Genomic DNA, 225,166 nt, shown 5'->3' with positions numbered 1-225,166 from the left:
TGCTGGCGTTCAACCTGCTCGGCGAGAACGTGAGAGACGAGATGAGCGGCCGATGAAGGTGCTGGATCGAATGACGACAGAGACGACCCCGACCACCACCGAGCCCGAGACCGTTCTGACGGTCGAGGACCTGCGGATCACCTTCTCGCGAGGCGGCCGCCGGATCCACGCCGTCAACGGGCTGTCCTACGAGCTGAAGGCCGGCCGCATGCTCGCCATCATCGGCGAGTCCGGCTCGGGCAAGTCCGTCAGCGTGCGCGCGCTCATGGGGCTGCTGCCCCCGAGCGCGTTCATCACCGGCTCCGCCCGGCTCGGCGACGTCGAGCTCGTCGGCAAGAGCGACAAGTCGATGCGCTCGATCCGCGGACGCGACATCGCGATGGTCTTCCAGGACCCGTCGCGGTCGCTGAACCCCACGATGAGCGTGGGGGCGCAGATCACCGAGGCGCTGCGGACGCAGACCGACCTGGGCAAGAAGGAGGCCGAGGCGCGCGCGGTCGAGCTGCTCAAGCTCGTGCGCCTGCCCGCGGCCGAGCGGCGCTTCCACGAGTACCCGCACCAGCTGTCGGGCGGCATGCGCCAGCGCGTCATGATCGCGATCGCGCTCGCCGCCGATCCGAAAGTGCTGATCGCGGACGAGGCCACGACGGCGCTCGACGTGACGACGCAGGCCCAGATCATGGAGCTGCTCGCCGACCTGCAGCACCGGCTCGGCACCGCCGTCATCATGATCAGCCACGACCTGGGCCTGGCCGCGAGCTACGCCGACGAGGTCATGGTCATGTACGCCGGCCAGGCCGTCGAGCACGCTGAGACCGAGACGCTCTTCCAGAACGTGCGGATGCCGTACACGAAGGCGCTGCTGGGCGCGATCCCGCAGCTGTCGACGCCGTCGCACTCGCTGCTGACGGTGATCGGGGGGCACCCGCCGGACCTGAGCGCGCTGCCGGCCGGATGCCCGTTCGCGCCGCGCTGCCCCAAGGCGACGGACGCGTGCGATGAGGCGCCGGAGCTGAAGGAGCACGAGCCCGGCCACCTGTATGCGTGCTGGAACCCCGTGGCGAAGGAGGACTCAGCGCTCTTCGGCGGCCGCGCGCTGCCGCTGGACGAGACGCTCGAGCCCGTCGACGACGAGGACCGGACGCTCGACGCTGTGCATTCGCTCCCCGAGCACGAGCCCATCGAGGCGCTGAACGACCTGAACGAGGAGAAGGCGCTGTGACGCTCGTCGAGCCCACCATCGAGACGACGGATGCCGACGCCGACGCGCCCATCCTGCAGGTGCGCAACGTCGTGCAGGAGTTCGTCACCAAGGGCCCGGGCGGCGTTCGCGCCGGTGTGGTCCATGCCGTGTCGGACGTGTCGTTCGAGCTGGGGCGTGGCGAGACCCTCGGGATCGTGGGCGAGACGGGGTCGGGAAAGTCCACCCTCGCGCGTGCGATCATCCAGGCCGACCCCCCGAAGTCCGGCGATGTGGTCTTCCGCGGCCGGAGCCTCGTGGGCATGTCCAAGCGCGAGCTGCGCAAGGCGCGCGCCGAGATGCAGATGGTCTACCAGGACCCGTTCGGCTCGCTGAATCCGCGCTGGCGCGTGGAGGACGTCGTGGCGGAGCCTCTGCTCGGCCACGCGTCGATGTCGCGATCGGAGCGCCATGCGCGCGTGCGGGAGCTGCTGGACATGGTCGGCCTCGACCCCGACCAGTACATGCGCCGCCGGCCGCTGGAGCTGTCGGGAGGTCAGGCGCAGCGTGTCGCGATCGCGCGAGCCATCGCGCTGCACCCCGCCCTGATCATCTGCGACGAGGCGATCTCGTCGCTGGATGTGCTCATCCAGGCGCAGGTGCTGAACCTGTTCGAGAAGCTGCGCGAGGAGCTGGGCCTGGCGTACGTGTTCATCGCGCACGATCTGGCGACCGTGAAGCAGATCAGCGACAAGGTGGCGGTCATGCACCTCGGCCAGCTCGCCGAGGTCGGCCCGGCCGAGGCGCTGTACGCCGCGCCTCGGCATCCGTACACGAAGGCGCTGCTGGACTCGATCCCGGGCCTCGATCCCGAGACGGGACAGGCGCGACGCCCCGTGCCGATCCAGGGCGAGCCGCCGTCGCCGCTGCATCCGCCGAGCGGCTGCCGCTTCCGCACGCGCTGCTCGCGTGCCGAGGGCGTGTGCGCCGAGGTCGAGCCGCGGCTGCGCGACGTCGGCGACGGCCAGCGCGTGGCGTGCCACTTCCCGCTGGACCCGCCGACGTTCTCGGTCGACTCGCTGCGCGCGTCGATGCCCAAGACGGATGCGGCGGCGGGCACACCGGCTGCCGGCTCCGCCGGTGAGGGAGCCGCTCCCGGCGCCGGGGCCTGACTTCCGCCGCCGGGCGCGCCCTATCGCGTCCGGCGGCGGTTCCCCGCCCGTCAGCCCCTGTCGGCGGCGACCTCGGTGAGGTCGCGCACGCGACGCCGCTCGCGGAGCGCGTAGGCCACGATGCCGTCGACGGTGCGGTCGTCGACGAGGATCGCGCCGTCCTCGCTCCAGCCGTGGCGCGCGTAGAAGTCCTCGGCGCGGGTGTTGCCCTCGAGCACCCACAGGTGCGCCTCGGTGAAGCCCTGGGAGCGGAGCCCGTCCTCGCACGCGGCCAGGAGCGCGTGGCCGACGCCGGTCGACCAGCGTTCGGCGATCGCGTACAGCGCGTACACCTGGCCGCTGCCGGGCCGCTCCGGGTCGAGGGACGGGCCGTAGGCCGCCCACCCGACCGGAGAGCCCCCGTCCTCGGCCAGAAGCGAGATGTTCCGCGGGTCGCTGTGCAGCTGATCCCACGTGTCCGCGCGGCGCACCGCCTCGCGCTCGGCGTCGAGGCGCTCGAGCACCTCGGGCAGCACGAGTCCCGCGTAGGCCGCGCGCCACGTGTCGACGCGGATGCGCGAGATCGCCGCGGCATCCGCCTTCACCGCGCGGCGAATGGTGACGGCCATGGGCCCGACGATACTGGCCGAGGACTGTTCCGAGAACGACCCGCCGACCGGTCATCGTCACGAACGGCGGGGATCCGGTGTCACGAACGGCGGGGACTTTGTGCGACACGCCGCGGGGCGCGGCCGGAACCCGGCGTGTCGTCGCGGATCCCCGCCGTTCGGTACCCGGCCGGAGTGAGGGAGTGCCGGGGTGGGTATCAGTCCTCGACGATGCGACCCTGATCGATCCGCACGACGCGGTCGATGAGCTCGTCCGGGACCGTGACGTGCGAGATGAGCACGACGGCACGGTCACCGTCCACGGCGCCCAGCAGGTCGCGCAGCAGCGCGTCGGAGGCGGCCGGGTCGACGCCGGCGGTCGGCTCGTCGAGCACGAGCACCGGGAATCCGCGCAGCAGAGCCCGCGCGAGCGCGATGCGCTGCGCCTGGCCGCCCGAGACGAGCGCGCCGCGTTCGCCGACGCGGGCGTCGAGGCCGCCGCGTTCGCGCAGCCAGTCCCCGAGACCCACGCGCTCGAGCGCCGCGACGAGGTCGGCGTCGGTGGCGTGGTCGTTCGCGAACAGCAGGTTCTGGCGGATGTCCTCGTCGAACAGCTGCGGGCTCTGCTCGCACAGGCCCACCGTCAGGCGCACGTCGTCGGCCGCGAGCACGGAGGCATCCGCCCCGCCGATCTCGTACCGCCCGTCGACGTCGAGGAACCGTACGAGCGCGTGGGCGAGGGTGGACTTGCCGGCGCCGCTGGAGCCGACCACCAGCACGCGCTCTCCGGGGTGCACCCGCAGCGACGCGCCCTCGAGGGCGGGCCGCTCGGCGCCCGGCCACCGCACCGTCGCGTCCTGCAGCGTCACGCCATCGCCGAGCGCGGGTGCGTCGCCGGTGGCGGGAACACGGTCGACGACGAGTTCGGCGGGGATCTCGGACGGGACGGATGCCGCCACGCGGCCCGCCGAGGCGCGCACCTGGCGCCACGACGCGGCCGCCATCGGCACCGACGCGAAGACATCGAACACCGCCATCGGAACCAGCACCGCCACGGCGAACGCCGGCCCGGTGATCGTCCCGTCGCCGACGCCGGGACCGGCGGTGAGCACGGCGGCGATCGTCGCGACGCCGGCGAGCACCGACACGACGGCCGCGGTTCCCGCCTGCGCTCCCGCGCGCCGCACGACCGCTCGGCGCAGTCCGGCGTCCGCGTCCCGGATGCGCTGAGCGCTGGCGGCCTCGGCTCCGTAGGCCTGCAGCACGTCGAGGCTCGAGAAGTGGTCCAGGAGCGCGTCGGCGAGGCGGCCGCGCAGCGGCGCGATCGCGCGCTCCCATCGCGCACCCGAGGCCCACCCCCATGCCGTCGCCGCCAGGGCCGCGACGATCAGGCACACCAGCAGCGCCAGGGCGGCCGGCCACGACACGAACGCGACGAGCACGACGGCGCCGATCGCCACGAGGGCCGACGACACCAGCGGCTGGACGACGCGCAGCGGCAGGTCCTGCAGCTCGTCGACGTCGTCGACGAGGGTGCCGAGCACCGACCCGCGGCTCGTGCGCGCGAGCCCGTCCGGAGCGAGCGGGACGAGCCGGCGGACGATCGACGAACGCGCGACGGCGAGCTGCCGCAGCGCCGCGTCATGCCCGACGAGGCGCTCGAGGTAGCGGAAGGTCGCACGGGAGATCGCGAAGAACCGCACGCCGACGACGGCGACCTGCAGGTAGAGCACGGGCGGCATCTCGCTGGCGCGCACGATCAGCCACGCGCTCACCGCGAGGAGGGCGACGGCCGACGCCTCCGAGGCGAACCCCGCCGCGAGGGCGGGCCAGAAGCGGCGGGCGGGCGGGATCGCCTGACGCAGCACGCCGGCCGGGGTGTCCGGGAGTCCGGCGGGGGAGACCTGTGCCGTGCTCACGCGACCACCTCCCGGGCGCCGATCCGGACGACGACGTCGGCGACGCGCCGCGCGCTCTCGCGATGGGACACCAGCAGCACGGCGGCGCCGTCGTCGGCGAGGCTGCGCACCGACTGCCACAGACGGTCCTCGGTGTGGGCGTCGAGGGCGGAGCTGGGCTCGTCGAGGGCGATGAGTCCGGCGCGGCCGCGCAGGTGGCGGTAGAACGCGCGGGCGACCGCGACGCGCTGCGCCTGCCCGCCCGAGAGCCCCGCGCCCTGCACGCCGAGTGCGAGGTCGGGGCGGATGCCGTCGGCGCACGCCAGGGCGAGGGCGCGCTCGACGAGCTCCGCGTCGGGGGCGTCGTCGCCGATGGCGACGTTCGCCGCGACGGTCCCGGTCACGAGCCCGGGCTGCTGGCCCGCCCACGCCAGCCAGGCCGACGGGGCGAGCGAGCGCACGTCGCGGCCGTCCCACCGGGCCGTGCCCTCGAACGCGGCGGCGCCGCGCAGAGCGGCGAGGATGCTGGACTTGCCGGCGCCGCTCGGCCCCTCGGCGAGTGTGACGGTGCCGGGCGCGGCGGTGAGGTCGACGGCGTCGAGGAGGCGCTCCCCGCGCCGCACGCGGACTGCCGCGAGGAGGAGGCCGGGCGTCGACGGCTCGGAGGCCGCCGCGGCGACGGTCGTAGCCTCCGCGGTCGCGGGGCCGGGGGCGTGACGCCGCGTCGAGGTGCGGGCCGCGTCGAGCACCTCGAAAACGTCCTCGGTCGCGGCGACGCCCTCGGCGGCGGCGTGGAACTGCACGCCCACCTGACGCAGCGGCAGATACGCCTCGGGGGCCAGCAGGAGGACGAACAGGCCGACGACGAGCGCGAGCGAGCCGTCGACGAGGCGGAGGCCGATCGACACCGCCACGATCGCGACCGAGATGCTCGCGAGGAACTCCAGCGCGAAGCCCGACAGGAACGACACGCGCAGCACCTTCATGGTCTCGCGGCGGTAGCGCTCGGTGACGGCGGCGATGGAGTCGGCCGCGCGGTGCTGACGTCCGTAGACCTTGAGGGTCGACAGTCCCTGCACCGTGTCGGAGAAGCGCGCGGCGAGGTGCTGAAGGGTCTTCCACTGCTTCTGCTGCACGGCGCGGGTGGCCAGGCCGATCAGCACCATGAACAGCGGGATGAGGGGGATGGTGAGCAGCACCGTGAGGCCGGACAGCCAGTCCTCCCACCACATCACCAGCAGGATCAGCGGCGTCACCACGACCGTCTGGACCAGCTGCGGCAGGTACCGGCCGAAGTACGCCTCGAGCGCGTCGAGCCCGCGGCCGGCGGTGACGGCGAGGCTCGCGGTGGAGCGCTGCCCCAGCCACTCGGGCCCGAGCTCGCCGACGGCCTCGACGAGGTGCGTGCGCAGCTCGGTCTGCACGCGCGCGGCCGCGCGCGACGCGACGGTCTCGCGCGCCCACAGCAGCAGCGCCCGGACGGCGACCACGGCGGCGAGTATCGCGAGGGTGGCGGTCACCTCTTCGGCGGGCATCCCGTCGATCACGCCCGTGACGGCGCGCGTCACGAGCCACGCGAACGAGACGATCGCGGCCGCCTGTCCGGCGGCGATGACCGCCACCGCGGCGAAGAACACGCGCGACGCGCGTGCGTAGCGGAGCAGTCGCGGGTCCACCGGCCGCACGCGCGGGCGCGGGGCCGCGGCGTCGGCATCCGATCGTTCGTTCACAGCAGTTCGAGCCTAAGCGACGTCGAGCCACCCCCTCCGCGTGGAGCCGCCCCTTTCGCTGCGGCCACCACGGGGGCGGCTCGAGGCGAGAGGGGCGGCTCGACGCTGCGGTGCGCTCAGTGGACGGCCGACTCGGCCTTCTCGATGTGAGCGCGCGTGACGCGCTTGCGGAACACCCAGTACGTCCAGCCCTGGTACAGCAGCACCAGCGGCAGGAAGATCACGGCGGCCCACGTCATGATCGTCAGCGTCAGCTCGGTGCTCGAGGCGTTCTCGATCGTGAGGCTGAACGCGTCGTCGGTCGACGACGGCATGACGTACGGGAACAGCGCGGTCCACAGCGACAGCACGGCGGTCGCGATCGTGAGCGCCCCGAAGCCGAAGGCCCAGCCCTCGCGCTTGATCCAGTTTGCCCACACCGACAGCAGCAGCGCGACGGCGGCGATGGCGCCGGTGGCGATGCTCAGCCACAGCAGCGGAGCCTCGCGCCCGCCCGCGATGATCCACGTCCACACCACGGTCCCGGCGGCGAAGACCACCGTGGGGATCGCGAGGCGCTTGGCGAGGGCGTTCGCGTCCTGCTGCACCTGGCCGTCGGTCTTGAGGGCGATGAAGTACACCCCGTGCAGCCAGAACAGCAGCAGCGTCGTGACGCCCACCCACAGCCCGTACGGGTTCAGCAGCGTCAGCAGGGTGCCGGTGAAGTTGAAGTCCGCGTCGATCGGCACGCCCTGGACGATGTTGCCGACCGCGACGCCCCACAGCAGAGCCGGCAGCGCCGAGCCGATGACGATCATCCAGTCGAAGCGGGCCTTCCACTTCGGATCGTCGCGCTGGTGCCGGTACTCGAACGACACACCGCGCGCGATGAGGGCGAGCAGGATCAGCAGCAGCGCCAGGTAGAAGCCGCTGAAGAGCGTCGCGTACCACTCCGGGAAGGCGGCGAACAGGCAGGCGCCCGCGACGATGACCCACGTCTCGTTGAGGTCCCACACGGGGCCGATCGTGTTGATGATCTGGCGGCGCGAGACCTCGTTCTTGCCGAGGAAGGGGAGCGACATGCCGACGCCGAAGTCGAAGCCGTCGAGGACGAAGTAGCCGACGAACAGGACGCCGACGATGAAGAACCAGAGGTATGCGAGATCCATGGCGAGCTCCTAGTACACCGTGGTCGGGGTGTCTTCGACGGACGTTTCGGATGGATGCTCATCATCCGGTCCGGGAAGGGGATCGGGCCCCTTCTTGACCGTCTTGACGATCAGGCCGAACTCGACGACGGCGAGGATCGCGTAGATCAGCGTGAAGGCGATGAGCGAGACGAGCACGTTCCAGCCCGGCACATTGGGCGAGACGCCGTCCTCGGTGAGCATGAGCCCGAACACGATCCACGGCTGGCGGCCCATCTCGGTGAAGATCCACCCGACGAGGATGCCGAGCAGGGCGAGCGGCGCCTGCCAGACCGCGACCTTCCACATCCAGGCGGCCGGCTCGCGCTTGGCGTTCTTGCGGGTGACCCACAGGCCCACGACGGCGATGAGCGCCGCGATGCCGCCGAAGCCCATCATCCAGCGGAACGACCAGTAGGTGACCCACAGGATCGGGGCGAAGTTGCCGTCGACCTGGTCGGCGAACTGGGGGAACAGCTCCTGCGTGTAGAGCAGGTTCAGGTCGTTGATGCCCTCGACGCAGCCTTCGAGCGTGTGCGTCGAGAGGAATGCCAGCAGATACGGCACGCGCAGCGACCATATCTCGCCCGTGCCGTCGGGCGTGCCGATGGAGAACAGCGAGAAGGAGGCGTCGGCTCCGCACGCGGAATTGAACAGCGCCTCGGCCGCGGCCATCTTCATCGGCTGCGTCTCGACCATGACCAGGCCCAGCTGGTCGCCGGTGAGGCCGACGGCCAGGAACGAGATCACGACGGTCCACAGGCCGAACTTCAGCGCCGGGCGCATCGTCTCGACGTTCTGCTTGCGGGCGAGGTGCCAGGCCGCCGCGGCGACCATGACGCCGGCCGAGAACATGATGGCCGAGACGATCGTGTGCGGGAACTGCGTCAGCGCGACCGGGTTGGTCAGCACGGCCACGAAGTCCGCCATCTCGGCGCGGCCGCCCTCCTGCGACATCTGGTAGCCGACCGGGTTCTGCATGAAGGCGTTCGCGGCGAGGATGAAGTACGCCGACAGCCACGTGCCGACGACCGTCATCCAGATCGTCGCCAGATGGACGCCCTTGGGCAGCTTGTTCCACCCGAAGATCCACAGGCCGATGAACGTGGCCTCGAAGAAGAACGCCATGAGGCCCTCGAAGGCCAGCGGCGCCCCGAACACGTCGCCGACGAAGCGGCTGTACGAGGACCAGTTCATGCCGAACTGGAACTCCTGCACGATGCCGGTGACGATGCCCATCGCGAAGTTGATCAGGAAGATCTTGCCGAAGAACCGCGTGAGCATCAGGTACTTCACGTCGGCGGTCCGGTACCAGGCGCTCTGGAAGATCGCCACGAACAGCGACATGCCGAGCGTGAGCGGCACGAAGATGAAGTGGTACAGCGTCGTCAGGCCGAACTGCCAGCGTGCCAGCAGCAGCGGGTCGAGGAACTCCACGGTGAAGACTCCGATCGCAGGTGATGAGGTCGGCGAGGTCTGGGCCACTCTAACAGTGGTCTGACCACAATGGGCGCAGGGGTCGTGCTCCCAGGTGGTTCCCAGAATCGCAGGTGGTTCGAACGCTCACCACCCATTTCCCGGGACCTAGGTCCCATCGCGGCGTGCTAGGGCCGCGCCGGAGTTCTCCGCAACGTAAGGTCGACGCCGGCGCCGGGCCGATCCGCGGCCGGTAGCCTCGGAGGATGGCGCACCAGTACGGCATGCGCCGGGAGGCGGCATCGTGACCGCCGTCCCGGTGATGATCGGCGTGCGTCCCCCGGACGTCGCCCGCGACGAGGTCGGGGGAGCGCTCGTCGACACGCACGGGCGCGTGCACCGCGACCTGCGGATCTCGCTCACCGACCGCTGCTCGCTGCGCTGCACCTACTGCATGCCCGAGCAGGGCAACGAGTGGCTCGCGCGCAGCAGCATCCTCACGCTCGACGAGATCGTCGAGGTGGCCCGCGTGGCGGCATCCGCCGGCATCACCACGTTCCGCCTCACCGGCGGCGAGCCGCTGCTGCGCGCCGACATCGTCGACGTGGTCCGGCGCCTCGCGCGGATCAGCGGGCCCGACGGCGCCCCGGTCGAGATCGCCATGACCACCAACGGCATCCGCCTTCCGGAGTTCCTCCCCGGTCTCATCGACGCGGGGCTGCAGCGCCTCAACATCTCCATCGACACGCTCCGCCGCGACCGGTTCCGCGAGCTGACGCGCCGCGACCGCCTCGACGACGTGCTCGACGGCATCGCCGCGGCCGCGGCATCCGGTCTTCGCCCCCTCAAGCTCAACGCCGTCGCGATGCGCGGCGTCAACGACGACGAGCTCGTCGAGCTCGTCGAGTTCGCCATCGGGCACGGCGCGCAGCTGCGCTTCATCGAGCAGATGCCGCTGGACGCCGGGCACACGTGGGACCGGTCGAGCATGGTCACGCGCGACGAGATCCTGCACGCGCTGTCGGAGCGGTGGGACCTCACCGCCGTGCCCGGGCGCGGGGGAGCGCCCGCCGAGCGCTGGAGCATCGACGGCGGACCCCACACGGTCGGCGTCATCGCGTCCGTGACCGCACCGTTCTGCGGCGACTGCGACCGGCTGCGGCTCACCGCGGACGGGCAGCTGCGCAACTGCCTGTTCTCCACGACCGAGTACGACCTGCTGCCGGTCCTGCGAACCGGCCACGGCGACGCGGACGTGGATCGGATGCTGCGCGCGTGCGTGCGCGGCAAGCTCCCGGGGCACGCCATCAACGATCCGTCGTTCCTCCAGCCGGCCCGCGGCATGAATGCGATTGGCGGCTGACGGAAGGATCGACCCCGGAATCCGGATTTCACGGCAGAGTTGACCCGATGCCGCCTTCTCCTCCCACCGGGTCCATCCCGCTCACGCCGTTCCAGCGCTGGCGGGCGTACTGGGTCGGGGTCGGGGTGGCCGCCATCACGATCCTCGACCTGTCGAAGGTCAACGTCGCACTGCCCTCGATCGAGGCGGCGCTGGGGTCGGGCTCCACGGAGCTCCAGCTCATCGTCTCGGGCTACGTCCTCACCTTCGGGCTCGTCCTGGTGCCGGCCGGCAGACTCGGCGACCAGCGGTCGCGGCGCGCTCTGTTCATCACCGGCCTGACCCTGTTCACGGCGACGAGTCTGCTCTGCGCCGTCGCGCCGACGACCACCGTGCTCATGATCGGTCGCCTGCTGCAGGGCGCCGCGGCCGGTCTGCAGATGCCCCAGGTGCTCGGGCTGATCCAGCAGCTGTTCCACGGCGCCGAGCGGGGGCGCGCGTTCGGGCTGTTCGGCGCGACGGTCGGCATCGCCACGGCGATCGGACCGACGCTGGGCGGTCTGCTCATCGCCCTCGGCGGACCGTCCGACGGATGGCGCTGGACGTTCTGGATGAACGTCCCCCTGGGACTGATCGCGATCGGGGCGGCGATCTGGGTGCTCCCCAGCACGCGGGCGCGGACGAAGAAGCCCCTCGACCTCGACCCCGTCGGCGTCATCCTCTTCGGCGCCACCGTCCTCGCCTTCCTGTGGCCGTTCCTGTTCACGACGGGGTCGCCGGACGACAATCCGATGCGCTGGTGGCTGCTGGCGGTGTTCGTGCTCTTCGCGGCGGCGTTCGTCGCGTGGGAGCGCCGCTACGAGCGCGGCGGACGCGTCCCCCTCGTGCCGTTCCGGCTGTTCCGCATCGCGTCGTACCGCAACGGCACGCTGCTGCAGGTGGTCTACTTCGCGGCGCTCCCGGCCATGTTCCTGCTGACGACGCTCTACCTCCAGGGCGGGGTGGGGCTCGAGCCGGTGTGGGCGGGGGCGGTCACGATCGGCTTCGCCCTGGTGAGCGCCGTGACGTCGTGGATCGGCGGCAACATCGTGTCGACGTACGGGCGGCCGGTCGTGATCTGGGGACTGATCGCGATGCTCGTCTCGGTGGGGCTGCTGGCGGCGAGCGCCACGTTCCTCGCTCCCGAGGCCATTCCGTGGGTGATGGCGGGCGTGCTGATGCTGGGCGGGGCCGGGGGCGGCTTCGTCCTCGCGCCCAACCAGACGCTGGCGCTGGCCGACGTCCCGGTCCGGCAGGGCGGCACCGCGGGCTCGGTGGGACAGCTCGGCCAGCGCATGGGCACGGCCGTGGGCACCGCCGTCGGCCTGTCGCTGTTCTACGCGACGATCTTCCGCGAGGAGGGGGAGAACGGCACGTACACCGCCTTCCACGACGCCTACGCGTACGGGCTCATGGCCGTGGGGCTCTTCCTGTCGCTGGCGTTCATCATCGCGGTGGTCGACCTGACCGGCCGCCGTCGCCGCGCCTGAGCCGGCGCCCGGGAACGCGACTACGCTCTCACCATGGGCCGCATCACCGCACGCCGTCCCGTCGTGAAGATCACGGTCGGCGGCTCGCCGACCAGGCGCCCCGACACGCTCGCGGTCGAGGAGCCGCTCGAGATCCGCGTCGGCGGCGAGCCGCTCGCCGTCACGATGCGCACGCCGGGCCACGACGTCGAGCTCGCCGCCGGCTTCCTCGTGTCGGAGGGCGTCATCGGCCATGCCGGCGAGTTCCGCTCGGCGATCCACTGCGGCGGCCCCGGCACCGGCGGCCCGCTCGCCGGCAACACCGAGAACACCTACAACGTCCTCGACGTCACCCTCGCGCCGGGCGTGGAGCTGCCGGCGTCGTCGCTCTCGCGCAACTTCTACACGACGTCGTCGTGCGGCGTGTGCGGCAAGGCGTCGATCGATGCCGTCGAGACGGTGTCGCGCTTCGATCTGTCGACGGATGCCGCCGTCGTGGGCGCCGAGATGCTCGTGACCTTCCCCGACCGGCTCCGCGAGGAGCAGGTGGTGTTCGAGAAGACCGGGGGCCTGCACGCCGCGGCCCTCTTCGACGCGGCTACCGGTGAACTCCTCGTCGTGCGCGAGGATGTCGGGCGCCACAACGCCGTCGACAAGGTCGTCGGCTGGGCGGTGCTCGAGGACCGCCTGCCGCTGACGGGCACGGTGCTGCAGGTGTCTGGGCGCGCGAGCTTCGAGCTGGTGCAGAAGGCCGTCATGGCCGGCATCCCGATCCTCACGGCGGTGTCGGCGCCGTCGTCGCTCGCGGTCGAGCTGGCCGCGGCATCCGACCTGACGCTCGTCGGATTCCTGCGCGGTGACTCGATGAACGTCTACACCGGCGCGGAGCGCGTGGCGGTGCCGCAGAGCGTGACGTGACGCGTCCCCGAGATGAGACGATCCTCACCTCGGGCGGTGCCGCCGATCGGTATGGTCGGAACACCGTGAAAGCACGTCCTCGACGCTCACTGGCGGAGTCGATCTCGCGTCTGATCACCACTGCGGTGGTCGCGGCGCTCGTCGTCGTGCCGGTCGACGGGGCGGCCGGCCAGTCGCGCCCGGCCGCCGTCGAGCAGCCCACGCCGACCGCCACGGCTTCGCCGACGCCCACTCCCACTCCGACGCCGACCGCCACCGCGACGCCGTCGCCCACGCCGACCCCGACGCCGACCCCGACGCCGACCGCGACGCCGACCCCGGCGCCGGAGGTGCCCGAGGCCGACAGCGAGGAGCCCGAAGAGCCCGCGCCGGGCGTGTCGGCCGTCGTCCCGACGGGGCCCCGCCTCGGCGGAAACTCGCGCTTCGGGCGCGCGGTGCTGGCGTCGCGCGCGGCGTTCCCGGACGGCGCGACGACCGTCATCGTGGCGAACGGCGATGCGACGGTCGGTCCCGTGCTCGCCGCCTCGCTCGCCGCCGATCGCAGCGCGCCGCTGCTGTTCGTCCGCGCGGACGGGATCTCATCGACGGTGCGCACGGAACTGATGCGTCTGGCGCCGAAGACGATCGTGGCCTTCGGCACGGATGCCGACTTCGACCGCGGCGGGATCGACGCGCTGGCGGCGATCGCCCCCGTCGAGCGGATCATGTTCTCGTCCCGCCCGCAGGCCTCTCGCCTGGCACTGGACTCCCGATCCGAGCCGGTGGACACCGTGTACCTGTCGGGGTCGGATCTGCGGTCGCATGCCCTGGCGATCTCTCTTGCGGGAACGACCTCGGGTGCAGCGCTGCTGGTCAACGGGAAGGGCTCGTCCGTGGCTTCTCTCACGCTGGAGGCGCTCCAGCGCACCGGAGCGACGTCGATCGTCGTCGTCGGCGGCACCTCCGAGGTGAGCTCCGCCTACGCCGACGGGCTGGAGGCCGCCGGTTTCGCGGTCTCGCGGCGCAGTCACAGCGACCCGCTGGAGTTCTCGCTGCAGCTGGCGCGCCTCGCACCCGACGCCCCGGAGGCGTTCTACGCCGTCAATCCGGACGTCGTGTGGGACGTCGCACTCGGAGCCGCGCTGTCGGCTGCGACCGGGCAGCCGATGGTCTTCACCTTGTACCAGTGCATGTTCAGCCGCACCTCCGACCACATCGAGGCGCAGGGCTCGCGCGTGATCGGCGTCGGCAAGATCAGCTGGCTGCGCACCGCCGTGGATGACAACACCGCGTGCCGCGACGAGAAGCCGCGGCTCCAGGCCTCGCTCCTGTCGGCGCTGAAGCAGACGGCGAGCAAGTACGACGGGACCTTCTCCTTCACGGTGATCGAACTGGGGCGCCTGCAGGAGCGCACCGCTCTGCGCGGCTCGACGCGGCTCGATCCGGCGAGCATGATGAAGCTGGTCGCCGCCTACGCTGCGCTCAAGCGCATCCAGGACGGCACCTCGACGTGGAACACCAAACCGCGCAGCACCACGCTGCGCACGTGCCTGCGCGTGATGATCCACGCTTCCGACAACCACTGCCACGACGACATCGTCGCGTGGCTGGGCTCGGCCAGGCTCACGCGCATCGCCCAGAGCCTGGGCATGTCGAACACGTTCTACGGCAGCCTGCCCGCGAGCGGCTCGATCCTCTACGCGGGCAATCGCTCGACCACGAACGACCTCGCGGCGTTCGTCCGCAAGCTCGAGCGGGGCGAGCTGCTTTCGCCGAAGTACACGCGCATCCTCCGGGACTACATGCACTCCCAGATCTTCCGCACACGTATCGCCTCGGGGATCCCGCCCGGCGTGTACCAGGCGAGCAAGCCCGGTGCCCTGTGGATCTCGTCGGGGCTGCTGCAGGGCGACACGGCGATCGTGCGCGGACCGCAGACGTCGTTCGTGATCTCGATCATCGCGACGGGGGGCGTGCCCAAGTCCGCGCTCAGCGCGCTCGCGCGCACGGCGTACACGCACTTCTTCGGTTCGTTCGGGAGCGCGGCCAGCTATCCCCTGCAGCAGATGCGCTCGACGCGCTCGACGCCCATGCGCTCGTCGCCGGGCGGGGCCGTGGTCGGCACCCTGCCGGGCGGCCGGAACGTCGAGGTCACGACCGCGAGTCGGGTCTGGTACAAGATCCGCTACGGGTCGCAGGTGGTCTGGGTGGATTCGCGCGCGCTGCGCAACCGCTGATCCTCGGATGCCCGTGGCACCCGCCTCGGCGGGTCAGAAGACGAACAGCTGCCCGAGGATCACGATCGCCAGGACGAAGAGGGCCACGATCGCGGCGATGATCGAGATCGTGCGGCGCGACAGCGTCGCGACGCCCCAGCCGACCAGGAACGGCAGCGCGACGAGGAAGATCGACACGACCCACCAGAAGGCCATGTAGCCGCCCGTGGTCGCGTCCTCGAGGCGTCCGGCGAACAGCTGCTGGGTGCCCGGGTGCGTCGCGAAGGCGACGGTGGCCGACAGGGGGACGGCGATGAAGGCCGCCACGATCAGGCCGACGAGGAACCCCCACAGCGTCGGGCTTCCCCCGCCGCCGATGATTCCGCCGGACATCTCTTCGCGCTCGTTGGGCATGCCCACAACTCTAGCCAGTGGACGGGCCGGACATGACGCGGCGCCGCCCGCGGCTGGGGAGCGCGGGCGGCGCCGTGTGAGCGCCGGGGATCACCGCTTCGGCGTGCGGTTCTCCGCGCTCACCATCCACGACAGCTGCTCGACGCGCTCCAGGATTCCGTGGAGGATGTCGGCGCTCGTGGGGTCTTCGTCGTCGACGGCGTCGTGGACCTCGCGGCACGTGTGCGCCACGGCGTCCAGCCGCTCGGTCATGAGGTCGACGACCTCGCTCGTGTCGAGCTCGCCCTGGGGGAACTCCGGCAGGGTCGTGGTCTCGGCGACGACGTCGCTGCGCCCGTCGGGCAGGGCATGCAGGGCGCGCATGCGCTCGGCGACGCTGTCGCCGAATTCGCGGGCGGCGTCGATGATCTCGTCGAGCTGCAGGTGCGTGTCGCGGAAGTTGCGTCCCACGACGTTCCAGTGCGCCTGCTTGCCCTGCAGAGACAGCTCGATCAGATCGACGAGGACCTTCTGCATGCTCTCGCTGAGGGCGGCGGAGGCCGAGAAACCGGTCTCGGCGTTCTGCTCGCCCGTCAGCGCGGCGCCCATGCCGCCGCGGGCGGCGCGGCGGCGGTTTCGCGCGGGGGTCGAGGTGGTCTTCTTCGCGGTCGTGGTGGCCATCGGGGCTCCTCCCGGTCGGTCGACGGTGTGCTCGTCTCGGCGAGCGGGCCCGACGATACGCGCGGAGGCTGACCGCCGCGGGGGGATTGCCTCGGTGTGCGCTGAGTGCTACGCGGGGCCGGATGCGGCCGCGGCGGTCGAGCGTTCCAGCCCGTCGAGGATCAGGTCGAGCCCGATCGTGAATCCGTCGCCGGGCGGCCGGTCCTCGAGATGCTGGAGAGCGTGCGCGTACAGATGCGGATACGCGCGGATCTCGTCGGGGAGCTCGTCGACGCGGGTCGGGATGTCGACGGGGGCGAACTGCAGGGCCTGCCACGTGTAGCCGTACACGTGGCCGTCGAGGATGTGCAGAGCGTGGAACGCCACGTGGTCCGGGACGCCGCCGGCGGCCAGGTGCGCGAGCGTCGCGTCGATGACGGCGAGTCGCGCCGAGCCGGCGTCGGCGAGGGGGAGGGAGAAGAACCAGGGGTGCGACCGCAGCGCCGCATGCGCGGAGCCGGCGAGCCGGTGCAGCGCGGCGCGCCAGTCCGGTTCGTCGCGGGCGAGGTCGATCTCGCTCCACACGCTGTCGATGAGGCCGCGCTCCAGATCGGCCTTGTTGCGGACGTGGTTGTACAGCGACATCGCCTCGACGCCGAGTTCGGCCGCGACGCGCCGCATCGACAGCGACCTCAGCCCGTCGCGGTCGGCGAGCGCGAGCGCCGCCGCGAGCACGCCGTCGCGTGTCAGACCGGCTCTGGCCATCACCCCTCCCTTGACATGCTTACGGCGTAAGTATAGTCTTCCACGCAGACATACAGTGTAAGTTTCATTTGCATCGCGAGGAGCTGTCATGAAGGCCGTCACACACGATCGGTACACGGATGCCGCGGGCCTGGTGCTGGGCGACGTGCCCCGGCCGGAGCCGGGCCCCGATCGCATCCGCATCCGTGTCGAGGCGGCCGCGCTCAACCCGTTCGACTGGCACCTGTACCGCGGCGACCCCTGGATCATGCGCCTGCAGACCGGGCTGCGCGTGCGCGAGCCCCGCGGCGTCGGGGCGGACGTCGCCGGCGTCGTCGACGCCGTCGGCGACGAGGTCGAGGGCGTCGCCGTCGGTGACCGCGTGTTCGGCACGATCGGTCGCGGGGCGCTGGCCGAACACGCCCTGGCCGGCCCGGCATCGGTCGCAACCCTCCCCGACGGGGTGTCGTTCGACGCAGGAGCCGCCGTGGCGATGGCCGGCATGACCGCGCTGCAGGCGCTGCGCGAGACGGCGGGGCTCGCGGCGGGCGAGCGCGTGCTGGTGTGGGGCGCGTCGGGCGGCGTCGGCCATCTCGCGGTGCAGCTCGCGCGCATCCTCGGTGCGAGCCGCGTCGACGCGGTGTGCTCGGGGCGCAATGTCGAGCTGGTGCGAGGACTCGGTGCGGACGAGGTCTTCGACTACACGGCGGGCGCGACCCCCGCAGGTCCCTACGACGTCGTCCTCGACACAGTGGGGACGGCATCCGTCTCGGCGCTCACGGCGCTGCTCGCCCCCGGCGGGCGGGTCGTGCTGGTCGGCGCGGTGGGCGGCGGGCGCCTCCTCGGGCCGCTCGCGGCGACGATGCGGCGCGCGGTCGCCGCCCGCGTGCGCGGCGTGGATCACCGGCGGATGATGGCGAAGGTGCGCGCCGACGACCTGACCGCGCTCGCCGGGTGGCTCTCCGACGGCTCGCTCGCGCCCGCCGTGCAGCAGACGTTCGACCTCGGCCAGGCTCTCGAGGCGCTGGGTCTGCTCGAGGCCGGGCACGTCGCCGGCAAGCTCGTGGTCCGTCCGGCCGGCTGACGGCGCCGGCCGCGGGGGTCAGTTCGTCCAGGCGTACCGCAGCCGCTCGGCGGTCTCGGCGAGCGGCGTGTCCGCGTACGTCGCGTGCTCGAGCGAGCGCACGGCGCCGACCGCCTCGACGATCCACGCGCCGAGGGCCGTCCCGGCGATCGGCGACCGCGCGAGCCGCACGAGCTGATCGGGGCCGTCGGTCGGCAGGAGCGCGGGCGCGGGGTCCGCTGAAGCCGGGTTGACCGTCACCTCCGGCGGGAGGGCTGCTCCGTCGCGGATGCCGGCGCGTGCGGCCTCGAGCAGCACCGCGGTGGCGGCGTACGGGTTCGCCGACGCGTCCATGCACTTCACCTCGACGTTCGCTCCGCCCGCGGCCCCCGGGCCGCCCTCGATGAGCCGCACAGCGGCCTCGCGGTTCTCCGTTCCCCAGCAGCACCACGCTCCCGACCACATGCCCGGCTGCATGCGCGTCGCCGACAGCGCCGACGACGCGAGCGCGCCCATCAGGTCGGGGAGCGCGGCCAGGATCCCGCCGATCGCCGCGGCTCCGGCATCCGTCAGCCCGTGCTCGCGGTCGCCTCCCTCGAACACCGGCGCGTCCCCGGTCGTCAGCGACAGGTGCAGGTGCGCGCCGTTGCCCGCGCCGCCCTCGGCGGGCAGCGGCGAGAACGACGCCGCCATCGAATGCTCGCGCGCGGCCTGCGAGATGACGGTGCGCGCCAGCACGAGAGCGTCCGCCGCCTCGACCGGGGGCAGCGCCGGAAGCGAGATCTCGAACTGGTTCGCGCCGAACTCGGCGTGCACCTGTGCGATCCCGAGGTCGGCGATCCACGCGCGCGCGAGCACGCTCTGCAGGAACTCCCGCTGATCCAGCGCCGCGCCGAGTCCGTACGCCGACCACTGCGGCACCGGGACTCCCTCGAACAGCGTGAATTCCAGCTCGTGCCCGATGCGCGCCGTGATGCCGTCGGCGGCGAGCCGGTCCACCGTCCGCTCGAGTGCGGACCGCGTGCACGCCGGCGAGGTCGCGCCGTCCTGCGTGTGGATCGTCGCCGGGGCCCACTGCACGCCGTCGCCGAGGCTGCGCAGCGCTTCGGGGTCGATGCGCAGCCGCAGGTCTCCCGCGACGTTGAAACGGTCGGTGAAGGCCAGCTGGTCGTCGACGCAGAACACGTTCCAGCTGGGGGAGGCGCCCATGCCGACGCGGGCGAACTCGTCGAGCCGGTCGGCGGGCACCGCCTTGGCGCGCGTGACGCCGCCGGGGTCGACGATCGAGCCGAACACGAGCGGTTCGACGGGGGCGGGTTCGGTCATGGTCGTTCGCCTTCCGTGGAGAGTCCGTAGGTGCGCTCGGCGTTGCCTCGGCCGATCATCCCGATGACGCGCACCGCGTCGTCGAGCGTCCATTCGCCCGCCTCGACGTGCGCGCCGAGCACGTCGACGATCGCGTCGCGCCACAGCCTCGAGCCGAGCAGGTACAGCTCGGGCAGGCCCCACGCGTCGGTCGAGAACAGCACCGCGTGCAGCGGTGCCAGGCCGAGCGCCTGCCGGATGCTGCCCGGCGCCTGGGCGCCGAGGTGCGGCACGGCCAGCCCGACGTCCATGACGACGTGCCCGAACGCGTGGCACAGGAACGCCGCTTCGCGTTCGAACGGATGGCAGTGCAGCAGGGCGATGCGGGAGCCGGTCGAGGTGGCGCGGGCGATGAGCGGCTGCAGGTGCAGCGGGTTCGCGTCGGCGAGGAGCAGGTCGGGGTCGCCGAATCCCGTGTGCACCTGCAGCGCGCCGCCGCGCGAGAGGGCCCACCAGATCAGATGGCGGACGAGCACCGGATGCCGCAGCCGCCGGTCGCCGGTCGCGATCCAGTCCGCGGCCGCCGCCCGGACCTCTCCGTCGCCGGGCGGTGCGGGGTCGAGGGCGAGGCCGGTGCGGTAGGCGGCGATCGTCTTCCAGGCGGTCGCGGTCGCGCTCGCCGCCTCCAGTCGCGCGTCGATCGCGCGCACCAGCTCGTGCGCGTCGCGGGAAGCCTCGAACGCCTCCTCGGCGACGGCCTCGAGGCGCACGACGGGACGGGTGGGCACGCCCGTCACCGTCGTGAACTCGGCCGGCGTGAGCAGCCGCTCGGCGGCGTAGCCGTGATCGAGGAGCACGAGCCCGATGCCGGATGCCGCCAGGAGCCGACGCGTCGCCTCGGCGGCCCCGAGCTCGGCCCGGCGCGCGAGGTACGCCTGGGCCGGCGCGAAGGGCTCGAGACCCAGCACGGGCGCGCAGTGGCGGCGCAGGGCGAACCCGAGCTGGCTGTCGAAGGCCGTCGCCGGCGCCGGCGGACGCTCGTGCGCCTCGGTCATCGCGTCTTCGAAACCGGCGCGGTCGGGACCTGTCCGCAGCACGCTGTGCGCGTGGTGGTCGATCAGCGCGATGCCCGAGGCCGCGCGCCGCAGGGCGTCGCGGGCCGACGAGGCTCCCGCGGGCCGCTGCATGGACCCGACGCTAGCCGCCGCCCGCGGCCCGGGGAAGCCCCGCACGTCCGGCGGCCGGTGCGTCGTGGCCTCCGGTCGCCGCAGCTCGCGGCATCCGCTCTCGCCCGACGTTCGAAGCCCCTCGTGGGGCGGCGGCGCGGCGTGGTTTGATCGACAGGGGGTGCGGATGCAGAACGAGCCGGCGCCGGGTCTGCCGACCGCGCGGCGTATCGCCGCGGTCGTCGCGTCGCGAGCCGTGTCCGCGCGCGAGGTGGTCGAGGCGCACCTGGCCCGTCTCGAGGACCTCAATCCGCGCCTGGGCGCCGTCACGGTCGCGTTCGCCGACCGGGCGCGCGCCGAAGCGGCATCCCTCGACCACGACCTGGCCGCGGGGCGTGACGCCGGGCCTCTCGCGGGCGTGCCGTTCACGGTCAAGGAGAACATCGACCTCACGTGGTCGGCGACCACGAACGCGTGGCACGGCGCCGAAGACGCCGTGCCGGCGACGGATGCCGTCGTCGTGCGGCGCCTGCGCGACGCGGGCGCCATCCCGATCGGGCGCGGCAACATGCCCGATTTCGGCATGCGGTGGGACACCGACAACGACATGTTCGGGCGCACGCTGAACCCGTGGGATCCCGAACGCAGCGCGGGAGGCTCCAGCGGCGGCGACGCCGTGGCCGTCGCGACGGGCATGTCCACGCTCGGGCTCGGCAACGACTTCGGCGGGTCGGTGCGCATCCCCGCCTCCGCGGTGGGGATCTGCGGACTGCGGCCCTCGTTCGGGCGCGTGCCGCGGGCCGCGGTGCGCGAGGTGCCGGTCGCTCTGACACTGCAGCAGTTTTCGGTGAACGGGCCGCTCGCGCGCTCCGTCGACGATCTCGCGCTCGCCCTCGACGTCCTCGAGGGCCCGGATGCCGACGACCCGGTCTCTGCCGCGCTCACCGATCCGGTGCTGGTGCCACGGCGCGTGGGTGTCGTCGCCGATCCGCTCGGCTGGGGCGTCGACCCCGAGGTCGCGGCATCCGTCGAGCGCGCCGCCCGGGCGCTGATGGACGACGGTTGGGAGCTCGTCGACGTCGACCTGCCGCACCTGGAGGAGACCATCGTGCTGTGGCGGCGCCTGGCGTGCACCGACATGCTGTTCAGCCTCGGCCCGGATGTGCTGCCGCTGCCGCTCGGACGCTCGGCGTCGCGGTTCCTGCGCGACAGCACGGCGGCGGCAGTGCCGTACGAATCGGCGCACGAGTACGCCGACGCGTGGGCGCGCCGTGCCGTCATCGGTGCGGCGTGGCGCCGGCTGCAGCGCGACGTCCCCCTGATCCTGGGTCCGGTGTCGGCGTCGCGCATCGGCCCGCCGGACTACGACCTGGCCGGTCGCGGCGTGGGCGATCGCACCAGCGGCGGCGACGCGGCGACGATGGCGTGGCGCGATCTGCGCCTCACGGTGGCCGTCAACGCCCTCGGCCTGCCGGCGGTCGCCGTCCCGGCCGGCCTCGACGCGTCGGGGATGCCGACCGGCGTCCAGGTGATCGGTCCGCCGCAGGGTGACCGGATCGCCCTCGAGGCCGCACGCGCGATCGAGGCGGTGTGCGGTGTCCCGGCACCGCCGTCGGCGAAGGAGGGCTCATGACCCAGCCGCTGGTCGTCGTCGCCGCGGTCATCGAACGGGACGGCTGGATCCTCGCCTGCCGGCGCCGGCCCGAGAAGACAGCCGGCGGGCGGTGGGAGTTCCCCGGCGGCAAGGTCGAGGCGGGCGAAGATCCCGAGGAGGCGCTCGTCCGCGAGATCGAGGAGGAGCTCGGCGTCGGCATCCGCATCACCGGCCACCTCACGACGGATGAGACGGATGCGGGCGACCGCGTGATCCGCCTGACGTGCTTCCGCGCCGAGCTCGAGGGTGCGGGGCCGGTCGCCAGCACCGACCACGATCGTCTCGTCTGGCTCGAGCCGGCGTCGCTGGCCGGGATGGACTGGGCGACGCCCGACCTCCCGGCGGTCCGCCTGCTCACCGGGAGTGCGCCGGAGTGACGGCGCGGGAGCCTGAGAGGTTCCTGAACGCGCATGGGACGAAGGTCCTATGCGGATGCATCGATCGTGGCGGATTCTTGTGTGGTCAGACCACAAGCGAACACCGAGACCGAGCCGATGCCCACCCGGCGCAAGCACGGCCTCCCATGGCAAAGGAGATCCCCCCATGACCACGCACGCTGTCCCCTCGACCGGCGCCGTCGCGACCGACCGTGCCGCCGCCGCGGCGAAGCCTGTCGCGCTCGAGCGCGACATCGTCACCACCGTCGCCGGCCGCCGCGCTCTCGCGGTGCTGCGCCTTTCGACCGGCTTCATCTTCCTCTGGGCGTTCCTCGACAAGACGTTCGGACTCGGGTTCTCGACCCCCGTCGAGCGCGCCTGGATCAACGGCGGGACGCCGGCCCAGGGCTTCCTCAACAACGCCGTCGTCGGACCGCTGCAGCCCTTCTTCCAGGCCCTCGCGAACCCGCTCGTGGACGCACTCTTCATGCTGGGCCTCCTCGGCATCGGCGTGGCGCTCATGCTCGGCATCGGGCTGCGCGTGGCGGCCGTCGCGACCACCGCGATGATGCTGCTGATGTACTTCGCCGAGTGGCCCTTCGCCGCGAACGCCGGCTCGACGAACCCGCTCGTGGACTACCACATCATCTACGCCCTCGCCGCGATCGCCATCGCCGTGCTGGCCGCCGGTGACACGTGGGGTCTGGGCGCCTGGTGGAAGAAGCTGCCCTTCGTGCAGAAGCTCCGCTGGCTGATCTGAGCGCGATCAGCCGCCCCGCGCCGCTTCCGTGCGCGGCGAAGGCTGTGCGGGCAGCGGCGCGGGCTCGGTGGGCGAGTCAGGCTTCCGCCGTCGACGACGAGACGAAGGCGAGGATGTTGCCGACGTTGCGCCGGTCGAAGATGATGCCGCTGTGGTCGTGGCTCGAGTACCGGATGAGCCAGCTGTCGGGAATGCGCCGCGCGGTGTCCTCGACGACATCGAGGGGGAACTCGTGATCGTCGTCGCCGGCGATGATCAGGACCGGCGCGGTGATCCGCGGCAGGTCGGGCCGGGCGTCGAACCCGGCGACGGCGTCGGCCTCGACGAGCACGTCGGGGCGGTTGTTGCCGGATGCGGCGAGCTCGCGGCTGTAGACGCGGCCGAGGCGGCGGCGGAGGAACACCAGGTCGTCCCCGGGGAGGAAGTCCTCGAGCATGATCGCGGCGGCGTCGGCGAATCTTCCCGCGGCGAGGGCCGCGCCGTACCGCTGCACGGCCTCGGCCGCGGCCGGTGACGGCCGCGCGGCGGATCCGATGAGCACGACGCAGCCGACGGCGTCCGGATGCCGCGCCGCGAGCTCCAGCGCGATGAGTCCGCCGAGCGACACCGACACGACGGCGTCGACGTGTCCGTCGAAGTCCTGCTCGATCACGGCCGCGACGTCGTCGGCCATGTCGGCGATCGTGTAGCCGGTCGGCATGTCGCGGCGTCTGCCCAGCCGCCACACGCTGCAGCCTCCCTCCGCGAGCGGGCGCAGCAGGCCCTTGGTGACCTTCTTCCAGATCCTGCGCACGACGCCCGGCCCGCCGGGCAGGAACAGCACGGTGGTGTCGCCGTCGCCCATGGCGTCGTACGAGAGGCCGGTCGAGAACCGGCCGGTTCGGATCGTGTCGGAGAGCTTCTTCGCGTCGGTGCCCATGGCTCCTCCCGCCGCCACGGTACAGCGCGACGCCGCCGAGGGGCCGGGCCGATGGTCCCGCGTGCCGCCAGGGGCGGCCCGGTCGAGGGCGCCGGTCAGTGGTACGAGGGCAGGTACGAGAGCCCGACGAGCAGTCCCTCGGGGCTCTGCAGGCGCGCCGCCGTCTGCCCCCACGGTTCCTCGTGCGCGTCGACGAGGATGTCGTGCCCTTGCGCGCGGAGCTCGTCGACGCCGTCGCCGACGGCATCCGGCGATGCGACCTCGAACTCGATCCACGCCTGCGGGACGGGATGGTCCGCGGGCCACTGCGACGTGCCGAAGGTCGCCTCGGCGGCCTGCGAGAGGGGCCACAGGGCGAACGCCTTCGTTCCCCCGAGATCGTGCGAGTGGAAGTAGCCCGGGGCGAGCTCCTCGAACCCGATCCCGAACGAGTGCGACCAGAAGCCGAGCGCCTCGTCGGGCGTGCCGCGCGTGATGGGCCCGAAGCCCGCGACGAACTGGATCTCCATGCTCGGAGTGTACGGAGGGCTGCCGACGTCGTCACCTGTGGATGCGTGACGCGGGGCCGGCGGCCGTGGGCGTAGCCTGGCCGCAGGTGGAGAGGGGAACGCCCGATGAACGTCTCGCCCGGCGATCACGCGCGGCCCGAGGTCGACGCGCCTCGGCGACGCCCGCTGATCTCGCCCTGGCGGTTCATCGTCACGTTCGGCGTCGTGAGCCTGCTCGCCGATGTCGTGTACGAAGGCGCACGGGCGGTCACCGGGCCGATCCTCGCCGCCGTCGGCGCGAGCGCCGTCGTAGTCGGCGTCGTGACGGGCATCGGGGAGTCCGCGGCGCTGCTGCTGCGGTTCGTGTCTGGCCCGCTCACCGATCGCACGCGGCGGTTCTGGGCGTGGGCGATCACCGGCTACGCGATCACGATCATCAGCGTCCCGCTGCTCGGATACGCCTCGGTGCTGTGGGTCGCGGCGGCGCTCATCATCGCCGAGCGCGTCGGCAAGGCGGTCCGCTCGCCGGCCAAGGACGCCATGCTGTCGTTCGCGACGTCGCGGATCGGCCGCGGGCGCGGCTTCGCCGTGCACGAGGCGATCGACCAGTTCGGCGCCGTGCTGGGCCCGCTCGCCGTGGCCGGCATGCTGGCGCTGACCGGCGGCGACTACGGCCCGAGCCTGGCGGTGCTGGCGATCCCCGGGATCGCCGTCATCGTCCTCCTGCTGTGGCTGCGGGCGCGCGCGCCGCAGCCGGCGCAGTTCGAAGAGGCGCACCATGTGGAGGTCGCGCGCGGGCAGACTCCCGTGACGCGTCTGCCCGCGGTGTTCTGGGCGTACGCGATCTTCGTGGCCGTGACGCTCGCGGGCTTCGCGACCTTCGGTCTGGTGTCGTTCCACGCCGTGCAGTGGGGCGTCGTCGCGACGCCGTGGATCCCCGTGCTGTACGCGGCGGTCATGGTGGTCGACGCCCTCGTGGCGCTCGGCGTCGGGTGGCTCTACGACCGGGTCGGCGCGGGCGTGCTGGTGCTGCTGCCCGTGATCGCGGCGATCGTGCCGGCGCTGGCGTTCTCGTACGAGACAGCCGCCTTCATCGTCGGCGCGCTCCTGTGGGGCGCCGCGCTCGGCGTGCAGGAGTCGACGATGCGCGCGGTCGTCGCCGACGTGGTCGACTCCCGCCGTCGCGGCACCGCCTACGGCGTGTTCGGCGCGATCGCGGGCGTCGCCGCCGCGATCGGCGGTGCGCTCGCCGGATGGCTCTACGACATCTCGATCCCGTGGCTGGTCGCCATCACGATCCTGCTGCAGATGCTCGCCGTCGCGATCCTCGCGGTCGCCGTCGTGCTGATGCGGACGCATCGCCGCACCGAGGCCGGCGCGCGACGCTGAGCCGTGTCCGCGCTCGTGTCAGCGGCGTTCGATGCGCATCGGAAGTCCTGATTCGAAGCTCAGCGTGCCGTGCATGTGCCACCGCGGCCGGGCTCCCTCGGCGAGGCGGGGCGAGAATCGCTGGGCGAGGACAGCGAGCAGCAGATGCGATTCGAGCAGCGAGAAGCTGTTGCCGATGCATATCCTCGGTCCTGCCGCGAATGGGTGGTACTGGTGGCTGTGCATGTCGGCCTCTTGCCGACCACCCCACCGATCCGGATCGAATCGATCAGGATGGTCCCAGAATTCGGGATGTCGATGAGTCCAGTACGGCGAGAGCATCACCGTCGTCCGTTCCGGCACGGTGATGCCGGCGACCTCTGCATCCGAGATCGCGTCGCGCGCATAGAACGGCGCTGCCGGGAACAGGCGCAGCACCTCCTTGACCACCTGGAGCGTGTAGGGCAGATCGTGGAGGTCGTCGGCGGTCGGGGGGCGACCGCCGAGCACCGCGTCCAGCTCGGCGTGCAGGCGTGCGCGTGCCTCGGGATTCGCTGCCAGTGCGTACCACGCGAATGTCAGCGTGCGGGCTGTCGTCTCATGTCCGGCGAAGAACGTCGTGATCGATTCATCGCGCAGAAGCGTCTCGCTCATCGGTTCGCCCGTGGCCGGGTCGCGCGCGAGCATGAGTCGCGAGAGCAGATCATCGGGCCAGTCCGCTTCGTCGATGCTGCGGCGCGTCGCGATCACGTCGGCGATCGTTCCGTGCACCAGGGCCCGAGCAGCGAGGTATCGACGATTCCGCGGTGTCGGGACGGGCAGCGGCACCCGGATGACCTTCACCGTGTCGCCGGAGAACCGGATCATCTCGGCGACCGCGTCCTTGATCTCGACGATCGAGTCCGTCGTCGCCGTGCTGAACATCGACGTGAGGATGATCGACGCGGTGACGAGTGTCATCTCGTCGGACATGTCCACGCCGCCGTCGGAGTCGGCCAGGGCATCCCATCGCTCGGAGAGGCGAATCGCGTCCTGAAGCATGATCTCGGAGTAGGCCCGCACGCCCCGAGGCGTGAAGAACGGTGCCATGAGTTTGCGCTGTCTCTTCCAGAGGTCGCCCGTGCTGCCGACGAGTCCCTCGCCGATCAAGAAGGCCCGGACGCCGTCGTAGCTCTTGCCCTTGGTGAAGCTGTCGCGCGCAGTCATGTTCACCTGCGTGACGGCGTCCGGGTGCATCAGGAACATGAGCCGCTGCGAGCCGATCCGCACGTCGAAGGCATCCCCGTGTGCACGCCACAGGTCACCCGTCGCATCGAGAAAGCCGTCGCGACGCACCATGCCGATGAATCGCCGCGCGGGAACGCGGGTTGCTCGCATGGCGGCTCCCTTGCCTCGTAGCCGGACGCCTCAGTCCGGTCCTTCCGTTCGCGTCAGGCTACCCGGGTCGTCATCGTCGCGTCAGCCGCACGATCGGGATCGTGCGCTCCGTGCGCTCCTGGTACGTCCGGAAGCCGTCGCTGCGCTGCGTGAACAGCGGCCAGGCGGCATCGCGCTCCTCGGGGCCGAGGACCTCGGCGTGCACGTCCACGGTTCCCTCAGGGGTCTCGATGGAGACGTCGGGGTGCGCGCGGAGGTTGTGGAACCAGGCAGGATGCGTCGGCGCACCGCCCATCGAAGCCGCGATCAGCCACGTGTCGTCATCGGGGCTGATCGCCATGACGGGCGATGTGCGCGTCGTGCCACTGCGGGCGCCGACGTGGTGCAACAGCACCAGCGCGCGTCCGAACCCCTGCACGCGCCCCGCGTTCGCGCGGAACTCGTCGATGACCTTCTCGTTGAAATCCGACACGGCGCCCCCTCTCGGGACAACGCTACGACCTCGCGGGGAGGCGAGGGCGGCTCACCTCTCCCACGCCGCTCCGCTGCGCATCGCCCCGATCGTGAGGACCGTCAGCCAGGTCACGACCGCGAGCACCACGATCCACAGCACCGGCATGGCCGCGGACAGCCATTCGAAGCCCCACACGTGGGCGATCTCGCCGGTGAGCCCGACGAATGCGGCCGTGGGGAATCCGAAGCCCCACCAGCCGGGGTGGAAGCTGAGCCTGCCCCATTCCTTCGCGATGACGCGCACCGCCAGCAGCAGCCACCACACCGAGAAGCCCCACATCGCCGTGACGATCAGGGCCGTCATGCCCTCGATGTCGGCGAGAATGCCGGCATCCGTCACCATGTGCGTCGTCGCGATCAGGCCCATGCCGCCCGCGCCGAGCGGCGCGAGCCATGCCCACCACGCGGGCGCCTGGTGCGCGGCCGGGGGAGGCGCGACCAGCAGTCGGCTGCCCACGATCGACGCCAGCAGCAGGAAGAGGGTGAAGCCGATGCCCCACCCGAGCACCGCGAGGAACGCCCACAGCACGGGGTCGCCGCCCATGTCCAGGACGATCGCGCGGTACAGGATGCTCGGGGTCAGCACGAGCGGGACCACCGGGATGAACCACTGCCCCGAGACGGCCGCGTGGGGGACCTCTGCCAGCCCGATGATGCGCGTGTAGAACGCATATCCCGCCGCGAGTGTGCCGATCAGGCCCGGCACGAAGACCGACATGCCGGCGATGAGCGCGGCGTCCGCCGGCAGGGCCCCGACGACACCGGCCTGGAGGATCGCGAGGGCGAGGATCTGCAGGCCCGCCGGCCACGACGCGATCATGGCGCCCATGCCGGGGTGGGCGAGATCCCCGCGGAACGCCGACGGGTACGCGATCATGCGTGCGAGCCCCGCGACGGTGAGCAGGATGCCGACGACCGCCGCGATGCCGAGGATCGCCAGCCCCAGCACCTCGTCGGCGCCGGTCCCGGCGAGCGGGTCGCGCAGTGTGATGAGCGCGGCCCCGCTCAGGCTCATGAGGGTCGCGCCCCACGCCGGATGCAGGGTCTCGATGCGGCTCGGGGTGCGGTCGGGGGATGTCGTCTCGGCGGGCGCGCTCATGGGTTCGAGGGTACCCCAGGGGGTATCCACCCTCGGGGGACGAAAGACCCCCGGTCCGGCGATGTGCGATCGCCCGACCGGGGGTCCGGGAGGAGTGTCGGCGCGGGTGTCAGCGCGCGACGGCGAAGCCGCCGGTCCACGGCAGCTTCTCACCGACCGCGGCGGTCAGCTGCAGGAAGCCGAGGGCCTCGAGCTCGTGCGCGCGGCTGAGTGCGCCCGCGTCGATCGCGGACACGCCGCCGGCCTCGATCGCGGCGGCGAGCTGCGCCTTGGCGTTCGCGTCGTCGCCGGCGAGGAGCACCGTGGTGTCGAGGTCGCCGACCTTCTTCGAGGCGAGGGTCGCGGCGAAGTTGGTGTTGAAGGCCTTCACGACGTGGCTGGCGGGGAGCTTGTGCTGGATGAGCGCGGCGGCCGAGCTGCCGGCGGGCACCACGAGCTCGTCGAAGGTCTCGAAGTTCAGCGGGTTGGTGATGTCGACGACGGTCTTGCCGGCGAGCTGGCCCTCGTACGCGGCGAGGATGCCGTCGACGGCGGGGTAGGGGACGGCGAGGACGACGATGTCGCCCTCGACGGCCGCGGTGCCGACGGCCTCGCGGGCGATGTAGGTGACGCTGCTGCCGCCGTCGGCGAACAGGCCGCCGATCGCGTTCGCCATGTTGCCGGTGCCGATGATCGTGATGTGTGCCACGAGGTTCTCCTTGTGATCGGGCGGTCCGGGAGCGGATCGCGCGGTGTTGCTTGTAGGTACAACCAACACGATAGCGCGTGATTGTTGTAGATGCAACCATCGGCTAGGATGGAGGGCATGGCGGATCTCCAGTACGACGAGCGCGTGGCGATCGCGCGCCTGCACGCGCTGCTCGAGCTGCTGCCCACCGCGCTCGACAAGGAGCTGGCCCCGGCGGGCCTGACGTCCTTCGAGTTCACCCTGCTCGAGGCGCTGCACGAGGCGGACGGGCATCGCCTGCGCCTGAGCGCGCTCGCGTCGCGCACCAACGCCACCCTGGCCCGCCTCTCGCGCGTGGTGACGGGCCTCGAGCGCAAGAAGCTCGTGGCGCGGATGCCGTGCGCCGAGGACGGTCGCGCCACCAACGCCGTGCTGACCGACGAGGGCGAGACCGCGTACGAGGAGTCGCGGCCGCTGTACGCCGACGCCGTCCGCCGCATGATCCTCGACGGGCTCGATGACGACGGGGTGGATCAGCTCGCATCGCTGTCGTACGCGATCCTCGCCAAGCTCGACCCCGATCGGCGCCTCGCCGTGACCGTCAGCGGCGCCGCGGCGTGCGCGGCCGACCCCGTCCCGGACGGCGCGTGCGCGGCCGACCCGGCGCCCGCCGAGGAGTGCGCCGCCGACCCGGCACCGGTCGCCGAGCGCGTCTGAGACCCGCGGCGCGCGGCGCCGTCGCGGCGGCATCCGCGTCGCCTTGCGTGCCCATGGGTCCAACGCCCCGCGCCGGGGCCCCGCAGGTGCGGCACAATCGTGCCATGGCGATACCTCCCATGGGGGGCTTCTCCGGTTCGGTCGGGGGGCCCAGCGGATACTCCTACGGCGCCGTTGCGCTCGCGGGAGGGGCGGATGCCGTGCCCGAGGTCGAGGAGGCGCTACGGGCGATCCGCTTCACCGGCTGGGTCGTGCCGCCGCGCGACGGGTGGCTCATCGTGCTGGGCACGCCCGGCGCCGGCGTCGTCGCCAGCCGGCGCCGCGGGATCATCGAGGTCGGCGAGGAGCTGGCGGCGCGCGTGGCCGGCCCCGTCTTCGCGTTCCGCGTTCGCCAGGATCGCCAGCTGGGCATCGTCGCGTGGAGTCTCGGTGCCGAGGTCGGCAGGTTCTGCAGCGATCCGTCGCGCGAGCCGGACGCCGACACGGACATCCTCGCCGAGCCGGTCGGGATCGGCGCCGCGGGTGCGTTCGGACAGGTGGCGGGGCGCCCCGAGGCGATCGCACCGCTGACCGAGCTGCTCGGCGAGCGATTCCAGTACCCGTGGAGCGTGTTCGAGTCCGAGCGGCTGCGCGACGTGCTGCGCCTGCTCGCGATGCCGGACTGGCTCGTCGCGGCGGCGGAGCTGCCTCGCGACATCCCGACCGGGCCGCGGGCGCGCGAGCTGACGCGCGTGCGGGTGGGTCGCCCCGGCGCGCGTGGCCTCGCGGCGGACTGGTTCGTGAGGCGGGTCCGCCGCGAGCGGACCCCGCCGCCGGTCATCGCCGACCCGCCCCGTGAGTGGATGGCGTCGCTCGACGACATCGAGCCCTGGATGCTGTGACCGCCGCGGTCAGCGCAGGCCGCGCAGCACCGTCTGCAGCAGGCGGATGTGCAGCTGGAAGCTGCGGTTCATCTCGCGCGTCGAGTGGGCGTTCAGCACGATCGTGATGTCGCGCTCGGGGTCGCTGAACAGGTGCGCCCCGGTCACGCCGAGGTGCCCGACGGTGTTCGGCAGGCCGCGCAGCAGCGGGAAGAACTCGCTGTAGCGCAGCTGCATGACGCCGGCGCCGTAGTGGATGCCGCGGCGGAAGCGGTTCTGCGGGTGCGACATCCGTGCCCGCGAGTCCGCGCTCACGAGCTCTCCGCCGTGCCACGCGTCGGCGAAGCGGGCGAGGTCGTCGACGGTCGACACCACGCCGCCGCCCGCCCAGTCGCTGCTGAGCACCGGTGCGCGGCTGATGTCGACGCCGTGGACGACCAGCGGCGCGATGTCCAGGGCCGCGCCGGGCTCGGCAACCGAGGGGGACCCGCCGGGCATCGTGTGGAACATGAGGCACGAGTCGGCCATCCCGGCGGGGGCGAAGACGCGCTCGTGGAGCTGTGCGCCGAGCGTCGCGCCGCCGGCCTCCTCGATGACGCGTCCGAGCAGGATGAAGCCGGTGTCGGAGTACGAGAAGCGCTCGCCGGGAGCGCCGACGGGCTGCTGGTGCTCGCGCGAGAAGGCGACCAGGTCCTCGGGGGTGTACGACCGCTCGAGGTTCTCAGCGAGCGTCCCGTCGAACGTGGTCCCCGTGTCGGTCGGGTCCTCGAAGTAGTCGGCGGCGCCGCTGGTGTGGGTGAGCAGGTGCCGCGCCGTGACCTCGGATGCCGCATCCCGGCCGTCCCGTGCGAACAGGCCCGAGAGGTCCGCGGACGGGAGGAGCGAGGGGAGCGGTGCGTCGAGGTCGAGGGCACCGCGCTCGGCGAGCTGGAACGCGAGGGTGGCGGTCATCATCTTGCCGACGCTCGCGGCGTGGAACCGCTGCGCGCGGTCGCCCGCGGCGAACTCGAGGCCGGGGGCGCGGACGAGGATCTGCTGCGGGGGCAGATCGCGACGGGCGCGCGCGGCGCGGGCTGCGATCTTCTCGAGCGCGGTCGCGGTGCGGTCCGGGTCGGCGATCGAGGGGCGGATGTCGGCGATGGCGGCGTGTCGGTTCATGATTGATACTCCCTTGAGATATATCTAAGGGGTATATAACCACGGATCCGCCGGGAGGTCCAGATGCAATTCCTGATCCTGGGGCTGCTCATGCTCGCGCCGATGTCGCTCTACGACCTGCACAAGCAGTTCCAGGCTGGGCCGTCGCTGTTCTACAGCGCGAGCTTCGGCAGCCTGCAGCGCGCGCTCCGCCAGCTCGTGGAATCGGGCCTCGTCATCGCCGAGGACGATCCCGACACGGCCCGGCGCCGCAAGGTGCACTCCGTGACGGCGGAAGGGCTGTCCGCGTGGCGCTCCTGGATGCGCGAGCCGCTCAGCGGCGCGAACGCCGACACGGCGATGCTCGCCAAGGTCTATCTGCTGGGCCTGCTGCCCGCCGGCTCCGAGCGCGACGAGGCACTCGCGGTGCTGCGGGCGAGCGCCGAAGCGGCGCTCCGCGAGCTGCAGGATCTCGCGCGAGGACTGGACGCGCAGCGGATCCCGGAGCAGTACGCCGAGGTCTTCCGGTACCAGCGGGCGACGCTCGACTACGGTCTTCGCTCCAACGAGCTCGTGCTGACGTGGCTGCGGGAGCTCGGCTGACTCCGCGTCGCGGCATCCGCTCGGTCTCTACTCCTCCCGCTCCCAGGACTGGAGCTTGCGCAGCAGTGGGCGCTTCTTGCGCAGGTGCTGGTTCATGCGCGTGAGGATGTCGTCGAGCGCGCGGATGGCCTCGGGGATGTGCGGCCCCTTGTTGAGCATCACGCATTCGGCGCGGTCGCCGGCCGCGGCATCGGTCACCTCGGCTCGTGTCGGGATGCCCGTGGCCGCGAGGTTGTCGAGCACCTCGGTCGCCCAGATGACGGGGAGGCGCGCCGCCTCGCACAGCCACAGGATCTCTTCCTGCACTTCGGCGAGGCGCGCGAAGCCCACCTCGACGCCCAGGTCGCCGCGCGCGATCATGACCCCCACGCGCTCGCGCCGCATCAGTTCGAAGAGGATCTCGGGCAGGGCCACGAACCCGGACGGCGTCTCGATCTTCACCACGACACCCAGGTCGTCCGCCCCGAGCTCGTCGAGGGCGTCGAACAGGTCGCGCACGTCCTCGACGCTGCGCGTGAACGACAGCTGCACCATGTCGCCGATCGCGACGACGTGCGGCAGGGCGGCGCGGTCCTCGGCGGTGAGGGCGGCGACGGGCAGTTCGGTGTTCGGAAGGTTGATGCCCTTCTTCGCCCGCAGCTTCGCGCCACCGGGAGCCGCGAGGGTCACACGCACGTCGGCCTCGCCTGGTCGGGTGAGCTCGACGACCCCCTCGATGTCGCCGTCGTCGAACGCGACGCGATGGCCGACCTCCACGGCGTCGACCGCCTCGGGCAGCGTGCAGCCGATCCGGTGACGGGGGCCGACGGTCGCCTGCACGGCGTCCGGGGACGCGGTGAGCGTGATGAGGTCGCCGGGGTGGACGACCAGACGCGGCTTCTTCGCGGCCTTCCTGCCGGTCATGGGCTGGATGGGTCCGGTGCGAACCTTGGGGCCGGCCAGATCCATCGCGATGGGGATGCCGGAGCCGACGGCGCGCACGTGATCCGCCATGCGCGCCCACGCCTCGGGGTCGTCGTGCGCGCAGTTGATGCGCGCCACGTCCATGCCCGCGTCGGCGAAACCCCCGACGAGCGCGCAGTCGTCGGCCGCTTCGCTCGGGAGCGTCACCATGATCCGGGTCGTGCGATCCTCGGGCTCCCCGCCGAGCAGCGCCGCGGCGGCGAGTCCGAGCGCGTCGGTGTCGCACACGTTCACAGTGCGGCCGACCGGTGCCACCCCGCCGTCGAGGACGTCGCCGAGGATGCCGAGGACGGCGTCGAGGTTGCCCAGCACATCCGCCTCCATGCGCCCGAGCGACGACAGCCCCTCGGCCGACAGCCGCTCCTGAACCGGGCGCAGGTCGTGCGCGCGCAGCGCCAGGTAGTGGGCGAGGTTCGCGGCGCAGCGGCGGTGGCTCGGGTGGACCGCGTCGATCGCATCCGCCAGCCGCTCCTCGCGCCGCTCTGCGTTGAGGCGCAGGTCGCGCAGGTCGTCGCGCAGCGCACTCAGCCGCTCGCGTCGCGTGTGCGGTTCCGCCCCCGCCGCGGGCAGGGAGGCATCGGTCCCGGTGGCCATGCGACGAGGCTAGGCGTCCTGCCGTGCGATGTCAGGGGTCGTAGGGCCCACGGCATCCGCCTATCCGGGATCCCCGACGCTCGGGCAGAATTGACCCATGAACTCCGCCGAACTCGCGCGCACCGTCGACCACACCCTGCTCAAGCCCGAGGCGACGACCGCCGACATCGAGGCGACGATCGCCGAGGCGGCCGACCTCGGCGCGTACAGCGTGTGCCTGTCGCCGTCGGCGCTGCCGGTGACCGTGCCCGAAGGTCTCAAGCTCGCGGTCGTCTGCGGCTTCCCCAGCGGCAAGCACCACTCCGAGATCAAGGCGGCCGAGGCCGCGCTGTCCGCCTCGCAGGGAGCCGACGAGATCGACATGGTCATCGACGTCGGCATCGCGCGGGAGGGACGCTTCGGCGACGTCGAGGCCGACATCCGCGCGGTGCGCGAAGCCGCGCCGAGCCCCGTGGTCCTGAAGGTCATCATCGAGTCGGCCGCGCTGACCGACGAGCAGATCGTCGGCGTGTGCCGCGCCGCCGAGGCCGCGGGCGCCGACTTCGTCAAGACCTCGACCGGCTTCCACCCGTCGGGCGGCGCATCCGTGCACGCGGTGTCGCTCATGAAGCAGACCGTCGGCGACCGTCTCGAGGTGAAGGCGTCCGGCGGCATCCGCACCCGCGCCGACGCCGAGGCGATGCTCGCCGCCGGCGCGACGCGCCTGGGACTGTCGGCCACGCGCACGATCCTCGCCGACGGCGAGACCTCGGGCGGCTACTGACAGACGCCGGGCGGCCGTGCGCTCACACCGCGAGCGCGCGGTGGACGGATGCGACGGCGCTCGAGCCCTCGCCGACGGCGGCGGCGACGCGCTTCATCGATCCGCGGCGCACATCGCCCGCGGCGAAGACGCGCGGCAGTGACGTCTCGAACGGCAGGGGCTCGCGCCCGAGCGCGCGCCACCGTTCGTCGAGCGCGTCGCCGGGCACATCCGCCCCGGTCGACAGGAACCCGTCGCGGTCGCGGTGCAGCGCCGGCAGCCACGCCGTCGCGGGCTGCGCGCCGATGAAGCAGAACAGCCCCCGGGCGTCGACCTCTCCGACGGTGTCGATGCGGACGCGCTCGAGCGTGCGGTCGCCGTCGAGACCGGTGACCTGCGCGCGCGTCCGCACCTGCACGCGCGGGTCCTCCAGCAGGCGGTCCACGAGGTACGACGACATGCGCGCCGACAGATCCTCGCCGCGCGCGACGAGCGTCACCGGGCAGCCGCCGGCGGCGAGGTACAGCGCCGCCTGACCGGCGGAGTTCGCCCCGCCCACCACGACGACGGGCGAATCCTGCACCTGACGCAGTTCGAGCGGCGTCGCCGCATAGTAGATGCCCGCGCCCTCGAACTGCGACCACCGGTCGAGGTCGAGGGTGCGATAGGCGGCACCAGACGTCACGATCGCCGTGCGGGCCCGCACGACGCGCCCGTCGCGCAGCGTCACCTCGAGCGCGTCGTCGACGGTCTCGAGCTTCACCGCCTCGCACGGCGCGTACAGGCGCACGCCGAACTTGAGCGCCTGCAGCGACGCCTGTCCGATGAGCGCGCCGCCGCTGACGCCGAACGGGAACCCGAGGAAGTTCTCGATCCGCGACGTCGCGGCCGCCTGCCCGCCCGGGGCGACGGCGTCCAGCAGCACGGTGCTGAGCCCCTCGGACGCGCCGTAGATGGCGGCGGCGAGGCCGGCCGGCCCGCCGCCGATGACGACGAGATCGGCGACCGCGTCGTCTGTGCGTCCCTGGTAGCTCAGCCCCAGCCGGTCGGCCACGAGGCCGGGCGTCGCCCGCGCGACCGGCTCGCCCTGGATGAACGCGATGGGCAGATCGTCCTCGGTCGCGCCCACCTCCCGCAGATGCCGCATCGCGGCTTCGTCCGCCTCGACGGCGGTGTGGACGAGGTCCGTGCGCTCGGCGAAGCGCCGGAGGGCCAGGAAGTCGCGGGACGACGAGCGCCCCACGAACTTCAGGGTCCACGCGGCCGAGCCGGTGCGCAGGTGCTCGCGCCGCGCCCAGAAGGCGTGGAGCAGGATGTCGCACAGCTCGTCGTCCTCGCCCATGAGCTTGCGGCGGTGCGCGTCGTCGACGCGGTACACGCGGCCGGGGGCGCTCACGCGTGCCGACAGGAACGGCGCCTGCCCGTTGAGCAGGCCGAGCTCCCCGACGAACGTGCGCGGCCGCATGCGGACGAGGACCTCTTCGTCGAGCCAGGCCAGCGCATCGCGCACGATCTCGACCTCGCCGGTGTCGATGAGCATGAGGTCGTATCCCGGATCGCCGGACCGGAACAGGTGGTCGCCGACGGCGACGTCCTCGGGGCGGCCGTACGAGATCAGGCGCGCCCACTGCGCGTCCGTCAGGGGCGGCATCTGGGCGGCGGTGGATTCCTTCGCCTTCGCGGTGTCGGAGCTCACGCGTTCACGCTAGCCGCGCAGCGGATGCGCGTCGATGGCCGGCATGCGCGCCGGCTGCGGCGTGCGGCGGACCACCGCGATCATGAGTGCGATCATCACGAGCGACAGGATGAGCATCGCAGCGACCGCGACGACCAGATCGGGCACCGAAGCCCACCAGCGCGAATCGAACGGGGCGGCGCCGGTCTGCGCCGGCACGACGATGAACGCCAGGACGATCGTCACGAGGACGACCACGGCGCCGAAGCCGACGGGCGCCCACCGGGCGATGCCCGCCCGTGCGCGCAGCATCAGCGTGACCAGCAGCCACCCGATGGCGAGCAGCTGGATCGCAGGAATCGCGATCATCAGCACCGGGGCGGCCGCGATCAGCGGGTCGGCGGTGCGCTCGGGCGGCGGGGTGCCCGCGATCGTGTGCAGCAGGTCGGAGGTGAGCGCCGGAAGGCGGGACTGATCGATGCCGTCCCCGGTGTTGCTGAGCAGGACGACGCCTAAGCCGAGGTCGGGAGCGAACGCGAGGTAGCTGACCGATCGGGCGCTGTCGCCGTGATGCTCCCACAGGCGCGGCAGCGACGCGGCATCCGTCGTGGCGCCGGCGTCGGCGAGTTCCGTGAACGGCCGGACGACCCAGCCGCTGGCGTAGGCGGCATCCGTGTCGATGACGTCGATCGGCTCGCGCGCGGCCGCGAGAGCGACCTCGAGGTCGCCGACGTCGCTCGTGCCGAGGTGCGCCTGCAGCAGCCGGGTGAGGTCGTTGGCGGAGGACATGATCGACGACGACGGTGCGCCGGCGGCGGACTGGGTGGTCGACGTCACGATGTTCGCGACACCGAACCACGTGTAGTGGCCGGCGGCGAGGCCGTGGCCGCGCGCGTCGATGACGTCGCTCGTGGTGACGGTCATCCCGAGGGGACGCAGCACGAGGTGCTGCAGCGCCCGCTCGTACGAGGTGCGCGTCACCTTCTCGATCACGGCTCCGAGGACGGTGTAGTTGGCGTTGCTGTAGCGGTAGGCCTCGCCCGGCGCCGAGACCGGATCGGTCGCCAGCACGCGTGCGGCCTCGAGCTGGATCGATCCGGGATCGGCCCCGATGCCCCACTGCTCGAGCCCCGCCGCCTCGCCGAGGCCGGAGCGGTGCGACAGGAGCTGTGAGATCGTGACAGCGCCGAACGGGCCGGCATCCTCGGCGAGCAGGTCGGGGGCGAGGACGGCGAGGGTGTCGTCCAGCCCGAGCAGCCCGTCCACGATGAGCCGCTGGACGACGAGACCCGTGAACTGCTTGGACGTCGACCCCAGCACGAATGGGGTGTCGAGCATGATCTCGGGCGCGTTGGACCCTCCGTCGCCGTAGGCGCCGGAGAAGCGCACCTCGCCGTCGGCGATCACCACCACCGCGAGGCCTGCCAGGAGCAGGTCGGAGCGGCGCTCCTGGAGGAAGCGGTCGATCGTCGCGGGCGCGGCCCAGGCCGCCGGCGCGTCGGGCCCCGCCTCCTCGTCGTCGTCGACGGCGGCGACGGCGGACCCCGTCGAGAGGGCGCATGCCATCGCGGCCAGCGCGAACGCGAGCGCCGCGACGCCCCCGGCGCGCCGCGATCCCCCGTGAACCGGCGACGTGTCCATCGCCGCCCATACCACCACACCCGCCTCGCGCGTGCGAGGTGTCCCGGAAAACTCGGCCACCCCCTATCCTCGAGAACGTGATCGATCGAGCTCTTGCAGACGGTGCCCTCCTTCGTCCAGCCCGCCCCGGCGACGAGCCGGGCATCCTCGCCTGCATCCAGGCGCTGGCCGAGTACGAGAAGGAGCCGGATGCGGTCGAGAACACCGTCGAGGCGCTCACCGCGACGCTCTTCGGCGACGAACCCCGCGCGTTCGCGCACGTCGTGGAGCGCGGCGGCGAGATCGTGGGCCTCGCGATCTGGTTCGTGACGTACTCCACGTGGACCGGCACGCACGGCATCTGGCTCGAGGACCTGTTCGTGTACGACTCCGAGCGCGGTCAGGGCTACGGGCACGCCCTCATCTCGTCGCTCGCGGCCGTGTGCGTCGAGCGCGGCTATCGCCGACTCGAGTGGACGGTCCTGGACTGGAACGCCCCGGCCCTGGCGTTCTACCGCTCGCTCGGCGCCGATCCGATGGACGAGTGGACGACGCAGCGCGTGAGCGGCGAGAACCTCGCCGCTCTGGCTGGCGCCTGACCGGAGACGGCTGTCCACAGGGCGCTCCGGAAGGCGTCCGGTCGTGCGATAGTGAGGGTCGCGTGATTCCGCGACCCGAAGGAGTGCGTGTGCGAACCGATGCCGAGGGCGTCCGGACGACCGCCTCAAGGGTGCTCGCGGTGATCGCCGTCGTCGCGGTGATCACCGTCTGCGGCGTCGTCATCGGCGAGTATTCACTCGCCCGCGACCGGCGGATCGCCGACGCAGAGGCGCGGGCGCAGGGCATGGCGACCTACGCGGCCGGATGGCAGGCGGCCTACCGATGGGAGCGCACCCTCGCCACGACATACGTCGCTCCGGTCGCCGAGCTCGTGTCAGAGCTCGGCGACGATCCGGAGGATGATGTGACGGCGCTGAGGAGGGCTCTCGACGAGCTCGTCGCCGCCGGAGCCGTCCAGGACATCGGGCGCGTCAGGAGCGCCCGCCGGGATCTGCACGATTCGCTCGGGGCGTTCGTCGCTACCGTGGCCGACCGCGTTCGCGCCGTGGCGGACGATGCGGACGAGGCCTCGGACAGGACGCGCGGGGATGTCGAGGCGCAGCTGGCGGTCCTCGAGGACTGGGGCTACCCCGTGCGGGCGATCCGCGGCGTCCACGGCGCACGCGCGGCCGCCCTCGCGATGGTCCGCTCGCACGACAAGGCGGTGGCCGATGCAGAGGCGAAGGCGGCGGAAGCCGCGGCGGCAGCCGCCGCGGGAGCCGGAACCGGATCGGGGTCCGGTGCGCCGGGCTCGGGCGGATCAGATCCGTTCCCCGACCAGCCGTGGCCGCCCACGCCGGCCGAGATCGTCGTCGTTCCTCTGGGTGCCAACGTGCACTCGTGCGACGGCGACATCGCGGGCGAGGCGCACATCGACATGGCCGAGGGCGGCGAACTCGTCCTCACGTACGACCAGCCGTACACCTACGCGATCGGGTACGGCTTCGTGATGGTCTACTTCTGCGCGTGAGCGCCGGCGCGCTCCGCGCCTCCACCTGTCCTGGCAGAAGCGCCGCCACCGCGCAAGCCCCTGCCGACCCCGGCCTTGAGAGCGCAGAGTGGTGGAATGACATCTCCTCGCCCTGCTGTCGTCTACAACCCGAGCAAGATCTCACGCGATGGCCTATGCGACGCGTTCGACCGCGTCGACCCGGACGCCTGCGCCGCCGCCCGGTGGTACGAGACGACCGTCGAGGACCCGGGCAGGGGCCCAGCGCGCGATGCGCTCGACGCGGGCGCCGACCTCGTGATCGTCGCGGGCGGCGACGGCACCGTGCGCGCGGTCGCCGAGGTGCTCGCCGGCACCGGCATCCCGCTCGGCATCGTGCCTCAGGGCACCGGGAACCTGCTGGCCCGCAATCTCGGGGTTCCGATCGCCGATGTCGACGCCGCGATCGCCCGCGCCCTCGAAGCCGGGGATCGGCGCATCGACATCGGCTGGATCGACATCGACGGCGACGACGAGGACAAGCGCGCCTTCGCGGTGATGGTCGGCTTCGGGCTGGATGCGCGGATGCTGGTCGAGACCGACGAGGACCTCAAGGACAAGGCGGGCTGGCTCGCCTACGTCGAAGCGCTCGGCCGGGCGGTGTCGGCATCCGAGGTCGTCGCGTTCGACCTCGCCCTCGACGACGGCGACCCGGAGCGGGTCGAGGGCCACACGCTCATGATCGGCAACTGCGGAACTATCCAGGGCGGCGTCGCGCTGCTGCCGGACGCGGCCGTCGACGACGGCCGGCTCGACCTGCTGCTGGTCAGCGCCGACACGGTGACCGGATGGCTCGACACCGTGCGGTCGTTCGTGTGGGACAACGGTGTGCGTCGCTTCTTCGTGAAGGAGAGCGACACGGTCGACTCCGACACCGCGCAGCACCGGTCCGCGACGCGCATGCGGGTGGAGCTGCCCGAGCCGCTGCCGTTCGAGATCGACGGCGAGGAGGTCGGCGACGTGCAGGCGTTCACGGTGCGCGTGGATGCCGGGGCGCTCATCGTGCGCTGAAACGGCCGCCCGGGCCGGCGCGAGCGACATCCGCGCGAAACGCGACGCGAGTAGCGTGTGATCGCACGTCTCGCGTGAGGAGGTCCCCATGGCATTCCGAGTCCCGCTCGTCGACATCACCTCGTACGTCGCGGACGGCACCGCAGAGGAGCGCGCCGCGACCGCCCGCGCCATCGACGACGCGTGCCGCACGGTCGGGTTCATCCAGATCACGGGGCACGGCATCCCCGACGATGTCGTCGCGGGGCTCGCGGACGCGATGGACGGGTTCTTCGCGCTGGGGCTGGACGAGAAGAAGGCCTATCGCACTCCGCCGCAGGTGAATCGGGGCTACAGCCCGCCGAAGTCCGAGTCGCTGAGCCTCAGCCTCGGGGTGGAGCAGGCCAGCCGCATGAACGACTTCTTCGAGGCGTTCAACGTGGGCGCCGCGGCATCCGACTATCCGCACGCCGACGGCCTGCCGCAGCCGGACTACGCCGAGAACGTGTGGCCCGAGATCGACGGCTACCGCGAGCGGGTGCAGACGTACTTCGACGAGGCGGCGCGCGTCGCCCGGACCCTCACCCGCATCTTCGCGGACGCGCTCGGGCTTCCGGCGGACTTCTTCCCGTCGCGCACCGACCATTCGATCGACGTGCTGCGTATGAACAACTACGCGCTGCCGCCGGGCACCGATGTGCGGCTCGACGGCGACCTGATCGGCATGGGCGAGCACACCGACTTCGGGATCGTGACGGTCCTGTGGGCCGACCAGGTGGCCGGGCTCCAGGTGCTCGGCACGGACGGGTCGTGGAACGACGTGATGCCCGCCGACGACGCGCTGCTGGTGAACCTCGGCGACATCACGGCACGCCTCACGAACGAGCGCTGGATGTCGACGCTGCACCGCGTCAAGCCGCCCGTGATCGGCGGCACGATCGAGCGGCGGCGCAGCGCCGCGTTCTTCCACGACGGCAACGTCGAGACGCTCATCGAGACGCTGCCCTCGTGCATCGACGCGGAGCACCCGAACCTGTACCCCGAGCCGGTCACGATCGCCGAGCACATCGCGGCGAAGCTGGGCGGCTCCCGTCAGGGGAAGCTCAACGAGAAGGCCGAGCGAGAGTCGGCCCGCGTCGCCGCCAGCCGCTCCTGAGCGCGGCGCCCCCACGGCAGGCGCCCGGGCGCGCCCTCGGACCCCCGGGGATCACCCGCCGATCTTCTCGATCGCCTTGGCGATGCGGCGCTGTCGTGTCTCGGCGGCCTTGGCCTCTTCGATGGCGCGCACATGCTCCTTTCGGTGAGACGGCGCGAGAGCGTCGAAGGCGTCGCGGAGCCCGGCCGCGCTCAGGGCCGCGGCGAAGTCGTCCGGGACGACCACCTCGCGTGGTGCGGTGTCGAGTTCGACGGTGATCTCGTGCACTTCGCCGCCGGCCACGCCCGCCGCCGCGCGGGTCGCCGCATTGACCGGGATGAGCGACATGCCGCGCATGACGCCGACGGTCGTCCGATACTCGTAGCCGCCCAGCAGCACACGCACCGGGGGCTGCCGGCCGCCGCCGAGTTCGGCGATGATCTCGTCGCTGAGCTGGATGCCGACGTTGTTGCCGCCGGTGCGAAGCAGTTCGGTGGTGAACGTGGGCATGATGCCTCCTTGCGGTTCCGCTGTGACGGTACACCTCGACGCCGGCGCCGGCCGACGGCGATGCCTCGGGGTCAGCGCGTCCGGCGCATCAGAACGACCGTGTCGTCGAGCAGCGCCTGCTCGCCGTCCGGTCCGACCGCGTCGCGGCGGCGCACCTCGGCGAGGACGGGCGTCCAGTCGTCGGGGGCGAGCGCGAGCTCGGCGATCTGCTCGTCGGGCGTCGGGAACGCCGGCGTCGGCGTCTCGCCCGCCTCGTGCTGGTGGTGGTGGCGCGACCACGGCGGCGGGCCGGCGTGCGCGATCACCAGCAGATGACCGCCGGGGAGGACCCGCTGCGCGACGGCGCGCAGGATCTCGGTCCTCGACAGCGCGACGGGGGAGTGCAGGAACGACGCCGTCACCAGGTCGTACTCGGTCTCGTCGGTCCACGTCGACAGGTCGGCGGCCTCGAACTGCAGCTGCTCCTCGGTGAGTCCGAGATCGGATGCCGCGGCCTGTGCGCGTTCGATCGCCGTCGGCGAGATGTCGACGGCCGTCGTGCGCCAGCCGTGCTCGGCGAGCCACACGGCATCGCCGCCCTCGCCGCATCCGAGATCGAGCGCGCGTCCCGGCTCGAGGCTCGAGACCACGTCGGCCATCGTCTGGTTCACCGCCCCCGACCACACGCGCTGCGTGCCGGCGTAGCGCTCCTCCCAGAAGTCCGCGGGGGCGACGTCGTGCCATCCTGCGTTCGTCATGGGTACAGCCTCCCACGACGACGGCGGAGGCGTCCGGCCTAGCCGCCGGCGACGTCGAGGCGGATGCGCAGCACGATGAATTCGGCCGGACGCAGCGGCGCGAACCCGACCTCGATGATGAGGCGCCCGTTGTCGATGTCGTCCTGGGTCATCGTCGAGCGGTCGCAGCGGATGAAGTACGAACTGTCGGGGCGGGGCCCGCCCAGCATCCCGCCGCGGAACATGTCCTGCAGGAAGTCCTCGATGCTCATGCGCACGCGCTCCCACAGCGGTTCGCCGTTGGGCTCGAAGACGGCCCACTGCAGCCCGCGACGCAGGCTCCGCTCGAGGAAGACCGCCATCCGCCGCACCGGGACGTACTTCCACTCCGGGTCGCTCGAGAGCGTCCGCGCGCCCCACACGACCGTTCCGAGGCCGGGGAACTGCCGGATGACGTTGATGCGCTTGTCGTTGAGGGGGTTCATCTCGAGGTCGTCGACCGAGACGGCCGGGCCCGTGACACCGGCGATGCGCGCGGTCACGCCCGCCGGCGTCTTGTCGACCCCGTGGACGTCCTCGCAGTGCGCGATGATGCCCGCGACGGCGCCGAGGGGCGAGATGTCCTCGCTGCCGCCGCCCGGCAGCGGGCGGCTCAGTCGGGGCCAGTACACGACGCAGTCGCCGCCGGACGCGCCCACCGCTCCGACCGGGTCGGCCATGGCGGTCACGGCTTCGGAGACGTCCGGCCAGTCGCCGTCGAGCAGCAGCAGCGCCCCGCGGTCGCCGAGGGCGGCCTGCGCGGCTGCGACGATGGCGGGCGGGGCGACCGGTTCGTCGGGGATCGCGACCAGCGCGACGTCCGGGTCGAGGTCCTCGACCGCGCGCCGCACGCTCTTCTCGGTCATCGTCCGCAGCGGCACGACCCAGGCGCGCGTTCCGCCGTTGGCGAAGAACTGCTCCACGGCGGTCGCGAGAGCGGTGTCGCCGGGCCAGTGGTGCGCGAACTCCTCGGTGCTGCGCACGAGGTCGGGGTGCTGCTCGCCGGCGGTCACGCCGATGAAGGCCGCCAGCGTGAGCGCCACGCCCTCGATGCGTGGCGGCGGAGCCGGTGGTTTCGTGATGAATACGCCAGGGGAATCGTGCCGCATCGCGCAACCTCCTTCCATCGAGGGTGCCCCCGAGACCCAGCGGTGTCAACGGATTGCGGGAGTCTTGCGGCATCCGCTCGGATCGCGCAGGCTCGACGCATGGTCGATGTCCTCGTGATCAGACCCGGCACGTCGCTGTGGCGGCAGCTGGCGCGCCGGCGACCGGGGCGGGGGCGGTCGGCGCGGGTGACGGTGCCGTGGACCATCGCCGGCGAGCTGGGCGTCGCTCCGGGGACGTCGGCGCTGGCGCTGGACGGACGGACGTATATCGGCGAGACAGAGAAGAACCTCGCGCGCGCTCTCGCCGTGGCCGGGGACGCGCCGTGGGTGCTGTTCTTCGACGAGGCCGATGCGCTGTTCGGCAAGCGGACCGGCGTGAAGGACTCGCACGATCGGTACGCGAACCAGGAGGTGTCGTACGTGAAGCTGACGCCTGCCGAACTGACGACGCTCGCCTCCGCCCGCGGCGCCACGCGCCGGGGAGCGCGGCCGGCACGACGTACGCTGATCGGGTGACCTCCCGCCCGCTCGTCGTCCTCGCCTCCTTCGCCGCAGACCTCGTGCTGGTGGTGGTGTTCGCGGCCATCGGACGCGCGAGCCACGACGAGCCCGTGCTGTCGGGACTGTGGACGACGTCGTGGCCGTTCCTGGTCGGTCTCGCCGCCGGCTGGCTCGTGACGCTCGCGTGGCGGGCGCCGGCGGCGCCGGTGCGGACGGGCCTCGGTGTGTGGGCGGTCACGGTCATCGGCGGGATGCTGCTGCGCGCGGCATCCGGTCAGGGGGTCGCGGTGGCGTTCGTCGTCGTCGCGTCGATCACGCTGCTGGTGTTCCTCGTGGGCTGGCGGGTCGTGGCCGCTCTCGTAGCGCGCCGGTCGCGCACGGCGGCCTGAGCGCGCCCCACCCGTCTACCCTGAACCCCGTGACCCCGCATCGGCTCACCCTCGATCAGGCCCGCCGCATCGTCGTGCGCGCGCAGCTGCTCGATGCCGCGCGCCCCGGCGACGTCGTCGAGGTCGCCGAGCAGCTCACGTACATCAAGATCGACCCCACCGCGACGATCGCCCCGTGCGAGCACACGATGCTGTGGTCGCGCATCGGGTGGTCGTACGAGGCCGGGCAGCTGAAGAAGGCGGCCGAGATCGACCGCCTGCTGTTCGAGTTCGAGGGTGCTTTCCGCCCGACCGGCCTGCTGCCGTTCATGCTGCCGGTGATGCGCGCGTGGCCGACGCGCGAGAGCACGCGGCAGTGGCTCGACGCCAACGCGCGCTTCCGCGCCGACGTGCTCGCGCGGCTGCGCGCCGACGGGCCGCTGCCGGCGCGCGACATCCCCGACACGGCGCAGGTGTCACGCGCCCCAGACGGGTGGTCGGGGTCGAATCAGGTGCCCATCATGCTCGACATGCTCGCGCACCAGGGGCTGACCGCGGTCGTCGGACGCGAGGGGCGGCACCGCCGGTGGGACCTCGCCGAACGCGTCTATCCGCCGGACCTGCCCGAGTACGAACCCGACGTCGCCGCGGAGCTGCTCGCCGAGCGCAAGCTCCAGGCCGCCGGCATCGCCCGCCCCCACTGGTATTGGAGCGGTGTCGGCAAGACCAGCGGCGAGCCTGCCGTGGTCGAGGGCACGAAGGGAACGTGGCGCGTCGATCCCGAGGCTCTCGCCGCCCTCGAGGAGGACGACGGCGGGCGGGTGGCGTTCCTGAATCCGTACGACAGCATGCTGTTCGACCGCAAGCGCCTCACCGAGCTGTTCGAGTTCACCTACGTCCTCGAGCAATTCAAGCCGAAGCCGCAGCGCGTGTACGGCGCGTTCGCGCACCCGATCCTGATGGGCGACCGGTTCGTCGGGATGCTCGACGCCGAGGTCGACCGCTCACGCGAGACCCTGAGGGTGAACGCCGTCCACGAATTCCTCCCGTTCGAGCCGGAGGAGGCGGACATGGTCCGCGCCGAGATCATGGACCTCGCCGAGTGGCTGGGCGTCCCGGTGTCCGGGCTGGGCTGACCGCCGGGGTACTCCCTACCCCCGTAGCCCGGGCTGCCGCCCAGCCCCGTGCACGAATTCAGGCACCGCGAACCGACGCGCCGATGCCGGCGCGCCGCAGCCGCGTGTCTTCCTGAATCCGTGCACAGGGGGCGAAGACGACGGATGCCGCGGGCCCCGTTGTCCGCGGCATCCGCCCCTCAATCCCTACGCCGTGGCGTCGGCGCGCTTGGGCAGCACCCAGTTCGGGCGCGGGAAGTGGCACGTGTACCCATGCGGGTACTTCACCAGGTAGTCCTGGTGCTCGGGCTCGGCCTCCCAGAAGGGCCCGGCGGGCTCGATCGTGGTGACGGCGTTCCCCGGCCACAGCCCCGACGCGTCGACGTCGGCGATGGTGTCGCGTGCGACCTTCTCCTGCTCGGGCGAGAGCGGGAAGATCGCGGAGCGGTAGCTGGACCCGATGTCGTTGCCCTGGCGGTTCAGCGTCGACGGGTCGTGGATCTGGAAGAAGAACGCCAGGATGTCGCGGTAGCCGGTCTGCGCCGGATCGAACACGATCTCGACGGCCTCGGCGTGCCCGGGGTGATACCGGTACGTGGCGTGGTCGTTCTGGCCGCCGGTGTACCCGACGCGCGTCTGGAGGATGCCGGGGCGCCCCCGCAGCAGGTCCTGCATGCCCCAGAAGCAGCCGCCCGCGAGAACGGCGGTCTCGGCGCCGGGGATTCGGGTGATGGTTCCGGTGTCGGTCATGACGGATCGCTCCTTGTCTATCGGCAGTCTTGCATTGTGCAACGGATGCCGGGGTCCGTTTGGTCCCCGGCATCCTGAAAGCGAGCCGTGAGTTACGCCTCGGGCGCCTCGCTCGACGGCGCATGAGATGCGGATGCCGCGCCGGCACGCGCCGCGGCGCGCTCCTCCGCCTCGAGGCGCTCGGCCTCCTCGCCGCCGATCGCCTCGCCCCGGGCGACGAGCCCGGCGACGTCCGAGAGCGGGATCTGCTTGAGGAACAGCGACAGCACGAACGCGATCGCCATGAACGGCACGAGGTACCAGAACACCGGCGCCAGCGCGTCGGCGTAGGCGGTGACGATGGCATCGCGCACGGGCTCGGGCAGCTGGTTGAGCGTCGCCGGGTCGATGGTCGCGGCGGCGTTCGACGCCTGGTCGGCCGAGGCGCCGGCCTCGGTGAAGGCGGCCAGCAGGTTGTCGGTGAGGCGGCTGGTGAAGATCGCGCCGAACACCGCGATGCCGAGCGCGGCGCCCGCCTCGCGGAAGTAGTTGTTCGTGCTCGTCGCCGTGCCGACCTGGCTCGCGGGAACCGCGTTCTGCGAGACGAGCACGACGACCTGCATGATCAGGCCCAGGCCCGCGCCGAAGAGGAACAGGTAGCCGCTGATCAGCCAGATCGGGGTGTCGGCGGTGAGCGTCGTCATCGCCATCATGGTGCCGCCGGTGACGAGCGTGCCGAGGATCGGGTAGATCCGGTAGCGGCCGGTGCGGGTGATGAGGATGCCCGATGTGATCGAGGTGCCCATGACGCCGACCATCATCGGGAGCATCAGCAGGCCGGAGGCGGCCGCGGACGTGCCGGAGGACATCTGCAGGAAGGTCGGCACGAAGCCGATCGCCGCGAACATGCCGATGCCGAGTACGAGGCCGATGGCGGTGGCGTTGATGAATACCGGGTTGCGGAACAGCGACAGCGGCATGACCGGGTCGGCCGCGCGCGACTCGGTGATGATGAACGCCGCGACCGCGACCGCGAGGCCGGCGCCCCACGCCCACGTGGCGGGGGAGTCCCAGCCGTGGTCGCGGTCTCCGCCGAAGTCGGTGAAGAAGATCAGGCACGTCGTCGCGGCCGAGAGGAACACCACGCCCAGCCAGTCGATCGGCTTGTCGGCCTTCTTGCTGGGGAGCTTCAGCGCGACGAGCGCGATCACGAACGCCGCGATGCCGACGGGGATGTTGATGTAGAACGCCCACTGCCACGTCAGGTGGTCGACGAAGAAGCCGCCGAGCAGGGGGCCGGCGACCGCCGACAGGCCGAAGATCGCGCCGAGCGGGCCGAGGTACTTGCCGCGCTCCGAGGCGGGCACGATGTCGGCGATGATCGCCTGCGACAGGATCATGAGCCCGCCGCCGCCGAGGCCCTGGATCGCGCGGAACACCACGAACGTCCAGAAGTCGCCCGCGAACGCGCAGCCGACCGAGGCGAGCGTGAAGATCGCGATCGCGATGAGGAAGAGGTTGCGGCGCCCGAGGATGTCGCCGAACTTGCCGTAGATCGGCATGACGATCGTGGTCGCGAGGATGTAGGCGCTCGTGATCCACACCTGGTGCTCGACGCCGCCGAGCTCGCCGACGAGGGTCGGCATGGCGGTCGAGACGATGGTCTGGTCGAGGCTCGACAGCAGCATGCCGGCGATGAGCGCCGAGAAGATGATCCAGATGCGCCGCTGGGTCAGCAGCATCGGCGCGTCGCCTGCGGCGACCGTCGGGGTGGGTGCGGTGGTGGTCATGGTGTGCCTTCAGGGTGGGGAGACGCGGCAGGGGTCTGTGAGTCGAACACCGCGCGGGTGACGGTGAGCAGTTCGCCGAGCACGTCCGCGAACGTGCGCGGTCGGTCTGGGTCGAGGGACGCAGGAACGGCGACGCGGGCCAGATGTCCGACGGTCTGGACGGCGACGAGGACGCGGGGGTCGTCGACCGGGAGGTGCTCGCGGCGCGCGACGAGCGCGGCGTCACGCATCTCGTCCCGTCGGTGGCGATCGAGCATGTGGGAGATGAGACGCGGTTCCGCCTCCGTCGCGGCCATCAGCTCCATCGCCGCTGCGCGGTCGACGTCGAGCGCGGCCCATCGTTCGGTGAGGAGCTCTGCGTAGTCGGCGAGGAGCGTCCGCGAGACCTCGCCGGTGGCGGTGTCGGGCCGGAGCGCGACGAAGCGCTCGTCCGCCTCCGAGGTGTCGTCGCGCAGCGCGATCCCGAGGACGGCGTCCTCCTTCGACGCGAAGTAGTTGAAGAAGGTGCGGCGCGAGATGCCCGCGCGCTCGCACAGCTCCTCGATCGTGAAACCGTGGAGGCCATCGGATGCCGTCGCCTGGCGTGCGAGCGAGATGAGCGTGCGCGTCGTCTCCGCGCGCTTGCGCTCGCGACCTAGCGTTGCACTCTCGGACATGAAGTGCAGTATTGCACTATTTCACCCAGAGTGCACACAATGTGCGACGGTGGGCCGCCGACGCGCTGTGCGACTCCTCCCCGGCGTCTCCGGTGCGCACGAATTCAGGCGGAATCCAGCGGCACCCCGGATAGCACGGTGTGTCGGCGGCATTCTGCCTGCGTGATGACACGCGTGCGGCAGCCAGGGTTGCCGCCGGCCGCGGCCGCGTCAGCCGGCCAGTGCTTCCGCCTTCGCCCGCAGCACCTGCTGCTGAGCGGCGTTCGCGGTCAGTGCGGCCGCGGTCAGCAGCTCCGACCGGGCCTCGTCCACCCGCCCGAGCTGCGCGAGCAGCTCGCCACGGACGCTCGGCAGAAGGTGTGAGCCGTGCAGCGCGCCCGACTCCTCGAGGGCATCGACGATGGCCAGTGCGTCGGCGGGTCCCGACGCCATCGACACCGCTGCTGCCCGGTTGAGCTCCACCACAGGGCTCGGGGCGACGCGGCCGAGCACCTCGTACAGCAGCACGATCCGTGGCCAGTCGGTCTCAGCCACGCTCGGCGCCACCGCGTGGCACGCCGCGATCGCCGCCTGCAGCGCGTACGGTCCACGGCCCGTACCGCGCGCGGCGGCCGCGGCATCCGCCTTCCGCAGCAGGTCGAGCCCGCGCGCGATCTGGCCGCGGTCCCACCGCGACCGGTCCTGGTCGGCGAGCAGCACCGCGCCGCCGGAGCCGGACTCGCGGGCCGCGAACCGCGCTCGCTGCAGCTCCATGAGCGCCAGCAGCCCGAGCGGCTCGGGCTCGCGGGGGAGCAGACCCGTCACGATGCGCCCGAGCCGGATGGCCTCGTCGGCGAGATCGGGCCGCACCCACCGGTCGCCCGCGGTCGCGGCGTACCCCTCGGTGAACACGAGGTACACGACGCCGAGCACCGCCGACAGCCGCCCGCGCCATTCCGCGGGATCGGGCGTCTCGAACGGCACTCTCGCGGCGGCGAGCGTCTTCTTCGCCCGCGTGATGCGGGCCTGCACGGTCGGCACCGAGGTCAGCAGCATCCGTGCGATCTCGTCGGTCGACAGCCCCGCCACCACGCGCAGCGTCAGCGCGACCTGCGACTCGCGCGACAGCGCGGGGTGGCATGCCGTGAAGACGAGGCGCAGCACGTCGTCATCGATGGGTTCCCAGTCGTCGTCGGGAGCCTGGTCGAGCGCGTGCGCGATGGTCTCGTACCGCTCGTCGAGGCGCTCGCGGCGCCGCCACGCGTCGATGGCGCGGCGCTTCGCGACCGCGGTGAGCCATGCGCCCGGATTGCGGGGGATGCCGGCATCCGGCCACGACTGGAGGGCCTCGAGCACCGCCTCCTGCGCCACGTCCTCGGCGAGGCCGACGTCTCCGGTCATCTTGGCCACGGATGCCGTGATCCGCAGGCCCTCGATGCGCCAGAGGGCGTCGACCGTGCGCCGGACGTCGTCCATGTCGGTGTCAGCGGCGGCTCACTCGGTGCCGAGCTCGACGCGCCACTCCTTCTCCTTCTGGATGTACTCGTTGTCGGCGTGCTCGGCGAAGTCGCTCTCGTCGGTCACGCGCCGCACCTCGAGCTTGTTGCCGGCGGTCAGCGGGCAGCGCTTGGCCCACTCGAGCGCCTCTTCGGCGGTGGCGGTCTGGATGATCCAGAACCCGTTGAACAGCTCGTGCACCTCGCCGTAGGGGCCGTCGCTGACGATCGGGGTGTCGCCCGAGAAGTCGACGACGTAGCCGGGCTCCATCGCGAGCCCCTCGCCGGCGACCATGACGCCGGCGGCGATCATCGCCTCGTTGTAGGCGCCCATCGCGTTGATGGCGGCCTCGAAGTCCATCTCCTGGAAGTTCTTCACGGCGTCGGCGGTCGCCCGCATGATCAGCATGTGCTTCATCTCTTGCTCCCTGTTCGGCGGGGACCTGTCGTCCCCTCTCACTATCGCGTCGAACGGGGGCAACCGGAATCGACATCGATCCGGAATCCGACGAAGGCCCGCCCGTTCCCCCTATCGTGGCGCAATGGAGATGGATCGGATCTGGCCGCTGTTCGGTCTGCGCCTGCGGACCCCGCGCCTGGAGATGCGCCCGGTGCGGGATGAGGACTTTCCGGGCCTGGTCGACGCGGCGGTCGCCGGCATCCACGCGCCGGACCGGATGCCGTTCCTCACGCCGTGGTCCGAAGCCGAGCCGGACGCCCTGGCGCGTTCGATGGTGCAGTTCCAGTGGGGATTGCGTGTCGGGCTCACCGCAGAGAAGTGGACGGTGAGCTTCGCTGTGCTGCGGGACGGCGTGCCGATCGGCGTGCGGGACGTGCAGGGCGTGCAGTTCGCCGAGCGCCGCACGGTGGAATCGGGATCCTGGCTGACGCAGGAGCATCAGGGCCAGGGGCTCGGCACGGAGATGCGCGCCGGGATGCTGATGTTCGCGTTCGACCACCTCGGCGCCGAGTGGGCCGAGTCCAGCGCGGCCGAGTGGAACGACAGGTCGCTGGGCGTCTCGCGCAAGCTCGGCTACGAGCTGAACGGCCGCACGCGCATGCGGCCCCGCCCCGGCGAGAGCGGCGAGGAAGTGCGTGTGCGGCTGTCGGCCGCGCAGTTCCGCCGCCCCGCCTGGGACCTCGTCGCCGAGGGCGTCGAGCCCGCGAAGGCGCAGCTCCTCCCCGAGGCCTGACATCTCCGCCGCACGTGCATCCTGTCGTTTCGGCGAGGAGATGCGCACTCGCCGAGATCACACGTTGTTCCCCGTGTGCAACGTGTCGTCTCGGCGAGACGATATGCATTCGCCGGGGTCATGCACGGTGCCCGTGCGCGGGGTGAGGTGCGCCGCGAAGCTGGGCGCGGCGTGTGAAAGTCCGCGGGACCCTGTCGCTCGGAGCCGGTTAACGATATATCGGTATGTATCGCTCATACATCGGGCGACAGCATCCTTCCGAGGAGGTCATCATGAACGATTCCTACGGCGACCGCGGCGGATCGCGCCACCGCGGACCCGGCCCCGGCTTCGGGCGCGGCTGGTCGGGCAACGACATCTGGGAGGCGATGGACCAGCTCAAGGAGGGCTTCGAGCAGCGCTTCGGCGGCATGCGCATGGGCCGCGGCGACGTGCGCTCGGCCGTGCTCGCTCTCCTGGCCGAAGGCCCCATGCACGGCTACCAGATCATCCACGAGATCGAGGAGCGCTCGGGCGGCATGTGGAAGCCGAGCCCCGGCTCGATCTACCCGACGCTGCAGATGCTCGCCGACGAGGGCCTGATCGTCGCCGAGGAGAAGGACGGCAAGAAGACCTACTCGCTGACCGATGCCGGTCGTGAAGAGGCCGAAGGCTCCGACGATCGTTCGGCGCCGTGGGAGATGCCGGGCATGAAGGACGCCCAGCGCATGGCCGCGCTGCCGAAGGCGGGCGCGAAGCTCGCGCAGGCGGCCGCGCAGGTCGGCAAGGCCGGCACGAAGGAGCAGGTCGACGAGGCGGTCGCCGTCCTCGACGAGGCGCGCCGCAAGCTGTATGCGATCCTCGCGGAGGACTGACCCGACGAGCCCGCACCGCCGCCGAGTCGGCATCATGGAGACATGACGACCGACACGGCGGTGACGCGGGGCCGCTACCGCCGCATCATGCGGTTCGCGTGGCGGTACATGCTGCAGGCGTGGTGGTACGAGCTGATCCTGCCCCGGATCGGGCTCGGCGCGTTCGTCGCCCGCGGGCGCGCGGCGCGGATCCAGCGCATCGCGCGCCGGTTCCACGATCTCGCGGTCGATCTCGGCGGACTCATGATCAAGGTCGGCCAGTTCATGTCGAGCCGCCTCGACGTTCTGCCGCCCGAGATCACCAAGGAGCTCGAGAGCCTGCAGGACGAAGTGCCTGCGGTGCCGTTCCCGGCGATCCGCGAGCACGCCGAGGCCGAACTCGGGATGCCGCTCGATCGCGCGTACGCGTCGTTCGACGAGGCGCCGCTCGCAGCGGCGTCGCTCGGGCAGGCCCACCGCGCGACGCTGCGACCGGCGGATGCGGATGACACCGGCTTCGCCGACGTGGTGGTGAAGATCCAGCGGCCCGGGATCGAGCAGGTCGTCGACGTCGACCTCACGGCCCTGCGGCGCGTCGCCTCGGTGCTCAGCCGCGTGCGCATGGTGCGGCAGCACGTAGACCTGCCGGCGCTCATCGAGGAGTTCGCGGCGACGAGCCTGGAGGAGATCGACTACTTCCACGAGGCCGCGAACGCCGCGCGGTTCGCCGAGAATTTCGCCGGCGACCCGCGCGTGAGCGTGCCCGAGGTCGCGTGGGAGCGCAGCAACCGGCGGGTGCTGACCCTCGAGGACGTCTCGGCGATCAAGATCAACGACCAGGAGGGCCTCCGCGCGGCGGGGATCGACCCGAACGCCGTCGCCCGCGTGTTCGCCGAGGTCATGTTCGACCAGCTCTTCGTCGACGGGTACTTCCACGCCGACCCGCATCCGGGGAACCTGTTCGTGACCCCGAGGGCGGATGCCGCGGAGGGCGAGCCGCCGTTCCGGCTCACGTTCGTCGACTTCGGGATGATGGGCGAGGTCCCCGACCGCCTGCGCCACGGCCTGCAGCAGCTCATGATCGCCGTCGCCGCGCGCAACAGCCGCCAGCTGGTGCAGGCGATCCGCGACGTCGGGGTGCTGCTGCCGACGGCCGACACCGGCGAGCTCGAGCGCGCGATGGGGCAGCTGTTCTCGCGCTTCGGCGGCATGGGTTTCGCGGATCTGCAGGAGGTCGACATCCGCGAGTTCGAGGACTTCGCCGTCGAGTTCGGCGACGCGATGCGGTCGCTGCCGTTCCAGCTGCCCGAGAACTTCCTGCTGATCATCCGCGCCGTTTCGCTGACGTCGGGCATGTGCAGCTCGCTGAACCCGAAGTTCAACATGTGGGATGCCGTCGAGCCGTACGCCCAGCAGCTGCTGCGCGACGAGCGCGGCAACGTCGTGAAGGCGTTCGCGAAGGAGGCCGTGTCGATCGGCGGGCTCATGATGCGGATGCCGCGGCGCGTCGACGACCTCATCACGCGGCTCGATGACGGCAAGCTCACCGTCGACATGTCGCGCCTCGAGCGCCGCTTCGCGCGCCTGGAGGGCCTCATCCGGCGGGCGGTGTCGATGATGCTGTTTGCGGCGCTGTTGATCGGCGGGGCGCTGCTGCGTGCGTCGGATCTCACCTTCGGCGTCGTCCTGATGAGCGTCTCGGTGCTTCCGGCGCTGCATGCGCTGCTGGGCGGTTTCGGCCCCCGCAGACCCTCCTAGGAGCTCCGCCCTCTCGCTCGCTCCGCCCGGCCCGCGGCACCCGTCACCGACTTACCATGGAGCCATGCCGAGCCCCGACCGTGATCTCTCGCCCGAAGAGGCGGAGAACATCGCGCGTCACGCGCGCGAGGGGCGCCTCGACACGGGTGACCCCGAGATCCGGCGCGTCGTCTCGCGCGCCAACCGCGAGGATGTGCGCAACTCGCTGTGGGGCGACATGCCCGTCGCCAACCGCCGCTGGCTGCTGTTCGGCGGCATCGCGTTCGTCGCACTGTGGGTGGTCGGGCTCGCGGTGCCGCTGCTGCTCACGTTCGGCTCTCGGTGAGCGGGCGCTCCTTCACGAGCGCGCGCACCAGCAGCACGATGCCGATGACGACGGCGGCCATGACCGCGGCGACGATGACCGGCGGCAGGGCGAGTTCGGGCACCAGCAGCGCCGAGCGGAAGATGCTGGAGCCGTAGGCGAGCAGGTCGTCTCCGGAGCGGAAGACGACCCGGTTGCCGAGGACGTTCGCGACCGCGGTGGTGACGGCCGGCGCGATCCAGAGCATCGCGAGCGCGACGATCGTCGAGATGATGCGCCCGACGGTGTTGACGCCCGTCCACGCGATGGCGAGGCCGGTGAGCACCGGGGCGACCCACGGCAGGAGCCACGCCAGCTCCGAGAACGGGCCGCGGAAGAACCCGGTGGCGAAGAGCAGAGTCGTCAGCCACGCCGTGGTCCCGATCGCGCCGATCGTGAGTCCGATCAGGGCGCCCGCGCGGGGGGCGGATGCGATGAGCAGCGTCACCATCACACCGACGAGGATCGACAGGATCGTGCCGGTCAGCAGGCCGACGACGTACATGGCGGACTCGAACCGGTCCTGCAGGCCCTCGCGCAGCACCATCGTGGCCTGCACCGTCGCCCAGCCCTGCACGCCCAGCACGCCGAGTTCGAGCAGGAAGACGCCGACACCGCGCAGGCGCAGCGCACGCCCCAGGATGCCGGCGAGCGCGGCGCCGACGACGAGGAACGAGAAGATCTGGACCACGTTGTTCTGGCTGAGCGGCAGCATCGCGAGCGGCATCATGAAGGGCGCCGTGTCGGCGGCCCACAGGTCCTGGGCCGGCAGGCGGGCGCCGGTCAGCACCCACGGCCCGAGGCCCACGATCGCGCCGAATACGCCGGCGGGCAGGGCGAGCAGGATCGCCCACCAGCGCTGCGCGTCGGGGTCGCGCTCGGCCTTCTTCGGGGCGCCGTCGGCGGGCGCGGGCTCGGGCTCTGCCGGCGGCGCGCCGTTCTCGGGGGCGGTCTGCGACGGCGGGAGCGGGAGGGTGTCGTAGCTGTCCGTCTGCTCCCGGGCGGTGGTGAGACCGAGGGCGGCGAATTCGGGGTCGTCGGCCGGCAGAGGCTCGAGGCGGACCGTGTCGAATGCATCCGTGCTGACGGGCTGCGAGGCGAGGATCACGGTGTCGTTCGCATCGGTGTCCTCGGCCGCGGGCGTGATGCGAACCGTGTCGTCCGAGCCGGAGGTGTCGGGTCCGGGCGCCGGCCGGACGGCGTCCGCGGCCTCGGTCGTCCCGGCATCCGCGCCCGTGTCTGCGCCGCCGTCCGTGCCGCCCGGATCGTCCGCGGCGGGTTCCGGGGTGGGGTGCTCGTTGTCGGTGCTGCGGTCCATGCGGGCATCTCCTGCGCGGGCGACATTGCTTCGGGTGCCGCCAGCCTAGGGGAGCGGATGCGCGATCCGGTGCGACATTCTGCGCTCTCACGCAACCCCCGGCTCCTCGTCACGTCGCGGGCCTATCATCGCCGCCGTGGCCACACCTGACACACTCACCTCGCGCGACCGCTTCCGCCCCGACATCCAGGGGCTCCGGGCGTTCGCGGTCGGCGCCGTCCTGCTGTACCACGCGGGCGTCCCGTTCCTGCCGGGCGGGTACGTCGGCGTCGACGTCTTCTTCGTCATCTCGGGGTTCCTGATCACCGGGCACCTCCTCGACCAGTTCGCGCGGCACGGCCGCATCCGCTTCGGCGAGTTCTATGCGCGTCGCGCTCGCCGCATCCTGCCGGCGTCGTTCGTCGTGCTGGTGGGGACGGTGCTCGCGGCGCTCGTGTGGTTCCCGCCGCTGCTCATGCAGGAGGTGTGGCGCGGAGCGGTCGCCACCGCCCTGTACGTGCCGAACTACCTCTTCGCCGTCGACGGCACGGACTACCTGGCGGACTCGGCGCCCTCGCTGTTCCAGCACTACTGGTCGCTCGGGGTCGAGGAGCAGTTCTATCTGGTGTGGCCGGCGCTGCTGGCGCTCGGCTGGGCGGTCCTCCGGTCGCGCCGGGCGCTGTTCGCGATCCTCGTCGTCGTGGTCGTCGGATCGTTCGTGTGGTGCCTGGTCGCGACGGGGCAGTCGCAGTCGTGGGCGTTCTTCTCCCTGCCGACGCGGGCGTGGGAGCTCGGCGTGGGCGGGCTCGTCGCGTTCGCCGTGGCGCGGGGATGGCGGATGCGGTCGCCGCTGGCCGCTGCGGCGCTCGGGTGGGCCGGGCTCGCGGTGATGACGGCATCCGCGGTCTGGTTCTCGTCGTCGACGGTGTTCCCGGGCCCGTGGGCGCTGATGCCGGTGCTCGGCACGGCGGCGGTGATCCTCGGCGGCGCGACGCCGGCGCGGTTCGGCCCGTCGGGCGTGCTGTCGATGCGCGGGATGCTGTTCGTCGGCGAGATCTCGTACTCGCTGTACCTCGTGCACTGGCCGGCGCTCACGCTGCCGCAGATCGCGACGCCCGACGAGCTGCCCCTGTGGGTGACGCTCGGGATCGCCGCGGCGTGCGTGCCGGCCGCATGGCTGCTCTACCGGTTCGTGGAGAACCCGCTGCGTCGCTCGCGCGTGCTCGCTCGGCCCCGGCGGGCTCTGATCGGGGCGGCGGCCGGGTCGCTCGCATGTCTGGTGGTCGCGACGGGCGCTTCGGCGTACGCGGACTCGCGTGAGCTGAGCGTAGAGGAGACGGTTCCGGCGACGCAGATCGAACAGGCCCCCGAGGGGACCGACATCGTGCCCGAGAACCTCGAGCCGTCGCTGCGGGAGGCCGACGAGAGTCTGCCCGAGATCTTCGACGACGGCTGCAACCAGGGTGTGTCCGACACCGATACCGAAGGCTGCGTCTACGGCGACCCCGAGGCGCCCCGCATCGTCCTGTTCGGCGACTCGCACGCGGCGCACTGGTTCCCGGCCGTCGAGGCCGTCGCCGAGGAGCAGGGGTACGCGGTCGAGGTGCACACGAAGAGCTCGTGCCCGGCGGCATCCGTCCCCGTCATGCGCGACGGGGTGGCGTACGAGACGTGCGAGCCGTGGCGGGACGACGTGATCTCGCGGCTGAACGAGGAGAAGCCCGCCCTGGTGCTGCTCGTGAGCTACGGCGCGACGCCGGTGCAGCCGGGTGTCGACGACGACGTGCAGACGTGGGCCGAGGGGCTCGGCGAGACCCTCGACGCGCTGGAGGCGCCGACCGCGGTCATCGCCGACACCCCGGATCAGTTCGAGGACCCGTCGACGTGCCTGTCGGTGCACCTGGCGGATGCCGAGGTGTGCGGCACGCCGCGGTCCGAGGCGCTGTCGGGCCCGTCGCGCGATGCCGAGGTGGTGGCCACCGCCGAGCGGGGCGTGCCGCTCATCGACGTGAACGACTACCTGTGCGACGCGGGGTGGTGCCCGCCGATCATCGGCAACACGCTCGTGTACCGCGACTCGCACCATCTGACCGCTGTGTTCGCCGCCGAGATGGCCGAGGTGCTGGGGGAGCGGCTGGCACCGGTGCTCGCCGACGCGGGCTCGGGTCGCTGAGGGCGCTCCCGTGCGGCGCCGGCGGCCCGGCGGGCGGCGGCGCGGGGCCTCACTCCCGGAGCAGGCGTCGGACGACCTCGCGGGTGCGCGCGTGGATGCCTGGGGCTTGGCTCTCGCGGGGGCCGGCGACGTTGAGCTCGCGGCATCCGACGGTTTCGAGCCAGGCCGTGACCGGGGCGAGGTCGTCGTCGGCGAGCGTGAGCACGGGGCGCCCGAGCCGGAGCGCGGCCTGCCGCGTGAGGTCGGTGCCGGGCGAATGCCATGCCTCCGCGGGGACGACGATCAGGGTCGCGTCGGCGTCGCGCACGTTGCGGATCGTCCGGTCGGCCGGGTCGTCGGTGTCGGTCTCGGTCAACTCCGGGTACGCGGCGCGCACACCCGGGGGATCGGGCGCGTCCTCGGCCCATCCGCCGCGCGGGCACCAGCCGGTGATCGGGATGCCGGCATCGCGCGCGGCGTCCAGCGCGCCGCGATCGGCCCCGGTCTGGCCGCCGCTGCGGATCCGCTCGATGGTCGGCACGGCTTGGCGATCGGCGTGGATCGAGATCGGTGCGCGGCGCCGATCAGCCCTCGTAGCCGATCAGCCACGTGACGCCGAAGCGGTCGGCGACCTGCCCGTCGTGGTCGCCCCACGGGCGCAGCTGCAGCGGGTCGATGACGGTGCCGCCGTCCGACAGTGCGGCGAACCATCCGCCGAGCGTGTCGGGCTCGGCCGTGCCGAGGAGGGAGAACATGACGCCCTCGAGCTTGAGGGGCGTGTCGCCCGGCCCGGCATCGGCTGCGAACAGGGTCACGGGGCCGTTCAGCATGCCGTGCGCGATCGCGTCGGCGGGGCCGTCGTCGCGCCCGAAGTCGCCGTAGGTGTTGAGGACGAGGTCGCCGCCGAACACGTCCCGATAGAACGTGAGCGCGGCGCGCGCGGTGCCGGGGAAGTGCAGATACGGCGTCAGTCCGGTCATGGCACCCAACCTAGGGGCGACCGCCGACAGGCGGGAGGGGGGTCCGGCGGCTCGCGGGCCTACGCGTCGGCCCGCAGCTCGGTCATGATCGTCGCCCAGCGCAGCAGGAACGCCGGCTCGTCGAGCCGGCGCCGGCGCATCCACGAGGTGACCTCGTCGTTGCACTTGCTCGCGTTGCACGACCGGCACGCGGGCACGACGTTCTCGAGCGTGTAGCGCCCGCCGCGCGAGATCGGCAGGACGCAGTCCTTCTGCAGCGCCGCGCCGTCGCCACCGCAGTACGCGCAGCATGCCCACGCGTCGAGGATGCGGCGCCAGTCGGCATCCGTCAGGTCGCTCCCGGATGCCGCGACCCGGCGAGACCGGCGTCGCGCCGCCCGCGCCTTGCGGGTCTGTCGAACGGCCATGCTCGCACGCTACCGGGAGCGGACGCGGGAGCCGCGGCACCGCGCCCGGACATCGCCGGCGGCGTATCAGATCGCGCCGCGCCGCGCTCTTCATCGGTGTGGCTGGGGCGGTCCCATGCCACGTCGACTCAGCCTCTGGGGGGACTGACATGTCAGACGTCGAACACCACGGAATGAAGAAGCTCGAGGGGATCGGGCGCTTCTATCACCACCACGACCACACGGCCGGCGGGCAGCGCGACGACCGTTTCGGACGCATGTTCCCGAACCTGCCGGCCGCGTACGTGCCGGCGCACATCCTGAGCGACATCGGCAAGAGCAAGGGCCCGATGGACGGCAAGTCGCTGAACGACCGGACCGACTCGGTCGCCGCCGGCGTCATCTTCTTCGGGCAGTTCGTCGATCACGACATCACGCTCGACACCACCACCACGTTCGACTCGGTGATCGATCAGCCCGGCGAGATCGCGAACGTGCGCACGCCGGTGCTCGACCTCGACTGCATCTACGGCAGCGGGCCCGAGGCGCAGCCGTACATGTACGACCAGGCGGGCGCCTCCGCGGGAGCGAAGCTGCTCACCGGCGCCGACAACCCCGGCCAGGGCGGGCAGTTCGCCGAGGACCTGCTGCGCGGTCCGAACGGCCGCGCGATGATCGGCGACCCGCGCAACGACGAGAACCGCGTCGTCAGCCAGCTGCAGCTCGCGATCATCCGGTTCCACAACCATGTGTGCGACACCCTGCACGCCGAAGAGGGGTACGCGGGCAGCGAGCTGTACGAGCACGCTCGCCGCGTGTGCACGTGGCACTACCAGTGGGCCGTGGTCAACGACCTGCTCACGGCGGTGTGCGGCAAGCCGGTGGTCGATCGGATCCTCGGGAGCGGCAGGAAGCACTACCGCCCGGACGTCCCCTACATCCCCGTCGAGTTCTCGGTGGCGGCGTACCGCTTCGGGCACTCGATGATCCCGATGAAGGTCCAGGTGCAGCAGGGCGCGAGCGATCTCGAACTGTTCGGTCCGACGCTGGGACGCGGCTTCGCTCCGCTGAGCAATCCGGCGGGCATCGTCGACTGGGACGAACTGATCGACACGCCCGCGGCGCACTCCGTGGCGCGAGCACAGAAGCTCGACACGAAGCTCGCGGGCGATCTGCTCAAGCTCCCGTTCGTGACGACGGGCGAGGCGTCGCTGGCGACGCGCAACCTGCTGCGGGGGAACGCGTTCAAGCTGCCGGGCGGCGAGCAGGTGGCCGAGGCGATGGCGTGCGACCCGGCGCAGATCGAGAAGGTGACGAAGAAGGTGGCAACGCTCAGCCCGAAGCTGTCCGAATACGGCATCCCGCTGTGGCTCTACATCCTCGCCGAGGCGGAGGTGATCGGCCGCGCCGAGCCGGACGGCAGCACCAAGGAGGGCGAGGGGCTGGGGCCGGTCGGCGCCACCATCGTCGCCGAGACGATCATCGGGCTGCTCGAGCTCGACGACACCTCGTTCCTCGGGGCGAACCGGAACTGGGGCCCGCGCGAGGAGTGGAACACGCTGGGCAAGATCTGCACCGTCTGACCGGCTGACCGGCTGCGGCCCGCGGGTCGCATCGCGACGGCGACGCGCGGCGCCGCTCGGTTCGAGAGGCCGGCGGCGCCGCCTGGCGCGCGCCCTCCGGCGGCCCCGTGCCGTCGCGACGCGCCCTCCGGCGGCCCCGCGCCGTCGCGACGCGCATAGTGTGGAGGCGCAGGCGAGAGGAGCACCCATGTCCGCACGCATCCTGATCATCGGCGGCCACGGCAAGGTCGCGCTGCTGCTCGAACCGCTGCTGGCCGAGCGCGGCGACATCGTGACGGCGGTGATCCGCAATCCCGAGCACACGTCCGATGTCGAGGCGACCGGGGCGACCGCGGCGGTCGCCGACGTCGAGTCGATGGACGTCGACCAGCTCGCGGAGCTGATGCGCGGGCACGATGTCGTGGTGTGGTCCGCGGGCGCGGGCGGAGGAAACCCGGCGCGCACCTACGCCGTGGACCGGGATGCCGCGGTCCGCTCGATGGACGCCGCCGCGGCCGCCGGTGTGGACCGCTACGTCATGGTGTCGTACTTCGGAGCGCGGCCCGACCACGGCGTGCCGCCCGGGCATTCGTTCTTCGCGTACGCCGAGGCGAAGGCGGCGGCGGACGCGCACCTGCGCGACAGCGGCCTCGCGTGGACGATCGTCGCGCCGAGTTCCCTCACCCTCGACGCGCCCACCGGGCGTATCGATGTCGACGCCGAGAGTTCGGCGTCGGTGCCGCGCGGCGATGTGGCCGCCGTGATCGCCGCCGTCATCGCGGACGACACGACCATCCGCCGCACGATCCGCTTCAACGCGGGGGACGAGCCGATCGCCGCGGCCATCGCCGGCTGACCGTTCGAAGGAAACTGCCAGGTGTGGTCTGACCACACTTGGTAGACTGTTTCCTGTCACCTTCCCCCCAGGGTGACAGGGGGAGCCCGCCCGGCATCGTCGGCGCGTCGACTCCCTGCTCGGCCGGGCTGCGCCCGACCCGACGCCCCCTCCGACATACGTTCCAGCGTTGTCGGCCCGGTGCGCGCTGCTCCGTCGGTACGGATTGCGTCGCGAGACCGTTTCGGCCGACTGTCGGCCGTGCGCTGTGCGCACGCGGGTCATACCCGAGGGTGCGGTTCGGCCGTTCCCGCGCGACGTCCCGCGTCGTGGCGACCGCGTCGGTGCGCGTGCCGCGCGCTTCGTGACTCCCGGTACGGCGGGGCGTCACACCTTTCGATAGGTCGCCGTGATGGGGCAGTCGAACGGATCGCGTGCGGCCAGCCCGACCCGGTTCAGGTACGCGATCACGATGCCGTACGAGCGCCATAGCGATGTCTCGGCGTAGGGCACGTCGAGGTGCCGGCACTGATCGATGACGATCTCGCGGGCCTTGGCCAGGTGCGGGCGCGCCATGCTCGGGAAGAGGTGGTGCTCGATCTGGTAGTTCAGTCCGCCCATGAGCCACGTCGCCCACCAGCCGCCGCGGATGTTGCGGGAGGTGCGCACCTGCTTGCTGAAGAAGTCGAGCTTGGCGTCGGGCGCGATGACCGGCATGCCCTTGTGGTTCGGCGCGAACGAGGCGCCCATGTAGACGCCGAAGACGGCGAGCTGCACCCCCAGGAACGCGAAGGCCATGCCGAGCGGCAGGAACACGAAGACCGGCACCACGAAGATCGCGAAGCGGGCGACCAGCAGACCGAGCTCGATGAACCGGCCCTTGACCGGGTGCGGGCTGACGAGGTGCTTGACGGCGAGGAAGTGCAGATTGAGGCCCTCGAGCGTCAGCAGGGGGAAGAACAGCCATCCCTGCCGCTTCGTGATGAGGCGCCGCAGGCCGCGCGCACTCGCGGCATCCGTGTCGAGGAACGAGATCGTGTCGATCTCGATGTCGGGGTCCTTGCCGACCCGGTTCGGGTTGGCGTGATGACGCGTGTGCTTGTTCGCCCACCACGAGTAGCTCATCCCGACGACGCCGTTGCCGAGGAGGCGCGCGAGCTTGTCGTTGGCGGGGCCGGAGGCGAGGATCTGCCGGTGCGCAGCCTCGTGCGACAGGAACGCGACCTGGGTGAAGAGGATGCCGAGCGCGCCGGCCATGAGCAGCTGGAACCAGCTGTCGCCGAGCAGCACGAACCCGGTGACGACGCCGCCGAACGCGAGCGCGATCGCGATGCCGACGGAGCCGTAGAACCACGGCGTCCGCCGCATCAGGCCGGTCTCGCGAACGATCTGCGCGACGTCGGTGTACGCCCGGGTGATGGGCGGGAAGTCCTTCGTGCCGGCGTAGGTCTGACGGACGGGACCGAGCCGAGGCTCGAGGGCGGTGGAAGAGATGGGGATACCCCGGATTCGATCGTGACCGCTGTGGCCGTTGCGGAGCCAAAGGCGGGTGCCGATCGCTGGTGCCAGGCTAGGGGGTGCTGTATGGCGTGAGCGGAATATGGGTCGATTCCCAGGCTTTCCGGTGCAGTCGCTCAGGGTCGTCGATGCCGTTGGGGCGCGGTTCGGCGTCGTGCGGCCCCGGCATCCGCCCGCGCGCCTAGGCTCGAACGGTGACCATCCCGTACCGCCCCGTCGCCCTGGCGTATCGCGTGGTCGCCGTCGCGCTGATCGCGACCGGCGTCGTCCGTCTGCTCGACCTGTTCACGCCCGACCCGAGCTGGTACAAGCTGCTGTACTTCACGGGGCTGAGCAACGTGCTCGCGCTCGCGTGGATGACGGCCGTCCTCGTCGCAACCGTGGTCGACCTGGTCCGTCGCGGTCCGCGAGGGGTCTCGAATCCGTCGCCGGAGTTCCACGGCGCCGTGCTCATGGCCGTCACGGTGACGATGCTGGTGTACACGATCGTGCTCGTGCCGACCCTCGCCGACGGCGGCGGGTACGTGCCGTACACCTTCACCGACACGCTCGTCCATGTCGCGATGCCGCTGCTCGTGGTGCTCGACTGGCTACTGTTCACCCCGAAGGGGCGCATGATGTGGCGCGACCCGCTGCTGTGGGCGCTGATCCCGCTCGGGTATCTCGCGTTCGCGTTCACCTTCGGCGCGCTCGGCGGCGAGTTCGGGTCCGGTGCCCGCTACCCATACCCGTTCATGAACCTCGACACGCTCGGGTTCGGCGGGGTCGCGGTGTGGATCCTGGCGCTGACGATCGCGCTCGAGACGGTCGGGTTCGTCATCGTGGCGGTCGATCGGGCGCTCGGGCGCATCGCGCAGGGCGACGACGACCGGGGAGCGGATGCGGCACCCGACGGCACAGCCGAGCCCGACGTCCGCGTGCCCGCGTAGCTACGCCTCGAGCACCGCGAGTCCGCGGCGCCGGGCCGCGTCGGCGAGAGTCCGATCGGCGGTGGCGATCGCGGCGTCCGCGGCTTGCGCCGTGTGCACGACGACGGCATCCGGCATGCGCAGCCCTGTCGCGGCGCGCGTGCGGGCGAGGGCGAGGGCATCATGTGCGGCGAGCGGCAGGGTCGAGACCCCGAGTGCACGCAACCCGGATTCGACGCGATCGGCATCGCCCACCCGCGCCGGCCGCACGAGCACCTCGGCCAGAGTGAGGGTGCTGATCGCGAGCCGATCACCGAGGTGGTCGCGCAGCAGCGTGACGGATGCTTCGTGGTGCGCATCCGCTCGGTCGAGCAGCGCGATCGCGACGCTCGCATCGAGGACGATCACTCGGGCCACTCGCGTCGCAGGCTCTCGCGGTAGTCCTCGGGGAAGTCGCCCGTCATGCTGCCGCTCAGCGCGGCGAGCGCCGCACGCCGACGCGTGAGCTCTTCGGCGCCGCAGGCGTTCAGGCTCTCGTGGCCGCGTGCGATCAGACGTCGCAGCAGCGCGGCGCGATCGTCGCGGAGCTCGGGCCATTGACGGGATGCCGCGTCCAGCGCGCGCGCCACGTCGTCCGTCTCGGTGACGGTGTGACGTGGACGTGTGGTCGGCATGCGGGGAGTGTAGCACCGGATGAGCGAGTGCGGCACCGGTGCGATCGGCCGCGGTGAAGGCATTCCGTCGATGCCGGCGGCAACCGGACCGGACCTGACCGCCGGTGTCTCCCGGCATGATGATGCCCATGAGCATTCCCGCCCCCGACCTGGCCGTCCCCGCACGGGTGCGGCGGCTCGCGGGTGACGCCGAGCTGGTGCCGGCCTGGCGCAACGACTACGGCGGGCTGACGTTCCAGGCGGCGGATGCCGCCGGTATCCGCTTCATCAAGTACGGCCCGCACGATCCCGAGACGAGCATGGCCGACGAGGCTGAGCGGCTGCGCTGGGCGGCGCGGTTCACGCCCGTGCCGCGGGTGCTCGAGGCCGGGAGCGACGCCACGCACGAGTGGCTCGTGACCGTGGGCCTGCAGGGCGAAAGCGCGGTGTCGCCCCGCTGGATCGCGGACCCCGCCACGGCCGTGCGCGCGATCGGCGCGGGTCTGCGCGCGCTGCACGACAGCCTGCCGGTCGGCGAGTGCCCGTTCCAGTGGGGTGTGGAACAGAGGATCGCGGATGCCGCCGCCCGCGGCATCCAGGTGCCCGACGACGTGCGCTCTCCGCCGTCGGTCGACCGCCTGGTGGTGTGCCACGGCGACGCGTGCGCGCCCAACACGCTCATCTCGGATGCCGGCGCCTGGACAGCGCACGTCGATCTCGGCGCGCTCGGCGTCGGCGACCGGTGGGCCGACATCGCGGTGGCCGCGCTCAGCACCGGCTGGAACTACGGCCCCGGGTGGGAGGAGGCGCTGGTCGCGGCCTACGGCGTGCCGTTCGACGCGGTGCGGATGCGGTACTACCAGCGGCTGTGGGAGGCGACGTAGGGCCGGGCCGAGATCGGGTTTCGGCTCGAGCACGCGCGCCGATCGATCAGGTCGAGGGCGCCTGCCAACCGACGCCGAGTCCGCGTGCAGCCTCGGCCAGCCGTCGATCTCTCGTCCACAGTGACGTGCCGGGTGTGAGCGTCGCCGAGGCGAGCAGGTGTGCGTCGACGGCGCTGAGCCCGCGGCCGGCGAGGTCGCGGGATTCGATGAATGCCAGGAGTTCCGCATCCGTCGCGCCGGCCGCGCGCGGCATCCGGTGCAGGTGTTCGATCACCTCGTCGCGGTGGGCGATCCTCCCGAGGGCGAGCTCGGCGATCACGAGCGGATGCACGCAGACGTTGTTCGCGTGGAGGAGTGTTTCCAGCACGGGCTCGCTGCGGTGCAGGTGATCGATCCAGACCGCGGTGTCGACGAGGATCACGCGACGTCGGGGCGTGCGCGGGGAGCCGCCGCGGCGCTCGGATCGGAGCCGCCGAGCAGGGCCAGCCGGCGCGCGCTCTCCTGCTGCACGAGCGCCTCGAATGCTCGTCGGACGAGGGTCGAGCGCTCGCTGATCCCCGTGAGAGCGGCGGCCCGGGCGATCAGTTCGTCGTCGATGGTGACGGTGGTGCGCATCTCATCACCTCCTCGAGTATGCATCAATGAGTGCATCATATGGTGTTCCCTCGTATGCCCAACAGTCTCGTTCGACAACTGCTTCCGATGCCCATGACGGTGGCAGATCGCGCGGGCGCGTAGGCGGTTGCCGACGATTCCGGTCAGGCGCCATTCATCCGAAGGATTGGGGAGGAGCGGGGGCGCGCCCTGGGTCACCGGCGGTGGATGAGATCCTCGAGCACGGTCCGCCCAACCCTGTCGCCCGACACGAGCGCGCCCTGGATCGACGCGGTGTCGCGGTGGTCGCCCGCCACGTACACGCGGTCGGCGACGCGGGCGGGATGCCTCAGGCGCAACGGCGGGCGCTGCGCGGGCAGCGCGTGGGGGATGTCGTCCCGGCGCAGCAGGCGCCAGCCGGCGGCATCCGCTCCCCAGATCTCGGTCAGGTGGGCGCGCACCTGCGGCTCGGTCGGTGTGGCAGGAGACCCGGCCGGTAGCAGGCACGTCGCCTCGACGAGGTGATGGCCCTGCGGCGCGTACGACGGCGCCGTGCGCGACATGACCACGGTGTTCACGACGGGTCCGCGCCGCCGCCCGTCGACCGACAGCAGCGCGGATGCTGGTGCCGCGCCGTCCGCGTCGAACCACCAGGTCTGCAGCCCGCGCGTCTCGGGCGTGGGCACATCGACCAGCGACGCGACGGCTTCGGGGCCGACCGCGACCACGGCGGCCCCGGCGCGGAGGGTGTCGCCGCCGTCGACGGCGACCTCGACCGTCCGGCCGCGGGTGGTCACCGCGGTGACCCGCGCGCCGAGGCGGATGCGTGCTCCCGCGGCTTCCGCGCCGGCTGCGAGTTGGGCCGGCAGCGCGCCGATGCCGCGTGCGGGCACGCCGGGTCGTCCGAGCGCGAACATGCGGACCAGCAGCCGCACGAACGCGTCGGAGGTCGCGCCGGTGTCGTCGGCGAGGACCCCCGCGAGGAACGGCTCGAGCACCTTGTGGCGGAGCGGTCCGCGCAGACCGACGGCATCCCATGCCTCGCGGAGCATGCGATCGGAACCCCTCTTGACGGCCTTCGGTCGCAGCAGCGCGGGCGCCGCCCAGCGGGCGAGGGCGACGGCATCCGCGGGCCGGACGAGCCCGCTGTGCAGCGTGGGCACGATCGACGCGGGATGTCGCAACGGATGGCCGAGCAGGGCGACCCCGTCTTCGCGTCGCACACGAACGCCGACCGGGAACGAGCGCAGGTCGAGCGCGTCGATGTCGACGAAGCGGCGCACGGCGGGGTAGGCGGGGTTCAGCACCTGGAACCCGCGATCGAGCAGGAACCCGTCGACCTCATCGGTGCGCTGCCGCCCGCCGACAGCATCCTCCGCCTCGAGCACGACGACATCGCGGCCGGCGCCTGCCAGGTGGGTCGCGCAGCGCAGTCCCGCGAGCCCGGCGCCGACGACGATCACGTCGGCGGAGTCCATACCCGCCACGATAGGGGCGGGGCGCACGGGCCGGTGCGGCATCCGCACCATTCATGCGAGGCGTGTGCGCTCAGCCCTCGAACATGAGGCTGAGCGACCAGGGCGTCGCGTTCGCCAGCGTGTCGGCGAGCGTCCGCGCGTGAGCTCGCGCCGCATCCAGCCCGGCGGTCGCGTGCACGTCGATCGCGAGCGGCGGTGGCTCGCCGAACTTCGGGATCTCGATCTGCGCCCACACGCCGTCGGCGAGCGGGACCGTGGGCGTCGGTGTGCCCGCGCCCACGATGCGCGAGCCGACGGCCGTCGCGATCGTGTCGAGCGCGACGAGCTTGTCCACGGCATCCGCGGCGACGATCGTCGCCACGCCCGTGTCGGTGCGATCCGCCTGCATGCGGCTAGTCAACCACCCACCGGGGTGCCGGGGCCGGCTACCCGGGAACACGGCAGCCCGGGCCGACCCCTGCGGATCGTCCCGGGCTGCCGCTTCGAAGATCAGAGCGGGCGGATGTTCGCCGCCTGCATGCCCTTGGGGCCACGCTCGGCGTCGAATTCGACCTTCTGGTTCTCCTCGAGGTTCTTGAACCCCGAGCCGGTGATCGCGGAGAAGTGCGCGAAGAGGTCGGCCGAGCCGTCATCGGGAGCGATGAAGCCGTAGCCCTTCTCGGTGTTGAACCATTTCACGGTGCCAGTGGCCATCGTGTCTTTCCTTTTTCTGCTGGGGCCGCGCGAGCGGCCGGGGGTGCCGTTCCGACGTGTGCGGAGCGGACGATTGAGGTGCGCGGGGCGCGCAGGGGTGGGGGCCTTGCGGGTGACGGATGCCGCGACCGCCCGGAAGGCGAGGTCGCGGGTCTCGTGAAGCCCCAGGTCGGAGCCGACGGCGCCGTGGGCTTCGTACCCGTCGGGGGTGACGGCGACGAAGCCGGCGTACTCGCCGGCGGCCGTCCCCACGTACACGTCGTGGTCGGCCTGTCGCCACTCGAGCGCGGGCGCGGTCGGACGAACGGAATCGGATGCTGTGAGAGTCAAGAGTCTTTCTGGGGCGCACTTCTGCGCCGCGGCGGTGCGGCGATGCGCGCGAATCGAGTGATGAATGTGGAACCGTTCAGTGAGACGGTCGGGCGTCAGGCGTTCTGCAGGTCCACGATGAGGCAGAGGGTAAAGACGCATGCGTACCCGAATGGGTCCCCATAAGGCTAGCAGTCCGGCAGGGGTGGATGCTGGGAACGGCGGGCTCGAGAGGGTGCGGGCTCGGGTCGGAACCCCGGAGTCCGCCCGATGCCTCGGATATTGTGAACGCACCGTTCTCTATCTAGGCTGGACGGATGACCGACTCCCCGTGCATTCCCCTCTCCGACCTCACCGCCGCCGATCTCGCGGTCGCGGGCGGAAAGGGCGCGAACCTGGGGGAGCTCGTGCGCGCGGGCTTCGCGGTGCCCGACGGGTTCGTCGTCACGACCGACGCGTATCGGAAGGCCGTGGCCGCGGTCGCCGACCCCTCGCTTGACGCGGTGCTCGGCCCCGAGGTTCCGGACGCGGTGCGCGACGGCATCCTGGCCTCGTACTCCGCCCTCGGCGGCGGCCGGGTGGCGGTGCGGTCCAGCGCGACGGCGGAGGACCTGCCGGGGGCCGCGTTCGCCGGCCAGCAGGACACGTTCCTCGGCATCGAGGGCGAGGCGCAGCTGCTCGACGCCGTCCGGAAGTGCTGGGCGTCCCTCTGGACCGAGCGTGCGATCGCGTACCGAGCCCGCCTCGGCATCGACGACGCTTCGGTCGCGATCGCGGTGGTCGTGCAGCGGATGGTGCCCGCCGATCTCGCGGGCGTCATGTTCACCGCCGACCCCGTAACCGGCGCGCGCGATCGCATCGTGATCGACTCGAACCCGGGCCTCGGCGAGGCGGTCGTCGCGGGTCTCGTGACTCCCGACCACGCCGTGCTCGGGTCCGACGGCACGGTGCTCGAGCGGCGGGCCGGGCGAGCCGAGACCGTGATCCGCGAGAGCGAGGCGGGCGGCACCGAGACTGTCGAGGGGGCGGATGCCGCACGCCTCACCGACGCGCAGCTCGCGCGCCTGGCGGGTCAGGGTCGGCGCATCGCCGCGCACTTCGGGCGTCCGCAGGACATCGAGTGGGCTGTCGTCGACGACCGGATCTCGATCCTGCAGGCCCGCCCGATGACGGCGCTGCCGCCCGCGCCGCGAAAGCTCACGCGCCGGCAGCGGATCACCGGCCCGGTGATCCTCGAGCTCGTGCCGCGCCGTCCGGATCCGATGGAGATGAGCGCGTGGGTCGACCCGAACGTGGGTCCGCACGTCGAGGGCCTGGTCGGCGGCATCGCCGGTGCGCGGTTCTCGCTGAAGGACGTGCTGCCGGTGAAGGACGCCGTCGTGCAGGAGTTCATCCCGCCGAACCCCGAGCCGACGCCGCGCGTCCCGAAGCGGCTCCTGCGGACGATCGGCCGGCTGGGTCGCGACCCGCGCGCGTGGGCGACGGACCCGCGCCTCGCGCAGTATCAGGCGGATGTGGCTGCTCTCGCCGCGATCGACGTCGAGAAGGCGTCGTGGTCGGAGCTTCTCGGCATCCCCGAGCGCGCCGGCCGCATCGATGACGTCATGACGGATCTGCGCGTCGAGTACCTGCCCGCCGCGGGCGGTGCGATGGTGCGCCTGCGGATGCTGCTGACGCTGCTCGGCCGGAAGGACCGCTTCTCGGCGCTCATCCTCGACGCGCAGACGCAGACGCAGGCGGCGAACACCGCGCTCGCCGGTATCGCCGACCTGATTCGCGAGGATCCCGACCTCGCCGCCCGCGCACGCGGGCTCGACGGCGCGGCGCTCGCCGATCTGATCGCGACCGACCCGGCGGCCGGGCCCGTCCGCGAGGCGCTGGAGGACTTCCTCGACCGGTACGGCCATCGAGAGACGGCGAGCGTGCTGCTGCCGAAGGACCCGACGTGGGCCGAGGCGCCCGAGACCTTGCTGTCGCTGGTCGCGGTGCTGCTCGACGATGACGTCGATCGCCGCCCCGACCCCGACGCCGCGTCTTCGGCACTCGACGCGGTGCTGCGGCATCCGCTCATCCGGCGCACGCATTCCGAGGACCGCGTGCGGCGCCTCGTGCACAAGGCGTCGGCGGGCGTGACCGTGCGTGAGGACACGCACTTCGAGCTGACCCGGACGATGCCGGTCGTGCGCACGGCGGTGCTCGAACTCGGCCGACGACTGGCGGATGCCGGGGCCATCGCCGACCCCGAGGACATCTGGCTGCTGACCCTCGAGGACCTGCGCGGCCTCGCCGGTCCCGACGACCCGCGCGGCGATCTCGCGGCCATCGTCGAGCGCCGGCGCTCTGCTTTCGCCGAGCTCGCGGCATCCCCGCTGATCGCCCCGACGACGCTGTACCCGAAGATGGCGGCGGCGTCGGTCGAGGGGGCGCTTGCGAGCGGTGTCGGCGGGGGCGGCGGCCGGGCTTCCGGCCCGGTGCGGGTCGTGAACGGGCCGGACGAGTTCGCGACGCTGCAGGCCGGTGAGGTGCTGGTGTGCCCCGCGACGAACCCGTCGTGGACGCCGCTGTTCGCGCGTGCCGCCGCGGTCGTCGTCGACAACGGAGGCCTCGCCTCGCACGCGGCGATCGTGGCCCGCGAGTACGGGATCGCCGCGGTGATGGGCACGGGCAACGGCACGGGCGTGCTCGAGACGGGAACGCGCGTGACGGTCGACGGCGACCTGGGGGTTGTCTTCGCGGAGGCCGACGGTGACTCCCGGCACTGACCACCGCAGTCGCCCCCGTCGCCGAGGTGCAGCGCTCGAGGACGCGATCATCGCCGCGGCGATCGATGAGCTCGCCGAGGTCGGCTACTCGGCGATGACGATGGATGCCGTCGCGCGTCGCGCGGGTGCGGGCAAGTTCTCGCTCTACCGGCGGTGGCCCGGCAAGGCGGAGCTGGTGCGCGAGGCGGCGTATCGCCTGGTCGGCGACCCCGTGCTGCCGCCCGAACCGAGCACGCTGCGCGAGGATCTGCTGGCGGCGTTCCGGTTCATGGCCGAGCAGATGCAGGGGCCGGCCGGCGAAGCGCTGCGGGGGATCGTGTCGGAGTCGCTGCAGGATGCCGAAGCCCCGACGGTCGCCGACAGCTCCCGCGGCAGCAGCCAGCGCGTGCTGCGCGAGATCCTGTCGCGCGCCGTCGCACGTGGTGAGCCGGTCGATCCCGAGGTCTCACCGATCCGAATGCAGGCGCCCGTCGCGCTGATCCAGCACCGGTTCCTGGCCGGCGGCGGCGCGATCGACGACGAGTTCCTCGTGAGCGTCGTCGACGAGGTCGCGGTGCCGCTGCTGACGCGGTGACTGTGCTCCGACGTGTGCTCACTGCGTCATGCCAACCGCCGGGGGAGCCGCACACTACTGCGCAGTCGTGCTCGCCTCACGCCAACGCAACGGGTCGAGGTCAGAAGGGCGCGGGGTCGAACTCGGCGTCCGTGGCGAAGTGGACGCCGGATGCGGGGTGGGACGGGTATCGGTGGCCGGTCGGGCTCGTCCACTCGAGGATGCCGCCGGGTTGCTGGACGACGGTCCAGGGTGTGTGGTGTTTGAGGGTGTGGTGCCTTCGACACAGGTGTGCGAGGTTGCCGACGTCGGTGGGTCCGCCGAGTGCCCAGTCGCGGGTGTGGTCGAGGTCGCTGCGGGTGGTGGATTGGCGGCATCCGGGGAAGCGGCAGTGTTGGTCGCGGACGGCGAGGTGTCGCCGCATTCTCTTGGTGGGTTCGTAGCGGTCGACGGTGAGGACGGTGCCGGAGATGGGGTGGGTGAGGATGCGGTCCCATCCGGGTGCTCCGGCGGTGAGTTCTCGGGCGGTGTCGGGGTCGATCGGCCCGTGGCCGGTGAGGGTGACGGCGTCGAACGGGTCGTCGACGGGGGAGTCGAGGAGGGTGAGGACCGGGACGGTGACCTGCACGGTCGCGCGGATCGCGCCGAGGCCGGTTTCGCGGGTTCCGACGTGCGCGGCGGGGTCGGAGGCGAGGAGCAGGTCGGCGAGGATGTCGACGCGGAGTGCGTCGAGGGTGCGGCGGGCGGCGGCGAGGTCGTCGGCGGAGGTGCGGGCCTGGGTGGCGCGTTCCCGTGCATCGTCGGCGTGCAGCCGCGCCCGCTCGGGCGCGCTCGGCGCGACAGCATTGTCGTCACGCATGCCGGTATGCGCTGGCGCCTGTGTGTCGATGCCGGCATCCGCCTCGTGGCCTTCCGCAGCACCCGCACGGTTCTGCGGAGAGGCGTCAGATTCCTGCGCCGACGCGTCACTGCCGCCGGCCGAGGCGTCGCGTGCGTTCGCTGCCGCGCCGCGCGTCGCTGCCTCGCTGCGTTCCGCCGCCGCGGCCGCACGCTCCGCGGCCTTCGCCTCACGTTCGGCCTCCGCCGCCGCGGCTTTGGCGTCGGCGAGCGCCTGAGCGTCGGCATCCGCCACGTCGCGGGCCATCCGGGTGACGCGGTCGTAGATGCCGTGGATGACGACTGCCGGGCCGACGACCTCGAGCGCGGCCATGCCGTCGTCGAGGTCATGCACCCGCACCGACCGCTGGGCCGCAGCGGCGGCGTGGCGTTCGCGGATGGTCTCGTCGAGGAACCACTGCGCGCGACGCTTCGCGACCGGACGCAGCCGCGACGCGGACTCGGCCTCGGCGTAGGGGAGGATGGTCTGCTCGTACTCGGCGAGCAGTTCGGGCTGGTGGATGCGGTCGGCGGCTTCGGCGATGACGCGCGCGTGCGCGAGCGAGATGCGCCCCCGCTCGAGGGACGCGACCGTCTCGGGGAACCGGGTGACCAGTCGTTCCGCGTCGCCGAGCTGCCGCTGCACGGTTCGGTCGGAGACCCGCAGGGCAGAGGCGAGGTCGGCCGCCACCGACCGGTGCGCGAGCTCGGCGTCGGAGCGGGTCGCCGCCGCATCCGCCCACTCCTGCGCGATGGCACTCGCCTCAGCGAGCGCCCGCACCTCACGAGCCTGCAGCGCGGCGATCTGCGCACGGATCTCGACGACCTCGGAGAGCACCGGCCGCAACCGCGCGGCCGCGACCTCAGCGGGTGCGGCATCCGAGTTCGTCATGGCTCCATCATCGCAGGGGGTTCGGACATTGTTTCGAATGTCTGACGGTAGCCAGTGAGCGGTGGTGTCTACTCCTCCGGGACCTCCACGGTGCAGCGGATGCCGGGAGCGGCGGCGATGCGGGCATCGAAGGTCAGCAAGGGGCAATCGAGCGCTTCCGCCAGGGCGACGTAGACGGCGTCGTAGGGGGTGAGACTCGCGCGCAGGTCGAGCGCGCGACCGATGAGCAGCGACGACGGATGTCGTTGCAGTCGCATCCGTGCGAGGTCGGCGACCGCGCGCTCCAACCGTCGATCGTCCAGTCGACCCGCGTGGGCCAGTCCCCGCAGTGCCGAGGCGACCTCGACATCGGCGATGTCGGGGACGGCCAGGTCCTCCTCGGCGAGTCTCGCCCGCACAGCCGCGGCGCGGTCGGAGCCCGCCAGCGCGTCGACGAGCACCGACGCGTCGACGACGATCACGGCATCCGCTCGCGTCCGCGCCGGATCGCGTCGACGATGTCGGCCCGGTCGAGATCGATGCCGTCGTCACGGGCCTCGATCTCGGCGAACAGCTCTGCCAAGGTCGGCCGTGCGGCCAGTTTGGCGAGTTCGATCGACAGGAACTGCTGCAGCGATCGTCCCTCTCGCTCGGCCCGCGCGAGCAGTGCGGCGTGCACCTGCGGATCGAGGTCGCGGATGAGCACGTTCGGCATGCTTTCATTATGCATGCACATCTACTCCTCGGTCAGAAGAAGTGGTGAGTGGCACGCGAAGCACGACGTTCCTGTCGCCGGCCCTGCAGAGCGGTTCGCGCGAGCTGGCGCAGGGTCGGAGGCACCGACCACGCGCCGTTGACATCGCGAGCGAGGCCGAAGATCGACAGCAGCTGGATGAGGTCCGAGGCCTCGCGCAGGAACACCGGCTCGTTGCGACCCGACGCCGTCTCGAGATCAGCGCTGCTCGGAGCGGCCGTGGTCATCCGTCGCTCGCTTCTCCAGCCGAGTGGTCCGGCGAGTTCGCGGTGGTCGACGTTTCGCTCGGCGAGCGTCATGGAACCGTCGCTGGTGGCAGCGCGGGCGGCGTGCTCGATCGCCGCGTCGACGACGTCATGCCACGTCGCACCGCCGATCCGCGGGCAATCGCACCGGTGATCGCATCCGTCCCACTCGTCGTCGAAGTGACCCACCCAACCTCGGCTGTGCGCGTCATCGATGATCGCGAAGGCATCCGCGGCACGGCTGAACCCGATCGCGGGATCCGCGGCGCTGCCGTCGGCGATGGCGAGAAGCACGAGTGACTGGGCGTGGTGGTCGCGGCAGATCGGGGCGCGGAGCACGGCATCCGCAAGCAGGTTCCACAGCGTCGAGGGATCGCCCAGCGCCTTGCAGACGGCCTTCTTCGTGATGATCCGCCCGCTCCGCACGTACATGAACCGAAGGCTGCGGGCCGCCTGGAAGAGCGCGGCCACGTGGCGTGGGTCGGTGTCGAGGCGCTCGGCACCCTCGTCGGCCGTGGCCGAGTAGATGCCGCCGTCCGCGAGCGGCACGCCGGGCCCGGTCGCCGCCGTCAGCACCCAGGTCAGCTCTCGCAGCAGATGCGCGGCCTCGTCGGCGGTCACGACGGCCGGGAGCTCGAGTCCGGCAGACGCGATGTGCGTCCGGAGGCCCGCTCGCGCGTCGTGCGGCAGCGAGGCGACGAGCATCTCGAGCGGCCCCGCATACGACGGCATCCGCTCCTCGTCCATCACGCTCGCGATCGCGTCCTGAGCGGCCGCCGGTTCGAACTGCTCCGGGTCATAGGCTGCCCAGGGCCCGACGGCGGCGGCGAGGCTCGCGCGAAGCGCCGGCGAGCACGGGTGCTCTGCGTCGTCGAGCACGGCGAGGAGCACTTCATGGTGGAAGGGGCTCCGCGAGCAGGTGAGAGGTGCCGCGCGCTCGCCGCGAAGGATGCGGACGGCAGGGTGCTCGGCCGGGACGACATCGTCCCGGCCGGGGGCGATGTGGACGGCGAACTCCGGGTCGCACGTGTGCGCGAAGACCAGCGGCTCGCCGGATCTCAGCACGCTTCGGATGCGGGCCGTCGCTTCGTCGACCAGTGTCGGATCCCGCAGGTCGATGAGCGTCCGGCGGTCGCCCCAGCGCCGACGCAGGGGGGACCACCGAAGACTGCCCGGCGACGAGGCGAACACGTGGCGTTCGCAGAGCGGTCCCCGGAAGAGGGCGGGGATGACGCGGGCCAGATCGGCGAGCGTGAGGTCCTGATCGATCGCGACCTCGCGGACGATGGCGGGGTCGTGGTCGGCGAGGGTCAGCTCGAGATGGATCACGTGACGGACGGCGGCTGTCGGCATGCGTCGACCGTAGGAAGCCGCGGGTGCGCCGAACGGTGGCGCCGTCTTCCTGTGCAGAGTTCGCAGCAGCCGGCCGGCTGGGGAGGACGCGGCGTCCGCCCCGGGCCATTGCGGGCGTCGCACCCTGCCCATACAGCAGCGGGCGGCGGAGCGAGATCCGCTCCGCCGCCCGCGGTGCCGCGTCCGCGGCGACGTGCGTCAGTCCTACTTGAACGCGTCCTTGACGTCGTCGGCGGCCTGCTTCAGGTTCGCCTTCGTCTGGTCGGCCTCGCCCTCGCGCTCGAGGTCCTTGTCGTCGGTCGCCTCGCCCCACTTCTCCTTCGCCTTGCCGGCGGCTTCTTCTGCGTGGTGCTTGATGTCGTCGTCCATACCCATGTCGTGCTCCTTCCGTGGGTGAACACCCATCACACGACAGGTCGGGCGATCCGGCCAGGGGCTGGAATCCCACGCCCAGGCGTGATAGCGCCGGGAGCGGATGCCGGTGCCCACCCGTCCCAGCGCGAACCGAACGCTCCGCCGGCGAAGTGTGAGGATGGAACCGTGATCGCCGTGTTCCACCGACCTCCGTCGCGAGGCCGCCTCGCCGTCGGCATCCGCTCCGTTCGTCGGGTGTCGCCCCCGGTTTCGGCGGACCGCCGGTGACGGGGCAGTCCGGGGCGACCCGTCGCATCACGCTGACGCTCACCCGACCGTGGTTCGCGCTGTACATCGGCGTCCGCCCGACCGTCGTGGTCGAGGGTCGCGGCAATCCGGTGCAGTGGGGCGTCGGCACGTGGCAGCTGCCCGCCGATCGCACGGCGACCATCGGCGTGTTCCTCTTCAACAGGGTGTGGCGCTTCGGTCAGGCCGACCTCGTTCTCGAACCCGATGATCCGCCCGCGGTGACGTACCGGGCGCCGGCACTCCCGTTCGGCCGAGGACGGATGCGTGTGACCCCCGAGGACCGCGCCGCAGGCTGAGCAGCATCCGCTCGTTCTCCCGGGCCCGACCGGCGCTCTACGATCGCAACGTGCAGGCAGTCAGCTACGACGCGTACGGGTCCGAGCCCTCGCTGGTCGAGGTCGCAGACCCGGTGTGCCCCGACGACGGCGTCGTGATCGAGGTGCGCGCGACCGGGGTGTGCCGCTCCGACTGGCACGCGTGGCGCGGGCACGACCCCGTGCCGCTGCCGCAGATCCCCGGCCACGAGTTCGCCGGAGTGGTCGCCGAGGTCGGCCCGAGCGTGACGACGGTCCGCATCGGCGACCGCGTCACCGTGCCGTTCGTCTGCGGCTGCGGAACGTGCGAGTGGTGTGTCGCCGGCGACGCGCAGATCTGCCCCGCTCAGCAGCAGCCCGGCTTCACGATGCCCGGCTCGTTCGCGGAACGGGTCGCGATCCCCGCCGCCGACTTCAACATCGTGCACCTGGCCGACGGCCTCGGATTCGTCGCCGCGGCGTCGCTCGGCTGCCGGTTCGCGACGGCGTACCGCGCCCTCACCGTCCACGGCGCGGTGCGTGCGGGGGAGTGGGTCTCGGTCTACGGATGCGGCGGCGTCGGCCTCTCGGCCGTGATGATCGCGTCCGCGCTCGGCGCCCGCGTCATCGCCGTCGACCGCTCGCCGGCGGCGCTGAGCCTGGCGCAGGAGTTCGGCGCCGAGGTGACCCTGGAAGCGGCCGACGACACCCCATCGCGCATCATCGAACTGACCGGTGGCGGCGCTGCGGTCTCGCTCGACGCGGTCGGCTCGGCCGAGACGGCGGTCGCGTCGATCTCGTCCCTGCGCCCCCGCGGGCGGCACGTGCAGGTCGGCCTGCTGCTGGGAGCGGATGCCGCACCCGCCGTCCCCATGGGCCAGGTGATCGCGAAGGAGCTCGAGATCCACGGCTCGCACGGCATGGCCGCGCGCGACTACGCCGGGATGCTCGAGCTCGTCGCATCCGGTGCCGTTCGCCCCGAGCGGCTGGTGGGCGACGTCATCGGCCTGGCGGATGCCGGTGCCGCGCTCGCCGCGATGGACGCGCCCGCGCCAGGGCGGGGGATGACGGTCATCGAGTTCTCGCCGTCGGCCCCGCCATGGGACTTTGGTCCCACATAAATGGTCTGACCACAGGCGTAGGCTGTCATCAACAAGTCGCCCCCAGGGCGACACACAAAGAGGAAGATCCAGACGGTCGCCGCTGGAGAGTCGGCGGAAACGCCCGCGCAGACATGCTCCGTTCCATGAAGGACATTCGTGCACCAGCGTCGGAGCCGGCATCCGAAATGTGGCCGCGGTGGCCGTCGGACTTCCTCGAACCGGGAGCGCGGAGGATCGTCACCCAGCGCACCCGCGAATCCGGCCGGGCCCGAACGATGACAGTTCGGACCCGGCCGGACCTCTGTGCCGTGACTCTCGCCGCTCGCGCGGTTGGAGCCTGATCATGCAGCCCATGCCTGCGGGCTGCATGCGGTCCACCGCGCCGTGAGACCATCGGGCATGGGCACGATCCGCGCGCTGTGGGGATCGTCGCACCCGGGGCCGACGCTGGTGGTCACCGCGCTCGCGCTCGCGCTGGGGTGGGCGGCCGGACTCGACCCCGCGCGCATCGCGCTGCTCGCGGTCGCCGTCTTCGCCGGACAGCTCTCGGTCGGCATCTCCAACGACGCCATCGACGCGCCGCGCGATCGCCGCACGGCGCGCCGGGACAAGCCGATCGCGCGCGGCGACGTCTCGCTCCGGGTCGTCTGGGCGGCCGCCTTCCTCCTGCTCGTGGCCGCGCTCGCCGTCTCGGCGGTCCTCGGATGGCGGATGCTGGCCGCGCACGCGCTCGCGCTCGGCTCGGCGTGGGCCTACAACGCCGGGCTGAAGTCGACCCCCGCCTCGATCGTGCCGTTCCTGGTGAGCTTCGGGATCTTCCCCAGTCTCGCGACGCTCTCCGCCGCGGAGCCCGTCTTCGCGCCGCTGTGGGCGTGGATCGCGGGTGCGGCTCTCGGTGCCGCCATCCACCTCACCAATGTTCTCCCCGACCTCGACGACGACGCCGTCACCGGGGTGCGCGGGCTTCCTCACCGTTGGGGCCCGCGCGCGTCGACCGTCGTCGCCGCCGCGGCGGTCGTCGCCGGAGCGGCCGCCGTGCTGATCGGCTCCGCGGGCGGTGACCTCTCGGCGATCACGCCGGTCTCGTGGGTGTTCTTCGCGGCCGTCACCGCGGTGGCGGCCGCCACGGTGGTCCTGGTAATCCTGCGCTCGCCGTCGCGAACGCTCTTCCGGCTCGTGATGCTCGCCGGTCTCCTGCTGGCCGCGCAGCTCGTCGCCACCGGCAGCGCGCTCGTCGGCTGAGGGCGCGCACGCGCCGCTCACGTGTCGGCTGAAGGCGGCAGCACGCGCCGCTCACGCGTCGGCTGAAGCCCACGCACCGCGCTCAAGCGTCGGCTGAGGTCGGCTCACCGTGCTCACGCGTCGGCGTCGAAGCCCATCGCGTACGCCCGGGCGAACACACTCATCGTCGCCGGGCCGAGCGCCAGGCGCAGCGCGCGCTTGCGTGCCCGGTGCATCGCGGGGTTCAGGGGGCGCCCGAGCGCGGTGTTCGCCGCCGCAAGTCTCGCCGCCGTGCGCGCCGAGCGCACGCGGCTCTCCTCCCACCGGCGCAGCTCGGGCTCGGGCGCCACCCCGGAGCGCGACCAGTCGGCCAGCAGCGGAGCCAGAGCAGCCGCGTCGAGCAGGCCGAGGTTCATGCCCTGACCGCCGATCGGGCTCACCTCGTGGGCGGTGTCGCCGATCACGAAGACGCGCCCGCGGCGCAGCCTCGGGGCCACCACGCGCCGCACCCCGAACGCCGTGGCGTGGGTGACGGCATCCGCGGCATGCGCTTCACCGCGTGCGCGCAGCGCCGCCTGCAGGCGCGCCGTGCGCGCGCCGGGGTCGGGGTCGCCGCCCGGGGCATCCCACGCCACGAAGCGGCGGATGCCGTCGGGCAGCGGGAACGACTCCAGCACCCCCGAGCGGTCGAGATGCACCACCGCGGTCGCGGCGTCGTCGCGGGGCGGCAGGGCGGCATCCGCCATGAGGTACCGGTCGCGGTACTCGTGCGCGGCGAGCCCGGCGATGCGATACACCAGGCCGCGCCCACTCACGCCCGCGGCGATCACGACGAGGGGCGCGTCGATCTCGATCTCGCCGTCACCTCTGACCGCGGTGAGTCGAACCGCATCCGCCACCTGTGAGACCCCGGTCACCGCGACGCCGCGCACAGGCTCAGGCGCGTCGCGGGCGAGCACCGCCTCGGTCGCGGCCTGGGGAAGCGTCGCGACGAACGGGAACCTCGTGGCGAGCCGGTCGAACCGCACGGTTCCGAGCAGGCGGCCGTCCGCGTGCGCCTCGCCGCGCGGTACGCGCTGGGCGACGGCAAGCAAGGCGTCGGTGCGACCCGAGCGTTCGAGCGCGGCCAGCACCGGAGCGTGCACGCCGATCGCGCGGGTGCCGGCGCCGGGAGCCTCCCGGCGCTCGTGGACCGTGACGTCGAGTCCGCGCCGGGCGAGCTCGCCCGCGATGAGCATCCCGACGGGGCCTGCCCCGACGACGGCGACGTCAGGCACGGCCGCTCCCGACGGCGAGCAGGCGGAACGTCGTGGGCCGCTCGACGCGCCAGGGTCCCGTCGGGTCGTCGGCGAGCTGTTCCCGCAGTTCGGTCGCCGTGAAGCTGCGCCGGATCGAGCGGAGACCGTCGGTGCGCAGGAACGTGCCGGGCGCGAGCGGCGTGATCCCGATCGCGTACAGCACGTACGCGAGGCGGCTGCGATCGATGTCGCTGTGCAGCACCGGACCCCGCGCGAGCGCGACGGAGTCCTCGATGAACGCGGGGAGGTCGTCGTCGAGGTGGTGGAGCACATGGTTGGACAGGACGATGTCGAACACTGCTCCTTCGTCTCGGAGGGTGGCGGCATCCGCGCATCGGAACGAGACCGACGACGGCGCCCGTCGCGATTCTGCCACCGCGTGCGCCTGCGGGTGGGGGTCGATGCCCACCCACGCGACGTCGAAGCCGTCGCGTCGCGCCCACGTGGCGAGACGGGCGACGACGTCGCCGCCGCCGCTGCCGATGTCGAGCACGGTCGCGGGGCGCCCGAGGTCGGCGAGCGCGGGGCGCATGTGCGCGCGGTACACGCTGTGCCAGCCCGCGACGAGCCGGTTGACGATGTCGAAGCGCCGGAGCGTCGCGGCCAGGCGGTCGGGATCGCACTGCGGATCGTCCATGAGCTCGCGCAGCGCACGGTCGCGCGTCGAGAGGTTCATGCCGCGGCGGGGGAGCGCTTGGTGAGCAGCGCCGACTCGACGGTCAGCCCCGGCCCGAAGGCGAGGGCCGCGACACGCGTGCCGTCGCGGAGCGCGTCGTCGTGCAGCATCGCGCGCAGGATGAACAGGATCGTCGCGCTCGACATGTTGCCGAAGTCGCGCAGCACCGCGCGCGAGGTCGCGAGCGCCTCGGGGTCGAGGTCGAGCCCCGCCTCGACCCGGTCGAGCACGCTGCGCCCGCCGGGGTGCACGGCCCACGCGTCGGGCGGCGGGTCTCCCGCGAGGAACCGGTCGAGCGCACCGCGGATCTCACGCCCGACGATCCGGGGGACCTCTGCAGAGAGGATCATCTCGAACCCGTGGTCGCCGATGCTCCAGACCATGTCGGCCTCGCCCTCGGACGTCAGCGCCGTGCCGAATCGGTCGAGTTCGAGTCCTCCCGGTGCGCCGGTCGCTGCATCCGCGGTGATGACGGCCGCAGCGGCCCCGTCGGCGAAGACCGATGACGCCACGATCTGCTGCGGGTCGGTGGAGTCCCGCACGTGCAGTGTGCACAGCTCGGTCGCCGCGACGAGCACGACCGCTCCGGGCTCGGCCCCGGTGATCTGCGCCGCGAGCCGCAGCGCGGGCAGGGCGGCCGCGCACCCGATGAAGCCCAGGTGGGAGCGCTGCGCCGTGCCGGGCAGTCCCAGGTCGCGCACCAGCCGATAGTCGGGCCCGGGGGCGAAGAAGCCGGTGCACGAGACCGTCACGACGTGGGTGACGGCGGATGCCGCGATGCCGGCATCCGCCAATGCCGCGCCCGCCGCGCTCGCCGACAGTGCCGGGGCGAGACGGCGATAGGTGTCGTTGCGCGCACCGGTCGCGGGGGAGAGCAGCACGGACTCGTCGACGAAGTCGAGCCCGTCGATGCCGTCGGTGCGGTCGGCGGGTGGCGCGGCCGGATCGGCGAGTTGGGAGAGCACGGTGTACCGCTGCTCGATGGCCGAGGCGTCGAAGACCGCGCGGATGCGGCGCTGCGCGAGCCGGTCGGCGCCGGGCTGCGCGGCGAAGAAGTCGCGCGCGCGTTGCTGATCGAGCCGGGTCTCGGGGACCGCAGTTCCGATGGACACGATGCGTGCCGTCATGGTGACACCTTGGTACGGGCGTGGCGTCGGCGAGTGGGGGTTGCACGGAGCCCCCGGGGCCGCTACGTCATCGCGGGTACCGGCCGATCCGGGTAGATCTCGCGCATCGCGCGGTCGTACCGCCGCTTCATCAGCAGGGCGTAGAGGAGCCGGATCGGCGCGGGGACGTTGGCGTGGTACCACTCGTCGCGCTCGTCCTCGGGCACGCTCGCGAGCAGCAAGCCGAGCTGCAGCGACATGACGTCGCGCGGCAGCTCTTTGCGGTGGGCGAGCAGGGCGGAGCGGGTGTGCGCCTCGAGTTCGTCCCACTCCTTCTGGGTCAGCACGGCGGCGGCGACGGGCATGATGTCGTCCTCCTCCTGCCCGAGGTGCCCGAACAGGGTGTCGCGCAGGGTCTCGATGTCGGTGGCGAACGCGTCGCGCAGCGCGGCATCCGCCGTCTCGACCCACGGAGCCAGCTGCGGTTCGAGCAGGCCGAGCTGTCGCGCGACTTCGGCGTGCTGCGCCTTCATCTGGTCGACGTGGGCGACGCACGCGGGGTCGCGCGTGGTGAGGCGATCCCACAGGACGGTGTCCTCGGTCTCGTGGTGCAGATGGAGCGCGAAGAAGTCGAGCATGGCGTAGTCGCCGACCAGGGACGACCGCTCGGTGTCGCCCGCCTCGACGTCGCGCACGAGCAGCGGCAGTTCGCGGTAGAGCCATCGGAAGATGCGATGGACCAGGATCAGTCCCGACGGGTCGCACCCGGGGGTCTGACCCTCGGGCAGGGCTCCGGACGACGGCAGCTTCTCGGCCATCTCGACCTCGATCCCGCCACGATCTTTGGGGCGGATGCCGCCCCATCGCGGCGAATATTCGCAGGCTACACCCGGGATTCTGCCGCCGCAGGGCCTCCGGCACCGGACACCGCAGTCCGGGCCGTTGTGTGCGCTGAGGGGGAGTCGTACGCTCGGAATCGAGGGAGTGTGCCCGCGGGCTGGGACGCGAGCGGGCATGGACGATAGGGGTCCTCGTGAGCGCGACCCGGCGCGGCTGGGAACGTCGCGTCACCGTCGACGCGACGGTGCATCACCCTGTCGAGGCGGTGTTCCCGTACCTCGCCGATCCACTGAAGTGGCGCGAGTTCGCCCCCGCCGCGTTCTTCCGTGTTCAGATCGACGACGGCCCGCCGCGCGTGGGCACGAGGTGGATGGCGACCGATCAGATCGGGCCGTTCCAGGCCCATTTCATCGACCAGCTCGACCTGTTCGAGGAGAACCGCCGCGTGGTGTGGTTGTCGTCGGCACCGTGGAACTCGCGCGTCGAGTACGCGTGCGAGCCGGCCGGTGAGGTGACGCAGATCCGTGCCGACTACGCCGGGGTGCTGAGCGATGCCATGCGCTGGCAGCTCGGGTGGCTGCCGGATTGGGCGACGCACTGGATCCTCGCGCAGGACTTCGTGCGGCTGGATCGGCTGTTGACGCGGCGGGAACGAGCGTCGAAGCGGTGGGAGCAGGTGCATCCGGCGCCGGACCGTCGTCGACGCGAGTCGGTGTAGGGAGTCGACCGTAGGCTTTCGGGATGGCTCTTCTCGACCACCTCGGCATCACCGTCGACGATCTGCAGGCTGCCGTGGCGCAGTTCGACCCCGTGCTCACCGACCTCGGCTACACCCGCCATGACGAGGAGGGCTCGGTGTCGTGGGACAACGGCGACGAGACCGAGCTGATCCTCTATCCCGCGCGGGAGGAGGGGACCGGGCCGCACCGGCACGGGCGCGTCGGCTGGCAGCACCTCGCGTTCGACATCGCCACCCGTGCCGAGGTCGATCGCCTGCACGCCCTTGCGCTCGCCGCGGGGTGGACCGAGGTGCGCGTGCCCAAGGCGTACCCGCGCTTCAACGACCGCTACTACGCCTCGTTCGTCGAGGACGACAACGGGATCCGGATCGAGTTCGCGTACAACCCGCCCCGGAGCGCACCGAGCGCATAGGCGCGGATGCCGTCGCTCCCGTGTCCCGCCTCAACGTGGCGACATCACTCCGAGCCCCGCTCGGCGCGCGGCATCCGCCAGTTCCTGGTCGTAGGTGACGACATCGTCGATGCCGAGGCGGATCGCCACCGCCAGGTGGATCGCTTCGTTCGAGCGCAATGGTGCGAGGGTGCCCGCGGCGATCATGTCTCCCCGGGTCAGATCGACGAGGTCGATCGTGTCGAGCACGGTGCGCACGGCATCCGCGTCGATCGCGTCGGGGTGCCTGCCCGCGGCGCAGTGCAGCTCGGTGTGGAGGAGCCAGGATGCCGCGAGCCGCAGGTTCGGCATCGCGGTCAGGGTGTCGACGAGAGCCGCGGACTCGGGCTCTTCGACGAGCAGCTTCACGGCCGCCGACGTGTCGAGGTAGGCGACCGTCACCAGTGTCCTCGGGAGTCGGCCACGATCTCTGCGCTGGTTCGTTCAGAGCGTCGGCGCTGAATCGTGCGCAGTTCGGCCAGTTCGCGTCGCGCCCGCCGCACCTGCCCCTGGTCGGCGAAGTCGTCGATCGGTGCCCTGCCGGCGGGACTGATCACCGCCGTCGCGCGGCCGCGGTTCGTCACGATCAGCGACTCGCCCGCCTGGATGCGTCGAAGCACCTCGGCGCTCTGATTGCGCAGCTCTCGGTGGCTGATCGACTCCATGTAGCACAGCGTAGCAATGGGGGCTCGTGCCTGCCTCAGCCCGCGCTGTCGGAGGCGGATCCGGATGCCGGCACCGCCTTGCGCATGAGCCGGCGCCCGCCCTGGGCGTCCACGGTCTCGTAGCCGAGCGAGTCGTAGAGTCCGCGGGCGACCGTGTTCGCGTCGCCGACCGCGAGGGCGATGGTCGTGTAGCCCTCTGCGCGCGCGAGCTCCTCTGCCGCGAGCATCGTCGATCGCCCGAGTCCCATGCCGCGCCAAGCCTCGTCGATCTCGACGTCCCACACGTAGAACTCGTCGCCCGATGGCCCGGGCCCCACCCACAGGTAGCCCGCCTCGTCATCGTCGACCGAGACCTCGAACACGAAGTGTCCCTCGCGCGGCCCGTGGTCGGTGAAGAGCTCGGGCTCGACGCGCGCGATGTGCGCCTCGATCTCGTCGGCCGTTCTGCCGGACGCGGCGAGGTCGTCGCGGTACCCGGCCATCGCCCGCTCACGCCACGCCGCGAAGCGGTCGCGGGGGATGGGCTCGAGCACGATCACGGCACCAGCGTAGGGCCGGCGCGGCGGTCGCGGATCTCGCCGGATGCCGCTGCGGCGGCATCCGTCTGCGAACACCTGTCGCGGGATGATGGATGCATGGCCACCCCGCACCGCCCCGGACTCCGGGTCAATTCCGGGCTCACGATCCCCGAGCCCGAGTTGACGTGGAGGTTCTCTCGGTCTTCCGGCCCGGGCGGGCAGGGAGTCAACACCGCAGACTCACGCGTTGAGCTCCTGTGGGATGTCGCCGGCTCGGCAGCCCTTTCACCGCACCAGCGGGAGCGGCTGCTCGAGCGTCTGAGCGGCCGCCTGGTCGCAGGAGCGCTGACGGTCGCGGCATCCGAACACCGCGCCCAGTTGCGCAACCGGGATGCCGCCCGCGCCCGCCTCGCCGCTCTCGTCGCCGACGCCCTGCGACCTCCGTCTCCGAAGCGGCGACCGACCAAGCCGAGCCGCGGGTCTCAGGAACGCCGCCTGAAGGCGAAGAAGCAGCGCACCGACGTCAAGCGGCTGCGCCGCCCGCCCCAGGACTGACGGCGGGCCGTTCGCCCCTACCCGCGACGCCGTGGTCAGCGCATAGTGGCTCACAGCCAACGACGACCGTGCCCGCGTGCACGCGACGGGGGGACAACGACGATGTCACGGACGACACCGCACCGCACCGCCGGTACGTCGTTCGCGCTGTCGCCCGAGGCGCTCGACGCCGCCGTGGACGGCATCCTCCACCGGCATCCCACGGTCGGGTTCGCGCTCGGCGTCGTGGACCGCGACGGCCTGCGGTACTTCCGCGGGCACGGTGTCGCCGACCTCGGTACGCGGCGGCCGATCACCGAAGACACCGGCTTCCGCATCGCGTCGATCTCGAAGACCTTCACGGCCGTCGCGGTGATGCAGCTCGTCGAGCAGGGCCGGATCGACCTCGACGCGCCGGCGAACGACTATCTGCGCGCGTACCGGCTCGTGCCCGACGACCCTGACTGGCGCCCGGCGACGCCGCGGCACCTGCTCACCCATACCGCCGGACTCGGCGAGCTCGCCCACGCCTCGGGTGCCTTCCGCCCCGACTTCGGCGAGAGCGTGCCGGCGGGCGCCCCGCTGCCTTCGCCCGCGGACCTGTACGAGCGGGCGCTCGCCGTCCACGCCGAACCCGGCACGCGCTTCGTCTACAACAACCACGGCCCGACGACGCTCGGGCAGATCGTCGCCGACGTCAGCGGGATGCCGCTGGGGGAGTACCTGGCCGAGCACGTCTTCGCGCCGCTCGGGATGAGCGACTCGAGCCTCGCGCGCACCGACCGCATCTCTGCCGCCCTCGCCACCGGGTACGAGATCGGCGCGCACGGCGTGAAGCGGGTCGATGGGCGAGACATGATCACCGCGGGCGCGGCATCCGTCTACTCCACACCCCGCGACATGGCCCGATACGCGCAGGCGCTGCTGCGCGGCGGCGCTGGAGAGCACGGCGCGATCCTCGCCCTCGAGACGCTCGCCGAGATGTTCCGGGCCCAGTACCGGCCCGATCCGCGCATCCCCGGCATGGGCCTGGGGTTCTTCCGCACCGAGGTCGCCGGGCGCGATGCGGTGCGGCACCAGGGGACGCATCCGGGATTCCACAGCGAACTGTGCGTGGTGCCGGATGCCGGGATCGGCGTGATCGCGTTCACGAACGGCAGCCGCCAGGCCGACTTCTGGCTGCCGTCCGAGGTGAAGATGCTCCTCCGGACTCTGCTGGGCGATACGACGGATGCCGTGCCCGCCGCGCAGCATCCGGAGCGCTGGGGCGACCTGTGCGGCTGGTACCGACTCGACGCGCGCCTGACCGACGTGCGTCTGCGCGGGATGCTGGGCTTCGGCGCCGAGGTGTTCGTGCAGCGCGGCCGGCTTATGCTGCGCTTCCTCACCGTCGTGCCGACGCTGCTCAAGGGATTCCCCCTCGAACCCGCCGCCGCGAGCGATCCGGATGCCTTCCAGGTCAGTCTGGGAGATGCCGGCCTCGAGCCAATGCGTGTCGTGTTCAGCCGCGACCCCGGCACGGAACTCCCGCGTCTGCACCTGGACATGATGCCGCTGACTCTCGAGAAGCAGCCCGACCGGACGAATCCGCGCACCTGGGCGAACGTCGCCCTCGCGACGGCGGGCGTCGCGGTGGGAGCGACGATGCTCGGCAGGCGGGCCGTGCCGCGGACTCGGCGATCAGGAGCCGAGGCGGAGTAGGCGCCGGCGGACGCCCGCGGCCGCGTGATCTTGCCGCTCGCATGGGTGCCCGACCCGACGATCCGCATGTCTACGCTCAATGCCTGAGGTTCGCGAACGGGAGCTGTCCGAAGTCGGCGACGAAGTTGATGATCATCTCGGTCTCCAGCGTGGCGGGATCGCCGTCCGGAGTCGGCTTCCAGCAGACCATGAGCGATTCCGGGTCCGCTAGCTGCCAGCCATAGCGTCCACCCCAGTGGCCAACCGGCTCGCCTTGTCCATGGCGGCGATGCTCATCGAGTCGCTTGCTGAGTCCACGACGTCCGCTCTTCCCGGGCGCTGCCATTCCGATGTAGAGAACCGAAGGGCCTTCGACCCACGCGGCTTCTAGCTGGGCAATCTCAACGCTCGGCTCGCGCCCCTTGAATCTCCCGGCGGTGCTGTGCCGATTGAAGGCGGGCGTGCTCTGCGAATCGCGTATCACCAGGTAGACGCCTGGCTCGCTCGGGACAGCGACATCAGGGAGCCTCGAACGGGATGAACCCTTCGAAGCCTTCGCCTTGGAGCGCTTGGCGTGTCCACCGTGACGGTTGGCGATCACCGACGTTCGCCGCCTCGCGGATCGCGGTCGGCAAGTCGGATAGCTTGAGGCGAGCAGCGCCCAGAGACTCCAGCTTCCTCAGGCTGAGGGAACCCCACCCGTGTGCCCTCACCGCGGCCTGCGACAAGACGTAGAAGTCCCATTGATTCGCATCGAGCTGGTCGTACTTGTCAGGTTCAGTCGCTGTCTGTACCGCGAAGACGTAGACATCGGTATGGAAGTCGGGCACCTCGCCGAGGGACCCGTCTTCGACGCTCCATGCACGGCGATAGAGGCCCGAGAACTGAATTCGGGAGAGCGACCTCTGCGACCAGGCCTGCAAGTAGCCGGAGGACTTCACATTGATGGATATCCCGTTCCAGCGCAGGTCGCACTCCGTCATGGAGTCGGCCACCCCGGTGAGTCCCAGCGCGCGCGAGATGAGAAACTCCGCGACATAGCCGCGGACGGTGTTGACGCGCAGGTCGCTCATGGCGAATCGCCAGAAGTCGTTCACGGTTGCGTCGACGCCAGTGAACGTCTCGTCGCCTTGGAGTGGCGGCAATTCGATGGGATTGAATGGTGCGCTGGTCATGACCTTCACCGTACGAGGGGATCGGGGGTATTCCCGGCCCTGGTCTGGCTTTCAGCCATATTGGCGGCGTGCCAGACGCCGATGATCTCGGCCGCAACGGTGGTGGGGTCCTCGTGCTCCCAGAACCGGAGCACGGTCCAGCCAGCCGCCATCAGCGACTGCGTGACTTCCTGGTCCCTCTTCACATTTCGCTCCAGTTTGGGCGTCCAATAGTCGGAGTTGGCCTTTGGGGTTGTGCCATGGACTGGGCAGCGATGCCAGAAACAGCCGTCGATGAACACGGCAATTCGCCGCTTGGTGAACACGATGTCGGCGCGCGATCTTGATGAAGTGATCGGACGAGCGTCCACGATATATCTCAGGCCCGCAGCATGCAGAATCCGTCGGACGCGCATCTCGGGCTGGGTGTCGCGCCGGCGGTTCGCAACCATCGTGCGCCGAGACGTTTCGCTCGACGCCCACGAGTCGGCCATGTCCGGAGCGTACATCGGATCGAGCGATATGCGTCCCGCGTCAGTCGTTGGACGGGACGAACAGGCCGCTGAGCAGCGTACTCAAGGCCTCGTCGTTCATCGCGGCGACATCCGTGACGCGCAGTTCGAACTGAAGCGCCTTGAACCCGCTTCGAACAGTCTCTCGACGGTTGGTGCTGCGGTCGAGCGCCGCGATCTGCGCGCTGACCATGCGGGCCAGCCGGTGATCGGACGAGAGATTGCGATCGATCAAACCCACAAGCTCGTCCTCGAATAGCGGCAGCTCAGGGTCGCTGAGAAGCTCGCCCAGAATCGAGGAGCGCAGATAGAGGCGCTGGAAGACGTTGCGTCGACCGGAGCGGTATCGATCGTGCGGGAGGTGACCATGCGTGTCTGGACCGAATCGCTCTACCGCGAGATCTGGGAGGACAACCAGGGTCAGATACGGCCAGATGTCCGGATGGGACGCTTCCGCGCGTCCTTCCGACTCGAACCAGCGGGCAAGTGCACTGCCAACGGCGATGTCGAACAGTCGGTCACGATCTCCGCGCTTGCGTGAGCTCGCTTGAGGTATCGCGTCGGCGACAGCTTCATGAAGGTCCCGAAGGTGCTGCGCTGGAACCGGCGTTCCCGCCGCCGGGAAGATCGCTCCCGGATGATGTCCGCCGTCGGGGAACGGCTGGGCGTTGCCTCCCGAGGCGATGGTTCGCTCGATTCGGGCAATCTCACTCTCGACGTCGGCGCGCGTGAGTCTTGGGTAGATGTATGTCACTTGCTGCTCGACTTTCGATAGAGCGCGAGTGCCTCGCGGGAGCGGCCGACGAGGTTGATCGGATCCTCAGCTGCAAGTCGACATCCCTCTTCGAGCGTGAGTCCGAGGGATGATGCGATCGATGAGCCGAGAGCGGCCAGCGAGCCGTAGTCCTCGTCGGCGATGTCCTGCATGCGGTCGGCCGGCACGGTGTTTCGCCATCCGGCCAGGAAGTGGAGTACCGCGAGGTGTATGTCGCACTCGATCGCGACGTACACGTTCTCGGGCGCCGTGCCGTCGACGATCTCCTGGCAGATCTCGAGATCAGTGTTGACGAACAGTCGAATCGCGGAGCTGATGCTCCATTGCGGCTCGGCATCTGAGGCGGTCTCAATCCCCCAGGGAACCGCCCGCCGCCCAGTTGCGCCAAACGACGCAGCGGAGGTGGGGAAGTCCGCCTCATCGCGTTCGAGCCGAAGCGACATGGGGCTCGCGAGCTGCCAGAGCTTGGCGCTCTGATGAATCGCATTCAATGGGTTGGGGCTTCCCGTGCGGCCCGGGCCAACAACCCAGAGGTCGGCCGTCAGCTCCACCGCAAGCTCGCTTCCATCGGCCTTGAGCTCGATGTCTGCGCGCCAGGCTCCATCCTGCTCGCGAAACTGCGCTTGCGAGCGCCAGCGCGTTCGCGCAGGCATGCAGCCAACGACCGCAACGAGCCACACATCCTCGCCGGGCGAGATTCTGGTCTCGTCCCAGAAGCTCGCGGCCAGAGTCGCCGAGCCCTGGATGATGACGTCATCGCCGGGGTTCCAGACGTCGCTCAGCTGTTCGACGTCTGATGTCGGCGACACCACGCCGAGCTCTGCCAGCACCGATCTTGCAGCGGGTGTTCGATAGGGACGTGACTCAGTGAATACCATCAGGGGCCTCCGCGCTGAGGTCAATGCGCAAGGCCCGCCTGCCGATCGCCGTGAAGTCCACCGCGACCAACTGGTCGGGAGCGACGATGGCCTGTGCCAGCCCCACGCTTTCGGCTCCGCTCCAAGTGAGGGACAGCTCGTCTGGTGGAAGAGGCTCATGCACGCCTTCGTCCCCGATTGCGCTGACGCTGATCTTCACCAGTGATCGCGGCGCGTCTGCCTTGACCGTGAAGTCGATGCTCTGGCGCTGACGACCATCGTCAAGCGTTGTGACGAGCCGGGGAGCTGAGGCCTCGACTCGATGGACTCGCGTCGCGCTCCTCGCTCGGCGCCCGTTGGCAGTTCTGGGTGGGCGGTCTGGTGCTACTGGATCGAGACGCGCAGGCAGAAGTGACGCAAACCGCCGAGAGAGGTTGCCCGTGCGAACCGGCACGGACTCAGACTGGATCGCTTCTGGCTCGGGATAGAGGGTGTCCCGGATGTGCTTGCTGGCACGGGTCTTCGTCGCCCTGACAACCAGCCCCTCTTCCCCACCCGAGCTGGCGATCCAGTGATCGTGTGCGGGAGGTTCGGTGCGCGCATAGGTCGCGTCCCAGTCGTCGGACGCCTTGTACACCGCAAGCCACTCGACACCCTCGATAGGAGACTGGGCAACCCAGTCAACTGTCTCCACGATCAGCTCCGGTTGTCCGCGCATCAGAGCGATGCGCTCGACTGCTGGGCTGTGGAGCGGATCAAGGTCGTCGTGCATTGCCGGAGACTCGAGTGCGAGGATCCTCCGAACTATCGCGAGGTGGCCGAGCGTCTTGCCGAGGCGCGTGATCGGGAATACCTCAACTGGCATGTTCTGAGCCGTTGCCACCTTGCCCGGGACCGTCTGCCTTGCCGACCGGATCGCGTTCAGACCGGCGCCCCACAACGCGAGTGCCCCGATCGGTTCGCCGATCAGATCCTTTCGCTCGCCGTCGACGTCGAGAGTGATCTGCATCGGGGTATCGTGCTCGCCAGGGCGGGCTACGAGCTTGGGCCACAGATGAACCCTGATCGCTGAGCGGGCTCTAACGCCGAACTCGGCAGCGGCATCGGACTCGCTCCACTGCGGCTGCTCATCATCGGCGACATCGGATCCGAGACTGACGGGACTCAGATCGGGATCCAGGATGAGCATTGAGGTTCCGGTCTCACCTGGTCCGAAGCCGCGCTCGAAGAATCGACGTCCGACTGCCTCTGCTTCGTCGCCCAGAAGTGGAGCAACTGAGTCCTCGTCAAGACGACCCCACCAGTGGCGCCCGGTGTACTGCACACCCGATTCCACGTAGGAGTCGCCGAACGCCGACGCGATCAGCCGGTGCTCGAGTCGCCCCTCCTCGTTGTAGCAGCGAGTCCAGTAGAGCACCGTGCCCCGTCGGCTGAATGCGTACGAGGCTGTCTTGCCGAATCCGTAGGTTCCTCCACCCTTCCCGTCGTCGCGAGGCACACCGAGCTTGAGTATCAGATCCTGGAAGTTGCGGGGAGCATCGCCGAGTACGGGGCGCAGCGTCACGGGACCGTCGAGGCCTGTGGTTCCGCGGTCGAAGATCTCGAGCACGAACGGAGCATCTGGCAGATGAGTGCCAGGCGTTCGGCGGTTGCGGTCGGGTAGCAGCCGGTCCAGATCTGCGCGCAACCGCCAGTCTGCGCGCCGAAGGTGGACGCCGTACCAGGGCCGCTGGTCATCGAGGCGGGCATCCCAGCTGTTCTGAGCGGTCTCGCGCACCAGGATCTCGAGAGCGGACAGCTCAGTTCGCCCGAGCAGACGGTCGCCGCCGGTCGAGTCCATGTCACCCGGCTGGAATCGTTTGGGAAACCAGTCCAGCGGTTCGATCGTTGAGGTGTTTGAGGGGATCACAGTTCCTTCAGAACCTCCGGCAACGCAGACGGATCTACGGCATTGGGACACGCGTCGAGCAGAAGCGAGTAACGAATGTGCGAGACGCCTTCGAACGCGGCCTCGCCGAGGGTCGAGAAGCGAATCCCGGGGAATCGATCGGTCACTCGGAAGAGCCGTTCGTTCGCCACAACGAAGCGCATGTTGTTGTCGGCGATTACGGGCTCTTCATCGGTCGACCGCTCGAAGAGAAGGCCCTTCGGCAGGCCGTATGAGTCGATCTCACCGATGAGGTCGTCGATCGTCTTGCCTTCGGCGTTCTCCTCCAATCGAAGCGCCAGCAGGTGCAGCGACGCGTTCATCGGCGGATCGAGTTGATGCGCACCATGGATCTCGACGGTCGGGGCGTCGGTCGTGACGTAGGCCTTCACCTCGAGCGCATTGTGGAGGAAGAAATCGTGTCGGTACCCTTCCTTGCCCCTCCAGGCTGATCGCGCGCGTGCGGGGTCGGTCTTCGCCAACCGCGACAATACGAAAAGCTCACCGAACAGGCCAATTGCCCGCTCGCGGGACAGGCCGCGCTTTTCTCGCGCGAGCGCCTCTCGCCAGGAGCTGAGGACGCGCATCAGCTCATCGATGCATGCTCCTCCTGACTCATCGACTCTGTTGAGCATCTCGCCGACGAGCGAGAGGAACGTCGGCGTCAGGCTTGCATCGGTGCTGCGCACATCAAGGGAGAACTGTTCGGACGACCCATCCTGCTCCTCGAGCCATGTGGTGGGCAGCACATGTCCGAGTGGGAGCGCGAACTTGGTGCGACCTGGAGGAAGCGCCACCAGGAGGTGAATGTCACCGTTGTGGTCTTTCGCCAGACGGGCCTCGTCGATGTCTCGATCGGGCCCGATGGGAGCCGCCGCACCCTCTCCGGCCGCAGGCCTGCGCGACGCAAGGATCTCCAGCGCATGCGTGACCCGGGCATATCCGCCGGTCATTTCGCCTCCGGATCGTAGTCGCCCTCTGTGTCGGTGAAGGCTGTCGCCTTGTCTGACTCATCGTCGCTCACGACAGGGCGCACATCCGCCGCGATGAACTCGCCGTCGTCCTCGTTCTCGGCGTGGGGATAGATCACTCCGAGTCCGATCAGGTCGCTGTCGCAGGCCATGGGTCGACGGGACTTGGACTTCGCAAGGGGCTGAGAGTCGCCGGCGACGGCGTAGAGCAGAATGACTCCGGTCTTCGGCGCCAGCTTGCGTCGAACGGCTCTAACGCTGTTGATCTCATTCGTGTCCGCCTCATCGAGCAGACCCTGAGGGTCCTCAAGCGCACCATTCTCGGACAGAATCTGAAGATCGAGCAGAGAGTCTCCGCTCGACATGAGTGCGCGGATGTTGACGACATCAGACCCGTCCGGGGGCGCGTCCGGGAGGCGCTCGGGGGTCCAGAACGCCTCTGCCAGTGGCGCACGGCTCACGCGGCCTACCCCGATTTCCGGGGCGTACTCGAACGAACCGAGACGTGCAGGCCCTGACACGAGCACGAGATTCCATGTGACGCCGTCGCCGTGCTCGCTCAGCCATGTCTTCATCGCTGACGCCTGCAACCACGGATCCGCCGTAGCCACCCAGTATTGCTTCAGGAACTCAACGAGCTCGTCATTCGTCACTCCGACGAAGACCTGGGACCCATGAGCGGCCTTCGAGCCGGTCTGCTTGATGTACCGTGAGCCCACCCTGCGCTGGGCAGCGGACACAAGCTGCCTCGCAGCTGCCTGGGACTTCTCTGTACCGCTTGACGAACGATCGAGGTAGATCGTCTGCCGGCGGGTCCCGCCCAGGCCCGCGTGCACGACGAGGGTGTTCGTCATCGCGCCCGCGCGTGTGATCTGAAGTCTGCCCGGATGGGTGCGAACCCGAATCGCCAGGTCTCTGGGGGTCTTGCCCTCCGCCTCGAGGACGGCGACCTCGGATCTGATCTCGCGCTCGACCTGGGCGAGGTGACCATACTCTTCGAGCAGCCCTGGGCCGACCCATACGCGGGCGAGGTCCTGATAGCCAGGCCGGAACCCGAACCAGCGGCCCATCTGAAGCAGCGTGTCGTAGGTGTTGGATGTGCGGAGGAAGTAGGACACGACGAGGCCTTCGAGCGTCAGGCCTCGCGACAGTGTTCCTCCTCCGATCGCGATGACGAACTGAGGGGAGTCGTCGGGGTAGGAGAGTCGATCATCCGACAGGCCGTTGTCGATCTTGACCGTGAGCCTGCCGATGATCTCGCGAATCTTCGCCCAGACCTCGCCCCAGGCAGGCATCACAGCATCTGGCTGGAGCGTCGAAGCGCTGCCGGCTTCGCGAGCGAACACTTCGTGGAACGACGACTCCTCGTCGTCGCGGTTCAGCGCGAGGCCCGCGGTGAAGTCAGCTACCGCGTCCTTCACGAGCTGATGTGCGGCAACGCGGTGCGAGGTGTGCAGGAGCATCGATGAGTGCGAGGCCTTGCCGGTGCGGAGCTGGCGAATCGCGGTGGCGATGATGAACCAGCGGATGGCGTCGTCCAGTGACTCGGTGACCTCGGGCTCGAAGGTGTCGATGTTCCTCCCCTTGGGCACGAGGGTCTCGGCTTCCTCGGGGTCGACCACATGAGCGAGCGAGTAGATCGCTTCGTCTTCGCCAGCATCCGCATTCTGCGCGACGTTGAAGAAGCTGTCCGCTCCCATGTACCCCTCTGGCTTCGGCAGCACCATCGCGAAGTCGTCTGGGTACAGGTCCTCATCGTCATTCGGGTCGATGAACATGTTGGCGAAGGGCGTAGCCGTGTACGCGACATAGGTGCCGGTGCGCACCTCCTTCCAGATGTCGCGAACACGCTGGTTGATCGTCGAAACGAGGTCACGGTCGCTCTGCGTATTCGGCGTCGCCTGGTCGGACTCGTCATCGATGATCAGGACCGCGCGGTTCCGCCGTGTCTCTTCGGGGATGCTCTGAAGGAACTTGGCGACGTTGGCGAGTCGGCTTTCGTGCTTCTTGACGATCATGATCGCGACATTGCCGGTGTTCGCTATGAACCCCACGTTGATCTTGGGGCCGATGTCGGAATCTCTGTCGGTCAGCAGCGACCAAGCGATCCCTGCCTTGTCCGTGGCGTCGTTCACGTTGAGATCGGCCTCAAGTCGGGCTTGCGTCTGCGCGCGCAGGTTCGTGTACATGCCGGCGAGTACGACGACGATCCGGTAGCCGGCGTCCACCGCCTTCGCGACCAGCCCGGCATAGTTTGCGGTCTTACCCGACTGGACGTAGCCGATGACGAGGCCCTTGCGTCGATCGCCCGGTTCCTTCGGGTTCGCGCAACGAGAAAGGATGCGAGTAGTTGAGTCGTCGATGCCCTGCACGGCCGACGTGGGAAGTCGCGACTCCAAGAGCTTCCGATATGACGGCCACTCGCCCACGGAGGTCTTCGGGCCGCTATACCAAGTGGTGTATCCGCCGTCCTTCTTGACGAGATTGCCGAACTTGATTGTTTCAACCATGTCGCGCTGACGGTCAAGGTACAGATCGTAGGCCGATCCAAAACCGGGAAACATCCTCTCGACCAGGAGCTTCGCTTCGGCTTCCGCGCCGGATCCGGCACGCCCCGACTGGCTCGCCAGTATCCCTTCCAAGGCCGCGAGCCCCGTCTGGAATTGCGTGTCGGATACGGGCGAATGCGGCATTGGATGTCCTTGGCTCGGATCGCGACGAGTTCTTCGTCGCTCGATGTTGCTTTGCTGTGTGAGAGGGGCGCGCCTTGCGCCGGGCGAGTGCGTCAGGTCCGTCTACGCATCAACCTCTTCTTGGGGCGCGACTGGCATGCCGTCTGCGCTGAGATTGGCTGGGATCGTGGGATAGCTGACGCCCTGAAAGGAGCGAAACAGCGCCCGGAAGATGTGGAACGCACCTTGCGGAGGAACTGCCATTCCGACCTGGCGCCGCACATTCTCCTTCCGGCCGATGAACTCGAAATCGTCGGGGAACGTCTGGATTCGTGCACGCTCGCGGTTGGTGAGCGCGCGCGGCTCTGCCCAGTGGTAGCCGTGGGTCCCTCCGCCACCGGAGCCGGTGATCGTGTAGGACGGACGGTCTGGGTGAAGACGCTTGTAGATCTGACTGAGCGTCGCCCCCTTCACGTTGAGGCGCAGCTCGTCACTCATGCGCTTCGCGTTGAAGGCGTTCTCGCCGGGATCGATCAGCTCGAGTCGTCGCACGACAGTCGAAGACTGCCGAGTGATCTCATGGTTCGGGGCCGTCGCCGGGATGCCGGCGAGTGCTTCGGACGCTGACGTCCACTGGCTGCGATCGGGATGAGTTGGCGCTGGCACCTCGAAGTTGATCGGGACGTCTTCCCGCACACCGACAACGATGATGCGGTGTCGCCGCTGGGGCACGCCGTAGTCCTCGAAACGATAGAGGTGGGGTGTGATTCGGTAGCCCGGGCCGGCATTGCGGATGGCATCGAGGATCAGCTTGAAGTCGTCGCCGCCGTTCGAGCTGCGCAACCCGCTGACGTTCTCCGCAACGAACCATTCCGGCTCGTGGCGCTCCAGGACACGGACTCCATAGGAGAACAGCGGGCCGAACTCGCCCTTGAGGCCGCGGTTCTCGCCGACCAGGCTGTAATCGTTGCAGGGGAAGCCGAACGCGAACCCATCAATGTGCGGCAGCGAGTCGATATCCAGCGAGCGCACGTCCTGACAGATCACGGATTTTGCCGTAGCGCCCTCGATATTCGCGATGTAGGTGGCAACGGTGCTCTCGTCGTAGTCGTTCGCCCAGCCATGCTTGAGCGCCGTTCCCGTCTCGCGTGCGGCGAGGTGGGCGCCCAATGCCATTCCACCGGGCCCCGAGAAGAGCTCTCCAAGCGTGAATCTCAGCGTCACTGCACTACTCTCCTCTAGCCAAGACCCGCTTGTTGCTCGGGCCGTGAGTCAGCCTACTTCGGGGCAACGACGTCGCCCGCAGTCCGCGCGGCATGGGAGTCGATCGGGCCCTCGCGAACCTGCTAACCCCGCACCGCCCTGCTAGCCGACCGGTGCTGCGGACACGGTCCGCAGCCAACCGTCGCTCGTTTCACCATTGAGCTCGACTTCGACGTTCTCTACGACCATCTCGATGCGCATGCCGTCGGTCCAACCTGCCGCCGTGGACTCATCGAGAAGTACGAAGAGATCATCGGCGCCATCGTGCGCCTTGAACATGACGACGTAGTCGCCTGTGGCTCCCGTGTACCAATACTCGGACGCGAAGAGTTCGCCCGTGAAGCGGAACTGATCGCCAACCTCGATTCCTCCCAGGTTGGCGGAGTTGAGCCGGTCGAGTAGTTCGTCCACGGAGGTATCGACGACATTCGCGGCAACTGTCGGTTCGGTGGTGGGCTCCGCGGTCGGTTCGGTGGGCGTCGCCTCAGGTCCCGCGGATTCCTCGGTCGACACGCATTCCCGGTCGACGACGAGACGCGGCGCCGCAACATCGGCGCCAGCGGCTGGCTCCTGCTCGCAGACAACCCAGTTGGAGTCGTCCAGGACCCCGAAGATGCCGCCGCCGACGACCTCGATGTCGTCGCCGAAACCCGCGCGTTCGATGTCACTCTTTGCGACATCGAGCTGCTTGCCGACGACTTCAGGCATGACCGCTGGCTCGCCGGAGCCGCACGCGGCAAGCGCGAGAACAAGAAGCAAGCTGGCCGCTGCCGGCGCAATGCGAAGTGCGTTCATTCGAACCTCTCCCCAGGTCTGGCTGATCCCCAGCTCATCGGCTGGCAACTACCTCACCGTACGGGATTGTCCGGTGGTCGAACTCCCGCTCCCCAACGCACTGTTTGAGTACTGAGGAAAGCCTGAGCCGACACCAATCCCGAAGCCGTCGCGGTCGTGCGGGATACATCCCGAGAGGGCCAGGCCGGACTACGCGTCTCGCAGCGCTCTCCAAGCTGGCCAGAGCGCGCCGTCTCGAGATCCCCAGCACATTCGCGCATCCCCCGCTCGGAGATCCGCAGAATCGATTCGCGTTGCCAGTCGAGCGCGGGGGCGGGGATGACGGCGATCGATTCGGCGCGGAGACGTGCAGTTTCTCGCGATCGCGCAGAGTTGACTCCTGAGTGGTTCAGCGAGCCACCGCGCTGCAGGGAGGTTTGCGCCCCATGGATCGACGTCAAGCCAAACGAGTCACTCCTCGTCCGAGGGGAGGGGCGACGGTGTCGCGGACGGATTCGCGGGCGCGACTAGCTCTCAACGAACCACCCACCTATTGGATGGAGCGGCACGGCGTGCGTTCGAATGCCGGGCTCGGGAAGTCCCTGGCGCGTGCGTACGTAGAGCTCGTCGACGAGATGCGCGAGCTCGACTACTTCCCGAAGGTGCTTCCCAAGGGGTGCGTCGATGACGGAGGAACCTGGCAAGGCTTCCAAGATCACGCCAGCGATGAGATCAGCAAGGCCATCCGTGTGGACGTTCGCTGGCCACTTGACGACAGCGCCCTTTCGATTCCGGACGACGTGCTCTACTCCGTGATGGAGTACCTGCATGACCAGGCCCAACGACCGCGAACCCGTGGTTATCACCCGTTCAATGAATGTGGTTGGCACTACAGCGACTTCAACAAGGAATCAGGAGGGGTCGTCTACCGGTGGCGCGTCAACGAGCTGCTTGAGCGCTACGGGGTCGGGTTGCGGCTCGGTAACAAAGGCGACGATAAGGGGCGGCTGCTCCGACATTCTGATCTCAAGCTCGATGAACTAGCGGAGGAGCTTACCGACGTCTCGGACATCGGTGATGCGGGGAAGCTGGCGTCGGCAATCCGGCTTTATCGAACCCGCACATCGACGGAGCACGATCGACGGGCCGCGGTTGCGCAGTTGGCCGGCATCTTGGAGAAGCGGCGCCTGGAATTCAAGGCTGGTGAGTTCGCGAAGGGCGACGAGACTGCGCTCTTCAACATCTTCAACAACTTCGCGATTCGTCACGACAACGTGCGGCAGCAGGGGGAGTACGGCGAGGAATACCTCGACTGGATCTTCTGGACGACACTTGCCGCGGTGCAATTGCTCGGAGAGCTTGAGCGACGCGGGAAGTAGGCTCAGCGGTGCACATGTGCCACCTCCGGAGGGAGTCAATTAACGACGTCCGACTCGAGTGGGTGGTTCCACGAGGTGCGGCCCGAGAATTCAGTTCCTGACTGTGGTGCCCTATCGTCTCGTTCGTGCGAGTGATTCGAGTTGAGGTCGAGCGGCTGCTCGGCTACCAGTCCCTTCGGATGGACATCGATCCCAAACTGCAGCTGGTCGCTGGTCCCAACAACGCCGGGAAGTCCTCCCTCATTCGCATCCTGGAAACGTACTTCTCGGATCCGACCGGGGACGAGCTAATCGCACTGAAGCCACTCAATGAGTACTACGCCAACCTTGGTTCCCGGACACTGTCCAGCATCCAGGTCTGGTTTGGTGATCTTTCGACTAGCGAGCAGCAGACGTTCTCGCCCATCCTTCGTCAGGATGGACTGATCTGGCTTAGCATCCGCTGCAGCCGCTCCGGCACGTTGAGCTTCAAAGCGTCGCGGAATGCGAACGCCGAGACGTCGCTGCGACTGTACAAGGCGGCTATCGAGGCGTTCAGATTCGTAAAGATCCCTTCGGTGCGAGTGGGTAACGTCGGCGGCAAAGAGGAGCCGGAATCGCTTGAACGCCTCCTCGACACGCTCGAAGCGATCCTGATCAGATCTGGCGCGTCACGCAGTACAGCGCTCCAACAGGAGTTTGCGGCGAAGATCGCCCCGCTCGAGGCCCTGGTTAAGACAGTGCTCGACGACTCAGCCGCGGCGATCGCATCCGAGCTCCCCTTTCGCGAGCAGACGGTGACTATTGATTTGCCAGAGTCGCGACATGCGCTTCGGGGCATGCTCGAGTCCGCCGTCATCAAGAGTCGTGATGCGATCGATGTGCCTATATCCGAACGTGGAACTGGCTTCCAGTCGGCGCTTGTGCTCGGCATCCTCCGCTACGTCGCAAGCCGGGAGGGTAGTCAGCACGGCCACAACCTCATGTTTGCCATCGAGGAGCCGGAAGCATTCCTTCACCCGCAGACGCAACGCGCGATGGCAAAGATTATTCGAGACATTGCTGATGACGCTCAGCTGCTTGTGACAACCCACAGTGCCGTGCTGGTCGACTCCTTCGAGATCGAGCGAATTGCGCGGATACCGCTGCAGACCGATGGAACCGTGCACACGTGGGTGAAGCCAGTTCTGACCCCGACCGACGTCGGGCGGCTGTCTCGATACTGCAACGCAGCGAACAGCGAGTTGGTTTTCGCAAACGCGGTCATCGTGGTGGAAGGCGAGGGCGACTTCAGTCTCGTGGAGAAGCTGCTCGCGCGGCACTGCGGGGCACCCGGCGGTCACTACGGCCTGGGTATCACCGTGATCGAGTCGGGCGGAATCGACACCATGAAGTATCTCGTGCAGCTCGCTCATCTCTTCGGCGTGCGGTCCTACGCTCTCACCGACAAGGACGGCCTGAAGAAGCGAAACGGAAAACGGAAGCTCCTCGATGTGTTGGCCCAGCGAGAGATCAAGCCTGCCGATGAGATTCTCCAGCAGCTGCGTACGGAGGCCGATCAGCCGCACGCGACGTTCCCCGCCGCACTTGAGAGTCAAGCGAGATTCAACGCACTGCTTGCCCCATTCGATGCCTTCACACTGAACTCCGACCTCGAGGGATTGATCCTCGAGACTTACGGGGACGCGGCGCTTGCAGAGAAGCTCGGACCAGAGGGGGCGAACCTCCTGGGTGATCCAGAGGTGGAGACGTTCACTACTCCGCCCGATGGCTACACGAAGTTCAGTGCTTGGCTTGGGTCGAAGGGATGGAATTGCGACGGGAAGGCAACCAACAAGCTTGTACCCCACTTGCCGGCGCTGCTCATCGAAGATTGGCTGCGTGTAAACGGTGAACCCAATTCGGCTCTCAAACCCGTAGACGATTGGCTTAAGCAGATCGTCGACACTCACCAACAGACCCCTCTATAGCGCGCGCCCTAGGCGGCTTCGCCGCTCAGTGCATGGCCGGATGGTCCGCGCCACCGGGTTCGGGGCCCCCTTCGTCTGCGTCGCTCGCGACGGCGTCGCGCGGAAAATATCCAGCGTCGCGACGGGGAACCATCAGCGGCGATTCGCCGCAAGCTCGCCGCGCGGCTCGTGTGCTGCGCATCCGCAACGGGATGAAGGACTACGCGTCACCAGATCCGGCCAGCGGACCGGGCGTTTGAGACCCCCGACAATCTGGGCAGCCGGAGATCTGGCGGAGGCGGAACCTGAGGACACCGTAGCGTCCGCGATGACTTCAAGGCGCCGACTCTCGCGTGTCGGCGGCATCGCGAGACCAGAACGGCACCGCGCGCTAACCATTCGTTCCGATGAGAGCTGGACTGAATCGTCCTCGATAGTCCACACCGAGCCTTCGTCGTCGAGGTCCCTGAAGCAGGGCCGAGGCCCGCCCACTCCTGCTCGCGACGCGAACCAATGCGCCGACTCGCAAGCCTCACACCGTCGAGGCGCTCGATGGCGGGTGCACCAGCGAACGAGGCACTCTCGGCCGGATGCAGTTAGCTCAACGCCTTTGCGGTGGTTCGTAGCACCGATACCGTGAAGGGCGCGATGCTGGGGCGCCGAGCGTACTTGATCGTGACGGGCGCTCCCAAGACAGGAAGTCAGCGATGACCGCCAACACCACCCGCGACGCCGACGGGCGCCTCGTCCTCGCCGGCTGGGTGAAGACCCTCGCGCCCGACGAGATCTTCGTGTTCGGCTCGAACTCAGGCGGTCGCCACGGCGGCGGCGCCGCGCGCATCGCGCACGACAAGTTCGGCGCCGTGTGGGGGCAGGGGCACGGCCTGCAGGGGCAGTCGTACGCCGTCGACACGATGACGGATGCCGCCAACATGGCGTCCGAGATCGGCACGTTCCTGCGGTTCGCGGACGCGCATCCCGAGCTGACGTTTCTCGTCACCGAGCTCGGCTGCGGCATCGGGCCGTACCAGCCGTCGGATGTCGCTCCGCTGCTCGCGGGCGCCGGGGCGAACGTCGCCCTGCCGCCGTCGTTCGCGGCGGAGCTGCGGAAGGCGGGGGTTCCGGTGCCGGGAGCGTCGGGGGCGGATGCTGCGGCATCCGTGTCGTCGGCGCCGGGTTCGGGCGGGCCGGCGGGTGCGGCATCCGCTCGTCCTGATGGGCTCGTCGGGGCGAAGCACCACGGGAGGCAGGCGCCGGCGCGGCTGAGCGCGCAGCAGCTCGACCGCGCGGCGGGCGCGATGGTCGGGATGGCGATCGGGGATGCGCTCGGGTCGCAGTACGAGTTCGGGCCCGCGCACGGCGACGACTTCGTGCCCGAGTTCGGGGTCGGGGTGTTCGGGCACGGGGTCGGCGAATGGACCGACGACACGTCCATGGCGATGCCGATCCTGCAGGCGCTCGCGCGGGGCGAGTCGCTGCGCGACCCCGCGGTGCTCGGGTGGATCGCGGGGGAGTGGGACACCTGGTCGCGCACCGCGAAGGACGTCGGCGCGCAGACGCGCCAGGTGCTGCGGTCGATGGGTGGCGTGCACACCGAGGATGTGGCGCGGGCGGCATCCGAGGCTCATCACTCGCGCTCGGGGCGCAGCGGGGGCAATGGCTCGCTCATGCGCACAGGGCCCGTCGCGCTCGGGTACCTCGCCGACGGGCGCGAGCGGCGGCTCGCCGAGGCGGCGGGACGCATCGCGCAGCTGACGCACTGGGAGCAGGACAACGTGGACGCGACGGTGATCTGGTCGCTGATGATCCGGCACGCGGTGCTGACAGGGGAGCTCGAGCTGGACGGGTTCACCGAGCTGTTCGGGGAGGGGTCGCCGCGGCAGGTGCGGTGGGCGGCGCTGGTCGATGAGGCGTGCGGGCGGCATCCGCGTGACTTCCAGGCCGACAACGGGTGGGTCGTGAAGGCGTTCCAGGCGGCGCTCGCCGCGGTGTTCGGAGCGCGCGACTTCACGGATGCCGTGTACCGCGCGATCCGGGGCGGCGGCGACACCGACACGGTCGCGGCCATCGCCGGGGCGCTCGCGGGGGCACGGTTCGGGGTGTCGGGGATTCCGGAGGAGTGGCAGGAGCAGGTTCATGGGTGGCCGGGGCTGCGGGGAGCGGATCTGGTGGAGCTCGCCGAGCAGGCGGCGCAGCACGGGGCGGAGGATGAGCTTTGACCAAAGGAGATCCTCTACATCGACCGTTCGAGGACTGGGGCGCGGTCACGGAGTACTTGCTCGCGCGGGCCGACTGATCTGAGATGCCCGCGGCCGAGCGCCGTGCCGCGGCATCCGCTCGCTACCCCGGATCCCCGGACGGCGTCACCGCTCGATACAGCGTGGCCGCCTCGGTGCGATTGGCGGCGCCGGTCTTCGCGAGGATCGCGGAGACGTGCACCGACACCGTCTTCGGGCTGATGAACAGCTCCCCGCCGATCTGGGTATTCGTGAGCCCGTCGGCGATCAGCGACAGCACCTGCTGCTCGCGCGCGGTCAATGCCGCGACGCCGGTGCCCGTCACGCCTGCCCCGTCGTCCGCCGTGTCGGCGTCGAGCCCCGCGCGGCGCGCGAGCTCGCCCGCCCATCGGCCGATGCGCGCGACGCCGTGCTCGGGGGCCTCCGCGACGATGCGGGCGAGGATCTCTCCGGCCTCGCGCCTGTCGCCCGCCTGCAGCAGCGCCGCGGCCAGGCTCAGGCGTGCGAGGTGGCGCTGCCGCACGGCCATGACCCCGTCGGCGATCATCGCCTCGGTCTCGCGCCACCGGGCCACGCGATCGGCGGCGGGGGCGCCCTGGGCATCGGCATGCACCGCGCGGATGAACGCGGTGGCGGCCGGGAAGACGCCGCGAGGGGGCCACGCGTCGACGATGGCGTCGATCTCAGCCCATAGCGCGGCGGTATCGACCTGCTCGGCGGCGGCCGGGCCCGTACCGTCCACGCGGAACGTGCCCGCGTCGATCGCCCGCGCGAGCAAGGAGAGCGCGACCGCGCCGTAACGTCGCGTCACGACCGGCCACGCTCCGGTCATCTCGTGGCGGGCCTTCGCGACACGCGCCGCTCGGTCGGGGTCGGCGAAGGCGTCGCCGAGCCCCGCCGCTGCGGCGAGGACGGCATCCGTCGACGCATCGCTCCAGGTGAGGAACAGGGTGCCACCCTCGCCCCGCCCTTGATACCACGCATCGAGCGACGGCTTCTCGGACGCGAGCAGCTCGTCGCGCAGCTGCGGCTCGTCGTTCCAGGTGTAGAAGGTGCCGAGCAGCTTCAGCGTGAGCGGGCGGCTTCCGGGAGCCATCAGACGCGTCGCGCGCCGGGCCAGCGGCAGCCCCTCGCCGGGCCGGCCGGCGCAGAACTCGGCGAAGGCGACGAGCCCGGCGACGATCGCCCCGTTGCCGCCCTCGAGCCCGGCGGCCGTCGCCTCGTTCAGGTAGCGCCTGCCCACCTCGGACGCGGCGTCGTATCGGCCCAGGTGCGTGACCACCTCGGTGTGCCACGCGCCGACCCACGTGTGCACGCCCGCATCGGGGGCGAGCGCATCCGCTCGCTCGAGCGGTTCGAGAGCAGCCGCCTCGTCTTCGTCGACATGGGCGAGGCGGGCCCCCTCGGAGACGAGCGCGACGACGAGCTCGGTGGCGTCATCGAGCTCTTCGGCCAGCGCGATCGACCGCCGCAGACCATCGGCGATCGCCGCCGGGTCGCGCGTGGGCGGAGCGCTCTGCACCCCGCCGAGCGCCAGGTTGGTGAGGATCCGCGTGCGCAGCGCCTTCGCCGCCGGTTCTTCGATCCCCTCGAGCAGCGTGGCCGCCTCGTGGAGCGCGCTGTCCTCTGCCCGCCCGGTGATATTCGACTGGAGCACACATTTCTGCTGCAGCAGCGCGGCGTGCACGATCGGCTCGTCGGCTACCTCGGCGAGTCCTTCCTCGGCGGCGCGCAGCGCGCGTGAGTCCTCTCCGACGACGACCCAGGCGCGCGCCGCGTCGCGGTGCAGGGCGGCGAGCGACCCGCCCGTCCGAGTCGCGGCATCCGGAACCTCTGCCCACAGCTCGGTGAGGCGCTCGAGGATGCGCGCGGTCGTCGCCGGAGCGATCGTGGCGCGCGACAGCTCGAGAGCGGTTATCGATGCATCGAACGCGCGGGGGATGTCGCGCGCGACCAGCCAGTGCTCGGAGGCGGCCGCGATCGCATCGGGGTCGTCGGCGCGCCCCGTGAGGATCTCGGCGTAGCGGCGGTGCACGCGAACGCGTTCGCTGGGCAGCAGCTCGTCGTTCACGGCCTCGCGGGTGAGGGCATGGCGGAAGGCGTAGCCGTCGTCGTCGGTCTGCACGATGTGCGCGTCGATCGCCTCGCGCAACGCGTGATCGAGAGCCCCGGTCGCGGCGACGGCGGTGAGCGCCTCGTCATCGACGCGCATGCCGCCCGCGGCCATCGTGCGGACTACGAGCTGCGTGTCGCCGCTGAGCCTCAGGTAGCGGGCGAGCACGAGCTCGCGCAGCGTGGCGGGGAGCGGGGCGTCGCCGAGATCGAGCAGCTCTTCGACGAGGAAGGGGATGCCGCCGCTGCGCTCGACGACGACGGCGCGCAGAGCGTCGCTCAGGGCGCCTCCCTGGGCGAGGAGCGCGATCTGATCGTGGATCTGCTCAGGGGTCAGCGGCAGCAGATCGACGTGCGTCATCTCGCGGGTGCGGTCGAGCTCTGCGAGCACCGGGCGGAGCGGGTGGAACCGGTCGACGTCGTCGGAGCGGTAGGTGGCGACGATCGTGAGGTGGTGCCCGCGCAGTGTGCCGGCGAGGCTCTTCAGCAGCGTGAGCGTCGACGCGTCGGCCCACTGCAGATCTTCGATCACGATCACGACATGTCGGGTGGCCGACAGGCTCTCGAGCGCCACCTCGAGCGCGTCGGCGAAGCCGACCTCGGCCGCGGCGGCGTCGCCGGTGTCCGGTCGCAGCGCGGGGACGGCCGCGGAAAGCGTCGCCGCGGCAGCCGGCGACCCGGCGGCCTCGCGCAGCGCCGCGATGCCGACCGCCGAGGCGAGGTCGCGCAGCACGCGGCGGACGGGGCCGAACGGTGCGCCGATGGTTCCGGCGTCCACGCACTGCCCGATCGCGGTGACCACGGGCGGACCGCCGGCATCGGACGTCGCGATGCGGTCGAGGAACGTCTGCACCAGACGCGTCTTGCCGATGCCCGCTTCGCCCCGCAGCAGCACCGCCCGCGTGTGGCCGCGCTGCCCGTCCGCGTAGGCGGCGAGGAGCGTGCCGAGCTCGGGCTCGCGCCCTACCATCCGCGGTGCCGCCGGTGCCGACATGCCCCTATGGTGCCAGGGTGGGGCGCATCAGGTCGCCTTTCATCGCCGCCGAGCTCGACGCAGCTCTCTCGACCCTGACGCGCGATCGCGTGCGATCGTTCCGATCGCACATCCTCGCACTTGCGCGCCGCCAATTGCCGCGTGTCCGAGGGGTGCCGTAGTCTCGCGATCGTGTCACTCATGAACGAGCTCGCGCGCATGTCTCTTCGCGCCGGCGATCCAAGGGAGCAACGCTCGGCGACCTGCTGAGTGTTGCGGTCGACGCCGTCGGCCGTCCTTGTTCTGTTCACTGTCCGTGCGCGCTCGCGCACGGCTGAAGCGAGAGACGACACGACATGCACGATTCCCTGTGGAGCGACCAGCGCTTCCGCGAGTTCCTCACCCTCCTGCGCGGCGGGGTGTTCGCGCCGCCCATCGAAGACGCCGAGCGCGACGAGTTCCTGCGGCAGGCCCGCATCCGTCTCGTTCCGGGCGTGCAGCGCCGGGTGCTCGCCGATGTCGGAGCATCCGTCGATCCGGACGGCGTCGCCCTCGTGGCCTTCGAAGTACTGGAGGACACCGGGTGGGAAGAACGCAGCCGCCGCACCTGGCTGCTCGCGAGCTCGGACCCCTGGGCCTATCTGACCGACCTCGTCGCACGGGAACTGACCCGGGCCTACGGCGAATCGGTGCGTCGCGTCGGCGACGACGACGACCTCGCCGGCATCGCGAACGCCAGCTCCCGCCCTGCGCTCGAGAGCGGGGAGCGCGGGGTGGAGTAGCGCGGCTCGGCGAGTCCGCTCCGGCACGGATGCTGTTCCGCCGGAGCGGACTGCTCGGGTCATCCACAGCCGCCCGGGTGGGCGGCATCTGCCTGCCATGCTTTCCTCATGGCCCAGCCCAATGACCTCCTCGCGGTCCTCATCGATGCCGACAACGTGTCCCAGACGCGGATCGGCGCAGTGCTCGATGAGATTGCCAAGTACGGCACCGCGTCGGTGAAGCGCGTGTACGGTGACTGGTCCAAAGAGCGGTTGCACGGCTGGCTCGGTGCTGCTCGCGATCACGTGATCCAGCCGGTTCAGCAGCTCGAGAATGTCTCGGGCAAGAATGCGTCGGACATCGCTCTCATCATCGACGCAATGGATCTGCTGCACACCGGCCGGTTCAGCGGCTTCTGCATCGTGTCATCCGACAGCGACTTCACGCGGCTCGCGTCGCGCATTCGCGAGGAGGGCGTCACGGTCTACGGCTTCGGGGCGCGGACGACCGCCGAGGCGTTCCGCAATGCCTGCGACCAGTTCACGTATCTCGATCTGCTCGAGTCAGCGCGGCAAGACGTCGCACCGACCGACGCCGCGCCGAAGCGGATGCCGGGACCGAAGATGCGCGGTGACACCACGCTCGTGACCCTCTTGCGCACCAACGTCAGTGGCGCGTCGAGCGATGACGGCTGGGCCAACCTCGCCGTCGTCGGCTCGCTCATGCGCAAGCAGCAGCCCGATTTCGACTCGCGCAACTGGGGCTACGCGAAGCTGTCGGACCTTGTCCGCGAGATCGGACTCTTCACCATCGAGACGAACCAAGGCGGTGGCGGCGTGCGGGTGAGGGACAAGAGGAAGGCATAGGGCCCCGCGGACACCGGGCCAAGACGCACGACAATGTGCACGACGCGTGGGATCCGGGAGCACTGGGCGGCCGGCTGCATGTCCTGAGTATTGGCGCCGCCCGTCGGTGATATCGACGCGATATCATCGGCCCATGGCCGAGAGCGTCGCAGGATCTCTGCGTGAGCGCCGGCGGGTCGCCGGCATGTCGCAGCGTGATCTCGCGCGTGCGTCGGGTGTCGCGCAGCCGAACATCGCCGCGTACGAGTCGGGGCGCCGCGCCCCGTCGGTGCAGACGCTCGCCAAGCTCGACGCAGGTCTCTCGACCCTGACGCTCGAACGCGTGCGATCGTTCCGGTCGCAGATCCTCGAGGCGGCGGCGCGGCATCGCCTCGCCGATGTTCGAGTCTTCGGGTCCGTGGCGCGCGGCGAGGCGACCGCGGGGTCCGACCTCGATCTGCTGGTGCATCCGGGAATCGACGCCTCACTGTTCGATCTCGCCGCGTTCATGGTCGATGTGGAGGCAATCCTGGGCGTCTCGGTCGACGTGGTGTCCGATGCCAGTGACGGTCGCGTCGCCGACCTCGGCCGCGCGGAGGCAATCGCCCTGTGATGGACGAGGCTGATCGCGTCGCCGTGGTCCTCGACGACATCGCGCGATTCGCGGTCACCGCTGCGCGCGTGGTCGGCCGTGGCCCCGAGCCGTTCTTCGACCCGGATGACGACGACCAGCGTCGCATCGCGAAGTCCGTGCTGATCGACCTGTCGACGGCAGCCGACCGTCTTCCGGAGTCGTTTCGCCAACAGCATCCGGACATCAACTGGAGCGGCATCCGTGCCGTTCGCAATTTCATCGCGCATGACTACGCCGGGACCGACATCCAGATCCTCTGGCGGGCGATCGCGGTCGAGTTCCCGCGCATCGTCGCGCAGCTTGAGTCCGCATCGCCCATGCCGGAGGAGTGAGGCCGCTCGATCGACTCCGGGTCGCGGGTGCTCCTCCACATGCGTGGGTGCGGCGGAGTTGTGCACATGAACTGGGGTCCTCGGTTGCCGGCGAGGTGAGCCGGTCCATGTTCGTCCACATGCATCGACCGTTGACACAGACAAGTTAACTTGCGACGATGGGGCTGGCGATCGCAGACACGGCCCTGCGGCATGGGGTCGCCAGAGCAGACGCGCTGCACGCCGTGCGCAACCACATCCGAACCTTCGACCTGGATGAGGGCTTCATGATGCACATCGGACCATCGCATGACGGGACCTTGCTCGAGGTCGGTGTGGTGACGCGGCAGGGCAGGTCGATCGTGATCCACGCGATGCCGGCGCGCGATAAGTTCACCGAGAGGAGGCGGCCGTGACCCCGCGGAGTGTCGAGGAGATCATGGCGAACGCCGACGACCTTGCGCGTCGATTCGAACAGTACGAACCGCGCCCCGAAGACGAGGTGGACCCCGTCGCCGTACGCGAGTTGATGGATGCCGTCACTGCGCGTTCCGCTGCTGAGGCGAGGCTGACGGCAGCGGTGATCGCGGCGCGTGCGGCGGGCCTGTCGTGGGGGACCACCGGCGCGTTCGTCGGCACCACCGGCGAAGCCGCCCGCCAACGCTATTCGCGCCTCGCGCGTGCGGCGGCGACGGCGTCCGACTGAGCCTCGACGCGTGGTCCGTCCGTGGGCGGAGTCGGCTGCGCGTTGACGCGGACGGCTTCCGTCGAGCGGGCGCTGTGATCGCCGCCCGCTCGCCCTCGGCCCAGCTGTGCGTCTCCTGTCAGCTCACCGCCACGCCTTCTGTGGTCAGACCATAGCGGATACGATGGGAAGCGTCGTTCGTCGCCCCCGATGGCGAGCGGCCATGAGGGAGCGCGCGTGGCATCGTCCGCGCGCCGACTCCCGTTCGGCTGGGCTGCGCCCACCTCGTTCGCGTCTGCATCGCCCCCCTCGGTGCGCGCGGCCGTGCTGTGCCCTGCAGCGGCCGGATCGGATGCCACTGGGGATGCATCCGCGCCGCCGCTGCCGGGACGCCCGCGCGTGCGCGGGTGCAACATGCGCAGCAGAGGCGCGGTCCGGCCGTCCCTGCGCGTTGCGTCGCCCGATGTCGAGTCGACGAGCCTGAGACGGATGTCGCGACGACCGCCCCGGTCACCATTGCCCATGGTGCTGCGCAGCACTCGCGCCGCTCACCAGGGCGCCGGCCGCTCCACATCCCTCTCGGCGTCATCCGGCATGTGCGCGATCTGCCCGCCGCCCGCACGGATGCAGAGCCAGCGAAGCTGCCCAGGACTGTCCGGCATCGCCCGCCAGGTGCGCCAGACGCCCTGGCCGACGCGCACGACCGAGCCCGCCCGGACGTCCACGACCTCGTCGTCGAGCCCCATCTGCCCGGTGCCGGCGATGAACACGTACAGCTCCTCGATCTGCGCGTGCGTGTGCCAGTATCCGGCCTCTTCGCCAGGCTCGTAGGCGTTCGCGGTCATGCCGATGTACTGCGTGTCGATGTCGTGGTCGACCACGCGCCGGCCATCGCGCGAGCGGTCGGGGGTGAAGCCGCCGAAGTAGTCGTACCACTGGTCAGGGGCGCCGAGTTCGAGAAGGTCGTAGTCGCTCACGCGGGACAGACTACGGCGTGGCGGGGGCGCGGCGTGTCCGTCGAACCTGGTGCGTCCGTCGAAGCCTCCGCGACCCACGCCCGATCCTCCCCAGACCCGAGTGCGCGGCGAGTTCCCACCGGATGGCGGATGCCGAGGAGCAGCCGACTCGGGCGGCGTCATGCTCGCTGCATGAGTGAACGATGCACGGCCTGTCCCGTGTGGAATCAGCCGGGACGCGACGGGCGCGGCGCGACCGACGACCGTGCTCCGAGCCCGGCTGTATCACCGGTGATACCATCGGTCCATGGACCGACGACGGACGGTGACGGTGCGCGATCTGCGCAACCACGGCGGCGCCGTCTTGGATGACGTCGCGCGGGGATCGGCTGTGGTCGTCACACGCGACGGAGCGCCCGTGGCCGAACTGCGGCCCCTGGCGAAGAAGGGGCTCTCGGCGGCAGAGCTCGTGGCGCGCCGTCGGAACCTGCCCGCCATCGATCCGGACGTACTGCGTGCGGACGTCGAAGCCGCCGTGGACACGTCGCTGTGACGGACCAGCGCGGGCTCATCGACACGAATGTGGTCGTGCTGCTGGGGCGGCTCGACCCCGCAGTCCTGCCCGACGAGCCGCTCGTGAGCGTGGTGACGATCGCGGAACTCTCCGTCGGACCGCTCGTCACGGACGATCCGGCCGAGCGCGCGGCACGCCAACTTCATCTGCAGCAGGCGGAGGCCGACTTCGATCCGCTGCCGTTCGGCGCGGCATCCGCTCGGGCCTTCGGGCGCGTCGCGGCAGACCTCCGCAGGTCGGGTAGGAAGACGCGCACGCGGGCATTCGACGCACTCATCGCCGCGACGGCGCTCGCCGAGGGTGTGCCGCTCTACACCTGCAATCCCGCGGATTTCGAGGGGATCGGCGGGTTGTCGTTGCGGGCTGTAGCGGTGCCGGACGCCTGACACGAACGTCTCGTCCGCCCCAGGATGCTGCGGACCCGGTCGCCGCGCGTCGATCAGGAGCCGCAGGTCGCGTCCACCTGGATGCTGTGGCTGACGCCGTCGAGGTCGCTGAACGTGCCGTCGACGGTCACCGTCGTGTCGGTGATCGTCACGCCCTCGGTGCCGGTCGCCAAGATGTCGACGGTGGCGTTCTCGGTGTCGTAGACGGTGATCTCGTACACGACCCCATCGCCCGACAGGCGGTCCTGGCCACTGTCATCGCGCACGTCGACCAGCGCCTGGATCTTGTCGCCGTCGACGGTCGTGAACGACGTGGAGCTGAACGAGTACACGTCGCTCTGAGTGTTCTCGTAGCCGGTCACGCACAGGTAGCTCGGGTACTCCCAGGTCTGTCCGTCGACCGTGAAGGTCGCCGAGCCGGCGCCGCCTGACGAGGCTCCGGAGTCATCTGTGTCGCTGTCGGCGCTCGAGTCGTCGGTGCTCGAATCGGACGACGAAGACGAGGTGTCATCCGTGGGGCTGGATGAACCGGTCGACGAACACGCCCCCAGCGCGAGGGTCGAAGCGGCGAGCAGGACGATTGCGAGGTTGCGGAGTCTGAGCATGCGAGCGCTCCTCTCGTTGCGCCCCACCATGCCGCGCACACGCGCGAGATTCAAGGGTGGTGCCGCGCCGGTGCGCTGTGCGATGTCGGAGGGCTCTCATAGTCTGCGAGCAATCCGTTCACGTGCCCACGACCTCGGAGATGAGATGCGAATTCTCGTTGTCGCCGTGCGCACGAAACACACCGACCCAGCCCACCCCGTCGCCGAGCTCTTCGACCTTCCGATCGCGGAATCAGACCTCGCCGACGCCGTCCGCGCGGCGTGCGTCGATCGCGGGTGGCATGACGAATGGGCCGACGATGTCGCCGAGGCGCATCTCGGCGCCCGAGTGCGCGGTGCGGGGCGGGTGTAGCGATGAAATTGACTAGATCTGACCAGACCACGGAGGCACAATGGTGTCATGGAACCCGCCCCTGAGAGCTACAACATCTACGACGCCAAAACGCGGCTGTCGCAGCTCGTGGCACGGGCGGAAAGTGGCGAGTGCGTGACCATCAATCGGAACGGTCGTCCGGTGGCCCAGCTCGTGCCATTCGTACCCGAACGTCCCGACCGTACGCCTGGTGTGTGGGCGGGGAAGATTCGCATCGCGGACGACTTCGACTCGTTCACCGCGTCCGATGAAGAGGACTGGTACGGCGCGTGAGAATTCTTCTCGACACGCACCTCGTCCTCTGGTGGCTCGCTGACGCGCCAGAGCTGTCTCCTCGTCACCGCGCGCTGATCGAGGACGGCAGCAATGAGGTCCTCGTGTCCTCGGTCTCTGTCGCCGAGATCGCGATCAAGGCGTCGCTCGGCAAGCTCGATGCGCCCGCCGGCTTGGTCGACGCGCTGCGCACCTCGGGGTTCGGCGAGCTTGACTTCATCGCGGCGCACGCCGAAGTTCTTCGGGGGCTCCCATGGCACCACCGCGACCCATTCGACCGGATGCTGGTCGCGCAGGCGCTTGTCGAGGGGCTGCTCCTCCTCACGGTGGATTCGCGCGTACGCGCCTACTTCGTCGAGTGAGGACGGCAGCGACAACCGATCGACTCGCGAACGCGGCACACCGCGTCATCCTCACGCACAGTCACCGCCAGCCGCTAGCGTGAGCATCAATAGCACCCGATAGGAGCACCCATGGCCACGTCCCCCCGCCCCGGTGGCGTCACCCTCGTCTCGATCCTCGCGTGGATCTCGGGTCTGCTGCAGGTCGTCACCGGCATCCTGCTGCTCATCACGGGCGAAGAGGGCCAGGTGCTCGCGATCACCGGGTGGATCCTGGGCATCCTCGGACTCATCACGATCATCGTCGGCGCCGGGCTGTGGTCGGGCAACCGCGCCGCGCGCATCGTCGCGACGATCGTGTTCGCCCTCAACCTCATCAACGCCGTCGTCGGCGCGTTCACCGCGTCGGGCACGAGCGTGTGGTCGTTCTGGGTGAACGCGCTGCTGGCCCTGATCGGCCTGATCCTGCTGTGGACGAAGGCGGCGACGGACTTCTTCCGCAGCTGAGAGCGGGCGGGTCCAGCCCGCCTCAGCCCGATTCCGCGACGTCTGCGGCGAACAGCGCCGCGGCTCCCGCTCGGTTCGCGGCACCCGTCTTGGCGAGGATCGCCGACACGTGCACCGACACGGTCTTGGGGCTGATGAACAGACGCTCGCCGATCTGCGTGTTGGTGAGTCCCTCGGCGAGCAGTTCGAGCACCTGCCGCTCCCGCGACGTCAAGGCCGCGAGGGCGGCGGTCGGAGCGGATGCCGTGGGGCGCGCGAGCCCCGCTCGCTTCGCCAGGTCATCCGCCCAGCGGGCGATGCTCGCCAGCCCCTGGCCGGGTGCCTCTGCGGCGATGGTGTCGAGCACGGTGGCCGCCGCGTCCCGGTCACCGGCCTCGACCTGAGCCGCGGCCAGGCTCAGTCGGGCCAGCTGTCGATGGCGGACCGGCATGACGCCATGCTCAATCGCATCCAGCACCGTCCGCCAGTTCACGATGCGCTCTGGCAGAGCAGCGCCGTCGGCGTCGGCCAGCGTCGCTGCGATGAATGCCGTGATCGTCGCACCGACGCCCGTGTCGGGCCACTGTGCCACGCGGGAGGCGATCCGCTCTCGCAGGGTGCCGGTGTCGAGCGCGGGCTCGGCACCGGCCGGCCGCGCCGCGACAGCGCGGATCATGAGCGCCCCGGCGACGGCTCCGTAGCGCTGCGCCGAGAGCGACCGCTTGACCACGACCTGCTCGAGGGCGCCGACTCTGCCCGGCCACTGGTCACCCGCCATCTTCGGTGAGCCGCCGACAGCGGCCTCGAGGATGGCATCGACCGATTCGCCGTCCCACCAGTCCTCCCGTGGCACGTGATCGTCGGCCCGCGCATCGCGGCCCGCCTCTTCCTCGCGTACGAGCGCGTCACGTTCGCCGGGCTGGTCGTTCCACGAATAGTGGGTGCCGATCATGCGCACCATCTCGGCGTGGGCGTCGCCCGGCAGCAGTCGCCTCGCGCGCTGTGCATGGCGGAGCGCCTCGGCGGACCGCCCCAGCGAGAAGAGCGCGTGCGCAGCAGAGCCGGCCGCGACGCCGGCGTTGAAGCGTCCCAGGCCGACCCGCTCGGCTTCGTCAGCCATCCCGTCGGCGACCTGTGCGGCGTCGGCGAAGCGCCCGACGCGCGAGAGCCCCTCCAGGTAGGCACGGCCGACATAGGCGCGCACGGCGGGGTTGAGCTGCAGCGACCAGGCGCGCTCGAGGGGTGCGAGTGCGCCGGCATCGTCCCTGGTGGTGTCGATGATGCGCCAGGACTCGATGACGAGGGCGACGGCGAGCGCGGCGTCGTCGCCGGCCTCCTCGGCGAGCGTGATCGCGCGGTCGAGGTGGGCGGCTGCAGCCGGCCCCTCTTCGTCCGGCTCCAGGGCCAGGTTGGTGAGGATCCTCGAGTGCAGCACCCGCGCGGGGGCCGTGTCGATTCCGTCGAGCAGTCTGCGCGCCTCGTGAAGCAGCTCGGGATCGGCGCGACCCTGTGCGTTGGACTGGTGGACGAACTTCTGCCTCAGCAAGGCCGCGCGTACGAGCGGCTCATCATCTGCGACGGTCAGGCCCGCCTCGGTGGCGCGCAGCGCGTGTGACGTGTCGTGCAGGTCCTGCCATCCCGATGCCGCATCGAGGTGAAGCTGCGCGAGCGTCATGCCGCTGCGATCCGCCGCATCGGGCACGTTCGGCCACAGGTCGGTCAGTCGCTCGGTGAGCTTGACCGAGGTGGCCGGTGCGAACGTCGCACGGGACTGCGCGAGGGCCCGCACGGTGGCGTCGAACGCGCGCGGCAGGTCGCGCGCCGCGAGCCAGTGCTCGGCGACCGCCGATACGCCCTCGGGCGATCCCGCGTTGTGGTTCTCGAGGTGCTCGGCGTAGCGGCGGTGGAGGAGCGCCCGCTCCCGGGGGAGCATCTCGTCGTGTACGGCCTCCTGGGTCAGTGCATGTCGGAATGCGTACCCCGCGCCGTCGGCGACGATCGCCCGCGCATCGATCGCCGCGCGCAGAGCGGCATCCAGCTCGTCGGCGTCGACTCCTGCCGCGGCGGCGAGCGCATCGTGATCGGTGCGGACGCCGCCCGCCGCCATCGCGCGCAGGACCTGCCGGGCGGTGTCGTCCAGGTGCGAATAGCGCGCAAGCAGGAGTTCGCGAAGGGTGTCGGGAAGCTCGGCGTCACCGAGATCCACCAGTTCCTCGACGAAGAACGGCACGCCCCCCGTGCGCTCGGTGAGCGACTCAGCGTCGCTGAGGACGATGGGGTCTCCGGACAGCTGCGCGACCTGCTCGGAGACCTCGGCCGGCGTCAGCGGCGCGAGCTCGAGGTGGACGACGGCGCGGGTGCGATCGAGCTCGGCGATCACCGGACGCAGCGGATGCGCGCGGTCGATGTCATCCGTCCGATAGGTGAGCACCATGGTGAGGTGCCGCCCGCGGAGTGCGCTGACGAGAGTGTTGATGAGCGCCAGCGTCGCGGCATCCGCCCACTGCAGGTCCTCGATCACGATGACGACGTGATGCGTCTCGGTGAGGCGTTCGAGCAGGATCTCGATCGTCTCGCCGAACCCGCTCGCTGCCTCGTCCGGCGGGGAGGACTCGTCGACGAGGCCGGGAATGAACGCGCCGAGCGTCGCCACGGCGGCCGGCGATCCCGCTGCGTCGCGCAGAGCCTCCGACCCGACGGCCGCGTGCAGGTCGCGCAGCACGCGGCGGATGGGGCCGAACGGCGCTCCGATGGGGCCGAGGTCGACGCACTGCCCGATCGCGACGATCTGCGGCAGGTCGTCGTCGCGCCGTCGTGCCGCCTCGGCCAGGAAGGCCTCGACGAGCCGGGTCTTGCCGATGCCGGCCTCGCCGCGGATGAGCGCCGACCGCGGCACGCCGCGCCGACCGGCGTCGAACGCGTCGAGCAGCGTGGCGAGCTCGGTCGCTCGCCCGACCATGCGTGGTGACGACGCGAGAACGGTCATGCCCCCATGGTGGCAGGCGGCGACACCGGGCGACGGGGTTTTCGCCGCCGGCGGATCCGTGGCGCGTTCGGGCGCCGCGGGGGAGCGCTACGCGGCGACCTCGGCCTCTTCGGCCTCGGCCTCGAACTCGTCCGCCTCGTCGGCATCCGCATCCGCCTCGTCGGCGGGCGCGTGCTCCGCGAGCGCCGCGGCGATCCGCACGATCGCGTCGCGGATGAGCGGACGCGGCATGGCGAACACGAAGCGCGTGTGGCCGCAGGCGGCCTCGCCGCACGCGGCGCCGTCGGTCATCGAGACGCCGGCCTTCTCGCGGAACCACTCGCCGAGGTCGCCCTCGAGTCCGTACTCACGGAAGTCGATGAGCGTGATGTACGTGCCCTCGGGCATGATCATGCGTGCCTTCGGCAGGTGCTCGGCGACGAGCTCGGCCAGCGCCTTACGGTTGCCGTCGAGATACTCGACGACCTCGTCGAGCCACGCGCGCCCGCCGGTGTAGGCGGCAGCCGCGGCGATCGCGCCGACGGTCGCGGTGCCGTGCTGGGCGCGCATCTCGATGGTCTTCCAGGTCTCGGCATCCGCCTCGTTGGAGAGGATGACCTGCGCGCACTTGTAGCCGGCGAGGTTCCAGGCCTTCGACGCCGACGTCGCGGTGAGCGTGTGGGCCGCCGTCGCGTCCGACAGCGACGCATACGGCACGTGCTGCGCGGGCGCGTAGACGAGCGGCGCGTGGATCTCGTCCGAGAACACGCGGCCGTCGTGCTCGTCGACGACCTCGGCCACGGCGAGCAGCTCGTCGACCGTGAACACGGTGCCGAGCGGGTTGTGCGGGTTGCACAGAACCAGCATCCCGGCGCCGTCGTCGAACGCGTCGCCGATCGCGTCGAGGTCCATCGTCATGCGGCCGTCGACCTCGATGCTCGGCACCTCGATCACCTCGCGGCCCATCATCTTCGGGACCGTCAGGAACGGCATGTACGCGGGCGTCGGCACGATGATCGCCGACCCGGGCTCGGTGAACGACTCGATCGCGACCTGGTACGCCGTGACCACGTCGGGCACGTTGCGCACAGCATCCGCCGGCACGTCCCAGCCGTAGTTGTCGGTGTACCAACCGGCGGTCGCGGCGGCCATGTCGGCGATGACCTGCGCCGGCAGGTAGCCGGTGAGCCCGCTGTCGAGCGACGCCGTGACGGCGTCGCGGATCGCCGGCGCCACGCCGAAGTCCATCTCGGCGACGAACGCGCCGATGGTGTTCGGGAAGCGCGTCCACTTGACGCTGCCGACCTCGCGCAGCTCGTCCGCGGTGATGGCATCGAAGGGGTGGTGCACGGGTGTTCCTCTCATCGGGCGCAGGCGCACCGCACGCTCGATCGGGTGCGGGCACACCCGACTAAAGGTAATGCGATCGGGGGGTTTCCGCATTCCCGAATTCGTACCGAGTCGGTAACGTCGCGCCCGCCCGCCGCTCAGCCCGCGGTGGTGGCGATCCCCACAAGCGACCGAGGCGCCCCCGGACGCGCGTGGTGCGGCATCCGCTCCTCGGTCACGCCGCGGTCGTCGCCGCGAGCTCGAGCCAGCCGTCGTCCTCGGCCACGCGTCGGGCGTCCGCGAGCGCGCCGTCGAGCGATGCCGAGCGGATATCGGGACCGACGTCCATCGCGAACGCGTTGACGAACGTGACGTCGGTGATGCCGATGAAGCCGAAGATCGCGCGCAGGTACGGCTCGTTGAAGTTGAGCGCGTGCATCGGGCTCGCGTCGGAGTAGTCGCCGCCGGACGACAGCGAGACGACCATCTTCTTGCCGTGCACGAGCGGCACCGGGTAGCCCTGCTCGTTGTAGCGGAACATGTACCCGGGCTGCACGATGCAGTCGATGTAGTACTTCAGCGTGTACGGGATGCCGAAGTTCCAGATCGGCGCCGTGACGACGTACGCGTCGGCGGACCGGAACCGCTCGATCTCGTGCTCGATCTGCTTCCACGACTCCGTGTGGGCGCGATCGATCGGCTGGTTCATCATCAGCGTGTACTTCGCCTCGATGTTGTCGCCCGCCATGGCGGGCAGGTCGCCCTGGAACAGGTCGATCGTCTCGACCTCGAGATCGGGGACCCGTTCGGCGAGGCCGTCGATGACGGCGCTCGAGACCTTGAGGGTGTTCGATCCCTCGAGCCGGGGGCTGGCGCAGATGTGGAGCAGTTTCATGGTGGTGCCTCTCGTGGTGCTCATGCTTCTTCGGGGGAGTTGCATCCAACCGGGAAACGAGCACCACAAGTTGGACTGGGTACATCAATGACCTGCTGTGGTCATGAAACCGCGCTGTGCCGCGTCAGGGCAACAGATCCGGACCTGTTCGGACGGTGGGCGGGGTTCAGCTCGCCTTGAGCAGCACGTCCCACCACGTCGGATTCACGTCGATGCGGTCGCCCGAGAAGTCCGTGTACCAGACGGCGACGCGCTGCCCGTCGGCGTCGGCGTCGATCCGCAGGTCGTCCGGGCCCTGCTGGGCGCGCCAGTCGGAGCGCGCGCGGGCGAGTGCGCGCACGAGCTGCTCGCGGCGGCCGGGGGCGCCGAGTGCGAGCGGGGACGGATGCCACGTCTCGATCGTGCGGATGCCGCGGCCCATGCCGACGCGGGCGTGCTCGCGCCACGCCCGCTGGGCCGCACGCCCCAGCGTGACGACGGTGTGGAGGTCGGGCAGCAGCTTCACGAGCGCGCGGAGCGACTCGGCGCCGTCGTCGAGGTCCTCCGCCGTGGGCTTGCGGCATCCGGGATCGAGGTGCCACGGAACCGCGTTCCAGCAGAGCGTCCCGTCGACGAGGTGGGCCTCGGTGCGCGCACGCCACAGGTTCTCCGCGACGACGTCGTCGTTGTCGGCCGAGACGAATCCGGAGTCGCGGCGTGCTCGCGCGGCATCCGTCGTCGTCCCCGGGCTCTCGAGCAGCACGAGCACGCGCGCCCGCGTGCCGGCATCGGTCGGGTCGAACTGCGGAACCGTCGTGCTGCGCTCGGCGGCGAGGTCGGCGCGGAACCTCACCAAGGGGGACAGGTGCCTGGACTGATCGACCGCCGCGCGCCGTTGCTCGAGGGTCTCGGGGTCGCTGAGGGATCTCGGGTGCTCCGTCAACATGCGCCTGAAGCTATAGCGCAGGTCGGCGCGGGCCGTGCGCGCCGCGCGGGGACCGGACGCTCTCGGACTCGTTCGGGGCGGGGGGTGGCGTGTCGGCCGGCTCAGTCGTCGCTGGTCAGTCGTCGCTGGAGTGGAGCGCTCGCCGCGCCGACAGCAGAGTGACCTCGGGGTGCTCGTCGGCCAGCATCCGCTCGGCGCGGTCGAGGACGTCGCGCACGTGAGCGGCATCCGATCCCACCACCGACAGGCCCACCTGCGCGCGCCGGTGCAGGTCGTGGGAGCCGACCTCGGCGGCGGCCGCCTCGGTGCGACGGCTCAGGTCGGCGATGAGCGGGCGCAGGATGCTGCGCTTCTCCTTCAGCGAGTGCACGTCGCCGAGCAGCACGTCGAACTCGATCCAGCCGATCCACATCGGTGCGAGTCTGGCACGGGGAGGCGGCGTGCGCAGCCGATGCCGCGAGCGAGGGTGCGGGCTGGGGTCGCGGCGAGCGCGTCCACGCCCGTGCTCCTGCTCCCGGCCCGATGTCGGAGGTATGTTCTCATCTCGCAGGTATGGACGAGGCGCAGGAGTTCGACGGGGCCGGCGGTTCCGACCCGTGGTGGGAGCCCGAGGATGCCTACGACGACGACCTGCCCGACTACGACGCTCCGATTCCCGACGACCTCGACAAGGTGATCGAAACCAACAACCTCGAGTCGGTGTTCATCGCCGAGCGGTACCAGCGCATCAACGCGCTGCGGATCGGCGCTCTCGCCGACGGTCACCGCTATGGCGGAGCGATCGCCGAGGTCGTGGAGCGGTCGGTGCGCCTCGAGCTCGCGGCCGCGCTGCGGCTGAGCGAGAGCCGGGTGCAGGCCATGATGGAGATGGCCGAGGCCCTGGTGCACCGGTACCCGGCCGTCCTCGAAGCGCTCGGCGACGCCCGCATCACCGAATCGCACGCCGAGGCGTTCGTGTCGATGATGGATCCGCTCGAGGACGACGTGCGCGAGCGGATCGTCGATCGCGCGCTCGACCTGGTGCAGTCGTCGACGGTCACCGCGTTCCGCCGGGCGCTGCGCAGGCTGATCGAGACCGAGCGCGACCAGACGCTCGCGGAGCGCCACGAACAGGCGGTCGAAGCGCGGCGCGTCGTGGTCGAGAACGTCGGCGACGGCATGGCGTGGCTGCATGCCTACGTGCCGGCGGTCGAAGCGCGCGCGATCCACGGCCGGATCACGTCCATGGCCAAGGCGATCCGCAAGGATCCCGACGAGACGCGGTCGCTCGATCAGGTTCGCGCCGACATCCTCGGCGACCTGCTCGTCGACGGTGACACGAGCCACCTTCCGGCGACCGCGCGCGGCATCCGCGCGACCGTCTTCGTCACGGTGCCCGCGCTGTCGCTGCTCGAGGACGAGCACCCGGCCGGCGCCGACGGCGCGGTCGTCGAGGGCGTCGGCCCGATCCCACATGCGAGGGCACGCGAGTTGTGCGGCGGATCGAAGGACTGGGTCCGGGTGCTCACACACCCCGAGACCGGCATGGTCCTGTCGGTGGGACGCGACAGGTACGAACCGCCCAAGATGCTCCGAGACCTGGTCGCGTGGCGAGCGGATCGGTGCATGGGGCCCGGATGCGGCATGCCCGCGTCGCGGTGCGAAGTCGATCACACGCTCGCGTGGGTCGACGGCGGCGAGACGTCGCTGGCGAATCTCGCACCTCTCTGCAAGGGGCACCACACGATCAAGCACCACGGTGGGTGGCGAATACGACAAGTCGCCGCGAGTGGGGGCGCCATCGAATGGACGTCCCCGTCCGGAAGGCAGTACGTCGTCCAGCCCGAGCGGCGAGTGCCGGTGTTCAGACCAGCGGATGCGAGCGACGCTCCGTTCTGAGGCGTGGCCCAGAGCCGTTCTGGGGCGTGGCCCAGAGCCGAACGCGGTCTGATTCGACTGACCACCCGCTGATTCGACTGGACCACCCGCTGATTCGACCGGACCACCCGCTGATTCGACGGACCGCCCGCGACCGGATCGGCCGGGCGGGCGCGCTGGATGTCAGTCGTTCGTCTCGCGGCGCGCCTCGGTGATGTGCGATGCGGAGGAGGGGTGCTCGCGGGCGAGCGACGACGCTCACCCGACCCGTGGCGGCCGGGTGAGCGTCGTCGGGGCTCAGTCGCTGACGCGCGCGGCCTCGACGTCCGCGCTCAGGCCCTCGGCGAGGGGCGTGGTGGGGCGCCCGATGAGTGCCGACAGGGTGCCATCGGTGTCTTCGAGCACTCCGCCGGCGATGGCGGTGTCGATCCCCGTGACGAAGCCGGCGATCTCGGCGGGCAGACCGAAGCCCTCGAGGGCCTGCTGGCGCTGCTCCGGCGTCAGCGCCGTGTACGTCACCTCGCGACCGACGATCGCCGAGGCCGTCGCGGCCAGTTCGGCGTAGGTCCAGCTCGTGTCACCGGCGAGCTCGTAGGTCCGGCCGATGTGTCCGTCCTCGGTGAGGACGACGGCCGCGGCATCCGCGTAGTCCTTGCGGCTGGCGCTCGCGACCTTCGCATCGCCCACGGCGGCGGCGATGACGCCCGACTCGGCGGCGCCCAGCACGTCCTGCGTGTAGTTCTCGGTGTACCAGTTGTTGCGCAGCACGATGACCGGCAGCGTGCTGGCGGCCAGGGCCTCTTCGGTCGCACGGTGCTCGGCGCCGAGCGCGTAGTCGAACGTCGTCGCCTTGGGCGCGCTGGTGTACACGAACTTCGTCACGCCGGCCTTCTCGGCGGCGTCGATGACGTTCCTGTGGCCGGCGAATCGCTGACCGACGTCCGAGCCTGAGATGAGCAGCACCGTATCGACGCCGTCGAGCGCGTTCGCGACGGACTCGGCGTCGAGGTAGTCGAGGGTGGCCAGCTGCACGCCCAGGTCGGCGAGGGGAGCCGCCTTCGAGGGTGTGCGCACACCGGCGACGATGTCGGATGCTGCGACCCCGCGCGACAGGAGCGAGTCGACGACGTGGCGGCCGAGGTGACCGGACGCGCCGGTGACGAGGATGGTCATGGAGGTTCCCTTCGTAGCGGAGCGATCGCGTGACCGCGTATCGAGCACGAACGACCGCCGCGCAAACCGCATTCCTCTCGTCAGGTACCCACTTTTTGGTAAGGTACCCACATGGTGGTGAGTTTTGCGCAGATCCGGGACACGAACGAGGGAGTGTTCACTCCCGCGTGCCCCTCACGCGTGGTTCTCGACCACGTGATGTCGAAGTGGGGCGTGCTCGTGCTCCTCGCCCTGAGCGATGGCACGGCCCGCTGGGGCGAACTGCGGCGAACCGTCGAGGGCATCAGCGAGAAGATGCTCGCCTCGACCCTGCGCACCCTGGAACGCGACGGGCTGGTGGACCGGACGTCCTACCCCGAGGTGCCACCGCGGGTCGAGTACGCCCTCACCGAACGTGGGCGCGAACTCATGCAGCACATGCTCCCGCTCATGCAGTGGATCGCCGAGAACGCGACCGAGATGGTGGGCGCGACGGAAGGCTGATGCTCGCCCGCCCGGCCGGCCGGTCTCGCGCCGACGGTTCCGCGCGCCCCGCGTTCACGTCGCCGGCGTCGTCCCCGATCCCCAGACCTCGGCGAAGTCTCCGCTGATGATGTCGGGGCCGATCTCGTCGTCCCGCGCCCATACGAACACGAGGGCGGGCATGTCGGCCGGTTCGCCGTCGCGATCGACGCGGACGGTCGTCCACCGCACGTCGTAGCCGTAGCGGATCTCCTCGTCCACGATGATGCGGTTGACGGCGTCACCGGAGCGCAGCTGAAGCAGCTCGCCGCGCACCGTCTCGGCGTAGGGCGCCTCGGCCAGCAGCAGCGGCCACTGCATGCCCTCGTGCCACACGAGCCGTCCCGGAACGATCGCCGGCCGCGCCTCGATCACATGCGGTTCGATCGACGCCCACAGCTCCCCGCCGGGGCGCAGGCTCCCGTAGACGAACAGCGGCACGGTGTCGAGAGGGTCTGGCACCCCCTCACGCTAGCGCGCGGCGCGCCGATGTCGACGGCGACGTCGGGTGGGTGCGCGCTCATCCGTCGCATGCGTCCATGCCTGGATGAAATGCATGCATAATGCAGTCAAGAGCAATATAGTGCATGCATGACCACCATCACCGTGCGGAATGTGCCCGACGATGTCCGTGACGAGCTCGCCGCGCGGGCGGCGATGTCCGGCCGATCGCTGCAGGAGTACCTCAGCGTGGAACTGCGTCGCATCGCCTCGACCCCGAGCGCGGCCGAGGCGATCACGCGCGCGCGGCTCAACGCGCGCTCGTACCCCGACATCACGACCGCCGAGATCCTGGAGGCCGTCCGTGCCGGACGCCGATAGGCCCGAGCTCGTCGTCGTCGATGCATCCGTCGTCGTCGCCCTCGTCGCAGCGCCGAACGCGACGGTGGACGCGCTCGCGGCCAGGCTGCGGGAGACGAGCCTGCATGCGCCTCAGCACCTTCCGGTCGAGGTCGACAGCGCGCTGCGCGGGCTCGTCCTCGGCGGAGTCCTCAGCCCGGCCCAGGGCGGCGCGGCGCGGCGCGTCGCCCGTGAACTGCCAGTGGACCTCTGGCCCTGGGAGATCCTGTCCGACCGAGCTTGGGAGCTGCGCGACAACCTCACGACCTACGATGCGGGCTACGTCGCCCTCGCCGAGCACCTCGGCGCCGCGCTCGTCACCGCCGATGCGCGCATCGCGACCGTGCCCCACGTCACGTGCCCCGTCGAGGTGCTCGACTGACCGCCGCGCACGAAGCGCGACGCACGCCGCCTACGATCGAATCACCGCCCACGCACCATCAGGAGGCTCGTCCGTGCCCGCTTCCCCCGAGACCCTCGCCCACGCCACCGACCTGGCGGCGTTCGTCGAGGCGTCCCCGTCCAGCTTCCACGCCGCCGCCGAGGTCGCCCGACGCCTCGAGGACGCGGGCTTCACGCGCCTCGACGAGACCGCGTCCTGGCCCGCAGCCGCGGGCGGCAAGCACCTCGTCGTGCGCGACGGCGCGGTGATCGCGTGGGTGACCCCCGCGAGCGCGACCGCATCCACCGGGGTGCGCATCTTCGGCGCGCACAGCGATTCGCCCGCGTTCAAGCTCAAGCCGAAGCCCACCACCGGCAAGCTCGGCTGGCTGCAGGCGGGCGTCGAGGTCTACGGCGGGCCCCTCCTCAACTCCTGGCTCGACCGCGAACTCCGCCTCGCCGGCCGCCTCGTCCTCGACGACGGAACGACGGCGCTCGCCGCGACCGGACCCCTGCTGCGCCTGCCGCAGCTCGCGATCCACCTCGACCGCGACGCCAACAAGAGCTTCAGCCTCGACAAGCAGTCGCAGACGCAGCCCGTGTGGGGCCTCGGCGAGTCCGCATCCGCCGATATCCTCGCCGAACTCGCGAGCGCGGCCGGCGTCGACGCCGCACGCATCCGCGGCTACGACATCGTGACGGCGGATGCGGCGCGCGGGGCCGTGTTCGGCCTCGACGACGTCTTCTTCGCCTCGGGACGCCTCGACGACCTCGCCTCGGTGCACGCCGGGGTCGTCGCCCTCGAGGCCGCCGCCGACGGGTTCGACGCCGACCACATCGCGATGCTCGCCGTCTTCGACCACGAGGAGATCGGCTCGGGCACGCGCTCCGGCGCGGCCGGCCCGTTCCTCTCGGACGTCCTCGAGCGCCTCTGGATCTCTCTCGGCGCCGACCGCGAACACCAGCTGCGCGCGCTCGCGGCATCCTGGTGCGTCTCGAGCGACGTCGGCCACTCGATCCACCCCAACTACGCCGACAAGCACGACCCGGTCGTCCAGCCGCTGCTGGGATCGGGCCCGATCCTCAAGATCAACGCCAACCAGCGCTATGCGACGGATGCCCAGGGCGCCGCCGCCTGGAACCGGTGGTGCGAGGCCGCCGGCGTGAACAGCCAGGAGTTCGTCTCGAACAACTCCGTGCCGTGCGGCTCGACGATCGGGCCCATCACGGCGACACGCATCGGCATCCGCACCGTCGACGTCGGCATCCCGATGCTGTCGATGCACTCGGCGCGCGAACTCGCCGGCGTCAGCGACCTGTGGGACCTCCGGCGCGTCGCGGAGGCGTACTTTCGTCAGTGACGTGATTCGTCGGTGAGTCGGGGATGCGGGGGCGTGCGATGACGAAGGTCGACCTCAAGAAGGACATTGCGGCGTACACGGCCCCGCGCGGCCGCTTCGAGATCGTCGAGGTGCCGCCGCTGCGCTATCTCATGATCGACGGGCACGGAGCCCCCGCCGGACCCGAGTACGCCGACGCCATCACCACGATCTACAGCGTGGCGTACCCGCTCAAGTTCCTCAGCAAGAAGGAGCTCGACCGCGACTACGTCGTGCCGCCCCTCGAAGCGCAGTGGTGGGCCGACGACATGGACAGCTTCACCGTCAACCGCGACAAGTCGCAGTGGAGCTGGACGTGCCTGAACCTGGTCCCCGACTGGGTCCCCGCAGAGCTCGTCGACCGCGCGATCGCGACGGCCGCCGAGAAGGGCGCGCCGTCGATCGATGCCGTGCGGCTCGAGGAGCTCCGCGAAGGCACGTGCGTGCAGACCCTGCACCTGGGCTCGTTCGACGACGAGGGCCCCGTCCTCGCACGCATGCACGACGAGTTCATCCCGGCGCAGGGACTGCGCATGACCGGCAGGCACCACGAGATCTACTTCAGCGACTTCCGCCGCACCGAGCCGGCGAAGCTCCGCACCGTGCTGCGGCAGCCGGTCGAGCACACCTGACCGGGGCCGCGCCGCCTGCTAGCGTCGGGAACGGACCGGCCGAAGCTGGCCGGAGACACAGGGAGCGGGACGTGGCGGAGCGCAGCAGCTGGGTGCTGGTCGACGGCGAGAACATCGACGCGACCCTCGGCGGATCGATCCTCGGACGCCGCCCGCAGCCCGAGGAGCGTCCCCGCTGGGACCGGCTGCTGAGCTTCATCGCCGACCGCTGGGACCAGCCCGCCAAGGGCCTGTTCTTCCTCAACGCCAGCTCCCACCTGCCGATGTCGTTCGTGCAGGCCCTCCTCGCCCTCGGCTACCAGCCCGTCCCGCTGTCAGGCGACGCCGACGAGAAGGTCGTCGACATCGCGATCCAGCGCACGCTCGCGGCCCTCGCCCACCACGCCGACGACGTCCTGCTCGTCAGCCACGACCGCGACTTCGCCGACGAGCTCGCCGGGCTCGCCGACGGCGAGCGACGCGTCGGCGTGCTCGCGTTCCACGAGTTCCGCAGCACCGAGTTCGCCGGCATCCCCGGCATCGAGTTCTTCGACCTCGAATACGACGCGGATGCCTTCGACGCCCCGCTCCCGCGGGTGCGCGTCATCCCCATCGACGACTTCGACCCGGACGAGTTCCTGCGCTGACCCCGTCGCGCCGGCCCGGCGCCGTGGCGGCAACACGTCATGTCGTATTTCCCCGCGGAATCGGCGGGCCGGATATGCGACGCTGGACCGTCGGCCCGGGCCGCAGCGGTTCCCCCCACCGTCAGGCCCGGTGCCGACACCCCAGCAGCCCCCAGCAGAGCGGTGATCGGATGCCTCAGCCGCTCGACACCCGCAGGACGGTACCGATGGCCCGAGCCGAATCCGACAGCACGAACGAGATCGGGTTCGCGGTGCGCCGCATGGTCGCCGACCTGCTGCCCGCCGTGTCGGGGCATCCGACCCACGACTCCGGATCCGCCTACCGCACGGCCGAGTGCCCGACGTGCCGCGTGCTGCTGCGCGTGGCGGGCTTCTGCCAGCCCTGCGGCCGGTACGTCGTCACGGGGTAGCGCCGCGGTCACGTCCCCCGGCGGCCGCGGATGCGTCGCGAACCCGGACTTCCCGCATCGGCCCCGAGGGTGATACGCTTCCCGACCCACGACGGTGTGAACAGGGGTAACCTCAGGTCCCCGACCCTTATGGCACGCCCTCGAAACCATCGAAACCCGGAAGGTCGAGGGTCTCTGCCACGCGCGGAAGCACCGAAGAACCCGGGGGAGGGGCGAGTCCCATGACATCCGTCATCGCCACGATGACCGTCTCGCTCGACGGGATCGGCGCTGGACGCAACCAGACCGAGCAACGCCCGTTCGGCGACATCCCCGAGGGCGTCCTGCACCGCTGGATGTTCGAGACGCCCGACGAGAGCACCGCCGAGATCGCCGCGATCGTCGACGCCGGCGCGTTCATCATGGGCCGCAACATGTTCGGGCCCGTCCGCGGACCGTGGGCGGGGGACTGGCGCGGCTGGTGGGGGCCGGAGCCGCCGTACCACGCTCCCGTCTTCGTCCTCACGAACCACCCGCGGGAACCGCTCGAGATGGCGGGCGGCACGACCTTCCACTTCGTCACCGACGGCATCCATGCCGCCCTCGACCGAGCCGCGGATGCCGCCGGCGACCGACCCGTCCACATCTCGGGCGGACCCACCACGACGAACGCCTATCTCGCCGCCGGCCTCGTCGACGAGCTGATGCTGCAGATCGCCCCGGTGGTCCTCGGCGACGGGCTGCGCCTGTTCGACGGCGTCGGCGAGGTCGACCTCGAGCAGATCTCGGTGCGGCCGGTATCGCTTGCGACGCATGTCCGCTACCGCGTCAGGACGGGCCGCTGACGGTCGTCCCGGCAATGGGACTTTGGTCCCTACTGCGTGGTCGGACCACGTCCATATGCTGTATCCACCACGTCACCCGGAGCCGGGTGACACGCAAGGAGGAGAACCCCATGGCCCTGGTCTTCGGACTCTCGGCCCGACACATCGACACCGACATGCTCCGCTCGGACGAGGGACATTCCGTCGATGGACCGGGACTGCGGTACCGCGCAGCCGAGTGTCCGACCTGCGGCATCATGCTCGCCTCCAGCGGGTACTGCGACCAGTGCGATCGGTATATCGCACTGGCGTGACCGCAGTTCCGGCCGTGCCCGAACGAAGAGCGTTCGGACACGGCCGGCCCCGTGTTTCGACTGGAACGCGACGGGCCGGGATCCCGTCCGCCGGGGGAGGACACCCGCGCGACGCACGATGTGCGCCGCGCGGGCGTGTCCCCAGCGCAGCCGGTCCAGGACCGGCCGTGCCCGAGCCTAAGCGGAGCGCGGTGTCCGGAACGGGCCTGTGGATAACTTCCTCACCGCCGGCGCGCTCGGATCACCCTGCCCGCGCCCACAGGCTGCGTCGATCGCGATCCAGACGATCCGCCGTCACGGCGATGGCGAGATCCTCGAGCGCCGACAGCACTCCCAGCGCGATGACGACGCCCGCGCTGATGAGATCGAACTCACCGCGGAAGAGCGCGATGCCTGCCACGATCGCCAGCGCGAGTCCCGTGAGCCGGTTCCCCCACGTGTGCGTGATCGACCAGGCTCCGAACCGCATCCGGACGACAGCGACAGCGGCCAGCCGCAGCAGCACGACGAGTCCGGCCAGCAGCCACACCCACGCGTCCGAGGGCAGGCGCACCGTCAGCACGACCGCGACGGCTGTGAGGGCGACGAAGACCGCGTCGGCGACGCTGTCCAGTCGCGCGCCGCGCTCGCTCGCCGAGCCTGTCCGCCGCGCGATCGGGCCGTCGAGCAGGTCTGTCAGCGCACCGGCGACGAACAGCAGACCGATCGCCGTCGAGGCCCCGGGCGTCGTCCACGCGACGACGACCATGGCGATCCCGATCGGGATGCGCAGGAGCGAGAGGATGTCGGCCGCGGGCACGCCGCCAGCGTAGGCTCACAGCCGTCGCGGCATCGGGCCCTTCGGCCCACGGCATCCGCCCTCACGAGCGCCGGACGCCGGGCGCCGGTTCAGCGATTCGGCGAGGGGTGTCAGTACCAGCCGTACGACTGCGAGTGGCCCCACGCGCCGCACGGGGTGCCGTAGCGGCCGGCGATGTAGCCGAGGCCCCACGAGATCTGCGTGGCCGCGCTCGTCTGCCAGTCGGCGCCGGCGGTGGCCATCTTGCTGCCGGGGAGCGCCTGCGGGATGCCGAACGCGCCGCTGGACGCGTTGTAGGCCTGGTAGTTCCAGCCCGACTCCTTGTTCCACAGCGACACCAGGCACGAGAACTCGCCGTCGCCCCAGCCGTAGCGCGACTTCATCATCGACCGCGCGGTCGCCTGCGCACCGCCGGGGCTGTTGTCGCCCGTCGACGCCACCGGCGTCGAGGAGTACGACGAGGACGAGGACGAGGACGACGAGGATGCCGCAGCCTGCGCCGCAGCGGCCTCGGCGGCCGCCTTCTCCTCGGCGGCCTTCCGGGCGGCCTCCTCGGCCTTGCGCTTCTCCTCGGCGATGCGAGCCGCCTCGACCTTCTTGGCCTTCTTCAGGCGCTTGGTGAGGTCTTCGGTCTCCTCGGTCACCGTGTCCACGAGCGAGGCGACGTCCTCGACGTCGGCCGCCGCGAGGATGAACGTGGTCGACAGGTTCGACACGGCCGCCTCGAGGTCTTCGGTGTCGACCGAGGTGGAGCCCTTGACGTCCAAATCGGCCTTCTTCACGGCAGCCGCGATCTTCTCGGCCGCGGCGATCGCCTCGTCGGCGTCGGCCGCGGCCAGGTCGGCCGCGTTGGCGAGCTGCTCGCGCCCCGCGGTCGAGCCCTGCTCTGCCGCCGCCGTGTACGACGCGAGCGCGAAGTTCGTGTACAGCCCGGTGGCCTCGGCCTCCGACGTCGGGGCCGCCGCCGAGACGCCGACGGTCGCCAGCAGACCCAGCGTCACCGCGGTCGCGACCGTGGTCGTGCGGCGCGTGCTGCGGCGGGCAGCGTCGCGCGCAGAGCGGCGGGCATCGCGTCGGGTGGTGCGTCGGGCAGGGGAGGAAGTCTGACGGGGGCGCATGTAACCGGGTCTCGTGAAAGGGATCCGCGCCGCCGTAACGCCGGGACCGTGCCCGCGGGGTCGGACACAAGGCGCCACTCTGTCGGGCTCGTCTGGACGGTTCCCGGACGGTTCCTGGACGTCTCCTGAGAGGGAAAAGCCCGGTCAGGGGCATGCTTTCCATGGAATACGGATGCCGGTCTCGCGTGATTCCGCGGCTCTGGGCGGCATCCGCCGCCCCTCAGCGGTAGCGGTAGTGCTGCGCCGAGGAGTTCACCCATGTGGCGAATTCCCGGCTTCTGGAAACCGTCTGTTCGCCGAGCGGGCTCACCCAGACCCCCTCTTCACCGGTGATCACGAGGTACGTGCGCGGCCGCTCGATCGCCTTCGTCAGCCGACGCGACGTGATGGCGCCGCCCGGCCCCCACAGCCGTCGCTGCACCGCCGACGAGGTGAACGCCGGGCGCGACAGCAGCGTGGAACCCTGCTCGATCGAGGCTTCGACGCCCGCGACCGGCTGGCTCAGCTCGCCGAAGTGGATCCACCGGCCGTCGATGACGATCCCGGCCAGCTCCTGCTCCTCGCCGCTGTACTGCACCGCCGCGGTCCACTGCCGCCCGTCCCACCAGCGCCGGCGTCCGCGCTGATCGTCGAACCATCCGGGACCGGCGACACCCGTCGCGGGCTGCCCGGCATCCGTCCTCAGCTCGGTCGAGCGATCGCGCAGATCGATGTACTCATCGGTCCAGCGCGAGCCGTCCCACCAGCGCTGCTTGCCGGTGCCGTCGTCGTACCATCCGGCGGGCGGGACAGCGCCGGTGCCGGGAGTCGCGGGATCGGTGCCCATGCTTCGAGAGTAGACGCGCATCCCCTCCCCGGGGCAGGGCCCGGCCGCGGTCATCCCGATGAGCGCCGCACGTGGGTCAGGGGGCGAGGCTCCCCGTCGGCGTCACTTCTCGACCCCACCGCGGCACGTACTGGTCGAAGTAGACGCGCGCGACGAGTTCGCGCCTGCTCGCGACGCCGGCCTTGTCGAAGATCGACTTCAAGTGGTCCTGGACCGTGTACGGCGAGACGTGCAGGGCGGCCGCGATCTCCTTGGTGTCGGATCCGCGCAGCACCATCCCCACGACGTCGCGCTCGCGCGCGGTCAGCCCGAAAGCGTCCGCGACGAGCCCGATCACCTCCTGCGGCCGAGCCTCCTCGATGGTCACCACGACGTCGCCGGCGCGATCGGCCGTGCCGCCGAGCGGGGCCGCCGACAGGATGAGCCAGATCCCGTCCGCGGTGCGCACGCGGATGCGCGGCATCCGCTCGATCTCGCCGCCCGCGAACCGTCGGGCGCCGGCGACGAGGGCGTGAACGATCGTCAGCGGGTCGCCGGCGTGCGGGGCATCGCTCATGCGCGCGAGCTGCGCACTCGCGCCGGGGCTCGATTGCGTGATGCGATCGCGCGCGTCGATGATCACCACCGCCGGCCCGACGTCGTCCGGGCCGGCGGAGCGGCTCAGCTGTGCGAGCAGCCCCACGCGGATGCCGCGCGTGAAGGCGGGGGCGACCTCGGCGAGGAAGTCGAGCTCGGTTCGCGAGAACGCCGGCTCGTCGGACCCGCGGAACATCGAGATCGCGCCCCATGCGCCGTGCCGATCGCGGAAGACCACGCGAGCCTCGTCGTGGAAGTCGAAGACGGGCAGCATGAAGTCCGCCATCCGCACCGACTTCTCGACGTCCCCGCCGAGCTGCGCGTGCACGCCGAGGGATGTCGTCCCCGAGACCACCATCGCCTCGATCGCGGTCGGGTCGCTTTCGCCGTACTCGATGTGCGCCCAGCGGATGTCGTCGGAGTTGTTGCCCGCGATCGCGCCGAACTTGCGGGTGCTCGACACCATGGACGTCGCCGGATCCAGCGTCGACAGGCACCCGCCGGCGGTGGGGACGACCCGCTCGATCGTCGCGGTCGCCTCGTCCATGAAGCGGTGCAGCGGCAGGCCCGCGCGCGACATCACGTCGAGGTCGCTGCGCGCGCGGCCGAGGGCCAGCTCCGAGGGCATGGCACAAGTGTCCTCCTGCGCCGGTCCGCGCACCATCCCAGAGTTCTGGGGGAGCGGAAATCCCCCCGGATCTGGGATGGTTTCCCTTGCGGGGTGAGCTCCAGCATGGGACCCATCGTCTTGTGCCCACCCCACGATCGGAATCGACCATGACCATCAACACCGGAACCACCACCGGCGTCACTGCCGCCGCCGCCACCGCGGACCGGCTGCGCGAGGTGCTGGGCGATCGCGTCGTCCTCGCCGGCGACGCCGCCTACGACGCGGCCCGCGTCCCCTGGAACCTCGCCATCGACCAGCGCCCCTTCGCCGTCGTCCACCCCGAGTCGGCCGAGGACGTCGTCGACGTCGTGCGGGCGGCGCGCGCCCTCGGCCTGCGCGTGGCCCCGCAGTCGACCGGCCACGGCGCCGGCGCCCTCGCCGATACCGACCTGTCCGACGCGATCCTGGTGTCGCTGTCGAAGCTGCGCGGCGTCACCGTGCACCCCGAGGCGCAGAGTGCTCGCGTGCTCGGCGGTTCGGAGTGGAACGACGTCGTCCAGGCGGCGGCGCCATGGGGTCTCACCGCCCTGCACGGCAGCTCGGGCGATGTCGGCGTCGTCGGCTACGCGCTCAGCGGCGGTCTGTCGTTCTACGCCCGGGCCCACGGGCTCGCCGTCAACAGCGTGCGCGCCGTCCAGATCGTGACGGCCGACGGGCGCATCGTGCGCGCCAGCGTGCACGACGACCCGGAGCTGTTCTGGGCCGTGCGCGGCGGCTCGGGCGCGTTCGGCGTCGTCGTATCGCTCGAGATCGACCTGCTCCCGATCGCGGACGTGTTCGCCGGCATGCTGCTGTGGCCGGTCGACCGAGCGCCCGAGGTGGTCGCCGCGTGGTCGTCCTGGACGACGACGGCGCCCGAGAGCGCCTCGACGTCGCTGCGGGTCATGCACTTCCCGCCGATGCCCGACCTGCCCCCGTTCCTGTCGGACCGCAGCGTCGTGGTGATCGACGGCGCGATCCTCGAGACGGATGCCGCGGCCACGGCGCTCCTCGAGCCGCTGCGCGCGCTGACGCCCGAGATCGACACGTTCGCCCGCATCCCGGCCGTGCAGCTCGTGCAGGTGCACATGGACCCGCCCGAGCCGACGCCGGGCCTGACGGCCGGGGCCATGCTGTCGGGCTTCGCCGGCCCAGCGGTCGACGCGTACGTCGCGGCCGCGACCACCACGCCGGGCCTCTTCCTCGCCGAGCTCCGCCACGTCGGCGGCGCCGCCGCGCGGCGTCCCGATGGAGCCGGAGCGATCGGATCCGTGCAGGGGGATTTCCTTCTCGCGGGCATCGCCATGGTGCCCGCGCCCGAGCTCGCCGAGAGCGCGCTCGCCGCGGCGCATGGCATGGTCGCCGCGATGGCCGACTGGCACGCACCCGCCCTCGCGCTGACCTTCATCGACGGGGGAGTGGACCGCACGCTCGGCTTCGGCGCCGCGCAGGATCGACTTCGGGAGCTGAAGGCCGTCTACGACCCGGCGAACATGTTCGCCGGGGGGCAGCCCGTGGGCTGAGTCCCCGACAGGGGCCCGGGTGATCGCGCCCGGGCCCCTGTCGTGTCAGGACCGGGTCAGGACGCCAGCTCCACCCAGCCGATCACGAGGTCCGCGGCGGTATCGGCTGCTTCGTCGTCCGACATCCCTCGTGCGACCAGATTCGCGCGGAATCCCGGATCGATGACGGCCGAGGCGACCTGGAACGCCCGCGGGTCGGCGTGCTCCGGACCGAGCACGGCGCCCAGCACCTCCTGATACGTGCGGGCGTACCACGCGTCGGACTCCGCGATCACGGGATGGGTGCGACTGCGCGACCACGCCTGGTACTCGCGCTCGGTGCCCGCGTACACGCGGAAGAGCTCGTGCGCGAGCCAGCGCACGCGCGACGCGAGAGAGGCATCCGCGTCCACGTCCGCGGCCGTCGGCACCTTCATCACGCGGGTGCTCTCCTGGATGACCTCGCGCGCGAGTTCATCCGGGTCGGGGTACTGGTACAGCACCGTTCCCGGCGCGACCCCGGCCCGCCGGGCGATCGACTGCATGCTGGCGCCGTCGATGCCGGTCTCGGCGTACTCGTCGCGCGCAGCCTCGCGGATGGCGGCGCGCGTGCGGGCGACCGACTCGGCGCGCTTGCCCATCCGGTACGGACGTGGAGACACGAGCCCTCCCGCGTCGGCTCATCGATCACGCCGACAATTACATTGCTTGACACCAGCAAACAAAAGAATACCCTGGATCCAGGGGAACACATGGATTGCGGGTCGGGGCGCGTCGCGCACCCGCCGGCAGCGTCGCCGGCTCGCGGGAACAAGGGGATGAACCCATGACCGCACACGCCTCGCACACGGACTCCGCCGCCGCGCACGCGGAATCCGCTCCGCCGCCCCTCGAACTGCGGCGCGAGTACCTCGTGCTCCTGCTCGTCGCCCTCGTCGTCATGTACGGCGTCGGCATCGGCTTCATGGTGGAGCAATCCACCGGCGTCTACGGACTGTGGGCGCTGCTGTCGGATGCCGGCGCGCTGCTGTTCGGCCTCGCGCTGCTGCCGGTGGTCCTGGGCGTCGGTGCCGACATGGGGTCGGATGCCGCGGCGCGCGCCACGACCGTGACGGGAACGGTGGGCGCCGGCGCCCTTGCGGCCGCGGCGGCCGTGCTCGTCGCGAACGGCCTCGGGCTGCTCATTCTGCCGGGCGCCCTCGTGCTCCAGTTCGCCGGGCTCACCGTGATCGGCGCGTGGTTCGTCGCGGCGGGCGCCCTCGGCCTGCGCCGGCGCCGATGGTCGAAGGTCGCGGGGTGGGCGGCGATCGTCGCCGGCGCAGGGCAGATCATCGGCATGGGATTCACCGTCTTCCAGCTGTTCTCGTCGCCGCTGTTCATGGCTGCGATGCTCGCGAACGTCGCGGGAATCGTGACGTGGGCGATCGCCCTGCTCCGCGCGCCGCGCGTGCCGCGGACAGCCTGATCGCGCGGCCGGGATTATCCACGGCTTCTCCGTCGTTGCGGTTACTCATCACCGCCAACGAAGGGAAGCGGATATGACGGCTCCGACGGCACCCCAGTCTCCTGAGGCTCAGGGCCACATCGACGTCTACGGCAAGCTCGAGTGCCCCGACACCAACCGGACGCGGGCGCTGCTCGACAAGCATGGTGTGGCGTACACGTTCCACGACGTGGAGGCCGAGCCCGAGAACCACGAGGCCGCGGTGCGCCTCAGCGGACGGATGCAGGTGCCGGTCGTGAGCTTCGCGGACGGCAGCGTCGTGGTCGAACCCACCGACGAGTGGATGTCGGAGCGGCTCGGCCTGGGCGACGTCGCGGCCTGAGAAGCCCCGGCCGTCGACGCCGCCCACGCGCCTACGGCGCGTCGCGCCGGCAGTCGCCGCTGCTCAGCCAGCCGAAGCCGGCGGGAACGCTCGCCTCGATCGTGAGCGCGCCCGCGTCGGCGACGATCGCGTGCGGCTCGATGCAGCCCGAGCCGCCGGCCGTGAGCGCATCAGGCAGTCCCAGATCGACGGTCGGCGGCATCGGAACCGCGACGGAGTCGACGGTGGCCGAGGCGACGTCCACGACGACCGCGCCGTCGACGACCTGCGGAACGACCAGCACCTCGACCGAGCGGTCGCCCTCCGCGCCCGCGCGGGTCGCCGACAGGTGGATGCCCCCGTCGATCCAGAGATCGTCGATGACTCCGTCCGATCGCTCCACCGCCCGTTCGCGCATCGTCGCCTCGTCGACCGTGATCGTCACGTGCTGCGAGCCGGTGACGAACCCCCACGTGACCGAACCCGAGACCTCGACCGACGTGCCCGCCGACGCGCTCCGTGCGTACCGCGACGCCAGCCCGTGGCGGGCCGCGACCTCGACGGCGACCACCACGACCACGATCAGCGCCGCGGCCACGGCGAGTGCGATCCACCACGCCCGCCGACGTGGCGTGCCGGCGGCATCCTGCTCCACCGTCGCGCCGCCCATCACTCGTACCTCAGCGATGCGACGGGGTCCTGACGGGCGGCGCGCAGCGCCGGGATGGTCCCGGCGACGAAGGCGATCGCCATCACGACGAGGACGATGGCCGCGATCGCGGCCGGGTCGAACGCGATGAGCTGAAGACCGGGCAGATCCGACAGCACGGTGCGCGTCAGCACGCGGCTGAGGATGCGACCGGCGACCATGCCGATGAGCACGCCGATCGCGCTCCCGAGGAACCCGATGAACGTCGCCTCGAGGCTGAAGAGCGTGAACACGCGCCCCGAGCCCATCCCCATCGCCTTCATCAGGCCGATCTCGCGCGTGCGCTCCTGCACCGACATGAGCAGCGTGTTGACGATGCCGAACCCGGCGGCCAGGAGGGCGATGACGGCGAACCCGTTGAGGACGAGCACGATCCCGTCGATGACGTCGGTGAGGGCCCCGAGCTGCTGGGCCACCGTCACGCCGTCGTAGCCGAGCGCAGCCAGATCGTCCTCGAGGGCGGTGATCTCGTCGTCGGTCGCGTCGGCGGCGAACCACAGGTCGGCCTGTGTGAACGTCCCGAGGTCGTCTTCGGGCACGCCCACGGCCTGCAGCTCGACGAGCGCATCCGCGAGCGCCTCGTTCGGCGACAGATTGCCCGTGCCGGTCAGGGTGAACGTCTCCTCCACCACGGCGACGACGGTCGCTTCGACGGACTGCTGCGCGCCGTCGCCGTCGGTCAGCGCGACTTCCACGGTCGCCCCGAGTGCGTCGGCGTCGCCCGAGAACCCGAGCGGCTCGACGTACGAGACGGGGATGCCCAGCTCGTACTCCGCCGCGCCGTCGTCGGGCATCGCCCCCGCGGCGAGCTGGAGCTCCTGTCCGTCCACGATCGGCGCGACGCCGATCACGTACGGGGTGCCGTCGCCGGCGGCGATGTAGTCGACCGAGATCTGGGGCACGGAGTCGACGCGCAGCACGCCAGCCACCTCTGCGAGCGCGTCGAGATCGGTCTGGTCCATCGACTCGAGGGTCGTCACGGTGTTGCCGGGACCGCGCGCGGTCGTCGTGTCGGGGTCGTACTCGCGGGGGCCGCTCAGCGGCACATCGTCGGCGGGCTTGGTGACGGTCATCACGTCGCCGGCCCCGAGGCTCGCGACGGTGTCGTCGATGTACGCGTTGATGCCGGTGCCGAGCCCGGTGGTGAGGGTCAGCGTGAAGGCGCCGACGAAGATCGCGAGGATCGTCAGGACGGTGCGCGTCAGGGACCGGAACGTGCTGCGGACGGCGGTGCCGACCAGATCGAGGACCTTCATGCCGCCACCTCCGCGTCCACGACGCCGTCCCGGATGCGGATGCGGCGGTCGCACCGCGCCGCGAGGTCGTCATCGTGCGTGACGACGACGAGCGTGATGCCGTGCTCGGCGTTGAGACCGAACAGGATGTCTTCGACGACCGCGCCGGTCGCCGAGTCGAGATTGCCCGTCGGCTCGTCGGCCATGAGGATGCGGGGCTCGCCGACGAGGGCGCGGGCGATCGCCGCGCGCTGCTTCTGGCCGCCCGAGAGATCGACGGCGCGATTGGCCGCCTTGTCGTCCAGCTCGAGCTGCTCGAGCGCGGCCATGGCGCGCTGCCGCCGCTCGCGGCGCCCGACGCCGGCGATCGTGAGGGGGAGCGACACGTTCTCGAGCACCGACTGGTTCGGCGTGAGGAAGAACTGCTGGAAGACGAACCCGAAGGTGCGGTTGCGCGTCCGGTTGAGCGCGCGCCCGCCGAGCCCGGTCGTGGCGGTTCCGTCGATCTCGACGGTGCCGCGCGTCGGCTGGTCCAGGAGAGCGAGGAGGTGCATGAGCGTCGACTTGCCCGAACCGGACTTGCCGACGATGGCGACGGACTCGCCCGGCATGACCTCCAGGCTGACGCCGCGGAGGGCGTCGAACCGTGCCGCGCCCCGGCCGTAGGTTCTGCGCAGGTCGTGCGCTGCGAGAGCTGGTGTCTGCATCGATGTCTCTTTCTGCGAAGGGGTATCAGGTTCCAGCGTCCGGATCGGCATCCGTCGTGTCGTCCGCCCTCGGGTGGCTCTCGGGAATACCGCGACCGCGGTATGCCGATACCGCGGCCGGACGTCGGCGTGCGCGGACGCGGACGGCAAGATGGACGCGTGGCCTCACTTCCTGTGCTTCGACGGCGCTTCCCGGCGTGGGCGATGGACATCGTCATCGTGCTCGTCGTGGCCGCCACCGCGATGGTCAGGCCCGGGCTGGAAGACGAGCGCGGCCCGCTGGCGTGGGCGGCGGTGCTGCTGCCCGCCCTCATCCTGCTGGCGCGGCGGCGGTACCCCCTCGCCGTGCTCGCCGCGACGGTCGTGTGCTTCTGGGTGGTGGCGCTCACCGCCACCGCGACACTGCTCTCGCCGATCCCCGCGGCCTTCGCCGCGTACGCGGTGGCGATCGCCGGCCCCCGTCGGACCACGATCATCGCGACGCTCGCGGCCTGCGCCGCGATGGTGCTGCCGGTGTGGATCGCCGACGCTGACTTCGCGCTCTTCGCGATGTTCCAGCTCACCGCGACGCTCGCCTTCGCGGCGGCGCTGGGGGATGCCGTCCGCACGCGTCGCGCCTACATCGAGGCGATCACCGCGCGAGCCGAGCGCGCCGAGCGCACGCGCGAGGCCGAGGCGTCCCGCCGGGTGGCCGAGGACCGACTGCGCGTCGCGCGCGATCTCCACGACGCGGTCGCGCATCAGATCGCCGTCATCAGCCTCAACGCCGGCGTCGCGACGTCCGCACTGGATGACCGCCCCGAGGTCGCGCGCGAGGCACTCGTCACGATCCGCACCGCCTCCCGCAAGGTGCTCGGCGAGATCGGCGAGCTGCTCGCGTCGCTCCGCCAGGGGGAGCCCGACAACGACGCCGCCCGGCCCGGACTGGACGACGTCGCGTCGCTCATCGAGCGCTTCCGCGACGCGGGGCTGACGGTGCAGCTGCGCGGGGACGACCTGCTGACCCGGGCCGAGCCCGTGGGCGACGTCGTCTACGCCGTCCTTCAGGAGGCGCTGACCAACGCCCACAAGCACGGTGCGTCCGGGGTGACCCGCATCGACGTCTCCGCGACCGACGACTCCCTCGAGATCGTCGCGGTCAATCCGGTCCGCGGCGACAGCGCGTCCACGGTGTCGACCGGCCTCGGACTGGTGGGGATGCGCGAGCGCGTCGAGGACATCGGCGGACGGCTCGAGGCCGGACACGCGGGCGATGCCTACCGCCTGCGGGTCACGCTCCCGCTCCAGAGGAGCAGATCGTGATCCGCGTCGTCATCGCGGATGACCAGGCGCTCATCCGCTCGGCAGTGCGCCTGCTCCTGGACGCGCAGCCCGACGTGGAGGTCGTGGCGGAGGTCGCCGACGGCGCCGAGGCGCTCGCCGCGGTGCGGGCGTCGGACGTCGACGTCGTCGTCATGGACATCCGCATGCCGGTGATGGACGGCATCGCGGCGACTACGGCGATCTGCGACGATCCGTCGATCGCACGCACCCGCGTCCTCATCCTCACGACGTTCGAAGAGGACGACTATCTCGTCCAGGCCCTGCGCGCGGGCGCGAGCGGGTTCATCGGCAAGGGCGCCGAGCCCGACGAGATCGTGCGCGCGGTGCGCGTCGCCCACAGCGGTGAGGCGCTGCTGTCGCCCGCTGCGACCAGGTCGCTGATCGCGCGCTACCTCGACGCGGCCCCACCGCCGGGCCGCACGCGCGCGGACCGGTCGCTGCTGGATCAGCTGACCCCGCGTGAACGCGAGGTGCTCGCGCTGGTCGCGCAGGGCCGTTCGAACGACGAGATCGGCGCCGAGCTGTGGATTTCGCCGGCCACCGCGAAGACGCACGTCAACCGCATCATGGCCAAGCTCGACGCGCGCGATCGTGCGCAGCTCGTCGTGTGGGCCTATGAGGCGGGTGTCGTGGTCCCGGGTGGTCAGGACTGACGACGGTCCGATGCCGACACCGGCGCGGGTGCGTCGGCCAGCGTGCTCTCCCAGCCGAGCGACGGGGCGACGTACCGGGCGAACGAATCCATCAGCCGCAGGTTGAAATCGACGCCGAGCTGGCTCGGAATCGTGATCATGAGGGTGTCGGCGCTCTGGATCGCCTCGTCCTGCAGCAGCTGCTCGACGAGGACGTCCGGCTCCGCCGCATAGGTCTTGCCGAACGTCGACCGCATGCCGTCGATGACGCCGATCTGGTCGCCGTCCTGCCGTCCGCCGAAGTACATCCGCTCCTGCGCCGTCGTGATCGGGATGACCGACCGGCTCACCGACACGCGCGGCTCACCGGCGTGACCGGCCTCGCGGTACGCGGCGCGGAACGCGTCGATCTGCTGCGCCTGGAGCAGGTCGAACGGGGTGCCGTCGGCCTCGGTGAGCAGCGTCGACGACATGAGGTTCACGCCGGTGCGCCCCGCCCACTCGGCGCTGTCGCGGTTGCCCGCGCCCCACCAGATGCGCGAGCGCAGACCTTCCGAGTACGGCTCGATCCGCTGCAGGCCCATCCCGCCGCCGAACGGCGAGTACGGATCGCGCTCGGCGAGCCCCTCACCCTCGACCGCGCGCAGAAGAAGCGCGAAGTGCTCGCGCGCGATGTCGGCGCCGCGCGGATCCTCCGACCCGGTGTAGCCGAACGTCTCGTAGCCGCGCACCACCGACTCGGGTGACCCGCGGCTCACGCCGAGCGCCAGGCGCCCGCCCGAGATGAGATCGACGGATGCCGCCTCCTCGGCGAGATACAGCGGGTTCTCGTAGCGCATGTCGATGACGCCGGTGCCCATCTCGATCCGCTGCGTGCGCGCGGCGATCGCCGCGAGCAGCGGCATGGGGGAGGACTGCTGACGCGCGAAGTGGTGCACGCGGAAGTACACGCCGTTCACGCCCAGCTCGTCCATGCCCTGGGCGAGATCGATCGCCTGGAGCATCGAGTCGGCCGCCGACAGCTCGTGGCCGCCGCCGAGCGGGCCGTAGTGTCCGAACGAGAGGGTTCCGAAGCGCTTCATGTCGAATCGAACGCTACCCCTCGCGAATCCATTCCGCTGAATGGGCATGGCTGAGCGCGCCCCCGCGCTGGGGAGGCCGGGCGGCACCTCGTCCGGCGGGAATATGTTCCCCGTCGCCGTGTGTTTGTCCGAACATGACACGCATCGGAACCAGTGACCTCGACATCCTCCCCCTGTCGCTCGGCGGCAACGTCTTCGGCTGGACCGCCGACCGGGACATGTCGTTCCGCATCCTCGACTCGTTCGTCGCCGGCGGCGGCGACTTCATCGACACCGCCGATTCCTACAGCGCGTGGGCCCCGGGGAACGCGGGCGGCGAGAGCGAGACGATCATCGGCGAGTGGCTGCGCGCCCGGAGCCCCGAAGGCGCCGTCGTGGCGACGAAGGTGAGCGCCCACCCGCAGTTCCGCGGGCTGTCGGCGGCCAACGTCCGCGCCGCCGCCGAGGCGTCGCTGACCCGCCTGGGCATCGACGCCATCGACCTCTACTACGCCCACTGGGACGACGAGACGGTGCCGCTCGAGGAGACCGTCGGCGCCTTCGACGCCCTCGTGCGCGACGGCCTCGTGCGCTACCCGGCGGTGTCGAACTACAGCGCCGACCGTATCCGCGAGTGGATCCGCATCGCCGACGAGATCGGAGCCGTGCGCCCCGTCGCCGTGCAGCCGCACTACAACCTCGTGCACCGCGCCGAGGTCGAGCAGAACATCCTCCCCGTCGCCGAGGAGTTCGGCATGAGCACCGTGCCGTACTACGCGCTGGCGAGCGGGTTCCTGACGGGCAAGTACCGCGCGGCCGACGCCGCGGGCGACGGCTCGCCGCGCGCCGGCGGTGCGGCGAAGTACGCCACCGAGCAGGGCCTGCAGATCATCGACGCCCTGGAGCGGATCGGCGACGCGCACGGCGTCTCGATCACCTCGACCGCCCTCGCGTGGCTGCGTGCGCAGCCCACCGTCGCCGCGCCGATCGCGAGTGCGTCGAAGACCGAGCAGGTCGCCGACCTCCTCGCGAGCGCGCGCGTCGACCTCACCCCGGACGAGGTCGCCGAGCTCGACCGCGTGTCGGAGTGGGCTCCCGCCACGGCGTGACCGTGTGACAGCGAGAGGCGTCGCCCCCCGTGCGGGGGCGGCGCCTCTCGCATCCCCGCGCGCGCTGCTCAGCGCGGGACGGCGGTGGGGATCTCGTCGCGCATGCCGGTGTGGATCGCGTACGCGTTCTTGACCGCGGACTCGATGGCGCCCTCGATCCAGCGCCGGGCGCGCCGGTCGCACGCGTCGTTCGCGAACCACATCCGCCCGGCCGGCCGGACCAGGTCGTCGTAGGTTTCCCCGCTCATCTCGAACGGTCGGAACAGCGGCCCGATCCCACCCGCGTACGGGTCGAGCGCCCAGTCGTGCGACACGCCGAACTCGAACGTGTCGCGCGCCTCGGGGTGGATCTTCGCGAGGTGCTCGAGAGCGTCCGAGATGCGCGCCTCCTCCGACAGCATGCTGTAGGCCATGCTGTCCTGCCCCCAGCCGTAGGCGGCGATGATCACGCCCTTGTCGATGTCGGGGTTCTGGCCCGCCGGCGTGTAGACGACGTTGCGTATGGGCAGGTCGGTGACGGTGAGTCCGTGGGTGATCCCGTAGTCCTCCTCCCACCACCGGCGGCTGAACTGCATGAAGATCTTGTGGGCCCGGCCGTAGTAGCTGTTGCGCATCGCCGCGCGCTTCTGCACGTCGACGCCTTCGAGATCGAGGTGACGCAGCAGGATCAGCGGAACCGTCACGATGCACTCGTCGCCCGACACCGTGTGGTGGTCGGCGATGCCGTCCCGGTACAGCACGCGCACGCCGTCGGCATCCTGCGACACGCTCCGCACCTCGGCGCCCAGCCGCGTGCGGTCCATGAGCTGGGGGGCGAACGCGTCCGCGAGCGTGTCGGAACCCGCGTCGATGTAGACCAGGTCGCCGAAGACGTCCTGGTGGTACTGGGCGAACCACTCCACGAGCGAGAAGTGGAAGCGGCCCTCGATGTTCAGCAGCGGACCGAGCAGCGATCGCGCCTGCTTGCTGACGCCCCGCTCGACGAGGAAGCTCAGCAGCGAGTAGCCGTCGTAGCGGTCGATGATCCGCTGCCATCCTCCCGGCTCGTCGATGAGCTCGAGCAGCGGCTGCATCGCGTCCTTCAGGATGTCGGCAGGCTCCTTGCCCCGCTCGTGCTCGGGCAGGCCGAACTCGAAGCTGTCGCGAGCGAAGTCGCCGCGTCGCACCCGGGTGCCGTTGAGGAAGATGAAGGTGTTGCCGTCGTACATCGGGAAGGGGCTGGTCGCGAGCCGGAATCGCTCGGTGATGAGGTGCTGCGCGAGCCGATGCCCGCGCGGGAACCGCATCGCCCCGAACTCGCCGTACATGCCGCCCGCGAATCCGCGATATGTGTAGATGCGGCCGCCGAGGCGATTGCGCGCCTCGAGGAGCGTGACGTCGTGACCGGCCTCGTGGAGCATCATCCCCGCGGTGAGTCCGGCGATGCCGGCCCCGACGATGACGATCCGCTTGCGGTCGCCGTCCAGCTGCGGCAGACCGTCCCGGAGGACGGCGAGCGGGTCGATCTCGATCACCATGTCACGGACCTCGCTCCCTCGCGCGGGCCGTCCGCTCCGGCCCCTCCCCGGTCCCGGCCAACGTATCGCGGGATGCCGGGGGCGGAAAGGGCCGGAGCGGCGCCGTCGCGCGTGGCGCTGTGGGGCGTCAGCGCGCGATGGCGGTGTCGCGCGCGGTCTCGACCATCCGCTCGGGGGAGTCCTGCCGGAACCCGACGAAGAGCATGTAGCCGGCGAACCACAGCTCGAAGCCGAAGATCGGCACGGCGAGGATCATCGCCAGGTCGCCCGACTGCTCGACGACCCCGAACAGCTGGCCGAGGTCGCTGAGCAGCACCAGCGTGCCGCCGACGGCGCCGAGGATCGGGATGCCGGGGAACACGAGCCGCGAGCGCCACAGCATGAACGCGATCACGAGCGTGTTGACGGCGATGACCAGGCCCTGTCCGACGAGGAAGGACGCTTCGTGCAGCCACGAGAGCGCAGGCTCGAGAGCCGGGTCGGTCGATGCCGGGATCGCACCGGTCTGCAGCTGGATGAGCGCGATCATCGGGAGCGTTCCGGCGCCGATGATCGCGGCCTCGAGGCCGCGCAGGCCCGCGAACGCGGCGGCGCCGGCCGGGCCGTAGGGACGCAGCACCGTCAGCAGCACGACGCCGTTGCCGACGCACGCGAGGGCGAGCGCGACCTCGAGGGCGACGCCCAGCTGCACGAGTCCGACGTCGCCGCCCTCGGTTCCGAGGCGATAGACGATCGCCGCGCCGACCGACGTGACGTGTGTGACGAGGTAGAGGAGGCCCGCAACGAGGGCGAGGGAGCGAAGACGGGTCATGGTGTTCCGTTCTGATCAGGTGGGGCTCAGGGAGGATCGGGTATCGGTATACGGCGTATACCTTGCAGGAACCGACTCTAGGTATACGGTGTATACATGTCAAGTCCGGATGCCGCCCGCACACCGCTGAGCCGCGCGCGCGTCGCCGAGGCCGCCGTCGCCCTCGCCGACGACGTCGGGCTCGACGGCACGACGATGCGCCGGCTCGCGGACGACCTCGGCGTGACCCCCATGGCGCTCTACAAGCACGTCGCGAACCGCGAGGAGCTCGTCGACGCGATGGTCGACCACATCGTCGGCGAGATGATCGCCCCGGACGCCGATCCGGATGCCGTCACCGCCGGCACCTGGAAGAGCGCGCTGCGCGCGCAGGTGACCGCGTCGCGCGCCGTCGTGCTGCGGCATCCGTGGTCGGTCGAGGCCATCGAGACCCGCACACTCGCCAGTCCCGTTGTGCTCGCCTACATGGACCGGCTCATGCGGATCCTGTTCGCGGGCGGGCTGTCGGCCGACCTCGTCCACCATGCGATGCACGCCCTGTCCACGCGCATGTGGGGCTTCACGCGGGACGTGCTTCCCACTCCCTCGATGCCCGATGATCCGGCCGAGCGCGCCTCGGCGCTCGCCGGATTCGCCGAGGCGTACCCGGGGATCGTGCGCATGGCCACGACCGCTCCGCACGCCGGCGCGGAGTGCGACTCCGATGCCGAGTTCGCGTTCGCGCTCGAAATCCTGCTCGACTCCTTCGAGCGCCTGCACGCGGCGGGCTGGTCCTCGGTGCCGGCCGTGGTCTGAGCCGGCACCTCGGCCGCGCGTTTGCGGGCTACGCGACCTGGCGCCGGCTGCTCGAGGTGAGCCGGTCGCGCGCGTGCGTGTTGTGGCGGCCGACGTCGACGAGGGTCGTAGCCTCGCCCAGACCCATCGGCCGCGTCGAGACGTACATCGACTCGGCGCGATCCACGGTGAACGTCTCGTGCCACACGCCGACCGCGCCGGGTGCGCGCCGGGCCATGCGGTTGAACGCCGTCCATGCCGGCCGGTGCTGCTGCGACGGGTTCGAGGCGTACGCGTAGAGCTTGTCGACCGAGTCCCAGTACTGCACGACGTAGGGGCCGCCGCGCCCGAAGAGCAGCGCGTAGCCGAGCATGCCGGAGTCAGGGTCCTCGCTCAGTTCGCGGATCATGCCGGGCATGGCGAGGAACACCGGAAGCCACAGGTCCGGTCGCCACGGCCGGTTGATCTGCATGCCGATGTGGAAGACGACGAGGTCTCCGTCGTGGTGGTGGGTCATGCGGCCGGGAAGAACCTTCGCCATGGTCGACATCCTCTCGATAGTGTCACTATCCATAATGGATAGCGATACTATCCATGTCAAGAGGTGATCATGCGTATTTCAGAGCTGGCGAAGGCGACCGGGGTCTCGGTCGCCTCGATCAAGTACTACCTGCGCGAAGGGCTGCTGCCCGAAGGAGTCCGCTCCTCGCCGACGCAGGCCGACTACGGCGACGCCCACGTGCGCCGGCTGGGTGTCATTCGCGCCCTCATCGACTCGGGGGTGAGCGTCGCCGAGGTGCGGCGCGTCGTCGCGATGCTCGCGGATCCGCCCGAGAACCCCAACGACCTCCTCGGCGCGGCCCACGCGGCGGTCACGCCGCCCGTGGACGATGACGTCGACACGGCATCCGCCCAGGAGCTCATCGCGGGGCTCGGCTGGCAGCCGGGCCTGTGCGACGACGCGACGGTCGCCGCCATCGCGCGGGCGCTGCAGAACATCGAGCGCGCGGGCTTCGCGATGCCGTCCGCCGTGGCCGCGGAGTACGTCGACGCGATGCGCCGGATCGCGGACGCCGAGATCGCCCACGTGCCGCTGAGTTCACCCGACGAGGCGGTGCGCTACGTCGTGCTCGGTTCGGTGCTCGTCGAGCCTCTGCTGCTGTCGCTGCGCCGCGTCGCCGAGCAGATCGCATCGGGGAGGCGGTTCGCCGACGGTGTGACGGAAAGCCCGGACTGAGCTGAGAAGAATCCCAGGTCAGAGTGGTGAAAATGGCGGAGGATAGGGGATTCGAACCCCTGAGGGCTTGCACCCAACACGCTTTCCAAGCGTGCGCCATAGGCCACTAGGCGAATCCTCCAGAGCCCTTCGCGAAAAGGGCCGCAGGACAGTCTACCTGGTCGGCCGGGGTGCTCCGATTCCGGTGGAGCACGTGTGCGCGACCTCGATCCGCGCACACGCTCTCTGGCGATACACAGGTGAATTCTGGTAGGCAAGGGAAGTTCTCGCTCTCTCGGGGGAGGGGCGGGATGACGCACTGTCGTCGTCATACCGAGGAGAGAAGATGCACACTCGCGGCAAGATCATCGGCGCCATCGGCGCACTGGCCGGAATCGCGCTGGCCGTCACCACGGCGGTGCTGCCGGCTTCGGCGGCCAAGCCCGTCCGCGGCGGCGGCGAATCGTCGTCGGGAGTGACCTGCTCGTCCCTCGACGGACGCACGGTCACCGCGTCGGGCGTAAGCGAGGTCGTCGCGATGACGGCCGGCGAGACGCTCAGCGTCTCGGCGAGCCCCGCGCTCGCCGAGGACCGGATCATCGCCACGGTCGTGATCGGCCTGGCGTTCGACTTCTACGAGGCTCCCGCGACCTCCGGGTTCCACTACACCGCGGGCATCAGCACGACCCACAGCTTCAGCTGGTCGTACGAAGCCGCGGGCACCCGGCCCGCGTCGCTGACGTGGACCTTCTCGTGCTCGTCCGGTGGCAGCGGCGGCGGCTCCACCACGGTGAGCGACGCCGACGGCGACGGCGTCGCCGATTCAGCCGACGTCTGCTCCGGAACCTCGCTGCCCGACAGCGTGCGCAAGGCCGCGGGGGGCTACTACGCCAACAAGTCGGGCGTCTTCATCGACGGCACCGGGGCCAAGTCGGGCTACACGATCACCGACACGGCCGGCTGCTCGGCGAAGCAGATCGCCGCGGAGGTCGGGCTGAAGAAGTCACAGAGTCGCACCGGCATCTCGCTGTCGGTCCTCAAGAGCTGGGTCGCCGCCCACTGAGCCCCGCCGCCGACGTCGCGCGCCCGCATCAGGCGCGCGACGGCCTCGCCGCGGCGTAGGCGGTGCCCGGACGCACGATCAGCGATCTCGGCGCGATGACGGCGAGGGCGCGACGCGACACCGGCACCTGCGCCATGAGAGCCGCCCGAACAGCGATCGCGGCCCCCGGCAGCACGTCGCCCTCCCAGTACTGCGCCCTCGAGGGGGCGTAGGCCGCCCGTTCGATGGCGTTCACGAGCTGGCCCATGACCTCGGGCGGAGCACCGTAGCGCGCGACGAGACGCTCGCCGAGCGCCCGCGGTGTCTCGGCGGGCGGCACGGGGATCCCCAGGTCGATCGCCGTATCCTGCACGAGTGCCCAGGCGGCGCCCGCGTCGCCCTCGGCCGCCTGCGCGAGCCGACCGCGGCGCCGGATCTCGCGGGCGACGGCGGGCAGCGTCAGCAGGGCCGCGATCACCAGCGCCACCGCGGCCGGCGGCCATCCCTCGCCGCTCGCGGTGAGGGGACCCGAGGCCGACCCCGTCTGGTCCTGGCCGAGGTCCTGGGGGCGCTCGCCCGCGGTCGGGGTGGCCGACGCGCTCGCCTGGGCCGACGCCGTGACCCCCGGGATGCCGGCCAGCGGATCGGAGGTCGCCGACGAGAACGCCGTCGGTGAGCCCAGGCTGTTCGTCGGCTCGAAGGCGACCCATCCGATGCCCTCGAAGTAGACCTCCGGCCACGAGTGCGTCCGGCTCGTGGTGATCGAGTGGACCGTCTCGCCGTCGATCACCTCGGTCGTCGAGGAGCCGGGGAGGAACCCGACGACGATGCGGCTCGGCATCCCGAGCTCGCGCGCCATCATCGCGAACGCCGACGCGAAGTGGATGCAGTACCCCTCGCGCACCTCCAGGAACTGCGCGATCGCCTCGGCGCCGCTGCCGTCGAAGCCGGCGTCCACGGGGGCCGACAGCGAATAGCGGAAGTCGGTGCCGCGGAACCAGGCCTGCAGCGCGGCGAGTTTGTCGTAGTCGGTGAACGCGTCTGCGGTGACCTGTCTGGCCAGCTGCCCGACGATGGCCGGAACCCCGTCGGGCAGAGACGTCGTGTCGTTGGGCAGGCCGGGCCACACCGCCTCCGCCGCCCTGATCTGCTCGAGCGTGGGACGCGGCACGTGCGTGGTGACCTGATACGTCTCGCCCTGGCTCGACCCGGCCCGCGCGACCACCGTGCGATTCCACGGCACGGCCGCCCACTGGCCGACGAGCCCCGTGACCGTCACCGCGGGATAGCTGACCGGCAGCCACGTCGACGACAGGTTCTCGACCTCGACGGTCGTGACGTACTCGTCGACGCGGATGCCTTCGGCCACCGACACATCGCCGAACTCGCTGGGCGAATCCAGGGGGATCGAGCGAGAGATGTCGGGGTTCCACACCTCGCCGTCGAAGTCCGACAGGGTGGTCGCGCGCAGGTACGGCGGCGACGGCGCCGAACTGTGGATGCGCATGATCTCGATCTCGCGCGGCCGGCGCAGATCGTCGCCCAGCTCGAGTGAGGCGTCGAGGCCGACGCCCGTCCCGAACGGGTTGCTGCCTGCGCGGAGCACCGGCTGGGGGAGCGTCGGCGTGACGACGAGCGCGACCACGACGGCGACGGCCCCGATGCCGACGGCCGTCGCCGTCACGCCGGCCAGCGGAACGGCGGCCGGTGCCGATTCGCCTCCCCGGGCCGGCGACGGATCGCGCGACTGGGTCTCGGCCCGCACGAGGAAGAGGATGCACGCGGCCAGCAGCACGAACGCCAGGATGTCCGGCTCGACGGGCACCGCGATCGCCGGGATCAGCGACACCATCACGAGGGCGATCGCGGCCAGCAGCGGCATGCGGGCGGTGATGACGACGTGGTCCACCGCGATCGTCAGCAGCCCGGTGGCGCCCATGATCAGGAAGGCGAGCGGCTCGGTCGCCTCCATCGGCGCCACACCGTGGTAGATCGCATCCATCGCCGCCTCGATGAACACGGGGACGGCCTGCACCGACGAGACGGTCGGGATGAACCCGAGCAGCGAGACCGAGCCGAGGAAGACGGCGCTCATGAACACCAGCCACAGCGCCGCCTCGGCGAGGCTGACCGCGACGGCGGGAAGACGCAGCCGCCGGGCGATGTATCCGGTCGCCAGCAGCGCCGTCATGAGCACGACGGTGCCGCCCAGCCACGGCCCGGGGGTGACCACCCGCAGAAGCGGGAGCACCGTCACCAGCAGGGCCAGCAGACACCCGATCGCGAGGGTCAGATCGCCGCGCCGCACCGGCCGCCGCTCACCGGAGGACACGACCGGCCTCCGTCTCGGCGGCCTGCGCCCATGCATCCGCCACCTCGCCCTCGCCGACGCGCGCCGCGTGCCAGCCGTGGGCGGTCGCGCGCTCCAGGGCGTCGGCGCGCGGATCGACCGCGAGCAGGATCGCGGCGGACGTGTGGTGCGCCACCGAGGCGAGGGCATCGGCGTCCGCCGGATCGAATCGCCCGACGATCAGGACGAGCGGGCCGGTCATCGCGCCGACGAACAGGTGCGGCAGGCGCGGCAGGGTGTCGCCGTTGCGGGCCCGGAGCGACGCGAAGTCCGCCACCGCGTGGTCGACCTCGACGAGGTCGCCGCCCGCGATCGGATCCGCCAGCAGCACGCCGTCGCTGTCGGCGACGTCGACGGCGAAGCCGTCGCGCACCAGGCGCGCCATGGCCGACACGCACGCGGACACCGCGACCTCGAAGCCGGGATCCGCTCCCGGCGCGGCCGTGGCCAGCGGGTCCCACCGCGTCGCGCTGCGGTCGAGCATCACGGTCGCCTCGGGGGTCGACTCCTGCTCCTCCTGACGCACCATGAGCGAGTCGTGGTGGGCGCTCGCGCGCCAGTGGATGCGGCGCATCGAGTCGCCGGGGACGTAGGTGCGCGGGGTGAGGTTGTCCGACCCCTGCCCGAGCCGCTCGTTCGTCATGTGCCGCATGCCGCCCGATTCGCCCGACGCGATGCGCAGCGACGGCAGCTCGACCACCTCGGGGGCGACGACGACCCGCGTGCGGTCGCCGAGCACGGTGTTGCGACGCACCAGCCCGAACGGATCGAGCACCCGCACCGAGAGCGGACCGATCGCATGGATGCCGCGGCTCGTCCCGCGGACGCGGTACGACAGGTCGACGGTGCGCTCGGCTCCCCGCAGCCCCGAAGCCAGCGCCGGGAACACGCCCTCGGCGCTGCCGGCCAGTCCCACCGGCAGCGCGTCGTGCCACAGCCCCGTCGCGGTCGGCAGCGCGCTGCGCGCACCGACTCGCACCGTCACCTCGGCCTCGCGGCCCACGGCGACGACGTCCGGATGCAGGGCGCGCTCGACGCTGTCGGTCCGCTGGGCGACATAGAGCGAGATCAGGCTCGTGAGCACCGCCGCCACCAGCAGCACCCCGAAGTACACCAGCTCGACGAGCCCCAGCTCTCCGGCGGCGATGAAGGCCGCCACCCCGAGCACCAGCGCGCCCGTCCCACGGGGCGTGAACGGCCAGATGCTCGACATGATCGTGGGTGCGATTCAGGTCCGCGGGGCGATCGGCACGCGCACCGTGGAGACGATGCGCTCGAGGATGCCGGCGATGTGGTCGCCGGCGCTGCGGCCGCGCCCCGTCCCGGCGGTGCGCGTGGGGATGAGGCGGTGGGCGAACACCGGCGAGATCAGATCCGTCAGATCGTCGGGAATGACGAAGCCACGGCCGTCGAGCGCCGCACGCACCTTCGCGGCGCGCACGAGCTGCAGCGTCGCGCGCGGGCTCGCGCCCAGCCGGAGGTCCGGATGCTGCCGCGTCGCGCGCGCGAGGGCGACGGCGTACTCCTCGATGGCGGGGGCCACGTGGATCGCGCGCGCCCAGCCGATGAGCGCGAGGACCTCGTCCGCCGAGATGACGGGGGCGAGGTCGTCGAGCGGATTGGAGGTCTCGCGCTGACGCAGCATGAGGGCCTCGGCCTGGGCGTCCGGGTAGCCCATCGACAGCCGCATCATGAAGCGGTCGCGCTGGGCCTCGGGCAGGGCGTACGTGCCCTCCATCTCGAGCGGGTTCTGCGTCGCGACGACCAGGAACGGCTCGGGCAGCATGTGGCTGCGCCCGTCGACGGTGACCTGACCCTCTTCCATCGCCTCGAGCAGCGCCGACTGCGTCTTCGGAGAGGACCGGTTGATCTCGTCGGCGATGACGATGTTGGCGAAGATCGCCCCGTTCTTGAACTCGAACTCGCGCTCGACGGGGTTGAACACCGACACGCCGGTCACGTCGCCCGGGAGCAGATCGGGGGTGAACTGGATGCGGCGGACGCTGGCGTCCACCGATGCGGCCAGCGCCCGCGCCAGCATCGTCTTGCCGACGCCCGGCACGTCCTCGATGAGCAGGTGGCCCTCGGCAAGGAGACACACGAGCGCGCCGCGCACGGCTTCGGGCTTCCCATCGATGACACGGCCGACGGCGTCGAGGATGCCCTGCGTGAGCTCCAGGAAACTGTCGGCGGTCACGGGGCCGCGCGTCGCGGCATCCGTCATCGTGGTGTCTGCCAAAGCGACCTCCCAGGGCTGCCGTCGGGCGATGGAGCCGGTCCGCGGGCGACGTCGCCCACCCGTCGATCGTAACAACGGGCGGCCCCGCCGGGGCCGGGAAGCCGCGAAAGTCGGACGACCTCGGACTCCCCGGCTCCCTAGAGGATGAGGCCGGCCGCCATGAGGCAGACCGACGCGCCCATCGCGACATCCTGCGCACGGTCCAGCCGCGTGTGCGCGCGAGCGGCCAGCACGGCGCTGAACACCCCGTACGCGATCGCACCGACGATCAGCAGCCCGTCGAGCAGGCCGCGGCCCGCGCCGTGCACATGGCCGGCGCCCGCCGCGGTTCCGGAGTGGAGCATGCTCAGCTGGAGCGCCGCCATCGCGACCATGCCCACCGTCGTGTGCACGAGCATCCCGACCTCGGCGCTCGCCGCCGCGACCGCGGCGCGGGTGCGCCGCCGCCGCGGACTGCGGAGGGCGGCGAGGGCGATCGCCGACCCGATCAGCAGCGTCGCCCACACGACGTTCGACACGGCGTGCGCCAGGGCGGCGTCGAGCATCGCGACGAGCATGAGGATCGACGCGAGCAGCTCGGGCACGCGCACCCGGCCGCGATCGGCTGCCAGACAGCAGGTTCCGATCGCGGCCGGGGCGAGGGCCCACGCGTGGAGGATCTCCGGCATGGGACGGATCCTCAGTGGTGGTGGTGACCGTGGTGACCGTGGTCGTGACCCGCGTGCGCGTCGTGACCGTGCTCACGGTGCGCGGTGTGCGCGGCCCCCGTGCCCATCGAGCAGTGGTCCATGACGGGAGCCGGCACGTTCAGCGTGGGGTTCCGCTCGAAGAAGTTGTACGGCTTCAGCGTGAACTTCGCGTAGTCCATCGGCATGACCGGCCAGTCCTCGTTGCGAGGGAAGTGCGTCAGGCCGAAGGTGTGCCACAGCACGACGTCCTCGCCCACGAGGGGCTCGTCGCCCGCGATGAACTCCGGGATGCCGGCGCCGCCCGGATGCTGGTTGACGAAGTCGCCCGCCGCGTAGCGCTCCGCCGGGTCGTACTTCGTGACGAACAGGTTCTTCGTCGCGAACGCGGCGCGGGAGGCGATGACGGAGTCGTCGTCGGCCAGCAGCACGGGGGTCTCGGTCGGGAAAAGCACGTACGACGTCGGCTGACCCATCGACGTGGTCTTCTCGGTCGAGGCGACCTGCCACACGCGGTTCAGGGCGCCGTTCGCGACGCGGCCGGACTCCTTCTCGCTCGTGATGGGCGTGACCTTCTTGCTGAAGGCGTTGCCGGCCGGGTTGATCTCCGAGATCGGCACGCGCACGGCGTCGATCTCGTTGACGACGTTGGCGGTGCCGTCGACGGTCATGTCCAGGCGCGCCGAGAACAGGTGCTGGTGGTACGGCGCACCCAGGCCCGGGGCGACCTGCGAGGCGAACGGATACGGGTTGCCGTCGGCATCCTCACCCGGGTACGCGCTCGAGAAGAGGATGCCGGTGAGCTTGGCCTCGCACTCGATCGTGCCGTCGAGGTACAGGTACCAGAAGAACCCGTAGTCGTAGTTGCCGACGGTGGTGAAGAACGAGATCACCAGGCGCCGCTGGCGACGCACCTCGCTGGAGCCGGTGAACAGGTCGGTGTGCTTCCACAGCGACCCGAAGTCCTCCTCGTGCATGCAGATGCCGTTGCGGATCGTGCGGGGCGACCCCAGCTCGTCCGAGAGCACCGCGTCGACGTAGGTGATGTCGCCCACGCAGTCGCAGCCGAGCTCGAGTTCGTTGGTGTAGCGGCCGAACAGGTACTCGCCGGTGTCGAAGTAGTTCTGCCAGAAGCGGTTCGGCGCGGGGTCGCCGTAGGGGACGACCATCTCGCTGATCGACCCGCGGTACATCACGGGGCGGCCGTCGAACTCGAGCTGGCGCAGCACGAGGCCCTCGCGGGTGTCGAAGCCGATGCGCAGCTTCCAGTTGCCCCACGTGACCATCTCGTCCTCGACGGTGAAGCTGGAGCCCTCGGGCTGGGTGATCTCGATGGGCTTGAGGCCCTCGAGCGGCGGACCCTGCAGCTCGGGGTCGTCGAAGTTGCCGCTGGTCTCGGGGATCTCGAACCCCGGGGTGTCGACGATCTTGAGCACTTCGCGGCGGGCGACGTCGATGTAGGCGGTGAGGCCGTCGACCGGGTGCGCCCACGGGTGATCGGCCGGGTGGTCCATCCGGAACGCGAACGTGCGCAGGATGCGGCGCCCGACCTCGTCCTCGTAGCCGTAGTGCCCGGCCGAGAGCGGCACGAGCACGACGTCGTCGGGGGTGAGGCCGCGGTTCGCGAGGGCGGCGACCCACGCCTCGCTCTCGTTCGCGATGACCCCGACCTCTTCGAACTCGGCGTCGATGATCGGGAGCTGCCCGGCGGTGCCGTCGAGCTCGGTCTCGCGGAGGACCTCGCCGGTCGCGAGCGACACGATGAGGTCGAGGGAGTGGGCGGTGGTCATCTCGAGCAGCTGCACGCGGGCGCGGCGTTCGGGGAGCGGTCCGTCGCCGGCCTCCCACGCGAGCACCTCGCCCTTGGCGGGCTCCTCGAGCCCGACGTAGGCGAAGCGCGTCTTGTCGGTCGTGGTGGGAAGGCCCAGGACGACGGCGCGGACGGCTTCGATCTCGGCGGCGCTCAGGCTCGCCAGCGGGTGGGCAGGGGCGGGCGGCGTGACGAACGCCGCGGTGGTCTGGGTGTCGGTGATGCTCATGATGTCTCCTGGAGAGCGGGTCGAGAGGGCGGATGCCGGGGGCGGAGCCGGGATGAGGTGGCGGCGCCGCCCCCGGAGCTGGGGATGGGTCAGGCGGCGATGGCGTCGGTGAGCTTGGTGTAGGCCTCGGGGTGCTTGGCCTTGATCCACAGCGCCTGCAGGTAGCCGAAGACCGGGAAGGCGACGATGAGGAACAGCAGGAAGCCGCTCACCAGCCCGAAGACCTGGTTGCCGTCGGCATCCACGTCCCCGACGAGCATCGGGAAGTTCGCCGCGATCAGGACTGCCGACAGGACGAGGCCGACGAAGCCGAGGGCCGGCGCGATGACGGTGTTCCACACGCGCTTGTCCTTCTTCGTGCGGGCGAAGTACACGATGATCGCGAGCGAGGTGAGGGCCATCAGGATCGCGATCGCGAGCGTCGCGACGCCGGCGAACCACGTGAACACCTGAAGCACGGGGTCCAGGCCCAGCACCGCGAACAGCACCGTCAGCACGACCGCGGTCGCGGTCTGGACGAGCGAGGACACGTGCGGCGAGAGGTGCTTCGCGTGGACGTCGCCGACCCGGTCGGGGAGGACCCCGGCGCCGGCCATCGAGTGCTGGTAGCGCGTGATGACGTTGTGGAACGACAGCACGCACGCGAACATCGCGGTGATCAGGAGGATGTTCACGCCGACCTCGCCGACGACGCCGAGGTAGCGCGCCATCGTCGTGATGATCATCGAGCCCGGGTCCTCGGCGGCGACGTCCACGACGTTGTCGGGACCCCAGGCCATCACGAGGCCCCACGAGGCGAGCGTGTAGAAGATGCCGATGCCGATGACCGCCGCGTAGGTGGCGCGGGGGATCGTCTTGCCGGGGTCCTTGGCCTCGTCGCGGAAGATCGCCGTGGCCTCGAAGCCGATGAAGGCGGCGATGGCGAACATGAGGCCGATGCCGGGCGAGCCGCTGACGATGTTCGACGGATAGAACGGCTCCGCCGACAGACCCTGCTCGCCGCCGGTGAAGACGACGGCGGCGACCATGACGAGCACAATGCCGACCTCGAGCACGAGCAGGACGCTGAGCACCTTGCTCGACAGCTCGATGTGGCGGTAGCCGAGGATGCCGACGAGCGCGATCATCGCGAGCGAGTACAGGTACCACGGCAGCGCGGGACCGCCGAGCGACTCGACGGTGAAGCCGAGCACGAAGCCGATGTAGCCGAACACCGAGATCTGGATGGTCGTGTACGTCAGCATCGCCAGCCACGCGCTCGCGAGACCCATCGGACGGCCCATGCCGTAGCCGACATACGTGAAGAAGGCGCCGGGCTTGGCGACGTGACGCGAGATCGCGGCGACGCCGACCGAGAACAGCAGCAGCACGACGCCGCTGATGGCGTACAGCGACGGGAAGCCGACGCCGTTGCCGAGCAGGATGCCCAGCGGCGCGGCGCCGCCGACGACGGTGAGCGGGGATGCGGCGGCGACGACCATGAAGACGATCGCGGTGACGCCGAGGGAGCCCTGCAGCGTGCGCTTGGCGGGCGCCGCGGTCCCCTTCGATTCGAGCTGGGTCATGGGTTCGGTCCTCCCGGGACAGTGGTGCGGGAACGGGTGAAGTGGATGATCCGACTCTGTCGCGCCGCTGTTGCCGCACCGTTTTGCGGGCGTGAAACCCTTCGGCACCCCGACTGAGACACCTCCGACGAGGTGTCTCATTCGGGCGTCACGAACTCGAAACACGAGGGAAGCGGGCGGGCAACGCCGCTGGCGTACCGTTCGGAGGGCCATACCCGGAGCTCCTCATGACCGCACTCGAACGCGCGATCGCGCACCCCGACCCCGTCCACTCGTTCGGCGACCGGTCGCCGATGCACGGCCTCGATCGCCGCAGCGTCGGATTCTGGGACGTCATGGCGCAGTCGGTCTCGGCCGTCGCCCCGGCCGCGGCCGCCCTCACGGTCGTGCTCCTGGTCGCGGGGATCTCGGTGCCCGCGACCGTCGTGTCGATCCTCATCGCGGGCGTCCTGAGCGTCGGCGTCGCCCGCACCGTGTCCCTGTTCGCACGGCGCATGGCCGCCGCCGGGTCGATCTACACCTACACGGCGCGAGGCCTGGGCCCTGCGACGGGACTGGCGGCGGGCTCGGCGATCCTCGTCGGCTACGGCGTCATCGCGATGTTCGCGCTGCTCGGCGGCGCGTACTACATCACGTTCCTGCTCGGCTCGGTATGGCCGGCGCTGGACGGTCCTGTGACCGTCGCCGTCGCCCTCGTCGCCGAGGCGGCGTTCGTCGCGATCGTCCTCGTGCTCGGCATCCGGCTGTCGTCGCGCATCGCGCTGATCGTGGAGTGCGTCTCGGTCGCGCTCATCGTCGTGCTGCTGGTCGTGCTGCTCACGCTCATCGGGCCTGTCGACATCGGCTCCGTCGTCGGCGTGGGTGAGTGGTCGTGGGGCGCCATCGCGGCCGGATCCGTCATCGCGCTCACAGCGTTCGTCGGGTTCGAGTCCGCCGCGACGCTCGGCGTCGAGGCGCGCTCGCCGCTGCGCACGGTGCCCCGCGCGATCCTGTGGACGGTGATCCTCTCGGGCGGTCTGTACGTGCTCGCGGCGGTGACGCAGGTCGCGGGCTTCGAGGCCCTCGGGGGCGACCTCGCCGGCAGCGCGTCGCCCATCAACGAACTCACCGCGGCCTTCGGGCTCGGGCCGTGGGGCGTCATCGCCGACATCGGCATCGCGGCCTCGTTCATCGCGTGCGCCATCGGCTCGACCACCGCGCTCACACGCGTGCTGTTCGCGATGGGCCGCGACGGCGTGCTGCCGCGCGTGGCCGGCGCCACCCACCGCCGCCACGGCACGCCGATCGGCGCCATCGTCCTGTCGCTTCCGGTGATCACGGTCGTGCCGCTCGTGCTGATCCTCGCCGGCGTCGGCATCCGCGACGCCATGCACCTCACGATCGCCATCGGGGGAGCCGGATACATCGTCGCGTACATCCTGGTGAGCGTCGCGGCGCCGTTCTTCCTGCGGCGCATCGGCGAGTTGACGTTCTGGTCGACGGCGGTGTCGCTGGTGTCGGCCGCGGTGCTCACGGCGACGCTCGTGACGTTCTTCGTGTGGGATGCGGCATCGGGCAGCGTCGCGATCTGGGTCGTCGCGGGGCTCGCGGCGATCGCCGCGACCGGGGTGCTCGTGCGGGTGCGCCGGGGTCGTGAGACGCTGCGCACCATCGGCTCGTACGACGAGCCGGTGGCCGCCGATGTGCTGGGCGGGGTCGCCAGACCGGACCCGCCGCGATGAGCCCCGAACCCGCGCCGACGCTGTCCGCGCGTCAGCCGAAGGCGGTGCACAGCGCCCTCACCGTGCTGGAAGCGGTCGCGCGTCTCGGCGCGGGGGCGAGCGCCCAGGAGATCTCGCGCGAGCTGGGGCTGCCCCGCGCGACGACGTACCGCCTGCTCAATCTGCTCGTGCAGGACGAGTACCTCGTGCGCACGCCCGATCTGGCGGGGTTCGCCCTCGGTGCGAAGGTCGCCCAGCTCGCGGCGGTCGCGGCTCCGCCGGTGCGCCTGACCGCCGCGGCGCGCGCCGTGGTCACCGACGCGCGGGACGCCCTTCGCGGTGGCGTGCACGTCGCGCTGTACGTCGACGGACGCATCGTCGTCGCCGACGCCGATCCGGACTTCCCGCTCTCGGACGAATCCCGGCTCGCGCGCGAGCCCGCACGCTACGCCCTGGGCCGCCTGCTGGCGGCGGAGACGGGAGGAGCGGATGCCGACGCCGACGTCGTCGTCGACACCGCATCCGACATCTCGCGCTGGGGGGTCGCGCGCCAGATCGGCGAGGTGACGCCCGGCTTCGGATGCCTCGCCGTCCCCATCCGCGACGGCGCGGGTCACCTCGCCGGGGCCGTCTGCTTCGCCGGGCCCCGGCACCGCATCGAGGAGCCCGACGCGGTACTCGAGGTGCTGCGGCCCGTCGCCGAGCGCCTCGGCCCGCTGGTGGTGTGAGCAGGTCGCGGGCACGCGCGACCTGCCGCATGCTTCCGGAGGCATGGGGCGGCACGCGCGCGACGCGCCGGGGGACGTAGGTCCCTGGGGAGCCCGGCTCCCTGGGCGGATGATGGAGCCATGACCGAGCAGAGTGGACGGTCGCGCGCGGTGATGATCGCCCTGATCTCCGGCATCGCGCTGGTCGTCGTCATCGCCCTCATCGCCGTGTTCGCGCGAAGCTCGCCCACGCAGTACGACGCCGACACCCCCGAGGGCGTCGTGCAGCGATATTCGCAGGCCGTCGTCGACGGCGACTACGACGCCGCCGTGGGCTACCTGGTGCCCGAGAGAGCCGACAGCTGCGTGAATCGACGGATCGAGGTCGTCGACGTGCGCGTCACGCTGCTCGACACCACCGTGCGCGGCGACCTCGCCACGGTCGAGGTCGGCATCGCCGCCAGCTACGGAGGCGGCCCGTTCGGCTCGAGCACATACGAGTACGAGGACCAGTTCCTGCTGCAGGAGGTCGAGGGCGAATGGCTCGTCGTCGAAGCCCCGTGGGAGCTCGCCGTCTGCGAGGAGGTGTACGGATGAGCGCGTCGACGCCCGGCGCCGGCACGGTCGTCCGCCGCATCCTCGTCTACGTGATCCTGCTGGCTCTGGTCGTGATCACCGCGATCGGCGTCAGCGGCCTGCTCGAGCGCGTGCTCGGCGCCGGACGCGAACTCGTCGCCGACGACGCAGGCCTCGCGGCCTCGCTCGCGTTCACCTTCATCGGCGGGCCCCTCGCGGGAGTCCTGTGGTGGTGGCAGCAGCGCCGGCTCGCCGATCCGGCCGAGCGCGCCTCGCTGACGTGGGCGCTCTACGTCGCCGCGGCGACGACGGCATCCCTCATCGTCTTCTCCACGGCGCTCGCCTCCGTGGTCTCCGACGGCATCGCCGGGGAGTGGGAGCCCGAGGCGGCCTCGGTCGCGATCGTCTGGGCGGCCGTATGGGTGCTGCACGGGCTGATGCGCGCGAGCTCCCGGATCTCGCCCACGCGTCTCCCGACGCTCCCGGTGCTGCTCGGCGGCGTCTTCGGGCTGGCGATGCTCGCCATCGGCGCCGTGGATGCGCTGGCCGAGCTCATCGCCGAGGCGCTGTCGTTCGCCGAGCCCGTGCTGGCCGGCGGGACCAACTGGTGGCTCACCGTCCTGCAGGCGGCGGTTACGGCGGCGATCGGCGCGCTGGTGTGGTGGTGGCACTGGTTCCGCCAGCGCGGACGGGACGCGGCCGGTGCGTTCGCCGACGTGGTCCAGGTCGTCGTCACCGGCGCCCTGACCCTCACGGCGCTGTTCGGTGCGGGCACCGTGCTGTTCGTGATCCTCCGGCTGCTGTTCGACACCGACCCGATCGCAGAGGTGCTCAGCCCCCTCGACACGGCGCTCGGCGCCGTGCTCATCGGCGGGGTGCTGTGGGCCTATCACTACCCCGTGCTGGCCCGTCGCGGCAGCTCCGTCCTGCGCGCCTCGCGCCTGGTGACCTCCGCGATCGCGCTCATCGGCGCCGCGAGCGGGTTCGGCGTGGTGGTCAACGCGCTCCTGGCGACGTTCACGGCGACACTGGTCGACGACGACCCGCGCACGCTCCTCCTCGGGGGCCTCAGCGCCCTCGTGGTCGGCTTCCCGGTGTGGTGGATCGCCTGGCGCCCCGAACGGTCCGTGGCGGCCGAGGACGCCGCCGACACCGGGCGGCGCGTCTACCTCATCGCCGTCTTCGGGGCGAGCGCGGTCGTCGCGATCGTGACGCTGCTGCTCATCGGGTACCGCGTGTTCGAGTACGTGCTCGATCCGTCCGGCTTCTCCGGCTTCGTGGAGCGGGTGCGGGCGCCGTTCGGGCTGCTCGCCGCGACCGTCGTCGTGTTCGCGTATCACTTCGCGGTGTGGCGGCGCGATCGAGCCCTCGCACGCACCATCGAGCCCGAGGCGAAGCCGACGATCGGCCGCATCGTGCTGGTCTCCACCGCCTCGGAGGCCGATGCGCTCTCGGCGTACTTCCGCGACCAGCTGGGCGTGCGGGTCTCGACGCTGCGGGCGGCCGAGACGGTGCCCGCGGCGGATCCCGAGGCGATGCCGGCCGTGGTCGACGAGCTGCGGGGGATCAGCGCGCCGACCGTGCTGGTGCTGGCCGCGGGTGCGGAGGGCGCACGCGTCATCCCGCTGACGGACTGAGCGCGGGACGGTTCGGCCCACACGCGCAGCCGGGTTAGACTGGGGACAGCTCTCCGCGAGGCGGCATCCAGGCCAACTCCCCCAGGACGGAAACGTAGCAAGGGTAACCAGGCTCTGCCGGGTTCGCGGAGAGTCTTAATTTTTCCGGGGACCTGCATCTCCGGCGGACAGCCGCCCGGGCACCGGCGACCGGGTCGAAGGTCCCTCCCACAGCGCACGAGCCCGCGTCTAGGCTGGGGCCCGTGGCTCAGAGCATCTTCATCACGTCAGCCGAAGGTCACTCGGGCAAGTCCTCCGTAGCGCTGGGCGTCCTCGCGACGCTCGGTCACGCGACGCCCCGGGTCGGAGTGTTCCGCGCGATCGCCAGGTCCACGATCGAACGCGACTACGTCCTCGAGATGCTCCTCGCCCACGACGGCGTCGACCTCGTCTACGACGACTGCATCGGCGTCAGCTACGACGACGTCCGCCGCGACCCCGAGGCCGCGCTCGCCACGATCGTCGAACGCTACAAAGCCGTCGAGGCGCAGTGCGACGCGATGGTCATCCTCGGCAGCGACTACACCGACGTCGGATCTCCCGCCGAGCTCGCCTACAACGCCCGCATCGCCGCGAACCTCGGCGCCCCCGTGCTGCTGGTCATCGGCGGACGTGCCGCACAGGGGCAGCCCGAGCAGCTGGGAGCCACCAAGCCCCGCACGCCCGAGGAGATGGGGCAGATCGCCGACCTCGCCCTCGCCGAGCTCGCCCACGGCCGCGCCGAACTGGTCGGCGTCGTCGCGAACCGCGCCGACGGCGACGCCCTGGGCGCCATCATCGCCGCCATCAGCACGTCCGTGCACGCCGCCCGCGGGGCGTCAGGCGAGGTCCCGGTGTGGGCCATCCCCGAGGATCGGTTCCTGGTCTCGCCGTCGATGCGCGACGTGTCGCGCTCGGTCGAGGGCGAGCTGATCGCGGGCGACCCCGAGCTGCTCACGCGCGAGGCGCTCAAGGTCGTCATCGCCGGCATGAGGGGCGTCAACGTCCTGCCGCGCCTGGTCGACGGTGCGGTCGTCGTCATCCCCAGCGACCGGTCCGAAGTGCTGCTGGCCGTCCTCATGGCCCACTCCTCGGGCACCTTCCCATCGATCTCGGGCATCGTCCTCAACGGCGGATTCGACATCCCCGAGCCCGTCACGCGCCTGCTCGAGGGTCTGAGCGGCGGCATCCCGATCATCACGACCGGATTCGACACGTACGAGACGGCCGTCCGCATCATGAACACGCGCGGGCGCCTCGCCGCCGACTCGCAGCGCCGCTACGACACGGCCCTCAGCCTGTTCGAGAACAACGTCGACACGACCGAGCTCCTCAGCGCCCTGGGCGTCGCGCGCGCGACGGTCGTGACGCCCCTGATGTTCCAGTACCAGCTCATCGAGCGCGCGCGGTCGGACCGCCGCCGCATCGTCCTCCCCGAGGGAGGCGACGACCGCGTCCTGCGCGCCGCGGCGACCGTGCTCAAGCGCGGCATCGCGGACCTCACGATCCTCGGCGAGCCCATCGAGGTGCGCGCACGCGCCCTCGAGCTCGGCATCGACATCCAGCAGGCCGAGGTCCTCTCGCCGTTCGACGCGCCCCACGTCCACAAGTTCGCCGACGAGTACGCGCGGCTGCGCGCGCACAAGGGCGTCACCTTCGAGAAGGCATCCGACACCGTCACCGACGTGTCCTACTTCGGCACGCTCATGGTCCACCTCGGGCTCGCGGACGGCATGGTCTCGGGCGCCGCCCACACGACCGCGCACACGATCCGGCCGGCGTTCGAGATCATCAAGACCAAGCCCGGCGTCTCGGTCGTCTCGAGCGTGTTCCTCATGGCGCTCGCCGACCGCGTGCTCGTCTACGGCGACTGCGCGGTCATCCCCGACCCCACCAGCGAGCAGCTCGCCGACATCGCCATCTCGTCGGCGGCGACCGCTCAGCAGTTCGGCATCGAGCCGCGCGTGGCGATGCTGTCGTACTCGACGGGGGAGTCCGGGTCGGGCGCCGACGTCGAGAAGGTGCGCGCGGCGACCGGGTTCGTGCGCGAGCGCGCCCCGCAGCTGCTGGTCGAGGGCCCGATCCAGTACGACGCGGCCACCGATGCCGCCGTCGCCGCCGCGAAGATGCCGGGCTCGGACGTCGCCGGCCGCGCGACGGTGTTCATCTTCCCCGACCTGAACACGGGCAACAACACGTACAAGGCCGTGCAGCGCTCCGCCGGCGCCGTCGCGATCGGGCCCGTGCTGCAGGGCCTCAACAAGCCCATCAACGACCTGTCGCGCGGGGCGCTCGTCGAAGACATCGTCAACACGATCGCCATCACCGCGATCCAGGCACAGGGAGAGACCCAGGCATGACCCCCGTCCTCGTCGTCAACAGCGGCTCGTCCTCGTTCAAGTACCAGCTGATCGACATGGAGGCCGAGGCCGTGCTCGCCTCGGGGCTGGTCGAGCGCATCGGCGAGCACCGCGGACGCGCGAAGCACAAGGTCCACGCGGCGGCGCTCGCCCCGGCCGCGGACGCGCCGGCGGTGTCGGATGCCGAGTACACGCAGGAGCTGCCGATCCGCGACCACGCGGCCGGCTTCCGCGTCATGCTCGACGCGTTCGCCGAGAACGGCCCCAGCCTCGACGAGCACCCGCCGGCGGCCGTCGGACACCGCGTCGTGCACGGCGGCGCCCGCTTCTTCGAGCCGACACTCGTGACGCCGCAGGTCGAGATCAACATCGAGGACCTCAGCCGCCTCGCGCCGCTGCACAACCCCGGCGCGGTGCAGGGCATCCGCGCCGCGCGCGCCGCGTTCCCCGAGCAGGCGCACGTGGCCGTCTTCGACACCGCGTTCCACCAGACGCTCCCGCCGTCGGCCTACACCTACGCGATCGACGCGGAGCTCGCCAAGGCCCACCGCATCCGCAAGTACGGCTTCCACGGCACGTCGCACAAGTTCGTGAGCGAAGCCGCGGCCGCCTTCGTGGGGCGCCCGAACGAGGACCTGCGCCAGATCGTGCTGCACCTGGGCAACGGCGCGTCGATGACCGCGATCGACGGCGGCCGATCGATCGACACGTCGATGGGGCTCACGCCGCTGGAGGGTCTCGTGATGGGGACGCGCTCGGGCGATCTCGACCCCGCCGTGCTCATCCAGCTCGCGCGGCGGGCGCGACTGTCGATCGACGACCTCGACAACCTCCTCAACAAGCACAGCGGCCTGCTGGGACTGGCCGGGGTCTCCGACATGCGCGACATCGAGGAGCGCCGCGAGAAGGGCGACAGTGCCGCGATCCTCGCCTTCGACGTCTACATCCACCGCATCCGGACCTACCTCGGCGCGTATCTCGCGCAGCTGGGCGGGGTCGACGTCATCTCGTTCACCGCCGGCGTCGGCGAGAACTCCGACGTCGTCCGCGCGGCCGCGCTCGACACCCTCGGCTTCGCCGGAGTGGTGCTCGACCCCGAGCGCAACGCCCCGCGCGGCCGCGGCATCCGCGTCATCTCGGCCGACGACTCGCCCGTCACGGTGCTCGTCGTGCCGACGAACGAGGAGCTCGAGATCGCGCGTCAGACCCTCGCCGTCGCGACCGCGTGACGGGGAGCCGCGCGGCCATCGCGACCGGCGGGCCGCTCGCGGCGGGCGCGATACGGTACCGGCGGTCCCGTCGCGGCACTACGCTGGCACCACGGCACGATGAGGAGCCGTCTTTCGTACCCGCCTTCCGCCGACGCCGGAGGTTTCGTGTCTGCTGATTCGATGCCCGACCTGTCCACGTATGACGCTGTCCTGTTCGATCTCGACGGCGTGCTCACCCCGACCGCCGAGGTGCACATGCACGCGTGGCAGGCGATGTTCCAGGAGCTCTTCGAGCAGTGGGACATCAGCCCCGCGTACACGGAGCGCGACTACTTCGACTACCTCGACGGCAAGAAGCGCTACGACGGCGTGGCGAGCCTGCTGCGCTCGCGCGACGTCGAGGTGCCGTGGGGCGACCCGTCCGACCCGCCGACCGAGGACACCGTGTGCGGCATCGGCAACCGCAAGAACGCCGTGTTCGAGCGCGTGCTGCGCGATGAGGGCATCGCGCCGTACCCGGGCTCCCTCGACCTGCTCGACAAGCTCGCCGCCGCGAACACGCCGGTCGCGGTCGTGTCGAGCTCGAAGAACGCGCTCGAGGTCCTCGCCTCCGCCGGCATCCAGGATCGCTTCGGCCTCGTGATGGACGGCGTCATCGCCGAGCGCGACAACCTCGCCAGCAAGCCCGCCCCCGACGTCTTCGTCGAGGCGGCGCGGATGCTGGGGGTCGACCCCGGCCGCTCGGCCGCGGTCGAGGACGCCCTCAGCGGCGTCGCATCGGCCGCCGCGGGCGGCTTCGAGCTCGTCATCGGCGTCGACCGCGGCGTCGGCGCGCATGTGCTCGCAGACGCCGGCGCGCACCTCGTCGTCGACGACCTGGCCGAGCTCGTGCCCGCCGTCGGCACCGGCGTGCGATTCGATGCTTCGGCCGCGACCGAGGGCGAGGAGCCGGCGTGATCGACCGCGACCGCTTCCCCGCAGACCCCTGGAAGCTCGTCGAGACCCAGTTCTCGGTCGAGGATGCCGGAGTCACCGAGACACTGTTCGCGACGGGCAACGGCTACCTGGGCCTGCGCGGCAACCAGCCCGAGGGCCGCTACGCGCACGAGCACGGCACGTTCGTCAACGGCCTGCACGAGACCTTCCCGATCCGCCACGCCGAGCGCGCCTACGGCTTCGCCGAGATCGGTCAGACCATCGTCAATGCGCCGGACGCCAAGACGATGCGCGTGTACGTCGACGACGAGCCGCTGTCGTTCGACATCGCGGACCTGCCCGAATACCAGCGCGAGCTCGACTTCCGCGACGGCGTGCTGCGGCGATCGCTGCGCTGGCGCACGCCCTCGGGCAAGGAGGTGCAGATCGAGTACGACCGCCTGGTGTCCTTCGAGGAGAAGCACCTCGCGATCATGCGCCTGACCGTGACGGTGCTCAACGCCGACGCCCCCGTCACCGTGAGCTGCCAGCTGCTGAACCGCCAGGACGGCGAGGACGTGTACGGCGGAACGCCCACGGCGCCCAAGAAGGCCGGCTTCGACCCGCGCAAGGCCGAGAAGATCTCGAGCGAGCGCGTGCTCCAGCCCCAGGAGTACTGGCAGGACAAGCTGCGCTCGGCGATGGCGTACCGCGTCGCCGACTCGGGCATGACCCTCGCGGTGGTCGCCGACCACGTCATCGAGACCGAGAACGCCTACAACGCGCGCACGCTGATCGAGCAGGACATCGCCAAGAACGTCTTCCGCGTCGACGGCACCGCCGGCGTGCCGATCCGCATCACCAAGCTCGTCAGCTACCACACGTCGCGCGGCGTGCCGGCGCGCGAGCTCGTCGACCGCTGCCGACGCACGATCGACCGCGCCATGAGCCAGGGCATCGACTCCCACTACGAGCGGCAGCGCCAGTGGCTCGACGCGTTCTGGGAGCGTTCGGACGTCGAGATCGGCGGACGACCCGAGCTGCAGCAGGCCATCCGCTGGTGTCTTTTCCAGCTCGCGCAGGCAGCGGCGCGCGCCGACGGATTCGGTGTGCCCGCCAAGGGCGTCACCGGCTCGGGCTACAGCGGCCACTACTTCTGGGACACCGAGATCTACGTGCTGCCGTTCCTGGCGTACACGACGCCGCAGTGGGCGCGCAACGCCCTGCGGATGCGGTACCTCATGCTCCCCGCCGCCCGCCGGCGCGCGTTCCAGCTGAACGAGGCCGGTGCGCTCTTCCCCTGGCGCACGATCAACGGCGAGGAGGCGTCGGCGTACTACGCCGCAGGCACCGCGCAGTACCACATCAACGCCGATGTCAGCTTCGCCGTCGCCAAGTACGTGCGCGCCACCGGCGACACCGACTTCATGTACCGCGAGGGCGTGGACGTCGTCGTCGAGACGGCCCGGCTGTGGACCAGCCTCGGGTTCTGGCGCACCGCCGACGGCGTCGAGACGTCGTTCCACATCCACGGCGTCACGGGCCCCGACGAGTACACCACCGTCGTCAACGACAACCTCTTCACCAACGTCATGGCGCGCTTCAACCTGCGCGTCGCGGCCCGCGTCGTGCGCGAGATGGAAGAGGTCAACGGCGAGGTCTACCGCGAGATGGTCGCGCGTCTGGGCCTCGGCCCCGACGAGGCCGACCGCTGGGAGAGCGCCGCCGAGGCGATGCACATCCCGTACAGCGAGAACCTCGGCATCCACCCGCAGGACGCCGTCTTCCTCGAGCGCGAGATCTGGGATCTCGAGAACACGCCGCGCGAGCAGCGGCCGCTGCTGCTGCATTTCCACCCGCTGGTGATCTACCGCTACCAGGTGCTCAAGCAGGCCGACGTCGTGCTGGCGCTGTTCCTGCAGGGCAACCACTTCTCGGATGACGACAAGCTCGCGGACTTCGAGTACTACGACCCGCTGACCACGGGAGACTCGACCCTGTCGGCCGTCGTGCAGGCGATCCTCGCCGCCGAGGTCGGATATCAGGACCTCGCGCACAAGTACTTCGAGGAGGCCCTGTTCGTCGACCTCGCAGACCTCCACCACAACGCCGCGGACGGCGTGCACGTCGCCTCGGCCGGCGGCGTGTGGACGGCGCTGGTGTGCGGCTTCGGCGGCATGCGCGACCACTTCGGCGATCTGACCTTCGACCCGCGGCTGCCCGCGTCGTGGCCGTCACTGCGGTACGTGCTGCAGTGGCAGGGAACGCGGCTGGACATCACCGTCGAGCGGACCAAGATGACGTTCGTGGCGGGCGAGGGCGACCCGGTCGCCTTCAACGTGCGAGGCAAGGGCTACGTCATCGGCGGGGGAGAGACCCTCGTCGTGCCGCTCGACGGCCAGGGTCCGGTCAAGCCCGGCCGTCCGTCGCTCGGCCAGTTCGCCAACGTGCGCCGTGAGGACGGGTCGCTGCTGTCGGCATCCGTCCCGGCCGTGACCACGACGATCCCCGTGATCGGCGAGACGGCCGACATCGAGCACGGCGCGGATGCGTGACCCCCGGCTGAATGTCGCAGGCACGCCGTAGGCTGGACGGGTGACCACCGCTCTGTACCGCCGCTACCGTCCGGAGACGTTCGGCGAGATGATCGGGCAGTCGCAGGTCACCGAGCCGCTCATGACCGCGCTGCGCGGCGACCGCGTCGGCCACGCGTACCTGTTCTCCGGCCCGCGCGGGTGCGGCAAGACCACGTCGGCGCGCATCCTCGCGCGCTGCCTGAACTGCGCCGAAGGCCCCACCGACACCCCGTGCGGCGTGTGCGAGAGCTGCGTCGAGCTGGGCCGCGGCGGGGGCGGGTCCCTCGACGTCGTCGAGATCGACGCGGCCAGCCACAACGGCGTCGACGATGCGCGCGACCTGCGCGAGCGCGCCGTGTTCGCGCCGGCCCGCGACCGGTACAAGATCTTCATCCTCGACGAGGCGCACATGGTCACACCGCAGGGCTTCAACGCCCTGCTCAAGCTCGTCGAAGAGCCGCCCGACCACGTCAAGTTCATCTTCGCGACCACCGAGCCCGAGAAGGTCATCGGCACGATCCGCTCGCGTACGCACCACTACCCGTTCCGCCTGGTGCCGCCCGCGGCGATGCTCGCGTACGTCGAAGAGCTGTGCGCGTCCGAGCACGTCACCATCGAGCCGGGCGTCCTGCCGCTGGTCGTGCGCGCCGGCGGCGGGTCACCACGTGACACGCTGTCGCTGCTCGACCAGCTCATCGCCGGGTCCGAGTCCACCGACTCCGGGGTCGTCGTGACGTACGAGCGCGCCGTCGCTCTGCTGGGCTACACCCACGCCGAGCTGCTCGACGAGGTCGTCGAGGCGTTCGCCGCGTCGGACGCCGCGGCGGCCTTCGCCGCGGTCGACCGCGTCGTGCAGACCGGGCAGGACCCGCGCCGCTTCGTCGACGACCTGCTCGAGCGCCTGCGCGACCTCATCATCGTCGCCGCCGCCGGACCCGAAGCGGCCTCGGTGCTGCGTGGGGCTTCGGCCGAGGACCTCGCGGTCATGGCGCGGCACGCGGCGTCGTTCGGCGCCGCCCGCCTCTCGCACACGGCCGACATCGTCATCGCGGCGCTCGACGAGATGACCGGGGCGACCTCGCCGCGCCTCCAGCTCGAGCTGATGGTCGCGCGCGTGCTCGCCCAGGGGTCGGCATCGCCCGCCTCGGCGCCTGCGCCCGCGGCGACCGCGGCATCGCCGGCCGCCGCACCGGTAGCGCCCGCGTCGGCGCAGTCGTCCCCGCCGTCCGAGACCCGGGCGCCCGAACGGCCGGTGCGCGAGCCCGCCACGACGGCGTCGGCCGCGTCCGGGTCCGCTGCGCCGACGTCCGCCGCGCCCACGTCGGCGCCGCGCGAGGCCGCGCCGCCCGAACCCCCCGAGGCCGAGGCTCCGCCGGTGCCGACCGGCCCGGTCACGCTCGCGGTCGTCGAAGAAGCGTGGCCGCGCGTCATGTCGCGCCTCGAGGGCACCAGCCGTGCGTCCTGGCTCATCGTCGCCTCGGCGCGCGTCGCCGGCTTCGACGACGACGTGCTGACCCTCGCGTTCGCGAGCCGCGGCGACGTCGCGAAGTTCAAGCAGCGCACCGCCGGCGCCGGCCCCAGCGAAGACCTGCGCACCGCGATCCAGGGCATCCTCGGCATCCGCGTGAAGTACCTCGCCAAGCACGAGGACGACCTGACGCCGCCGGCCGGCGGCGCACCCGCGGCGGCGGCGCCGGTGACACCTCCGAACGGCGGCCGGTCGGCTCCCGCCGGTGGGGCGGTGGCCTCCGCGCCCGAGCGCCCGGCTCCGACGGAGCCCGCGCCGGCAGGGAACGCGTCGGCTCGCCCGGCGCACGCCGGCCCGGCGAGCCCGCCACGGGCATCCGCGTCACCGTCGCAGGCAGCGCCCGTGACCGACTGGGCCGTCGCGCCGATTCCGGACGCGGCCGCGTCCGCGGCCTCCGGCGGTTCCGTCGCCCAGCTCGCCGTCGACGAAGAGCCCGAGGACGCCGAGTCGTCGGCATCCGCGCGCGTCGCGACGATGGCCCCCGCGGACGGCGCCGTGCTGCGACCCGCCGAGGCGGCGCCGCCCGCCTCGGCCGAGGACGATGACGAGCCCGAGATCGAGACCCCGGCCGCCGAGGCGCCGGTTCCGCCGGTGGTCGCGCCGCCGCTGGCGCCCGCCGGCCGGAGTGACGGGGTGGAGCGCTACGGAGAGGCGGTCGTGCGGCAGGTGCTCGGCGCGACCTTCGTGCGTGAAGAGCCGTACGACCCCCCGACCAGGTTCAGCTGACGATGTACGACGGCATCGTCCAAGACCTCATCGACGAATTCGGCCGCCTTCCCGGAATCGGGCCGAAGTCGGCGCAGCGCATCGCGTTCCACATCCTGCAGACGCCCAACTTCGACGTGTCGCGTCTGGCGGAGCTGCTCACGGACGTCCGCGACAAGGTGCGCTTCTGCGACGTCTGCGGCAACGTCAGCGAGCAGGAGCGCTGCTCGATCTGCCGGGACCCCCGCCGCAACCTCACGCTCATCTGCGTCGTCGAGGATGCCAAAGACGTGGCGGCGATCGAGCGCACCCGCGAGTTCCGCGGCCTGTATCACGTGCTCGGCGGCGCCATCAGCCCCATCGCCGGCATCGGCCCCGACGACCTGCGCATCACCCAGCTCATGCAGCGTCTCGCCGACGGCACCGTGCAGGAGGTCATCCTCGCCACCAATCCCAACCTCGAGGGAGAGGCGACGGCGACGTACCTCAGCCGCCTGCTGCAGACGATGCAGATCACCGTCACGCGGCTCGCCTCGGGGCTCCCCGTGGGCGGCGACCTGGAGTACGCCGACGAGGTGACCCTCGGCCGGGCGTTCGAAGGACGCCGGTCGGTCTGAGCCGCGACGTCGGCCCGCGCCGGTCGGCCGGGCGCGGGACTCAGTCCGGGTGTTCGGCTCAGCTGCGGCGCACGACGGCGCGTCCGGCGCCGCGCCAGCGGCCCACCCGCGCGCGGGACCGCTCGACGCTGCCGAGCGAGGTCCGCACCGGCTGCCCCAGGTAGATGCCCAGCGACGCCCCCACGGCGAGGCTGACGCCGATCGTCGTCGCGGTGGCAAGGGTTCCGAAGCCGGTGAGCAGCAGCGTGGGGGAGTCCGTCGCCTCCACGAGGCTCAGCAGGCCGCGGAAGACGGCCACGCCGGGCACCATCGGCAGGATCGCGGCGATCGTGATGGCGACCGACGGCACGTGCAGCCGGTAGGCGAGGACGATGCCGACGAAGCTGCCGGCGAACGCGCCCACGCCGCTGGCGGCGGCGGTCTCGAAGCCGATCGCCGACGCGGCGAGGAACCCGAGCCACGCGATCAGGCTGAGCACGGCGCTCACCAGGATGATGCGCGAACCCGCTCCGTTGATGATCGCGACCGCGGCGGCGATGAGCGCCGCGCCGAGGAACTGCAGCGGCACCGGACCGAACGGCAGCGTCTCGCTCGGCGGGTCGACGCCGAGCCCGAGGACACGGGCGGTCTCGAGCCCCGCGAGGATGCCGAGCACGACGCCCAGCGTCTGGGTCACCAGCTCGAGGATGCGGCCCATCGCCGTCAGCGCGAAGCCGTCGATGGCGTCCTGCGCCGCGCCCACCACCGTCAGGCCCGCGAGCATCAGCACGACGCCCGACGCGACGATCACCGAGGGACGGATGGACTCCGCCGCCTCCCATCCGGTCAGCGCGAGCACCGGCGCCACGGCGGCGACGAGGGTCAGCACGAACGCGCCCGCGATCTGGCTGAAGAAGAAGGGCACCCGCAGCCGCGCGAGCGCGAACTGGGTCAGTGCAGCCAGGGCCGCCGCCACGAACGCCAGCGCGAGCACGAGCCAGTTCAGCCCGAACATCACCGCGACCCCGACCGCCAGCAGCGCCTGGGCGCCGATCACGGCGATGGGGCGGTAGCGGAAGGGTGTTCGCCGGATCTGCCGGTACCGCTCGACGGCGGCATCCAGCCCCTCGCCCTTGCGCACAGCGGCGACGAGGGCCTGGAGCCGCTGCAGCTTCTCGTGATCGGGCACCGCCGCGCGCACCACCCGCATGAGGGTGATCGGCCGAGGAGCGCCGCTGCGGTGGTACGCCGCGGTGATCGAGTTGTACGTGACGTCGACGTGGACGGGGTCGAGACCGTACGCCCGGCCCACGCGCACGATGACCAGCGTGACCTCGCTCGCCGGTGCGCCTGTCACGAGCATGGTCTCTCCGATGCGAACCGCGAGGTCCAGGACACGCACAGCGAGGGCGTCGTCGATGACGGGGAGTGCCTCGGTGGCGTCCGAGACGACGATGTCGGTCTGGAAGAGCCCACGCAGCCACTCCCGGAACCCCCGACGCTGTGGCTGCATCCGTCTGCTCGCTTTCCGCCCGCCGCGCCGCGCGCGCCGCGCGTCACCTCGATGGTAGCGACGGGAACCGCGCTCCGACCGTCACATGGACGGGGCCGCATCGGGCGGGTCCGTAAGATGGTCCGGTGGGCGCGGCTTCCGCGTCCCGGCCTCATCAGCACCCGTGCCGTCCGGCACCTCAGGAGTTTTCATCGTGGCGCTCATCGTCCAGAAGTACGGCGGCTCGTCGGTCGCCGATGCCGAGAGCATCAAGCGCGTCGCCAAGCGCATCGTCGACACGCGCCGCGCCGGCCACGACGTCGTCGTGGCCGTGAGCGCCATGGGCGACACGACGGACGAACTGCTCGACCTCGCCGCGCAGGTCGCACCCATCCCGGCGCCCCGCGAGCTCGACATGCTGCTGTCCAGCGGCGAGCGGATCGCGATGGCGCTGCTGGCGATGGCCATCCACTCGATGGGCTTCGAGGCTCGCTCGTTCACCGGCAGCCAGGCCGGCATGATCACGACCGCCGACCACGGCTCGGCCCGCATCGTCGACGTCACCCCGGTGCGTCTGCGCGAAGCGCTCGACGACGGCGCGATCGTCATCGTCGCCGGCTTCCAGGGCTTCAACCGCGACACGCGTGACATCACGACGCTCGGTCGCGGCGGGTCGGACACGACCGCCGTCGCGCTCGCCGCGGCGCTCACCGCCGACGTCTGCGAGATCTACAGCGACGTCGACGGCATCTTCACCGCCGACCCCCGCGTCGTCCCCAAGGCGCGCAAGCTCGACCGCATCTCGAGCGAGGAGATGCTCGAGCTCGCCGCCAACGGCGCGAAGGTCCTCTACATCCGCGCCGTGGAGTACGCGCGCCGTCACGGCGTGCTCATCCACGCGCGTTCCACATTCAGCTCCGGCGTCGGCACGTGGGTGCTCGGCGCCGGCATGACCCTTCCCGAGGGCGAAGAGGGAGACGACATGGAAGAGCCGATCGTCGCGGGCGTCGCGACCGACCTCAGCCAGGCCAAGATCACGATCATCGGCGTCCCGGACGTCCCCGGCAAGGCCGCGGAGATCTTCAAGATCGTCGCGAAGTCCGGCGCCAACGTCGACATGATCGTCCAGAACGTCTCGGCCGCCGCGACCGGGCGCACCGACATCTCGTTCACGCTGCCCAAGACCGACGCCGCCACCGCGCTCAAGGCGCTCGCCGGCGACCAGGCCGAGGTGGGCTTCGAGAGCCTCGTCCACGACGACCAGATCGGCAAGCTGTCGGTCGTCGGCGCCGGCATGCGCACGCACTCGGGCGTCTCGGCGACCCTCTTCGAGGCGCTCAGCGTCGCCGGCATCAACATCGAGATGATCTCGACCTCCGAGATCCGCATCTCGGTCGTCGTGCGCGGCGACGACCTGGCCGAGGCCGCGCGCGTCGTGCACACCGCGTACGACCTGGACGGCGACGTGGACGCGACCGTCTACGCCGGCACCGGCCGCTAGAATCGGGCAACCCCCCACACTCTCCGAGGAACACCCATGACCCGCATCTCCGATTCCGGACTCTCCGTCGCCGTCGTCGGCGCCACCGGCCAGGTGGGCACCGTGATGCGCGAGATTCTCGCGGAGCGGTCGTTCCCGATCCGCGAGCTCCGCCTGTTCTCCACCGCGCGCTCGGCCGGCCGCGCCGTCCACTTCGGCGGCGCCACGATCATCGTCGAGGACGTCGCGACGGCGGATGCCGCAGGCATCGACATCGCGCTGTTCTCGGCCGGGGCCACGGGCTCGCGCGCGCACGCGCCGCGCTTCGCCGCGGCGGGCGCCGTCGTCATCGACAACTCCAGCGCATGGCGCATGGACCCCGAGGTGCCGTTGGTGGTCGCCGAGGTCAACCCGCACGCGATCGAGGACGCACCCAAGGGCATCATCGCGAACCCCAACTGCACCACGATGGCCGCGATGCCGGTGCTGAAGGTCCTCGACGCCGAGGCCGGCCTCGAGCGCCTCATCGTCAGCACCTATCAGGCCGTGTCGGGCTCCGGTCTCGCGGGCGCCCAGGAGCTGCTCGGCCAGGTCGAGGGCGTCCTCGCCCAGGGCGACACGCTGCGCCTGGTCCACGACGGCTCGGCGGTGGACTTCCCGCAGCCCGAGAAGTACGTCGCCCCCATCGCCTTCGACGTGATCCCGCTCGCGGGCTCCGTCGTCGACGACGGTCTGAACGAGACGGACGAGGAGAAGAAGCTCCGCAACGAGAGCCGCAAGATCCTCGAGCTGCCGGACCTGCGCGTCGCGGGCACCTGCGTGCGCGTCCCCGTCTTCACCGGCCACTCGCTCTCGATCAATGCCGAGTTCGCACGCGACATCACGCCCGAGCGCGCCCGCGAGATCCTCTCCGCCGCCCCCGGCGTCACCCTGGACGAGGTGCCGACGCCGCTGCAGGCCGCCGGCAAGGACCCGAGCTTCGTCGGCCGCATCCGCGCCGACCAGTCCGCCCCCGAGGGCAAGGGTCTGGCGCTGTTCATCGCGAACGACAACCTGCGCAAGGGCGCGGCCCTCAACGCCGTCCAGATCGCCGAGCTCGTCGCGGCGAAGCTCGGTCAGCCCGCGACCGCGTGATCGACGGATGCCGACACCCGCGGCATCCGAATCTATCTCGACGTCAAGAGACCCGAGGAAGGGCAATTAGACTGACATGGTGACTGAACCCGTGGACGTCGTGCTCATCGGCGGTGGCATCATGAGCGCCACCCTGGGCACCCTCATCAGCGAACTGCAGCCCGACTGGAAGATCCACGTCTACGAGCGCCTCAGCGACGTGGCGATGGAGTCCTCGAACGCGTGGAACAACGCCGGCACCGGCCACGCGGCCCTGTGCGAGCTGAACTACATGCCCGCGGGCCCCGACGGCGAGCTCGACCCCGCGAAGGCGATCTCGATCAACGAGCAGTTCCAGCAGTCGCGCCAGCTGTGGTCGACCCTGGTCGAGGAGGGCGTGCTCGACGCGCCGTCGACGTTCATCAACGCCACGCCGCACATGACCTTCGTCACGGGCGAGAAGGACGTGGCGTACCTCAAGAAGCGCTACGAGGTGCTCAAGCAGGAGCCCCTGTTCGCGGGCATCCAGTACAGCGAGGACTCCCGCGTCATCAACCAGTGGGCGCCGCTGCTCATGCAGAAGCGACGCAAGGCCGACCAGCCCTTCGCGGCGACCCGCGTGCCCGCCGGCACCGACGTCGACTTCGGCGCGCTCACGCGCCAGCTGTTCGCGAACCTGGAGGCCAAGGGCGCCGAGGTCGTCACGAACCGCGAGGTGCGGGGACTGAAGAAGCTCTCCGACGGCACGTGGAACGTGAAGTGGCGCGCCTCGGTGGGTCGCACCCCCGGCACGACCAACGCCCGCTTCGTGTTCGTCGGCGCGGGCGGCTGGGCCATCAAGCTGCTGCAGGCCTCGGGCATCCCCGAGATCTCGGGGTACGGCGTGTTCCCGATCGGCGGCCAGTGGCTGAAGACCTCGAACCCGGCGATCGTCTCGCAGCACAAGGCCAAGGTGTACTCGCAGGCATCGGTCGGCGCCCCGCCGATGTCGGTGCCGCACCTGGACACGCGCGTCGTGGACGGCGAGGCCTCGCTGCTGTTCGGCCCGTTCGCGACGTTCAGCCCCAAGTTCCTCAAGAACGGCTCGTGGTTCGACATCGTCTCGCAGGTGCGCTTCGGCAACATCTGGCCGATGCTCAAGGTCGCCATCGACAACCCGAGCCTCATCTCGTACCTCGTCGGCGAGCTGCTGAAGAACCACGCGAAGAAGGTCGACAGCCTCCGCACCTTCATGCCCACGGCGAAGGACTCCGACTGGGAGCTGCTCAACGCCGGCCAGCGCGCGCAGGTGATGAAGAAGGATCCCGACAAGGGCGGCGTGCTGCAGTTCGGCACCGAGGTCGTCACCGGCGAGGACGGGTCCATCGCGGGACTCCTCGGCGCATCGCCCGGCGCATCGACGGCCGTCTCGATCATGCTGAACGTGCTGAAGACCTGCTTCCCCGAGCAGATCGAGGGCTGGGAGCCCCGCCTGCGCGAGCTCATCCCGAGCTACGGCGAGACGCTCAACCCGCGCCCCGAGGTCGCCCAGGAGTCGCTCAGCGAGACCGCGGAGACGCTCGCGATCACCGCCTGAGGTGCGAGCCCGCCGCGACGCGTAGCCGTCGCGGAGCGCGCGCTCTATCCTGAGCGCGTGGGGAGGATCAGCGCCGTGCGTGCGGCGACGTCGGTCATCGCGCTGTGCGCTGCCATGGCGGCAGCGGCCGCGCCCGCCATCGCCGCCACGGATGCCGCCAGGGATGCCGTCACGGCGTCCGCCGGCGCTGTCGCCGCGCGGGCCCATACGGGCGTCGACGACTTCACGTTCGATTCGTTCGAGGCGGATTACTGGCTCGCGCCGGGAACCGGCGGGCGCAGCGAGCTGTTCACGACCGAGACCATCGTCGCGCGGTTCCCCGAGTTCGACCAGAACAAGGGCATCGTGCGGGCCCTGCCGCTGTCGGACTCGGGCATCGCGCACGAGACCACCGTCGTCGAGGTGACCGGCGCCGACGGAGCGCCGATCCCCTGGTGGCTCGAGTACGACGACGAGTTCGCCTACGTCCTCACCGGCGACGACACCTACGTGCACGGCGCGCAGACGTACGTCGTCTCGTATGCCATGAGCGACGTCGTGCTGCGGTATCCCGACACGGGGGCCGACGAGTTCTACTGGGACACCGTCGGCACCGACCACGCTCAGCCGTTCGACGTCGTGACCGTGCGCGTCCACGTCGCGGGCGACGCCGCGCACGGCCTTCTGGGAGAGCGGGCGTACTGCTACACCGGCGGTGCGGGCTCGACCGACGAATGCGAGATCGCCGGCCCGGAGCCCGACGACCCGTGGCCCGACCTTCCGTACTACTGGATGGTCGCCTCGGGCGCCGACGACCCGGCGCGCGACGCTGTCGTGTTCACCGCATCCGACGGCCCTCTCGGCGCTGACGAGAACGTCACCGTCGCGCTCGGATTCGCCGTCGGCACCTTCGCGGCGCTGACCCCGCCGCCTGAGCCGCCCTATCCGTGGTGGCAGTGGATCCTCCCCGGCATCGCCTTCCTCGCGGGGCCGGGCGCGCTGGTCTTCGTCCTCGCCGCCCGCGCGGTCCTGCGCCGCAACCCGGACCGGGCGCCCGTGATCGTGCAGTACGCGCCGCCCGTCGACGAATCGCCGACGCTGTCGGCGGGGGTGCTGGGCGTCCCCGACCGGGCTTTCGCGGCGCACGTGGTCGACCTCGCGGTGCGCGACGTGCTCGAGATCACGGCGGAGGGCGATCGGGCCGACCCCGACGACTTCGCCGTCGCGCTGCGCTCGAAGGAGGGGCTCGACGACGACGACCGCCGGCTGCTGAAAGTGCTGTACGGCAAGTCGCCGGCCGTCGGCGACAGCGTCGATCTCGGCGCGTTCTCGAGCGACCCGCCGATCCGCGCGGTCAGCTACGTCCGCCGCATCGAGAAGTCGGCCGTCAGCGACGGATACCGCGCCGAACGGCCGACGTGGATCGGCCGCATGCGCGGCGCGCTCGCGATCGGCGGGCTCGTCGCCGCGATCGCGCTCCTCGCCTTCGGCGAAGACCTGGACACGGTCACCGATGTCGCAGGCTGGGGGAGCAGCGTCTACGTCGCCGCCGTGATCAGCGGATTCGCCGCATTCTTCATCGTGCCGTTCGTGCCGGTCCCGGCGACGATGCTCACGCTGGCCGGCGGCCGCCACAAGACCTACCTCGAGGGCATCCGCACCTACCTCGAACTCGCGGAGGAGGAGCGCCTGGCGGCCGCTCAGACCCCGCGCACGGCGGACCTCGTGTCGTCGGGGCGCCGTCCCTACGGCGACGACCCCGGCGGGACGGGCGACCGTGTGGTGAATCTGTACGAGCGTCTGCTGCCCTACGCGGTGCTGTTCGGGATGCAGCGCGAGTGGCTGGAGGTGATCCGTCACGCCGGTCCGAGCGCCGTCACGGGCGACATGGCTCTGTCGTCCGCGCTGGACTCCGGGGCGCTCTCGGACGCGTCGCGATCGATCGGCCGCCTCGCGATCACACCGGTCTCGAGCGGCTCGTCGCGGTCCTCGGGCTCGTTCTCCGGCGGCTTCTCGTCGTCGGGCGGGTCCTCCGGAGGGGGGTTCTCCGGCGGAGGTGGCGGTGGCTTCGGCGGGCGGTAGCCGACCGCGGCGCCGCCGACACCCGTGAGCCGCGGACGGAGAAGTCCGTAGACTCCTCGGGTGGCCAAACTGTACTTCCGCTACGGAGCGATGAACTCCGGCAAGTCGACATCGCTCCTCCAGGCCGCATTCAACTACGAGGAGCGCGGCCAGCACGTGCTGCTGGCCAAGCCCGAGATCGACACCAAGGGCGCCGACCAGATCGACAGCCGGCTGGGCGTCAAGCGCAAGGTCGACTTCCTCATCGCGCCCGAGGACGACCTGCGGGCGCTCTTCGGCCACCACCGCGCGCTGCTGCGCCTGCGCGGCGAGGACGCGCTCATCCCCGAGTCCACCGCCACGGGGGAGTCGCCCGACGTCGCGTGCCTGCTGATCGACGAGGCCCAGTTCCTCACGCGCGCGCAGGTCGACGACCTGATGCGGATCGTCGTCCTCGACGGCGTGCCCGTGCTCGCCTACGGCATCCGCACCGACTTCCAGACGCAGGCCTTTCCGGGCTCCCGGCGGCTGCTGGAGCTCGCCCACAGCCTCGAGGAGCTCAAGACCATCTGCCGCTGCGGACGAAAGGCCCTCTTCAACGCACGACTCGTCGGCGGCCGGTTCGTGTTCGACGGCGACCAGGTCGCGATCGACGAGCTCAGCAGCGACCGCGTGACGTACGAGTCGATGTGCGCCGAGTGCTACCTGCGCGAGTCGGGCGGGCGCCTGGGCTGACCGGCGTCACGTCCCGGGCACGACGTCCCGCGCCCGCCGGCGGGGCGGCCACGGGATGAGCATCGACGTGGTCCGCTGATACTCCGCATAGGCGGGGTACTTGGCGGCCGAGATCGACTCGGTGAACACCGTCGAGCCGATGAACAGGGCCGTCAGCAGCACAGCGCCGGCGATCGATGCGTTGAGCACACCGCCCCACAGCCCGAGGCCCGAAGCGGTCGCCGCCGTCGCTCCCATCGCGTAGAAGGTCCACCACTGCGCCTGCTCGAAGAAGAAGTTCGGATGCCGGCTCCACGCGAACAGCCCGGTCGTGACGAACCCGGGCTCCAGCACGCCCCCTGAGGCGCTCTTGGCCCGCTGGAAGTCCCACTGCTGCTGGTCCGCGACGAACTCGCCGACGAGGAAGCCGGCGAACAGCACGGCGAACACGCCGTCCCACGCGGTGAGGGGGGCCGGATGCTCGAACGCGACCCGGGCCGGAAGCGCGATCAGCACGAGCAGGGTCATCTGGAATCCGACGATGAAGAGCAGGTTGAAGACCTGGAACGCCGCCGCCGGCATCCGCCCGCGAAGCACAGCCCAGCGGTAGTCCTCCATTCCGGAGTAGCCGCCCTTGCGTGCGAAGTTGAAGGTCAGGCGTGCGCCCCACGCGGTCACGAGCACGGCCATGAGAACCAGGCGCGCGGCATCCGCCCCCGAGGTCAGACCCGCGATCGCGAACACCCACACGTAGACGACGGGAACGATCGACCACAGCCGGTCGACCCACGACGTGTCCTTCGTCGCGAGCGACGCGATCCAGCAGAAGGCGCTCGCGGCGGCGGCGATGCCCATGACGATCAGAAGGGGGTCCACCCTGCCAGCGTAGGGCGACCGCATCCGACTCCCGGCGACACACGCGGTTGATCTGGTCTGACCACATGTGATAATCGTGGTCTGACCATTGAGGAGAGCAATGACCGCATCCGCTGCCCGCGCACCGCGCGCCTGGCAGACGGTCCTGGAGAAGATCGAGGGTGACCTTCTCGAGGGCCGACTCGCCCCCGGCGACCGCCTGCCCGGTGAACGAGACCTGTCCGCATCCCTCGGCGTCGGACGCTCGAGCGTCCGCGAGGCGCTGCGCGTCCTCGAGGTGATGGGCCTCATCCGCACCGCCACCGGCTCGGGGCCCAACGCCGGCGCCATCATCATCGCCACCCCCGGAGGAGGCATGTCGGCGCTGCTGCGCCTGCAGGTCGCCGCGCAGGGGTTCCCGCTCGACGACGTCGTGCGCACACGACTCGTGCTCGAATCCGCCGTCGTCGAGGCGCTCGCCGCCGACCCCGGGCGCTCCATCGAGGACGTCCACGCGATGCTCCACGCCATGGAGGCCGACGACCTCGCGCCCGACGAGTTCCTCGCCCTCGACGCCCAGCTGCACCTCGCGCTCGCCGAGGCATCCGGCAACGTCGTCATCACCGCGATGATGGCGGGCCTGCGCGACGCGATCGAGGGCTACGTGCGCTCCGGCGCCGAGCGCTTCGCCGACTGGGATGCCGAGGCCGCGCGCCTCCGCGCCGAGCACGGCGCGATCCTCGACGCGATCGAGACCGGCGACAGCGCCCTCGCCGCCAAGCTCATCCGAGACCACATCACCGGCTACTACGCCGAGGCGGGCCTGGCCCGCTCGCACGGCTGACACGCCGAGACAGCCCCACCGCACCCGACACGCCCCGAAAGCCATCCGAAAGGCACTGTATGGTCACCCGTCAGATCCCGAACCCGATCGAGCTGCTCGAACTCATGCAGTTCAAGAAGCCCGAGCTCAACGGCCGCAAGCGCCGCCTCGACTCCGCCCTCACGGTCTACGACCTGCGCACGATCGCGAAGCGCCGGACGCCCAAGGCGGCGTTCGACTACACCGACGGCGCCGCCGAGGGCGAGCTGTCGCTGGACCGCGCGCGCCGTGCGTTCGAGGACATCGAGTTCCACCCCGGCATCCTCAAGCCCGCCCCCTCCGTCGACACGTCGGTGCAGATCCTCGGCGGATCCTCCGCGCTGCCCTTCGGCATCGCACCCACGGGCTTCACGCGCCTCATGCAGACCGAGGGCGAGGTCGCGGGCGCCTCGGCGGCCGGCGCCGCCGGCATCCCGTTCACGCTGTCGACGCTCGGCACCACCTCCATCGAGGGCGTCAAGGCGGCGAACCCGCACGGGCGCAACTGGTTCCAGCTGTACGTCATGAAGGATCGCGAGATCTCGTACGGCCTCGCCCGCCGCGCGGCCGAGGCCGGGTTCGACACGCTCATGTTCACCGTCGACACGCCCGTCGCCGGAGCGCGCCTGCGCGACAAGCGCAACGGCTTCTCGATCCCGCCGCAGCTGACCCTCGGCACGATCATCAACGCGATCCCGCGCCCGTGGTGGTGGTTCGACTTCCTCACCACGCCCAAGCTCGAGTTCGCGTCGCTGTCGTCCACCGGCGGCACCGTCGGCGAGCTGCTGGACGCCGCCATGGACCCGACGATCTCGTACGAGGACCTCGCGGTCATCCGCGACATCTGGCCCGGCAAGATCGTCGTCAAGGGCGTGCAGAACGTCGAGGACTCCAAGAAGCTCGTCGACCTCGGCGTCGACGGCATCGTGCTGTCCAACCACGGCGGGCGCCAGCTCGACCGCGCGCCCATCCCCTTCCACCTGCTGCCGAAGGTCGTGCGCGAGGTCGGCAAGGACGCCACCGTCATGATCGACACCGGCATCATGAACGGCGCGGACATCGTCGCGTCGATGGCGCTTGGCGCGAAGTTCACGCTCGTCGGCCGCGCGTACCTGTACGGCCTCATGGCCGGCGGCCGCGAGGGCGTGGATCGCATGATCGAGATCCTCCGCAGCGAGATCGAGCGCACGATGAAGCTGCTGGGCGTGGCGAGCATCGAGGAGCTCCAGCCCAAGCACGTCACGCAGCTGCAGCGTCTCACGCCGATGGCGCAGCCCGCTCGCCGCGCACCCGCGCGCACGAAGGCCCCCGCGAAGGCCTGAGGCGCTTCGTCTCGAGGGCCTGGTCAGAGCGTGGGGATCAGGCCCTCGAGGAACACCGCGGTGTCCTCCCAGCCGTCCACGGCCTGGCAGCGCACGCCCATCGCGAGCACCGGGTAGTCATTGCCGTCGGGGTCGAGGCGGTCGCCGACGAAGAGCATGGCGTCGAGGTCGATGCCGGTCTGCTCGGCGAGCTGACGCATCCCGTACGCCTTGTCGATGCCCCGATGCGTGATGTCGACGGACGTGGAGCCGCCCGAGCGCACCTCGAGATCCGGCAGACGGCCCGCGACGGCCGCGCGGAGATCGTTCTTCTTCGCGCCGGTCGGGTCCCACGCCTTCTTCGCCTCGAGCGGCGCGCGCTGACCGAGCGCCGAGAACGTGATCTGCGACCCTCGGTCTTCGAGGATGTCGCCCCAGGTCTCGCTCTCCCAGTAGCCGAGGCGGCGGGCCTCGTCCTCGACCGCGGCGAGGGCGCGGTCGCGCTGGTCGGGCGTGAGGGAGTGCGCGTACACGGTGTCGACGCCGCCCTCGGCCAGACGGTAGTACTGTGTGCCGCACGTGGGCAGCAGGTGGACGCGCGCGAGGATCTCGGGAGAGCTCTCGGGCAGACGGTCCACGACCTGCATCGTGAACTGCGCGAGCTGGCCGCCAGAGATGATGGCGACCTCGACGCGCTCCGCGAGGGCGATCAGCAGGTCGCCGATGCGTGGGTCGATCGCGCTCTTGGACGGCGCGAGGGTGTCGTCCAGATCGAAGGCGACGAGGCGGATCGCGGTGCTGTCGGTCACGGTGGTCCTCCGTTGTCCGGGCGACGTTTCGGCGGCGATCAACGGTGATCTGCGAGAGGCTCCGCCTTGCGGCGGAGCCTCTCTGTTGTCGGGGTGACAGGATTTGAACCTGCGGCCTCTTCGTCCCGAACGAAGCGCGCTACCAAGCTGCGCCACACCCCGGTGGCAACCCGAAGAGTCTACCTGATTCCGCTCGGTGCACCGAATCGACAGACGTGCCGGGCGTGCCCGATCACGCCGGCAGCAGCGTGATCAGCGACGCCTCGGGCCGGCATCCGAATCGCACCGGTGCGTAGATGGAGTGGCCCAGTCCCGCGCTGACGTTGAGCGCGGCGGTGCGCCCGTCGTGCGTCCAGGCACTCAGCCCGCGCGCCTGGTCGAGCGGGATGTCGCAGTTCGCCACGAGTGCGGAACGGGACCCCGGGATGCGGACCTGCCCGCCGTGGGTGTGCCCGGCGAAGATGACGTCGGCGCCCAGATCCGTGAACTCGTCGAGCACGCGCCGGTACGGGGCGTGCGTGACCCCGAGCGTGAGTGCGGCCGTGCTGCCCGACCTCATGGCCGCGACAGGGTCCGGCAGGAGGTCCAGGCGGTCCCAGCCGCGATGCGCGTCGCTGATGCCGAACAGGTCGAACCTCACGCCCGCGGCCTCCAGCGAGCCGACGGCGTTGTTCAGCGACAGCCAGCCGAGCTCGTCTCCCAGATAGGCGTCCAGGGCTCCGGTGTCGAGGGGCTCCGCCGAAGAGACCTGCTTCGAGGGCCCCGAGAAGTACATCAGCGGATTGCGCGGCGACGGGGAGGCGTGGTCGTTTGACCCGTGGACGAACGCGCCGGGGATGCCGCGCAGCGGCGCGAACGCCTCACGCAGCCCCTCGAGGCCCCGTTCGTGTCCGAGGTTGTCGCCCGTGTTGATCACGAGGTCGGGCCGGAGGGCGGCCAGACCCGCGATCCAGCGCTGCTTGCGGTGCTGCCACGGCGCCATGTGGGCGTCCGAGACGTGCAGCACCCGCACCGGCTGCGAGCCCGGGGGCAGCATCCGCAGGGCATGGTGCCGGACCGTGAAGAGGTAGCGCTCGATCCCGACGCCCCAGATCGCGGCTCCAGCGCCGACCGCCCCCACCGTGCCGAGCACGGTGAGGGCGGCGCGCGCAGCGCTCGGCATCAGTCGTTGCCGCTGCCGTTGTTGCCCGGTCCGCCGACGTTGCCGCCGGAGTCGCCTCCGGTGTCGAACCCGCAGCTGAACAGGGAGTAGTTGACGGTGATCTGCGAATTGCGGTTGAGCACGGTGCCGGCGCTCGGGTTCGTGCCGGTGACCGTCCCCTGCGCGTCCGCGCTCTGGTCCTCCGTGCAGGAGCCCTCCTGCACATTGCCGAACCCGGCCCGCCGCAGCTTGTTCATCGCCTGGTCGAGGCGGTCCCCGACGACGTTGGGAACCTCGATGCCCTGCCCGTTGGAGGGACGCAGCGTCACGGTCGTGCCGCCCGCGACCTGACCGGCGCCGGGATCCTGCGACGCGACGGTGCCCTCCTTCTGGGACGAGTCGATCGCGTCGCCGACCCTGACGGTGAAGCCCGCCTCGGTGAGGATCTCGGTGGCGTCGTCGATGCTCTTGCCGACCACGTTGGGCAGTTCCGTGAGCACCTGGCGCGTCAGCGTGCTGTCGGGGCTCGGGAACGCCTCACCGCCCCACATCTCATTCGCCTTGGCCTGGACCTCGCGTCCGATGTAGTAGCGCAGATCAGACAGCTTCAGGCCCGCATCCGTCCACGTCTGGAACAGGTCGATGTTCCCCTTGGGGTTTCCCACCCACGTCGCCGTGGCGACCTTGGTGCTGGCCTCCATGAGCCAGGTCTGCTTCGACTCATGCGTACCGGTCTTGCCGAGCACGGGCACGGAGTCGTACGGCTTGCCGGCCGCTCCGGTTCCGCCGTTCATCACGCCCTGCAGAGCGTAGGCGGCGGTGGCCGCGACCTCGGGCTCGAGCACCTGGCTGCAGTCGCGCTCGGGGAGCGTCCACTCGTTGCCCTCGGAGTCGGTGACCTTGTCGATCGCCCGCGGCTCGCAGTAGACGCCGTCGTTCGCGACGGTGGCGTAGGCGGCGGCCATCGCCAGCGGCGAGATGTTGTTGGTGCCGATGATCGACGACAGGGTGGTCATCGACACCTCTTCGCCGTTGCCTCGCGTGACGCCCATCTTCGTCGCGACCTTCTGGATGTCGCACAGGTCGAGCTGTTCGGCCATCGCGAAGTAGCCGGTGTTCAGCGAGTCGCGCGTGAACGACATCGGCGTGCCGACGTAACCGGGGGCCTTGCCGAAGTTGTTCACGAGTTCGCCGGAGTAGTTGACCCAGTCGCCGTCGCAGGAGTTGGTGATCCGCTCGAACACCCTCAGCGTGCCGTTGAGCACCTCGTTGACGGAGTGGCCCTTCTCGAGCCAGTCGAGCAGCGTGAACAGCTTGAACGTCGAACCGGCCTCGAAGCCCTCGGACTGACCGAACTGCGCATCGCCGGCGTAGACGATCGACGAGTAGTTGACGTTGTCGCTGTTCGATTCGTTGAACTTCGTGTTCTGCGTGATCGAGAGGATGCGACCCGTGTCGGCCTCGACGCTCACCGTGGACGCGCCGAATGCCGTCTTGTTGACCGAGGTGGGCGCGTAGTTCTTCACCGACGCCTGCGCCGACTTCTGCAGCTCCCAGTTCAGGGTCGTGTAGACGTTCAGACCGCCGCGGCGCAGCGCCTCGGTGCGCTCCTCGGGAGTCGTGCCGAAGGCGTCGTCGCGCTCGATGACGTAGCGCACGTACTGGCAGAAGTACTCCGCTCCGGTCGCCGCCGCACATCCCGTCTTGGGCTGCGTGATGTCGGGCTCGATGGGAGCGTCGTAGGCCTCGTCGAACTGCTCCTGCGTGATCTTGCCGTCCTCGAGCATGCGACCCAGCACGTACTGCTGGCGCTGCTTGGTCAGCTTGTAGCCGTCCTCGGCGCTGTTGACGCCGTTGCCGTCGGCATCCGTGATCGAGCCGCCCTCGAGGTCGATGCGGTAGGTGTTCGGGTTCTGCACGATGCCGGCGAGCGTCGCGGCCTGGCCGACGTCGAGCTTCGCGGCGGAGACGCCGAAGTAGTACTGCGCCGCGGCGTCGATGCCGTAGGTCGTGCCGCCGAAGTTGGCGATGTTCAGGTACCCGAGGAGGATCTCGTCCTTCGAGTACTTCTGCTCGAGGGCGATGGCGTAGCGCATCTCCTGGAGCTTGCGCTGGATGCCCTCGCTGCCATCGGAGCGCGTCGCCTCGAACCAGCACGCGTAGCGCTCCTCTTCGGCCGAGGTGGTCTCGGTGGCCGTGGCCTCGGCCTCGCAGCGCTGCACGAGGATGTTCTTGACGTACTGCTGGCTGATCGACGAGCCACCCTGGGTCTCGCCGCCGCCGCGCAGGTTGCTCAGCATGGCACGCGTCGTGCCGATCAGGTCCACGCCGCCGTGCTCGTAGTAGCGCGGGTCCTCACTGGAGAGGATCGCGTCGTACATGACCGGTGCGATCTCGTCGTACTCCACGGGCGACCGGTTCTGGTCGTAGAACTGGGTCAGCTCCTTCCAGTCGCCCTTGCTGTTCTTGGCGTAGATGGTGGTCGGGAGCATGAGCTTCTCGATGTCGAGCACGCTCGGCAGGTTGTCGAACATCGTGATGGCGCTCGACGCCGCGGCGCCGGTGACGGCGATGGCGGGCGTGACGGTGGCGCTGATGAGGACACCGGCGACGGCGCTGAGGCCAACGAGGCCGGCGAGTCCGCCGAGCACGCCGCTGGCCGTGCGTTTCGTATCGGGCATAGGCTTGATCGTAGGGGACGACCCTGGGTGAACCCCTGACGGCGGCCCTGCCGATGAGAGCATTCTCAGCCTGTTCCCACCCCTTCCCGCCCTACTCCGAGGAGCCTCGATGACGACGTGGGAGTACCTCACCACGCCCCTTCTGATCCACAACACCGCCGCCATCCTCAACAACTGGGGAAAGCAGGGCTGGGAGCTCGTCCAGGTCGTGCCCGGCCCGGAGGGCGGACTGGTCGCGTACTTCAAGCGTCCGACGGGCGGCGGCACCGCCAACGCCGGACTGGGCGCCGCGGCCGAGGCCGCCAAGCAGTTCGAAGGGAACTGACATGACCCTCTCGCAGCGTCTGGCCGAACTCGGCATCGATCTTCCCGACGTCGTCCCGCCCGTCGCGGCCTACATCCCCGCGAAGGTGCACGGCGACCTGGTCTACACGTCCGGACAGCTGCCGATGGTCGCGGGCGCGCTGCCGGCCACCGGCAAGGTCGGCGACGGCCATGGCCTCGTGCCCGCATCCGACGCCAAGGAGTACGCGCGTCAGTCCGCCCTCAACGCGATCGCGGCCGCCGCCGCGGCCGTCGGGGGAGTGGACCAGCTCACCGGCGTCGTCAAGGTCGTCGGCTTCGTGTCGTCGGTGCCGGAGTTCACCGGTCAGCCCGGCGTCATCAACGGCGCCAGCGAGGTGCTGGGCGAGATCTTCGGAGAAGCCGGACGTCACGCGCGCTCGGCGGTCGGCGTCCCGGTGCTGCCGCTGGACAGCCCCGTCGAGGTCGAGGTCGTCTTCAGCCTCTCCTGACGCTGAGAAGCGGATGCCGCCGGCCGCGGCATCCGCTTCTCGTGTCTTCGCGCGGCGCCGCCTACTTCACCTGCGCCGAGATGACGCTCATCACCGCGGTGTCGGCGAGGGTCGTGGTGTCGCCGACCTCGCGGCCCTCGGCGACGTCGCGCAGCAGGCGCCGCATGATCTTGCCCGAGCGGGTCTTGGGCAGCTCGCTGACGATGTAGATGTCGCGCGGGCGGGCGATGGGGCCGATCTGCTCGCCGACCCACGACCGCAGCTGCGCCGCGAGGCCGTCGGGGGTGTGGGCCTTGAGGAAGCTCTCCTTCAGGATCACGAACGCCACCACGGCCTGCCCGGTGGTCTCATCGGAGGCGCCCACCACCGCGGCCTCGGCCGTGGCCTCGTGCGCGACGAGCGACGACTCGATCTCGGCGGTCGACAGGCGGTGGCCCGACACGTTCATGACGTCGTCGACGCGGCCCATGAGCCACACGTCGCCGTCCTCGTCGAGGCGCGCGCCGTCGCCGGCGAAGTAGAAGCCCTTGTCGGCGAACTTCTCCCAGTACGTCTCGACGAACCGCTCGGGGTCGCCCCAGATGCCGCGCAGCATGCTCGGCCACGGTTCGGTGATCACGAGGAGCCCGCCGTTGCCGGTGCCGACGTGCTCGCCGGCTTCATCGACGACGTCGACCGAGATGCCGGGCACGGCGACCTGTGCGGCGCCGGGCTTGGTGACCGTGACGCCCGGCAGCGCCGAGATCATGATGGCGCCCGTCTCGGTCTGCCACCACGTGTCGACGATCGGCGCGCGGTCCTCGCCGATGACGTCGCGGTACCAGACCCACGCCTCGGGGTTGATCGGCTCGCCCACCGAGCCCAGCACACGCACGCTCGACAGGTCGAAGGACTGCGGGATCTGCCGCCCGAGCTTCATGAACGAGCGGATGGCGGTCGGTGCGGTGTAGAAGACGCTCACGCCGTACTTCTCGATGACCTCCCACCACCGGCCCGGGTGGGGGGTCTCGGGCGTGCCCTCGTACAGCACCTGGGTCGCGCCGTTGGCGAGCGGGCCGTAGGTGACGTAGGAGTGGCCGGTGATCCAGCCGATGTCGGCCGTGCACCAGTAGACGTCGGTCTCGGGGTGGATGTCGTGCACGACGCGGTTCGTGAACGTCGCCTGCGTCAGGTAGCCCCCGGAGGTGTGGAGGATGCCCTTGGGCTTCCCGGTCGTGCCCGATGTGTAGAGGATGAACAGCGGGTTCTCGGCCGGGAACGGCTGCGCGGTGTGGTCGGCGGATGCCGCGGGCACGACGTCGTGCCACCACAGGTCGCGTCCCTCGACCCACGCGACCTCGTTCTCGCCGCGCTTGACGACGATGACGTGCTCGACCGACTCCTGCGGCCCGCTCCCGCGGTCGGCGAGCGCCTGGTCGACGGCGGGCTTGAGCGGCGAGACCTTGCCCTTGCGCCAGCCGCCGTCGGCGGTGATCACCAGGCGTGCCCCGGCGTCATCGATGCGCGCCCGCAGCGAGTCGGCCGAGAAGCCGCCGAAGACGACCGAGTGGATCGCCCCGACGCGCGCGACGGCGAGCATCGCGGCGACGGCCTCGGGGATCATCGGCATGTAGATCGCGACACGGTCGCCGTGGCCGATGCCCAGGCCCTCCAGCACGTTCGCGAGGCGCTTGACCTCGTCGGTGAGCTCGGCGTAGGTGACGCGGCGATCGTCGCCGGGCTCGCCCTCCCACAGCAGCGCGACGCGGTCGCCGTTGCCCGCCTCGACGTGACGGTCGAGGCAGTTGTACGAGACGTTGAGCTCGCCGTCGGCGAACCACTGCGCGAACGGCGGGTTCGACCAGTCGAGCACCTCGGTGAACGGCTTGTGCCAGTGCAGCAGCTCGCGGGCCTGCTCGGCCCAGAATCCTTCGCGGTCGACCTTGGCGCGGTCGTACAGATCGGCGCCGGCGACGGCCTGCGCGACGAACTCCCTGCTGGGGGCGAAGTGCCGGGTCTCGTTCAGAAGGTGGTCGATCTGGCTGCTCATGCGGCGCGCTCCTTTGCGTGCAGACGTGAAGCCGACGTTCGGCGGGGTCTGACATGCGAGGGTACCGAGGCCCTCGAGGGGACACTACCTCCGATAGTGGGGATTGTGCGCTCGGTCCAAGTGAGCGATATATCAGTTGCGGAAGGCGCTTTCTGTTTGTTTCCGCGACGGATCCTCGCCTATGCTCGTGAGCGGCCGAACATTCGATTCTGGCATTGCGGCACCCGAGTCACCCCCCGAAGTGCGGTGCCGCGCGTGGCGGCATCCCATTCCCCCCATGGGATGCCGCCCCTTACTTTTTCCGGACCGGTTCCAACAATCGGGTCCGCGGGCTCGGGTCTCCTCCCCAAGCGCCCCGCTCGGTCGCCCTGTCCACGGATGCCGACCCCGCCCGGACACGCACCTCGCCGGCTCGTAGCTTCGGGGCATGCCCGAAGCCTTCGTCGTCCGGCCGCGAGTCGTCACCACGTCGATCGTGGCCCGTGCCGACGCCGAGATCTCGGCTCGCGCGGAGGCAAGCGCCGGGGCCGAATCGGTCTTGCGCGCCTTGCCGATCGGCGGTGCCGAGCCGTTCGCCCGGGTCGAGTCGATCGCGAGCATCGACCCGCGGCCTCCCGCGTCGAATCCCGCGCCGATTCCCACGGCAGCCCGCTGGTGTCCCACGCCGCGGACGTCGGGATCACCGCCGTCGTCGCCGCCGGACCCCGACGAGACCCGACCTCGTCCGGCAGCACTCGCGCCCTTCGCAGCGCACCTGGACGACCCCGAGGTGTCGGACCTGTTCATCAACGGGTCGCGAGGGCTGTTCGTCGACCGCGGACGCGGCGCCGAGCACGTGCCGCGATTCGCGGCGGACGAATCCGAGGTGCGCGACCTCGCCGTCGCCCTCATCGGGCTCGGAGGACGGCACATCGACGATGCGTCGCCCGCCGTGGACGTCCGCCTCGACGGGGGTCTGCGCGTGCACGCGGTGCTTCCGCCGGTCTCGGTGGACGGCACCGCCATCTCCATCCGCGTCCCGCGCCTGGCGCGTCCGACGCTCGAGCACCTCGAGGGCCGGGGGATGTACGACGCCGAGACGCGCGCGGCGCTCGAGGGCATCGTCGCGCGTCGCGACAACGTGCTCGTCAGCGGACCCGCGGGCGCCGGCAAGACGACGCTCCTGGCGGCGATGCTCTCCCACGCGGCCGAGCACGAGCGGATCATCACGGTCGAGGACGTGGCCGAGCTGCAGCCGCGGCATCCGCACCACGTCCGTCTCGAGGCGCGCCAGGCGAACCTCGAGGGCGCGGGCGCGGTCGAGCTCTCCCGTCTCGTGCGCGAGGCGCTGCGCATGCGTCCCGACCGGCTCGTCGTGGGCGAGTGCCGTGGCGCCGAGATCCGCGACCTGCTCGCCGCCCTCAACACCGGTCACGACGGCGGCGGCGGAACGATCCACGCGAACGGCCTCGACGACGTGCCCGCCCGCCTCGAGACACTCGGCGCTCTCGCAGGTCTCGACGACCGGGCGATCGCCCGTCAGGCCGCGAGCGCCGTCGACGTCGTCATCCACGTGGACCGGGACGCCGACGGCCGCCGCCGCGTCGCGCGGATGGGCAGGCCCGTCGTCGGCGCCGACGGCCGCCTCGGGATCGAGGAGGCGTCGTGCACCTGAGACGGCGGGTCGAATCCCGCGACGACGACGCCGCGGTCGCGGCCGACACGGCGCTGCGGCTGGCGGTGCTGCTGCAGGCGGGCATCGCCCCGGCGCGCGCCTGGGAGCACCTCGCCGACCTCGGCGATGCGATCGCCGCGAGGGTGCGCGACGGCGTCGCGGCGGGCCTCGCGCCCGCCGACGCGATCGCCCGGGCGGGCGGTGTGTCGGCCGACCGGGTCCGCGACGACTCCGTGAGCGCGTGGCGCGACGTCGCCGCGGCCTGGCGCGTGGCCACGACGGTGGGCGCGCCGCTGGCCGAGAGCCTGCGCGCCATCGCCGCCGCTCTGCGCGACACGCAGGAGGCCCGGGATGAGGTGCGCGTCGCCCTCGCAGAGCCCGCCGCGACGGCACGGCTGATGTCGTGGCTGCCTCTGATCGGCGCCGGTCTCGGGCTCGCGCTGGGGTTCGACACGCTCGCGGTGCTCGCCACCACGCCCGCGGGCGCCGCATGCCTCGTCGCGGGGGTGGCGCTCATGGCCATCGCGCGCCGGTGGACGGCCGCGATGGTGGCGCGCGCACGCGCTTCGGCGACGGTGCCCGGGCTCGGCGCGGAGGTGCTCGCGATCGCGCTCAGCGCCGGCGCCTCGATCGAGCGGGCCCGGACGCTCGCAGCCGAATCCCTCGGCCCCGGCCCCGGCCCCGCGGAGCATCAGCGGGCCGTGCTCGACCTGTCGGCCCGTGCCGGTGTGCCCGCCGTCGAGCTGCTGCGCGCGTCGGCCTCACTCGAACGCCACCGCGCCCGCACCGATGCGCGGCTGCGGGCGGGCCGGCTCGCGACGGGTCTGCTCGCCCCGCTCGGGGTGTGCACGCTGCCGGCGTTCCTCCTGCTCGGCGTCGCGCCCCTGCTGCTGAGCGTCATGGGGGCCGTCGGCCTGCCGCCGGGGCTCGACGAGGCGGTGCCATGACGGTGCCGGACCTCCTGCCTCCCTGCGCGCCCCTCGAACGTGCCCGAACGACCGAATCACCCAGAACGGAGCAGTCATGATTCTTCTCTCCTTCCTGCGGCGCGCCGACGCCCTTCCGCTCTTCGCACGGCGTCCGCCCGCCCTGCCCCGACTCACGCGGCGTCGCGCCGAGCGCCTGTTCGGCGACGACACCGGCGCCGCCACCGCGGAATACGCCATCGCCACGATGGCCGCCGTCGCCTTCGCGGGGCTGCTGGTCGTCATCATGCGCAGCGACGAGGTGCGCGGGATCCTCACCGACCTGGTGCGCCGTGCGCTCACGGTCGAATGACCCGTCGCGCGCCGGGGCCGACGCGGGGGCGGTGGTCGCCGAGTTCGCGATCGCGATGCCCGCCGCCGTCCTGGTGCTCGCCTTCGGACTCGGCGCGCTGGCCACGGGCGCACGCCAGGTGCTGCTTCAGGATGCGGCGGCGGACGGTGCACGGCTGTGGGCGCGCGGCGAGTCCGCCGAGCGCGTCGGCGACGCCGTGCGCGCCACGGTCGCCGATGCGAGCATCACGCTCGACCGTCGCGGCGGGCTCGTGTGTCTGACGGTGAGCGCGCCCGCGCCGCTCCCCGTGATCGGCCGGCTCAGCGCCACCGGATGCGCGCTCGACGAGGGGGTGGCGCCATGGCCGGCTCAGGGCTGACGGTCGCCGTCGCCGCGGTGTCGGCGACGTGCGCGGTGGCGCTGTGCGCGGTCGCGGCCGGCGCCGTCGAGGGACAGCGGGCGGCCGCCGCCGCGGATGCCGCCGCGCTGGCTGCGGCCGACGCCGCGTCCGGCGCGATCCCGGGCTATCCGTGCGAGCGCGCCCAGGAGGTGGCCGGCGCGCTCGGATTCGAGGTGGCCGAGTGCGACCTCTCGGCCCTCATCGCGACGGTCTCGGTGCGCGGAGGAATCGGGCCGATGCACGCGACGGCGACGTCGCGCGCGGGGCCGCCGCCCTGAGTCCGCCCCGCCCGCCCGCCGCGCGCTCCCCGCAGACCGCCTCACGCGAATCTGGCCGCCCGGGCGAGAAGCCGTTCGACGCCGCCGAACGGGATGCCGAGCCACTCGGGTCTGTTGCGCGCCTCGTAGATGCACTCGTAGACCGCCTTGTCGAGCTCGAGCGCCACCAGCAGCAGCCCGGCCTGCTCGACGTCCGCTCCCGAGGCGGCCGAGTAGCCGTCGAGGAACGCGCGCCGCGTGTGCCGGGCCCAGCTCTGCATGCCCTCGGGTGAGCGCCCATCCTCGACGCGGAGCGAGCCCACGACGTAGTCGAGCGAGCGGAGCACGCCGGCGACATCCCGCAGAGCGAGGTCGGGCTCCGTGCGCTCGCGCATCGGACGCATCGGCTCGCCCTCGAAGTCCAGGAGCACGCAGCCGTGATCGGCGACCTCGAGCACCTGGCCGAGGTGCAGGTCCCCGTGGATGCGCTGGAGGGACGGCCACGGCCCGCGGCCGGCGGCATCGTAGATGTCGTGGACCGCGTCTGCGAGGTCGGCCATCGGCGTCACCTCGGCGACGGCGATCGACAGCCTCCGCTCCCATGCCCGGAACACGGCCGCTCGGTCGTCCGGGCCCGCCGGCCGCGTGGGGAAGAGTTCGGCGAGGGTGCGGTGGACGTCGGCGGTCGCATTGCCGAGCGAGCGCGCCTCCGCCGTGAAGTCCCGGTCCTCGGCGGCGGCGCGCAGCGCCACGCGCCACGCGTCCTCGACGTCCGCGAGGAACTCCTGCCCGAAGGCGAGCGACCCCGACCACGTCCCGGCCGGGTCGCGGGGATCGGCTCGGGTCGCGCTGACGAAGCCGATCGCCCGGGGCACGTAGATGGACCCCGCCGCCGACAGCGCCGCCGACAGCTCGATGTCCGGGCTGAGGCCCGCATGGACCTGCCGGTACACCTTGCAGATCATCGAGTCCCGCTCACCGCGGTAGACGATGGACGTGTTGGACTGCTCGCCCGCGAGGACGCTCGCCGTTCGCGGTTCGGCGTGCACCGCCTCGCCGATCGGAGTGCCCTCGATGCCGGCCTCCCCGCCGCCGCGCGTGATCAGCGCCTCGAGCGCGGCGGTGAACGCGGGGTCGAAGGGCCCGTCGATGAGCGTGGTGCCGGGGACGGGGCTGCCGATCACATGCTCGGAGTCGATGTCGACGGCCGCGGTCTCGCGCTCGACGACCGGGATCTGGTAGGTCACCGCCGGGAGCGTCGCCTCGTCGGCGACCAGGTGCACCAGCACACGCGCCTCGGCGGGTGCGGGCGAGGCGAGCTCCCACGTCGCCTCCAACCGCAGGCTCGGTTCGCGTCCCTTCCCGCCGTACCACCGCTGACGCGACATCCACGGCGCGAGGAACGCCAGCATGCTGTCCATGTGTGTGAGGGTAGGGCGGATCGATCGACGGTGTCGAGGCGGCCCGATCCGGGTCGCCGAGCGCGGTGCCGGTCGCGGAGGCGGGGGCCGTCACCTTCGGCATCCTCACAGCACGGGTTCTTGACATGGTGTGTATGGTGTGCATCGAAGAAAGGACGCCACCCTTGGCAGAAGGCAAGAAGCTCGTCATCGTCGAGTCCCCGACGAAGATGAAGTCGATCCAGGGCTACCTCGGCGATGACTACGAGGTGCTCAGCTCGGTCGGGCACATCCGCGATCTGGCGGACAAGAAGGACATCCCGGCCGAGAAGAAGCAGGCCTACGGCAAGTACTCGATCGACATCGACAACGGGTTCGATCCCTACTACGTGCCCAGCGAGCGCGGCAAGAAGACCGTCGCCGAGCTCAAGCGCGCGCTCAAGGGAGCCGACGAACTCCTCCTCGCCACTGATGAGGACCGCGAGGGCGAGGCCATCGCGTGGCACCTTCTCGAGACCCTCAAGCCGAAGGTCCCCGTCAAGCGCATGGTGTTCCACGAGATCACCAAGGACGCCATCCGCGCCGCCGCGGAGAACACCCGCGAACTCGACCTGGCGCTCGTCGACGCGCAGGAGACGCGCCGCATCCTCGACCGCCTCTACGGCTGGGACGTCAGCCCCGTCCTGTGGTTCAAGGTGCAGCAGGGCACGTCCGCCGGACGCGTGCAGTCCGCCGCGACCCGCCTCGTGGTCGACCGCGAGCGCGAGCGCATGGCCTTCGTGTCGGCGTCGTACTGGGACATCGAGACGACCGCGGCCCGCGGCTCCGACGCGTTCGGAGCGCGCCTCGCGCGCCTGGACGGCGCGGCGCTGGCCCGCGGCACCGACTTCGACGACCGCGGCCAGCTGAAGAAGGCCGTCGTCGTCCTCGACGAAGAGGCCGTCCAGTCGCTCGCCGCCGCCATCGAAGCCGTAGGCGAGGCATCCGTCACCGCGCTGGAGTCCAAGCCCGGCACGCGCAGCCCCCGCGCGCCCTTCACAACCTCGACCCTCCAGCAGGAGGCCGGGCGCAAGCTCTCGATGAGCGCCAAGCACGCCATGGGCGTCGCGCAGCGCCTCTACGAGAAGGGGTACATCACCTACATGCGCACCGACTCGGTCGCCCTCAGCGCCCAGGCGGTGCAGGCGGCCCGGGCGCAGGCCGTCGAGATGTACGGCGACAAGTCCGTGCCGCCCAACCCGCGCAGCTACCGCAGCAAGTCCAAGAACGCGCAGGAGGCCCACGAGGCCATCCGCCCGTCGGGCGACGTGTTCCGCAAGCCCTCCGAGGTCTCGGGCGACCTCGACCGCGACGAGCAGCGCCTGTACGACCTCATCTGGAAGCGCACGATGGCCAGCCAGATGTCCGACGCCAAGTACGAGACGACGACGGTCACCCTCGCCGTCGACGCCGACGGCCGCCACGCCGAGTTCACAGCATCCGGCACCGTCTACACCTTCAAGGGCTTCCTCGAGGCTTATGAAGAGGGCAGCGACGAGAAGCGATCGGATGCCGACAAGTCGGACGACCAGCAGCTCCCCGCTCTCGAGGTCGGCGACACGCTGCGCCTGAAGGACATCGAGCCCAAGGGCCACTCGACCTCGCCGAAGCCCCGCTACACCGAGGCGAGCCTCGTGAAGGCGCTCGAGGAGAAGGGCATCGGCCGCCCGTCGACGTTCGCGAGCATCATCGACGTGATCATCAACCGCGGGTACGTCACCAAGCGCGGTCAGGCGCTCATCCCCAGCTGGCTCGCGTTCAGCGTCATCCGGCTGCTCGAGCAGCACTTCTCCGACCTCGTCGACTACGACTTCACGGCGGCGCTCGAGGACGACCTCGACGCGATCGCCCGCGGCGAGCAGAAGCGCGTGGAGTGGCTGAAGGATTTCTACTTCGGCTCGGACGCCCACGTGGGCCTGCGCAACATCGTCGACAACCTCGGCGAGATCGACGCGCGCGAGATCAACGCAACGCGCATCGGCGACATCGCCACGCTCCGCTTCGGCAAGTACGGCCCGTACCTCGAGGTCCCCAACGCCGAGAATCCCGAGGGCGACCCGCGCCGCGTCAACATCCCCGAGGACCTCGCGCCCGACGAGCTGACCGTGGCCAAGGCCCAGGAGCTCATCGACGCGCCCGTCGCCGGCGACCGCGTGCTGGGCGAGAACCCGGCCAACGGCAAGATCATCGTCGTCAAGGACGGCCGGTTCGGGCCCTACGTGCAGGAGACCGACCCGGTGGACCCGGACGCCGTCGACGCGGCCACCGGCGAGGTCGCCGAGGCCGAGAAGCCGGCGCCGAAGAAGCGCGGCGCCAAGAAGGACGCCGCGCCCAAGCCCCGCACGGCGTCGCTGTTCAAGTCGATGTCGGTCGACACCGTCGACCTCGAGACCGCCCTCAAGCTGCTGGACCTGCCGCGCATCGTCGGCGCCGACCCCGAGTCGGGCGAGGCCATCACGGCGCAGAACGGCCGCTACGGTCCGTACCTGAAGAAGGGGACCGAGTCGCGCTCGCTCGACGGCGAGCAGCAGATCTTCGACATCACCCTCGAGCAGGCGCTCGCGATCTACGCGCAGCCGAAGTACGGCGCGCGTCGCGCGTCGAGCGCGCTGAAGGAGTTCGAGGCCGACCCCACCAGCGGCAAGCCCATCAAGCTGCGCGACGGCCGCTTCGGCCCGTACGTGACCGACGGCGAGACCAACGCCACGGTGCCGCGCGGCGAGGACGCCATGGAGGTCACGTTCGAGCGGGCCGTGCAGCTGCTCGCCGACAAGCGCGCCAAGGGCCCCGCCCCCAAGCGCACGACGCGCAAGACCACGACGCGCAAGACCACGGCGAAGAAGTGACGACCGCGCGCCGGCATCCGCATGCCGGGCTCTTCGTCACGTTCGAGGGCGGCGACGGAGCGGGCAAGACCACCCAGGCCGCGCTGCTGGACGCGTGGCTCGCCGAGCAGGGACGCACCGTCGTGCGCACCCGCGAGCCCGGCGGCACCGAGGTGGGCGTGCTCATCCGCGACATCGTGCTGCACCACCGCGGCGACGTCGCCCCGCGCGCGGAGGCGCTGCTCTACGCGGCCGACCGCGCGCACCACATCGCGACGGTCGTGCGCCCGGCCCTCGACCGCGGCGACGTGGTGATCCAGGACCGCTACCTCGACTCCTCCGTCGCGTACCAGGGCGCCGGACGCGTCCTCGGGCGCGACGAGGTCCGCGACCTGTCGCTGTGGGCGACCGAGGGTCTGCTGCCCGACCTGACCGTCCTGCTCGACCTCGCCCCCGACGCGGCCCGCGCCCGGCTCGACGCCGACGACAAGCCCTTCGACCGGCTCGAGGCCGAGAAGGACGCGTTCCACGCGCGCGTCCGAGCGGAGTTCCTCGAACTCGCGGCGAACGAGCCCGACCGGTTCCTGGTGCTCGACGCCGCCCAGGCGCCCGAGGCGCTCGCCGCGGCGGTGCGCGAGCGGGTGACGGCGCTCGCGGAGGCGTCCGGCGGTGTCGGCCGCGCCGGTTAGGCTGGGCCCCATGGGTTCCGAGGCCGACGCGTCCGTGGCGGATCCGGCCCTGCGCGACCTTCCCTGGTCCGACGTATGGGGGCAGGACGCCGCGGTGCACACACTGCAGAGCGCGGCCGCCCATCCCGCGAACATGACCCACGCGTGGCTGATCACCGGTCCTCCGGGATCAGGGCGCTCGAACCTCGCCTACGCGTTCGCCGCGGCGCTGATCGCCGATCCGGGCGACGAGGCGGCGATGCGGCAGGTGCTCGCCCGCACGCACCCCGATCTGACGTCGCTGCGCACCGAGCAGGTCATCATCCGCATCGACGAGGCGCGGCGCCTCGTCGAGCGCGCCTACTTCGCGCCGTCGATCGGCCGCCACCGCGTGATCGTGGTCGAGGACGCCGACCGCATGGCCGAGCGCACGTCGAACGTGCTCCTCAAGGCCCTCGAGGAGCCGCCCGAGCACACCGTCTGGGTGCTCTGCGCTCCGAGCGAGGCCGATCTGCTCCCCACGATCCGCTCGCGCGTGCGCACGCTGCGCCTGAACGAGCCCGAGGTCGCCGACGTCGCGCGCCTGATCGTGGAGCGCACCGGCGCGGCCCCCGACGTCGCCGAGCAGTCCGCGCGTCTGGCCCAGCGCCACATCGGAATGGCCCAGCGCCTCGCGACGGACGCCGACCCGCGCACGCGCCGCGACCAGACCCTGCGTGCGGTGCTGCAGGTGCGCAGCGTCACCGATGCCGTCGAGACCGCCGGTCACATCGTGCAGGCCGCGACCGACGACGCCAAGGCCCTCACCGTCGAGCGCGACGAGGCCGAGCGGGCGCAGCTGCGGCGCACCCTCGGCGTCGCCGAAGGGGCGGCTCTGCCGCCCGCCGTCCGCTCGCAGCTGACCGCGCTCGAGGACGAGCAGAAGCGACGCGCCACCCGCAGCCTCCGCGACGGCATCGACCGCGTCCTCACCGACCTGCAGTCGATGTACCGCGACGTGCTCATGCTGCAGTTCGGGCGCGATGAGGCGCTCATCAACCGCGAACTCGAGCCGCACCTGCGCCAGGTCGCCGAGGCGTGGTCGCCCGACCGCACCCTCGTCGTCGTCGACCGCATCGCCGAGACCCGTCGCAACCTCGAACAGAACGTCGCCCCCACCCTCGCCCTCGAGAGCATGCTCGTCACCGTCGCGAGCGGAAGGACCCCGTGAACGCCGCCTCTTCCCGCCGCGCTCGCCGCGCGCTCGCCGTCGTCGCCGGTCTGGTCGCGGCATCCCTCTCGCTGAGCGGATGCCTGTATGCGCTGATCCCCGAGGAGACGCCGCGGTCGACCGCGAGTGCGACCCCCGACGCCTCCGGCGTCGCCGCCGACCTGCTGCCGTTCTACACGCAGACGCTGTCGTGGAGCGACTGTGGCGCCGGCATGGAGTGCACCACGGTGACGGCGCCGCTCGACTGGGACGACGCCTCCGCCGGCGAGATCGACCTCGCGGTCGTGCGCAGCCGCGCCGAGGACGGCGAGCCCCTCGGGTCGCTGCTGACCAACCCCGGCGGCCCCGGCGCGAGCGGCGTGGACTACGTGCGCAATTCGCTGACCTACGTCGTCACGCCCGAACTGCGCGCGAGCTACGACATCATCGGATTCGACCCGCGCGGCGTGGGCTCGTCGACCGCCGTGCGCTGCTTCGACGCGGCCGACATGGACGCGTACCTCTTCGACATCCCCGACGCCGCGCGCGACACCGACGCGTGGACGGCCGAGCTCGAAGACCGCAACGCCGCGCTCGCGGAGGCCTGCGAGGCCAACAGCGGCGGCATCCTGCCGTACATCTCGACGGTGCAGGCGGCGCGCGACATGGATCTGCTGCGCGCCGTCCTCGGTGACGACAAGCTGAACTTCCTGGGCTACTCGTACGGAACGTATCTGGGCGCCACCTACGCCGAGCTGTACCCGGAGCGCGTCGGGCGCCTGGTCCTGGACGGCGCGCTCGACCCCTCGGTGCGGTCCGCCGAGGTCGGGGCGACCCAGATGGTCGGGTTCGAGCAGGCGCTGCGCGCCTTCATGGCCGACTGCCTCCTCGCCGGCAGCGAATGCCCGTTCCGCGGCACCGTCGACGACGCGATGGCCGATCTCGGCGCGCTGCTGGCGAGCGTCGAGCGCGATCCGATCCCGTCGGCCGACGGGCGGATGCTGGGAGCGGACTCGCTGCTGACCGGCATCATCGCCGCGCTGTACTCGCAGGACAGCTGGCCGTTCCTGTCGCAGGCCCTCGCGGACGTGCTTCAGGGCGACCCGTCGCTGGCCTTCACCCTCGCCGACTTCTACTACAACCGTGAGGGCGGGGTGTATCTCGACAACTCGACCGAGGCGTTCTTCGCCTACAACTGCGTCGACTACCCGCCCGACACCGACGAAGAGATGGCGGCGGCCGAGGCGCGCGTCGCCGCCGAGGCGCCCACCATCGCGCCGTACTGGGGCGGTCCCGACCTGTGCGACACGTGGCCGGCGCCCGCCACGGGCGTCCGCGAGCCGCTCACCGCACGCGGAGCGGATCCGATCGTCGTCATCGGCACGACCGGCGACCCCGCGACTCCGTACGCGTGGTCGGTGGCGCTGGCCGACCAGCTCGCGTCCGGCGTGCTGATCACCCGCGTGGGCGAGGGCCACACCGGGTTCAACAAGGGCAACTCGTGCGTGGACGGCGCCGTCGAGGCCTACTTCCTCGACGGCGTCGTGCCCGACGACGGCCTCACCTGCGAGTGACGGGGCACCCTTCGCGGCCTCGGTTCGCGAGACCCGTCGCGACAGGGTAAGATCATTGATCGTGCCTCGCGCAAGCGACGCCCGCCACCTTAGCTCAGTCGGCAGAGCGATTCACTCGTAATGAATAGGTCAAGGGTTCGATTCCCTTAGGTGGCTCCCCTCGGAAACGGTCGCCTCCGGCGGCCGTTTTCCATATCCGCTCGAGTGTGGGAAGGCCCGATGGATCCGCGCCTGGACGTCATCGTCGAGATCTTCTCGTGGGTCGGCTTCGGCGTCGGCGCCCTGCTGGCCGGCATCGCGCTCGTGCTGTACGTCGCCGACGGCACCTGGCTGCCGATGCGCGTCATGATCGAGGACGCGGACGACGCTGACGGCGGCGGACGCGTCGCGCGGTGGTTCACCGATCGCGGCGCGGTGGGCGTCGCCCACCTCACGCACGAGCAGGAGCACGCCCTCGCCGGGCAGGACGCCGCCGACGTCTTCGTCCGCAGCGGTGCACGGCACCGGCTGCGTCTGACCCGGCACAGCCGCGTGGTGCGCGGCGTCGCCTACCTGGCGGCCGGCTTCATCGGCCTCGGCGCGGTCTCGGTGATCCTGTCGATCGTGCTGCTGGTCGCCCGCGGCTGATCACGCCAGCGCCAGCATCCCCCCGGCCGCCAGCGCGAGGGCGAGCCCGATCCACTGCACGGCGGCGACGCGCTCGCGCAGCAGGAGCGCGGCGAGCAGGATCGTGCCGGCCGGGTACAGCGCGACCAGGGCCGACACGACCGAGAGCTGTCCCTCGCGCAGCGCGAGCAGGATGAGGGCGTTCGCGCCGGCGTCCCCGATGCCGCACGCGATGGCGAGCATCCATGCGCGCGAGCGCGAGGTCGCTCGCCGGGCCTCGGCGGCGGCGCCCGGCCCGACGGCGCGCTCGAGGTCGGCGTGCCCGCTCGGTGCGGCGCCGACGGCGGGGGAGCGGGCGTCGAGGACGGATGCCGCGCGGCGCCCGCGCCGCACCGCCGATGCCATCAGGACCACGACGACGGTGGAGGTGATCAGAGCGTTGGTCGCGCGGTTGCCCACGAGCGGGAGCAGTCCGCTCTCATCGCCGGTCTGGGCGATCACGATCAGGAACCCGCCGATCGCGAGACCCGCGCCGACGGCCATCACGAGCCCGCGCGTGCTCGGCCGCACGACCTTCTCACCGGGGATGAAGCCGACCAGGACGACGGCGACGAGCGCGACGCCGAGACCGGCGTAGCCGATGGCCGACAGCTGCTCGCCGCCGATGATCAGTCCCCACAGCATCGGCGCGATCGCCGAGACGACCGCGGTCAGGGGCGACAGGATGCTCATGGGCCCGATCGCCAGGCACGCGTACAGCAGGACGATCGCCACGGCGCCGAAGGCTCCCGAGAGGATTCCCCACAGCAGATCGGGCAGCGACCACACGCCGCCCACGAGCGGAAGCGCCGCCGCCAGCGCCACGAGCCCCGATATCGCCGCGACGGCCGTCACGACGATCGACCGCAGGCGCTTGGCGGCCAGGCCTCCCAGGAAGTCGGCTGCGCCGTAGGTGAAGGCCCCGATCAGGGCGAGCGCGGCGGAGAGCATCCGCACCAGCATAGGGACGCGCGCGCCCCGCCGCCGCGATCGACGGATCCGTGGTTGCTCGCATCCGATTTCGCTAGCTAAGCTAGCAATATGGCGAATCCCCACCACGCGCGTCGCGACCCCACCCGTTGGCTGCGCATCGGCATCCCGGTCCTCCTCGTGCTGGTCTGGCTGGTCGGCGGGTCGATCGGAGGGCCCTACTTCGGCAAGGTCGACGAGGTCTCCAGCAACGACCGCTCGAGCTACCTGCCCTCCAGCGCCGACGCGACCCAGGTGAGCGAGCGGCTGCCCGACTTCCTGGGCGGCGACAGCATCCCGGCCGTCGTGGTGATCGAAGCCGACGGCGAGCTCACGGAGGACCAGCTCGCCGACGTGCAGACCGTGGTGGACGACATCGCCGGGCTCGACGAGGTCGACGAGAGTGTCTCGCCCCCGATCGCGTCCGAGGACGGCGAAGCCGTGCAGATCTTCGTGCCGATCGACTCGAGCGGCGAAGTGGATGCCGTCGTCACCGAGATCCGCGAGCTGATCGCCGACGAGCTGCCGGCAGGACTCGAAGGCTGGGTCACCGGGCCCGCGGGCTTCACCGCCGACCTCGTCGAAGGATTCCTCGGCATCGACGGGCTGCTGCTGGCCGTCGCGCTGATCGCGGTCTTCCTGATCCTGGTGGTCGTCTACCGATCGCCGTTGCTGCCGGTCCTCGTGCTGCTGACGAGCGTGTTCGCGCTGTGCGTGGCGCTGCTGACGGTGTGGTGGCTCGCGTTCGCCGGCATCTTCGTCCTCAACGGCCAGGTGCAGGGGATCCTCTTCATCCTCGTGATCGGCGCGGCGACCGACTACGCCCTGTTGTACGTGGCGCGCTATCGCGAAGCGATCGGCGAGGGAGCACGCCGGTGGGACGCGACGCTGCGCGCGTGGCGCGGCGCCTTCGAGCCGATCCTCGCGTCGGGCGGCACGGTCATCGCGGGCCTCATGTGCCTGCTGCTGTCGGACCTGGCCACCAACCGGGCGCTCGGACCCATCGCCTCGATCGGCATCGTCTTCTCGATGCTGTCGGCCCTGACGTTCCTGCCGGCGCTGCTGGCGATCTTCGGGCGCGTCGCGTTCTGGCCCTTCATTCCGAAGCATCCGATCGCGGTCATCCCCGACGACCTGTCGCAGCCGGTCAAGGGCCTGTGGCCGCGGCAGGCGCGGTTCGTCGCACGCCATGCCCGCGCGGTGTGGATCGTGTGCACGGTCGTTCTGCTGGCGGGAGCCGTCGGCATCACCCAGCTCAAGGCCGACGGCGTGCCCGCGAGCGAGCTCGTGCTCGGCACCAGTCAGGCCCGTGACGGGCAGGAGGTGCTCGGCGAGCACTTCCCGGCCGGCTCGGGCAGCCCCGTGTACGTCGTGGTGGACCAGGACGAGCTCGCGACCGTCGTCGAGACGCTCGACGACGCCGGCGGCATCGAATCGGTGGCCGTCGCGTCGGAGGACTCGCCCACGGGGCAGGCGTCGGTGGAGATCCAGGACGGCGAGCCGGTCTTCACGGCCGTCGGCCCGCCCGGCACCCCGGCGCCGGAGCCCACCGTCTCGCAGGGCGAGGTGCTCGTCGTCGGAACGCTGACGGATGCCGCCGACTCGGTCGCCGCCGAGGACACGGTGCGCGAGCTGCGCGCCGACCTCGACGACGCGCTCGGCGCCGGCACGGCGCTCGTCGGCGGCGAGACGGCGACCGACGTCGACTCCAACGCCACGTCGATCCGCGACCGGACGCTGATCATCCCGGTGGTGCTGGCGGTGATCCTCGTGATCCTGATGCTCCTGCTGCGGGCCGTCGTGGCGCCGGTGCTGCTGATCGCGACCGTCATCGTGTCGTTCGGCACGGCGCTGGGCGTGAGCGCGTGGGTCTTCAACGGGCTGTTCGACTTCCCGGGAGCAGACCCCGCGGTGCCGCTGTACGGGTTCGTGTTCCTCGTCGCGCTCGGCGTCGACTACAACATCTTCCTGATGTCGCGCGTGCGCGAGGAGTCCCTCAAGCACGGCACACGTCCGGGCATCCTGCGCGGACTCGTCGCCACCGGCGGCGTGATCACCTCGGCGGGACTCGTCCTGGCGGCCACGTTCGCGGCGCTCGGCGTCATCCCGATCCTGTTCCTCGCGCAGCTCGCGTTCATCGTCGCGTTCGGCGTGCTGCTGGACACGTTCGTCGTGCGCTCGCTGCTGGTTCCCGCGCTGTCGTACGACATCGGGCGTGCGATCTGGTGGCCGTCGAAACTGTGGCGTGCGGGGCCCGAGACGCAGGATCCCGTCGCCGCGGTGGGAACGGGGGACGGCGGTGCGGCCGAGGCATCCGGCGACGCCCCGCACGCGGAGCCCGCCCCCGAGGTGACCGACCCCGAGGACGGGCACGCGCTCACGCGCGCGGAGTACCGGGCCGCGATCCGCGACTGACGCCCGTCCAGGGGCCGCCCGCGCAGACGCGACCCCCGGACGGGCGTACGCTCGAAGCATGAGCAAGGCGCTGTTCATCGTCGACGTCCAGAACGACTTCACCGAGGGAGGTGCGCTCGGGGTGGACGGCGGCGACGCTGTCGCCGAGGGCATCTCGCAGTACCTCGCCGGGCATGCGGGGGAGTACGCCCTCATCGTCGCGTCGCGGGACTGGCACGATGCCGACAACGACAACGGCGGACACTTCGCCGCGGAAGAGCCCGACTTCGTGGACACGTGGCCGGTCCACTGCGTCGCGGGCACCGAGGGCGCCGAGTACGACCCGGGGCTGGTGACCACCGCCGTCACGCACCATGTCAAGAAGGGCCAGGGGGTCCCCGCCTACTCGCTGTTCGAGGGCACGACCGACGACGGCAAGACCGTCGGCCAGCTCCTCGACGAGTACGGGGTCGTCGACGTCGACGTCACCGGGATCGCGACGGACTACTGTGTGCGCGCCTCCGCCCTCGACGCGGTCGAGCACGGGCGGCACGTGCGCATCCTCACCGACCTCGTCGCCGGTGTCGCGCCCGACACCAGCGAGGCCGCGCTGGCCGAGCTCGCCCACGCCGGGGCCGAGCTCGCGGACGCGCCGGCGTCGTGAATCGCGACTCCGAGGCGCGCGACGTCCGCACCAACCCGTTCGGGACCGCCGGGGTCATCGTCGCGGCCGTCGCCATGCTGATCGGCGTCTTCAGCTTCCGCGCGGCGCTCGTCGTCGGCGTCGTCGCCGTGATCCTGAGCGCCATCGGCTGGTACTGGTGGCGCGTCTATCGTGTGGGGCGGATGCCGGCGGCCGCGGGCCTCGTGATCGGCGGCGCCGCCACGGTCATGTCGCTGTTCTTCGCGTTGGCCGGGTTCTGACGTGCCGGCCGCATCGATGATCACCGCGCGGGCCGAGCTCGAGCAGCTCTGCGCCCGCGGGCTCGACTGGCGCGCGGGCATGCGCCGCGCGTTCCCGAACGCCGGACCCGGCCGCCCGGCCGCCGTGCTCGTGCTCTTCGGCGTGCTCGACGACGTGCCCGCCGCCGCTCCCGGACCCGTCGGCCGCGACCTCGACGTGCTGCTGCTGCGGCGGGCCGCGACGCTCGGAAGCCATCCGGGGCAGATCGCCTTCCCCGGCGGGCGCATCGAGGAATCCGACGGCGGACCCATCGCCGCGGCCCTCCGCGAGGCGAAGGAGGAGACCGGCGTCGACCCGTCGGGCGTCGACCCGCTCGGCACCCTCCCGCCGATGCCCGTTCCCGTGAGCGACCACATCGTCACCCCGGTGCCGGCGTGGTGGACGCGGCCGAGCGAGGTGGCGGCGGTGGACCACGCCGAATCGGTCGACGTCTTCCGCGTGCCGGTCGCCGATCTGCTGGACCCGGCGAACCGCGGCAGCACCGAGCACCCCATCTCCGCCGGCCTCCACCGCATCCCCGCATTCGTCGTCGGCGGCCGCATCGTGTGGGGCTTCACCGCGATCGTGCTCTCGCGCATGTTCGACGAACTCGGCTGGGCGGAACCCTGGGACGTGCGCCGCATCATCGACCGCCCGATGGGGGACGGCGTCAATACGTGACGGACGGCTGCAGAGAATGGGTGGGCCCCGTGGGGCTCGAACCCACGACCCGCGGATGAGAAGTGCGGTGTGCTCAGGAATGGGTGGGCCCCGTGGGGCTCGAACCCACGACCCGCGGATGAGAAGTGCGGTGTGCTCAGGAAAGGGTGGGCCCCGTGGGGCTCGAACCCACGACCCGCGGATGAGAAGTGCGGTGTGCTCAGGAAAGGGTGGGCCCCGTGGGGCTCGAACCCACGACCCGCGGATTAAAAGTCCGATGCTCTACCGACTGAGCTAGAGGCCCTCGACCCTCAAGCCTAATGCCGCGCGGGGACGGTCTCGGACGCGCAGGGCGTCACCCGTTGCCGTTCCCGTTGCCGTTCCCGCCGCTGTTGTTGTTGCCCGGCCCGCTGTTGGGGTTCGAGCCGCCGTTGCCGTTGCCGTTCCCGGTCTCGCCGCCGTCGGAGGAGCCGCCTGTCCCGGAGGTGCTGCCGGTGTCGGCTTCGCCGGACGTGTCTGCGCTCTCCGTCGCGTCCTCGGTGGCCGTGGGGGAGGGCGTGGCCGCCACGGACGGCGTCGGCGTCACCGACGGTGCGGGCTCGGCCGTCGCCGTTCCGCTCCACACGCCGAACAGGACCGCCGTGGCGGCCAGCAGGGCGCCGATCGCGACGACCGCCCCGACCGCGACGCGCCGCCCGGCCGCGTGCCGCCCTCCGTCCGGCGCCTCCGCGCCGGGCGCGGACAGGTGCTGCGGGGACGGAGGCTGAGGCGGAAGCACGGCGGTCCGCTCGGTGACGCCGTCGACCGCGGGAGGTTCGACCGGCGCAGCCTGCGTCGCAACGAAGGCGATCGGGGCGCCGGAAGCGGCGGTCGGCACGTCGATGGCGGCCGTCGAGAGACCGACGACGGATGCCGCGGCGGCGGCATCCGGTCCTCCCGCGGTCTTCGACGCCGTCGTCGCGACCTCGAGCGCGGTCGGGCGATCGTCCGGCCGGTGCGCGGTCATGCCGCGCAGCAGCTGACGCCACTGCTCCGGAAGCGTCTCGGGGATCGGCGGCGGCGTCGACAGGCGCGCGAGCAGCGTGCCGATGCCCTCGGCCTGGGGGAACGGACGTGCTCCGCTCAGCGCCTCGATGAGCATGATGCCCAGTGAGTACACGTCCGCCGGGGGAGCGGGCGGGGCGCCCTCTGCCTGCTCGGGCGCCAGATACGCGACCGTCCCGACCATCAGTCCCGGCGTGGTCACGCGGGCGGAGTCGCGCATGTGGGCGATGCCGAAGTCGGCGAGCTTGGGACGCCACCCAGCACCGGGCACGGGAGAGGCCGCCAGCAGCACGTTCGAGGGCTTGATGTCGCGGTGGACGATCCCCTCGGCGTGCGCGACGTGGAGCGCCTCGGCGAGGTCCGCTGTGATCGTCGCGGCGAGGATCGGATCGAGCGGTCCGCGCGCGATGAGGTCGCGCAGCGTGATGCCGTCGACGAACTGCATGACGAGGTAGCTGACCTCCTCTTCGGACAGGCACGCGTCGTAGAGGGTGACCAGGCCGTGATGGTTGAGCGAGGCCAGCAGCCTGGTCTCGGAGCGCGCACGCTCGATCGAGCCCAGCTCCGTGGCGCCGCGCATGACCTTGACGGCGACGGTGCGCTGCAGATGCAGGTCCTCGGCGCGGTACACGCGGGCCATTCCGCCTTCGCCGACACGCTCCGCGAGCCGGTAGCGGCGATCCAGCACCTCACCGGTGGCAGGGTCGAGACTCACGGGTATCGTCATCAGGCGAGGCTACGGCGGCACCAGCGGAACGGGGCGGGGCTTGACGGCGAGGCCGGAAGGTGCATCGGACACCCATGGTGCATTCTTGAAGCGATTCGACCGGCGCGCGTCGCGGCCCGCCGGGTACGGACGGGGGGACGTGTGAGCGAAGAGGATCCGCAGCAGGCCGATGATGGCGGCGACGCGCCCGCACCCGAGCCCGCACCCACGACCTCCGTCATCCAGGCCGTCTCACGACGCAACTGGACGCGCGGACTGATCGGCTTCGCGATCGCCTTCCTCGTGCTGGTGGGACTCGGATTCGGCGCGGCGCGCCTGAACGAGTCGTGGACCCGGACGCCCGCCGAGATCACGCTGGAGCAGATCGAGACAGCCCCCGACGAGCGATCGGTGACGGCCGAGCTCGTCGACGGCGGCACGGCCAGCGTCTCGTGGTCCGACGAGGTGGGTGCCGCGGTGTTCGTCTCCGACGATCTGCCGCGCATCGGCGGAGACCAGGTCTTCGTCGTGTGGCTCACGCGCAGCGGGTCCCAGACGCTCGACGCCGAGTTCACCGCCGACCGCGGACACGCCATCGTGGAGCTCGAGAGCACCGTCGAGGAGGGCGACGAGATGGCCGTCACGATCGAGCCGGCCGCCGATGTCCCTGGCGAGCCCAGCGGCGAGCCCATCGTCACGATCCCGACGTCCTGACTCCCGGCACCCCGACCGCGGGTATCGTCGTGCCGTGGGCAACGGTGGCGAACCCGCGGGGCAGGCGCCCGCGACACTCGTCCACCTGCGCCGCGCCCGTGACCTCATGGATCGCGCCTACGCCGATCCGCTCGACGTGCCGGCGCTCGCGCGCCACGCCCTGATGTCGCCGGCGCACTTCTCGCGCGAGTTCAAGACCGCCTACGGCGAGACCCCCTACGCGTACCTCATGACGCGGCGCGTCGAGCGGGCGATGGCGCTGCTGCGCGACGGCGTGAGCGTGACGGATGCCTGCACCGCGGTCGGCTGCACGTCGCTCGGTTCCTTCAGCTCGACGTTCACGCGGCTGGCAGGCGAGACGCCGTCGGCGTACCGGGCGCGGCCGCACGACGCCGCCGAGGCGATGCCCGCATGCATGGCGCGCGTGCTGACGCGCCCGACGCGGTTCGGCTGAGCAGGATCGGATAAGCATCCGCCCCCGCCTGCGCCTACCGTTGCAGACATGAGCAACATCGCACTCCGCTACCTGCCCGTCACCGTCGACGACGTCGACGTGGCGCTCGCGTTCTACCGGAACGCGCTCGGCCTCGAGCCGCGGGGCGACGTCGCCTCGGACGGCTTCCGCTGGGTCACCCTCGGGTTCGCCGGACAGCCCGGGCTCGAGATCGTGCTGTCGGAGCCCGGAGCGGGGCGCTCCCCGGACGACGGCGAGGCCCTCCACCGGCTCTTGGCGAAGGGATCTCTCCCCGGGCCGCTCGTCTTCTCCACCGACGATCTGGATGCCACCTTCGAACGCGTCCGCGCGAGCGGCGCCGAGGTGCTGCAGGAGCCGATGGACCAGCCGTGGGGGCCGCGCGACTGCGCGTTCCGCGACCCCGCGGGCAACCTCATCCGCATCGACCAGGCCACGTGAGGCCGCGGCTCGCGCCGCAGGTACCCTTGATCGGGTGAGCGACGGGTCGAGGGACTTCCACAAGCCGGTGCGCCGGCCCGCCGAGCTCTTCGACCGCCTGTTCGCCGCCGACGACCCGGCCGAGGTGTCGCGCGTGGCGCACTCCACCGCGCAGGCCCTCCTGTCGCGCGTGCGCGCCGAACCCGACGCCCGCGTCATCGAGCGACTCGTCGCCTTCACCGACCGGCACGGCATCGACGACATCGCCGAGCTGTGGTCGCGCTCGCCGGCCAAGACGCTCCCGGGGGCGCTGTGGCGCCTCTACCTGCTGCAGCTCATGATCCACCACGATCCGGGCACCGCAGCGCTGCTGTACCAGCGCGGACGCGTCGAGCTGCGCTCGCCGGACGACCTGGTCGCCGGCGCGCCGACGCCCGCCGGGCCCGACGAGCTGGTCGCACTCATCGACGCCATCATGCGCGGCGTGTTCGACGGCGACTTCGCCGTCGCACTCGACCGGGCCGCCTCGTTCTGCCGCGTCCAGGCATCCGGCGCCACGCATCTCGCCGACGACTACGAGCGCACCGAGCCCGACCGCGCGAGCGACCTGACGACCCGCGCCCTGCGCCTGACGGACTACGCGTCCGACCTCGCCGCGTGCGCCGCGCTGTGGCGCCGCGACGCGCTGGCCTGACCCGTACGCGCGGAACCGCGTCGGCGCCCAGGACACTCCGTGGGCTGGACGCGCGGTCGAACGAAAGCTCCGGAGAAGGAAAGTGCCGGGCCGCAGAACGCCTCTCGGCGCGAGGCCGCTCGCAGCGGCAGAAGATGGAGCCCGGGGTTACTGCGGCCCGGCCGAAACAGTCTAACGGCTGACCCGGCGGCGGCATTCCCGGATGCCGCACGCATGTGGAATCCGGCGCGATCTCTGCGGCGTTTCCCAGGGGCGCGCGCACCCCGGGCGTGCCGGGCGAGAGACGGTTCGCACGGCTAGGCTCGAGGAATGACCTGGCGGCATGCGCTCGTGATCGACCCCGTCGCGGAGAACGATCCGCGCGTCCATTTCGGCTCCACGTTCACCCCGATCGACCCTGCGGCGCCCGCGCTCAGCGTGGGTGAGCTCAGCACGCAGCGCGGCGACGGCATCTTCGAGTCGATCGGTGTGGTCGACGGCCATCCGCAGGAGGTCGCGGCGCACCTGGACCGACTCGCGCACTCCGCGGTGCTGTGCGACCTGCCCGTTCCCCATCTCGAGCAGTGGCGGCAGGCCGTGGCCTCCGCGGCGGCCGAGGCCCCGGCGGGCGAGTCGGTCATGAAGCTCATCCTCAGCCGGGGTGTGGAGCACGGCCCCGCGCCGACGGCGTGGATCACCCTCGCCGAGGCCCCCGACTTCTCGGTCCCGCGCACGCGCGGCATCCGCATCGTCACACTCGACCGCGGCTTCGACAGCGAGGCTCCCGCGCGCGCCCCGTGGCTTCTCCTGGGCGCCAAGACGCTGTCGTACGCCGTCAACATGGCCGCGATCCGCGAGGCGCGGCGCCGCGGCGCCGACGACGCCGTGTTCGTCTCGAGCGACGGCTACCTGCTCGAGGGCCCCACGTCCTCGCTCATCCTGCGTATCGACGGCCGGTTCCTGACCCCGGCGCCGGGTGCGGGGATACTCCACGGCACGACCCAGATGAGCCTGTTCGAGGAGCTCGCCCGCCAGGGCCACGCGACCGCCTACGAGACGCTGCCGGTCGACGCGCTGGGCCAGGCGGATGCGGCGTGGCTGGTCTCGAGTGTGCGGCTCGCCGCTCCCGTGACCTCGATCGACGGTGCTCCGCTGGCCGTCGACACCGACCTGACGGCGGCCATGAACGCCTACCTGCTCAGCCCGCGCGACTGAAGCCCTCGGTACCCGTCGCCGAGTCGGTCACGAATGGCGGGGATCCGGCATGACACGCCCGTCGTGGGCTTCGCGCTCCGGCGTGTCGGCGCGAATCCCCACCGTTCGGCACCGCCCGGGGTGTTCGCGGCGGTGCCAGGGTGCAGCACGTCGGTCTGGTGGGAGTCGGGTCAGCGCAGGTGATGTCCGGCGTCGATCTGGCCGAGGATGGCCGCTTCGACCGACGGCCAGTCGTGCACCACCTGGGCGTAGTCGAAGCGGAGCGTGACGTACCCCCATGCCGCCGCGGCAGCGTCGCGTACCAGGTCCTTGTGGCGCTTCTTGCGGGACGCGTGGTTCTTCACGCCGTCCACTTCGATGAGCAGCCGGTCGCCGATGAGCAGGTCCACGCGCCCGGCCCCGGTGATCGCCGGCTGCGTCGTGATGCGCAGCCCGCGATGCCGGAGGCGCCAGCGCACCAGGGACTCCAGACCGCTGTCGGCGTCCGAGCGGGCGATGGCCAGGGCCGCGCGCCCCTCGGCGTTCACGTTCGCGCGAAGCCAGGCGAGTCCGCTCCTCGTGAGAAGTCGCTGACGCAGTGCGGACTCGACCGCGACGAAGAACTCCTCGACGCCGCGGCACGCGAGCACCTGCCTCAGGATCCGCGGCACCGGCGGCAGCCCGAACGCGTCGGTCGGTGACGCGCCGTCGTCCCAGTGCTCGACGCAGCCACACGCGTCCGTGCCGGTGATCGGCGGGCACGATCGCCGGTGCCCGTGGCCGCGCATCCACACGTGAGGCGCAGGCGGCTTCTCGAGCACCCAGATGCCGAGGTGCCGTGCAGCCGACACGCACGCCAGCGAGCCCCCGTGCCGCGCCGCTGTGCGCAGCGGACGGCACGCGCCGGGGACCGCGTACACACCCTGCCGAAGCTGCTCGATCCGCCCGGAGGTACGTGCCGAACGGATCTCGCGCGCGGTCCAGCCGCGCTTCGTGAGTTCACCGGTCCTCTGCACGGCGGGCCCCGTGGTCTTGCACATGCCGCGAGTGTGGCCGGGGGCGCGCGGTCCGGGACGTGACTGCGTTCGACGGGGGATGAATCGGTCGTGGGGAGGAGAGGGCGAGCGTGACGAACGGCGGGGATTCCGGGAGACGCGCCGCCACGCGAAGGTGACAGGTGGCGTGTCGCTCAGAATCCCCGCCGTTCGGTACAGAATCAGGCGGATGCCGGGTGGGCCGGATGCCGGGTGGGGCGGATGCCGGGTGGGGCGGATGCGGGGCGCGCGGGCCCCGCGGATCACCCGAAGCGGCCCGAGACGTAGTCCTCGGTGGCCTGGACGGACGGCGTCGTGAAGATCGTCTTCGTGGCGTCGTACTCGATGAGCTTGCCGGGCTTGCCGGTGCCGGCGATGTTGAAGAACGCGGTCTTGTCCGAGACGCGCGACGCCTGCTGCATGTTGTGGGTGACGATGACGACGGTGTAGTCGTTCTTCAGCTCGCCGATCAGCTCCTCGATCGCGTACGTCGAGATCGGGTCCAGCGCCGAGCAGGGCTCGTCCATCAGGATGACCTGGGGCGAGACCGCGATGGCGCGCGCGATGCACAGGCGCTGCTGCTGGCCGCCCGACAGGCCCGAGCCGGGCTTGTCGAGGCGATCCTTGACCTCGTTCCACAGGTTCGCGCCCTGCAGGCTCTTCTCGACCAGCGCTTCGGCGTCGGACTTCGCCATGCGCTTGTTGTTAAGCTTGACGCCCGCCAGCACGTTCTCCTTGATCGACATCGTGGGGAACGGGTTCGGACGCTGGAAGACCATGCCGATCTGACGGCGCACGAGGACCGGGTCGACGTTCGAGCCGTACAGGTCCTCGCCGTCGAGCAGGACCTCGCCCTCGACGTGCGCGCCGGGGATGACCTCGTGCATGCGGTTGAGGGTGCGCAGGAACGTGGACTTGCCGCAGCCGGACGGGCCGATGAACGCCGTGACGCTGCGCGGCTCGATGTTCATCGAGACGCCCTCGACGGCCAGGAAGTCGCCGTAGTAGACGTTGAGGTCGTTGACTTCGATGCTCTTGGACACAGGTGATCTTTCTTTCGGGCTCGGGTCAGCGGCGGCCGGCCTTGGGGGCGAAGTACTTCGCGACCGCCCGGGCGACCAGGTTCAGGAGCATGACGATGATGATGAGCACCAGAGCGCCCGCCCATGCTCGGGCGATGGCGGACTCGGGGCTGGTGCCCTGGTTCATGTACTGGTTGTAGACGAACACCGGCAGCGTCATCATGTTGCCGTCGAACAGGTTCCAGTTGAGGCTCTGCGTGTAGCCCGCCGTCAGCAGCAGCGGCGCGGTCTCGCCGATGACGCGGGCGATGGCGAGCATGACGCCGGTCGTGATGCCGGCGATCGAGGTGGGCAGCACGACCTTGACGATCGTGAGCCACTTCGGCACGCCCAGTGCGTAGGACGCCTCGCGCAGCTCGTTCGGGACGAGGCGCAGCATCTCCTCGGAGGAGCGGACGACGACCGGGATCATCAGCACGCTCAGCGCGACCGCGCCCATGATGCCCATCGAGATGCCGGGGCCGAAGAAGATCACGAACGCGGCATACGCGAACAGACCGGCGACGATCGACGGGATGCCGGTCATGACGTCGACGAAGAACGTGATCGACTTCGCCAGCTTCTTGCCCGCGCCGTACTCGACGAGGTAGATCGAGGTCATGAGACCGATCGGGACCGAGATGATCGTCGCCGCGAGCGTGATCAGCAGCGTTCCGACGATGGCGTGGTACGCGCCGCCGCCGTCGCCGACGACGTTGCGCATCGTGTAGGTGAAGTACTCCACGTCGAAGCGCGCGATGCCGTTGGCGACCACGGTCCAGATGACCGAGATGAGCGGCAGCAGCGCGATCGCGAACGCCGACGTCACGAGCGCCGTCAGGAAGCGGTCGACGCCCTTGCGGCGCCCCTCGACGATCGAGGACAGCACGTAGATGGCAACCATGTAGAAGATCGCGGCGAGGAAGACCGCCGCGGCGATGTTGAAGTCCGCGAGGGGGCTGCCGACGTTGAGGATGCCGAAGATCAGCGCCATGATCGCGAACGACAGCGCGAGCAGGGCCCACGGCGCCCACTTGGGCAGCCGGCCCGCGGTGAGGGAGAGCGCCTGCTTCTCCGGCGCGACGGTGGTGGCGGTCATGTCAGTTGGCTCCAGAGAACTCGGCGCGCCGGGAGACGATCCACCGGGCGAGGGCGTTCACGGCGAACGTCAGGACGAACAGCACCAGGCCGGTGCCGATCAGCACGCTCACGCCGTCGCCGTAGGCCTCGGGGAAGCGCAGGGCGATGTTCGCGGGGATCGGGGTCGGGTTGGTGGAGGTCAGAAGCTCGAACGTGACCGCTCCCGACACCGACAGCACCATCGTGACGGCCATCGTCTCGCCGAGCGCGCGGCCGAGGCCGAGCATGGCGGCCGACACCATGCCTCCGCGGGCGAAGGGGAAGACGGCCATCTTGATCATCTCCCACCGCGTCGCGCCGAGCGCGAGCGCGGCCTCTTCGTGGAGGGTCGGCGTCTGGAGGAAGACCTCGCGGCTGATGGCGGTCATGATCGGCAGGATCATCACGGCGAGGACGATCGCGGCGGTGAGGATCGTGCGGCCGGTGGCCGAGACCTGCCCTGCGAACAGCGGGATCCAGCCGAGGTTCTCGTTCAGCCACACGTAGATCGGCTGCACCATGCCCGCGAGCACGATGCCGCCCCACAGGCCGAAGACGACCGAGGGCACGGCCGCAAGCAGGTCGATCAGGTAGCCGAGCACCGATGCCGCGCGGCGCGGCGCGTAGTGCGAGATGAACAGGGCGATGCCGATCGCGAGCGGCGTCGCCATGATCAGAGCGAGGATCGACGACCAGATCGTGCCGAAGATGAGCGGCCACACGTAGGCGGCGAAGGACTCGCCGTGCAGGATCGGGTTGTCGGCGGGGTCTCCCGTGAAGGCGGGGATGCTCTCGGCGAGGAGGAACACCAGCACCGCGGCGAGCACGACGAGGATCGTGATGCCGGCGGCGAGAGCCGTGCTCGAGAACGCGACGTCACCGGGACGCTTGCGGGCGGTGCGCTTCGCGGGGGTCGGCGGCTGCTCGGGTGCGGATCCTCGGGTCGGGGAGTCCGTGCTGGTCGTCGCCATGTGGTTCCTAACTGTGAGACCTGTCGGCTCAGCGGAGGCTCCGCCGCGTGGGCGGCTCCTCTGCTGAACCCGCCCTGCCCGGTGCTTCTATCATGCTCCGGGCAGGGCGAGATCAGTCAACTTTTCGGTGTCAGCCGATCAGTGCGATGGCGGCGTCGACCTGCTCGCGCAGCGAGTCCGAGATCGGAGCCGAGCCGGCGTTCTCGGCGGCGGCGTCCTGGCCCTCGGCGCTGGCCATGTAGGTGAAGTACGCCGACACGAGCTCGGCGATGTTCGCGTCCTCGTACTCCTTGCACGCGATGAGGTAGCTCACCAGCGCGATCGGGTACACACCCGCCTCGGCGGTGGTGTAGTCGACCTCGAGCGACAGGTCGCCCTCGGCCGGGTCGTACAGGAACGGCGACGAGTCGATGATCATCGCGGCGGCCTCGGCCGAGTAGGGGACGAACTCGCCACCCACGCCGACCGACACGGTGCCGAGGTCGCCGACCTGCGAGGCGTCGGCGTAGACGATGGTGCCGTTGCCGTTGCGGGTCGCGTCGACGACACCCGAGGTGCCCTGGGCCGACTCGCCGCTCTCGAGCGGCCACACGCCGTCCGGCTCGTACATCCACACGTCGGGCGCGGCCTCGGCGAGGTAGAGGGTGAAGGTGTCGGTGGTGCCCGAGTCGTCGGCGCGGTGGACCGGCGAGATCGCCAGGTCGGGCAGCTCGACGTCGGGGTTGTCGGCGGCGATGGCCTCGTCGTTCCAGTTGGTGATCTCCTCGGCGAAGATGCCCGCGATGGTGTCGGCGGTCATGTTCAGCGAGTCGATGCCCTCGAGGTTGAACGCGACGGCGATCGGCGAGATGTACAGCGGGAGCTGGACGATGCCGGCCGCGCCGTCCTCGGCGCAGGCGCCGAAGGAGCCCGCGAGCTCCTCCTCGTTGAAGGCGCGGTCCGAGCCGATGAAGTTGCTGGCGCCCGCGACGAAGTTCTCACGGCCGGTGCCCGAGCCCGTGGGCTCGTAGTTGACGGTGACGTCGGGGTTCGCGCTCTGGAAGCCGGCGACCCAGGCCTCCTGGCCCGCGGTCTGCGACGAAGCGCCGGTGGCGTTGAGCTCGCCGGACAGCGTCGAACCGCCGTCGGTGGGCTCATCGGTGGTCTCGTTGGCCGCGGTGCAGCCGGCGAGCGTGAGGGCCGCGACAGCGGCGAGAGCGCCCACCTGGGCGATGCGAGAAATCTTCACAGTGTGAATCCTTCGTGTTGTCATGGGATTTCGGGTACCCGGTGCAGGGTTCGATGTGACGCTAAGCGCGGTCCCTTAAGAGATTGCGCTTAGCGGGTGAACGGCAGGTGAACGGGCTCTGCATTCGCCAGCCGCGGAATCCTGCGTATCGAATCGGTTCGAGGGGTGTCCTCGCGCGCGCCGACCCCTAGCCTTGTCTGTATGGGGAAGACCACCAAGGCCGAGCGCAAGGCGTACGACGCGATGGAGGACGCCGCCGCGGCGGCGAAGAAGGCGAAGAAGGCGGCGAGGTCGCTTCCGCCGAAGCCCTCGCGCAAGCTGAAGGATCTCGCGGACGAAGCCGTGCAGGCCGCCGATGTGTCCAAGAAGGCCGTCCGCAAGAATCCCAAGAAGGTCGCCAAGCTCGCGGGCGCCGTCGCGGACCGGCTCCGGCGCGCGACGCGCGTCGCCGTCGAGAAGGCCGAGCGCAAGGCGCGCCTGCAGGCCGCGGCCGAACTCGTCGCCGTCGACGCCGAGCGTGCCGAGGCGGATGCCGCCGCGCAGAAGGCCGAGGCGAAGGCCCTGAGGAAGGCCGCCAAGAAGGCCGCGAAGCTCGCCGACCGAGCCGAGCAGGAGGCCGAGGCGGCGCAGGTCGCGCTGGACGAGGAGCTCGCGCTCGAGGGCGCGCAGGAAGCGGAGCCCGCGCCCGCTGCGGCGGAGCCGGAGCCCGCGTCGGAGCCCGAGCCTGCGCCGGAGCCGGAACCGAAGGCCGAGCGCGAGCCGGTGCCCGCACCCGCCTCCGAGGACCTGTCCGCGCTCACCGTCGTCCAGCTGCGCGCGCGTGCGCGGGAGCTGGGCAGGACGGGGTACTCGCGCATGACAAAGGCAGAGCTGATCGACCTGCTGGGCTGACGTGCCCGAGACGACCGCACCGCAGGCCGTCCTGGATCGCGCGGCCCTCGCGTCCGAGCCGCGCACCCTCGTCGACATCCTGTGGGCGACGGCCGCGCGCCATCCCGAGGCATCCGCCCTCGACGACGGCTCGGGGGCGCTGAGCTATGCCGAACTCCTCGCGCGGGTCAGCCGCACCGCGCAGCGCCTCGCGGCCTCGGGAGTCGCGCGCGGCGATCGCGTCGGCATCCGCATCCCCTCGGGCTCGAAGGACCTCTACATCGCGATCCTCGGCGTCCTCGCCGCCGGCGCCGCCTACGTGCCGGTCGACGCCGACGATCCCGACGAGCGGGCGCGCCTGGTGTTCGGCGAGGCCGACGTGTGCGGGATCATCGGCGAGGGAGGCGTGTACACGCCGGCTGTCGCGTCCGACGACGCGGGGCTGTTCGCCGGGGACGCTCCCCACCCCGCGACCCAGCCGATCACGCTCACGCTGCCCCCGGCGACCGACGACGACGCGTGGATCATCTTCACGTCCGGATCGACCGGGGTTCCCAAGGGCGTCGCGGTCAGTCACCGCAGCGCAGCGGCGTTCGTCGACGCCGAGGCGGCGCTGTTCCTGCAGGGCGAGCCGCTCGGGCCTGCGGACCGGGTGCTCGCCGGCCTCAGCGTCGCCTTCGACGCGTCATGCGAGGAGATGTGGCTGGCGTGGCGTCACGGCGCGTGCCTCGTGCCCGCGCCGCGCTCGCTGGTCCGGTCGGGCGAGGACCTCGCGCCGTGGCTCATCCGTCAGGGGATCACGGTGGTCTCCACCGTCCCGACCCTCGCCGCGATGTGGCCGGAGGAGGCCATCGAGAACGTCCGCCTGCTGATCTTCGGGGGCGAGGCCTGCCCGCCCGAGCTCGCCGCGCGCCTGGCCGCCGACGGGCGCGAGGTGTGGAACACGTACGGCCCCACAGAAGCCACCGTCGTCGCGTGCGCCGCGCCACTGGGGGTCAAGGGGCCCGTGCGCATCGGCCTGCCGCTGGACGGCTGGGTGCTCGCCGTCGTCGACGAACACGGGCTGCACGTGCCCGACGGCGGGGTCGGCGAGCTGATCATCGGCGGCGTGGGACTCGCCCGCTACCTCGACCCCGACAAGGATGCCGAGAAGTACGCGCCGATGCCCACGCTCGGCTGGGAGCGCGCGTACCGCTCCGGCGACCTCGTGCGCTACGAACCCGACGGGCTGATCTTCCAGGGGCGCGCCGACGACCAGGTGAAGGTCGGCGGGCGCCGCATCGAGCTGGGCGAGGTCGAGAACGCCCTGCAGGACCTGCCGGGCGTGACCGCCGCAGCCGCCGCCGTGCGGACCACCGACGCGGGCGTGCCGATCCTCGTCGGCTATCTCGTCACCGGCGGCGACGAGGCGTTCGACCGCGCGTTCGCCCGGACGCTGCTGGCCGACACGCTTCCGGCGGCGATCGTGCCGCTGCTCGCGGTCGTCGACGAGCTGCCGGTGCGCACTTCCGGCAAGGTCGATCGCGCGGCCCTGCCGTGGCCGCTGGCCGACGTCCAGGCCGTCAACGCCGCGTTCTCGCCGGCCGAGGCGTGGATCGCCGAGCAGTGGCAGGCGGTGCTCGGCATCGCCCCGGCCGACCGCAAGGCGGACTTCTTCGACCTCGGCGGCGGGTCGCTGTCGGCCGCGCAGCTCGTGTCGCGGCTGCGTGCGCGCGTGCCGGAGTTCTCGGTCGCCGACGTCTACGACATGTCGCGCCTGGGGAGCATGGCCAAGGCCCTCGGCGACGTGGGCGAGGACGCGCCCGACACCTTCCGCCGGCCCGAGCCGACGCCGCGCCGCACGCAGTGGATCCAGACCCTCCTGAGCGTGCCGCTGTTCATCCTCTCGGGCGTGCGGTGGCTGCTGTACCTGCTCACCGCGTCGACCCTGCTGCAGCTCTCGCCCGGCTTCGACGGGCTGCCGCACGTGCCGTGGTGGGTGCTCGTGCTCGGTCTCGTGCTGTTCGCCACGCCCTTCGGGCGCATGTCGATCGCCGCCGTGAGCGCGCGCATCCTGCTGGCGGGCCTGCGCCCAGGCGACTATCCGCGCGGCGGCGCCGTGCACCTGAGGCTGTGGCTCGCGGAGCAGATCGCCGACCAGATCGACGCCGTCGGGCTCGCCGGCGCCCCGTGGGTGACCTACTACGCCCGCGCTCTCGGGGCCAAGATCGGCCGCGACGTCGACATGCACACGCTCCCCCCGGTGACCGGCATGCTCGACGTCGGCGACGGCGCGGCGATCGAACCCGAGGTCGACCTCACGGGCACGTGGATCGACGGCGACGTGGTGCGCATCGGGGAGGTGCGCATCGGCGCCGATGCGACCGTGGGCGCCCGCAGCACGCTCGCCCCCGGCACGCGCATCGGCCGCCGCGCCGAGATCGCGCCCGGCTCGGCGGTGTTCGGCCGCGTGAAGGCCGACCAGGCCTGGGCGGGGTCGCCCGCCGTCCGCGTCGGCGAGCTCACCGAGGACTGGCCCGACCACCGCGCGCCGATCAAGCGGCGCTGGCTGTGGGCGTACGCGGCGTCCTCGGCCTTGGTGGGGCTGCTGCCGATCGCATCGTTCGCGGTCGGCGCGCTGGTCATCGCACAGGGGATCCAGGGCGCGCCCGACCTCGCCGCCGCCTTCGGCCGCGCGTTCGCGTGGTTGGTCCCGGCGGTGCTCGTCGCAGGCGTCGTGTTCGCGGCATCCGTCGTCCTGCTCGTGCGCGTCATGTCGCTGGGCCTGACCGAGGGGACCCACCCGGTCCGCAGCCGCATCGGGTGGCAGGCGTGGACCATCGAGCGACTGCTGGACTCGGCGCGCACGATCCTCTTCCCCCTGTACTCGAGCCTGTTCACGCCGGTCTGGCTGCGGATGCTGGGAGCGAAGGTCGGCCGCGACGTCGAGGCGTCCACGGTGCTGCTGATCCCGTCGCTGACGACCATTCAGGACGGCGCCTTCCTCGCCGACGACACCATGGTCGCCTCGTACGAGCTGCGCCGCGGCTGGCTCAAGCTCGGGCGCGTCCGCATCGGCAAGCGTGCGTTCCTCGGCAACTCCGGCATGGCCGCGCCCGGGCACCGCGTGCCCAAGGACGGCCTGGTCGCGGTGCTCTCCGCGGCCCCCAGCAAGGCCAAGGCGGGATCGTCCTGGCTCGGGTCGCCCGCGGTGCGCCTGCGGCGCGTCACGGCATCGGGCGACTCGGCGCGCACCTACGACCCGCCGATCGGCCTCAAGCTCGCGCGTGCCGGGTGGGAGCTGCTGCGCTTCATCCCCGTCGTCGTCAGCTGCGCCATCGGACTGCTCGTCGTCTTCGCCCTCGCCGCGCTGTGGGAGAGCATCGGCCCGGTGTGGACGCTGCTGCTGTCGGGCGTCGTGATGCTCGCCGCGGGCGCCGTCGCGGCGCTGGTCACCACGGCCGCCAAGTGGACGTTCATCGGCGCGATCCGCGCCGGCGAGCATCCGCTGTGGTCGAGCTTCGTGTGGCGCACCGAGGTCTCGGACACCTTCACCGAGATGGTCGCCGCGCCCTGGTTCGCCCGGTCGGCCGCCGGGACCCCGGCCCTCGCGATGTGGCTGCGCACGCTCGGCACCCGGGTCGGGCGGGGTGTCTGGTGCGACAGCTACTGGCTTCCGGAGCCGGATCTGGTCACCCTCGGCGACGGCTCGACGGTCAACCGCGGCTGCGTTGTGCAGACGCACCTCTTCCATGATCGAATCATGAGTATGGACACCGTCGAACTCGAAGCCGGGGCGACCCTCGGCCCCCACAGTGTGGTCCTGCCGGGCGCCACGATCGGCGCGCACGCGACCGTCGGCCCCGCATCGCTGGTCATGCGCGGCGAAGGCGTCCCGGTCGGCTCGCGCTGGAGCGGCAACCCCATCGGCCCGTGGCGCGCGGTCAAGGTCCGCGCCTACCAGTCGACATCGTGACGGGGTACGACGGCTACACGCCCGAGAGCGGGGATGCGAGCTTCGACGTCGAGTCGTACGACCTCGACATCTCCTATCGTGTGCGCACGAACCGCCTCGACGGCCACGCGATCATCAACGCCGAGCTCACCGAGCCGGCGCGATCGGTGACCCTGGACCTCGTCGGGCTGCGCGTGTCGAAGCTGAGCGTGGACGGCATGGCGCGCAGCTACTCGCAGGACGGGCGCAAGGTGCGCGTCACCCTCCCGAAGCCGATGGAGGCGGGGGAGAGGTTCTCGATCGACATCACCTACGGCGGAGCGCCCCGCCCGCGCCGCTCGCGCTGGGGCCTCATCGGCTGGGAGGAGCTCACCGACGGCGCCATCGTCGCGGCGCAGCCCACCGGCGCGCCGACCTGGTTCCCCTGCAACGACCGGCCCGACGACCGCGCCCTCTACACGATGTCGATCGCCGTCGAACCCGAGTACAGCGTCGCC

General features: G+C 71.0%; 220 protein-coding genes, 4 tRNA genes and 1 other RNA gene (2 of these 225 running past the window's edge). 118 read left to right on the top strand and 107 right to left on the bottom strand.

All coding sequences use genetic code 11. The features are described from left to right. The 3 genes in view from HD594_RS15740 to HD594_RS15730 are tightly spaced (at most 14 nt apart) and all read left to right on the top strand, a layout consistent with a single transcriptional unit that may run on beyond the window. On the top strand, positions 1-56 hold the 3' portion of the coding sequence (locus tag HD594_RS15740; protein ID WP_184751897.1) for an ABC transporter permease. It extends 835 nt beyond the left edge of the window; only the last 56 of its 891 coding nucleotides appear in the window; its start codon lies beyond the left edge, outside the window; its stop codon occupies positions 54-56. A gap of 14 nt (positions 57-70) precedes the next feature. Beyond that, the gene (locus HD594_RS15735) at positions 71-1,222 is read left to right on the top strand and encodes an ABC transporter ATP-binding protein (RefSeq protein WP_184751895.1); all 1,152 of its coding nucleotides are present in this window, start codon (positions 71-73) and stop codon (positions 1,220-1,222) included. Then, positions 1,219-2,352, top strand: a complete 1,134-nt coding sequence (locus HD594_RS15730; RefSeq protein ID WP_271171136.1) for an ABC transporter ATP-binding protein — start codon at positions 1,219-1,221, stop codon at positions 2,350-2,352. Before HD594_RS15735 ends, HD594_RS15730 begins: the two co-directional genes overlap by 4 nt. Before the next feature lie 50 nt (positions 2,353-2,402). Here HD594_RS15730 and HD594_RS15725 read toward each other — a convergent pair whose 3' ends face one another. The 5 genes from HD594_RS15725 to HD594_RS15705 all read right to left on the bottom strand — a co-directional run bounded on the left by HD594_RS15725 (position 2,403) and on the right by HD594_RS15705 (position 9,170). Further along, the gene (locus tag HD594_RS15725) at positions 2,403-2,960 is read right to left on the bottom strand and encodes a GNAT family N-acetyltransferase (protein ID WP_184751893.1); all 558 of its coding nucleotides are present in this window, start codon (positions 2,958-2,960) and stop codon (positions 2,403-2,405) included. Between the two features lie 197 nt (positions 2,961-3,157). Beyond that, on the bottom strand, positions 3,158-4,858 hold the full coding sequence (gene cydC, locus HD594_RS15720; protein WP_271171137.1) for a thiol reductant ABC exporter subunit CydC: 1,701 nt from the start codon (positions 4,856-4,858) through the stop codon (positions 3,158-3,160). Next, entirely contained in the window at positions 4,855-6,567 is a 1,713-nt protein-coding gene (gene cydD, locus HD594_RS15715) for a thiol reductant ABC exporter subunit CydD (RefSeq protein WP_271171138.1), read from the bottom strand. The genes cydC and cydD overlap by 4 nt, the downstream gene beginning before the upstream one ends. A 116-nt stretch (positions 6,568-6,683) precedes the next feature. After that, positions 6,684-7,715, bottom strand: coding sequence for a cytochrome d ubiquinol oxidase subunit II (cydB, locus tag HD594_RS15710; protein WP_184751891.1), 1,032 nt, complete (start codon positions 7,713-7,715; stop codon positions 6,684-6,686). Between the two features lie 9 nt (positions 7,716-7,724). Beyond that, entirely contained in the window at positions 7,725-9,170 is a 1,446-nt protein-coding gene (locus HD594_RS15705) for a cytochrome ubiquinol oxidase subunit I (RefSeq protein ID WP_184751889.1), read from the bottom strand. Between the two features lie 283 nt (positions 9,171-9,453). Here HD594_RS15705 and moaA point away from each other — a divergent pair, with 283 nt between their 5' ends. From moaA to HD594_RS17880, 4 genes are all read left to right on the top strand, one after another. Beyond that, positions 9,454-10,512, top strand: coding sequence for a GTP 3',8-cyclase MoaA (gene moaA / locus HD594_RS15700; protein WP_373877176.1), 1,059 nt, complete (start codon positions 9,454-9,456; stop codon positions 10,510-10,512). Between the two features lie 47 nt (positions 10,513-10,559). Further along, complete coding sequence (locus HD594_RS15695) at positions 10,560-12,020, top strand: MFS transporter (RefSeq protein ID WP_184751887.1); 1,461 nt, start codon at positions 10,560-10,562, stop codon at positions 12,018-12,020. Between the two features lie 33 nt (positions 12,021-12,053). After that, positions 12,054-12,917 (top strand): formate dehydrogenase accessory sulfurtransferase FdhD, encoded by an 864-nt coding sequence (gene fdhD / locus HD594_RS15690; protein ID WP_184751885.1) that lies wholly within the window; start codon positions 12,054-12,056, stop codon positions 12,915-12,917. A 65-nt stretch (positions 12,918-12,982) separates the two neighbouring features. Continuing rightward, on the top strand, positions 12,983-15,133 hold the full coding sequence (locus HD594_RS17880; protein ID WP_184751883.1) for a serine hydrolase: 2,151 nt from the start codon (positions 12,983-12,985) through the stop codon (positions 15,131-15,133). 33 nt (positions 15,134-15,166) lie between these two features. Here HD594_RS17880 and HD594_RS15680 read toward each other — a convergent pair whose 3' ends face one another. The 3 genes from HD594_RS15680 to HD594_RS15670 form a co-directional block, all read right to left on the bottom strand. Next, entirely contained in the window at positions 15,167-15,526 is a 360-nt protein-coding gene (locus HD594_RS15680) for a hypothetical protein (protein ID WP_184751881.1), read from the bottom strand. Between the two features lie 90 nt (positions 15,527-15,616). After that, complete coding sequence (locus HD594_RS15675) at positions 15,617-16,186, bottom strand: Dps family protein (RefSeq protein ID WP_184751879.1); 570 nt, start codon at positions 16,184-16,186, stop codon at positions 15,617-15,619. Positions 16,187-16,294: 108 nt separating this feature from the next. Next, positions 16,295-16,930, bottom strand: coding sequence for a TetR/AcrR family transcriptional regulator (locus tag HD594_RS15670; protein ID WP_184751877.1), 636 nt, complete (start codon positions 16,928-16,930; stop codon positions 16,295-16,297). Between the two features lie 88 nt (positions 16,931-17,018). Between HD594_RS15670 and HD594_RS15665 the strand changes: the two genes are divergently transcribed. Then, positions 17,019-17,993 (top strand): NAD(P)-dependent alcohol dehydrogenase, encoded by a 975-nt coding sequence (locus HD594_RS15665; RefSeq protein WP_184751875.1) that lies wholly within the window; start codon positions 17,019-17,021, stop codon positions 17,991-17,993. Between the two features lie 18 nt (positions 17,994-18,011). Here HD594_RS15665 and HD594_RS15660 read toward each other — a convergent pair whose 3' ends face one another. Next, complete coding sequence (locus HD594_RS15660; protein WP_184751873.1) at positions 18,012-19,298, bottom strand: type I glutamate--ammonia ligase; 1,287 nt, start codon at positions 19,296-19,298, stop codon at positions 18,012-18,014. Beyond that, complete coding sequence (locus tag HD594_RS15655) at positions 19,295-20,464, bottom strand: amidohydrolase (RefSeq protein ID WP_184751871.1); 1,170 nt, start codon at positions 20,462-20,464, stop codon at positions 19,295-19,297. The genes HD594_RS15660 and HD594_RS15655 overlap by 4 nt, the downstream gene beginning before the upstream one ends. A 166-nt stretch (positions 20,465-20,630) precedes the next feature. Between HD594_RS15655 and HD594_RS15650 the strand changes: the two genes are divergently transcribed. From HD594_RS15650 to HD594_RS15640, 3 genes are all read left to right on the top strand, one after another. Then, positions 20,631-22,076 carry an amidase gene (locus HD594_RS15650; protein WP_184751869.1) on the top strand — a complete coding sequence of 482 codons (1,446 nt, stop codon included), beginning with the start codon at positions 20,631-20,633 and terminating at the stop codon, positions 22,074-22,076. After that, positions 22,073-22,474, top strand: coding sequence for a (deoxy)nucleoside triphosphate pyrophosphohydrolase (locus HD594_RS15645; RefSeq protein ID WP_184751867.1), 402 nt, complete (start codon positions 22,073-22,075; stop codon positions 22,472-22,474). The genes HD594_RS15650 and HD594_RS15645 overlap by 4 nt, the downstream gene beginning before the upstream one ends. Positions 22,475-22,640: 166 nt before the next feature. Then, positions 22,641-23,234 carry a DoxX family protein gene (locus HD594_RS15640; RefSeq protein ID WP_184751865.1) on the top strand — a complete coding sequence of 198 codons (594 nt, stop codon included), beginning with the start codon at positions 22,641-22,643 and terminating at the stop codon, positions 23,232-23,234. A 76-nt stretch (positions 23,235-23,310) separates the two neighbouring features. Here HD594_RS15640 and HD594_RS15635 read toward each other — a convergent pair whose 3' ends face one another. Both HD594_RS15635 and HD594_RS15630 read right to left on the bottom strand, forming a co-directional pair. Beyond that, on the bottom strand, positions 23,311-24,153 hold the full coding sequence (locus HD594_RS15635) for an alpha/beta fold hydrolase (RefSeq protein WP_184751864.1): 843 nt from the start codon (positions 24,151-24,153) through the stop codon (positions 23,311-23,313). A gap of 95 nt (positions 24,154-24,248) precedes the next feature. Beyond that, on the bottom strand, positions 24,249-24,662 hold the full coding sequence (locus HD594_RS15630) for a VOC family protein (RefSeq protein WP_184751862.1): 414 nt from the start codon (positions 24,660-24,662) through the stop codon (positions 24,249-24,251). Positions 24,663-24,767: 105 nt separating this feature from the next. Between HD594_RS15630 and HD594_RS15625 the strand changes: the two genes are divergently transcribed. Beyond that, the gene (locus tag HD594_RS15625; RefSeq protein ID WP_184751860.1) at positions 24,768-26,030 is read left to right on the top strand and encodes an MFS transporter; all 1,263 of its coding nucleotides are present in this window, start codon (positions 24,768-24,770) and stop codon (positions 26,028-26,030) included. An 18-nt stretch (positions 26,031-26,048) separates the two neighbouring features. Here the strand turns inward: HD594_RS15625 and HD594_RS15620 are convergent, their stop codons facing one another. The 4 genes from HD594_RS15620 to HD594_RS15605 form a co-directional block, all read right to left on the bottom strand. Further along, entirely contained in the window at positions 26,049-27,386 is a 1,338-nt protein-coding gene (locus HD594_RS15620; protein WP_184751858.1) for a cytochrome P450, read from the bottom strand. A gap of 70 nt (positions 27,387-27,456) precedes the next feature. Then, complete coding sequence (locus tag HD594_RS15615; protein ID WP_184751856.1) at positions 27,457-27,858, bottom strand: nitroreductase family deazaflavin-dependent oxidoreductase; 402 nt, start codon at positions 27,856-27,858, stop codon at positions 27,457-27,459. A 51-nt stretch (positions 27,859-27,909) separates the two neighbouring features. Beyond that, positions 27,910-28,998, bottom strand: coding sequence for an SLAC1 family transporter (locus HD594_RS15610; RefSeq protein ID WP_184751854.1), 1,089 nt, complete (start codon positions 28,996-28,998; stop codon positions 27,910-27,912). A gap of 109 nt (positions 28,999-29,107) precedes the next feature. After that, positions 29,108-29,686: an NADPH-dependent F420 reductase gene (locus tag HD594_RS15605; protein ID WP_184751852.1), complete on the bottom strand. Its 579-nt coding sequence runs from the start codon at positions 29,684-29,686 to the stop codon at positions 29,108-29,110. Positions 29,687-29,803: 117 nt separating this feature from the next. Between HD594_RS15605 and HD594_RS15600 the strand changes: the two genes are divergently transcribed. Further along, the gene (locus HD594_RS15600) at positions 29,804-30,382 is read left to right on the top strand and encodes a MarR family winged helix-turn-helix transcriptional regulator (protein WP_184751849.1); all 579 of its coding nucleotides are present in this window, start codon (positions 29,804-29,806) and stop codon (positions 30,380-30,382) included. A gap of 104 nt (positions 30,383-30,486) precedes the next feature. After that, complete coding sequence (locus HD594_RS15595; protein WP_184751847.1) at positions 30,487-31,263, top strand: hypothetical protein; 777 nt, start codon at positions 30,487-30,489, stop codon at positions 31,261-31,263. A 9-nt stretch (positions 31,264-31,272) separates the two neighbouring features. Here HD594_RS15595 and HD594_RS15590 read toward each other — a convergent pair whose 3' ends face one another. Beyond that, a complete protein-coding gene (locus HD594_RS15590; protein ID WP_184751845.1) occupies positions 31,273-32,400 on the bottom strand; it encodes a serine hydrolase domain-containing protein in 1,128 nt (375 codons plus the stop codon). Positions 32,401-32,463: 63 nt separating this feature from the next. Here HD594_RS15590 and HD594_RS15585 point away from each other — a divergent pair, with 63 nt between their 5' ends. Continuing rightward, positions 32,464-32,982 carry a PadR family transcriptional regulator gene (locus tag HD594_RS15585; protein WP_184751843.1) on the top strand — a complete coding sequence of 173 codons (519 nt, stop codon included), beginning with the start codon at positions 32,464-32,466 and terminating at the stop codon, positions 32,980-32,982. 27 nt (positions 32,983-33,009) lie between these two features. Here HD594_RS15585 and HD594_RS15580 read toward each other — a convergent pair whose 3' ends face one another. Further along, positions 33,010-34,539, bottom strand: a complete 1,530-nt coding sequence (locus tag HD594_RS15580) for a pyruvate kinase (protein WP_184751841.1) — start codon at positions 34,537-34,539, stop codon at positions 33,010-33,012. A 97-nt stretch (positions 34,540-34,636) separates the two neighbouring features. On the opposite strand from HD594_RS15580, the gene deoC reads away from it, so the two are divergent. After that, positions 34,637-35,302, top strand: coding sequence for a deoxyribose-phosphate aldolase (deoC, locus tag HD594_RS15575; protein WP_184751839.1), 666 nt, complete (start codon positions 34,637-34,639; stop codon positions 35,300-35,302). Positions 35,303-35,324: 22 nt separating this feature from the next. Here deoC and HD594_RS15570 read toward each other — a convergent pair whose 3' ends face one another. After that, positions 35,325-36,977, bottom strand: a complete 1,653-nt coding sequence (locus HD594_RS15570; RefSeq protein ID WP_271171139.1) for an FAD-dependent oxidoreductase — start codon at positions 36,975-36,977, stop codon at positions 35,325-35,327. A 9-nt stretch (positions 36,978-36,986) separates the two neighbouring features. Continuing rightward, positions 36,987-38,657, bottom strand: a complete 1,671-nt coding sequence (locus tag HD594_RS15565) for a serine hydrolase domain-containing protein (RefSeq protein WP_271171140.1) — start codon at positions 38,655-38,657, stop codon at positions 36,987-36,989. A 17-nt stretch (positions 38,658-38,674) separates the two neighbouring features. Between HD594_RS15565 and HD594_RS17570 the strand changes: the two genes are divergently transcribed. The 4 genes from HD594_RS17570 to HD594_RS15545 all read left to right on the top strand — a co-directional run bounded on the left by HD594_RS17570 (position 38,675) and on the right by HD594_RS15545 (position 42,310). Continuing rightward, positions 38,675-39,175, top strand: coding sequence for a GNAT family N-acetyltransferase (locus HD594_RS17570; protein WP_373877177.1), 501 nt, complete (start codon positions 38,675-38,677; stop codon positions 39,173-39,175). Between the two features lie 89 nt (positions 39,176-39,264). Next, a complete protein-coding gene (locus HD594_RS15555) occupies positions 39,265-40,146 on the top strand; it encodes a hypothetical protein (protein ID WP_184751833.1) in 882 nt (293 codons plus the stop codon). A gap of 96 nt (positions 40,147-40,242) precedes the next feature. Then, positions 40,243-41,175 carry a diacylglycerol/lipid kinase family protein gene (locus tag HD594_RS15550; protein WP_184751831.1) on the top strand — a complete coding sequence of 311 codons (933 nt, stop codon included), beginning with the start codon at positions 40,243-40,245 and terminating at the stop codon, positions 41,173-41,175. Between the two features lie 88 nt (positions 41,176-41,263). Beyond that, positions 41,264-42,310, top strand: coding sequence for an isopenicillin N synthase family dioxygenase (locus tag HD594_RS15545; protein ID WP_184751829.1), 1,047 nt, complete (start codon positions 41,264-41,266; stop codon positions 42,308-42,310). 51 nt (positions 42,311-42,361) lie between these two features. On the opposite strand, the gene HD594_RS15540 is transcribed toward HD594_RS15545, so the two are convergent. The 3 genes from HD594_RS15540 to HD594_RS15530 all read right to left on the bottom strand — a co-directional run bounded on the left by HD594_RS15540 (position 42,362) and on the right by HD594_RS15530 (position 44,597). Continuing rightward, a complete protein-coding gene (locus tag HD594_RS15540; protein ID WP_184751827.1) occupies positions 42,362-42,799 on the bottom strand; it encodes a YdeI/OmpD-associated family protein in 438 nt (145 codons plus the stop codon). Positions 42,800-42,870: 71 nt separating this feature from the next. Continuing rightward, complete coding sequence (locus HD594_RS15535) at positions 42,871-43,536, bottom strand: class I SAM-dependent methyltransferase (RefSeq protein ID WP_184751825.1); 666 nt, start codon at positions 43,534-43,536, stop codon at positions 42,871-42,873. A gap of 38 nt (positions 43,537-43,574) precedes the next feature. Beyond that, positions 43,575-44,597: a phage tail sheath family protein gene (locus HD594_RS15530; protein ID WP_184751823.1), complete on the bottom strand. Its 1,023-nt coding sequence runs from the start codon at positions 44,595-44,597 to the stop codon at positions 43,575-43,577. A gap of 165 nt (positions 44,598-44,762) precedes the next feature. Here HD594_RS15530 and HD594_RS15525 point away from each other — a divergent pair, with 165 nt between their 5' ends. Genes HD594_RS15525 through HD594_RS15515 form a run of 3 tightly spaced genes read left to right on the top strand, consistent with a single transcriptional unit; the run spans position 44,763 to position 46,668 of the window. Then, a complete protein-coding gene (locus HD594_RS15525; RefSeq protein ID WP_184751821.1) occupies positions 44,763-45,179 on the top strand; it encodes an AAA family ATPase in 417 nt (138 codons plus the stop codon). Beyond that, positions 45,176-45,553: a DUF3054 domain-containing protein gene (locus HD594_RS15520; protein WP_184751819.1), complete on the top strand. Its 378-nt coding sequence runs from the start codon at positions 45,176-45,178 to the stop codon at positions 45,551-45,553. The genes HD594_RS15525 and HD594_RS15520 overlap by 4 nt, the downstream gene beginning before the upstream one ends. A 29-nt stretch (positions 45,554-45,582) precedes the next feature. Next, positions 45,583-46,668: a DNA glycosylase AlkZ-like family protein gene (locus HD594_RS15515; protein WP_184751816.1), complete on the top strand. Its 1,086-nt coding sequence runs from the start codon at positions 45,583-45,585 to the stop codon at positions 46,666-46,668. A gap of 186 nt (positions 46,669-46,854) precedes the next feature. Here the strand turns inward: HD594_RS15515 and msrA are convergent, their stop codons facing one another. From msrA to HD594_RS15490, 5 genes are all read right to left on the bottom strand, one after another. After that, positions 46,855-47,397: a peptide-methionine (S)-S-oxide reductase MsrA gene (gene msrA / locus HD594_RS15510; protein ID WP_184751815.1), complete on the bottom strand. Its 543-nt coding sequence runs from the start codon at positions 47,395-47,397 to the stop codon at positions 46,855-46,857. Between the two features lie 92 nt (positions 47,398-47,489). Further along, positions 47,490-49,166 carry an MDR family MFS transporter gene (locus HD594_RS15505; protein WP_184751813.1) on the bottom strand — a complete coding sequence of 559 codons (1,677 nt, stop codon included), beginning with the start codon at positions 49,164-49,166 and terminating at the stop codon, positions 47,490-47,492. Beyond that, a complete protein-coding gene (locus HD594_RS15500) occupies positions 49,163-49,822 on the bottom strand; it encodes a TetR/AcrR family transcriptional regulator (RefSeq protein ID WP_184751811.1) in 660 nt (219 codons plus the stop codon). The genes HD594_RS15505 and HD594_RS15500 overlap by 4 nt, the downstream gene beginning before the upstream one ends. 210 nt (positions 49,823-50,032) lie before the next feature. Continuing rightward, positions 50,033-51,277 carry an RNA polymerase sigma factor gene (locus HD594_RS15495; RefSeq protein ID WP_184751809.1) on the bottom strand — a complete coding sequence of 415 codons (1,245 nt, stop codon included), beginning with the start codon at positions 51,275-51,277 and terminating at the stop codon, positions 50,033-50,035. 18 nt (positions 51,278-51,295) lie between these two features. After that, on the bottom strand, positions 51,296-51,715 hold the full coding sequence (locus tag HD594_RS15490) for a YciI family protein (protein ID WP_184751807.1): 420 nt from the start codon (positions 51,713-51,715) through the stop codon (positions 51,296-51,298). Between the two features lie 124 nt (positions 51,716-51,839). On the opposite strand from HD594_RS15490, the gene HD594_RS15485 reads away from it, so the two are divergent. The 4 genes from HD594_RS15485 to HD594_RS15470 all read left to right on the top strand — a co-directional run bounded on the left by HD594_RS15485 (position 51,840) and on the right by HD594_RS15470 (position 55,406). Then, entirely contained in the window at positions 51,840-52,490 is a 651-nt protein-coding gene (locus HD594_RS15485) for a GNAT family N-acetyltransferase (RefSeq protein WP_184751805.1), read from the top strand. A 272-nt stretch (positions 52,491-52,762) separates the two neighbouring features. Next, positions 52,763-53,344 (top strand): PadR family transcriptional regulator, encoded by a 582-nt coding sequence (locus HD594_RS15480; RefSeq protein WP_184751803.1) that lies wholly within the window; start codon positions 52,763-52,765, stop codon positions 53,342-53,344. A gap of 42 nt (positions 53,345-53,386) precedes the next feature. Next, the gene (locus HD594_RS15475; protein ID WP_184751801.1) at positions 53,387-55,081 is read left to right on the top strand and encodes an ABC1 kinase family protein; all 1,695 of its coding nucleotides are present in this window, start codon (positions 53,387-53,389) and stop codon (positions 55,079-55,081) included. A 64-nt stretch (positions 55,082-55,145) separates the two neighbouring features. Further along, positions 55,146-55,406, top strand: coding sequence for a hypothetical protein (locus HD594_RS15470; protein ID WP_184751799.1), 261 nt, complete (start codon positions 55,146-55,148; stop codon positions 55,404-55,406). Here the strand turns inward: HD594_RS15470 and HD594_RS15465 are convergent. After that, on the bottom strand, positions 55,387-56,742 hold the full coding sequence (locus tag HD594_RS15465; RefSeq protein WP_184751797.1) for a hypothetical protein: 1,356 nt from the start codon (positions 56,740-56,742) through the stop codon (positions 55,387-55,389). The genes HD594_RS15470 and HD594_RS15465 overlap by 20 nt on opposite strands. Positions 56,743-56,878: 136 nt before the next feature. Between HD594_RS15465 and HD594_RS15460 the strand changes: the two genes are divergently transcribed. Beyond that, a complete protein-coding gene (locus HD594_RS15460; RefSeq protein WP_184751795.1) occupies positions 56,879-58,894 on the top strand; it encodes an acyltransferase family protein in 2,016 nt (671 codons plus the stop codon). 49 nt (positions 58,895-58,943) lie between these two features. Here HD594_RS15460 and HD594_RS15455 read toward each other — a convergent pair whose 3' ends face one another. Genes HD594_RS15455 through HD594_RS15445 form a run of 3 tightly spaced genes read right to left on the bottom strand, consistent with a single transcriptional unit; the run spans position 58,944 to position 60,260 of the window. Then, positions 58,944-59,414, bottom strand: coding sequence for a putative molybdenum carrier protein (locus tag HD594_RS15455; protein WP_221446645.1), 471 nt, complete (start codon positions 59,412-59,414; stop codon positions 58,944-58,946). A gap of 43 nt (positions 59,415-59,457) precedes the next feature. Continuing rightward, positions 59,458-59,853, bottom strand: coding sequence for a VOC family protein (locus HD594_RS15450; RefSeq protein ID WP_184751793.1), 396 nt, complete (start codon positions 59,851-59,853; stop codon positions 59,458-59,460). 59 nt (positions 59,854-59,912) lie between these two features. Further along, complete coding sequence (locus HD594_RS15445) at positions 59,913-60,260, bottom strand: HNH endonuclease (RefSeq protein WP_184751792.1); 348 nt, start codon at positions 60,258-60,260, stop codon at positions 59,913-59,915. Positions 60,261-60,409: 149 nt separating this feature from the next. On the opposite strand from HD594_RS15445, the gene HD594_RS15440 reads away from it, so the two are divergent. Both HD594_RS15440 and HD594_RS15435 read left to right on the top strand, forming a co-directional pair. Next, entirely contained in the window at positions 60,410-61,822 is a 1,413-nt protein-coding gene (locus HD594_RS15440; protein ID WP_221446644.1) for a peroxidase family protein, read from the top strand. Positions 61,823-62,009: 187 nt separating this feature from the next. Further along, positions 62,010-62,657 (top strand): NAD(P)H-binding protein, encoded by a 648-nt coding sequence (locus HD594_RS15435; RefSeq protein ID WP_184751791.1) that lies wholly within the window; start codon positions 62,010-62,012, stop codon positions 62,655-62,657. A gap of 366 nt (positions 62,658-63,023) precedes the next feature. Here the strand turns inward: HD594_RS15435 and HD594_RS15430 are convergent, their stop codons facing one another. Then, complete coding sequence (locus HD594_RS15430; protein WP_246414070.1) at positions 63,024-64,004, bottom strand: fatty acid desaturase family protein; 981 nt, start codon at positions 64,002-64,004, stop codon at positions 63,024-63,026. A 344-nt stretch (positions 64,005-64,348) separates the two neighbouring features. Between HD594_RS15430 and HD594_RS15425 the strand changes: the two genes are divergently transcribed. After that, complete coding sequence (locus tag HD594_RS15425) at positions 64,349-65,083, top strand: Pr6Pr family membrane protein (RefSeq protein WP_184751790.1); 735 nt, start codon at positions 64,349-64,351, stop codon at positions 65,081-65,083. Here HD594_RS15425 and HD594_RS15420 read toward each other — a convergent pair whose 3' ends face one another. After that, positions 65,084-65,470: a PIN domain-containing protein gene (locus tag HD594_RS15420; protein WP_184751789.1), complete on the bottom strand. Its 387-nt coding sequence runs from the start codon at positions 65,468-65,470 to the stop codon at positions 65,084-65,086. Further along, complete coding sequence (locus HD594_RS15415) at positions 65,467-65,736, bottom strand: hypothetical protein (RefSeq protein WP_184751788.1); 270 nt, start codon at positions 65,734-65,736, stop codon at positions 65,467-65,469. The genes HD594_RS15420 and HD594_RS15415 overlap by 4 nt, the downstream gene beginning before the upstream one ends. A gap of 128 nt (positions 65,737-65,864) precedes the next feature. On the opposite strand from HD594_RS15415, the gene HD594_RS15410 reads away from it, so the two are divergent. Continuing rightward, positions 65,865-66,599 (top strand): aminoglycoside 3'-phosphotransferase, encoded by a 735-nt coding sequence (locus HD594_RS15410; RefSeq protein WP_184751787.1) that lies wholly within the window; start codon positions 65,865-65,867, stop codon positions 66,597-66,599. Between the two features lie 46 nt (positions 66,600-66,645). Here HD594_RS15410 and HD594_RS15405 read toward each other — a convergent pair whose 3' ends face one another. From HD594_RS15405 to HD594_RS15385, 5 genes are all read right to left on the bottom strand, one after another. Continuing rightward, positions 66,646-67,020, bottom strand: a complete 375-nt coding sequence (locus HD594_RS15405) for a type II toxin-antitoxin system VapC family toxin (protein WP_184751785.1) — start codon at positions 67,018-67,020, stop codon at positions 66,646-66,648. Continuing rightward, positions 67,017-67,214, bottom strand: a complete 198-nt coding sequence (locus HD594_RS15400; RefSeq protein WP_184751783.1) for a type II toxin-antitoxin system VapB family antitoxin — start codon at positions 67,212-67,214, stop codon at positions 67,017-67,019. Before HD594_RS15400 ends, HD594_RS15405 begins: the two co-directional genes overlap by 4 nt. A gap of 194 nt (positions 67,215-67,408) precedes the next feature. After that, positions 67,409-68,671 (bottom strand): NAD(P)/FAD-dependent oxidoreductase, encoded by a 1,263-nt coding sequence (locus tag HD594_RS15395; RefSeq protein WP_184751781.1) that lies wholly within the window; start codon positions 68,669-68,671, stop codon positions 67,409-67,411. Between the two features lie 70 nt (positions 68,672-68,741). Further along, a complete protein-coding gene (locus HD594_RS15390; protein WP_184751779.1) occupies positions 68,742-69,059 on the bottom strand; it encodes a hypothetical protein in 318 nt (105 codons plus the stop codon). 101 nt (positions 69,060-69,160) lie between these two features. Further along, positions 69,161-69,364, bottom strand: coding sequence for a cold-shock protein (locus HD594_RS15385; protein WP_184752936.1), 204 nt, complete (start codon positions 69,362-69,364; stop codon positions 69,161-69,163). 626 nt (positions 69,365-69,990) lie between these two features. Between HD594_RS15385 and HD594_RS15380 the strand changes: the two genes are divergently transcribed. Both HD594_RS15380 and HD594_RS15375 read left to right on the top strand, forming a co-directional pair. Further along, the gene (locus HD594_RS15380) at positions 69,991-72,435 is read left to right on the top strand and encodes a PEP/pyruvate-binding domain-containing protein (RefSeq protein WP_184751777.1); all 2,445 of its coding nucleotides are present in this window, start codon (positions 69,991-69,993) and stop codon (positions 72,433-72,435) included. Continuing rightward, entirely contained in the window at positions 72,419-73,009 is a 591-nt protein-coding gene (locus HD594_RS15375; RefSeq protein ID WP_184751775.1) for a TetR/AcrR family transcriptional regulator, read from the top strand. Before HD594_RS15380 ends, HD594_RS15375 begins: the two co-directional genes overlap by 17 nt. Positions 73,010-73,109: 100 nt before the next feature. On the opposite strand, the gene HD594_RS15370 is transcribed toward HD594_RS15375, so the two are convergent. The 5 genes from HD594_RS15370 to HD594_RS15350 form a co-directional block, all read right to left on the bottom strand. Continuing rightward, positions 73,110-74,756, bottom strand: a complete 1,647-nt coding sequence (locus HD594_RS15370; RefSeq protein ID WP_184751774.1) for an HNH endonuclease signature motif containing protein — start codon at positions 74,754-74,756, stop codon at positions 73,110-73,112. A 68-nt stretch (positions 74,757-74,824) separates the two neighbouring features. After that, positions 74,825-75,217 (bottom strand): type II toxin-antitoxin system VapC family toxin, encoded by a 393-nt coding sequence (locus tag HD594_RS15365; RefSeq protein WP_184751773.1) that lies wholly within the window; start codon positions 75,215-75,217, stop codon positions 74,825-74,827. Then, the gene (locus HD594_RS15360) at positions 75,214-75,450 is read right to left on the bottom strand and encodes a FitA-like ribbon-helix-helix domain-containing protein (protein WP_184751772.1); all 237 of its coding nucleotides are present in this window, start codon (positions 75,448-75,450) and stop codon (positions 75,214-75,216) included. The genes HD594_RS15365 and HD594_RS15360 overlap by 4 nt, the downstream gene beginning before the upstream one ends. Before the next feature lie 32 nt (positions 75,451-75,482). Then, on the bottom strand, positions 75,483-77,087 hold the full coding sequence (locus HD594_RS15355; RefSeq protein ID WP_184751771.1) for an IS1096 element passenger TnpR family protein: 1,605 nt from the start codon (positions 77,085-77,087) through the stop codon (positions 75,483-75,485). 204 nt (positions 77,088-77,291) lie between these two features. Further along, positions 77,292-77,462 (bottom strand): CsbD family protein, encoded by a 171-nt coding sequence (locus HD594_RS15350; protein WP_184751770.1) that lies wholly within the window; start codon positions 77,460-77,462, stop codon positions 77,292-77,294. Positions 77,463-77,725: 263 nt separating this feature from the next. On the opposite strand from HD594_RS15350, the gene HD594_RS15345 reads away from it, so the two are divergent. The 3 genes from HD594_RS15345 to HD594_RS15335 all read left to right on the top strand — a co-directional run bounded on the left by HD594_RS15345 (position 77,726) and on the right by HD594_RS15335 (position 80,388). Next, positions 77,726-78,046, top strand: coding sequence for a hypothetical protein (locus HD594_RS15345; protein ID WP_184751769.1), 321 nt, complete (start codon positions 77,726-77,728; stop codon positions 78,044-78,046). A gap of 50 nt (positions 78,047-78,096) precedes the next feature. After that, entirely contained in the window at positions 78,097-79,164 is a 1,068-nt protein-coding gene (locus tag HD594_RS15340) for a zinc-dependent alcohol dehydrogenase family protein (protein ID WP_184751768.1), read from the top strand. 381 nt (positions 79,165-79,545) lie between these two features. Next, positions 79,546-80,388, top strand: coding sequence for a UbiA family prenyltransferase (locus tag HD594_RS15335; protein WP_184751767.1), 843 nt, complete (start codon positions 79,546-79,548; stop codon positions 80,386-80,388). Positions 80,389-80,501: 113 nt separating this feature from the next. Here HD594_RS15335 and HD594_RS15330 read toward each other — a convergent pair whose 3' ends face one another. The 4 genes from HD594_RS15330 to HD594_RS15315 all read right to left on the bottom strand — a co-directional run bounded on the left by HD594_RS15330 (position 80,502) and on the right by HD594_RS15315 (position 84,265). Then, positions 80,502-81,644 carry an FAD-dependent oxidoreductase gene (locus tag HD594_RS15330; protein ID WP_184751766.1) on the bottom strand — a complete coding sequence of 381 codons (1,143 nt, stop codon included), beginning with the start codon at positions 81,642-81,644 and terminating at the stop codon, positions 80,502-80,504. After that, positions 81,637-82,341: a methyltransferase domain-containing protein gene (locus HD594_RS15325; RefSeq protein WP_184751765.1), complete on the bottom strand. Its 705-nt coding sequence runs from the start codon at positions 82,339-82,341 to the stop codon at positions 81,637-81,639. The genes HD594_RS15330 and HD594_RS15325 overlap by 8 nt, the downstream gene beginning before the upstream one ends. Then, on the bottom strand, positions 82,338-83,468 hold the full coding sequence (locus tag HD594_RS15320; protein ID WP_184751764.1) for a type III polyketide synthase: 1,131 nt from the start codon (positions 83,466-83,468) through the stop codon (positions 82,338-82,340). The genes HD594_RS15325 and HD594_RS15320 overlap by 4 nt, the downstream gene beginning before the upstream one ends. Before the next feature lie 62 nt (positions 83,469-83,530). Then, on the bottom strand, positions 83,531-84,265 hold the full coding sequence (locus tag HD594_RS15315; RefSeq protein ID WP_184751763.1) for a hemerythrin domain-containing protein: 735 nt from the start codon (positions 84,263-84,265) through the stop codon (positions 83,531-83,533). Positions 84,266-84,480: 215 nt separating this feature from the next. Between HD594_RS15315 and HD594_RS15310 the strand changes: the two genes are divergently transcribed. Beyond that, on the top strand, positions 84,481-85,005 hold the full coding sequence (locus tag HD594_RS15310) for an SRPBCC family protein (RefSeq protein ID WP_184751762.1): 525 nt from the start codon (positions 84,481-84,483) through the stop codon (positions 85,003-85,005). Between the two features lie 23 nt (positions 85,006-85,028). Then, positions 85,029-85,439 (top strand): VOC family protein, encoded by a 411-nt coding sequence (locus HD594_RS15305; protein WP_184751761.1) that lies wholly within the window; start codon positions 85,029-85,031, stop codon positions 85,437-85,439. 30 nt (positions 85,440-85,469) lie between these two features. On the opposite strand, the gene HD594_RS15300 is transcribed toward HD594_RS15305, so the two are convergent. The 3 genes from HD594_RS15300 to HD594_RS15290 are packed head-to-tail and all read right to left on the bottom strand — an operon-like array spanning position 85,470 to position 86,661. Further along, positions 85,470-85,859 carry a type II toxin-antitoxin system VapC family toxin gene (locus tag HD594_RS15300; RefSeq protein WP_184751760.1) on the bottom strand — a complete coding sequence of 130 codons (390 nt, stop codon included), beginning with the start codon at positions 85,857-85,859 and terminating at the stop codon, positions 85,470-85,472. Beyond that, positions 85,856-86,122 carry a type II toxin-antitoxin system Phd/YefM family antitoxin gene (locus tag HD594_RS15295; protein ID WP_184751759.1) on the bottom strand — a complete coding sequence of 89 codons (267 nt, stop codon included), beginning with the start codon at positions 86,120-86,122 and terminating at the stop codon, positions 85,856-85,858. Before HD594_RS15295 ends, HD594_RS15300 begins: the two co-directional genes overlap by 4 nt. A gap of 35 nt (positions 86,123-86,157) precedes the next feature. Beyond that, entirely contained in the window at positions 86,158-86,661 is a 504-nt protein-coding gene (locus tag HD594_RS15290; RefSeq protein ID WP_221446643.1) for a GNAT family N-acetyltransferase, read from the bottom strand. Between the two features lie 96 nt (positions 86,662-86,757). On the opposite strand from HD594_RS15290, the gene arfB reads away from it, so the two are divergent. After that, entirely contained in the window at positions 86,758-87,195 is a 438-nt protein-coding gene (arfB, locus tag HD594_RS15285; RefSeq protein WP_184751758.1) for an alternative ribosome rescue aminoacyl-tRNA hydrolase ArfB, read from the top strand. Positions 87,196-87,297: 102 nt separating this feature from the next. After that, positions 87,298-88,875 carry a serine hydrolase domain-containing protein gene (locus tag HD594_RS15280; protein ID WP_184751757.1) on the top strand — a complete coding sequence of 526 codons (1,578 nt, stop codon included), beginning with the start codon at positions 87,298-87,300 and terminating at the stop codon, positions 88,873-88,875. A 76-nt stretch (positions 88,876-88,951) separates the two neighbouring features. Here the strand turns inward: HD594_RS15280 and HD594_RS15275 are convergent, their stop codons facing one another. From HD594_RS15275 to HD594_RS15235, 10 genes are all read right to left on the bottom strand, one after another. Then, entirely contained in the window at positions 88,952-89,338 is a 387-nt protein-coding gene (locus tag HD594_RS15275; RefSeq protein ID WP_221446642.1) for a hypothetical protein, read from the bottom strand. A gap of 34 nt (positions 89,339-89,372) precedes the next feature. Next, positions 89,373-90,029 carry a hypothetical protein gene (locus HD594_RS17205; RefSeq protein WP_221446641.1) on the bottom strand — a complete coding sequence of 219 codons (657 nt, stop codon included), beginning with the start codon at positions 90,027-90,029 and terminating at the stop codon, positions 89,373-89,375. A gap of 5 nt (positions 90,030-90,034) precedes the next feature. Further along, positions 90,035-90,502 (bottom strand): very short patch repair endonuclease, encoded by a 468-nt coding sequence (locus HD594_RS15270; protein WP_184751756.1) that lies wholly within the window; start codon positions 90,500-90,502, stop codon positions 90,035-90,037. Between the two features lie 40 nt (positions 90,503-90,542). Then, positions 90,543-91,274, bottom strand: coding sequence for a DUF6339 family protein (locus tag HD594_RS15265; protein WP_184751755.1), 732 nt, complete (start codon positions 91,272-91,274; stop codon positions 90,543-90,545). Further along, positions 91,271-92,125, bottom strand: coding sequence for a hypothetical protein (locus HD594_RS15260; protein WP_184751754.1), 855 nt, complete (start codon positions 92,123-92,125; stop codon positions 91,271-91,273). The genes HD594_RS15265 and HD594_RS15260 overlap by 4 nt, the downstream gene beginning before the upstream one ends. Positions 92,126-92,159: 34 nt before the next feature. Continuing rightward, positions 92,160-94,061, bottom strand: coding sequence for a hypothetical protein (locus HD594_RS15255; RefSeq protein ID WP_184751753.1), 1,902 nt, complete (start codon positions 94,059-94,061; stop codon positions 92,160-92,162). Further along, entirely contained in the window at positions 94,058-95,032 is a 975-nt protein-coding gene (locus HD594_RS15250) for a PD-(D/E)XK motif protein (protein WP_184751752.1), read from the bottom strand. The genes HD594_RS15255 and HD594_RS15250 overlap by 4 nt, the downstream gene beginning before the upstream one ends. Beyond that, entirely contained in the window at positions 95,029-97,743 is a 2,715-nt protein-coding gene (locus HD594_RS15245; RefSeq protein WP_184751751.1) for a Z1 domain-containing protein, read from the bottom strand. The genes HD594_RS15250 and HD594_RS15245 overlap by 4 nt, the downstream gene beginning before the upstream one ends. Positions 97,744-97,845: 102 nt before the next feature. Continuing rightward, positions 97,846-98,946: a DNA cytosine methyltransferase gene (locus tag HD594_RS15240; RefSeq protein WP_271171142.1), complete on the bottom strand. Its 1,101-nt coding sequence runs from the start codon at positions 98,944-98,946 to the stop codon at positions 97,846-97,848. Between the two features lie 141 nt (positions 98,947-99,087). Then, positions 99,088-99,780 carry a PASTA domain-containing protein gene (locus tag HD594_RS15235; RefSeq protein WP_184751750.1) on the bottom strand — a complete coding sequence of 231 codons (693 nt, stop codon included), beginning with the start codon at positions 99,778-99,780 and terminating at the stop codon, positions 99,088-99,090. A 551-nt stretch (positions 99,781-100,331) separates the two neighbouring features. Here HD594_RS15235 and HD594_RS15230 point away from each other — a divergent pair. The 3 genes from HD594_RS15230 to HD594_RS17200 all read left to right on the top strand — a co-directional run bounded on the left by HD594_RS15230 (position 100,332) and on the right by HD594_RS17200 (position 105,285). Beyond that, positions 100,332-101,138: a hypothetical protein gene (locus HD594_RS15230; protein WP_184751749.1), complete on the top strand. Its 807-nt coding sequence runs from the start codon at positions 100,332-100,334 to the stop codon at positions 101,136-101,138. 125 nt (positions 101,139-101,263) lie between these two features. Next, entirely contained in the window at positions 101,264-103,087 is a 1,824-nt protein-coding gene (locus HD594_RS15225; RefSeq protein WP_184751748.1) for an ATP-dependent nuclease, read from the top strand. A 686-nt stretch (positions 103,088-103,773) separates the two neighbouring features. After that, the gene (locus tag HD594_RS17200) at positions 103,774-105,285 is read left to right on the top strand and encodes an A1S_2505 family phage non-structural protein (RefSeq protein WP_221446640.1); all 1,512 of its coding nucleotides are present in this window, start codon (positions 103,774-103,776) and stop codon (positions 105,283-105,285) included. A gap of 121 nt (positions 105,286-105,406) precedes the next feature. Here HD594_RS17200 and HD594_RS17760 read toward each other — a convergent pair whose 3' ends face one another. Continuing rightward, positions 105,407-108,409, bottom strand: coding sequence for a helix-turn-helix transcriptional regulator (locus HD594_RS17760; RefSeq protein ID WP_184751747.1), 3,003 nt, complete (start codon positions 108,407-108,409; stop codon positions 105,407-105,409). 335 nt (positions 108,410-108,744) lie between these two features. On the opposite strand from HD594_RS17760, the gene HD594_RS15210 reads away from it, so the two are divergent. The 6 genes from HD594_RS15210 (at position 108,745) to HD594_RS15185 (ending at position 111,646) form a co-directional block, all read left to right on the top strand. After that, positions 108,745-109,170 (top strand): hypothetical protein, encoded by a 426-nt coding sequence (locus tag HD594_RS15210; RefSeq protein WP_184751746.1) that lies wholly within the window; start codon positions 108,745-108,747, stop codon positions 109,168-109,170. Between the two features lie 108 nt (positions 109,171-109,278). Beyond that, positions 109,279-110,016 carry an NYN domain-containing protein gene (locus HD594_RS15205; protein ID WP_184751745.1) on the top strand — a complete coding sequence of 246 codons (738 nt, stop codon included), beginning with the start codon at positions 109,279-109,281 and terminating at the stop codon, positions 110,014-110,016. 133 nt (positions 110,017-110,149) lie between these two features. Next, on the top strand, positions 110,150-110,608 hold the full coding sequence (locus tag HD594_RS15200) for a helix-turn-helix domain-containing protein (protein ID WP_184751744.1): 459 nt from the start codon (positions 110,150-110,152) through the stop codon (positions 110,606-110,608). Positions 110,609-110,631: 23 nt separating this feature from the next. Beyond that, positions 110,632-110,961, top strand: coding sequence for a HepT-like ribonuclease domain-containing protein (locus HD594_RS15195; protein ID WP_271171143.1), 330 nt, complete (start codon positions 110,632-110,634; stop codon positions 110,959-110,961). 158 nt (positions 110,962-111,119) lie between these two features. Beyond that, positions 111,120-111,356, top strand: a complete 237-nt coding sequence (locus HD594_RS15190; protein ID WP_184751742.1) for a hypothetical protein — start codon at positions 111,120-111,122, stop codon at positions 111,354-111,356. Positions 111,357-111,379: 23 nt separating this feature from the next. Then, on the top strand, positions 111,380-111,646 hold the full coding sequence (locus HD594_RS15185; RefSeq protein WP_184751741.1) for a hypothetical protein: 267 nt from the start codon (positions 111,380-111,382) through the stop codon (positions 111,644-111,646). Positions 111,647-112,173: 527 nt separating this feature from the next. Here HD594_RS15185 and HD594_RS17555 read toward each other — a convergent pair. Continuing rightward, positions 112,174-112,602: a cupin domain-containing protein gene (locus HD594_RS17555; protein WP_184751740.1), complete on the bottom strand. Its 429-nt coding sequence runs from the start codon at positions 112,600-112,602 to the stop codon at positions 112,174-112,176. Between the two features lie 286 nt (positions 112,603-112,888). Between HD594_RS17555 and HD594_RS15175 the strand changes: the two genes are divergently transcribed. Together HD594_RS15175 and HD594_RS15170 are read left to right on the top strand one after the other, a co-directional pair. After that, positions 112,889-113,134, top strand: a complete 246-nt coding sequence (locus tag HD594_RS15175; protein ID WP_184751739.1) for a type II toxin-antitoxin system Phd/YefM family antitoxin — start codon at positions 112,889-112,891, stop codon at positions 113,132-113,134. Beyond that, a complete protein-coding gene (locus HD594_RS15170; RefSeq protein WP_184751738.1) occupies positions 113,131-113,541 on the top strand; it encodes a type II toxin-antitoxin system VapC family toxin in 411 nt (136 codons plus the stop codon). The genes HD594_RS15175 and HD594_RS15170 overlap by 4 nt, the downstream gene beginning before the upstream one ends. Before the next feature lie 53 nt (positions 113,542-113,594). Here the strand turns inward: HD594_RS15170 and HD594_RS15165 are convergent, their stop codons facing one another. Then, positions 113,595-114,146, bottom strand: coding sequence for a hypothetical protein (locus HD594_RS15165; protein WP_184751737.1), 552 nt, complete (start codon positions 114,144-114,146; stop codon positions 113,595-113,597). A gap of 166 nt (positions 114,147-114,312) precedes the next feature. Here HD594_RS15165 and HD594_RS15160 point away from each other — a divergent pair, with 166 nt between their 5' ends. The 4 genes from HD594_RS15160 (at position 114,313) to HD594_RS15145 (ending at position 115,640) form a co-directional block, all read left to right on the top strand. Then, the gene (locus HD594_RS15160) at positions 114,313-114,498 is read left to right on the top strand and encodes a hypothetical protein (protein ID WP_184751736.1); all 186 of its coding nucleotides are present in this window, start codon (positions 114,313-114,315) and stop codon (positions 114,496-114,498) included. A 48-nt stretch (positions 114,499-114,546) separates the two neighbouring features. Further along, entirely contained in the window at positions 114,547-114,792 is a 246-nt protein-coding gene (locus tag HD594_RS15155; RefSeq protein ID WP_184751735.1) for a type II toxin-antitoxin system Phd/YefM family antitoxin, read from the top strand. Next, entirely contained in the window at positions 114,789-115,154 is a 366-nt protein-coding gene (locus tag HD594_RS15150) for a type II toxin-antitoxin system VapC family toxin (RefSeq protein WP_184751734.1), read from the top strand. Before HD594_RS15155 ends, HD594_RS15150 begins: the two co-directional genes overlap by 4 nt. 111 nt (positions 115,155-115,265) lie before the next feature. Continuing rightward, the gene (locus HD594_RS15145) at positions 115,266-115,640 is read left to right on the top strand and encodes a hypothetical protein (RefSeq protein WP_184751733.1); all 375 of its coding nucleotides are present in this window, start codon (positions 115,266-115,268) and stop codon (positions 115,638-115,640) included. A 22-nt stretch (positions 115,641-115,662) separates the two neighbouring features. On the opposite strand, the gene HD594_RS17755 is transcribed toward HD594_RS15145, so the two are convergent. From HD594_RS17755 to HD594_RS15120, 5 genes are all read right to left on the bottom strand, one after another. Further along, a complete protein-coding gene (locus HD594_RS17755) occupies positions 115,663-118,605 on the bottom strand; it encodes a helix-turn-helix transcriptional regulator (protein ID WP_184751732.1) in 2,943 nt (980 codons plus the stop codon). A gap of 87 nt (positions 118,606-118,692) precedes the next feature. Continuing rightward, complete coding sequence (locus HD594_RS15135) at positions 118,693-119,934, bottom strand: MalY/PatB family protein (RefSeq protein ID WP_271171144.1); 1,242 nt, start codon at positions 119,932-119,934, stop codon at positions 118,693-118,695. Positions 119,935-120,148: 214 nt separating this feature from the next. Then, complete coding sequence (locus HD594_RS15130; protein ID WP_246414068.1) at positions 120,149-120,832, bottom strand: FMN-dependent NADH-azoreductase; 684 nt, start codon at positions 120,830-120,832, stop codon at positions 120,149-120,151. A 142-nt stretch (positions 120,833-120,974) separates the two neighbouring features. Beyond that, positions 120,975-121,733 (bottom strand): uracil-DNA glycosylase, encoded by a 759-nt coding sequence (locus tag HD594_RS15125; RefSeq protein ID WP_184751730.1) that lies wholly within the window; start codon positions 121,731-121,733, stop codon positions 120,975-120,977. 115 nt (positions 121,734-121,848) lie between these two features. Further along, positions 121,849-122,145 (bottom strand): DUF503 domain-containing protein, encoded by a 297-nt coding sequence (locus tag HD594_RS15120; RefSeq protein WP_184751729.1) that lies wholly within the window; start codon positions 122,143-122,145, stop codon positions 121,849-121,851. Between the two features lie 140 nt (positions 122,146-122,285). On the opposite strand from HD594_RS15120, the gene HD594_RS15115 reads away from it, so the two are divergent. Continuing rightward, on the top strand, positions 122,286-123,611 hold the full coding sequence (locus HD594_RS15115; protein WP_184751728.1) for an HNH endonuclease signature motif containing protein: 1,326 nt from the start codon (positions 122,286-122,288) through the stop codon (positions 123,609-123,611). A 276-nt stretch (positions 123,612-123,887) separates the two neighbouring features. On the opposite strand, the gene HD594_RS15110 is transcribed toward HD594_RS15115, so the two are convergent. Then, positions 123,888-124,763, bottom strand: a complete 876-nt coding sequence (locus tag HD594_RS15110) for an SDR family oxidoreductase (protein WP_184751727.1) — start codon at positions 124,761-124,763, stop codon at positions 123,888-123,890. Between the two features lie 111 nt (positions 124,764-124,874). On the opposite strand from HD594_RS15110, the gene HD594_RS15105 reads away from it, so the two are divergent. Continuing rightward, positions 124,875-125,246 (top strand): winged helix-turn-helix transcriptional regulator, encoded by a 372-nt coding sequence (locus tag HD594_RS15105; RefSeq protein ID WP_184751726.1) that lies wholly within the window; start codon positions 124,875-124,877, stop codon positions 125,244-125,246. A 54-nt stretch (positions 125,247-125,300) separates the two neighbouring features. Here HD594_RS15105 and HD594_RS15100 read toward each other — a convergent pair whose 3' ends face one another. After that, positions 125,301-125,726 (bottom strand): gamma-glutamylcyclotransferase family protein, encoded by a 426-nt coding sequence (locus HD594_RS15100; protein ID WP_184751725.1) that lies wholly within the window; start codon positions 125,724-125,726, stop codon positions 125,301-125,303. A gap of 129 nt (positions 125,727-125,855) precedes the next feature. Here HD594_RS15100 and HD594_RS15095 point away from each other — a divergent pair, with 129 nt between their 5' ends. The 8 genes from HD594_RS15095 (at position 125,856) to HD594_RS15060 (ending at position 130,649) form a co-directional block, all read left to right on the top strand. Then, on the top strand, positions 125,856-126,086 hold the full coding sequence (locus tag HD594_RS15095; protein ID WP_184751724.1) for a FitA-like ribbon-helix-helix domain-containing protein: 231 nt from the start codon (positions 125,856-125,858) through the stop codon (positions 126,084-126,086). Beyond that, a complete protein-coding gene (locus HD594_RS15090; protein WP_184751723.1) occupies positions 126,070-126,486 on the top strand; it encodes a type II toxin-antitoxin system VapC family toxin in 417 nt (138 codons plus the stop codon). The genes HD594_RS15095 and HD594_RS15090 overlap by 17 nt, the downstream gene beginning before the upstream one ends. 73 nt (positions 126,487-126,559) lie before the next feature. Continuing rightward, a complete protein-coding gene (locus HD594_RS15085; RefSeq protein WP_184751722.1) occupies positions 126,560-127,846 on the top strand; it encodes a M18 family aminopeptidase in 1,287 nt (428 codons plus the stop codon). Between the two features lie 38 nt (positions 127,847-127,884). Continuing rightward, positions 127,885-128,496, top strand: coding sequence for a GyrI-like domain-containing protein (locus HD594_RS15080; RefSeq protein ID WP_184751721.1), 612 nt, complete (start codon positions 127,885-127,887; stop codon positions 128,494-128,496). Positions 128,497-128,567: 71 nt separating this feature from the next. After that, positions 128,568-129,122 (top strand): NYN domain-containing protein, encoded by a 555-nt coding sequence (locus tag HD594_RS15075; protein WP_184751720.1) that lies wholly within the window; start codon positions 128,568-128,570, stop codon positions 129,120-129,122. A 206-nt stretch (positions 129,123-129,328) separates the two neighbouring features. Continuing rightward, a complete protein-coding gene (locus tag HD594_RS15070; protein WP_184751719.1) occupies positions 129,329-129,532 on the top strand; it encodes a hypothetical protein in 204 nt (67 codons plus the stop codon). A 221-nt stretch (positions 129,533-129,753) separates the two neighbouring features. Continuing rightward, positions 129,754-130,356 carry a dihydrofolate reductase family protein gene (locus tag HD594_RS15065; RefSeq protein ID WP_184751718.1) on the top strand — a complete coding sequence of 201 codons (603 nt, stop codon included), beginning with the start codon at positions 129,754-129,756 and terminating at the stop codon, positions 130,354-130,356. A gap of 110 nt (positions 130,357-130,466) precedes the next feature. Next, complete coding sequence (locus HD594_RS15060; RefSeq protein ID WP_184751717.1) at positions 130,467-130,649, top strand: hypothetical protein; 183 nt, start codon at positions 130,467-130,469, stop codon at positions 130,647-130,649. Positions 130,650-130,890: 241 nt separating this feature from the next. Here HD594_RS15060 and HD594_RS15055 read toward each other — a convergent pair whose 3' ends face one another. The 4 genes from HD594_RS15055 to HD594_RS15040 form a co-directional block, all read right to left on the bottom strand. Next, the gene (locus HD594_RS15055) at positions 130,891-131,448 is read right to left on the bottom strand and encodes a CDP-alcohol phosphatidyltransferase family protein (RefSeq protein WP_184751716.1); all 558 of its coding nucleotides are present in this window, start codon (positions 131,446-131,448) and stop codon (positions 130,891-130,893) included. Positions 131,449-131,558: 110 nt separating this feature from the next. Then, complete coding sequence (locus HD594_RS15050; RefSeq protein WP_271171145.1) at positions 131,559-132,449, bottom strand: aggregation-promoting factor C-terminal-like domain-containing protein; 891 nt, start codon at positions 132,447-132,449, stop codon at positions 131,559-131,561. 337 nt (positions 132,450-132,786) lie between these two features. Beyond that, positions 132,787-133,392 carry a DUF2510 domain-containing protein gene (locus HD594_RS15045; RefSeq protein WP_184751714.1) on the bottom strand — a complete coding sequence of 202 codons (606 nt, stop codon included), beginning with the start codon at positions 133,390-133,392 and terminating at the stop codon, positions 132,787-132,789. 76 nt (positions 133,393-133,468) lie between these two features. Then, a complete protein-coding gene (locus tag HD594_RS15040; RefSeq protein WP_184751713.1) occupies positions 133,469-134,596 on the bottom strand; it encodes a response regulator transcription factor in 1,128 nt (375 codons plus the stop codon). A gap of 149 nt (positions 134,597-134,745) precedes the next feature. Between HD594_RS15040 and HD594_RS15035 the strand changes: the two genes are divergently transcribed. After that, entirely contained in the window at positions 134,746-136,140 is a 1,395-nt protein-coding gene (locus HD594_RS15035) for an FAD-binding oxidoreductase (RefSeq protein WP_184751712.1), read from the top strand. Positions 136,141-136,196: 56 nt separating this feature from the next. Here the strand turns inward: HD594_RS15035 and HD594_RS15030 are convergent, their stop codons facing one another. Beyond that, positions 136,197-136,781 (bottom strand): TetR/AcrR family transcriptional regulator, encoded by a 585-nt coding sequence (locus tag HD594_RS15030; protein ID WP_184751711.1) that lies wholly within the window; start codon positions 136,779-136,781, stop codon positions 136,197-136,199. 164 nt (positions 136,782-136,945) lie between these two features. On the opposite strand from HD594_RS15030, the gene HD594_RS15025 reads away from it, so the two are divergent. Next, positions 136,946-137,584 carry a hypothetical protein gene (locus HD594_RS15025; RefSeq protein WP_184751710.1) on the top strand — a complete coding sequence of 213 codons (639 nt, stop codon included), beginning with the start codon at positions 136,946-136,948 and terminating at the stop codon, positions 137,582-137,584. Positions 137,585-137,657: 73 nt separating this feature from the next. Next, entirely contained in the window at positions 137,658-137,945 is a 288-nt protein-coding gene (locus tag HD594_RS15020) for a glutaredoxin family protein (protein ID WP_184751709.1), read from the top strand. A gap of 31 nt (positions 137,946-137,976) precedes the next feature. On the opposite strand, the gene HD594_RS15015 is transcribed toward HD594_RS15020, so the two are convergent. Genes HD594_RS15015 through HD594_RS15005 form a run of 3 tightly spaced genes read right to left on the bottom strand, consistent with a single transcriptional unit; the run spans position 137,977 to position 140,575 of the window. After that, positions 137,977-138,594, bottom strand: a complete 618-nt coding sequence (locus HD594_RS15015; RefSeq protein ID WP_184751708.1) for a hypothetical protein — start codon at positions 138,592-138,594, stop codon at positions 137,977-137,979. After that, on the bottom strand, positions 138,594-139,889 hold the full coding sequence (locus HD594_RS15010; protein ID WP_184751707.1) for an ABC transporter permease: 1,296 nt from the start codon (positions 139,887-139,889) through the stop codon (positions 138,594-138,596). The genes HD594_RS15015 and HD594_RS15010 overlap by 1 nt, the downstream gene beginning before the upstream one ends. Next, positions 139,886-140,575 carry an ABC transporter ATP-binding protein gene (locus HD594_RS15005; protein ID WP_184751706.1) on the bottom strand — a complete coding sequence of 230 codons (690 nt, stop codon included), beginning with the start codon at positions 140,573-140,575 and terminating at the stop codon, positions 139,886-139,888. The genes HD594_RS15010 and HD594_RS15005 overlap by 4 nt, the downstream gene beginning before the upstream one ends. A gap of 159 nt (positions 140,576-140,734) precedes the next feature. On the opposite strand from HD594_RS15005, the gene HD594_RS15000 reads away from it, so the two are divergent. Continuing rightward, positions 140,735-141,877 carry a sensor histidine kinase gene (locus HD594_RS15000; protein WP_184751705.1) on the top strand — a complete coding sequence of 381 codons (1,143 nt, stop codon included), beginning with the start codon at positions 140,735-140,737 and terminating at the stop codon, positions 141,875-141,877. Next, the gene (locus HD594_RS14995) at positions 141,874-142,551 is read left to right on the top strand and encodes a response regulator transcription factor (RefSeq protein ID WP_271171146.1); all 678 of its coding nucleotides are present in this window, start codon (positions 141,874-141,876) and stop codon (positions 142,549-142,551) included. The genes HD594_RS15000 and HD594_RS14995 overlap by 4 nt, the downstream gene beginning before the upstream one ends. On the opposite strand, the gene HD594_RS14990 is transcribed toward HD594_RS14995, so the two are convergent. Beyond that, positions 142,542-143,612: an LLM class flavin-dependent oxidoreductase gene (locus tag HD594_RS14990; RefSeq protein WP_184751704.1), complete on the bottom strand. Its 1,071-nt coding sequence runs from the start codon at positions 143,610-143,612 to the stop codon at positions 142,542-142,544. The genes HD594_RS14995 and HD594_RS14990 overlap by 10 nt on opposite strands. A 134-nt stretch (positions 143,613-143,746) precedes the next feature. On the opposite strand from HD594_RS14990, the gene HD594_RS14985 reads away from it, so the two are divergent. Then, positions 143,747-144,700 (top strand): aldo/keto reductase, encoded by a 954-nt coding sequence (locus HD594_RS14985; protein WP_184751703.1) that lies wholly within the window; start codon positions 143,747-143,749, stop codon positions 144,698-144,700. Positions 144,701-144,768: 68 nt separating this feature from the next. On the opposite strand, the gene HD594_RS14980 is transcribed toward HD594_RS14985, so the two are convergent. Both HD594_RS14980 and HD594_RS14975 read right to left on the bottom strand, forming a co-directional pair. Then, positions 144,769-146,217 (bottom strand): flavin monoamine oxidase family protein, encoded by a 1,449-nt coding sequence (locus HD594_RS14980; protein WP_184751702.1) that lies wholly within the window; start codon positions 146,215-146,217, stop codon positions 144,769-144,771. Between the two features lie 127 nt (positions 146,218-146,344). Continuing rightward, on the bottom strand, positions 146,345-147,028 hold the full coding sequence (locus HD594_RS14975; protein ID WP_184751701.1) for a DUF4386 domain-containing protein: 684 nt from the start codon (positions 147,026-147,028) through the stop codon (positions 146,345-146,347). 96 nt (positions 147,029-147,124) lie between these two features. Between HD594_RS14975 and HD594_RS14970 the strand changes: the two genes are divergently transcribed. Next, positions 147,125-147,823 carry a TetR/AcrR family transcriptional regulator gene (locus HD594_RS14970; protein ID WP_184751700.1) on the top strand — a complete coding sequence of 233 codons (699 nt, stop codon included), beginning with the start codon at positions 147,125-147,127 and terminating at the stop codon, positions 147,821-147,823. A 28-nt stretch (positions 147,824-147,851) separates the two neighbouring features. On the opposite strand, the gene HD594_RS14965 is transcribed toward HD594_RS14970, so the two are convergent. After that, positions 147,852-148,343 carry a DUF4188 domain-containing protein gene (locus HD594_RS14965; protein WP_184751699.1) on the bottom strand — a complete coding sequence of 164 codons (492 nt, stop codon included), beginning with the start codon at positions 148,341-148,343 and terminating at the stop codon, positions 147,852-147,854. Positions 148,344-148,412: 69 nt separating this feature from the next. Between HD594_RS14965 and HD594_RS14960 the strand changes: the two genes are divergently transcribed. Next, positions 148,413-149,039 (top strand): MerR family transcriptional regulator, encoded by a 627-nt coding sequence (locus tag HD594_RS14960; RefSeq protein ID WP_184751698.1) that lies wholly within the window; start codon positions 148,413-148,415, stop codon positions 149,037-149,039. A 33-nt stretch (positions 149,040-149,072) separates the two neighbouring features. On the opposite strand, the gene HD594_RS14955 is transcribed toward HD594_RS14960, so the two are convergent. Beyond that, positions 149,073-149,160 (bottom strand) — tRNA-Ser (locus tag HD594_RS14955). 204 nt (positions 149,161-149,364) lie between these two features. Here HD594_RS14955 and HD594_RS14950 point away from each other — a divergent pair. Then, positions 149,365-150,081, top strand: a complete 717-nt coding sequence (locus HD594_RS14950; protein ID WP_184751697.1) for a hypothetical protein — start codon at positions 149,365-149,367, stop codon at positions 150,079-150,081. Between the two features lie 28 nt (positions 150,082-150,109). Here HD594_RS14950 and HD594_RS14945 read toward each other — a convergent pair whose 3' ends face one another. The 6 genes from HD594_RS14945 to HD594_RS14920 form a co-directional block, all read right to left on the bottom strand. Next, the gene (locus tag HD594_RS14945; RefSeq protein WP_271171147.1) at positions 150,110-152,392 is read right to left on the bottom strand and encodes a transglutaminase TgpA family protein; all 2,283 of its coding nucleotides are present in this window, start codon (positions 152,390-152,392) and stop codon (positions 150,110-150,112) included. Further along, entirely contained in the window at positions 152,379-153,623 is a 1,245-nt protein-coding gene (locus tag HD594_RS14940; RefSeq protein ID WP_184751695.1) for a DUF58 domain-containing protein, read from the bottom strand. The genes HD594_RS14945 and HD594_RS14940 overlap by 14 nt, the downstream gene beginning before the upstream one ends. Positions 153,624-153,638: 15 nt before the next feature. Next, positions 153,639-154,634: an AAA family ATPase gene (locus HD594_RS14935; RefSeq protein ID WP_184752924.1), complete on the bottom strand. Its 996-nt coding sequence runs from the start codon at positions 154,632-154,634 to the stop codon at positions 153,639-153,641. A gap of 152 nt (positions 154,635-154,786) precedes the next feature. Beyond that, positions 154,787-155,317 (bottom strand): hypothetical protein, encoded by a 531-nt coding sequence (locus HD594_RS14930; RefSeq protein ID WP_184751694.1) that lies wholly within the window; start codon positions 155,315-155,317, stop codon positions 154,787-154,789. 11 nt (positions 155,318-155,328) lie between these two features. After that, complete coding sequence (locus HD594_RS14925; protein ID WP_184751693.1) at positions 155,329-157,374, bottom strand: primary-amine oxidase; 2,046 nt, start codon at positions 157,372-157,374, stop codon at positions 155,329-155,331. Between the two features lie 89 nt (positions 157,375-157,463). Then, positions 157,464-158,939, bottom strand: coding sequence for an APC family permease (locus HD594_RS14920; protein ID WP_184751692.1), 1,476 nt, complete (start codon positions 158,937-158,939; stop codon positions 157,464-157,466). Positions 158,940-159,166: 227 nt separating this feature from the next. On the opposite strand from HD594_RS14920, the gene HD594_RS14915 reads away from it, so the two are divergent. From HD594_RS14915 to recR, 11 genes are all read left to right on the top strand, one after another. Further along, positions 159,167-160,660, top strand: a complete 1,494-nt coding sequence (locus HD594_RS14915) for an APC family permease (protein WP_184751691.1) — start codon at positions 159,167-159,169, stop codon at positions 160,658-160,660. Beyond that, on the top strand, positions 160,657-161,367 hold the full coding sequence (locus HD594_RS14910) for an IclR family transcriptional regulator (RefSeq protein ID WP_184751690.1): 711 nt from the start codon (positions 160,657-160,659) through the stop codon (positions 161,365-161,367). The genes HD594_RS14915 and HD594_RS14910 overlap by 4 nt, the downstream gene beginning before the upstream one ends. 120 nt (positions 161,368-161,487) lie before the next feature. Then, entirely contained in the window at positions 161,488-161,943 is a 456-nt protein-coding gene (locus HD594_RS14905) for an LpqB family beta-propeller domain-containing protein (RefSeq protein ID WP_184751689.1), read from the top strand. After that, a complete protein-coding gene (locus tag HD594_RS14900; protein WP_184751688.1) occupies positions 161,940-163,559 on the top strand; it encodes a DUF5671 domain-containing protein in 1,620 nt (539 codons plus the stop codon). Before HD594_RS14905 ends, HD594_RS14900 begins: the two co-directional genes overlap by 4 nt. A 44-nt stretch (positions 163,560-163,603) precedes the next feature. Further along, positions 163,604-163,700, top strand: an RNA gene (gene ffs, locus HD594_RS14895) — signal recognition particle sRNA small type. 101 nt (positions 163,701-163,801) lie between these two features. After that, on the top strand, positions 163,802-165,937 hold the full coding sequence (pta, locus tag HD594_RS14890) for a phosphate acetyltransferase (RefSeq protein ID WP_184751687.1): 2,136 nt from the start codon (positions 163,802-163,804) through the stop codon (positions 165,935-165,937). Further along, complete coding sequence (locus HD594_RS14885; RefSeq protein WP_184751686.1) at positions 165,934-167,166, top strand: acetate/propionate family kinase; 1,233 nt, start codon at positions 165,934-165,936, stop codon at positions 167,164-167,166. The genes pta and HD594_RS14885 overlap by 4 nt, the downstream gene beginning before the upstream one ends. A 162-nt stretch (positions 167,167-167,328) precedes the next feature. Further along, positions 167,329-168,105 (top strand): HAD family hydrolase, encoded by a 777-nt coding sequence (locus tag HD594_RS14880; protein WP_184751685.1) that lies wholly within the window; start codon positions 167,329-167,331, stop codon positions 168,103-168,105. Further along, complete coding sequence (locus HD594_RS14875) at positions 168,102-170,618, top strand: glycoside hydrolase family 65 protein (RefSeq protein ID WP_184751684.1); 2,517 nt, start codon at positions 168,102-168,104, stop codon at positions 170,616-170,618. The genes HD594_RS14880 and HD594_RS14875 overlap by 4 nt, the downstream gene beginning before the upstream one ends. A gap of 40 nt (positions 170,619-170,658) precedes the next feature. Continuing rightward, on the top strand, positions 170,659-172,893 hold the full coding sequence (locus HD594_RS14870; protein WP_184751683.1) for a DNA polymerase III subunit gamma and tau: 2,235 nt from the start codon (positions 170,659-170,661) through the stop codon (positions 172,891-172,893). A gap of 2 nt (positions 172,894-172,895) precedes the next feature. After that, on the top strand, positions 172,896-173,489 hold the full coding sequence (recR, locus tag HD594_RS14865; RefSeq protein WP_184751682.1) for a recombination mediator RecR: 594 nt from the start codon (positions 172,896-172,898) through the stop codon (positions 173,487-173,489). A 58-nt stretch (positions 173,490-173,547) separates the two neighbouring features. Here the strand turns inward: recR and HD594_RS14860 are convergent, their stop codons facing one another. Further along, positions 173,548-174,981: a threonine/serine exporter family protein gene (locus tag HD594_RS14860; protein WP_184751681.1), complete on the bottom strand. Its 1,434-nt coding sequence runs from the start codon at positions 174,979-174,981 to the stop codon at positions 173,548-173,550. Positions 174,982-175,174: 193 nt separating this feature from the next. Here HD594_RS14860 and HD594_RS14855 point away from each other — a divergent pair, with 193 nt between their 5' ends. The 5 genes from HD594_RS14855 to HD594_RS14835 all read left to right on the top strand — a co-directional run bounded on the left by HD594_RS14855 (position 175,175) and on the right by HD594_RS14835 (position 181,904). After that, positions 175,175-176,461, top strand: coding sequence for an aspartate kinase (locus HD594_RS14855; RefSeq protein ID WP_184751680.1), 1,287 nt, complete (start codon positions 175,175-175,177; stop codon positions 176,459-176,461). 36 nt (positions 176,462-176,497) lie between these two features. After that, positions 176,498-177,574 (top strand): aspartate-semialdehyde dehydrogenase, encoded by a 1,077-nt coding sequence (locus HD594_RS14850; protein WP_184751679.1) that lies wholly within the window; start codon positions 176,498-176,500, stop codon positions 177,572-177,574. Between the two features lie 76 nt (positions 177,575-177,650). Further along, positions 177,651-179,129: a malate dehydrogenase (quinone) gene (mqo, locus tag HD594_RS14845; RefSeq protein ID WP_184751678.1), complete on the top strand. Its 1,479-nt coding sequence runs from the start codon at positions 177,651-177,653 to the stop codon at positions 179,127-179,129. A gap of 57 nt (positions 179,130-179,186) precedes the next feature. Beyond that, a complete protein-coding gene (locus tag HD594_RS14840; RefSeq protein WP_271171148.1) occupies positions 179,187-181,190 on the top strand; it encodes a DUF2207 domain-containing protein in 2,004 nt (667 codons plus the stop codon). 60 nt (positions 181,191-181,250) lie between these two features. Beyond that, positions 181,251-181,904 carry a thymidine kinase gene (locus tag HD594_RS14835; protein ID WP_184751677.1) on the top strand — a complete coding sequence of 218 codons (654 nt, stop codon included), beginning with the start codon at positions 181,251-181,253 and terminating at the stop codon, positions 181,902-181,904. A gap of 6 nt (positions 181,905-181,910) precedes the next feature. On the opposite strand, the gene HD594_RS14830 is transcribed toward HD594_RS14835, so the two are convergent. After that, positions 181,911-182,759: a DUF1295 domain-containing protein gene (locus HD594_RS14830; protein ID WP_184751676.1), complete on the bottom strand. Its 849-nt coding sequence runs from the start codon at positions 182,757-182,759 to the stop codon at positions 181,911-181,913. Between the two features lie 100 nt (positions 182,760-182,859). Here HD594_RS14830 and HD594_RS14825 point away from each other — a divergent pair, with 100 nt between their 5' ends. Together HD594_RS14825 and HD594_RS14820 are read left to right on the top strand one after the other, a co-directional pair. Continuing rightward, the gene (locus HD594_RS14825) at positions 182,860-183,582 is read left to right on the top strand and encodes a FadR/GntR family transcriptional regulator (protein ID WP_184751675.1); all 723 of its coding nucleotides are present in this window, start codon (positions 182,860-182,862) and stop codon (positions 183,580-183,582) included. Between the two features lie 59 nt (positions 183,583-183,641). Further along, positions 183,642-184,922 carry an alpha-hydroxy acid oxidase gene (locus HD594_RS14820; protein ID WP_184751674.1) on the top strand — a complete coding sequence of 427 codons (1,281 nt, stop codon included), beginning with the start codon at positions 183,642-183,644 and terminating at the stop codon, positions 184,920-184,922. 23 nt (positions 184,923-184,945) lie between these two features. Here HD594_RS14820 and HD594_RS14815 read toward each other — a convergent pair whose 3' ends face one another. The 4 genes from HD594_RS14815 to HD594_RS14800 form a co-directional block, all read right to left on the bottom strand. Next, positions 184,946-185,710, bottom strand: coding sequence for an HAD-IIB family hydrolase (locus tag HD594_RS14815; protein WP_184751673.1), 765 nt, complete (start codon positions 185,708-185,710; stop codon positions 184,946-184,948). A gap of 88 nt (positions 185,711-185,798) precedes the next feature. Beyond that, positions 185,799-185,872 (bottom strand) — tRNA-Pro (locus HD594_RS14810). 70 nt (positions 185,873-185,942) lie between these two features. After that, positions 185,943-186,872: a metallophosphoesterase gene (locus tag HD594_RS14805; protein ID WP_184751672.1), complete on the bottom strand. Its 930-nt coding sequence runs from the start codon at positions 186,870-186,872 to the stop codon at positions 185,943-185,945. Further along, positions 186,872-189,532, bottom strand: a complete 2,661-nt coding sequence (locus HD594_RS14800; RefSeq protein WP_184751671.1) for a transglycosylase domain-containing protein — start codon at positions 189,530-189,532, stop codon at positions 186,872-186,874. Before HD594_RS14800 ends, HD594_RS14805 begins: the two co-directional genes overlap by 1 nt. Before the next feature lie 109 nt (positions 189,533-189,641). Here HD594_RS14800 and HD594_RS14795 point away from each other — a divergent pair, with 109 nt between their 5' ends. Both HD594_RS14795 and HD594_RS14790 read left to right on the top strand, forming a co-directional pair. Then, positions 189,642-189,857 carry a Sp36 family protein gene (locus HD594_RS14795; protein WP_184751670.1) on the top strand — a complete coding sequence of 72 codons (216 nt, stop codon included), beginning with the start codon at positions 189,642-189,644 and terminating at the stop codon, positions 189,855-189,857. 1 nt (position 189,858) lies between these two features. After that, a complete protein-coding gene (locus HD594_RS14790; protein WP_184751669.1) occupies positions 189,859-190,326 on the top strand; it encodes a RidA family protein in 468 nt (155 codons plus the stop codon). A 61-nt stretch (positions 190,327-190,387) separates the two neighbouring features. On the opposite strand, the gene acs is transcribed toward HD594_RS14790, so the two are convergent. Next, on the bottom strand, positions 190,388-192,355 hold the full coding sequence (gene acs / locus HD594_RS14785; protein ID WP_184751668.1) for an acetate--CoA ligase: 1,968 nt from the start codon (positions 192,353-192,355) through the stop codon (positions 190,388-190,390). Positions 192,356-192,782: 427 nt separating this feature from the next. Here acs and HD594_RS14780 point away from each other — a divergent pair, with 427 nt between their 5' ends. The 5 genes from HD594_RS14780 to HD594_RS14760 all read left to right on the top strand — a co-directional run bounded on the left by HD594_RS14780 (position 192,783) and on the right by HD594_RS14760 (position 195,944). Beyond that, positions 192,783-194,009: a TadA family conjugal transfer-associated ATPase gene (locus HD594_RS14780; RefSeq protein WP_184751667.1), complete on the top strand. Its 1,227-nt coding sequence runs from the start codon at positions 192,783-192,785 to the stop codon at positions 194,007-194,009. After that, positions 194,000-194,956, top strand: coding sequence for a type II secretion system F family protein (locus HD594_RS14775; protein WP_184751666.1), 957 nt, complete (start codon positions 194,000-194,002; stop codon positions 194,954-194,956). Before HD594_RS14780 ends, HD594_RS14775 begins: the two co-directional genes overlap by 10 nt. Positions 194,957-195,032: 76 nt before the next feature. Beyond that, positions 195,033-195,287, top strand: a complete 255-nt coding sequence (locus HD594_RS14770) for a DUF4244 domain-containing protein (RefSeq protein ID WP_246414063.1) — start codon at positions 195,033-195,035, stop codon at positions 195,285-195,287. 31 nt (positions 195,288-195,318) lie between these two features. Further along, positions 195,319-195,645, top strand: coding sequence for a TadE family type IV pilus minor pilin (locus HD594_RS14765; protein ID WP_221446635.1), 327 nt, complete (start codon positions 195,319-195,321; stop codon positions 195,643-195,645). Beyond that, positions 195,627-195,944 carry a helicase gene (locus HD594_RS14760; protein ID WP_184751664.1) on the top strand — a complete coding sequence of 106 codons (318 nt, stop codon included), beginning with the start codon at positions 195,627-195,629 and terminating at the stop codon, positions 195,942-195,944. Before HD594_RS14765 ends, HD594_RS14760 begins: the two co-directional genes overlap by 19 nt. Positions 195,945-195,985: 41 nt before the next feature. On the opposite strand, the gene HD594_RS14755 is transcribed toward HD594_RS14760, so the two are convergent. Beyond that, complete coding sequence (locus HD594_RS14755) at positions 195,986-197,344, bottom strand: maltokinase N-terminal cap-like domain-containing protein (protein WP_184751663.1); 1,359 nt, start codon at positions 197,342-197,344, stop codon at positions 195,986-195,988. 164 nt (positions 197,345-197,508) lie between these two features. Between HD594_RS14755 and topA the strand changes: the two genes are divergently transcribed. From topA to HD594_RS14725, 6 genes are all read left to right on the top strand, one after another. Continuing rightward, on the top strand, positions 197,509-200,208 hold the full coding sequence (topA, locus tag HD594_RS14750) for a type I DNA topoisomerase (protein ID WP_184751662.1): 2,700 nt from the start codon (positions 197,509-197,511) through the stop codon (positions 200,206-200,208). Beyond that, positions 200,205-200,876, top strand: coding sequence for a dTMP kinase (gene tmk, locus HD594_RS14745; protein WP_184751661.1), 672 nt, complete (start codon positions 200,205-200,207; stop codon positions 200,874-200,876). The genes topA and tmk overlap by 4 nt, the downstream gene beginning before the upstream one ends. Before the next feature lie 10 nt (positions 200,877-200,886). Then, on the top strand, positions 200,887-202,065 hold the full coding sequence (locus HD594_RS14740) for a DNA polymerase III subunit delta' (protein WP_184751660.1): 1,179 nt from the start codon (positions 200,887-200,889) through the stop codon (positions 202,063-202,065). Next, the gene (locus HD594_RS14735; protein WP_184751659.1) at positions 202,062-203,618 is read left to right on the top strand and encodes an alpha/beta hydrolase; all 1,557 of its coding nucleotides are present in this window, start codon (positions 202,062-202,064) and stop codon (positions 203,616-203,618) included. The genes HD594_RS14740 and HD594_RS14735 overlap by 4 nt, the downstream gene beginning before the upstream one ends. An 83-nt stretch (positions 203,619-203,701) precedes the next feature. Beyond that, positions 203,702-203,774 (top strand) — tRNA-Thr (locus tag HD594_RS14730). Between the two features lie 63 nt (positions 203,775-203,837). Next, positions 203,838-204,245, top strand: a complete 408-nt coding sequence (locus tag HD594_RS14725; protein ID WP_184751658.1) for a hypothetical protein — start codon at positions 203,838-203,840, stop codon at positions 204,243-204,245. On the opposite strand, the gene HD594_RS14720 is transcribed toward HD594_RS14725, so the two are convergent. Beyond that, positions 204,246-205,214: an EamA family transporter gene (locus HD594_RS14720; RefSeq protein WP_184751657.1), complete on the bottom strand. Its 969-nt coding sequence runs from the start codon at positions 205,212-205,214 to the stop codon at positions 204,246-204,248. Positions 205,215-205,304: 90 nt separating this feature from the next. On the opposite strand from HD594_RS14720, the gene HD594_RS14715 reads away from it, so the two are divergent. Genes HD594_RS14715 through HD594_RS14700 form a run of 4 tightly spaced genes read left to right on the top strand, consistent with a single transcriptional unit; the run spans position 205,305 to position 209,250 of the window. Beyond that, on the top strand, positions 205,305-207,647 hold the full coding sequence (locus HD594_RS14715) for an MMPL family transporter (RefSeq protein ID WP_184751656.1): 2,343 nt from the start codon (positions 205,305-205,307) through the stop codon (positions 207,645-207,647). A gap of 58 nt (positions 207,648-207,705) precedes the next feature. Further along, entirely contained in the window at positions 207,706-208,290 is a 585-nt protein-coding gene (locus tag HD594_RS14710) for an isochorismatase family protein (protein WP_184751655.1), read from the top strand. Continuing rightward, on the top strand, positions 208,287-208,550 hold the full coding sequence (locus HD594_RS14705; protein ID WP_184751654.1) for a hypothetical protein: 264 nt from the start codon (positions 208,287-208,289) through the stop codon (positions 208,548-208,550). Before HD594_RS14710 ends, HD594_RS14705 begins: the two co-directional genes overlap by 4 nt. Positions 208,551-208,566: 16 nt before the next feature. Further along, the gene (locus HD594_RS14700) at positions 208,567-209,250 is read left to right on the top strand and encodes an NUDIX hydrolase (RefSeq protein WP_184752918.1); all 684 of its coding nucleotides are present in this window, start codon (positions 208,567-208,569) and stop codon (positions 209,248-209,250) included. A gap of 210 nt (positions 209,251-209,460) precedes the next feature. Here the strand turns inward: HD594_RS14700 and HD594_RS14695 are convergent. Together HD594_RS14695 and HD594_RS14690 are read right to left on the bottom strand one after the other, a co-directional pair. Then, positions 209,461-209,533, bottom strand: a tRNA-Lys gene (locus tag HD594_RS14695). 51 nt (positions 209,534-209,584) lie between these two features. Beyond that, a complete protein-coding gene (locus tag HD594_RS14690; protein ID WP_184751653.1) occupies positions 209,585-211,000 on the bottom strand; it encodes a serine/threonine-protein kinase in 1,416 nt (471 codons plus the stop codon). 141 nt (positions 211,001-211,141) lie between these two features. On the opposite strand from HD594_RS14690, the gene HD594_RS14685 reads away from it, so the two are divergent. The 5 genes from HD594_RS14685 to HD594_RS14665 all read left to right on the top strand — a co-directional run bounded on the left by HD594_RS14685 (position 211,142) and on the right by HD594_RS14665 (position 214,473). Next, complete coding sequence (locus HD594_RS14685; RefSeq protein WP_184751652.1) at positions 211,142-211,693, top strand: anti-sigma factor; 552 nt, start codon at positions 211,142-211,144, stop codon at positions 211,691-211,693. A gap of 106 nt (positions 211,694-211,799) precedes the next feature. Next, positions 211,800-212,147: a helix-turn-helix transcriptional regulator gene (locus HD594_RS14680; RefSeq protein WP_184752917.1), complete on the top strand. Its 348-nt coding sequence runs from the start codon at positions 211,800-211,802 to the stop codon at positions 212,145-212,147. A gap of 48 nt (positions 212,148-212,195) precedes the next feature. Beyond that, a complete protein-coding gene (locus HD594_RS14675; RefSeq protein WP_184751651.1) occupies positions 212,196-212,606 on the top strand; it encodes a VOC family protein in 411 nt (136 codons plus the stop codon). A 34-nt stretch (positions 212,607-212,640) separates the two neighbouring features. Next, on the top strand, positions 212,641-213,279 hold the full coding sequence (locus HD594_RS14670; RefSeq protein ID WP_184751650.1) for a DNA-directed RNA polymerase subunit beta: 639 nt from the start codon (positions 212,641-212,643) through the stop codon (positions 213,277-213,279). A gap of 309 nt (positions 213,280-213,588) precedes the next feature. Then, positions 213,589-214,473 carry an aminodeoxychorismate lyase gene (locus HD594_RS14665; RefSeq protein ID WP_184751649.1) on the top strand — a complete coding sequence of 295 codons (885 nt, stop codon included), beginning with the start codon at positions 213,589-213,591 and terminating at the stop codon, positions 214,471-214,473. A 170-nt stretch (positions 214,474-214,643) separates the two neighbouring features. Here HD594_RS14665 and HD594_RS14660 read toward each other — a convergent pair whose 3' ends face one another. The 5 genes from HD594_RS14660 to HD594_RS14640 form a co-directional block, all read right to left on the bottom strand. Continuing rightward, positions 214,644-215,492, bottom strand: coding sequence for a type IV toxin-antitoxin system AbiEi family antitoxin domain-containing protein (locus HD594_RS14660; RefSeq protein ID WP_184751648.1), 849 nt, complete (start codon positions 215,490-215,492; stop codon positions 214,644-214,646). 257 nt (positions 215,493-215,749) lie between these two features. Further along, on the bottom strand, positions 215,750-216,529 hold the full coding sequence (gene pstB, locus HD594_RS14655) for a phosphate ABC transporter ATP-binding protein PstB (protein ID WP_184751647.1): 780 nt from the start codon (positions 216,527-216,529) through the stop codon (positions 215,750-215,752). Positions 216,530-216,554: 25 nt separating this feature from the next. Next, the gene (gene pstA / locus HD594_RS14650) at positions 216,555-217,646 is read right to left on the bottom strand and encodes a phosphate ABC transporter permease PstA (RefSeq protein ID WP_184751646.1); all 1,092 of its coding nucleotides are present in this window, start codon (positions 217,644-217,646) and stop codon (positions 216,555-216,557) included. Position 217,647: 1 nt separating this feature from the next. Further along, positions 217,648-218,637, bottom strand: coding sequence for a phosphate ABC transporter permease subunit PstC (gene pstC / locus HD594_RS14645; protein ID WP_184751645.1), 990 nt, complete (start codon positions 218,635-218,637; stop codon positions 217,648-217,650). Between the two features lie 130 nt (positions 218,638-218,767). Continuing rightward, positions 218,768-219,865 (bottom strand): phosphate ABC transporter substrate-binding protein PstS, encoded by a 1,098-nt coding sequence (locus HD594_RS14640; protein ID WP_184751644.1) that lies wholly within the window; start codon positions 219,863-219,865, stop codon positions 218,768-218,770. Between the two features lie 201 nt (positions 219,866-220,066). Here HD594_RS14640 and HD594_RS14635 point away from each other — a divergent pair, with 201 nt between their 5' ends. The 3 genes in view from HD594_RS14635 to HD594_RS14625 are tightly spaced (at most 1 nt apart) and all read left to right on the top strand, a layout consistent with a single transcriptional unit that may run on beyond the window. After that, positions 220,067-220,756: a Rho termination factor N-terminal domain-containing protein gene (locus HD594_RS14635; RefSeq protein ID WP_184751643.1), complete on the top strand. Its 690-nt coding sequence runs from the start codon at positions 220,067-220,069 to the stop codon at positions 220,754-220,756. Position 220,757: 1 nt separating this feature from the next. Beyond that, the gene (locus HD594_RS14630; protein ID WP_184751642.1) at positions 220,758-224,690 is read left to right on the top strand and encodes a Pls/PosA family non-ribosomal peptide synthetase; all 3,933 of its coding nucleotides are present in this window, start codon (positions 220,758-220,760) and stop codon (positions 224,688-224,690) included. Then, positions 224,687-225,166: the 5' portion of a M1 family metallopeptidase gene (locus tag HD594_RS14625; RefSeq protein ID WP_184751641.1), read on the top strand. It continues 810 nt past the right edge of the window; 480 of the gene's 1,290 nt are visible here — the first part of the coding sequence; its start codon is at positions 224,687-224,689; its stop codon lies off the right edge, out of view. Before HD594_RS14630 ends, HD594_RS14625 begins: the two co-directional genes overlap by 4 nt.

Source organism: Microbacterium thalassium, assembly GCF_014208045.1.
Classification (GTDB): Bacteria; Actinomycetota; Actinomycetes; order Actinomycetales; family Microbacteriaceae; genus Microbacterium; species Microbacterium thalassium.
This window is presented reverse-complemented; position numbering and strand designations above follow the sequence as displayed.

What these genes read in the sequence shown, in the direction of transcription:
- HD594_RS15535 (WP_184751825.1), bottom strand. Translation starts at nt 43,536, where the DNA reads ATGACGAACGCAGGATGGCACGACGTCGCCCCCGCGGACTTCTGGGAG.
- HD594_RS15545 (WP_184751829.1), top strand. Translation starts at nt 41,264, where the DNA reads ATGGCATTCCGAGTCCCGCTCGTCGACATCACCTCGTACGTCGCGGAC.
- HD594_RS15205 (WP_184751745.1), top strand. Translation starts at nt 109,279, where the DNA reads ATGGCCCAGCCCAATGACCTCCTCGCGGTCCTCATCGATGCCGACAAC.
- HD594_RS14740 (WP_184751660.1), top strand. Translation starts at nt 200,887, where the DNA reads ATGGGTTCCGAGGCCGACGCGTCCGTGGCGGATCCGGCCCTGCGCGAC.
- HD594_RS15540 (WP_184751827.1), bottom strand. Translation starts at nt 42,799, where the DNA reads ATGCCCACGTTCACCACCGAACTGCTTCGCACCGGCGGCAACAACGTC.
- HD594_RS15675 (WP_184751879.1), bottom strand. Translation starts at nt 16,186, where the DNA reads ATGGCCACCACGACCGCGAAGAAGACCACCTCGACCCCCGCGCGAAAC.
- HD594_RS14690 (WP_184751653.1), bottom strand. Translation starts at nt 211,000, where the DNA reads ATGACGATACCCGTGAGTCTCGACCCTGCCACCGGTGAGGTGCTGGAT.
- HD594_RS14935 (WP_184752924.1), bottom strand. Translation starts at nt 154,634, where the DNA reads ATGACGGATGCCGCGACGCGCGGCCCCGTGACCGCCGACAGTTTCCTG.
- HD594_RS15680 (WP_184751881.1), bottom strand. Translation starts at nt 15,526, where the DNA reads ATGCCCAACGAGCGCGAAGAGATGTCCGGCGGAATCATCGGCGGCGGG.
- HD594_RS14790 (WP_184751669.1), top strand. Translation starts at nt 189,859, where the DNA reads ATGACCCTCTCGCAGCGTCTGGCCGAACTCGGCATCGATCTTCCCGAC.
- HD594_RS15400 (WP_184751783.1), bottom strand. Translation starts at nt 67,214, where the DNA reads ATGCGCACCACCGTCACCATCGACGACGAACTGATCGCCCGGGCCGCC.
- HD594_RS14700 (WP_184752918.1), top strand. Translation starts at nt 208,567, where the DNA reads ATGATCACCGCGCGGGCCGAGCTCGAGCAGCTCTGCGCCCGCGGGCTC.
- HD594_RS14715 (WP_184751656.1), top strand. Translation starts at nt 205,305, where the DNA reads ATGGCGAATCCCCACCACGCGCGTCGCGACCCCACCCGTTGGCTGCGC.
- arfB (WP_184751758.1), top strand. Translation starts at nt 86,758, where the DNA reads ATGGCCACCCCGCACCGCCCCGGACTCCGGGTCAATTCCGGGCTCACG.
- HD594_RS15015 (WP_184751708.1), bottom strand. Translation starts at nt 138,594, where the DNA reads ATGGGCGGCGCGACGGTGGAGCAGGATGCCGCCGGCACGCCACGTCGG.
- HD594_RS15600 (WP_184751849.1), top strand. Translation starts at nt 29,804, where the DNA reads ATGGCGGATCTCCAGTACGACGAGCGCGTGGCGATCGCGCGCCTGCAC.
- HD594_RS14675 (WP_184751651.1), top strand. Translation starts at nt 212,196, where the DNA reads ATGAGCAACATCGCACTCCGCTACCTGCCCGTCACCGTCGACGACGTC.
- HD594_RS14755 (WP_184751663.1), bottom strand. Translation starts at nt 197,344, where the DNA reads ATGGACAGCATGCTGGCGTTCCTCGCGCCGTGGATGTCGCGTCAGCGG.
- HD594_RS14850 (WP_184751679.1), top strand. Translation starts at nt 176,498, where the DNA reads ATGACCCGCATCTCCGATTCCGGACTCTCCGTCGCCGTCGTCGGCGCC.
- HD594_RS14940 (WP_184751695.1), bottom strand. Translation starts at nt 153,623, where the DNA reads ATGTCGAGCATCTGGCCGTTCACGCCCCGTGGGACGGGCGCGCTGGTG.
- HD594_RS14770 (WP_246414063.1), top strand. Translation starts at nt 195,033, where the DNA reads ATGATTCTTCTCTCCTTCCTGCGGCGCGCCGACGCCCTTCCGCTCTTC.
- HD594_RS15625 (WP_184751860.1), top strand. Translation starts at nt 24,768, where the DNA reads ATGAACGTCTCGCCCGGCGATCACGCGCGGCCCGAGGTCGACGCGCCT.
- HD594_RS15695 (WP_184751887.1), top strand. Translation starts at nt 10,560, where the DNA reads ATGCCGCCTTCTCCTCCCACCGGGTCCATCCCGCTCACGCCGTTCCAG.
- deoC (WP_184751839.1), top strand. Translation starts at nt 34,637, where the DNA reads ATGAACTCCGCCGAACTCGCGCGCACCGTCGACCACACCCTGCTCAAG.
- HD594_RS14635 (WP_184751643.1), top strand. Translation starts at nt 220,067, where the DNA reads ATGGGGAAGACCACCAAGGCCGAGCGCAAGGCGTACGACGCGATGGAG.
- HD594_RS15025 (WP_184751710.1), top strand. Translation starts at nt 136,946, where the DNA reads ATGACCGCACACGCCTCGCACACGGACTCCGCCGCCGCGCACGCGGAA.
- HD594_RS14920 (WP_184751692.1), bottom strand. Translation starts at nt 158,939, where the DNA reads ATGACCCAGCTCGAATCGAAGGGGACCGCGGCGCCCGCCAAGCGCACG.
- cydB (WP_184751891.1), bottom strand. Translation starts at nt 7,715, where the DNA reads ATGGATCTCGCATACCTCTGGTTCTTCATCGTCGGCGTCCTGTTCGTC.
- HD594_RS15335 (WP_184751767.1), top strand. Translation starts at nt 79,546, where the DNA reads ATGGGCACGATCCGCGCGCTGTGGGGATCGTCGCACCCGGGGCCGACG.
- HD594_RS14680 (WP_184752917.1), top strand. Translation starts at nt 211,800, where the DNA reads ATGGATCGCGCCTACGCCGATCCGCTCGACGTGCCGGCGCTCGCGCGC.
- HD594_RS15390 (WP_184751779.1), bottom strand. Translation starts at nt 69,059, where the DNA reads ATGCAGGCGGATCGCACCGACACGGGCGTGGCGACGATCGTCGCCGCG.
- HD594_RS15610 (WP_184751854.1), bottom strand. Translation starts at nt 28,998, where the DNA reads ATGAGCGCGCCCGCCGAGACGACATCCCCCGACCGCACCCCGAGCCGC.
- HD594_RS14905 (WP_184751689.1), top strand. Translation starts at nt 161,488, where the DNA reads ATGACCGAGCAGAGTGGACGGTCGCGCGCGGTGATGATCGCCCTGATC.
- HD594_RS15670 (WP_184751877.1), bottom strand. Translation starts at nt 16,930, where the DNA reads ATGGCCAGAGCCGGTCTGACACGCGACGGCGTGCTCGCGGCGGCGCTC.
- HD594_RS15445 (WP_184751792.1), bottom strand. Translation starts at nt 60,260, where the DNA reads ATGGCCGTTCGACAGACCCGCAAGGCGCGGGCGGCGCGACGCCGGTCT.
- fdhD (WP_184751885.1), top strand. Translation starts at nt 12,054, where the DNA reads ATGGGCCGCATCACCGCACGCCGTCCCGTCGTGAAGATCACGGTCGGC.
- HD594_RS15475 (WP_184751801.1), top strand. Translation starts at nt 53,387, where the DNA reads ATGACGACCGACACGGCGGTGACGCGGGGCCGCTACCGCCGCATCATG.
- HD594_RS17200 (WP_221446640.1), top strand. Translation starts at nt 103,774, where the DNA reads ATGACCGCCAACACCACCCGCGACGCCGACGGGCGCCTCGTCCTCGCC.
- HD594_RS15370 (WP_184751774.1), bottom strand. Translation starts at nt 74,756, where the DNA reads ATGACGAACTCGGATGCCGCACCCGCTGAGGTCGCGGCCGCGCGGTTG.
- HD594_RS15470 (WP_184751799.1), top strand. Translation starts at nt 55,146, where the DNA reads ATGCCGAGCCCCGACCGTGATCTCTCGCCCGAAGAGGCGGAGAACATC.
- HD594_RS14860 (WP_184751681.1), bottom strand. Translation starts at nt 174,981, where the DNA reads ATGCAGCCACAGCGTCGGGGGTTCCGGGAGTGGCTGCGTGGGCTCTTC.
- HD594_RS15725 (WP_184751893.1), bottom strand. Translation starts at nt 2,960, where the DNA reads ATGGCCGTCACCATTCGCCGCGCGGTGAAGGCGGATGCCGCGGCGATC.
- HD594_RS14900 (WP_184751688.1), top strand. Translation starts at nt 161,940, where the DNA reads ATGAGCGCGTCGACGCCCGGCGCCGGCACGGTCGTCCGCCGCATCCTC.
- HD594_RS15440 (WP_221446644.1), top strand. Translation starts at nt 60,410, where the DNA reads ATGTCAGACGTCGAACACCACGGAATGAAGAAGCTCGAGGGGATCGGG.
- HD594_RS14720 (WP_184751657.1), bottom strand. Translation starts at nt 205,214, where the DNA reads ATGCTCTCCGCCGCGCTCGCCCTGATCGGGGCCTTCACCTACGGCGCA.
- HD594_RS15245 (WP_184751751.1), bottom strand. Translation starts at nt 97,743, where the DNA reads ATGCCGCATTCGCCCGTATCCGACACGCAATTCCAGACGGGGCTCGCG.
- HD594_RS15635 (WP_184751864.1), bottom strand. Translation starts at nt 24,153, where the DNA reads ATGGGCACCGACGCGAAGAAGCTCTCCGACACGATCCGAACCGGCCGG.
- HD594_RS17760 (WP_184751747.1), bottom strand. Translation starts at nt 108,409, where the DNA reads ATGTCGGCACCGGCGGCACCGCGGATGGTAGGGCGCGAGCCCGAGCTC.
- HD594_RS15595 (WP_184751847.1), top strand. Translation starts at nt 30,487, where the DNA reads ATGGCGATACCTCCCATGGGGGGCTTCTCCGGTTCGGTCGGGGGGCCC.
- HD594_RS15655 (WP_184751871.1), bottom strand. Translation starts at nt 20,464, where the DNA reads ATGCAGCGGCCCGCGGGAGCCTCGTCGGCCCGCGACGCCCTGCGGCGC.
- HD594_RS14725 (WP_184751658.1), top strand. Translation starts at nt 203,838, where the DNA reads ATGGATCCGCGCCTGGACGTCATCGTCGAGATCTTCTCGTGGGTCGGC.
- HD594_RS15385 (WP_184752936.1), bottom strand. Translation starts at nt 69,364, where the DNA reads ATGGCCACTGGCACCGTGAAATGGTTCAACACCGAGAAGGGCTACGGC.
- HD594_RS15035 (WP_184751712.1), top strand. Translation starts at nt 134,746, where the DNA reads ATGACCATCAACACCGGAACCACCACCGGCGTCACTGCCGCCGCCGCC.
- pstA (WP_184751646.1), bottom strand. Translation starts at nt 217,646, where the DNA reads ATGACCGCCACCACCGTCGCGCCGGAGAAGCAGGCGCTCTCCCTCACC.
- HD594_RS14910 (WP_184751690.1), top strand. Translation starts at nt 160,657, where the DNA reads ATGAGCCCCGAACCCGCGCCGACGCTGTCCGCGCGTCAGCCGAAGGCG.
- HD594_RS15120 (WP_184751729.1), bottom strand. Translation starts at nt 122,145, where the DNA reads ATGTGGATCGGCTGGATCGAGTTCGACGTGCTGCTCGGCGACGTGCAC.
- HD594_RS14980 (WP_184751702.1), bottom strand. Translation starts at nt 146,217, where the DNA reads ATGGTGATCGAGATCGACCCGCTCGCCGTCCTCCGGGACGGTCTGCCG.
- HD594_RS15175 (WP_184751739.1), top strand. Translation starts at nt 112,889, where the DNA reads ATGGACCGACGACGGACGGTGACGGTGCGCGATCTGCGCAACCACGGC.
- HD594_RS14665 (WP_184751649.1), top strand. Translation starts at nt 213,589, where the DNA reads ATGACCTGGCGGCATGCGCTCGTGATCGACCCCGTCGCGGAGAACGAT.
- HD594_RS14710 (WP_184751655.1), top strand. Translation starts at nt 207,706, where the DNA reads ATGAGCAAGGCGCTGTTCATCGTCGACGTCCAGAACGACTTCACCGAG.
- HD594_RS14880 (WP_184751685.1), top strand. Translation starts at nt 167,329, where the DNA reads ATGCCCGACCTGTCCACGTATGACGCTGTCCTGTTCGATCTCGACGGC.
- HD594_RS15430 (WP_246414070.1), bottom strand. Translation starts at nt 64,004, where the DNA reads ATGCGGCGGACGCCGTGGTTCTACGGCTCCGTCGGCATCGCGATCGCG.
- HD594_RS15110 (WP_184751727.1), bottom strand. Translation starts at nt 124,763, where the DNA reads ATGACCATCCTCGTCACCGGCGCGTCCGGTCACCTCGGCCGCCACGTC.
- HD594_RS15270 (WP_184751756.1), bottom strand. Translation starts at nt 90,502, where the DNA reads ATGGCCGACTCGTGGGCGTCGAGCGAAACGTCTCGGCGCACGATGGTT.
- HD594_RS15415 (WP_184751788.1), bottom strand. Translation starts at nt 65,736, where the DNA reads ATGCCGACCACACGTCCACGTCACACCGTCACCGAGACGGACGACGTG.
- HD594_RS15130 (WP_246414068.1), bottom strand. Translation starts at nt 120,832, where the DNA reads ATGAGCACCACGAGAGGCACCACCATGAAACTGCTCCACATCTGCGCC.
- HD594_RS15210 (WP_184751746.1), top strand. Translation starts at nt 108,745, where the DNA reads ATGCACGATTCCCTGTGGAGCGACCAGCGCTTCCGCGAGTTCCTCACC.
- HD594_RS15045 (WP_184751714.1), bottom strand. Translation starts at nt 133,392, where the DNA reads ATGGGCACCGATCCCGCGACTCCCGGCACCGGCGCTGTCCCGCCCGCC.
- mqo (WP_184751678.1), top strand. Translation starts at nt 177,651, where the DNA reads ATGGTGACTGAACCCGTGGACGTCGTGCTCATCGGCGGTGGCATCATG.
- HD594_RS15320 (WP_184751764.1), bottom strand. Translation starts at nt 83,468, where the DNA reads ATGACGGCACGCATCGTGTCCATCGGAACTGCGGTCCCCGAGACCCGG.
- HD594_RS15665 (WP_184751875.1), top strand. Translation starts at nt 17,019, where the DNA reads ATGAAGGCCGTCACACACGATCGGTACACGGATGCCGCGGGCCTGGTG.
- HD594_RS15485 (WP_184751805.1), top strand. Translation starts at nt 51,840, where the DNA reads ATGGAGATGGATCGGATCTGGCCGCTGTTCGGTCTGCGCCTGCGGACC.
- HD594_RS15165 (WP_184751737.1), bottom strand. Translation starts at nt 114,146, where the DNA reads ATGCTCAGACTCCGCAACCTCGCAATCGTCCTGCTCGCCGCTTCGACC.
- HD594_RS15660 (WP_184751873.1), bottom strand. Translation starts at nt 19,298, where the DNA reads ATGACCGAACCCGCCCCCGTCGAACCGCTCGTGTTCGGCTCGATCGTC.
- HD594_RS15640 (WP_184751865.1), top strand. Translation starts at nt 22,641, where the DNA reads ATGACCACGCACGCTGTCCCCTCGACCGGCGCCGTCGCGACCGACCGT.
- HD594_RS15360 (WP_184751772.1), bottom strand. Translation starts at nt 75,450, where the DNA reads ATGCCGAACGTGCTCATCCGCGACCTCGATCCGCAGGTGCACGCCGCA.
- HD594_RS15095 (WP_184751724.1), top strand. Translation starts at nt 125,856, where the DNA reads ATGACCACCATCACCGTGCGGAATGTGCCCGACGATGTCCGTGACGAG.
- HD594_RS15630 (WP_184751862.1), bottom strand. Translation starts at nt 24,662, where the DNA reads ATGGAGATCCAGTTCGTCGCGGGCTTCGGGCCCATCACGCGCGGCACG.
- HD594_RS15005 (WP_184751706.1), bottom strand. Translation starts at nt 140,575, where the DNA reads ATGCAGACACCAGCTCTCGCAGCGCACGACCTGCGCAGAACCTACGGC.
- HD594_RS15590 (WP_184751845.1), bottom strand. Translation starts at nt 32,400, where the DNA reads ATGAACCGACACGCCGCCATCGCCGACATCCGCCCCTCGATCGCCGAC.
- HD594_RS15080 (WP_184751721.1), top strand. Translation starts at nt 127,885, where the DNA reads ATGACGAAGGTCGACCTCAAGAAGGACATTGCGGCGTACACGGCCCCG.
- HD594_RS14985 (WP_184751703.1), top strand. Translation starts at nt 143,747, where the DNA reads ATGACACGCATCGGAACCAGTGACCTCGACATCCTCCCCCTGTCGCTC.
- HD594_RS14660 (WP_184751648.1), bottom strand. Translation starts at nt 215,492, where the DNA reads ATGTGCAAGACCACGGGGCCCGCCGTGCAGAGGACCGGTGAACTCACG.
- HD594_RS14975 (WP_184751701.1), bottom strand. Translation starts at nt 147,028, where the DNA reads ATGACCCGTCTTCGCTCCCTCGCCCTCGTTGCGGGCCTCCTCTACCTC.
- HD594_RS15070 (WP_184751719.1), top strand. Translation starts at nt 129,329, where the DNA reads ATGGCCCGAGCCGAATCCGACAGCACGAACGAGATCGGGTTCGCGGTG.
- HD594_RS14825 (WP_184751675.1), top strand. Translation starts at nt 182,860, where the DNA reads ATGACCGCATCCGCTGCCCGCGCACCGCGCGCCTGGCAGACGGTCCTG.
- HD594_RS15500 (WP_184751811.1), bottom strand. Translation starts at nt 49,822, where the DNA reads ATGTCCGAGAGTGCAACGCTAGGTCGCGAGCGCAAGCGCGCGGAGACG.
- HD594_RS15550 (WP_184751831.1), top strand. Translation starts at nt 40,243, where the DNA reads ATGACATCTCCTCGCCCTGCTGTCGTCTACAACCCGAGCAAGATCTCA.
- HD594_RS15505 (WP_184751813.1), bottom strand. Translation starts at nt 49,166, where the DNA reads ATGACCACCACCGCACCCACCCCGACGGTCGCCGCAGGCGACGCGCCG.
- HD594_RS15040 (WP_184751713.1), bottom strand. Translation starts at nt 134,596, where the DNA reads ATGCCCTCGGAGCTGGCCCTCGGCCGCGCGCGCAGCGACCTCGACGTG.
- HD594_RS14960 (WP_184751698.1), top strand. Translation starts at nt 148,413, where the DNA reads ATGCGTATTTCAGAGCTGGCGAAGGCGACCGGGGTCTCGGTCGCCTCG.
- HD594_RS15380 (WP_184751777.1), top strand. Translation starts at nt 69,991, where the DNA reads ATGACCGACTCCCCGTGCATTCCCCTCTCCGACCTCACCGCCGCCGAT.
- acs (WP_184751668.1), bottom strand. Translation starts at nt 192,355, where the DNA reads ATGAGCAGCCAGATCGACCACCTTCTGAACGAGACCCGGCACTTCGCC.
- HD594_RS15325 (WP_184751765.1), bottom strand. Translation starts at nt 82,341, where the DNA reads ATGAACCTCTCGACGCGCGACCGTGCGCTGCGCGAGCTCATGGACGAT.
- HD594_RS15650 (WP_184751869.1), top strand. Translation starts at nt 20,631, where the DNA reads ATGCAGAACGAGCCGGCGCCGGGTCTGCCGACCGCGCGGCGTATCGCC.
- HD594_RS15115 (WP_184751728.1), top strand. Translation starts at nt 122,286, where the DNA reads ATGGACGAGGCGCAGGAGTTCGACGGGGCCGGCGGTTCCGACCCGTGG.
- HD594_RS14800 (WP_184751671.1), bottom strand. Translation starts at nt 189,532, where the DNA reads ATGCCCGATACGAAACGCACGGCCAGCGGCGTGCTCGGCGGACTCGCC.
- pstC (WP_184751645.1), bottom strand. Translation starts at nt 218,637, where the DNA reads ATGGCGACGACCAGCACGGACTCCCCGACCCGAGGATCCGCACCCGAG.
- HD594_RS15185 (WP_184751741.1), top strand. Translation starts at nt 111,380, where the DNA reads ATGGCGAACGCCGACGACCTTGCGCGTCGATTCGAACAGTACGAACCG.
- HD594_RS15145 (WP_184751733.1), top strand. Translation starts at nt 115,266, where the DNA reads ATGGCCACGTCCCCCCGCCCCGGTGGCGTCACCCTCGTCTCGATCCTC.
- HD594_RS15065 (WP_184751718.1), top strand. Translation starts at nt 129,754, where the DNA reads ATGACATCCGTCATCGCCACGATGACCGTCTCGCTCGACGGGATCGGC.
- HD594_RS15235 (WP_184751750.1), bottom strand. Translation starts at nt 99,780, where the DNA reads ATGAACGCACTTCGCATTGCGCCGGCAGCGGCCAGCTTGCTTCTTGTT.
- HD594_RS14780 (WP_184751667.1), top strand. Translation starts at nt 192,783, where the DNA reads ATGCCCGAAGCCTTCGTCGTCCGGCCGCGAGTCGTCACCACGTCGATC.
- HD594_RS14925 (WP_184751693.1), bottom strand. Translation starts at nt 157,374, where the DNA reads ATGAGCATCACCGACACCCAGACCACCGCGGCGTTCGTCACGCCGCCC.
- HD594_RS15435 (WP_184751791.1), top strand. Translation starts at nt 62,010, where the DNA reads ATGTCCGCACGCATCCTGATCATCGGCGGCCACGGCAAGGTCGCGCTG.
- HD594_RS15355 (WP_184751771.1), bottom strand. Translation starts at nt 77,087, where the DNA reads ATGCCGACAGCCGCCGTCCGTCACGTGATCCATCTCGAGCTGACCCTC.
- HD594_RS15105 (WP_184751726.1), top strand. Translation starts at nt 124,875, where the DNA reads ATGGTGGTGAGTTTTGCGCAGATCCGGGACACGAACGAGGGAGTGTTC.
- HD594_RS14930 (WP_184751694.1), bottom strand. Translation starts at nt 155,317, where the DNA reads ATGCCGGAGATCCTCCACGCGTGGGCCCTCGCCCCGGCCGCGATCGGA.
- HD594_RS15200 (WP_184751744.1), top strand. Translation starts at nt 110,150, where the DNA reads ATGGCCGAGAGCGTCGCAGGATCTCTGCGTGAGCGCCGGCGGGTCGCC.
- HD594_RS15020 (WP_184751709.1), top strand. Translation starts at nt 137,658, where the DNA reads ATGACGGCTCCGACGGCACCCCAGTCTCCTGAGGCTCAGGGCCACATC.
- HD594_RS14950 (WP_184751697.1), top strand. Translation starts at nt 149,365, where the DNA reads ATGCACACTCGCGGCAAGATCATCGGCGCCATCGGCGCACTGGCCGGA.
- HD594_RS15495 (WP_184751809.1), bottom strand. Translation starts at nt 51,277, where the DNA reads ATGGACGACGTCCGGCGCACGGTCGACGCCCTCTGGCGCATCGAGGGC.
- HD594_RS15350 (WP_184751770.1), bottom strand. Translation starts at nt 77,462, where the DNA reads ATGGGTATGGACGACGACATCAAGCACCACGCAGAAGAAGCCGCCGGC.
- HD594_RS15250 (WP_184751752.1), bottom strand. Translation starts at nt 95,032, where the DNA reads ATGACCGGCGGATATGCCCGGGTCACGCATGCGCTGGAGATCCTTGCG.
- HD594_RS15645 (WP_184751867.1), top strand. Translation starts at nt 22,073, where the DNA reads ATGACCCAGCCGCTGGTCGTCGTCGCCGCGGTCATCGAACGGGACGGC.
- HD594_RS15450 (WP_184751793.1), bottom strand. Translation starts at nt 59,853, where the DNA reads ATGACCGGACTGACGCCGTATCTGCACTTCCCCGGCACCGCGCGCGCC.
- HD594_RS15295 (WP_184751759.1), bottom strand. Translation starts at nt 86,122, where the DNA reads ATGGAGTCGATCAGCCACCGAGAGCTGCGCAATCAGAGCGCCGAGGTG.
- HD594_RS15525 (WP_184751821.1), top strand. Translation starts at nt 44,763, where the DNA reads ATGGTCGATGTCCTCGTGATCAGACCCGGCACGTCGCTGTGGCGGCAG.
- HD594_RS15410 (WP_184751787.1), top strand. Translation starts at nt 65,865, where the DNA reads ATGAGCATTCCCGCCCCCGACCTGGCCGTCCCCGCACGGGTGCGGCGG.
- HD594_RS17755 (WP_184751732.1), bottom strand. Translation starts at nt 118,605, where the DNA reads ATGACCGTTCTCGCGTCGTCACCACGCATGGTCGGGCGAGCGACCGAG.
- HD594_RS14820 (WP_184751674.1), top strand. Translation starts at nt 183,642, where the DNA reads ATGGTCACCCGTCAGATCCCGAACCCGATCGAGCTGCTCGAACTCATG.
- HD594_RS14760 (WP_184751664.1), top strand. Translation starts at nt 195,627, where the DNA reads ATGGCCGGCTCAGGGCTGACGGTCGCCGTCGCCGCGGTGTCGGCGACG.
- HD594_RS15465 (WP_184751797.1), bottom strand. Translation starts at nt 56,742, where the DNA reads ATGGACCGCAGCACCGACAACGAGCACCCCACCCCGGAACCCGCCGCG.
- HD594_RS17205 (WP_221446641.1), bottom strand. Translation starts at nt 90,029, where the DNA reads ATGACCAGCGCACCATTCAATCCCATCGAATTGCCGCCACTCCAAGGC.
- recR (WP_184751682.1), top strand. Translation starts at nt 172,896, where the DNA reads ATGTACGACGGCATCGTCCAAGACCTCATCGACGAATTCGGCCGCCTT.
- HD594_RS15580 (WP_184751841.1), bottom strand. Translation starts at nt 34,539, where the DNA reads ATGGCCACCGGGACCGATGCCTCCCTGCCCGCGGCGGGGGCGGAACCG.
- HD594_RS15585 (WP_184751843.1), top strand. Translation starts at nt 32,464, where the DNA reads ATGCAATTCCTGATCCTGGGGCTGCTCATGCTCGCGCCGATGTCGCTC.
- msrA (WP_184751815.1), bottom strand. Translation starts at nt 47,397, where the DNA reads ATGACCGACACCGGAACCATCACCCGAATCCCCGGCGCCGAGACCGCC.
- HD594_RS14970 (WP_184751700.1), top strand. Translation starts at nt 147,125, where the DNA reads ATGTCAAGTCCGGATGCCGCCCGCACACCGCTGAGCCGCGCGCGCGTC.
- HD594_RS15060 (WP_184751717.1), top strand. Translation starts at nt 130,467, where the DNA reads ATGGCCCTGGTCTTCGGACTCTCGGCCCGACACATCGACACCGACATG.
- HD594_RS15305 (WP_184751761.1), top strand. Translation starts at nt 85,029, where the DNA reads ATGGCTCTTCTCGACCACCTCGGCATCACCGTCGACGATCTGCAGGCT.
- HD594_RS15620 (WP_184751858.1), bottom strand. Translation starts at nt 27,386, where the DNA reads ATGCGAGCAACCCGCGTTCCCGCGCGGCGATTCATCGGCATGGTGCGT.
- HD594_RS14965 (WP_184751699.1), bottom strand. Translation starts at nt 148,343, where the DNA reads ATGGCGAAGGTTCTTCCCGGCCGCATGACCCACCACCACGACGGAGAC.
- HD594_RS15190 (WP_184751742.1), top strand. Translation starts at nt 111,120, where the DNA reads ATGGGGCTGGCGATCGCAGACACGGCCCTGCGGCATGGGGTCGCCAGA.
- HD594_RS14990 (WP_184751704.1), bottom strand. Translation starts at nt 143,612, where the DNA reads ATGAAGCGCTTCGGAACCCTCTCGTTCGGACACTACGGCCCGCTCGGC.
- HD594_RS15735 (WP_184751895.1), top strand. Translation starts at nt 71, where the DNA reads ATGACGACAGAGACGACCCCGACCACCACCGAGCCCGAGACCGTTCTG.
- HD594_RS15490 (WP_184751807.1), bottom strand. Translation starts at nt 51,715, where the DNA reads ATGAAGCACATGCTGATCATGCGGGCGACCGCCGACGCCGTGAAGAAC.
- HD594_RS14885 (WP_184751686.1), top strand. Translation starts at nt 165,934, where the DNA reads ATGACCCCCGTCCTCGTCGTCAACAGCGGCTCGTCCTCGTTCAAGTAC.
- HD594_RS15010 (WP_184751707.1), bottom strand. Translation starts at nt 139,889, where the DNA reads ATGAAGGTCCTCGATCTGGTCGGCACCGCCGTCCGCAGCACGTTCCGG.
- HD594_RS15395 (WP_184751781.1), bottom strand. Translation starts at nt 68,671, where the DNA reads ATGGACTCCGCCGACGTGATCGTCGTCGGCGCCGGGCTCGCGGGACTG.
- HD594_RS15480 (WP_184751803.1), top strand. Translation starts at nt 52,763, where the DNA reads ATGAACGATTCCTACGGCGACCGCGGCGGATCGCGCCACCGCGGACCC.
- HD594_RS14795 (WP_184751670.1), top strand. Translation starts at nt 189,642, where the DNA reads ATGACGACGTGGGAGTACCTCACCACGCCCCTTCTGATCCACAACACC.
- HD594_RS14915 (WP_184751691.1), top strand. Translation starts at nt 159,167, where the DNA reads ATGACCGCACTCGAACGCGCGATCGCGCACCCCGACCCCGTCCACTCG.
- HD594_RS15315 (WP_184751763.1), bottom strand. Translation starts at nt 84,265, where the DNA reads ATGGCCGAGAAGCTGCCGTCGTCCGGAGCCCTGCCCGAGGGTCAGACC.
- HD594_RS15155 (WP_184751735.1), top strand. Translation starts at nt 114,547, where the DNA reads ATGGAACCCGCCCCTGAGAGCTACAACATCTACGACGCCAAAACGCGG.
- HD594_RS15125 (WP_184751730.1), bottom strand. Translation starts at nt 121,733, where the DNA reads ATGTTGACGGAGCACCCGAGATCCCTCAGCGACCCCGAGACCCTCGAG.
- HD594_RS14805 (WP_184751672.1), bottom strand. Translation starts at nt 186,872, where the DNA reads ATGCCGAGCGCTGCGCGCGCCGCCCTCACCGTGCTCGGCACGGTGGGG.
- HD594_RS15280 (WP_184751757.1), top strand. Translation starts at nt 87,298, where the DNA reads ATGTCACGGACGACACCGCACCGCACCGCCGGTACGTCGTTCGCGCTG.